The following is a 230,686-nucleotide window of genomic DNA, read 5'->3' on the forward strand; positions in this document are numbered from 1 at the left end:
CAACTCGTTGTTTTTGTCCACCGGAAAGTTGATACGGATAGAGTTTTTCTTTACCAGCCAAGCCCAATTTTTCCAGTAATTCTAAAGCTTCTTGCTGACTTTTTGCTTTTTCTTCTTTTAGTACTAATGTAGGTGCTAAGGTAATGTTTTCTAAAACTGATAAGTGAGGGAAAAGTTGGAAGTCCTGGAAAACGACCCCAACCACTTGATCGGCATTGTCCATTTCAGCAGGATTGAAAGGAACACCATCCAACAAAAGCTCGCCAGAATCAATGGTTTCTAAACCAGCCAAACAACGAAGTAAAGTGGTTTTTCCGCCGCCTGAAGGACCAACAATCGTTAAAATTTTACCATCTGGAATTTCTAAATTTAAGTGATCAATAATGGTCCGGTTATCAAAATGTTTGGTTAAATTTTTAATAGTTAACATGGTAGAGTCCTCCTATTTATAATATTGATAGAATTTTTCAATTTTCTTAGAAGCAACAGTCAAAATTGCCGTAAAGAGTAAATAAATCACTCCCACTAAAGCTAATGGTACTAATGTAACATCGCGGCTCATCGCAATTTTACCAGCACGTAAAAGATCGCCTAAGCCAAGTACATAAATAAGAGAAGTATCCTTGACCAAATTGATAATTTCATTTCCTACGGAAGGCAGCACGATTTTAACAACTTGTGGCAAAATAATCCGCGTGACTGTTTGAAAACGTGTTAAACGTAAAACCTTAGCAGCTTCATATTGACCTTGGGGAATTGCTTGAATCCCCCCGCGAAAAATTTCAGCAAAGTACGCAGCATAATTTAAAATAAATGCGAATAAGGCTGCATCGTAACGTTCAAAGACAATACCAATTAATGGTAAGCCGTAAAAAACAAAAATTAATTGTAACAATAGCGGAGTGCCGCGCATTAACCAAATGTAGAGGTTAATTAAGTAACGTAAAGGTTTAAACGAACTTTGTAAAATAAAGGCAATGATGATCCCCAGTGGAATCGAGCCAAGGAGTGTAAAGAAAAAGACTTTCAGTGTCATGCCAGCTCCGCTAACTAAAGCAGGTAAAATTTCTAAAATATAATCCATCATTTTTTCCTCCAACAATTTTTATTAAAAAACAAAAAAGCCTCTTGGCTGTGAGCCAAGAGGACGAATCGCATTCGTGGTGCCACCTCAATTTACTTATCTTTCACAAGATAAGCCTTATGTAGTTGCGTTGACAACTACTCTCTGTTAACGATAGAGTCACCGGTTTTTCTTACTAAAGGATTCAGAAAAACATCTTTTAGGTGTGAGTAAAGAAGAATCCATCTTTTTCTTTCAGCCAATGAAAAAGTCTCTGTAAAGGAAGAGCTAAATTACTATGTCCTAAGCTTTGATTGTAAGTATGAAATTGTTCGAACGGAACAGAAAACCTGTTGCTTTTCTAGCGTATCCCATTGAGCACATAGAAAAGGGGACAACAGACTTGAGCAGTTGAGGCATTCTCTCAGTTTGAAAAGCGCATCTAAAAAAACAAAAAAGTCCTTTGGCTGACTAGCCAAAGGACGAATAATCAATTATCGTGGTTCCACCTTAGTTTATTCGTGTTTCGCAACACGAACCTTATGAAGTTCATAACTTCGCCTGTTAACGAGTGGTCCCGGACTTTCCTACTAAGGGTTCAAAAAGTCAACTCCCAGATGTGGTTCGCTGTTTCTTTACGTCTTTTTCCACCAACCAAAGACTCTCTTCACTAAAGGAAACAGTTACTCTTCTGTTCTCTGTTTTTCAATACTTTACCACCAGAAAAAATATCTGTCAACTCTTATTCTTAAAAAAATATTTTTCTTTCAAAAAGTAAGTGCTGAAAAAGGACAAATGTATGGAAAATCATGTAAAATGTAGGTAAGTTGTTTGAACAGAAGGAGGAGTTTTGGTATGAAACAGAAAAAGTGGTTAATCGGACTTGTTGCACTGGGCTTGGTTTTAGCAGCATGTGGAAGTGGCGGTTCGAAAACGACCTCGAATGAAACAGCTACACAGAAAATTAACGTCGCATCTGGTGGTGAACTCTCGACATTAGACAGCGCTCATTATACAGATGTCTATAGTTCCGATATGATTGGTCAAGTAGTTGAAGGCTTGTATCGACAAGATAAAAATGGAGATCCTGAGCTAGCTATGGCGAAAGCAGAGCCACAAGTTAGTGAAGACGGGTTAGTCTATACATTCAAGTTACGAGAGGCAAAATGGACAAACGGGGATCCAGTTAAAGCAGGGGATTTTGTAGTTGCGTTTAGAAACGTGGTCGATCCAGCGTATGGTTCAAGTAGCAGTAATCAAATGGATATTTTTAAAAATGGGCGTGCGGTGCGGGAAGGACAAGCCACGATGGAAGAATTTGGTGTCAAAGCAATCGATGACCAGACACTAGAACTAACATTGGAAAATCCAATTCCTTATTTAGCCCAAGTCTTAGTTGGAACACCTTTTATGCCTAAAAATGAAGCCTTTGCCAAAGAAAAAGGTACTGCCTATGGGACTTCTGCAGATAATTTTGTTGGCAATGGGCCGTTTGTAATTTCAGGCTGGGATGGCAATTCCGAAACTTGGAAATTGAAGAAGAATAATCATTATTGGGATAAAGAACACGTAAAATTGAATGAAATTGATGTTCAAGTAGTGAAAGAAATTGGCACAGGAGCCAATCTTTTTGATAATGGCGACTTAGATTACACTGTTTTAGCAGATACTTATGCACTTCAGTATAAAGAGTCAAAACAAGCGCATTTTGTACCTAAAGCTATGGTAGGTTATTTAAGTCCCAATCATCGCCGTGAAATTACCGGCAATGAACATGTTCGAAAAGCTTTTTTACAAGCGATTGACAAAGAAACTTTTGCAAAAGAAATTTTAGGAGATGGCTCGACAGCTTTAAATGGTTTTGTACCAGCTAATTTTGCAAAAAATCCAGATACAGGTGAAGATTTCCGCAAAGAAAATGGTGATTTATTACCATATAATATTAAAGAAGCCCAAGCTAACTGGACCAAAGCGAAAGAAGAGTTGGGCAAAGATAAAATTGAATTGGAACTAATCTCAGCGGACTCAGCTATTGCCAAGAAAACCATTGAATTTGTTCAAGGGCAATTGCAACAAAATTTACCAGGTTTAACAATCAAATTAAAATCATTGCCTTTGCAAAATCGTTTGGATTTACAAACAGCAGGTAATTACGATTTAGCCTTTGGAACATGGACACCTGACTATGCTGATCCCATTAATTTTTTAGAATTTTATGACTCGAAAAGTGGCTTAAATACTTCTGGTTATAACGATTCGGCGTATGATGCGGGTCTCCAAAAAGTTAGAAAAGATTACGCCAATGAACCTGAAAAACGCTGGAATGAATTACTAAGTTTAGAAAAAACATTAATTGAAAAAGATGCCGGTGTTTTACCATTATTCCAAGGAGCCATTGGTTACTTGAAATCAGATCGATTACAAGGCTTGCAAGTATTTTCTTTTGGTCGCACAGTATCCTATCGTTTAGCTTATGTAGAAGAATAAATTGACTTCTGAAAAGTCCTATCTTTTGAAAAAGTCTGCTTTCTGTTTTATCCTTAAAGTAGGAAAATTAACTAAAAAAATCAACTATGAAAGGTAGGTTTTTCAAATGTTTAGCTTTCTATGGGCATTAATTGTCGGAGGAATTATTGGCGCAATTGCTGGCGCAATTTTAGGAAAAGACGTGCCAGGTGGCATTATTGGAAATATTATCGTGGGCTTTTTAGGAAGTTGGGTAGCATCACTCTTGTTGCCTTCTTTAGGACCAGTCATCGGCGGGTTTCCAATTATCTCAGCGTTGCTAGGAGCGATTATCTGTATCGCTATTTACTCTTTTATTGTAAACCGCAAGGCGTAAAATTGTATCAAAATGATATCTTGAAAAGCATCATAAAACTTGTGAAGGTTGATCAAACCATTACTTTTGATGTCTTTTCTCTCATATTTTAAGTCTATGACAAAAATCTCTTTGGATTTTTGTCATAGACTCTTTTTTTTTTCAAATATTTATTATGAGAATTTCCTGCGTTAGACTGCTTATTTTTCATTTATTATTCATTTTTGATAAAGGAAGTTTTGTTGGATAAAGTGAATAGCTCAAGGCTCAACAAAAATAAAGAGAAAATTAATATGTTAAGTTCAAGGGAAGTGAAATTCTGCTCTCATAATACGCCGTTTTATTCATTAAACGATAGTTGAAAAAAATAAGTGCCCTTGTTATTCTTTGAATTAAACTAATGGGGGCGAAAAGCATGGAATCGTTAAAAAGTAATCTTTTTTTGACCAGAGAAGCGTATTTGGAAGCTTTTAAAACAATCATGACACCTTTAAAAACGGCTATTTTAACATCAGAAAAACCTGGCGTGAATTTTGGGTCCAGTGGTGCTGTCTATGATCAGCAACATGCTGAAATGGAAGCGCTCATTCGACCATTATGGGGAATTGGACCGTATTGGGTTACTTGTAAAGATGATGTTTTAAGAGATGCTTATGTGGAAAAATTAATCGCAGGAACTGATCCGTCATCCCCAGATTATTGGGGCGATATTGTTGATTATGATCAATATATTGTGGAAGCAGCAGCATTATCTTTAACTTTATTGCTTCATAAGACATATTTTTGGGCCTGTTTTTCTGAGAAACAGCAAGAAAATATCATGGTTTGGTTAAATAAAGCACTTGGTTGTAAAATTCCTAAAAATAATTGGACGTTTTTCAAAGTGCTCATTCGTTTGGCACTCGAGGAATGTGGACAAGTGATTAACCAAGCGGAACTAGAGGAAGAATTGGCGTTGATTGAACGCATGTATTTAGGTGATGGTTGGTATATGGATGGTAAAACTACGCAAAGAGATTATTATATTTCGTTTGCTTTTCATTATTATAGTTTGATTTATGTCAAATTTATGCGAGAAAGAGATCCTGTTCGTGCGAAACGTTTTACAGAACGAGCCGTTATGTTCGCGCAAGACTATCTGTACTATTTTGATGAGGAGGGCGAAGCGTTACCTTACGGACGTAGTCAAACGTATCGGTTTGCTCAAGGAGCATTTTTCGCAGCTTTGATATTTGCAGAAGTAGAGGCTTTACCTTGGGGACAAATAAAAACGCTGTTAGCAAAACATTTACACTGTTGGATGCAACAGACTATTTTCACTTATGATGGTCGGTTGTCCATTGGCTATCATTACGAAAATTTAGTAATGGCAGAAGGTTATAACGCACCAGGCTCTCCGTATTGGGCTTTTAAAACATTTTTGTTGCTCGCAGTGGATCAAGACCATCCGTTTTGGCGTGCTGAACCGCTGGCGATAAAACGAGAAGAAAAGCGTTTGATAGAAAAGGGAAACATGTTATTAATCCATCCTAAAATGAAAACGCATGTCCTCGGCTATCCTGCAGGACTATGGCTTGAAAATCAAGCACATGCTGCGGCTAAATATAGTAAATTTGTCTATTCTAGCCGCTTTGGCTTTAGCGTTCCCAAAGCTGGTGCGCGTTATGAGGAGGGGGCTTTTGATAACGTATTGGCTGTTTCTCGTGATGGTGAATATTTTCGTGTTAAAGGGAAAGTTCATGATTTTTATTTAACAGAGGAGCAAGTTTATTATAAATGGCTACCTTTTCAGGAAGTAGAAATTGAAACAACCATTTATCCATTTGGAGAATGGCATGTTAGAGTACATGAAATAGTGACATCGGTTCCATTAAAAGTGCGCGAAGGAGGATTCAGTCTACCGTTACTTGGAAAATTTTCAGAAAAAGAACTTGGTAAAGAGTGGGCTAGAGTCGATTCAGGAGAATTGGGTTCGCAAATAGTTGCAATTGAAGGGTATGACCACGCAGGTATTCTTCAACCTGAACCCAATACATCGTTGTTTTTCCCAAGAACAAGTTTACCTTATTTGCAAAAAGAGCTACCAATAGGAACGCATCGCCTGATTTGTTTGGTAGGCGGTGTGACAAGGGAGGAATAAAAAATGATAAAAATCGAATTGAAAAATAAAGACAATCAGATTATTACTGGCCGAATCGATCACGAGAAGCCAGAAGCGCCATTCATGGCGGAGGGAGACACGTTAGCGGTATTAGCAATTAAACAGTACCTTTATCAAGTTGGCGATAAAATTGTAGTGACTTATACAGGGGCTACCCCTTATTTGATGGTTCAATTAGATGAAACTTTGGCTCCTTCATTGATTTATTTGAAAGAAAAAGTTTGGGAATATCAAATTCCATTAGAAGAATCTGCTCGAAAAGCTTTTGTTGATACGGCCTTTCATTCAGCAAGGCACCAAATAATGGTTCGACAAGCGCACACGTTTGAAAAAGACAATTATCAAAATCTTTCTATGAATACACATGACCAAAAAGAATATTCAGGAGCCTATCCTCATGCGTATGCAAACGTTGAAACGAGAGACGATGCTGTTTTCTTTGCGAAAAATGCTATTGATTCTAAGTTTGGTAACCTTTCTCATGGCTCGTATCCATTTGCTTCTTGGGGAATTAACCAGCAAAAGGAGGCACAGTTAACGATTGACTTTGGCAGGCCTGTAGAAACGGACTGGATCCGCTTGCTATTTCGGGCGGATTACCCACATGATAGCTATTGGGAGGAAGTCACTTTAGCTTTTTCAGATGGTGAGGAACGAGTAGTTGCCACAACGAATACCGCCTGTTTTCAAGAAATAAAGTTCCCAATGAAAACAACACAAACTTTGACATTAAAATGCTTACGAAAAGCGCTGGACTCTTCTCCGTTTCCAGCGTTGACCCAAATTGAAGTATTCGGTCGGAATAAATAACAAGAGGTCGGGACAGAACCGTTTAGCTCTGAGAAATAAGAAGAAATTTCCGAAAATTTCTCTTTGATTTTTGGAGAATTTCGGCTTATTTCCGAAGGAGTTGGTTCTGTTCCCGCCGTTTATCAGTTTTTGAGCGTGGAGCAAAAATCCAAAGTGATTTTTGTCCCACGCTCTTGTTTTTAAGAGAAATAATCAAGAAAGGTCGCTTTTTATTTTCTTTTACGTTATAATACAATAAGTTAATATGTTAACAAGTTAAGGAGTGGTGGAGATGTGTAGTCAAGAAAATAAACAAAGACTGATCTCTCTAGGAGAAAATGTCACAGATGAATGGATTCAAACGCAATTAAATGAATGCGTTTCAAAAATTGCTAAAAATATGCAGCGTTTCGGAACACAGTTTCCTTCAGCTTGTGCTACGAATGGTCGATATCGTCTCAAAGCTAACGATGATTGGACCAATGGCTTTTGGACAGGCATGCTTTGGCTGGCATATGAGTGGTCTCACCAAGAAAAATTTCGTTTACTGGCAATGGAAAATATTGACAGCTTTCAACAACGATTAGAGGAGCATTTTGTTTTGGACCACCATGACATTGGTTTTTTATATAGTCTATCGGCGGGTGCTGGGTATAAAATTACCGGTGATGAGCGCTGTAAACAAGAAGTGCTAGCTGCCGCTGAAGTATTGTCAGCACGATTCCAAGAAAATGGCTCCTTCATTCAAGCGTGGGGCCATTATGGTGATCCCAAAGAATATCGATTAATTATCGACTCATTAATGAATTTACCGCTTTTATTTGAAGCAACTAAATTATCTGGAAATAGGGTTTATGAGGAAATTGCCTCACGTCACTATCATACGTTAATGAAAACGGTGATTAAATCCGATGCGACAACTTATCATACCTATTATTTTGATCCAGAAACAGGCAAACCAAAACATGGAGCTACGCATCAAGGACATAGTGATACTTCCATTTGGGCACGAGGCCAAAGTTGGGCAATTTTAGGGATTCCCCTAAACGAAACATTTCTCCATTCCCAACCATTTCCGGAAATTTATCCACAAATAGTGGAGGTTTTTCTAGCTCATTTGCCAGCAGATTTAATTCCCTATTGGGATTTTGATTTTAATGACCAAATGCCATCTGACAAAGATAGCTCGGCACTGGCAATTGCGGCATGTGGTTTATTGGAAGCAGACAAACTACAGGCTTTTCCTCAAGCGAAAGAGCTTGCCAAAGGAATGATTTATCAATTAGGAGAATATTATCGTACGCAAAATGATTCCGAAAATGAAGGACTGCTACTCCATGGTGTTTACGCACATGCAGAAGGAAAAGGGATTGATGAACCCAACTTATGGGGCGATTATTTTTACATGGAAGCCTTAATGCGTTTAGCAAAACCATCATGGCAAAGATACTGGTAAAGGGGAAAAATGATGCAAACGTTTGAGATTAAAGAAGACTTTTTATTAAATGGACAACCAATAAAAATTATTAGCGGGGCGATTCATTACTTTCGAATGACACCTAGACAATGGGAAGATAGCCTCTATAATCTGAAAGCTTTAGGAGCTAATACAGTAGAAACCTACATTCCTTGGAATATTCATGAACCAGAAGAAGGCGTATACGATTTTGAAGGAATGAAAAACATTGAAGCATTTGTCCGCTTGGCAGAAGAACTGAATTTACTAGTTATTCTGCGTCCTTCGGCTTATATTTGTGCAGAATGGGAGTTTGGTGGCTTACCCGCATGGCTTTTGAAAGAAAAAGGCGTGCGATTACGTTCGACAGATCCTATTTTTATGACTAAAGTTCGTAACTATTTTCAAGTATTATTGCCTAAACTAGCACCACTGCAGATAACACAAGGTGGACCAGTGATCATGATGCAGGTTGAAAATGAATATGGGTCCTATGGAATGGAGAAAGCGTACTTGCGACAAACCAAGCAGATAATGGAAGAACTGGGGATTGAGGTTCCTCTTTTTACATCTGATGGCGCTTGGGAAGAGGTTTTGGATGCGGGGACGTTAATTGAAGAGGATGTTTTTGTGACAGGAAATTTTGGTAGTCATTCGAAAGAAAATGCTGCCGTTTTGAAAAAATTTATGACTCGTCATGGTAAAAAATGGCCATTGATGTGCATGGAATACTGGGATGGGTGGTTCAATCGTTGGGGCGAACCAGTGATTCAGCGAGAAGGTACCGACTTGGCGAAGGAAGTAAAAGATATGCTGGCAGTGGGTTCTTTAAATCTCTATATGTTTCATGGAGGAACAAATTTCGGCTTTTATAACGGGTGTTCGGCGCGAGGTGCAAAAGATTTACCTCAAGTCACTAGCTATGATTATGATGCTTTATTAACAGAAGCAGGAGAACCAACAGAAAAATATTATGCCGTTCAAAAAGCAATTAAAGAAGTATGTCCAGAAGTTTGGCAAGCACAACCACGCACGAAAAAACTGGGGAATTTAGGAAGCTTTCCAGTAACTGCTAGCGTATCCTTATTCGCAGTAAAAGATCAAATGATGACACCGAAGACCACCGCGTATCCATTAAGTATGGAAGAAGCTGGCTCAGGCTATGGCTACTTGCTTTATTCGTTTGATTTAAAAAATTATCATCATGAAAATAAACTAAAAGTCGTCGAGGCCAGTGATCGTTTACACATTTATGTAGATGGAGATTTAGCTGCTACCCAATATCAAGAGACAGTGGGAGAAGAGCTACTGATTTCAGGACAAACTGAAAAAGACACACTTGCGTTAGATATCTTAGTGGAAAACTTAGGTCGCGTTAATTATGGCTTTAAATTAAATAATCCGACACAAAGTAAAGGAATTCGAGGTGGAGTGATGCAAGACATTCATTTTCACCAAGGCTATCAACACTATCCCTTAACTTTTTCACAAGAGCAATTAGCCAAGATTGATTACACAGCTGGAAAAAATCCATTGCAGCCTTCATTTTATCAAGTAACATTTGAATTAGAACAGCTAGCAGACACGTATATTGACTGTCGAGGCTACGGCAAAGGATTCGTTGTGGTCAATGGCCATCATCTAGGTCGTTATTGGGAAATAGGACCCATTCATTCGCTGTATTGTCCCAAAGAATTTTTACAGCAAGGACAAAATGAAGTAGTAATTTTTGAAACAGAGGGAATTAACATTGAGTACTTGAAATTTACGAATCAAGTAATCATAGACTAAAAAAATAGAAGTAGAAGCTGAAATTTATTCGGCTTCTACTTCTATTTTGGTTTTGAAATATTTCCAATGTTTATAACTAATAATATATTCAGCAACACTACCATCTGCGAGATAGGAATGTTTAACTTGTTTAACAGCGGGTTCACGAAAACTTAATTGAAGTAAGTTCAATAACTCAGCATCTTCGGGAAAGACAATTTCATTTGTTTCTACAGAAGCTAACGAGAAGAGGTCTACTGAAAAATCTTTACGGACTCGTTCATACACACTTGCATAAGCTGTGAGGTCCTTTGAGAGCGGCTCTTTAACAAGCTTTTTGGGAAGATGTGTGATATGTACGAGAAAGGGTGTATCTTCAGAATAGCGTACACGCTTGATTCTATAATAAGAAGCGTTAGCTGGTAAGCCTAATTCCTTTAAAATTTCGGCTTGATTTTCTTCTTCAATTGAAAGGACTTTAACTTTTTCAGAGTCTAAAGAATGCAACTCGATATCAGAAAATTTTACATTTTGAGAAACTTTTGATTTCGAAACAAAGGTCCCTTTTCCTTGGATACGATACAAGTAACCTGCACTGGTCAGCTCATTCAGTGCTTTGACAGCTGTGATAGAACTAACAGCATATTTTCGTTTAATATCGGCTTCAGAATAAAATTTATCACCAGGAATAAAGGTATGATTTTTTATTTCACGTAAAAGGTCTTGTTTAATTTGTTCATATTTAGGTAACATGCGATTGCCTCCATTCTAGTAATCGAATGAATTAAGCATAACATGTTAACTAGCCTTTAGCAAACACTTTGAAAAAGAGGAAAGACAATTTTTATTTAAAGAATTCAAAAAAATAAATTCAATATATTAAGATATTAGGTTTACGGATAACTTAGTATGTGTTATAGTAAGTTCGTAGAGAACATAACATGTTAAGTAGGGTCACCTACATCTAGGGAGGGAAATTCGTGGAAAACATTGTACTAATTAGTCATGGTAGCATGGCTGAAGGCGTCAAAGTTAGCTTAGAAATGATCGTTGGTCGGCAAGAACACGTGCATACAGTCTCATTACGACCAGATAGCGACAATCTTCAATTTGAGAAAGAGCTAAATGAAAAAATGAAAGCCCTTAACGGTACGACACTGATTATTGCTGATTTACTAGGAGGAACGCCATGTAACGTGGCAACTAAGAATTATTTGAACGTTGACGGAGTGGAAATTATTGCAGGGATGACGCTCTCTGTTGTGATTGAAGCAGTGGTTAATCAACAGGCTTCGATTAAAGAATTAGTTTGTTTAGCACAAGAAAATATTGTTGATGTAAAAGCTGGGATGAATCAAGCAGAACAAGAGATTTCAGAAGCCAGCAAAGAAAAAGAGTTAAGTGACTATAGTCAATATGCTGGAAAAGAAAATATTGTAAACACACGGATTGATGAACGGTTAATTCATGGACAAGTAGCGGGAATTTGGTCGACAAGTCTTAGTACACAGCGAATAATTGTAGCCAATGATGAGGCGGCTACAGATCCTTTACAAAAATCATCTTTGAGAATGGCAGCGCCTTCTTCGATGCGTTTATCTGTTCTTGGAGTAGAGGCTGCCGCTAAAAATATTCAATCAGGAAAATATGGTAAACAGCGTTTATTTTTATTATTTAAAAATCCGAAAGATGTGCTCCGCTTTATCGAAGCGCAAGGACCTATCAAAACTGTAAATGTTGGGAATATGAGTTACAAAGAAGGAGCACGCGAAGTAACAAAAAGTATTCAAGTTTTACCAGAAGAAGAACAAATTTTTGAAACAATCGCTTCAAAAGGCGTCACTGTGACAGCCCAATTAGTTCCAAACGATCCAGTCGTTGATTTTATGAAAAAATTACGCGGCTAAAACTGTCAGACTAAGAAAGAATATTTTTAAATTTAGGAGGAAATTTCAATGCATTTAGCAGCGTATCAAATTATTTTAATTACTATTTATGCGTTTATTGCTATTAATGACTCACTTATTTCAAATACGTTGACGCAACCAGCTATTGCTGGAATGATTTCTGGAATGATTATGGGAGATTTAAAAACTGGTTTAATGGTTGGCGGCACTCTTCAATTAATGCGTTTAGGAATTGCTGCTTTTGGTGGAGCATCGGTACCTGATTATTTCACAGGGGCTGTTTTAGGAACCGCTTTCGCTGTAATCTCTGGAAAAGGAGCGGAGTATGGCATTGGTTTAGCTGTTCCTGTTTCTCTGTTGATGTTGCAACTAGATGTAGTCGCCCGTTTTTGTAATGTCTTTTTACTTCATAGTGTCGATAAAGCGATTGATAAGATGCAAGTAAAACGGATTCCACGCTTAGTTTTATCTGGTTCTGTTCTGTGGGGACTGTCTCGTGCCATTCCGATTTTATTAATGTTATTAGCGGGGGATGCTGTAGTAACAACGATTACCGATAACATGCCAGAATGGCTAATGACGGGCTTAAAAACAGCTGGAGGAGTATTACCTGTTGTCGGTGTAGGGATTTTATTACGTTACTTGCCAACGAAGCAATATATCCCCTATTTACTATTAGGCTTTTTCTTAGCGGCTTATTTAAAAGTTCCAATGTTAGGTGTTTCGATAGTTGGGATGGTAGCAGCGATGCTTGTATTTAAACGTGATGGGGCAAAAAGCACGACACAAGCAACAACAGGAAATGGTGATTTTGAAGGAGGATATGACGGCGATGAGTAAGCATAAACTGACAAAAAAAGAATTAAATGCAATTAGCTGGCGTTATATTTTAGGAAGCCAATTAAACTGGAACTATGAACGTATGATGAGTTCAGGATATTTATACGGCATCTTACCTGTTTTAAAAAAATTCTATGGTCATGATGAAGTACAATTTCAAGATATGATGCGCACACACAATCAATTTTTTAACACCAATGCTATTTTTGGGAATTTAATTATGGGGATTGATGTTGCGATTGAAGAGCAAGATGGCTATAAAGCGAAAGAAACAATTATTGCGCTAAAAACAGCTCTGATGGGTTCTTTGGCAGGCGTTGGGGACTCTTTATTCCACGTTATTTGGGGGACGATTTTCGGCTCTGTTGCAGGGACACTGGCTCAAAATGGTTCGGTGGTGGGCTGTGTTATTTGGATTATTGCAAATATTGCACTATTGTTTGGTCGGGCCGCGCTCTTACCCCTTGGTTATAAGCAAGGGGTCAAACTAGTGACGACCTTAAAAGACAAGTTATCTGCCTTTACGAATGCAGCAACTGTTCTTGGTGTGACTGTGATTGGTGCTTTAATTCCTTCAGTTATCAAGGCGACAGTTCCTTTTGTTTATAAAAAGAACGGGGTCGAATTAGTTATTCAAGATACGTTAGATGCGATTTTGCCTTCCTTAGTTCCAATCTTACTTGTTCTTTTAACTTATTGGATGTTAGGTCAAAAGAAATTAAATTCCACACGAGTGATTTGGATTATTTTAATTTTATCGATTGTTTTGAGTGCCTTTGGTATTTTGGCGTAAAAAGTATATTAAGTGATTTTCAGAGAGTCGGAGAGTGTAGAAAGTATTTTTCTTCACTCTTTTTCTCTAATTTGGATGTAAGCGTTTTACGATAATTTTTTAGGAGGAGAGAGAATGAAAAACAGGAAAATATGGGTAATGCTGGTCGGACTGTTTACTGCTTTGATGAGTGGATTTATGGGAACCACTCTTACTTTGGCAGAAGAAAACGAAGCGAGCCAAACGATTGAGCAACCCTCTTACATTTCAGATTTCCCCAATCAAGTTGGGCATTGGCAAGATTTGGTGGGAACAGCAGAAAAAAAGAATGATTCTGCTGGTTTATGGATAGCAAACACGAAGCAAGGGACAAACCTCGAATCTGTCTCTATCAATCTTGATGCACGCGAACAATCTTCAGGAGATCTTGAACTAACCTTTTTATATGAAGGGCAAAGTAACTTCGGATTGGTTTTTCGCGGAGATAAACAAAAGACGAGTCAATGGCAATCTTTTGCTTATAATCGTGACGGTCGCTGGCAGTTAGGACAACCAGGCGGTAAATGGCTAACTAATATTCCGGGACCAACATTACTAAGTGGCCAACAATATAAACTGCTAGTTCGCTATGATGGGAAAAAAATTCAAACATTCCTGAATGATCAATTATTTTATGAAAATGAAGAGGTTCATTATCCTGATGGTACGTCCATTAATGATGACTGGATGGGTGCTGTAGGAATTAGACTATTTGGTAATCTATCAAAGCTGAATATCATTTCTATGAAAAGTGGCCCCGTTGGTAGCATTCCTGTTATCGATTCATCTGCAGAATACCGAGAATTAAAAGAAAAATGGCGAAATCAGCTTGTTTCAAAAGAATATGATTCAACTAACCAAGCGCTTGTAGACTACGTCCAAAAAATCTCCAATGAAGCAACAGAACTCGATCAAACGATGAATAAAGAGCCGAACCGCAGCTATTTATGGCCACTAGAGCCTGGCAATACGCCATCGGCTGATTTAACGACTCAATTTACCAAATTGCAAAAATTAGCGTTAGCCTATGGAACGAAGGGGAGTACGCTTTACCAAGATGACAAATTGGCAGCAACCATTATTGATGGCTTAGATTTTATGGTAACGCAAAAAGGATATGATGGGAAAAAGTACCATGGAAATTGGTGGGACTGGCAAATTGGTGTGCCACAGAAGTTTCTTAATATTCTAATGATTTTAGAGGATAAAGTTTCTCCAGAAAAGCAACAAATCTATACAAATGCGCTGAGCAGTTATGTCCCAGATCCGTTTAAACAGTTGTATACAAAACCACAAGGAACGTTTGTGGATTTAGCTTTTATCCCAAATTTTGTGACATCAGGAGCGAACCGAACGGACTTAGCTTTAACTGTTTTGGGGTTAGGAATTTTACAAAAGGATAGCGGGAAAATTAACCAAGCATCCAGTAGTATCGTCGATGTATTTAAATTAGTCACAAAAGGTGATGGTTTTTACCAAGATGGTTCTTTTATCCAGCACAATAACATTCCTTATACAGGTTCGTATGGCAATGTTTTGGTGAAAGGGGTTGGACAAATTTTGGCCATTACAGCAGATTCATCTTTTCAAATGGATGCAACTCTTGTGACAGAATTTGTTGAAAATGTTGATCGTGCCTTTCTTCCTTTGATTTATAAAGGTGAAATGCTACCAACCGTGAATGGCCGTTCCATCTCAAGAGCCCCAGCAGTTGGAAAAACAGGCTACGGCTCAACTACCATGTATAATTTATTAATTGTGGCTAAATTTGCCCCTAATAATTATCAAAAGAAATTTCAAGAAGCCGTTAAATATTGGATGAAGGAGAACCCAGATTATTATTTGACAAATGCTCGTGATTTTAATGATTTACAGATGACTATGCAACTTTTAACTAATCCAGAAATTACGGGAGGGCAACTTCCTTTTACAGGCACGAAACTTTATGCTTCGATGGATCGATTTGTCCAACGCACACCTAGTTATATGTTTGGGCTAGGCTTGTATTCAAAGCGCACTGCATCTTTTGAAGCAGGGAATAAAGAAAATAAACGTGGCTGGCACACTGGTGACGGAATGATGTACGTATATAATGATGACGAGGTTCAATTTAATTCCAGCTATTGGCCAACTGTAGATCCCTATCGACTACCAGGAACAACGGTAGATACCATTTCTTTGGCAGATGAAGTTTCAGCATTTACAACAATCACATCGAAAGAGCAATGGGTTGGTGGAGTAACGTCAGACAATCAGGCAGTAGTAGGGATGGCTCTTAATAAAGACGGGACCAAAAATAATGGGAAACTTTTACCTATGAACCTACAAGCTAAAAAATCTTGGTTTGTATTAAATGGGCAAATTATCGCATTAGGCGCAGGAATTAAAGGGGATACAGAAGCTTCGATTGAGACAGTTGTTGATAATCGTTTGTTAAATGATGCGTATCAGTATCAAGTGCTATCAAATATTGGGGAGATTCATGAGAAAAATGAAACGAGTAAAAAACAATGGTTATTACTAAAGTCGGATCATTCCAATGCTAATATGGGTTATTATTTTCCAGAAGAAACAACGGTAAATGTTAAAAGTGAAACTAGAAAAGGAACCTATAAAGCAATTAATGAAGCATTTCCAAGTGATAAAGAATATGTAGGTGATTATCGAACATTTACGATTCAACATGGTCAACACCCAACGAACGAGCATTATGCTTATGTAGTTTTACCAGGAATCGATGAAACTGATTTAAAAACATATGCTGCCAAAAAAACAGTAGAAGTTCTCTCAAATACAGAAGAAATTCAAGCAGTTAAGCAAGAAGAAGAAGGCTATCTTGGGGTTAACATTTGGTCAGAAACTGGCGGTACAATAGCAGGGATTACCTCAAATAAAGCTATTTCTTTAATGAGAAAGACACAACAACACCAAAAAACGTATACTTTCTCTGATCCCACACAAACAACTAAGACACTGACTTTAAAAATACCAAAAGATTACAGCAGAGTAATTAGTCAAAGTGACGGAATCACTTATGATGATGCAACAGAAACCTTTACTATTAATTTTGAAAATGCTGCAGGAAGTAGTAAACAAATTATTGTAGAATAACTAAAAGAAATTAAAGTAGCCTCAAATTCCAGTTTTAATCGGAATTTGAGGCTACTTTGTTGAAATTATTTAAGATTCTAACATTTCTGCAGGTAATAAAATCGTTTCACGATGGCCATCATCAAAAGCAAAAATTCGCGACGGATATGCCGTAGAATAACTAAATGGTAAGTCGATTGCCATTTCTACTGAACTATTTTCTTGAGAAAAATGGACAGTCACTTTGCCATTATTGTTCAACAAATCAAAGTGAAGTAAGTCGTTTAAAGGGATAACCCCTTTTAGATTTAAGTCAATAATCAACCAAATACTATCAATTAAGCCACTAGGTAAGCTGGAAACAACACCTAATGAAGCATAGCGGCTACGGTCACTATCAAAACGTTCAAACATATGGATGACCTCCTTTTTGTTTACTTACTTTTAGTATACTGCAAATTTAAAAAAAAGAAATTGTTTCGTTTGAAAATATTGCGTAGATTAGCAAAAATTTAATATTCCTCTGTAGCTTCCTAGCTTTGCAGGTGTCATCATTTATGTGAAGAAATCAAGATATGCAGTAAAAAGAAAATGGGACGTACGTTGTTTCAACGTACATCCCATTTCTAAAACTTAAGAGAATCAGCTGAACAAAAGTGTACTTTTTATTCGGCTAATTCTGGTTCAGTCGTTTCAGCAGCTGTTCCTTCTTCTTCTTCAGGAGCAGTTTGTGCTTCAAGAATAGCAACTAGTTGTTCTTCTGGATCAGTTAAAATTTCATAGTCTTTGTGTTCAGGTAAATCAGCGATTGTAAGAGCATCACCAATTTCTAAGTTTGTAATATCTACTTCAATTGATTCTGGCAATTTATCTGGTGTGGCTGCCACTAAAACAGTGTACAAGTTTTGAGCTAAGGTACCCCCAGCTTTCACACCTGCAGATTCACCAATTAATTGAACTTCTGCTTCGACTTCTGTTGTTTCTTTCATATTTACAGATAAGAATTCAACATGAAGCATTTGACCAGTAAAGGTATCTAATTGTGCTTTCGACATTAATGTGTTGATGTTTTTGCCATCAACTGTCATTTTAATAACGGTGTTAGCACCATGTTCGCGTAAAATTTTTGATAAGTCTTTTTCTTCAAAATAGATTGGTGTACTTTCAATTTGGTAACCGTAAACAATGGCAGGTACTTTCCCTTCGTGACGTAGCTGATTTCTTAGTGAACGTGGACGGATAGCTCTTTCTTTAACTTCTAATTGTACTGACATAACCTAATTCCTCCTTGAAATAATGAGTGATTTGGTTAAACTCAGAAACAAAACATAATGGAAAAAAGAAACTCTTTTTTCAGTTGTTCTTGTCTAGAAAAATGCTAACAATAATCAAAAAATCCCCACAAATATTGCCAGGCAACACTCATGGGAATGGTTCATTGTTATCGTTGTTCTCTCCCAGGTCATTACGCTGTTTTTGAGAAACCTTTATTTACTTTACTTATTAACCATAACACTTATATTTTTATACGTCAAGGAATTACCTTTTTCCACTTTTCATCTTTAACGGATTCCACTATACTAATACCAGAATGGAGCGGAACAATGCGATTAGATAAATTACTAGAAGAACTTCAGTTTGGATCACGCAAAACGGTGAAACGAATAATCAGAGGCAAGCAGGTCACTGTGGATGGCATCGTGACATTAAATGAAAGCCAAAACGTCGATGCGCAATTACAAATGATTAAAGTAAAAGGACAATTAATTTCGCATAAGACCCATGTGTACTACATGTTGAATAAGCCAAAAGGTGTGGTTAGCGCTGTCTCAGATGCATCTAAAAAAACAGTCATTGATTTGATCGCACCACAAGACAGACGCCCTGGTCTTTATCCAGTGGGCAGACTCGATGGCGATACGGAAGGGTTACTTCTATTAACAGATAATGGACAATTAGGGTATCAATTAATTCGGCCAAATAAAGAAGTAGCGAAATGTTATGAAGTAAAAGTCAATGGTTTGGTCTCTGCAGAAGATTGTGCTAAATTTAAAGATGGGATTGTTTTGCAAGGAGGCATTCAATGTAAGCCAGCAAAAATAACTGTTCTTGCAGCGACTGAAACGGAGAGTCATGTTTTCCTGACTATTCAAGAAGGAAAATTTCACCAAGTGAAAAAAATGTTTTTATCTGTGGGGAAAAAAGTGACTGCTTTAAAACGCCAAACTATGGGGCCGTTGCGGCTAGATCCGCAATTACCTTTAGGTGCTTATCGTTCATTAACAAGAGAAGAGTTACAATTGCTATTGCCTTATTTTTTTATTGAAAAACAACAAACAAGCAAAGCGTTACCGAGTAATTTGAAAAGAGAAGAGGAACGGAAATGAAAACATTGCTTTTTGATGTTGATGATACATTGTTAGATTTTAAATTGGCTGAAAAGAAGGCGCTCCATGCCTTATTTGAAGAAGAAAATGTACCATTTACATCTGAAGTCGAGTCAACGTACCACCGAATTAATCAAGGATTATGGCGTTCATTTGAAGAAGGAAAAATAACAAAAGATGTTCTCCTTGATACACGGTTTGGTTTATTGTTTGACGCGTTTAATCGAGAAGTTGATAGCGTTAGAATGGGAGAAAACTACCGAGAATATTTAAGTCAAGGACATGACTTGCTTGGCAATAGTCAACGTATCTTGGAAAAATTAGCACCCCATTATGATTTATATATTGTGACAAACGGAGTGGCAAAAACACAGTATCGTCGGTTGGAAGAGTCGAAATTAATGCCTTATTTTAAAGATATTTTTGTTTCAGAAGAAGTGGGTTATCAAAAACCGATGAAAGAGTATTTTGATTTTGTTTTTGAACGGATTCCTAATTTTAGTCGAGAAAAAACAATGATTATTGGCGATTCTTTGCATTCAGATATTCAAGGAGGCCAACAAGCAAAAATTCAAACTGTTTGGCTCAATCCGACCTCCGCTCCAGCAACACCAACCATTCAACCCAATTATACGATTCAACAGCTAGATGAGTTGTTACCAATTCTTGGGCATTAAAAAACAACATTTCCTGTACAGGAAATGTTGTTTTTTAACTTAAATGTAACCGTAAGCGAACCATATCCTTTAAAGGCAAGCCATTTTCCGTAATGGGCTCATCATAATGATGGATAAAAAAATCTGGTTCAATATGTGTCATTCGAAAACCGACTTTTTGGTAGAGATATAGCTGTTGAAAACCTGTGCTCCCAGTCCCAATCTCCAAGTAATCATACTTTTCTTTTTTGGCAAAATCAATGGCAAAATGTAATAACTCTTGTCCGATGCCCCGCCCTCGGCTTTCTTCTGAGACAGCGATGTTTACGATTTCCAATGTCCGTGGGTGAGTCGGCAACAGGACTAAAATTCCTTGAAGTTCTTCAGTCTGATAGTCAAAGCAAATGCCGCGGGTAATGTAATCTGCCACCATTTTTTTTGAGGGATCTGCCTCATAAAGAAGAGCGTAATGCGCAGTTGTAAGTGCTTCTTTTTTGACTTTTTTAATCATAGGTAGGATTCTCCTTTTATTGATAAGTATACTGTAATTGAAAGAAGTGTGGGCAGATTTTTCATAAGAAGATAAAAATCACATGAAAAGTCTTGGAAAAGGTCTGGCATTCTTCAGAGTTTTCATTATAATAGTAAAAGACAATGAAGTTTTTGAAAAGAAAGAGGTTTATACATGAAAGATAGTCAGCCAATTATCATTGGTGTTACTGGCGGATCAGGAAGCGGAAAAACCAGTGTTAGCCGTGCGATTTTTAATAATTTTCCCGATCATTCAATTATGATGTTAGAACAGGATTCTTATTATAAAGATCAGAGCCATTTGAGTTTTGAAGAACGTTTAAATACCAATTATGATCATCCTTTTGCGTTTGATACAGATTTATTGATTCAACATGTTGAACAACTGTTAAATTATCAAGCCATTGAAAAGCCAGTTTATGACTACGTTGCGCATACAAGAAGTACAGAAACGGTGATACAAGAACCGAAAGAAGTAATTATTCTTGAAGGGATTTTAATTTTAGAAGATCGCCGCTTAAGGGATTTAATGGATATTAAAGTGTATGTGGATACAGATGATGACATCCGTATTATTCGTCGAATCAAGCGTGATATGGAAGAACGTGGCCGTACGTTGGATTCTGTGATTGAACAATATTTGACAGTCGTCAAGCCCATGTATCACCAATTTATTGAACCTACGAAACGTTATGCAGATATCATTGTGCCAGAAGGTGGCGAAAACCACGTCGCTATTGATTTAATTAATACAAAAGTGGATAGTATTTTAACAAAAATGTAATAGTTAGCTTAAATAGCCGTCTCAATATCAGAGTCGACTGTTTAAGCTTTTTTTGACTTTTAAAGGGTGGTTTTATCAAATATTTTAAGGGATAGCTAAAAAGTTGAAAATATTGCAAGAAACAATATGCTATAATTTTTTAAAGGAAAAGGAGGGAAGGGAATCTGAATGATAAAAAGAGGTGAGGTTTTTTATGCGAATCTCTCACCAGTTGTTGGTTCTGAACAAGGTGGGATTCGACCTGTCCTGATTATTCAAAATAACAAAGGTAACTTATTTAGTCCAACGTTGATTGTTGCACCGATTACCCGTAACGTAAGCAAGCGGCTGCAACCAACGCAAGTCCTCATCGAAATTCCCCATAACGAGTGCAGGACGCCATCACTTATTTTGTTAGAACAAATTCGAACATTGGATAAAGAACGAATGCTACACAAGGTTTGTCAACTTTCTCGTGAAGAGATGGAACAGGTCAATCAAGCTTTAAAAGTTAGCGTTGGTATCCGTTAATTTACATATAAAGAAATCGTTTTGGGGAAACGGTTTCTTTTTTTGTTGAAATGGTTTCCAAATATTCGTTTTTCTCGTATAGTGAAAGAGGAGGCGATCACATGGATAAAATTCGTTATGGAATTATGAGTACTGCCCAAATTGTCCCAAGATTTGTATCAGGGCTTCGAGAAAGCGCGCAAGCTGAAGTGCGCGGGATTGCATCAAGGCGTTTAGAGAATGCTCAAAAAATGTCTAAAGAATTAGCGATTCCGGTGGCTTATGGCAGTTATGAAGAGTTATGTAAGGATGAAACAATTGATATTATTTATATTCCCATCTACAATCAAGGACATTACTCAGCAGCTAAGCTTGCGTTATCACAAGGAAAACCCGTCCTACTGGAAAAACCATTTACATTAAATACTGCTGAAGCAGAAGAACTCTTCGCAATCGCACAGGAGCAAGGGGTTTTTCTAATGGAAGCTCAGAAGTCTGTCTTTTTACCAATTACCCAAAAAGTAAAGGCGACAATTCAAGAAGGGAGATTGGGAGAGATTTTATGGGTTCAGTCAGTTACTGCCTATCCCAATGTGGACCATATTCCCTGGTTTTACTCGAGAGAAGCGGGTGGTGGAGCGCTTCATGGCTCAGGAAGTTATCCATTACAATACTTACAATACGTATTAGGGAAAGAGATTCAAACTGTTACGGGAACCGCAACGTATCAGCAAGGGGCGACGGATAGTCAATGTAATTTAGCTTTGAAATTTGCTGAAGGGACGCTGGGCAATATTTTTATTAATGTTGGTTTAAAGATACCTAGTGAAATGACCATTTGTGGTACAAAAGGGCAAATCGTTATTCCTAATTTCTGGAAAACAGATTGTGCTTATTATACAGATGCTCAAGGCAACACTGTCAAATGGTCTGAACAATTTACTAGTGAATTTACGTATGAAATCAATCATGTGAATCAATGTTTACAAGACAAAAAGTTAACTAGCCCCGTAATGACGAAGGAATTAACGATAGCAACCGTTAAAATTGTTGAAAGTTTTTATCAAGAATGGTTTGATAACGAATAATTACCATCACTTGCTATCCAAACTATTCTGTGTTAAAGTGTGTTTTATGCGACGAGTTGACTCAATCAGATAGCTTCGGCTATTCCGTTTTGACGGCTAGTGATTGTCAAACACAACGACACCAGATAGTACGGCTATCAGTTACCGGATTTGTAACGTGTCGGACAGAATACTTTTGTGGAGAAGGTTTCTGTCTATTTATGCAAATAAATAGTGTGGTATCCCTTAACAGTAGTAACTGTTAAGGGATTTTTTTGTATGAAAAGAGAAGTGTTGCACTTTTATAAGTGCAACTTTTTTGTGTTGTGGAACAGATAAAATAACGCTATAGTTTTAAGTGTAAAGGGAAAAGAAAAGAGGTGACAAGGCATGACCGTGTTGTTGTCCAAAAGAGCGATAAATATTTTATTGATGCTTTTGGATTTGGAAGGGAGTATTACCACGCAAGAATTAGCTGAGAACTTTACTGTCAGCGTTCGAACAATTAAGTATGATTTAGAAGATATTCGTGCTTGGTTTGAACAGCACGATGAGACACTTTATTCAAAACGAAATAAGGGAATCTGGCTAGATTTACCTGACTCTAAACGCTTACTGTTAAAAAATGAAATTATCGATGTCGATCGATTTGAAACCTATCCTGATCAAAAAAGACGAGTCAATGTATTGATTTTTCAGTTATTGTCAGTCAAAGGGTACTTAACGGCACAGCAGCTAGCAGATGAATTATTAGTGAGTCGAAACACAATTGTCAGTGATTTGGAACAGGTCGAACGGTTGCTGCAAGCATATGATTTAACCTTAATTCGCCAAGCACGGCAAGGGTTTACAATCAGTGGTGAAGAAAGCAATGTACGATTACTGATGGAATTTATCACTCAAAAAGAACTTACAGAATACGATATTTACCAAATTATGAACTATGTGACAAAGACAAAAGGGGCTGAAAAGATCCCTAAAATTAAATTTGGGTCAGGGACATTGTTTCAAGGTTGTTATCGTAGTGCATTGAAAAAAATGCGAAATTTAATTAATCCACTCGATCAAAATCAATTTGATTATGCCGAAATATTATCTATTACGTTGAGAGTGGCAATTGCCGCAGCACGTATGCAGATGGCACATACAATTGGGACTTACCGAGTGTTATCACAAAAAACACGCTTTGAACAACGGAACGAAGTACCACTTTTACTTTTACAAGAGGTGTTTGAACGTTATGACTTGCCTTTATTAGCGGATGAATATTTTTATATTTATAGTGATTTATTCGGAACCCATCAACGGCAAGATATGGTTCAATTAACAAAGCAAGTGATTGAAAGCGTTTCAAAAGAGCTGAATTATCCTTTTGTAAATGATCGCCAATTATTTACGAACTTGTTTGCACACCTGTCCTTACGTTTTACAAAGAAACATTTATTTATTAATGAATACAATCCGTTTTCTGAAGAAATCAAAGGAAAACACCCAGCGTTATTTTTAGCTATTCAAAGTGCCTGTAAACAATTAATTCAACGTTCTGTTTTGTTAGTCAACGATTCTTTCTGCGCATATATTGCGTTGCATTTTTTGGCAGCTCAGGAACGACAACAGCAGGAAGCTAAAGTTGTTAGGATTGTGTATGTTTGCTCGACGGGCTTAGGTGTGACCAGTTTAATTGAACAAAAAATTTTAGAGGAAGTACCAAACGTTGAACTCGCAGGATTTGCTTCTGTTTTAAATGCAACTGAAGTGATTCAAGCAGAAAAGCCCGATTTGGTATTGAGTATTTTCCCAATTGAAGAAATGACATACCCATTTATTAAAGTTAGTCCATTGTTGACGGACACAGACTTAAGTTTGATTCGGGAAGAGGTCGATAAAATTTTATTAGGGAAACGTCAAGGGAAAGGTACCGCTCGCTCCACGAAATCTGATGTAATTGAAAAAAATGAACGGATACAAAGCCAAGATTTATTAGTAAAAGCGTATATTATTTATGAAGAGTTAAAACGAATGTTTCAAACAAAGTTACTGAGCGAATATCAAGAAGCCTTTTTACTTCACGTTTTATTAATGACACATCGGATTACGTTTAATAAACAATACGAAGAGATTCCTTGTAATAGAGAAGTATCTCATGAACGGCAAGAAGAAATTCGGCAAATTGAATGTTTATTTGCTAAAAATGAGTTACCTGTCAATCATGCTGAAATTTCAGCATTACTTAATTATTTAGAACAACCAAAGGAGGAAGAGGATGGAACTAGCAATGGAAGCACAGGAGATCATTCGACAAAGTGCTGAACCAGAAAAGCTACAATCGATTATCAAACAAACCAGTGCGCGATTAGCAGAAGCACAAATTGAACCAACGGAATTACAGTGGACGATTTTGATTAACCATCTCAATGAGATGCTGAATCGTTCAAGAGAAGGAACGACATTAGCTGGTGTTGATCGGACGTTATTTACGGAACTAACACCAGAAACGTTGAAAATTGCACAAGAAACAACAGAAGCAATTGGTCAGTTATCAGAAGATGAATGGTATGTTTTAGCTGTTCATTTTGAAGTTGCTAAACAAAACAATTAATAGGAGGAAAAGTTATGATTACAGTAGTTATCGCAGATCGTTTAGGAAAAGGACAAAATGTTGCAAAAGGAGTGGAGCAAGCCGGTGGTCGCGCGGTTGTTGTTCCAGGAATGGGCGCTGATATGCGTTTAGGAGATGTGATGCAACAAGAAAAGGCTGATTTAGGCATTTCTTTCTGTGGCAGTGGTGGTGCAGGGGCGTTAACGGCTGCTACTAAATACGGGTATCCCGAAAGACATGGCATGCGATCAATCGAAGAAGGGGTAACAGCAATTAACGATGGGAAAACTGTTCTTGGATTTGGTTTTATGGATCAGGAAGAACTTGGTAAACGAGTAACTGAAGCATTTATTAAGAAACACGGAGCATAGAAAGTAGTAACTTAGAAAGGAGCGGTAATTATGGATGCCACAAAACGGTCAACACAAACCGTGATTGTTTCTGGAAAAGGTAATAAGAAGAATGAAGCTTTTGCAAGTGCATTGAATGATGTTTCAAAAAAAGTATTAAAAGAAACAACAGAGGTCCTCATCCGGATTGAACCGAAAGAAGTAACTATTCGTCAGGCAAAAGAACAAGTTTATACAGAAAAATTTCTGTTCTTCTTCTTTCCTAGAAAGAGAGTGATTTATCATGTCGAACTAGCTGTAGAAGTGGAAATCCAAGCCATTGCAGTCGAAGAAGTTGATTTTTTAACGGAAACAATTAAAGAACCGAACGCAGTAGTAGTTCCGTTTCTTTCAAAAAGAGGCGTATAAAGGGAGGAAGAAGGAATGGAATTTGTAATCATTTTGCTGAAGTCATTGCTTATTGGTGGTTTACTAGGTTTTGCAGCTGGCGCAGGCGCTGCTCGGATGTTTCATGCACCACAAACGCAAGGGTTAGGGGCATTTAGAACATTAGGAGAAATGAACGCGGCACAAGGAGATCCAGCATCACACTTTTCTTTTGGTTTAGGTTTTTTCTTTAATGCTTGGGCTTCGGCCGTGGGAGCAGGGGCCTTTACACAAGATGTGACCCACCGGATTGTGCCTAACTGGGCTGCAGCAATTTTATTGGTAAAGGATAAAGATGTCACTAAAACGATGCATAATCCCAAAAAAATGGGGATTGTCGGGGCCTTTGTAGGAATGGCGACTGTGGCTTTCTTAAATAGTACAGCTGCAGCAATTCCAGAATCGCTACAAGTAACAGCAGTTGCGGTGTTGGTACCTGCAGCAACGATTTTAATCAATACTGTGATGCCCGTTTTATTCTGGCTAGCGGCTTTAGATGCAGGAAAACGGACGGGTTTCTGGGGAACGTTATTTGGCGGATTATCTCAATTAGTCATGGGCAATGCTGTCCCAGGAGTTGTATTAGGGATCTTAATCGGTAAAGGTGTCGATGATTTAGGGTGGACCCGAATGACACGCGGCATGCTTGGTGCCATTATCTTATTATTTATTTTAAGTGGCTTCTTCCGAGGGTTCGACTTAGAAATGATCGAAAGTTTCCGCTTGTCTATTCCTCAATGGTTAAATAATTTACACAATGTCTTCACCGTTAAATAGAAAAAAGGAGGTCTCATAGATGGAACAGCAAGAAAAAAATGAATGGGCACAACAAGAACAAGAAATTCAAGAAGGTTTAAAAGGCAAAAGTTTTTGGTATGCTGATTGGGGCTTTCCGATTTTAGTCGGGATTATGTCAGCGGCAATTTTTGCAGGAACACATATGTATGTAGTTTATGGTGTGGGCGCCTTTAATGAAGTTTCAATTGTTGCGATGCTAAAAGCTGGTTTAGATGGTGGTTCTTATGGCGCTGCCGCAGCATTTGGTGCAAGTTTCCTGTTTGCACGAATTTTAGAAGGTTCTTTAGTCGGGATTTTAGATTTAGGTGGCTCAATTTTAACGGGGATCGGGATTGGCGTACCTGCAATTTTCCTCAGCATGGGTATTAAAGCACCTGTAGAAAACTTTGGCTTAGCACTTTTAACAGGTGCGCTACTAGGGTTAGCAGTTGGTGGCGTAATTGTGTTGATTCGGAAATTTACTATCAATCAAGGAAATTCCACTTTTGGTGCGGATGTGATGATGGGGGCTGGTAATGCCTCAGGACGTTTCTTAGGCCCGTTAATTATTTTGAGTGCGGCGGGTGCTTCGATTCCTATTGGGATTGGTGCTACATTAGGAGCTTTAGGTTTTTACATTTGGAAAAAACCAATCGCTGGGGGCGCAATTTTAGGCGCAATGATTTTTGGTGCAATATTCCCGGTTTCTTTATAATCAGAAAAAGCCTTTTGCTTTGCACTTTCTCTGTCATGAATAAGAATAAGCGTTTACATTATAATGTTACTATGTTATTATAAATGCGAAATAATTATTATTTTTATTAGTTGAACGGAGGAATTAACAAATGAATGGTTTTGTACAGTGGATGGAAGTTAAGTTAATGCCGATTGCGAATAAATTTGGTTCGCAACGCCATATGACAGCGATTAGAAAAGGATTAATTGCAACGATGCCTTTAACAATTGTGGGCTCATTCTTTACAATTTTTCAAAATATTCCAATTGAGGCATACACAAAATTGATTGAACCTTATCAAGCAATTTTAGATATTCCTTCCCGCTATACGATGGGGTTACTTGCACTTTATGCAACATTTGGGATTGCTTCATCATTGGCCAAAAGTTATAAGCTTGACTCTTTGACGTGCGGAATTTTAGCATTAATGGCCTTTTTAGTAACAGCGGCACCACCAACACGTGTCTTTGAAGATGTTGACAACGTCATTACAGCAGGGCGCTATATTAATTTAGCAAATTTAGGTTCAGCTTCTTTATTTGGTGCGATTGTAACAGCGCTGTTATCTGTTGAAATTTATCGCTTCTTTATTGAAAAAGATATTATGATTAAGATGCCAGATGGCGTACCGCCTGAAGTGTCAAATTCATTTATTGCGTTAATTCCAGGAGCAGTTATTCTTTTATTATTCTGGGTTATTCGCCACGTAATTGGTTTTGATTTGAATGGTTTCTTGAGTACGTTATTAATGCCACTTAAAGGTATCCTTGCTGGTAACAGTTTATTTGGCGGCTTACTAACAGTCTTCTTAATCTGTTTCTTCTGGGTTTTAGGGATTCATGGTCCAGCGATTATGGGCCCAGTTATTCGTCCTTTCTGGGATATGTCGATTGCAGAAAACCTTGAAGCTTTTACCAATGGCGCAAACGTTCATCAGTTACCTAATATTTTTACAGAACAGTTTTTACAATGGTTTATCTGGATTGGTGGCGCTGGAACTACGCTTTCTTTAGTTGTTTTAATGATGTTTTCTAAATCAACGTATCTGAAAAGTCTTGGCCGTTTATCGTTCTTACCAGGCTTGTTTAATATTAATGAACCAGTTATTTTCGGAACGCCGATCGTAATGAATCCTATTTTAGGTATTCCGTTTATCGTGGCACCGTTAATTACCACAACGTTATCTTATTTCTTAACAGTCGCTAATATAATTCCGATGATGGCTGCACGTTTAGCGTTTGCAATTCCAGCACCAATTGCTGCTTGGATGAGTACCAATTGGAGTTTTTCGGCCGCAGTATTAGTGATTGTTAACTTCTTAATTACAATGGCTATCTACTATCCATTTTTCAAAGTTTATGAAAAACAACAATTGGATAAAGAAGCAGAAGAATTAGCAGCTGAACAAGCAGCAAAAAATTAAAAAATGTTAGGGCGGGTGTTCTGATATGAATATCCTGCCCCTTCTAAGTCAGAGAAGAAAGTCAGGAGCGTATAAGATGATTATTTGGTTCATTTTCTTTTTTATCGTTAGTCAAATTATTATAGAAAAAGGGCAGTTGCCTACTGTTGTTTATCAATTTGGTTTGGTAAAGACGTTGGTTTTTACGGCAGTTTGTATTACTCTTTCCATGATAATTGGCGGATTTCTAAATCAACCAGTATTGCTCGTTGGCTCTACAACAATCTTGTGTAGCTCGGTGATTGCTTGGAAATTTCGAAATAAATTTGAAAATAGCGGAGTGTGAGAACGAAGATGAAAAGAGCATTAGGTGTATCAGTTTATCCAGATCATAGTGATATCAATCAAGATAAAGCGTATTTAAAAAAAGCCAGCGAATGTGGGTTTACTCGAATTTTTATGAGTATGTTAGAAGTGACCGATGGCAAAGAAGCGGTTCAGAAAAAATTTAAAGAATTAATTAGTTATGCGAAAAATTTAGGATTTGAAACAATTTTAGATGTCGTTCCAAGTATCTTTGATGAATTGGAAATTTCATATGATGATTTGACTTTTTTCAGCGAATTAGGAGCTGATGGGATTCGGTTGGATACAGGGTTTGATGGAAATAAAGAAGCCATGTTGACGTTTAATCCATTCGGCGTGGCTATTGAGTTGAATATGAGTAATGATGTCGCTTATCTTGATAACATTTTGACGTATGAAGCGAATCGACCTTTCTTATATGGTTGTCATAACTTTTATCCACAAGCGGGAACTGCATTGCCGTATGATTTCTTTGAAAAATGTAGCATCCGTTTTAAAAAGGAAGGTATTCGGACAGCTGCTTTTATTTCATCACAGGTAGGTGAAATTGGTCCTTGGGATGTGAATGATGGGCTACCTTCTTTAGAAATGCATAGACAGTTGCCAGTCACTGTTCAAGCTAAACATTTATTTGCAACAAATTTAATTGATGATGTTGTTATTGGAAATGCTTATGCTTCCAACGAAGAATTAGAAGCATTGGGTCAGTTGAATCGTTATCAAACAGAATTGACCATTGTTTTTGAAGAAGCGACTTCTGAAATTGAAAAAGAAATCGTAACAAAAAATCAACATTTTCGCCGTGGAGATATCACTCAGCAGATGATTCGTTCCACAGAAGTGCGTAAAAAATATAAAAATGAAGTTAATCCCCCACATGATAATCAAGCAATGCTACAACCTGGAGATGTTGTTGTGGGAAATGATGCATTTGGAAAATACAAAAATGAATTACAAGTCGTTTTAGAACCACATCAAGACTCACGCAAAAACCGAGTAGGGCGTATTATAGAAGAAGAACTTGTATTATTAGAATTCATTAAGCCTTGGACAAAATTTAGATTTATAGAAAAGTAGGGAAGAATATGGACTACGATTTACTTATAAAAAATGGACAGACAGTAGATGGTATGCCTGTTGAAATTGCAATTAAAGAGGAAAAAATAGCTGCTGTTGCAGCAACTATTTTAGGTTCTGCAAAAGAAACTATCCACTTAGAACCAGGTACTTATGTATCCGCAGGCTGGATAGATGATCACGTTCATTGTTTTGAAAAAATGGCTCTTTATTATGATTATCCAGATGAAATTGGGGTCAAAAAGGGTGTTACGACAGTGATTGATGCAGGGACAACAGGTGCTGAAAACATTCATGAATTTTATGACTTAGCGCAACAAGCAAAAACAAATGTTTTTGGATTAGTCAATATTTCTAAATGGGGCATCGTTGCTCAGGACGAACTCGCAGATTTAAGTAAAGTACAAGCGAGTTTAGTCAAAAAAGCGATTCAAGAATTACCAGATTTTGTTGTAGGGATTAAAGCCCGTATGAGTAGGACCGTTATTGGCGATAACGGCATTACGCCTTTAGAATTGGCCAAACAGATTCAGCAAGAGAACCAAGAAATTCCCTTAATGGTTCACATTGGATCAGCACCGCCTCATTTAGATGAAATTTTAGCCTTGATGGAAAAAGGGGATGTCCTAACCCATTGTTTTAATGGGAAAGAAAATGGCATCTTAGACCAAGCAACGGATAAAATAAAAGATTTCGCTTGGCAAGCGTACAACAAAGGAGTCGTATTTGATATCGGGCATGGTACGGATAGTTTCAATTTTCACGTAGCTGAAACAGCGTTGCGCGAGGGAATGAAAGCTGCATCAATTAGCACAGATATCTACATCCGTAACCGAGAAAATGGTCCTGTTTATGATTTAGCCACAACGATGGAAAAACTCCGTGTGGTCGGCTATGATTGGCCAGAAATTATTGAAAAGGTAACCAAGGCCCCTGCTGAGAATTTCCATTTAACGCAAAAAGGCACGTTGGAAATAGGTAAAGATGCTGATTTAACGATTTTCACGATTCAAGCAGAAGAAAAAACATTGACTGATTCTAATGGATTGACACGAGTAGCCAAAGAGCAAATTCGCCCAATCAAAACAATTATTGGAGGACAAATCTATGACAATTAGTTACGAAAAATTCCACTTAAAAGAAGTCATTAATGCTTCTGGCAAAATGACCATTCTAGGTGTCTCCAAAGTTTCGGAGGCAGTCCTAGCAGCTCAACGATTCGGCGGCGAACATTTCTTTGAAATGAGTGAACTTAGTGTGCAAACAGGGGCCTTTTTAGCCAACTTGTTGAAGGTAGAAGATGCCCAAATCGTTTCCTCGGCTTCGGCGGGGATTGCCCAATCGGTGGCTGCCTTGATTGGAAAAGGCAGCTTGTACCACGCGTATCATCCCTATACAGAAAAAATTGAACAGCGAGAGATTATTTTACCTAAAGGGCACAACGTGGACTACGGCACGCCTGTAGAAGTCATGGTAGCGCAAGGCGGCGGCCAAGTGGTGGAAGCTGGCTACGCCAACATGTGCAGTCCAGAACACGTGGAAATGATGATTTCTGAAAAAACAGCGGCCATTCTATACATCAAAAGCCACCATACCGTGCAAAAAAGTATGCTGACGGTGGCCGAAGCGGCCAAAGTGGCGCAACGCCACAAGGTGCCGCTAATTGTTGACGCGGCAGCAGAAGAAGATCTTTTCAAATACACCGAAGCAGGTGCTGATTTGGTGATTTACAGCGGCGCCAAAGCCATTGAAGGGCCAAGTGCTGGTTTAGTGGTCGGGAAAAAAGAATACATTGACTGGGTGCGCCTACAAGGCAAAGGCATTGGTCGAGCAATGAAAATTGGCAAAGACAATATCTTGGGCTTTACGCAAGCAGTGGAAGAATACTTGGCACATGGCAGTGAATCAGGGGCTTCGATGCAAGAGCGCTTAAAACCGTTTGTTGAAGCCATCAACAACCTGTCAGATTTAACCGCTAAAATCGTCCAGGATGGCGCTGGCCGAGACATTTATCGCGCCAGTGTCAAAGTGGACGGCAGAAAAACCGCTAAGGAAGTCATCCAAGCGTTAAAAGCAGAAAGTCCAGCCATTTATACGCGAGAATATCAAGCCAACAATGGCATCATTGAATTTGACATTCGTTCTGTCAATCAAGAAGAAATGAACAAAATCGTGCAACGATTACAAGAAATTATGGACACAAAGGAGAAATAAGCCATGTCATTAAAACCTAATTATTTAGAAGAACGCATTTGTTTAAATGTTTTAGCCAATTCAGTAGAAAATGCCCAAGCCTGTTATGAAGCAGCAGAAGGGCATGTTGTGTTAGGCGTCCTTTCAAAAAACTATGAAACCGATGAAGCAGCCATTGACGATATGAAAAAATACCAAGCAGCAACCAACAACGCTTTATCTGTCGGCTTAGGAGCTGGCGATCCTAATCAAAGTCAAATGGTGGCTCGCTTATCAGAAGTTCTACAACCGCAACACGTGAACCAAGTCTTCACAGGTGTTGGCGCTTCGCGGGCCTTACTTCGTCAAGACGAAACAGTGATTAATGGCTTGGTTTCACCCACAGGCAAAGTTGGCTATGTCAACATTGCGACAGGTCCGTTAAGCTCGGGTGCGCCAGCGGCGGAAGTACCTATCGAAACCGCCATCAAATTGTTGAAAGACATGGGAGGCAGTTCCATTAAATATTTCCCGATGAAAGGCTTGGCTCACAAAGAAGAATACCAAGCAGTAGCAGCAGCTTGTGCCAAGTATGACTTTTATTTAGAGCCAACAGGGGGCATTGATTTAGAAAATTTTGAAGAAATTGTTCAAATTGCGGTGGATGCCGGCGTTAAAAAAATCATTCCTCATGTCTACAGCTCAATTATCGATCAAGAAACAGGGGACACTAGAACAGAAGACGTGAAAACGTTACTAACCATGATGAAAAACACATTGAATAAGTAGGTGGCAAAGATGAAAATTGCTGCGTTTGGTGAAGTCATGCTTCGTTTCACTCCGCCAGAGTATCTAATGTTAGAACAAACAGAGCAGTTAAGAATGAACTTTGTAGGGACTGGCGTAAATCTCTTAGCAAATTTGGCTCATTTTCAACTAGAAACAGCATTGATTACGAAATTACCTGCCAATCGTCTTGGTGAAGCTGGCAAAGCAGCGTTAAGGAAGTTAGGAATTTCAGATCAATGGGTAGGAGAAAAGGGCGATCATATTGGTAGTTTTTTTGCAGAAATGGGTTATGGAATCCGCCCCACACAAGTAACTTATCAAAATCGCCATCAGAGTGCTTTTGGCATCAGCAAGGCGAAGGACTACGATTTTGAGGCCTTTTTAGCGGAAGTAGATATGGTGCATATTTGTGGTATTTCGTTAAGTTTAACTGAAAAAACTCGTGATGCTGCTTTGATACTTGCTCAAAAGGCGCATGCCTGTCAAAAGAAAGTTTGTTTTGACTTTAATTATCGACCTAGTTTGAATACAGCAAATAGCGCACTCTTTATGCGTCAACAGTACGAACGCATTTTACCTTATTGTGATATTGTTTTTGGCAGTCGACGTGATTTGGTCGAGCTATTAGGTTTCATTCCGCGAGAAGATTTAGAAGGTGAGGCACAAGAAACTGAACTGATTCAGCGTTTCATGTCTCAATACAATTTGGAATGGTTTGCTGGGACAACGAGAAGTCATTCCCAAAATCAAAACTACTTAAGTGGGTATTTATATACCCAAAATGAGTACCAACAGAGTGAAAAAAGACCGCTTCTTAATCTTGATCGAATTGGTGCTGGTGATGCTTATGCGGCGGGGATTTTATATGGCTATAGCCAAAATTGGTCGTTAGAAAAGGCAGTTATCTTTGCCACAGTCAATGGGGTCCTTGCACATACGATTCAAGGAGATATTCCTTTGACAACGGTCAAACAAGTGAATCACGTTCTTGAGCATCCGAATCTTGATTTAATTCGTTAAAGAAGAAAACCAGAAGAAAAGTCGTGTGTGGCTTTTCTTCTGGTCTTTTTTTCATTATAATTAAAAGAAACAGATTGCAAAGGAGGCAGCAGGATGAGTGTTGCACATCTTTTAACAGTTTTAGAAAATGATGAATTTATTGAACGGATTCAAAAACGACCAGAAGCGTTCATTGGAACGACTGGCTTAGTCGGCTTAGAGAATTTACTTGTTCAGACAATTAACGGTTTATTAGAGTTTTTCATTGAAAAGAATCAAGGGAAAATTGCTATACAGTTATCGCGTCAACAAATCTCTTTTCAGGTATCTTCCACACGACCGCTTGTTTTTGAACAAAAGCAAGTCGATTTAGAACCGCCTTTTCTGTATTTATCTGTTTTACAAGCCTTCTCAAAACAAGTAGGAATCAGTATCGATCAAGAAAAACAGCGGACTATTTTTATTTATCATCAAGGGCAATTGAAAAAACGATTATTATTACCTATTGAAGAAACCCAGGAACGAATTGAAGTCTTATTTTGGCCAGATACGCAAATTTTTGGTACAGAATCACTTTCTTATATGCGTGTTTTACAACAATGTCAACAGATTGCCATGTTGAATCCAGGCTTAAAGATTCTCTTAACACAAGAAGAGGAACAAAAAAATCTTTGTTATTACCCTAAAGGTTTAAGTAATTATTTATTTGAAAAAGATAACCCATTAACTAGAAAAGCCGCACCGATTATTCAAGCCAAGCAAACAGAATTGGCCCTTGTTCAATTTATTTTGAGTAAAAATCATGCGCCGCAAGTGCAAAAAACATTTGTTAATGGGCATTATCCCAGTCTTGGTGGAACCCACTATGAGGGCTTTCTTGATGGCGTAGTGGCCGCCTTCAATCAATTTTTAGAGGAGCAACATTACTCATTATCTGTGACAGCAGATAGTTTTTTAGCAGAATTTGATTTTGTTTTAGCCATTACGATACCAAAGCCCCGCTACACGGATGCAACGAAAACCATTTTAAGAAATACAGAGTTATATGAAGTGGTTAAAGAAGTCGTTTTTGACGAATTACAACACTATTTTCAACGTCATCCCAAATGGTTAGAGCAAGGAAGAAGCGAGGGAAATGAATGAAAATTTTTGTCGATGGCGATGGTTCACCTGTGAAAGAGACGGTTATTGAAGTCGCTGTAGAGAAAGCTTTGGATGTGGTGATTGTTACTAGTGTAGATCATTATTCCTTAAAAGATTATCCAGAAAATGTCTCTTTTGTGTATGTTGATAAAGGAGCGGATGCTGCTGATTTTAAAATTGTGCAGTTAATAAAAAAAGGGGATCTTTTAATTACACAAGATTATGGCTTAGCTTCCTTGGTTTTGCCAAAAGGAGTGTCGGTTTTACATCAACTGGGTTATCAATATACGAAAGAAAATATTGATGGCTTGTTAGAACAACGCTATTTTAGTGGCCAAATTCGGCGAAAAGGTGGCCGAACGAAAGGACCTAAACCTTTTACAGACAAAGATAGAACAACGTTTAAACAAGCCCTTATTGAGCTGGTGGAACGGAGTCTTTAGTAAGGAAAAGGCAAGCAAAGAATTTTTCCTTCACTAAATTTGCTTCTATTATGAAACTGGGTTTTATGCTAAAATAAGTAAGGATAATTTGAAAAATAATTTTTTCTAAAAGACAGGAAAGAAACTAGGAGGACAAGCATTTGAAGATTATTTTGTTGTATGGCGGCAGAAGTGAAGAGCACGATGTGTCTGTTTTGTCTGCATATTCCGTTTTAAATGCAATCTATTATAAATATTATCAAGTACAGTTAGTCTTTATTAGTAAAGACGGTCAATGGGTAAAAGGCCCTCTTTTATCTGAACGACCACAAAATAAAGAAGTTTTACATTTAACTTGGGCACAAACACCTGAAGAAACAGGCGAATTTTCAGGAAAACGAATCAGTCCTTCGGAAATTTATGAAGAAGAAGCGATTGTTTTCCCTGTTTTACATGGGCCAAATGGTGAAGATGGAACAATTCAAGGATTCATGGAAACCATTAATATGCCTTATGTAGGCGCAGGTGTCTTAGCTAGTGCTAACGCAATGGACAAAATCATGACGAAATATCTTTTACAAACTGTTGGCATTCCACAAGTACCATTCGTGCCAGTTTTAAGAAGTGATTGGAAAGGAAATCCAAAAGAAGTCTTTGAGAAATGTGAAGGTTCTTTAATTTATCCGGTCTTTGTTAAACCTGCCAATATGGGTTCTAGTGTCGGAATTAGCAAAGCGGAAAATCGTGAAGAATTGCAAGAAGCATTGGAAGAAGCTTTCCGTTATGATGCCCGAGCAATTGTTGAACAAGGGATTGAAGCACGTGAAATTGAAGTAGCCATTTTAGGAAATGAAGATGTCCGTACGACTTTACCTGGTGAAGTGGTGAAAGATGTCGCTTTCTATGATTATGATGCAAAATACATCAATAACACGATTGAAATGCAAATCCCAGCGCATGTTCCAGAAGAAGTAGCTCATCAAGCGCAAGAATACGCTAAAAAAGCGTATATTATGTTAGATGGAAGTGGCTTAAGTCGCTGTGATTTCTTCTTAACAAGCAAAAACGAATTATTCCTGAATGAATTGAACACCATGCCTGGTTTTACTGACTTTAGTATGTATCCTTTACTGTGGGAAAATATGGGCTTGAAATACAGTGATTTAATTGAGGAACTGATTCAGTTAGCTTTGAATCGTTTTAAACAACGCCAAGAATTTTATAATAACTAAGAAGAAAAAATCACACAAGACTGGGACATGACAAGACTTTGGCATGTCCCAGTCCCTGTGTCAGAGGAGCAAAACATAATGAAATTAACCTTCTGGGAAGTAGCGCAAGCGGTTGAAGCCAGTAATGATTGGCAACAATGGTCTGATTTTCCTTTAACAGGCATTGAATTTGATAGTCGTAAAATTGTGAAAGGAAATCTCTTTGTTCCTTTACAAGGTGAAAATGATGGTCATCGTTTTATTGAGAGTGCCATGGCTAATGGCTGTCAGGCCGCTTTTTGGGGACAGGATTTAGTCGATGCGCCGCAACAATTGCCTGTTTTGCATGTTACTGATCCACTGGTTGCTATGCAAAAATTAGCTACCTATTATTTAAATAAAATGCAACCGAATGTCATCGCTGTGACTGGCAGTAATGGAAAAACCACCACTAAAGATTTAATTGCTGCTGTGTTATCTGAAAAGTTTGTGACTTACAAAACGCAAGGCAATTACAATAATCAAATTGGCTTACCCTATACTATTTTACACATGACTGATGAAACAGAAAAACTGATTTTAGAAATGGGCATGGATCATGCTCAGGAAATTTCTTTCCTTTCCAATCTGGCTCAGCCAGAAGTTGCTGCCATCACAATGATTGGCGAAGCCCATGTGGAAAATTTAGGCTCACGAGCAGGCATTGCACAAGCAAAAATGGAAATCGTAGATGGTTTAGCCAAAGACGGTAGTTTATTTGTGCCAAGCGATGAACCTTTGCTAGAACCATTGGTGGAAAAAGTCACGCAACAAGTGATTACTTTTGGTTTTAGCCAGGAAAGTCAACTTCAAGGAATCGTCACAAATGAAGCCAAAGAGCAAACCTCATTCAAAATCAGTGATACACAAATGACGTTTACGATTCCAGTGCCAGGAACCTATAATGTCACCAATGCATTAATCGCAATTGGCATTGGTCGGTATTTCCAATTAACGGATAGTGAGATTCAAAAAGGGTTGGCTACAGCGGAACTAACAAAGAATCGGACAGAATGGCTGAAAGCAGCGAATGGTGCCGAAATTTTAAGTGATGTGTACAATGCCAATCCGACAGCTATGGGTCTTGTTCTGGACAGTTTTAGCAAAATGTCCAAAGTAGGAAAACGAATTGCTGTTTTAGGAGACATGCTAGAATTAGGTCCTGATTCTGCTAGCATGCATCAAGCAATGGCGCAGCATTTAGCCCCAGATGCGATTGAAGAAGTCTTTTTATATGGTTCTGAAATGGCTTATTTAGCTGATAAATTGCAAGAAACCTATGCACCAGCTAACATTCATTCTTTTAAAAAAGAAGAAAAAAATGAGTTGATTGAAGCTGTCAAAAAAGTCTTACAGCCAGAAGATATGGTGGTTTTAAAGGGAAGTAACGGGATGGGACTTCGTGAAGTCATCGATGCACTTTTGGAAAAGTAAATAAGTTTCATAAAACTTGCTGAAAATGGGATTCTATGATAGAATGACCTATTGCCGGAAGATGACGAGAAAAATTGAATCGTAGTAAATAAAATAGATCTATTTCTATGTTTAATAATAAATGTGAAGCTGAACGACCACGTTTGGCTTTTCTAATGCCATAAGGTGAATTTTTCGGTGAAATCAGGAAAGAAGAAATAGTTGGCACACTATAATGGATTTCTTTTTAACAACTGAAAGTGAAGACACCTGAAACTAGGAAGAAATCGTTCTTTCCGAAACAAAATCTAGGAGGATATCATTTGAAATTTAAAGAACTTGGTTTAGCGCCAGAATTATTATCAGCGGTAGAACGCGCAGGCTTCGAGGAAGCAACCCCTATTCAATCAGAAACAATTCCGTTAGCGTTAGCAGGAAAAGACGTAATCGGACAAGCACAAACAGGAACAGGGAAAACCGCTGCTTTTGGCTTACCAATGCTTAACAAAATTGACGCAGACAACCGCGTTATTCAAGGATTAGTCATTGCACCAACCCGTGAGTTGGCTATCCAAACACAAGAAGAGTTATTCCGTTTAGGCCGCGATAAAAAGATTCGCGTCCAAGCCGTTTACGGTGGGGCTGATATCGGTCGCCAAATCCGTGGACTAAAAGATCGTCCACATATCGTTGTAGGTACACCAGGACGCTTACTAGACCATATTAACCGTCGTACCTTGAAATTAGAAACTGTTGAAACATTAGTTTTAGACGAAGCAGATGAAATGTTAAACATGGGCTTCTTGGAAGACATTGAAAAAATCATCTCACAAGTGCCAGAACAACGTCAAACACTTCTATTTTCAGCAACTATGCCGCCAGCAATCAAGAATATTGGCGTGAAATTCATGAAACAACCAGAACATGTGAAGATTAAAGCCAAAGAAATGACGGCTGATTTAATTGATCAATATTATGTACGTTCAAAAGACTTTGAAAAATTTGACATTATGACACGTTTACTAGACGTGCAAACCCCAGAATTGACCATTGTCTTTGGTCGGACAAAACGCCGTGTTGATGAACTTGCCCGCGGGTTAGAAGCGCGTGGTTACAAAGCAGAAGGCATCCATGGCGACCTATCACAACAAAAACGGATGAGCGTTTTACGTTCATTCAAAAATGGTAACTTAGATATCTTAGTGGCAACAGATGTAGCAGCACGTGGGTTAGATATTTCAGGTGTCACCCATGTCTATAACTACGATATTCCACAAGATCCAGAAAGTTATGTTCACCGTATTGGTCGGACAGGTCGTGCTGGTAAAGGTGGTATGTCTGTGACGTTTGTAACACCAAACGAAATGGGTTACTTACATGTCATCGAAAACCTAACGAAAAAACGGATGACACCATTACGTCCACCAACCGAAAAGGAAGCATTTAAAGGACAATTAAGTGCAGCTGTTGAAACCATCGAAAGTGATCTAGAAGAAAATGGTTTAGACAAATATCTAGAATCTGCTGAAGCGTTATTAGAAAAATATTCAGCGACAGACTTAGCTGCGTTATTATTAAAAACAGTAGCGAAAGATCCAGCAGATGCGGTTCCTGTAAAAATTACCCCAGAACGACCATTGCCTTCAAATAAAAAAGGCTTTAACAAAAATGGCCGTGGTGGTGGCGGTGGGAACAACCGTAATCGCAACCGTGGTGGCAATGGTAAAGGTGGCAGCTATCGTGGCAACAAAAACCATAAAGATGGCGACCGTAATTACAAAAATAGCGACCGCAAAAATAAAGATCAACGTGGCGGCAAACGTCATAACGATAAAAAACGTGGTTTCGTCATTCGCGAAAACGCCAAATAATCAAAAGAGCGAGTGTTCCGTCTATGAACGGAACACTCGCTCTTTTTTGGTAGATAATCGTTAAATAGAAAAACTCAAAAAAAGTAAAAAAGGCATCAAAATGATATAAAAAAAGAAAAACGCCAAAATTATCCAAGTTTTCAACGGGGAAGTTAGATTGAAGAGTTTCATTTTTTGTTGTAGCAAATGAATGGTTACGATCCAAACCAGTTGCAAGAGAAAAAATAGGCTGGGATTTTTAAAGAAGATTGGAAATATGTAGAGCAACAAAGTAAAAATAAACAGGGCGCAACGAAGTAACTTTTTTTGCCGAGAAGTTAAAGTCATACGTTTTTCTCCTTTTTCTTTTTATTCTCCCATAAGTAGCCAAAATTTTCTATAAAATATCAGAACATCCACTTAGTTTCCTGCTTTTTTTCCGATACTTCTTAGTTGTTTTCTTACTTTTATAAAAATTCAGAAAAATTTTATAAAAATGTAAATAGGAAGAAAACGTATGGTACTTCAATTTGTGTGAGGATCTTGTAAAACATTCTTTATTTTTTTAGCGAATCAGTGGAAAAATTTTGAAATTTTGTTAAAATGAAAGGTAATTCGGAGTAACTATATTAAATAGGAAGTAAGGCGGAAAATGATAAAGGGAATTGGTATTGACGCAGTAGAATTAAGTCGGATAAAACCGATTGTTGAAAAACAAGGATCATTTATTCAACGGGTTTTAACACCTAACGAATTGACCCTTTTTGAAAAGTTATCTACAAAACGTCAAATAGAATTTTTAGCTGGTCGTTTTGCTTGTAAAGAAGCGTTCTCTAAAGCATGGGGCACAGGGATTGGTAAAGTTGGTTTACAAGATATTGAGGTGCTGACTGAAAAAACAGGTGCACCATACGTAGCAAACTCGCCCCATAATGGTAAAGTGTTTGTCTCGATTACGCACACAGATACTATGGCGATTGCACAAATTGTTTTAGAAAGCGAATAATAGAAGCAACGAAGAAAGAAGGATGTACAATGGTCGTTGGATGGCATCGTCCTACACGGTTACATATCGATACGCAAGCAATTACTGAAAATGTCCAAAAGGAATGTCAACGTTTGCCAGAAGGAACCGCTTTATTTGCGGTTGTAAAAGCGAACGGCTATGGGCATGGCGCCGTAGAATCCGCCAAAGCGGCGAAAAAAGGTGGCGCGACAGGTTTTTGTGTCGCCTTATTGGATGAAGCAATTGAATTGAGAGAAGCAGGTGTTCAGGACCCCATTTTAATTTTGAGTGTGGTAGACTTAGCTTATGTGCCTTTATTGATTCAATATGATTTGTCTGTAACGGTAGCTACACAAGAATGGTTAGAAGCTGCTCTTCAACAACTAACGCCTGAGAGTAACACGCCATTACGTGTTCACTTAAAAGTCGATACTGGCATGGGACGGATTGGCTTTTTAACCCCGGAAGAGACTAAGCAAGCAGTGCGGTTTGTTCAATCCCACAAAGAATTTTTATGGGAAGGGATTTTTACTCATTTTTCAACAGCTGATGAAATCGATACAAGCTATTTTGAAAAACAATCAGGGCGTTTTAAGGCTGTTCTAGCAGTTTTAGAAGAGTTACCTCGGTATGTCCATGTTAGCAATAGTGCGACAGCGTTATGGCATCCTGATGTGCCAGGAAACATGATTCGCTATGGGGTAGCCATGTATGGATTGAACCCTTCAGGTAATAAGCTTGCCCCAAGCTATGGGTTAAAGCCGGCCTTACGTTTGACCAGTGAACTTATCCATGTAAAACGCTTAGCGGCTGGTGAAGGGATTGGCTATGGCGAAACCTACGTAACTGAAGCTGAAGAATGGATTGGGACAGTGCCAATCGGCTATGCAGATGGCTGGTTGCGTCATCTCCAAGGATTTACAGTGCTCGTGAATGGTAAGCGTTGCGAAATCGTCGGACGAGTGTGTATGGATCAATGTATGATTCGTTTAGCAGAAGAAGTTCCTGTCGGCTCAGTCGTTACATTAGTTGGAAAAGATGGCAATGAAGAAAATACGTTACAAATGGTAGCCGAAAAATTAGAAACCATTCATTATGAAGTTGCATGTACTTTCTCACAAAGAATCCCCAGAGAATATAACTAGATAGGAGGTTCCACTATGGTCAAACGCGGAGATATTTATTTTGCAGACCTTTCCCCAGTAGTGGGCTCGGAACAAGGTGGCGTCAGACCTGTCCTTGTTGTCCAAAATAACTTAGGTAATCATTTTAGCCCAACGATTATCGTTGCGGCGATCACAGCCAAAATGGCAAAGCCAAAATTGCCAACACATATCGGGATTAATTCTGATGAAACAGGTATTGAAAAAGATTCAGTGATTCTTTTAGAGCAGATTCGAACAATCGATAAGGGCCGCTTGAAAGAAAAAGTTTGTCATTTGAGACTTGATATTATGGAAGAAGTTGATCGTGCCTTAGGCATCAGTGTTGGACTTAGTAGCGATTCAGCCCCAGCAAAAGCAAATTCAGCTACATAAAGAACGATAGCTACTATGAAATCAACAAAGACTAATTGGATTTTTTAAAAAGCGACTGATCTAGTTCGGTTCGCTAAACATAGTTTGAGTAAAAGCGAGAGAGATGGCCAAGTGGCATCTCTCTTTTTTTGTTTTATATTTTAAAAATTAAAATATAAATATAAAATATAAAATTTTATCATTTTATTTTAAATAAAGTTGTTGGCAAGGCTCAAACGGAATGTTACAATCAATACTATATAGAGTTTTTAAAGAGCGTAACAGGTGATTTTTACAAGTTTTGATTGTCGAGCGATGACATAAAGGAGATTATATTTGTATGATGATTGTTGTACTTTTAATGAGTAGTTGCTTATTTTTATTTGTAAGTTATCAATTGTATTTGCGATTACTTGTCGAAAAACTGGATTCAGAGGACCGGACATTAAAGAGGAAAATAAATTTCTATAAGTATCAGAAAAACAGTCGTATAATGATTTATTTATTGTTTAGTGTTTGTCTACTTAGCGTATTATTGTTAGGAATTGTTTATACATATTATCAATTAAATCAACGAAATATCCGCATGGAACAACGGATCGAGCGTTTGGCACAAGGCCAAGCTACTCAAGGTGACAAAATAAAAAAACAAGCGATAAAAAAAACAGCCTTAAACCAGTTTCCCTGGAAGCAAGCTATTTCGACAGAATCGGCCGCTGTCTTGACTAATTATGAATTACAATTAGCGCGTGAATGGCGTCCTTACCTCGGAGAGACGAGTATCACAATGATTAGAAGTGAAAAAACACAAACCTTGACACTGTCTGTTTTTTCAGTTGGCTTAAGTTACCATGAATTTCAAACAGGCCAAGACAATATTGTAGCACTTATTGCAGCGTTGAATTCAGTTAAAGAAATTACCATGATTGATTTTAATTTTACTTATCGAGATCAAGAGCAAACCCTTGTCAAATCCATTGATACGTATGCTCGTGAGACGTTGGAAACAAATTTGGAGCCTGTCGTGATTAGTTAAAAGGACGAGAGAAAGGACATATAGATGACAAAAAGACGTTTAATCAAAAAAATTAAAGATATTTCGGATGATACGCTTGAAAAAGAAGTCTTTTTTCAGCCAGGATTCGAACCAGAAAAAATAATTAGCGGAATCAAACCAGAACAACAGGAAAAAGAAATGGCGACGTTAAGAGAAAGGCTCACCTACTATCAGAAAAAAGAAACAGCCTTTAAAAAACTTCAAGAAGAAAATGAGCAATTAAAGAACCAACAAGAAACGGAAAAACAAGCATTAGAAGAAAAAAATCAGGCATTACTTGAAACACTAAATCAAAAAGAACATGAAATTTTTGAATTGGAAGAGCAACTGGAAACGAACAGTGAAACCACGACAGAGACTACCACTCTTCAAACAAATCTGCAAAATGCAGAAAAACAATTAACCACTGTACATAATCAAATGGAACGTTTAGAAAGTGAATTAACGCAGCAAGTGGCAGAATTAGAAAAAGAATCGGCTGAACAGCAACAACATATCCAGACATTACACAACCAGTTAGCAGAAGAAAAAGGAAAGTTGGAGAAAAAAGGGGATATTACAGGAATGGAAAAGCAAGTAGAAACGTTAACGACAGAATTAGAAGAAAGCACAATGACTCAACAAGCATTGCAGGAACAAATTGAAAAACTAACTGTACAATTACAAAAAGTAGAAGCCGAAAAACAAACCTTACAAGAGGCTGCCCAACAAGAAGTGATTGTGAAACAACGCATGGAGGAGTTAAAGAATGAGCTTCAAAATAGTTTACAGCAAAAAAATGAAGCGGAAGTAAAATTAGGGCGACTGCAAGGTGTCAATGACAAACATCTTGCTGAAAAGCAAGTTTACGAAGGGGAATTAGCTGCTCTAAGAAAAGAAGTAGAGGCCAAAGAAGACAGTTTAGAACAAGTTCAAAAAGAATTGAAGACACTACAAGCCGTTTCAAAAAATATTGAACCGAGTAGTGAGCAGTTAACAGAACTGCTACGCGCAAAACAGCAAATTAACGATTTATTAATGAAAAATCAGCAATTACAAGAAGAGGCTTTAAAATCGCAACAAGAAATTGGCGAAGTGATGGTTTCTGCCAAAAAAGAAGCCAATCGGATTGTTAATGAAGCGAAAGTAGAAGCAAAACACCTAATCAATTCCGCAGAATTAGAAATGTTAAATATTGGTAACCGAGCGAAAAGTATTTCGAATGAAGTCGAAGCATCAAAAGTAGAAGTACTTGAGATTTATCGCGAATTAGAGGAACGTTTAACTAAACTGACACGTCTTGAACAAGATAACTATTAATAAAATGGTCAGTAAAAAGTTAATGGGAGCAAGGAAACTACATTGTCTTGGGGTCCTTTTTTTAGCTGTTACATTAAGTAGCTCCGCAGAAAGATTACAGGCTGCTGCTGTCTCAAAGGAAGAGCAGTCGCTAAGGCAACCGCTTATCAGGAAAAACATAGTAACAGAGAAGAGCGAATATCTTGTAGAAGCAAATCAAAGTATTTGGGAGCTGGCACAAGATGCGCAGAAACCATTGAATCAGTTTATGAAGGAAAACCAGTTACGTAGTAGCTATATTAAAAAAGGAACGCAATTAGTTAAATAGAAAAAAGGAGCAAGAAAGGAAAAGTTTATTTAAGGAGCTTTTCTTTTTAAGAAAACGATGGAAGAATGGATAAAGCCAGTTATGCGAACAATTCGCCACATTAAGCGCGCCTTCTTGAAGCAAAAGTTGCCTGCGACATATCAGCTAAAAAAGCAAAAGACTAACAAAGCAACGGAATATTTGCTTGAGCAAACAGATAACCATCAATCAATAAGAGGACCGAAAAGAAAAATGACCGCTGAAGAGATTAAAAAAAAGCGGCAAGCCTACCAAAAGAAACAACGCATCCAAGTCGTTAAATTTTTTATGCCAGCTATTCTTTTCGCCATTTTTGTGTTCTTTTTTGTGTTAAAGACATCTAGCTACCCAATTGCTGGGCAATCCATGAAGCCGACACTTAACGCAGGGGAACGAGTCTTAGTACAACGGACGAAGCAAGTAACAAGGTACGATGTGATTGCATTTAAAGCACCGTTGGCTAGCACAGGTACGTACGTCAAGCGAATTATCGGGGTTCCTGGTGATCGAATTTGGGTAAACGAGGGAAAACTTTATCTTTCAGAAGAACCTATAGCAAGCGATAATGAGGCACTGCCTGAGAATGCCAGTCGTTTTGACTTATCGGAAAAAGCGGCAGCCCAACTTCGCCTGTTTCAGAAGATTCCAGCTGGTCATTACTTTGTCTTAGGGGACAATCGTACGCATTCAAGTGATAGTCGTACGTTCGGCTTTGTCGAGATACAAACGATTGAAGGAATCGTGGTGTTTAAAATGGCGCCGTTTAAGGAAATAGGGAAAGTAAAATAAAAAGCTTAAGTCTGCCATCTAAGAGTAGGGCACTTAAGCTTTTCTTTTTAGAGATTATTTGCCCAATAACAATTGAATGATTTTTTCAATTGATTGTAGGTCGTAACGATTACTAATATCCGAAAAAATATAGTAATGGTCATACTGGGCAACGAGCTGTTCATTATTGGTATTCATTAAAAGCAAATCATAATGGTTTTCTACGTTGTAAGGCTCAATTTTCAGCGGATATTTTCCAGCGATACTCTGTTGTATTTTTTGTGCTACCAACTCGCTATAGGAACTGCTCAGTGAGTGATAAACACCAATCGTTATTTTTTTTTCATTTAATTCAGCAATGTGATTCAAAATAAGTGTATAATTAATTTCAGTAAATTGATTTTGGTACTTAGAAGCAGTGGCTTTTGTGGCAAAGTTCGTTGTAGCGATCTCCACTAATTCGTAAACTTCACTTTCGCTAAAAGGATGACGTACGACTTTCAAAAGTGACTGAATTGTCCAATAATCAAAGGGTAAAATAAATCCTGAAAAATAATAGAGTTGCGCATGTAATTGGAAAAGTAAATTTTCAATATAAAGTAGCCGAATAGGCAGCACATAATGGGATAAATAACCACGTGCTTTAAGGTACGTTAAAATGACCCGGTTCATTTCGTTAAGATACGTTTTTTCAATTCGTTGTTGTTTTGCTAAACGAAAGGCGAAAGCAGCATTCGCAGAATAATTATGCATGGAACAAAAAAAGTCATAAAACATATAGGCTTCGTTGATTGTATATGGACGGTCGATTCTTTTCATATATGTATGTATAGATAAATTAATTTCTTCAAATAAAGGTCGATCGAGTTGGACATCATGTGGACTAATCGTTGGCAGGGGTTCTAAAACCATGCGACGAAAAGAAATTTTCATCCAAAGTTTAATTTGGAGAATTTCTGTATGGTCAAAGGTAATTCTGGGGATTTCTTGTAGTATCTCGATTAATCCTAGGTATTGATTGGCCAGTTCTTTTTCTAAATCTGTTTTTTCTTCAAAGATAAACCAGAAAAAATTAAAAAAGAAAAAGCGAATTTGTTTTTCTTCGCCGACAAGTTTTCCTCGTTTGATACGTAAATTAAACTCATTGAGTAAGTCATTTAATTCAACAATTTTTCGATAATAGGTAGCAGAGCTAATGGCATAATTCTGTTGGAAATACCCGCCATTTATTTCATTTTTATGGAAGAGTTGCTGGACCATGTGAAACTTAATAGATTTATCTAAGAACAACATGATCATTGCTTTCATGGAAAAGGTAGGCGCTTTATTTAGATATAGAGTGTCACCTAATACTGTTAAGGTGAGGTTTTCTTGAAGTTGCTCTTCTTTCAAAAATTGCTCTAAAAAAGAAAGATACTCATTCAATGTTGGTAAACTAATATTGAAAAAATCTACTAATTCATTTCGTGTCGCTTGACCTTTATTATTATATAGGAACAATAAAATATCATTCATATAATCATAAGGCTTTTCTAAAAAATCTCGTTTTAGCATCGTTACTCACCTCTCTTTTAAGAATACTGTATCTATGATAAAATGGCAATAAACAACTGATAAAAAGATTGTTTTTTGAGGTGTTTTTTATTATCGTTGAGAAAAAGAAATAAAAAGAAAAAACAAAGTATTTAAATGATAACAAAATAATTAAAATGAAGGAGCGATAGAACATGAACAGCGTGGTGAACTTTAGAGATATTGGAGGATTTCCAACGCAACAAGGCACAGTTGTCAAGACAGGGCATTTTTTTCGGAGTGGTGAACTCGTCAATGTTGCACAAGCGGATCAACAGAAACTGGTAGAGGACTATCAAATTAAACGAATCTATGATTTTAGAAGTGCAGCGGAAACGCAAGAACGACCAGATGATTCAATTCAAGGAACCAACTATCTACATATAGATATTTTGGCCGATATTCAGGCGCAGACTGCTTCATTAGAAGGAATGCTTAAAACGGTTGGTTCACCCGATGAAGCAATGGACATGGCTTATAAAGAAATGGTTCTTTCCAATTCGGGGCGCAAAGGTTACCAAACATTTTTTGAAAACTTTTTAAGTTATCCACAGGAAGCTATTTTATTTCATTGTTTCGCAGGAAAAGATCGAACAGGAATCGGCGCAGCCTTGATATTAAGTGCTTTAGGTGTGGAACATTCTTATATTTTAGAAGATTATTTAAAGACGAACGAGCAAAGAAAAACCGCTAACGAGCAAATTATTGCGCAATATCAAGCAAATGGAACGCCTCCAGCAGAAATTCAACAATTAGAAACGCTGCTTTATGTGAAAAAAGAGTACTTAGCGACCGCTTTACAGGCGATTGAAAAAGAATTTGGTTCGGTAGAGGGCTATTTAAAAGAGGGACTCGGCTTACCTTTATCCGCCAAAAAAGACATGCTAAGTCTGTACACAAAATCATAGATCCTAAAAAAAGGACTATCCTTTCTAAAAAAGAAGTTTTATAATAGAAAAGAATCCGTTTGTAAGGAGGGATAGGGAATGAAAGAAGGACAAGAACAATTCTTAACGTTCATACTAGATCGAACAAAAGAAGATAAAAAAGAAAAAATGCAAGCGCTACTTGCAGAAATGTTTGAACGCCAACAAACAGGCAAATTAGATAAAATGTACTTGATGACAAAAGCACCAAAACTTTTGGCTTATTTAAAACCAGAAGCCATTGATGAAGTTAAACAAGTCGTTTCGGAATTTTCTAAAAATATGAAATAAACAATCTTAGCTTGAACTTACGACATTTTAAAAATGTGTCGTAACATTCAAGCTTTTGTTTGTTATTCTCTTGTATTTTATGCTAAAGTTATTCAGGCACAAAAAAAAGCAGGTGATTTTATGAAACATATAAAAAATACATGGGAACTATTTATTTTAGATTGGAAAAGAATTTTTAAAAACCCAGTAGCAACATTTTTGATTGTTGCCTTAATGATTATTCCATCATTATATGCATGGTTTAACATTAAAGCACTATGGGATCCGTATTCAAATACAGGAGAGTTACCAATAGCGGTCTATAGTGATGACCAAACAGCAACTTTTCAAGATAAATCGGTCAATATTGGTGATGAAGTCTTGAAAAACTTGAAGAAAAACAAGCAATTAGGTTGGCGTTTTGTTGATTCGAAAAAGGAATTAGACAAAGGGGTCCAATCAGGAAAATATTTTGCCGGGATTTATTTACCTAAAGATTTTTCCAAAGATTTGCTAAGTTTTACTTCTGGTGACATCAATAAACCTAAAATTGAATACTCAATCAATGAAAAAATTAATGCAATTGCGCCGAAAATTACGTCAAAAGGCGCTTCTTCCATTCAGTCACAAATTTCGGAAGAATTCATTAAAACGGCAAGTAGTACGTTAATCAAAACATTTAATGATATTGGCTATGATATTGATAAAAACATGGTTAGCATTCAAAAAGTTAAGAGCATGATTTTAGATACAGATGCCAACATTGGAACCATTGATACGTATGCAAAACAAGTCACAGACTTACATGGTAAGATGCCTGAGCTAAAAGAAAAATTAGCGAAAGCCAACGATGCGATGAAATATTTACCTGAAGTTGATGCTTTAGGAGAGAAGATTGTTGAGCTAAATGGCAAAATGCCAAGCATCAAAGAACAAGCTAGTGTTATTTTGACGTTACAAGAAAAAATTCCAGAAATTCAAAACGCTGGCCGACAAATTGCTATGATTGATGAAGACTTTGCCTCTGTGGAACAAACAATGAGCGAAGGAATCCAAGAAGCAAAACAAGGATTAGAAATCATTCAACAAGTCCAAACGGCGTTACCAGATATTCGTAAACTAGGTGATCAAGCCAATGATTTAGGGAATGTCACATTAGATGGCGCCAATAAATTGCAAGAGGCGTTACCAAGCATTACGAATAGCGTTGAAGTGACTTTGAAATCTATCCAGCAAGTTGCTACAACAACAACTTCTGTAGTCGCGACTATTCGTCAAGCGTTAGATGATGGACAGTTAACGCCAGAAGAAAAACAACATATTAATGAAGTAGTACAAGATTTCACAACTAATATCCAACGGCAACAGCAAGCAATTAACGACATTATTGCGTTTATGAAACAACTCCAAGAAAATGCTGGTAATCATGACTTAGATGGTGCGATTGCTCAATTAAGCCATGTAAATGATTTATTAACAGATTTTAGCAATCGCTTGAATCAATTAAATGCTTTAGTCCAAGCGGGTGATATCTCTGGAGTACAAAATTATTTAAATGAGATTGACGAAATGGCAACTAATATTTCTAGTATTGTGGGCAGTGTTGATGTAAACGGAATTAGTAATACCGTTTCAACCATTTTAAACAAACTAACTAGTACCATCCAAAACGCTCAAGGTCAACTAAACAAAGCACAACAAATTGACTTTGAAGGGTTATTGAGTTCAACAAGTCAAACGGTCACTAATGCGATTTCTTTATTAGAAAAATATCAAGCCGAAATGCCGGCAATTAAACAAGAAATTCATGATGCGAATACGATGTTGAATGGCAATATGGAAACCATTGTCAATGGCATTAATCGTGGTGCTGATTTGTATAAAAACGATTTACCAGTCATTCAAGATAAAGTCAGCAAAGCGGCAGCCTTTATGCAAAATGACTATCCAGGTATCCGAAAAGATTTAACGAATACCTTGAAAACAGTCAATGAGAAAATGCCAGATGTTGAAGCGGCCTTAGACAAAGCCAACGAACTAATTATTAATGATTGGCCAAATATCAAAACAGGATTACACAAAGCAGCGAATGCAATCCGTAAAGGTGAAAAAGAAGTTGATTTAGGCGAAATTCTTAAATTACTAAAATTAGATGCCAATAAAGAAAGTGACTTCTTTACACAACCAGTTGAAGTCAAAGAACATGCTGTTTATCCGATTGCTAATAATGGTTCGGCAAGTACCCCATTCTATACAGCTTTGTGTTTATGGGTTGGCGCTGTGTTATTCTCAAGTGTTGCGACAACAGATGTTTATCTTGAAGGAAAAGATAAAAAACGCTTTTCTAAACGGGAACAATTTTCAGCACGGATGTTTACCTTCATTGTCATGGGGATTGGTCAAGCACTGATTGTAACCTTAGGTAATTACTTTGCGTTAGGCGTAGATGTTCGTAATCCAGCGTATAGTGTCTGGTTTGCGGTATTGATTGCCATTACGTTTATGATAATGGTTTATGTGCTTGTTGCTCTCTTTGGCAATGTAGGGAAAGGAATTGCGATAATAATCTTGGTACTATCCATCTCTGGTGGGGGTGGGAACTACCCAATTCAAGTCTCAGGTAAATTCTTCCAAATGATTAATCCGTTCTTGCCGTTTACGCATGCCGTGAACTTGCTAAGGGAATCAGCAGGAGGCATTTACTGGCCAAATGCTTGGTTTGCCATTTGGATTATGGTGGGGATTTCAGTCGTCTTTAGTATTGGCGGTGCAATTCTTTATCCACATCTGGAACACAGATCGAAAAAATTTGCGGCTTTAGCACAAAAGAGCCATTTATTCCATTAAAAAACAAAAAGCTGAAAACGTCTCTAGCGTTTTCGGCTTTTTGTTTTTCTTTATTTTCAAGGTAACCCTAACAAAGAAGTTTTGGGGGCTCTTGCTTTTGACTTTTTGGCAATGCTAAATAATAAAATCTCCCTCAGAAAGTGAGGTTTTTTGTGTACAAATGTATAAAAAGGTTTTATAGTGTTTTTTTAAGAAATAAAAAGTGGGTAGGGGTTGTAAAATGATTCAAGCATTGCTTCAACGATATGAGAAAAAAATTGAACGTCGTAAATTGGAAAAACGAACAGCATTCGGTGCTTTTGCCGGGCGGATTGGGCTTGTTTCTAATTTATTTTTATTCGTTAGTAAATTTATGATTGGCTTGCTTTCAGGTAGTGTTTCAATCATGGCAGATGCCATTAATAGCTTGTCCGATACTATTTCTTCAGTTTTAACATTAGTCGGTTTTTATATTGCTGGTAAGCCAGCGGATAAAGAACATCCCTATGGCCATGAACGTTTTGAATATATTAGTGGAATGCTTGTATCATTAGTGATTACGTTTATTGGGTTTGAGTTTCTAACGACCTCCGTGGATCGTATCCTGCATCCAGAATCAATCAAGGTGACACCCATTTTATTTGCTGTTTTAGCTTTATCAATTGGGATTAAAATTTGGCAAGGGCTGTTTTACAAAAAAGTATCAGCAAAAATTGATTCTCAAGCATTAGTTGCTTCTGCTAAGGACAGCTTTAATGATGTTTATACTACATTAGCTGTTTTGGTTTCTGCATTTATTGAAGGCGTCACTGGTTTGCGAATTGATGGATATATTGGTTTTTTAATTGCTGCATATATTATTTATAGTGGCTTGCAGTTAATTCGCGAATTTATTAATGAGTTGATGGGCATGCGTCCGAGCCAAACAGAAATTGATGAAATGAAAAATGTCTTATCAAAAATGGAAACAATTGTAGGATATCACGATTTACTGATTCATAATTATGGTCCCAGCCAAACGTTTGCGTCTGTTCACATTGAAATTGATGATCGCTGGGATTTAAATAAAGCCCATCAGACAATCGATGCGATTGAAGCGAAGTTTAAAGAAGAGTTGGATGTTAATCTTGTTTGTCATATTGATCCAGTGAATTTGTATGACCCAACACAACAATTTGTTCATCAAACAATCAAAAAGATTATTCGTTCTTTTGATGCGTCTTTAAAAGTTCATGATATCCGCTTAGTTACCCATGGCGAAGAGCCGAAGATTTTGTTCGACTTGGTTTTGCCTACAGAATCAAAATTATCTGAATTTGAACTGGGTGTGGAAATTCAGCGGCAAGTTTATGAAAAAATTGGTCGTTATAAAGTGGAAATTACCTTCGATCATACGTACTTGTTACAATAAAAGGGAATAATTAACTAAGTTTTTAAGCGTGAGCCAAAAGGTCAAATAGACTTTTAGCTCTCGCTTTTTTGTTTAGAGAATGCAAATCCTTTTGTTATCTGGATTCTCTTGATAAGATAAAGGAAGCGGGGGACTGTAAATGAGCGTCTGATTAAAAAAAGATGGTGATTTTTTTATCTTTTTCAGTAACAAAAATCAATTGACTTTTCATTGTGAGAAGCGTAGCATATGGATTTGTTTGATAAAAAATAATGAAAAAAGTGAGCGGGTCACTCTAGAGAAAAGGAGTAGAAAAAAATGGCGGATTTAAAACGACTGTTCATTGGGAAACCATTGAAATCAGCCGAAAATGATGAACATAAATTAAGCAGATTTGCAGCGCTTGCGTTGTTATCTTCTGATGCACTTTCATCCATTGCGTATGGTACAGAACAAATAGTGGTGGTTCTGGTTACTTTGTCGGCGGCTGCGATTTGGTATTCATTGCCAATTGCTGCATTTGTTATTATTTTACTTATTTCTTTAACATTGTCGTACCGACAAATTATTCATGCGTATCCGCATGGCGGCGGCGCATACGTTGTTAGTAGTGAAAACCTCGGCAGAAATGCCGGTTTATTGGCTGGTGGTTCGTTGTTAGTCGATTATATGCTAACAGTAGCCGTTTCAGTTTCAGCGGGTGCAGAGGCGATTATATCGGCGATTCCAGCGTTATATGGTCATCAAGTAGCAATTTCTATTGGGATTGTGATATTGATTACCTTAATGAACTTGAGAGGCCTGCGAGAATCTGCCTCGTTCTTAATGTTGCCAGTGTATAGTTTTATCGCAATTATTACCTTACTGATTGTTGTTGGGCTATTTAAAATTGTGACTGGCGCACAGCCATTGAATGCGACAGCTTTACCAGGAGCCGTGGTTCCAGGAATTTCTATTGCCTTGGTTTTACGGGCGTTTTCATCTGGTTCTTCTTCCTTAACAGGGGTCGAAGCAATCAGTAATGCAGTGCCATTCTTTAAGAAACCACGAGCAAAAAATGCTGCTGGGACGTTAGCGTTAATGGCAACGATTTTAGGGTTCTTCTTCGTGGGGATTACGTTTATTAACTATTGGTATGGGATTGTGCCAAAAGAAGAAGTGACAGTTCTTTCACAAATTGGGAAAGCGGTCTTTGGTCAAAATATTTTATATTATTTATTACAGTTTGCGACAGCCTTAATTTTAGCGGTTGCCGCTAACACAGGATTCTCAGCCTTTCCAGTTTTGGCTTATAACTTAGCCAAAGATAAGTTTATGCCGCATATGTATATGGATCGTGGCGACCGTTTAGGCTATTCAAACGGTATTTTAACTTTAGCTGCTGGTTCCATTGTTTTATTATTGATTTTCCAAGGTTCCACAGAACGTTTAATCCCATTGTATTCAATTGGTGTGTTTATTCCGTTTGCTTTGTCTCAATCGGGGATGGTTGTAAAATGGCGAAAAGAAACTAAAAATTGGTTGCCAAAATCAATTGCTAACATTGTCGGCGCCTTTATCTCTTTCGCGATTATCGCCATTTTGTTTATTTATCGATTAGGGGACATCTGGCCATTCTTTATTATTATGCCGGTGTTGATTTATGCATTTTATCGGGTCAACACTCACTATAAAAATGTGGCGGAACAGCTACGTTTAGAAGATGGGGCACAGTTGCATGAGTTTGATGGGAATACAGTTATTGTTTTAGTAGGGAACGTAACCAAGGCAAATGTCGGCGCCTTGAACTATGCGCGTTCCATTGGTGATTATGTTGTTGCTATGCATGTCTCAATGGATGAAAACGTTGAGAAGGAAAAAGAAATTCAGGAAGAGTTTAAAAAACACTTCCCGGACGTTCGTCTATCAATTGTCCATTCTTCGTATCGTTCACTGCAAAACCCTATCTTACGTTATGTTGATTTGGTTAGTAAAAATGCCACGAAGCATAACTACAGTACAACAGTTTTAGTACCACAATTTGTACCAAATAAACGTTGGCAAAATATTTTGCATAACCAAACAAGTTTACGCTTGCGGATTCGTTTAGCGTGGCGGGAAAATATTATTGTGGCTACCTATAGTTATCACTTGAAAAAATAAAAAAAAGTCTGCCATCTTTTGATGGCAGATTTTTTTATTGACGTAATTGTTTTTGATAAATTCTAGCGCAAGACTGCTCTTCGGTGGTTACCATTGTCAAAAATTCCCAGTCATATCTTTCATAAAAAGTAGTATGGTCTGTGAGCAAATAAAGCTTTTTAAATCCAGAATTAGCTAGAAAATCACCAACTGTTGTTAAAAGAATTCCTGCTAAGCCTTGGTGACGAAATGTTGGTTCGACATACAATGCACAAAGGTTTGGTGTAAGGTCTGCACGATTGTGGAAGTCATTATCAATTACGCCCACGCCTGCAACGATGTCCTGCTGTTTATTCAAGCAGACCCACCAATATGGTACGTGGTTTTCGCTAGTTAGCATTTCCTGCATACTTGCTTGATACGCTTCAGCGGGGATTTGCCACTTTTGGCTAAACCATTGAGCAGCTGACGGAATTAAGTGTGGTTGTTGGTTTAAATCGATAATAGTATAGTTAGACATTATTAATCTCCTAGATAAAAAAACAGATCCCATTGAAAAGAAACAATGTTGGATCTGCTCTTTATTTTTTATTAATTGGAATGTTTGCTAGCTGGGTCTAAACGACGTTCAATAATCCCTAGAACCCAATCTGTGATAATCGCCATAAAGGCCGTTGGTAAGGCACCGACTAAAATGATAGAAGCACCATCTGTGGCATTGGTTCCACGAATAATAATATCCCCTAAACCACCAGCACCAACGAAAGCACCAATCGCAGTAATCCCGATTGCGACGACTAACGCATTTCGAATACCTGCCATGATTACTGAAACAGATAAAGGTAACTCGACCATATAAAGAAGTTGTACTTTTGTCATACCCATTCCTTTACCAACATCTAAAATATTGCGATCTACTTGAATCATGCCAGTGTACGTATTTTTGATGATTGGTAGGAGAGAATAAAGGAAGACCGTTACAACCACCGTGTTGACGCCTAAGCCCATTCCCAACATTAAAATCGAAAGCATTGCCAAAGCTGGTACTGTTTGGATAATGTTCGCTAAACGGATAATCCAGTTGGCTAAGCTACGTTTACGTGAAATCATAATCCCAATAGGAATCCCGACAATTGCAGCAAAGATTACGCCATAAATCGAAATTAAAAAGTGACGTAAAAATTGTTGAAAGACGTAGCCGCCATTTTGTTGGAAATAGTAGATAAATTGTTGGAATAAATTCATATTATTCATCTGTTACTCCCCCTCAAAATAGTTATTTTCTTTTAAGAAACGTTCGGCTACGACAGCAGGTTCAATTAAATCATTATCTGCTTGATAGTTCAATTCTTGCATTTTTTTGGTAGAAATTTTACCATCTAAGCGATTTAAGACATCTTTAATTTCCGGCGTTTCTTTTAATAATTTGTCACTAACCACAGGAGCGGCATCATAAGGCGGGAAGAAGCGCTTGTCATCTTTTAACATGACTAAATCGTAACTACCAATCCGGCCGTCTGTTGAGTAACCTAAGATGACGTCCATTTTTCCAGCGTTGACTGCATCGTACACCAAGCCAATTTGCATTGGTAAAATAGATTTAAATTGGAAGTTGTATTCCTTTTTAAAGCCTTCATAACCGTCGCCTTCACGTGTGATCCACGCAGTATCGACACCAGCAACTAATTTGTCTGCGACTTTCCCTAAATCACTGACTGTTTTTAAATTGTATTTCTCAGCCGTTTCTTTTGTAACTAAGAATACATAAGTATTTTCAAACCCATATGAAGGGAACCAAGTTTGTTGATAACGTTTTTCAAATTCTGATTGAACTAGGTTAAACGCTTTTTTAGGGTCTTTTTCCGCTGGTAAGCCCAGCGTAGTAGTCACGTCAGTACCAGTATAACGAGCTGCAGAAATTGAGGCATCTCCGTTTAACATTGCTTGGTGATTGATGGTAGTAGTGGCTAAGTTGTTAATCACATTTGTTTTTTTATCTGTGTAATGCTCAACCATATCCGCTACAATGCTCCCTAAAATCTGCGCTTCTGAAGTAATCCCACCTGTAATGGCGACAGTGTTATCATCAGAAGTTGAAGCGAGACCAGGTAAAGAACAACCTGCCAATAAAAGTAAACTGCTTAAGAAGAGTAAGCTTAACTTGAGTTTCTTTTTCATCATTATTCGCCCTCCCTTAAAGCTTTTGGCGTTAAACGATTTTCTAATAATCCAAGAAGAACATCTGCTAAAAGCGCTAAAATAGTTACCGGAATAGTCCCGCCAAAGATTAATTCTGGCTGATAGTTATTTAATCCACTGAAAATCATATCACCAAGACCACCTGCACCAATATAAGAAGCCAGTGTAGCCCAAGCAATGACATAGACAGCAGCTAAACGAATGCCGGCCATAATTGTTGGCATGGCAATGGGTAATTCAACACTAAAAATAGACTGTAAATTGGTCATGCCCATGCCTTTAGCAACATCTCGGTAATTTTCATCGACATTTTTCATTCCGATATACGTGTTTCTTAAAATAGGTAGAAGGGAATAGATGAATAGCGCGATAATAGCGGGTGTTTTGCCGACACCAAAAATTGGAATCATCAAAGCTAATAAAGCCAACGAAGGAACCGTTTGTAAGGCACTTGTTAAACCAATGACAATATTGGCTACTTTGGGCAAACGTGTTAACCAAACGCCAACGGGCACAGCGATAGCGACCCCTAATAAAAGTGCAAAGAATGAAATATAAATATGTTCAATACTTTTTGAAATCATTTCTGATCCATATTCTTGAAAGAAGCTACTCATTGCTTACGCCTCCTCTTTATCAGTTTCGGACTCGCTTTGTTTTGCTTCTACAGCTTCACTAATCGTTGTTTCATCGCCCCAGATAACATCATAAACAATGTCAACAAGGGAAGCACGTGTTAAGATGCCCACCACTCGTTTTTGTTCATCAACGACTGGCACATATTTTAAGCCACGTTTTAAGATTCTTTGTAAAGCATCACGTAAAAGAGCGGTTTTTTGAACAAAGAAGACATCTTTATTCAAGATATCACCGACACTAGAAGCTTTGCCACGTTGCTGATCTAATGTTTCAACATCGATAAAGCCTTTAAGCACATGGGAATTATCAACAACTAATAAGGTATCAACCCGTTTTTCACGCATCAATTTAATCGCTTCTTGTAAAGATTTTTCCGGCGTGATAGTAATTGCTGAATTTAACATGACTTCATCAACAGTGGTGAAATCAGGTTTAGCTTGTAATAAGCGATCTTCTCCGATGAGTTCTTCTACAAATTCATTGGCTGGATGACGTAAGATATTATCTGGTGTGTCAAATTGAATTACTTTGCCTTCGCTCATAATGGCAATTTTATTTGCTAATTTCAACGCTTCATCCATATCATGGGTAACAAAGACAATAGTTTTTCCTAAACGTTCTTGCAAATCTTTCACTAAATCTTGTAATGAATCACGGGTGATAGGATCTAAAGCACCAAAAGGTTCATCCATTAGAATAATATCTTGATTGGCAGCTAAAGCCCGCACAACGCCGATTCTTTGTTGTTGTCCCCCAGAAAGTTCATTGGGATAGCGGTCCAACATTTCTCGTGGTAACTCAACCAAATCAATCATTTTTTCGGCTATCTTATTGCGTTCTTCCACAGGTACTTTTAATAATTTAGGCACTAAAACGATATTTTCACGAATGGTCATGTGAGGCATCAAGCCGATATTTTGAATGACATAGCCAATTTGGCGACGTAGCTCTACAGGATTGATTTTTTGAATATCTTGGCCATCAATTAAAATTTTTCCTTTTGAAGGGTCGGTCATGCGGTTAAGCATCCGCATTGATGTTGTTTTTCCACTACCACTTGTTCCGATGAAGCAGATAAATTCACCTTTATCGAAAGACAAATTAATGTCATCAACGGCGACTTTTCCGCCTTTATAAAATTTTGATACATGCTGAAATTCTATCAACTTACTCACCTCAACTAAATATTTTGAAAATGTATCTTATTACTAGTATGCTATAAAAATGCGATTTCGACAAATGTAATCTATTTTTAATGGGAAAAAGAAGGCGGTAAAATTTTTTTAATTCGTTCTAAAAAAAAGAAAAGATAACTATTGTTTAGTAAAAGTTGTCTGAACGAAACAAGATGTTAAAAAGAGTATTCTGAGAAGGGGAAAAAGCCGCTATAACAAAGAAAAGTGTCCTTTGTAGCAAGTTGACGGGAGCTGAGTTTTTCATTAGAATGGAAAGAGAACAAGGGAATAAAATAAAAAAAGGCGCTTCATGATTTAGCGGCAACTAAATCACGAAGCCTTGAATAGTCACCTGTGCAAGTGGACCATCAAGTTGCCCGTTCAATCAATGGAAACCATTGATCACTTTTATTTTACTGAATTTTTGAAAAAATTACCAGTTTTTTTAAGAAGTAAGAAGTGGAAGAACGAAGGATGCTTTTTATGGAATGTGCAATGACGTTCAGAAAAATCTGAAGGTCATTTTTTATTCTCTTGTTCAAACATTCAAACATAGGGGAAGAGAGACGGACGTAATTTTGTCACCGATTATTACGTCCGTCTTCCGTTGTTTTCTAAAGCGTTGGTTACATGTCTTTGTAGAGGTTGGCTTCGATTGCAGTCCGTTTTGGTTCTAAAAAAGGCGGTAAAGCCAACGTTTCCCCTAAATGTTCCAGAGGCTCATCCAATGTAAAACCAGGAGTCAAAGTAGCAAATTCAACCCGATTCCCGCCTGGTTCACGAATGTATAAACTTTTAAAATATCCACGACTTACATACATTTCAATTTCCCAGCCTTGTGCTAAAGCGCGCGTGTGTAGTTCTTGTAATGCTTCATCATCAGCCACAGAAAAAGCAATATGATCCATACTGCCACGCCCCATTCGGCTTGTTTTATCCGACGTTGTTTGATGAACAGAAAAGCTTTCCGTCTCACTTAAAATAATCGTATTGCCAACTGCTTGCCAACCAAGAAATGTTTCAAAAAAAGCCAAGGTTTTTTCAGAATCTGGCACATGAAATTCAGTAGAGGCCAAACCGATAATTTGAACCGCTGCTGGAATGTCGTTAGAAACAACGAGTGTTTCTTTTAATGGATTTTCAGGAACTTCTGTCAGGATAATATGCGTATCATCTGGATCACTGAAATGTAGGCTCTTTTCTTTTTTGTTAAATGGAATTTTGTTTTCTGTTAAACGTTGTTCCCAAAAGGAAAGGCTATTTTGGGGGATTTTTAAGCCAATCGTGGCTAAATAATTTTTTTCTTCATAGCGGTTGCCTAATAAGGGCACGATAAAAAAAGTTACTAAGCTTCCCGGTGTGCCTTGATAATCGCCATAAAAATAATGAGGCATGCGATTGTTGTCTTGATTTACGGTATTTTTGACAAAGCGTAAGCCTAACAATTTTGTATAGAATGATTGGTTTTCTTGACCATGACGCGTTAATAGTGAAACATGATGAAATTGAGCATGCATTTTGAGTTCCTCCTCTAAATAACTATGTATACTTACTTAAAGTAAGTATAGTGCTTCTGACATTTTTTGACAACTATTTAGTTTGATTCAGAAGGCTGACATAGCCAGAAACAAGAAAAAGTGTTAGAATAACCAAGATAAAAACTAGTAGAAAGAGTGACGGAAATGCTAAGTACAGAAGATTTTGATTTTGATTTACCAGAAGAATTAATTGCTCAAACCCCACTAAAAGATCGCGCTAGTTCACGATTATTAGTTGTAAATAAAGAAACAGGGGACATGGAGGATAAACATTTCCATGATATTCTTGATGAATTACAGCCTGGGGATGCATTAGTCATGAATAACACACGGGTACTACCGGCCCGTTTATATGGAGAAAAACCTGAAACAGGCGGTCATTTGGAAGTTTTACTTTTAACAAATACAGAAGGCGATACATGGGAAACCTTGATTAAACCCGCGAAACGTGCAAAAGTCGGCACGGAAATTCAATTTGGCGATGGTCGCCTAAAAGCGGTGGTTAAAGAAGAGTTGGAACATGGTGGTCGAATCATTGAATTTAAATATGATGGTATTTTCTTAGAAATTTTAGAATCGTTAGGAGAAATGCCATTGCCGCCATATATCAAAGAACGTCTAGATGACCCAGATCGTTATCAAACGGTTTATGCTGAAGAAAATGGTTCAGCTGCAGCACCAACAGCGGGTTTGCATTTTACAAAAGAACTATTAGAAGAGATCAAAGCAAAAGGTGTTCATCTCGTTTATTTAACTTTACATGTCGGTTTAGGAACATTCCGTCCCGTGAGCGTTGATAATATAGAAGAACATCATATGCATAGCGAATTCTATCGTTTAACTGAAGAAGCGGCTAAGCAACTAAATGAAGTACGCCAAGCAGGCGGTCGGATTGTTGCGGTTGGAACAACTTCTATTCGTACGTTGGAAACAATTGGCACAAAATTTAATGGTGAAATCCAGGCTGACAGTGGCTGGACCGATATTTTTATCACACCAGGGTATCAATTTAAAGTCGTAGAGGCTTTTTCAACGAACTTCCATTTACCAAAATCTACGTTAGTGATGCTTGTAAGTGCCTTTGCAGGAAAAGACTTAACATTGGCTGCTTACCAACATGCAATTGAGGAAAAATATCGTTTCTTTAGTTTTGGCGATGCAATGTTTATTAAATAAGCGACACTTTGTGAGCAGAATACTTGGGATTGAAACAAAAATATATTATGATAAACACGTGATTTTTGGAATCACAGTAAAGGTGTGCTTTATTTTTTCTTCCCCTGTAAATAATAAAGTTAGAAACCAAAACGCTACTAGGACAAAAGTGCTTAGTAGACAATCTTAGAATAAAAAGAACGGCGCAACCACGGTTGCGCCGTTCTTTTTTTATGTAAGAAAAGATTAATTATTGAAACAACAATACGAAGAAGTGCTTTCTTCGTATTGCCGGTACTAAGTTGTACCTCGGCAACTCCAAGTACAATCAGAAAAATTGTCTTGTTAAGTACAGCTTATACTGTTTAGGCTTCTTGTTCTACATCGTCATTCAGTGTTTCTTTGAAGGTGAACACATCATCAATGGTTACGCCAAAGACGTTCGCGATGTCATGCGCAAGAAGTAATGAAGGATTGTACTTGTTTCGTTCCAGTTGAATAATTGTTTGTCGAGAGACACCGACTCGATTGGCCAAATCTTGCTGGGTCATACGAGCCATAGCACGATAAACATGAATTGAACTTTCAAACGAAGATTTTTTCTTTTTTCGCATAGCATTCCCTCCTTTAAAAGAAGATAAAATAGAATGTGCACCTTGAATATAACACATATGATTATTTGATACAAATATATTTTATTGCCTAAAAGAAAAAACCGAGCTTAAATTTAAGCTCGGCCTTGTTAACGGGAAGACATCAATTGGTTGAATAAGTGTTTACATTTCGCGATACATGTAAAGCAAAAGGTGAACGTGATGCGGTGAAACTAAAACCTTGTTTTCATACAGTTTCGACGCTTGGATGGTGGATAACTTGCGTTAGGTGATAACAGATAGGGTAAATGCTTTATAGAAACTCCATCCTTCTATAACCTTTCCCTATTTTCCGATACGAGTTATCACTAACAATTACTCTACACGTATTGTTTACAGGTGAATCTTGCAATTCTAACAACTTTGAGTTTACCGATTTTTATCTACTGAGAAAATCTTCAACCAATTGATTTGCATGTCCTCCTTACACTTAAAGAATAGCACTTTTTGGAAGCGTTTGCAAGTTATAACTCTTATTAATAAGATTAAATATAATATTTTTCTGGTTATTTTATAACATGTAAAATAAATAATTGTGCGAACTAAATAACATTGTATTTTTTGTTGTTTTTGTGTTGAATATATAGAAATAAACTATTTTTTTATCAGACAAAATGAAAAAAATGTCCATTGCTTTTTGGCTGAATTCGTTTCCTTTTTCATAAAATTCCCATAATCAAATAGAAACATTGCTGTAGCAACAACGAAAATACCAGTTTTTTCTGGATATATGAGAGAACGCTAAGCCAAAGATGAAAAAAGTTGCGTGTTCAAAAAAAATCATGTTATATTTAATAGAGACACTATTATATAGGAAGAAAAAATTAGAGGGGGAATAGGATGGAAGCTTACAAGCAATCTGTCGATACTGTCACAAAAGAAGTTTCAGTCAATACTGAAACTGGTTTAACACAACAAGAGGCCCAACAACGGCTGAAAGAAAATGGCCGCAATCAATTTGAAGAGGCTAAGAAGGATTCTGTGTTAAAGAAATTTATTCACAGTTTATCTGATTTTACAACGATTATTTTATTAGTTGCTGCGGCAATTTCGTTTTATACAGCAATCGTAACAGAACATGGCGAATATTTTGAAGGAATCTTAATTATTGCAATTGTGATTATCAATGCTGTTTTAGCCATTGTTCAAGAAGGAAATGCTGAAAAATCTCTGGCGGCTTTACAAGACATGAACAAGCAAAGTAGTGCAGTCTTACGAGATGGCAAGGTAATCGAAGTCGATGCTGAAGAACTAGTAGTAGGAGATGTTCTAGTTCTTGAAGCTGGTTCAATGATTACAGCCGATGCACGACTTATTCAAGCTTCTCAAATGCGCGTAGAAGAGTCAGCACTAACAGGTGAAAGTGAACCTGTTGAAAAAGATCCTACATACGTGGGGCATGACGATGATGGCTTAGGAGATCAAATAAATATGATTTTCAAAGGCTGTACCGTTGTGAATGGCCGCGGACGAGCAGTAGTAACTGCAACAGGAATGAATACAGAAATGGGTAAAATTGCTGGGTTACTGAATAACAGCGATCAACAAAAAACACCATTACAAAAACGCTTGAATCAATTAGGCAAACGTATTAGTTTGTTAGCCTTAGGGGCTGCAGCAATTGTTTTCATTATTGGTGAACTGCAAGGAGAACCGCTTCTTGAAATGTTTATGACAGCCGTTTCCTTAGCGGTGGCAGCTGTACCAGAAACACTAACCGTGATTGTAACGTTAACCTTAGCATATGGTGTTCAAAAAATGGCTAAGAAACATGCGATTATTCGTCGATTGCCAGCAGTAGAAACGCTAGGAACTGCGAATGTTATCTGTTCTGATAAGACAGGAACACTGACACAAAATAAAATGCGTGTCCGCCGAGTATGGCATCGTGGTGATGAAGTAACGGATACGGAAGATGCCATGACCGATGAAGCCATGGAAGTATTGAAAATGGCTGCTTTATGTACAGATGTCATTGTGGAAAAAGAAGGCGATGAACTAACTGTTACAGGGAATCCGACAGAAGCGGCAATTGTTCGTGCTGTCGAAGAAAATTATCATACTAAAGAAGAACTTGAAGAAAAATATCCTCGTATTGGTGAAATTCCCTTTGATTCAGAACGAAAAATGATGACTACGGTCCATCAATGGGGGAAAAAGTACATCTCAATTACTAAAGGAGCCTTTGATGTGTTACTACCTCGTTTTGGTTTCGGAGATGTCGATCAAGCGGCTATTGTTAATGATCGTTTCGGAAAACGAGCGTTACGAGTTATTGCTGTCGGTTATGCCGTATATGATGAACCACCCAAGGAAATTACATCAGAGGCTTTAGAAAAAAATCTTCGCTTGTTAGGCTTAATTGGCATGATTGATCCACCACGTCCAGAAAGTAAGGGCGCCATTGCTCGTGCGAAAAAAGCTGGAATTAAAACAGTCATGATTACTGGTGATCACGTGGTAACAGCCAGTGCAATTGCTAAAGAATTAGGAATTTTAAAAGATAAAAGTGAAGCCTTATCTGGTTCAGAACTGAAAAAAATGAGTGATGAAGAATTAGATAAACGGGTTAAAGATTTATCCGTTTATGCACGTGTAACCCCTGAAGATAAAATTCGAATTGTTCAATCATGGCAACGTTCTGGCGCTGTTGTAGCAATGACCGGAGATGGCGTGAATGATGCGCCAGCTTTGAAAGCTAGTGATGTCGGTTGCGCAATGGGGATTACTGGAACAGATGTGGCCCAAGGCGCTTCAGATATGATTTTGACGGACGATAACTTTGCAACTATTGTTGATGCGGTTGCGCAAGGACGTGCCGTGTACCGAAATATTCGTAAAGCCATTAACTTCTTATTAAGCTGTAATATTTCTGAGATTTTTATTGTTTTAATTGCCATGTTACTTGGTTGGGGTGCGCCATTTACTGCAGTTCAACTGTTGTTTGTTAACGTGGTCGCAGATGGGTTACCTGGTTTTGCATTAGGAAAAGAACCAGCGGAAAAAGGAATTATGGATGAGGCACCAATCCCTAAAAACGAAGGGATTTTTGCACGAGGCTTATGGCAAAAGATTGGGATTAATGCAGCAGTGTTCACAGTCATTACTTTGTTTGGTTTTTACCTAGGTGCCTTTGTACCAGGTGTTTCAGCCTATGTTTCAAACAGCTATGAAGTTGGACAAACAGTGGCATTTTTAATCTTAGCTTATTCCTCTATCTTACATGTCTTTAATGTTCGTAGTGCGAACTCTGTTTTCCGTGTAAAATTATCAAGCAACAAGTCGCTCTTTGAAATGGTCGTTTTAGCATTACTAATTACCACAACCATTGCTTTATTACCATTCACACAAGAACTATTTGGATTAGTGCATATTAGTTTAAATCATTGGATGTTAGCAATTTTCCTATCCTTTGTGCCAATTTTCGTCAATGAAATGATTAAGTTCCATTTCTCTGAAGTCGAAGAGGAAGAAGAAGTGATTTAAATTTAACAGGAATAAAAGGAGCTACTTTTGTTCAGGGAATTATCTTAATAGTTAGCAAGTGGGGCAGCAGTCGTTTCGACTGCTGCCCCACTTATTTTTGATTTTCCTTTTTTCAAAATAGGTGGGTTTCTTATCTAAGATGAACATTCTCTAATAAAAAGACTTGCTAAACGATTTAAAACGTATTATAGTGAGTAGCATCGTTAGTCAAAAAGCGCTTTTTGACTAATGAAAAAGATATATAAAACGTTATATAATAAAGAGTTTTAAAAGTTTTTATGGAGCTGTTGGTTAAACTAAACGAAGTCATTTCTTTTGTAGGAGGAAAGTATTGTGTTACACAAAGCAGAGGGGTTTGATCGTCGGAAATTTACGATGGCAGGGATCTTAGTTGCTATGGGCGTTGTCTATGGAGATATTGGAACGAGCCCTTTATATGTAATGAAAGCCATTGTAGGAGATAATGGTGGCTTGGCACGGGTCTCTGAATCGTTTATTTTAGGTTCGGTCTCATTAATTTTTTGGACATTGACTATCTTAACCACGATTAAATATGTTGTTATTGCTTTAAATGCTGATAACCATGGAGAAGGTGGGATTTTCTCTCTTTATACATTGGTTCGTAAAAAAAGTAAGTATTTGATTATTCCCGCAATGATTGGCGGCGCCGCTTTACTGGCTGATGGCGTTTTGACCCCAGCTGTGACAGTGACGACAGCGATTGAAGGCTTACGGGGGATTCCAGCATTTTTTGAACGTTTTGGCAATGACCAAACGATTATAGTGGTTATTACGTTGACGATTATTTTAATTCTTTTTTCTGTTCAACGATTTGGAACAGAATTGGTCGGGAAAGCTTTTGGGCCGATTATGTTCTTGTGGTTTACTTTTTTAGGCATCATTGGTTTAATGAATTTTAGCCAAGATTGGACGGTTATTCGTGCATTAAATCCATATTATGCTTTGCAATTACTAGTCAGTCCAGAAAATAAATTAGGTCTATTTATTTTAGGGAATATTTTCTTGGCTACAACTGGTGCTGAAGCTTTATATTCTGATTTAGGGCATGTAGGAAAAATGAATATCCGCATTAGCTGGCCGTATATTAAGATTTGTTTGATTCTTAATTATTTAGGGCAAGCTGCGTGGTTATTAACGGTCAAAGAAAACCCTGAAATGCAGGCATTAGCTGAAATTAACCCATTTTTCCAAATGATTCCACGAGGTATTCTCGTATTTGGCGTTGTTTTTGCAACAATCGCAGCAGTGATTGCTTCGCAAGCGTTAATATCAGGTTCGTATACTTTAGTTTCTGAAGCGATTAAATTGAAGTTATTACCAAGACTTAAAATTATTTATCCTGGGAGCAATATCGGTCAAATGTATATTCCAGCGGTAAATTTAATTTTGTGGTTAGCTTGTTCAGCAATCGTGCTGGCGTTTAGAACATCGACACACATGGAAGCTGCGTATGGTCTATCGATTACGATTACGATGTTAATGACAACCATTTTATTGTTGTTTTATCTTTTGGATAAAATTCCAGCTTGGTCTGCGTATCTAATTTCCTTGTTCTTTGCTGCCATTGAAGTTGTCTTTTTCTTTTCAAGTGCTGCGAAGTTTTTCCATGGTGGATATGTTGCTGTGGGAATGGCAGTCTTCTTGTTATGCATCATGATTATTTGGGAACGCGGCAACGAGATTAAGGAAGCGACGGCGGAACAAGTGTCGTTGGAAAAATATGTACCACAACTTAAAGCTTTGAAAGAAGATACATCTGTACCTATGTATCAAACCAACGTGGTCTTTTTAACCTCCGATCGAGTGGATGGCGAAATTAATCGTAATATTATTTATTCGATTTTGGACAAACAACCAAAACGAGCGAATGTTTATTGGTTTGTTAATGTTCAGGTAACAGATGAACCCTTTACTCAAGAATATTCTGTTGACATGCTAGGAACTGATTTTATTGTGCAAGTTCAGCTATATTTAGGCTTCCATATTTCTCAAGAAGTGAATGTATATTTAAGACAAATTGTTCATGACTTGATGAAAACAGGCCGCTTGCCAAAACAGCCGCAACGTTATTCATTAACGCCAGGGAGAGAAGTTGGCGATTTCCAATTTGTATTAATTCAAGAAGAATTATCTAACGTTTCTGAACTGAAAAAATGGGATCGACAAATTATGCAGGCAAAATTAGCTATCAAAAACTTAACTACCTCTCCTGAAAGTTGGTTTGGCTTGGAATACAGTGAAGTCAAATATGAATCCGTTCCTTTAATCATTGGTCCACAACGGAAAACGCACTTAGTCGAACGAAAGAATCGTTCATAAATAGAAGAAATTTAACTAAAAGATTGAGCCTAAGTCCTTGAGATACATGGCTCAATCTTTTTTGTAGAATCAGAGTAAATACTGTAATTCCACAAAGAATTCATTTAAAAGCGTTTGGTCTTTAAAGGAATTCATCCGCTTAAAGATGGCCAGTAAGACTTCTTTTTGTGGCTCAGTTAATTGATCTACTTTTAACAAAGGAAGAAAAGCGATAATCAGAGAATAATCCAATTCTGGATTTTGAGAATGTGTAAATAATTCATGGAGTTCTGACAAAATAAACGGATGATAATAAGATTGGTCAGACTGTTCTTCTGCAGTTGTTGGTTCATAAATAGAAATACTCTCTTGGGAATGAGAGGGGGCTTCTACTGTTAAAGGAAAAGCATAAAAGGACTGCTGTAACTTTTGCGCTTGAATCATAATTTTTAAGGAATCGTGATAGGATAGCTGTTCTTCAGATAAACGTCCCATCAACTGAGTAAAAAAAGGTGGTTTTAGCAGTTGTTTATTTTGAAAATTTTCTTTTAATAGCTGGCGCACAAATCGATCAAAATCACCATAAAGTAGCCAATCTACTGTTGTGTCACAGGCTTTAGCGATTTTTTTTAAGTATCGTTTATTGGGTAAATTCAAACCTAATTCCCAGTTACTAATTGTACTTCCACTAGATAAACCAATTTTATTGGCTAAATAACGTAAAGTGTACTTCTTCTTTTTTCGAGCTTCACGCATGCGCGCCCCGACTTGCTTTGTAGTAATTTTCATTGAAACACTCCTTTTGTAATAAATATGAGGATAAGGTGTTCTTAAAATATACATACGCAAAATTCGGCTCTTTTTTTTCTAAACTAAAAAAAGTAATTATTTCTAACAATTTTCATCTTGTGCTATGCTTAAGATGAAAATACTTAAGAAGAGAAGGGATCATATGTCAGCAAAACATAATCATGAACAACACCAGGAAAAACAGCCAACAATGTCCCACGATAAAATGAATCACATGAATCATGATATGGCGCATGAACAAATGGCTATGTCACACCAACATGAAGGAATGAAGGGAATGGACCATTCAATGCATATGGGGAATTTTAAACAAAAATTTTGGCTGTCATTGATTTTAGCTATTCCGATTATTGTTCTTTCACCAATGATGGGTTTTCAATTACCTTTTCAATTTACTTTTCCAGGTTCTGATTGGTTGGTCTTAATTTTAGCAACTGTGCTATTTTTTTATGGTGGACAACCATTTTTAAGTGGCGCTAGAATGGAATTACAGCAAAAGAGTCCAGCAATGATGACGTTAATTGCGATGGGGATTTCGGTATCATATTTTTACAGCTTATATGCGTTTTACATGAATCATTTTACGAATCAGGCCCACGTGATGGACTTTTTCTGGGAATTAGCCACTCTGATTGTTATTATGCTTTTAGGCCATTGGATTGAAATGAATGCTATTTCTAATGCTGGTGATGCCTTGAAAAAAATGGCTGAACTGTTGCCTGACACAGTCAAGCGAATGACTGAACATGGGGAAGAAGAAATTCCTTTGCAAGATGTCCAAGAAGGCGATCGCTTGATTGTTCGTTCGGGAGATAAAATTCCGACAGATGGTAAAATTTTGAAAGGAAGCACAACAGTCGACGAATCGATGGTTACAGGGGAATCAAAAACAGTAGAAAAAAACATTGGTGACTCCGTGATTGGTGGAGCTGTCAATGGCAACGGAATGATTGAAATTTCGGTAACTGGCACGGGGGAAAATAGTTACCTGTCAAAAGTTATGGAGATGGTTAAACAAGCGCAATCGGAAAAATCAAAACTAGAATCCATTTCAGACCGTGTAGCCAAGTGGTTATTCTATATTGCCTTATTCGTAGGTGTGTTAGCATTTATCGGTTGGTTACTCGTAACGAAAGATTTGTCTCTAGCATTTGAACGAATGGTTACAGTTTTTATTATTGCCTGTCCCCATGCGTTAGGCTTAGCAATTCCTTTAGTGATTGCTAGAAGTACCTCCATTGCTGCTAAAAATGGCTTACTTTTAAAAAATCGGAATGCATTAGAACAAGCCAATAAGGTTGAATATGTGTTGCTGGATAAAACTGGAACTTTAACAGAAGGACAATTTACAGTTACTGGCTTAGAATTAATGAGTAAGCAATTCACTAGAGAAGAAGCACTTAAATATATTGGAGCATTAGAAAAAAATGCAAACCATCCGTTGGCAATTGGGATCATGAACTATTTAAATAAACAAGCCGTTCAACCTTATGAAGCCCATAATCTGCAAGCTTTATCAGGCGTAGGACTGGTTGCTACTGTTCAAAACCAAGAAGTCAAAATAGTCAATGAAAAAGAAGTTGCACGGTTACAGTTAACCTTCGATGAAACAATTAAAACAAACTATCAAGAGCAAGGAAATACCTTGAGCTATTTAATCATCGCTGGTCAATTAGTCGCACTGCTTGCTTTAGGAGATAAAGTCAAACCAGAAGCTAAAACATTTATTGCAGAGTTACAAACGCAAGGAATTACGCCAGTCATGTTAACAGGGGATAATCAAACAGCCGCCAGTGCAGTTGCTAATTATTTAGGAATGAAGGAATACTACGCAGAGCTCTTACCAGAAGATAAAGAAAAAATTGTGCAACAATATCTTACTGAGGGACATCAGGTCATGATGGTAGGAGACGGTATTAACGATGCACCAAGTTTAGCCCGTGCTTCAATCGGCATTGCGATAGGCGCTGGTACAGATGTAGCGATTGATTCGGCAGATGTTGTACTGACGGATAGTGATCCTAAAGATATTTTAAGGTTCTTAGATTTAGCCAAACAAACACGACGTAAAATGATCCAAAATCTTTGGTGGGGAGCTGGGTACAATATTGTCGCCATTCCTTTAGCGGCTGGGGTTCTTGCACCAATTGGGATTGTTTTAAATCCAGCTGTAGGTGCTGTCTTGATGTCATTAAGTACAATTATTGTAGCAGCAAATGCTATGACACTGCATATTTCAAAAAAATAATTCGATATAATTGTAGAGAGCGGAAAGTAATCAATACTTTTTGTTCTCTATTTTTTTCTTCTTAAAAAAATTTTTGCCTTATTTGACGTATTCTTATAACAAGGGAGTGAAAGGGGACGATATATGGATTTCAAGGAATTATTGTCTTTTGAACATAAAAATATGTTGGAATTGTTGGATTTACTGCAACAAGAGCAGACATTTTCTGTTTTGATGGCTGCAGAAAAACTAAAGGTGAGCGACAAAACCATCCATTGTTACATTCAACGTTTTGAAAAAAAGCAGGAAGCGTTTAAGATAGAAGGGCTTTGTAAGATTTATACAACGACCAAAGGAATTGTAAAATATCGTGAATTATGCGTTTGTGGCTTGGCTCGATTTAGACAAAAATTTTGTTATTTTATTCCCGAATTTTATATTTTACGTTGTCTAATTGAAGAGCGAATCAATTATGCGCAATTGACCCAGGTATTGGGATTACAGGAATCAACTCTTCGGAAGAAACTTTCTAATATTCGACGTTGGCTAGTTAATTTTGATATTATTGTACGTCAAAAACATTACGATTTAACTGGCAATGAATGGCAAATTCGACAGTTAATCCTTTGTTTTTATTTGTTTTTTCAAGAAAGCTGTCTAGAAGAAAACAGAGAAATGACTCGGAAAATCATTACCTTTTTTGAGTTGGATTTAAATGTAGCACAACAGAATCATCTTAGTTGGCTAATTTATATTTGGGAGAGACGATACCGAGGCGGGCATGAAATTTCAGTGCCAAATGCTAATTTATTTCAACAAACAAGTGCTTTTTTTTATTTATTTCGTGTGGAAGTGTTGAGCACTTCTTTTATGTCTCTTAAAGAACAAAAAGCGTTATTTGTGATTCTTGAAGCACATTTTGGTGGTTGTTTTGGCAAGAGAGCGCGAAAGTATTTTATTCATGAGCAAATGAAAATAGAAAGTTTATGCTTAAAAACAGCTATTTTTATTATGAAAGAAATTAGGAGAAATTTTACACAACATCATTTTAATTATCAAGAAATTCATTTATGTCGATTTTTAAGTACGCATATGAATAGTTTATTAGACGGACAAGCATGGTTGCCAGCTCATAAACAGGAACAAACACTCGCTGCTCGTTATCAACAAACCTGGCACAGATTACAAAAACTAATTAGGCTTTTAAAGCGCCTATATCCAGTCTTTACTTCAGTAAAAGAAAGGGAATTGACGAGTTGCTATTTTTATCACATCCTAGATTTATTTGACCCGATTTTATATGAAAAAAAATATATTATTTGCCTATTGACGGACTTTCCTCCAGAAAAGGAACAAGCGTTGGGGCAATCTATAAAAAGCTATTTCAGTGAAAAAAAGAATATTACAATTATTCATGGAAAACCAACGTATCAACTTCACCAAGCACACCTCTTAATTGTCAATCATTTATTTCAGATGAACGTAGCGCTTTCTTCTAAGACAGTGGTTTATTTGCCAGAGGAATTATCTCCTGCTTTTTTTGAAAAAGTCGAAGCGAATCTACCGTAAGAAGTCCAATTTTGTCTAAATAGTGTTAAAATGAAGAAGTAAGAGGAATGGATGAGGAGGATATTAAAATGAAACAACTGCAATTTGGTACAAGTGACGAAACAGTTTCTTCAGTTATCTTAGGATGTATGCGCTTAAATGGTGCTGAAAATCCTCAACAGGTAATTGAAACTGCTTATGATCATGGCATTACATTTTTTGATCACGCCGACATTTATGGTGGCGGCGACTGCGAAACCATTTTTGGTAAGGCCTTAAAAGAAAGTACCATTCGTCGTGAAGATATTTTTATACAAACGAAATGTGGGATTCGTCAGGGCTTTTTTGACTTTTCAAAAGCACATATTTTAGAAGCGGTCGAAGGGAGTTTACAGCGTTTAGGTGTAGATTCAGTCGATGCATTATTGTTGCATCGTCCAGATACTTTAGTGGAACCAGAAGAAGTAGCTGAAGCTTTTCATTTATTAGAAAAACAAGGGAAAGTTCGCTATTTTGGTGTAAGTAACCAAACGCCAGGACAAATTGAACTTTTAAAAACAGCTGTTAAACAACCGTTATTAGCCAATCAATTACAATTTGGCATCAAGCATACTGGCATGGTAGATCAAGGCTTACAAACAAATATGGAAATATCAGGAAGCATTGATTATGATCATGGTATTTTAGATTATTCACGGTTGAAACAAATGACTATTCAAGCATGGTCACCGTACCAATATGGTTATTTTGAAGGTGTCTTTATTGGAAATGAAAAATTCCCTGAGTTAAATCAAAAATTAAGCGAATTGGCTGAAAAATATCAAACAACGCCAACTGGCTTAGCCAGCAGCTGGATTCTGCGCCACCCTGCTAATATGCAAGTCATCGCAGGAAGTATGAATCTTGGTAGAATTGAAGAAATTGCTAAAGCAGCAGACATTGTGATTAGTCGCGAAGATTGGTACGATATTTATCGTGCAGCGGGAAATGTTTTGCCGTAAAAAGATTTTCGTACTTGTGAAGATCCAGCGTGTATTGCTGATTGATTTTGGTATTTGATATAGTTGTCACTAAGGAACTATGTCAAATACCTTTTTCTTTCATTCTGCAATCGCCGTCTACTGCAAATTCTGTAGTTTTTTGTTAAAATAGAAAGGAAACTAGTTTGCTAAAGATGAGGGGAAAAAAATGACCAAAAAAAAATTATTACTCGTTGATGGAAACAGTGTAGCCTTTCGTGCATTTTTTGCGCTACATAACTCATTAGAACGATTCAAAAATAAGAACGGCTTGCATACAAATGCTATTTATGCGTTTAACAATATGTTTGAAAATGTAATGCAAAAAGAAATGCCTACTCATGTTTTAGTCGCTTTTGATGCAGGGAAAACCACATTCAGAACAGAATTTTATTCAGAATATAAAGCCGGACGTTCAAAAACACCTGGGGAATTTAAAGAACAAATGCCGTATATTCGTGAACTTTTAGAAGGTTTAGGCGTAAAATATTATGAACTACCTAACTATGAAGCAGATGATATTATTGGTACATTAGCCAACAAAGTTGATAAAGATGAATTTGATGTTGTCGTGTTATCAGGGGACCGAGATTTGACACAATTAGCGACGGACACTGTCAAAGTAGATATCACTGTTAAAGGAGTTAGCGATATTGAATCATATACGCCTGAGCATATTGCTGAAAAATATGATGGGTTAACGCCTAAGCAAATTATTGATATGAAAGGGTTGGCTGGCGACACGTCGGATAACATTCCAGGTGTAACGAAAATCGGTGAGAAAACCGCGATTAAGCTGTTAAAACAATATGGCTCAGTTGAAGGGGTTTATGAGAATATCGATGAAATGAAAAAAAGCAAAATGAAAGAAAACTTGATTAATGATAAAGAGCAAGCCTTTCTTTCTAAACGTTTAGCGACAATTGAAGTCAATGCACCAGTCGAAGTCAATGTGGAAGACTTGGCATATGAAGGGAAAAACTTAGAAAAATTGGTTCCTTTTTATAAAGAAATGGACTTTAAACAATTTTTAGCTAAGTTGGACATTACAGAAGAACCTGTTGAAATGGAAGATATTTTATTTGAAGTAGTCGAAGATCAGTTAACCAATGAAATGTTTACAGACGATATGGCTCTTTATGTTGAGATGATGGAAGATAACTATCATACGTCACCGATTGTCGGCCTTGCTTGGGGCAACAACAAGAAGATTTATACCACGAATAATTTAGCTGTTTTTGAAAGTCAGCCATTTATCGACTGGTTGATGGATGAGACACGTAAAAAAAATGTCTATGATGCAAAACGGACGTACGTTGCACTAAATCGCTATGTAGGAAAAATGACAGGGATTGCCTTTGATGTTTTATTGGCTGCTTATTTACTTGATACCAATGACAATAACGCTGATATTGAAGGTGTAGCACAACATTACGGATATGATGCGATTCAATCTGATGAAGCCATTTATGGAAAAGGGGCCAAAAAAGGCTTGCCAGAGGACGAAGAAGTTTTCTTTGGTCATTTAGCACGTAAGATTAAAGCTATTCAATTTTTAACAAGCAAATTAGATAGCGAATTAACAGAAAAAAATCAAGCTGATTTATTCTATAAAATGGAATTACCACTTTCTCGTATTTTAGGCGATATGGAAATAACTGGTATCCGTGTTGATGCCACGCGCTTAAAAGAAATGCAAGTAGAATTTTCAGAACGCTTGAAAGAAATCGAAGAAAAAATCTATGCAGAAGCTGGCGAAGAATTTAATTTAAACTCACCTAAACAATTAGGCGTTATTTTATTTGAAAAAATGGGCTTACCTGTGATCAAAAAGACGAAAACTGGTTATTCAACAGCGGTGGATGTTTTAGAACAACTAAAAGAACAAGCACCAATTGTGACAGATATTTTAACTTATCGTCAAATTGCCAAAATTCAATCGACCTATGTTGAAGGACTCTTAAAAGTAATTCAGCCAGATAATAAAATTCATACTCGGTATGTACAAACACTGACCCAAACAGGACGATTAAGCTCAGTAGATCCCAATTTACAAAACATTCCTATCCGTTTAGAAGAAGGCCGAAAAATTAGAGAAGCGTTCGTACCAAGAGAGGATAATTGGTTGATTTTCTCTTCTGATTACTCTCAAATTGAGTTACGTGTGCTCGCACATATTTCTAATGATGAGCATTTAAAAGAAGCGTTTGTGGAAGGACAAGATATCCATGCCAGCACTGCAATGCGAGTTTTCGGTGTTGAAAAAGCAGAAGATGTCACACCTAACATGCGTCGTCAAGCTAAAGCGGTGAATTTTGGAATTGTCTATGGTATCAGTGATTATGGCTTGTCCCAAAACTTAGGCATTACTAGAAAGCAAGCGCAACAATATATTGACACCTATTTTGAAAAATATCCAGGCGTGAAACAGTACATGGAAGAGATTGTCCGCGATGCCAAAGACAAAGGCTATGTGGAAACATTGTATCATCGCCGTCGTTATTTAAGTGATATTAATTCAAGAAACTTTAATCTACGTTCGTTCGCTGAACGTACAGCGATTAATACACCGATTCAGGGAAGTGCCGCAGATATTTTAAAAATTGCGATGATTGAAATGGCGCGTCGTTTAAAAGAAGAAAAATTACAAGCGACAATGTTATTACAAGTGCACGATGAATTAGTTTTTGAAGTACCAGAATCAGAATTAGAACAATTAAATCAACTCGTCAAAGAAGTGATGGAGCACGCAGTTTCCTTACATGTGCCACTTATCACCGATAGCAGTTGGGGAAAAACATGGTATGAAGCAAAATAATAGCTTACCCATTAAGAACGATGAATAAAATAAGGATAAGTAGGATCTGGACGTTGGTATCTAAGCGTTCAGACCTCTTTATATAAAGGAGCAAAAATAATGCCAGAATTACCAGAAGTAGAAACAGTGCGAAAAGGACTTGAAAAACTTGTTGTAGGAAAAACCATTCAAGAAGTCATTGTTTTTTGGCCAAGAATTATTGAATCACCAGAAGTTGATGTATTTCAAGGTCAATTAGCTGGTCAAACGATTGAAGGGATTGAGCGAAGAGGAAAATTTCTGATTTTTAAATTGTCTGATAATGATATGATTTCTCACTTACGGATGGAAGGAAAATATGAGTTTCATCAGGCTGATGATGAAATTGCCAAACATACCCATGTAATGTTTACTTTTACAGATGGCACGCAATTACGTTATTTAGATGTACGGAAATTTGGCCGTATGACATTGGTTCCTAAGAATCAAGGTCATCAATATAAAGGGATTTTAGCTTTGGGGCCAGAGCCAACACCAGACGTTTTCCAATTAGCTACTTTTCAACAAGGCTTGAAAAAGCATCATAAAGCAATTAAGCCATTGCTGTTAGATCAAAAGCTAGTGACGGGTTTGGGGAATATTTATGTAGATGAAGCACTTTGGCAAGCGCAAATCCATCCAGAACAACCAGCAGATTCCTTAAAACCTGCGGAAGTTGCTACGTTGTATCAAGCAATCATTGACGTCTTGGCACGCGCTGTTGAAGCAGGTGGAACCACCATCCGCACCTATCTAAACGCGTTAGGAGAAGCAGGGACTTTTCAAGTAGCGTTGAATGTCTACGGGCAAACAGGCTTACCTTGCAATCGTTGTGGTACGCCAATTGTTAAAACAAAAGTGGCACAACGTGGTACGCATTATTGTCCACAATGCCAACAATTGAAAGGTCGTCGATTGAAATGACAAAAGTTTTAGGCATTACAGGAGGGATTGCGACAGGTAAAAGTACGGTTGTTGCTCTTTTTAAAAAAGCGGGTTATCCAATTGTTGACGGCGACATTATCGCCCGCGAAATTGTTGCAAAAGGGCAACCAGCCTTAGCCGCAATCGTTGAAACTTTCGGACCAGAAATAGTATTAACAACTGGTGAATTGGATCGGAAAAAGTTAGGACAATTAATTTTCGCTAATCCTCAAAAAAGAGAGCTATTAAATGAAACGTTGAAACCTTTTTTAAGAAAAGAAATTTTACGTCAAATTGAAGAAGCTAAAAAGAAAGCCTCCCTGATTATTGTTGATATTCCTCTGCTTTATGAAGCTCATTATGAGGCGATCATGGATCAAGTTGCTGTGGTATATGTACCAGAAAAGATTCAAAAAGAGCGTCTGATGGCCCGAAACCAATTAACAGAAGAAGAAGCGCAACAACGAATTGCTAGCCAATGGCCGATTGAAATGAAAAAAGAACGAGCAGATATCGTTTTTGATAATCAAGGAACTAGAGAAGAAACGGAACAACAAGTGAAGAAGTGGCTAGAGGAACAAACTGGAAAGAAGTGAATATTTTTTAAATGGCGTAAAATGTTTTGAAAATTTCAGAAAAAACAGTGAAAGTCTTTGTTTTTATTAAAGAATGGCAAAGATTCAACTAAGAACCAGTTCTAAAGACCTAGTAATAGCGCAATTTCATGTTATAATATAGGCAACAAAAATTATACAGAATAGAAGAGGTGAACGTTATGCGTTGTCCAAGATGTCATCATAATAATTCCCGTGTTATTGATAGCCGTCAAGCAGATGATGGACGTGCAATTCGCCGTCGTCGTGAATGTGAAAATTGCAGTTATCGGTTCACTACATTTGAAAGAATTGAAGCGGCGCCATTACTTGTAATCAAGAAAAATGGGGATCGTGAAGAATTTAATCGTGATAAAATTTTGCGTGGGCTCATTCGCTCTGCGGAAAAAAGACCCGTTGCTATGGAACAAATGGTTCAAATTGTCGATAATGTTGAAAATCGAGTGCGTAGTTTAGGGGAAAATGAAGTCTCTACAACGCTTATCGGTGAATATGTGATGGAAGATTTAGTCAATCTAGATGAAATTGCCTACATCCGCTTTGCGAGTGTTTATCGACAATTCAAAGATATGAGCGTGTTTTTGAAAGAGTTACAGGACATTGTCGACAAAGCAAAATCTTCTTCTCCTGACTCAGAAAATTAAAAAGGAGGTCTTTCTTTGAAAGGAAATCGGCAAAGAATCCAACCAAAAAATATTTTTCAAGCGGTTATTGATTCACCGCTTTCTGATCAAGAGAAAGAGGTTTTAACCTTTTTATATCAACCAATTGTCGGCGCCAATGCGTTTAGTTTATATTGGCTTTTGTTATCTGAAACAACAGACTCAGAGGAGAATGGCTCGCTGTTTCATGCAGATTTAATTAGTTTGCTGGACTTGAGTTGCCAACAATTAGAAGAAGCTTGCTACAAATTAGAAGGCATTGGGTTGCTAGAAACGTATAAAAAAACAGATCGGGAATTAGGAGATTGTTATTTATATTATTTAAAAGCACCTGAAACAGCCGCTCGTTTTTTTAAAGATGAAGTGTTAGCTTTAGTGTTATTTAATCGGGTTGGACAACGGAAATTTGATCAATTAGTGCAAAAGTTCCAACCGCATCCTACTAAAACAGAGGGCTATCAAAATGTTTCCGCTAGCTTTCAAGAGGTTTATGCCTTTAAAGAAGAACAAATTGTTTCCGAAGCGAACCGATTGACAACGATTCAAGAAACTTTTTCTCAAAAAGAAAAATCGAAGAAAATTTCTGTATCAACGGATTCTTTTGATTGGCACTATTTTGTGGAAGGTTTGCACCGTTTAGGTTTACAACTGCCTGAAGATGAGGCTAGTTTTCAAGAAGAAGTCTATGTTTTTCATCAATTATATGGCATCAATGAGTTAGATATGGTAGACTTTGCTTCGAAATCATTTGACTATTATACAAGTCGAATTTTGCCTAAGGAATTAGTGCGAACGATTCATCAAGCGTTTGATCCTGATAAAAAACCACAACCAACAAACGTAGTGACAAACAAGCAAGCACAATTGACGGTGGAAGAGCAACAAACGTATCGATATAACGCATTAAAAATGAATGGTTTTTCTGAACTGGATATTCAAATGATTATGGATAGTGAAAAGAATCCGCCTATTCAATATTTAGAAGCTTTAAAAAATAGTCGAGGCGGCTATACGACACCACAAGAACGTTCATTAGTGAAATATTTGGTTGCCAAATCAGGCTTACCGACTAGTGTGATTAATATTTTGATTAACTATGTTTACAATATTCAACAACAACCGACTTTAAAAGCGGAGTATGTGAATCGAATTGCGAATGAATGGGGACAAAGTGGCATTCATTCACCAGAAAAAGCAATTGAACATGTCAGAGAATTGGCAAAACAAAGCCAAACCAAACAAAAACAGCGACAACAAAATTATTCAGGGAAACGCCAAACTGTTCGACAAGAGCGATTGCCAGAATGGGCAGATCAGCCAAACGATGAAACAAAACTTTCCCCAGAAGAACAAGCCGAGTTAGATCGACAAATTCAAGAATTTTTAAACCAAGGAGGTGACCAATGATGGAAGACGTAGGAAAAGAAATGTCAAAAATTATCCAGAAGCGTGACATCAATGAACGATATGAAGAGCTGGTTAACGAAGTATTGAAAGATCAAGATGTTCAAGCCTTTATACAAGCAAACCGAGAGCGTTTAACCGATGAAGATATTCGTAAAAGTTATGCTAAGCTGTATGAATTTGTTCAAGAAAAAAAGAAATTTCAATTAAACGATCCGGCAATGATTGCTCCAGGATATGAGCCAAGATTAATGTTGAATTTTCATTACATTGATGTAACGTATGTCCCAACGGCTGATTTAATCGCCCGTCAGAAGGAAGAAGAAATTCGTAATCGAGTAAGGGCAATGGACATGCCAAAAGATGTCCGAGAAGCAAATTTACGAGATTTCGATCCATCTTCTCAAGGTCGAGCCAAAGCGTTAGCAGAAGCAATGCAATTTTTAAGAGAATATCCTGCGACACCAAAAGAATTTCATAAAGGGCTCTATTTACAAGGCCCCTTCGGTGTAGGAAAATCTTTCTTATTAGGTGCGATGGCTAATGCTTTAGCAGAACGTGGATTTACTACGACAATTGTTCATTTTCCAACATTTACAGTAGAAATGAAGCAAGCCATTGGTCGCGATCAAGTTGGTGAAAAGCTCGATGCAGTAAAAAAATCCCCTATATTAATGATTGATGACATTGGTGCGGAATCCATGACTAGTTGGATTCGTGACGACGTTTTAAGCGTAATCTTGCAATACCGAATGCAAGAACAATTAGTTACTTTTTTCTCTTCCAATCTAGATTTAAAAGCTTTAGAAGAGCATTTAACCGTGACGCAACGAGGAGAACAAGAGCCGCTAAAAGCCAGACGAATTATGGAACGTGTGCGTTATCTGTCAAAAGAGATTACGATGACAGGAAATGATCGACGAAACGGTTAAAGCAATCCTTTTATTTTTATGGATTGCTTTTTTTCTTGCGCTTGAAGATGTAGCGTAAGTTTCGCAAAAACAAGTACTTTTGTGTACACTGACAATAAAGAAGTGAGGAAAAGAGGCGTAACAATGAAGAGAAAACTTTGGATTTTTATTGGGGTATTCGTAGTGCTTCTGGGAGGATATTTTCTTTTGTTTAGAGAAAAATCCTATAAAGTAGAGGTGGAAAAAGTGAATCCAAAAATTCAACGCTTAATGTCGACAGACAAACAACATTTTTTAACAAAACATGAATTTCACACAAAAGAAACCGCTGAACGCAAAGATTTGTTGAAGTTTTTTATTGAAACCCGGCTCAAAACAGACGGCGGTTTTTTAACCAATTATTTACCAGATGCTGAACGCAAAGATGTCGCCACAGGACATGAGTTGCTAAGTGAGTCTTCGGGTCTATATTTGCGTAATTTAGCTTTTGATACGCAGGGACGTTTTGATAATTTTTACAAGCAGACGAAAGACACCTTTTACGACGGCGTCCAATTTAGTTACCGAATTGACGAGCAAGGCAATAAGTACAATGTCAATGCCTCGATTGATGATTTACGGATCATTCGTTCATTAATTGAAGCAGGGGGGCATTTTAAAACAGATCAGTACGATCAAGAAATTAAAAAATTAGGCAAGAGTTTTATGAAAACCTCTATGAAAGATAATATTCTAATTGATTTTTACGATAGTAAATCAAAACAACAGTCTTCAGAAACTTCTTTGTTTTATATTGACTTAATTACGCTGGGTTATCTATACAAAGAATTTGGGATTTCAGCAGACTACTTGCAGTATCATTACCAATTAATAGATGATGGCTATATTTCTGATGATTTACCTCTTTATCAAACGAAGTTTAATCATCAAACAAATAAATACGAAAACAACGGAACACTTAATATTATTGAATCTTTATTAACGATTGTCCATTTAAGTGAAGTGGGTATGGCGAAGCAGACTAGTATTGATTTTGTGCGAAAACAAGTTCAGCAAGGAACGCTTTTTAACTCGTATGATTTAAATGGATCGCCCGTGGATAAAAATCAATCTGCAGCTAGTTATGCGATAGCGGCTTTAATTGGTGTTGCCGAAAATGACAAAGAGTTGTATCGTGCGGCAATTACAGTACTTAATAATTTTCAAATTATGGATTCAAGCAGTCCGATTTATGGAGGATTTGGTGATAAAGTTACGAAACAAGTCTATTCCTATAATAACTTAATGGCTCTTTTGGCCTATGATTTCTAGATGAGGTGAAAGCATGGAAAAGATCAAAAAATACATGAACTCGGCTTTTGAATGGTTGAGTCGTTATATTTCTCCAAGTCTTTTGGCCGTTTTAGGGATTGGGTTAGTGACAAGCATTTTGTTATTTGTTTATCCGATTAATGGCTTGGGAGATAATGGCGAGTATTTTCGTGTGTTAAATTCAAATAGTCTTTATCGTGTCAATGGTGATAGCTACGACAATGTGGCCTATTTTGTTAAGGACTTTTCGATTATGCGTTATTTTAATGAAACAACGACGCACTTTGTTTCCACTCAACAATTTTTCATCACCATTGCCATTTGGCTTAATAAACTTTTTTATAGTCAAACACTTTTCGATATTCGTTTCTTAGGTTTCGTTTATCTTAGTTGTTTTTTAGTGTCAATTTATATTCTGGTACGAGGCTTAACCGAAGGCGTGTCTTTGAAAAAAAGTTATCTTATCTCTTTGTTGGTTATTTTCATCTTGGGAGATACCTCCTATACGATTTATTTTAATTCCTTTTATACAGAAGCGACGAGTTTTTTACTTTCTGTGAGTGTCTTAGCATTTTCAGTCTATTTTTATCGGGTGACGAAACCACGAACTTGGCTCAGAAGAATAGTTTTGGTTATCTTGGCACAAGCAGTAGTACTTTTAATAGGGATAACACGCCAAGAATATTTGCTGATTATTGGCGTAATTATTGCTGGATTAGGATTTTTTGTCTACTTGTCACAACGTTACCAACGATTGTCAATGACGGCCTTTTTAATTGCGTTGATTGGTTTTACAACGTTAGCAGCTTTTATCGTTCCTAACGATATCTATGAACGTGATGTCTACCACAGCATGACGCGCGGTGTAATGAAGGATAGTAAGGTTCCAGATAAACGGATGTCAGAGGGCGGAATCAACCCGCAATATGGGTTGCAAAAGGGACGTTCCTACTTTGAAGAATACAGTCCTGTATCACCAACTTCTGAACAAATGAAAAAAGATTTTTTTGATAAAACGAGTTTTGGATGGGTGTTATTGAATTATTTAAATTATCCATCTGAATTATGGCAAGGACTGAATTCAGCGGTCCCAAATGTTTACTTAGTAAAGCCTAATAATGTGGGGAATTTTGAGAAAACGACGGGGCGTGCACCGCTGGAACAATCTAAATTTTTTATGGTGTATAACCGTATTAAAGCCAGTTTTTTTCCTAAAAACTTTGCTTTCTATCTATTATTAGGCGTGATTCTGTTTGGTTTATATGGCGTTGGTTTATACAGAGGAATCAAGAGAAACGAACCCAGATTAGTTTTTCGCTTCTTTTTAATGACAGGGATTTATCTTAATTTATTAGTTGTTTTCATTTCAACAATTATTATTGATGGGGATAGTGACTTAGTACGTCATTTGTTTTTAGTTTCAGTATTTTTAGATTTTCTCTTGTTACAAATTGTTTCTGATGTTATTGGTAAAAGAATGTGGCAAGATACAACACCACAAGTCATTGGGGAGGTAGAGGGAATTGAAAAATAAACAATATCTTATTGGCTGGGTGTGTTTCTTACTCTTTTTCGTTTTTTGTGGCTTTGCCAAACCGGCGCTGGCTGCACCAAGTAAACATGTCTTACTTGTCTATGACAGCTTGAACATTGCTGGGAAAAAAGAAAATGATGTGGATGCTTTACAACGAGTGTTGACGAGTTTTGGAGTAGAAGTTCAGAGTGTGGCGGTGTCAGATTATGTGCCTGGCGAATTGCTAAATGATGGCTATGACAGTTTGATTTCTATGGTGAATTGGCCTGAACAAGCCGGCGTTATTGCCTCTGATTTTCTAGCAGATCGAGTTCATTTTAAAGGTAAACAATTACACATTGGTCGAAACATGCGTGACGATGAAAAACAATATTTTAGCGGTACGTGGAAAGAATTAAGTCATCGTCAATATCGGTTAGAAGATGAAAAAAACCGCTTTTCTCAAGTATTGCCTTTTCAAGATCAATCAGTTGTGCTGGAAAATACGCAAGGTCAGACGGTTGGCCGATTAAAAACACAAGAATTAGCACCAGAAGAATATCCATTTGGTGTAATTGAGAATGGGCATGCTTTTCTCCCAATGTTTGAACGCAAAGGCGCTGTTTTTTTAGAAAGCTTGGACGTAATTAGTCAATGGCTGGAAAGTGAAAAAATGTCACGGCCGTTTTTGACGATTTCTGATTTTAACCCGTTAAGAGATATGTCTGTGGCAACCTATTTGCAAGAAGAATTAGTTAAAACCACATATCCTTATATTTTATCCAGTACGAGCGTTTCACAAAACAATACGATTTTACCTTATAAACTATTTACGAATGCGTTACGTGCGTTTGCTTCGACGGGGGTTATTTTCTTAGAAACACCGGTCGTTAACAATGTTGATTTAAATGACCAACGTGCTTTGAAACAATTGATGGAGCAGCAGATTAGTTTATTGGTCGACAGACATGTCTATCCAGTAGGCATTTCTGCTCCAGGATACTGGAATCAAGACCTTCAATACCAAGAGGATGGTCTAGCAATTAGTGATACAGTGATTCTAAGAGAAAATCCGCCGATTGAACGCGTTTTTTATCGGAACCAAACGGGAGAATCAATCACTTATAAGAATGCTTTGTTTGATTTACCGTATGATTATTTATCGGGGATTGAATGGACGGATAAAGATAATCCGAATGACTATCGATTTCCAATGCCGACCACCATTAGTTTTTCATTTCCAAATTCTAAAAAAGAAGTGGATCATCTAATTCAAGAAGTCAAGGAAGCGCCAATAGTGTTTAGTGTTTCAGAAGCGGATCAACATTTCACTGTTCAAACACAAACGCAGAAAATCGAATTTCGGAATAATCGGTTCTTCTTAAACAATCAAATTGTCAATGGTTTGGCTGATACAGGGGCCTCAACAGTTGAAAAACAACGATTTACAGGGTTATTTTCATTCTTTTTCAGTATCACAAACAATATTTTAATTGGCGTTGTTACACTGACTTTAATCATCCTGATTATTTTGTTTATGATTGGACGAAAGAATTATCGGTCGAAATATATTAATAAGGAGGAAGACAAATGACCATTGCTGACATTGTAATGTTAACAGCAACTATCATTATTTGGAGTCTACTAATTGTAAATATTCTCTTAGTTATTTTTGGCTATGTTTATTATTTAAAAACAGATCCTGTCGCACCACCACCTGTAGAGGACGAAGACGCGCCGTTTGTTTCAATTATGGTGCCGGCCCATAATGAAGGAATTGTCATTGTGCGGACAGTTGAAGCGTTATTGAATTTTAATTATCCGCAAGATCGCTATGAAATTATTGTGATTAATGACAACTCAAGTGATAATAGTGCTGAGCTTTTAGCGAACGTCCAAAAAAAGGCGGTTAATCGAAATTTGCAGATTATTAATACAGACAATATAACAGGTGGGAAAGGTAAGTCTAATGCCTTAAACATTGGTTTCAAGCAAGCCAAGGGGGACGTGATTGCCATTTATGATGCGGACAATACACCTGAACCGAATGCACTCCGTTATTTAGTTGGAGAGTTAATCGCTAGTGAGGAATACGGCGCAGTTATTGGTAAATTTAGAACGAGAAATCGCAATGCAAGCTTGTTGACACGCTTTATTAATATCGAAACACTGGCCTTTCAATGGATGGCACAAGCCGGTCGTTTTCAATTATTTAAGTTATGCACGATTCCTGGCACAAATTTCATTGTTCGTCGTAGTATTATTGAAGCCATTGGCGGCTGGGATGACAAAGCGTTAGCCGAAGATACAGAAATCAGTTTCCGCATCTATATGATGGGCTATAAAATTAAGTTTCAACCAAAAGCAGTGACGTGGGAGCAAGAGCCACAAACTTTGTCAGTTTGGTTCCGACAACGGACGCGATGGGTCAAAGGCAATATTTATGTCATTGTTAAAAATGCTAAATTATTGTTTAATCCTAAAGCGAGTCGGATCCGTTTTGATATTTTATATTTCTTGTCCATTTATTTTCTCTTAATGACATCGCTCGTTTTGTCAGACATCATGTTAGTTTTATCAATGTCTGGTTACTTAACAACGACCCTGCAAGGATTTAGCAATTCCTTGTGGTTGTTAGCGATTTTGTTATTTATTTTCAGTACTTTTGTCAGTATTACGACCGAAAAAGGCGAAATGACTTTAGAGAATATCTTAATTATTGCCTTGATGTATATTACATACAGTCAGATGTGGCTAGTAGTCGCCGCTTATGGCATGGTGATGTATATTAAAGAAAATGTTTTTCATAAACAAACACAAACAAAATGGTACAAAACTGAACGATTTAAATAAGGAGGAAACGTGCAATGAAACAAAAAACAGTCACTTTAATAGGGTTGTTCTTTCTGGCAATTCTGATTGGTGTCGCAAGTCCGACCGTATACGCCGAAAACAAAGAACAAGACAACCATACCTTTACACAACCTTTTCAAAATAAAACAATCTCTTTAACAGGTACTTCTGTCCGTAGCACCATGTATTTTACAAAAATTGATTATTGGAACGTTAAAAAAGCATCATTCAATATGACCTACCAAATCACACAATTAAAAAATAATCAGACCTCAGATTTAACTGTGGCAGTGAATGGTGTGAAGTTTTATTCTTGGCGTCCTGAAAATACGACTGGTATTCAACAAAAGACGATTGAAATCCCTTTGGAACTGATTAAAGAGACAAATACATTGACTGTTGAGGGCCAAATTATTAATCAGGCAGGAAACGACATGTATAATTTAATTGAAACTCCGGCAAATTGGTTAACGATGTATGAAGGATCTAACGTAAACTTCCAATACGATTTACAATTACCAGAGAATACAATTCATTCTTTTTATAATCATTTTGTGGGAGCAGACACGATTGCGAATAAACACAGTGTTATTTTGACACCAGAAAATGCATCGGAAAAAGAATTAGCTGCAGCGACCCATGCGTTAGCTGGCGCTGCTCGTTTGATTACTACTTCAGAAGAATTGTTGCCAATGGCTTCTTTGAACAAAGAACAGTCAGCACCCTATCAGTTGATTATTGCCAGCTATGATAAATTACCAGATCAGTATAAAAGTCAAATTGATAGCAAACGCGTGGAGGACCAGGCTGTCTTAAAATTTTTCAATCAACCAGATAAGCATGTTTTAGTAGCTACTTCTAAAGATGAGGACTTACTTGTTCGTGCGGGACGTTATTTAGCAAACTATGAATTAATGACCCAAACAGATAAAGAAGAGACAACAGTTGATGAGAATACCGATACGTTTAGTTCAACTTTAGAATTTGATGGAAATTATCCATTAACCTCAACGGGGGACAAGCTAGAAGGGGCCTATCACCAAGAACAAACGTACTTTGTCAATTTACCAGTGGATCGAAACAATGCCAATGGAAGTCGCGTGCATTTACATTTTAAATATGCTGAAAACTTAGATTTTGATTCTTCTTTAGTGACGGTCTATGCCAATGATAAACCAATTGGCAGCAAGAAATTAACCGCTGCTCGTGCGAACGGTGATGAATTAAATCTCGAATTTCCAAAGAACTTAGAAATTGCTGATAGTTTTGTTTTAAAAGTTGCTTTTGATTTGAATGTTAAATCACCAGAAGTTTTACGAAATGGTCAGACTCCATGGGCCTTTATTGAAAATAATTCGAATGCGTTTATTCAAACAGAAGAACTGAATGACATATTATTTAACAACTATCCGAACATTTTTATCAGAAGCCGTTCTTTTGCTGATTTAGCGATTTTATTACCAGAAAAAATGGACGACAACTATTTTAAAGTGTTGACCAATTTATTTAACTTAATTGGTAATTATGCCGAAAGTAATGTCGGTGAGATTACGTATTATAAAAAAGCGCCTAAAAATGCGGCATTAGAAAATCATAACTTGATTATTTTTGGTACGCCTAAGGATAATCCGATGATTCGTAAGTTAAACGATCAGTTATATTTCCATTATGATAAGGACTTCACACGTTTTGTTTCAAACGAGAAACTGAGCATTGAAAAAGATTATGGTAAACAAATCGGTACGGCGCAGTTAATGTTTTCTCCATATAATGCGAAAGCCGCGGCGTTAATCTTAACAGGAGCTAAATCACAAGGTGTCTTTTTAGCCTCTACACAAGTGAATACAGAGAAGAATACTTCTATGTACAAAGGAGATGCCATTGTGGTCGATCCGAACTATCGTCGCTATGATTATCGTTTCAAAAAACGTGTAAGCAACGTTAGCAACGAATCATTAGGTAAACGAATTGTCAATAATCATAAATTAATGATTTATCTATTTGTCTTCTTAATTGGTATGACTATTATTGGATTAAGTGCGTTCTTCATCGTGAAGAAGAATTTGAAAGGTGGGGAATAGAGTGAATCAAAAACGAGTGACCTTACTTTTGGATTTAACTTTGTTGGTAGGAATTGTTTTGGTTGTCGGCACAACCATCTTTATGGCCTTAGGAACGAATGATTTCTTTGTGGACTTAAGTTGTCTATTAATTTCAGTTATTTTAATTATCGTTACCTATTTTGTAGGAATTACAGCGGGGTTAACATTTTCGCTTATATTTATTTTTCTACAATTGACTTATGTTGTATATCAGTATGTCTATCATGATTTGTTTAGCTATGGCTCATTATTTTGGCTAATCATGCCGCCGCTCTACTGTTTAACAATCTATGCAGTGACTTACCAAATTCGTACGATTGAAGAAGAAAATATTCGCTTACGTAAAGAAACTTCACGGTTAAATGCGTTAGATGCAGTAACTAATTTAAGAACAGCAAAAATGTACGAAGAAGGATTCGATTTATTTTCTGACATTTCTACACGTTATGAAGCGCCGTTATATTTAGTCGTGATCCGAGTGGCCTATTGGGAAAGTATTCGTAACTTATTAAGTCCTGAACAAAAGAATGAATTGCTACAAATCGTGACAGCGGCGATTAAAGAGACAACGGATGATCGCTTCTTACCATACTTTATCGACGGCACACCGCCGACTTGGGCGTTATTAATTTTCCGCGATGGGGATGACGGATACACTACTAGAAAAGAATTCAAACAACAAGCTCAAGAGAAATTTGCCCATTCTGAAACCTTAAGAAATATTACTTTGACATTACAAGTTTCCTATACCAAATATGATCCTGCCGAATTTAACAACGCTTCAGAATTTTTAGGGGATGGAATTAATTCTCTTCAATATGATGTTTAAAAAGGAGGCAAACAAATGACTGAAAAACTTGCTGTTTTTACAGGGAAATTAGCAGAGGCTGGTGTGTTAAATGAGACGCAGCCATTGTCAATGCGATTACATTTAGAAAATATCCAAGCAGAAAGTGATCCAGAATCCATTGTTCCCTTATTTTCTCAAGGGGTAATTTTAAACATACTTGTTGAACAGTTAGAGGAAAGTATCCCACTGTCTCACTTGAAAAAAGGGACCAAAGTCCGTTTCACAGTCGTGGGCTTGCCGCCGATGACTATGTCGATTCCACCGCATGTTGGTGGGCAAGCGATTGAATTGATAGAAGAAATCTAAAAAGCTTCTGCATTAGCTATGATTATTAGCTAATGCAGAAGCTTTTTTATTCAAAGGTCATTCTTTCAATTCGATCGAACGCTTCCTTTAATAAATCTAAATTTTGTGTTGCGGCTAAACGAATGTACTCATCGCCCGTTGTTTCACCAAATGCTTTTCCAGGAATCACTAATACCTGTGTCTCTTTTAAAAGCTTTTCCACAAAAGGAACGGAAGTTAGTCCAGTTTTTTGAATATTAATGAAGGCGTAAATACTTCCTTTGACTGGATGAAGCGAAAGGAAAGGAATCTTTGCTACTCGCTGGGCCACATACTCTAAACGTGTTTGGAACACTTCAACGATTGGGTCTACAAATTCGTCAAAATGTTGTAACGCATAGATTCCTGCTTGCTGTGACAACGTAGGCGCAGAATACGTAACGCCTTCATTAATTAATTTGGCTACTTCGTTAATATAGTCTGGGGCAATCATATAACCAATACGCCAACCAGTCATTGCAAAGGCTTTTGAAAAGCTACCAAAAGTGATAGTATTTTCTGGAGCAAACGTAGCCATGGGAGTAAACGTTTCTTGGAAACAAAAGGCTTCATAAACTTCATCTGAAAGAATGTATAAGTTGTGTTCAATCGCTACCTGTGCGATTTCTCTGAAAGTTTCTTCAGAGAAAACAGCGCCTGTTGGGTTATTCGGTGAATTAAGAATAATCGCTTTGGTTTTAGGCGTGATTTTTTCTTTCAAAAGAGCTACATCAATTTGGAAACCATCTTCTTCATAGGTTGGTAAAAAGACCGGAACGCCATCTGCTAAAAGGACTTGGTCTTTATAAGGAGAGAAATAAGGTTCATGAATAATCACTTCATCTCCAGGATTTAGAATCACTTGTAAGGCAAGGTACATTCCGTGCAGAGCGCCAACTGTGGCCCGGACTTGATTCGGTTGAAAAGATAATTGATAATGTGACTGATAAAACTGAATGACCGCCTCAATGAATGCCTCGCTACCATCAGAAGCGGTATATTTTGTATGCCCATTTTTGGCATCGTTAGCTGCTTGTTCGATAATCCGCTCATCGGTAATTAAGTCAGGGTCACCAATCGATAAATCGATTAAATTTGGGGTCTTTTTCGCCAATGTTGCAATATCCATGAGTAAATTTTCAGTAGGTTGTTGGTAACGTGTTGCGATATTCTTGCGATCCATACCAGGTGCTCCTTTTTATAAAACTTTTCTTAGAAAATCTTGTGTTCTTGGGTTTTGTGGCGCATCAAAAATTTCTTCAGGTGTGCCTTCTTCTTGAATGATTCCTGCATCCATAAAAATGACACGGTCCGCAACTTCTTTTGCGAAGCCCATTTCGTGGGTAACCACCACCATTGTCATCCCTTCAATAGCTAAATTTTTCATAACGGATAGCACTTCGCCCACCATTTCAGGGTCTAAGGCAGAAGTTGGTTCATCGAACAGCATCACGTCAGGGCGCATGGCTAAAGCACGAGCAATCGCTACCCGTTGTTGTTGCCCACCAGAAAGTTGAGAGGGATAATTTTCTTTTTTATCTGATAAACCAACTTGTTCCAGTAAAGAAAGAGCATGTTCTGTGGCTTCAGAAGCGGCTTCTTTTTTTACTTTAACAGGACTAATCGTTAAGTTTTCCAAGACATTTTTATGCGGGAAAAGATTGAAATTTTGGAATACCATTCCCATTTTTTGACGAAGTTGATCAATGTTGGTATTTTTATCTAATAAATTTTTTCCTTCAAATTCAACGCTGCCACCAGTTGGTGTTTCTAATAAGTTCAAGCAACGTAAAAAAGTACTTTTACCACTACCAGAAGGGCCAATAATTACGACAACTTCACCAGCTTCAATTTCTAAGTCAATTCCTTTAAGTACTTCATTTTTTCCAAATGTTTTCTGTAAGTTTTTAATGTTAATCACTAGTACTCATTCTCCTTTCAGCAACACCTAATAGACGTGAGATAGTAAAGGTTAGGACGAAATAAATCAACGATACAATTAAGTAAGGTAGGAAGGGTTTAAAACTTGCTCCTTGAACGTTGCCAGCTTGGAAAATTAGTTCTGAAACACCAATGACTGAAACAACGGAAGATTCTTTAATTACTGTAACAAATTCATTGCCTAACGCTGGTAAAATATTTTTAATAGCTTGTGGGAAAATGATGTATCGCATTGCTTGGTTTTGATTCATTCCCAAAGAACGAGCAGCTTCCAATTGTCCTTTATTAACTGCCTGAATACCAGCACGAATAATTTCTGCTACATATGCACCACTGTTTAAAGAAAGAGCAATACAACCAGCTGCTACTTTTGATAAGTCTAAACCAAGAACGCCTGTCCCGAAATAGACAATAAAAATTTGAACAAGCAAAGGAGTGCCACGAACATATTCAATATAAGCAATGGCAATGCCACGTAAAATTTTGGAATTGGCTAACTTCATTAAGGCAAGTAATGCCCCTAAAATGGCACCAAACAAAACACCAATGAAAGCTAGGAAAATGGTATAGCCTGCACCGTTAAGGTAGAACTTTCCATACTTTTGTAAAAAGCTTTGATCTTTTTGGAACATTAATTGATTGGCTTCTTTTTTATAACCGTCCATTAATTTTTGATCATTAATTTGTTTAATAGAGGCATTTACTTTCTCCGTCAAAACGGGCGCATCTTTAGGAAAAGCAACGGCAGTATCTTTTGAGCCTTTTTCAAAGGTAACATCAGCAAAAGCTAAATCCTCATTTTGAGAAACATAGGCTTCGCCAACCGGTTCTTCCATAACGACTGCATCTAATTTATTATTTTTTAGATTCATAATTAAATCTGGAATTTTTTGAAGAGAAGTAGGGACAGCACCGGTTAATTCGGTTTTAATTAATTCTTCTTGTGTCGTTTGCTTTTGGGCACCTGCACGAACGCCTTCGAAATCTTTAGTGGAATGAAATTTATCTTTGTCTTCTTTCCGAACAATGACTCTTTGTTGAACGTTCATATATGGTTGAGAAAAAGCCACTTCTTTTAATCGTTCAGGCGTTGGCGACATGCCAGAGATGACCATGTCAATCTTGCCAGTTTTTAAGGCCCCTAACAGAGCATCGAAGCCTAGTTCTTCGATTTTTAATTTAACGCCTAAATCGTCGGCAATTTTTTGAGCAATAGAAATATCAAAACCAACAATTTTATCTTCACCATCTACTTTTGCATGAAATTCATAAGGGGCATAGTCTGCGGATAAGCCGACAACTAGTTCTCCCTTTTGGATGATTTTGTCATAGACTGGATCGTTTTCGGCTGCAAAAGTTTCTTTAATAGGTAATAATGAGAGCAGCAAGAATAAAATTGGTAAAATCGTCTGTAGCCATTTTTTACATTTGGTCATTTGCGTAAACTCCTTTTTGTATTATTTTTATAAATATTCAAAAAAAGCGAATAAATGTATAAAAATTTATTGTGTTATGATGTGGTTTATCATATCATAGAATATGTAAAAGGAAAAGTAGTAGAGTTGAAAAAATACAACTTTTTCAAAAAAATTTTCAAAAGTCAAAAATGAAGGGGATTTTCAAGATGGAACAATCATTAATTGTGAGAGGGACACCACAAGAGTATCTTTGCGAAATTGGTTCGTGGGAATTATTAGAAGGACAACTATTATGCAGAAATATTCATCGTGTATTCATTTTACACGGGACTGAGTCATGGCAAGCGGCAAAACCGTATTTTCCGACGTTTCAAAAAGTAACAGCTGTTTTTGAAAACTATGGAGGTGTTTGTACAGATCAACGTGTGCAAGAGTTAGAAGCGCAAGTGCTGGACAATCATTTAGAGGCCATCGTCGCTGTTGGTGGAGGAAAAGTGGCCGACTTGGGCAAAGCCTTAGCACACAAAATGGCGTTACCGGTAATTATTTTGCCCACTTTAGCAGCTACTTGTGCACCGTGTACGCCATTGAGTGTAATGTATCGAGAAGATGGAGCAATGGAACGATATGACGTTTTTCCGCAAGCAAACGCTTTGGTGTTGGTAGAACCAAGAGTGTTATTGCATTCGCCTCGGTCCTTAATGGTGGCAGGTATTGGGGATACATTAGCTAAATGGTACGAAGCAGATGCGATTATTTCGCAGTTAGATGTCCAAGTGTTACCTATTCAAGTTTCTCATTTTGCCGCGGAAAAATGTCGCGATATTTTGTTAAATGAAAGTATCAATGCTTTAAAAGCGATGGAAGAGCAACAATTAAATCAATCGTTTATTGATGTCATCGAAACAAATTTAATTATTGGTGGAATGGTGGGTGGCTTTGGCGATGATTATGGTCGGACAGCGGGTGCCCATTCCATTCATGATGCACTAACTTTGCTACCAGCTAGCCATCGACAATTGCATGGAAACAAAGTGGCGTATGGTGTGTTTGTTCAATTAGCCATTGAAGAGAAATGGCAAGAAATCGCTGAATTGATTCCTTTCTATCACCAACTAGGTTTGCCTATTTCTTTAAAAGAAATGGAGATGGACTTAACTGAAGCCGAGTATCAAGAAGTAGCAGAACGTGCTTGTATAGAAGGCGAAACGATTCATTATATGAAACAAAAAATTACCCCTGAAATTGTGAAAACAGCGATGCAAGATTTAGAAAAATATACAGCGACAAAATAAGTGCCAAACAGCAACTAGCTCATTTGAATTATTTGAACTAGTTGCTGTTTTTTAAGGATCCTTTTTTGAAAAAAGAAACCTTGAGAAATCCTTGCAAATTCAATAAAAAAAAAGTATGATGATGGGAGGACAAATTATAGTAGAAAGTAGGGAAATGAATGACGGAACCAGCCATTCGTTATCGTTTAATCAAAAAAGATAAACACACAGGTGCGCGTTTAGGTGAATTAATTACTCCTCACGGCACATTTCCAACACCAATGTTTATGCCGGTAGGTACACTTGCGACAGTTAAAACAATGTCACCAGAAGAATTAAAAGAAATGGGTGCCGGTGTTATTTTAAGTAATACTTACCATTTATGGTTACGCCCAGGTGAAGATTTAGTCGAAGAAGCAGGCGGTTTACACAAATTTATGAACTGGGATCAACCTATTTTAACTGATTCAGGTGGCTTCCAAGTCTTCTCATTAAGTGATATGCGGAAAATCGAAGAAGAAGGTGTGCATTTTAGAAATCATTTAAATGGTTCAAAAATGTTCCTTTCTCCAGAAAAAGCGATCAATATTCAAAATAAATTAGGATCAGATATTATGATGAGCTTTGATGAATGTCCACCATTTGATGAAAGCTATGAGTATGTCAAACGCTCGATTGAACGGACTTCTCGTTGGGCTGAGCGTGGCTTAAAAGCCCATGCGAATCCTGATAGACAGGGATTATTCGGTATTGTTCAAGGTGCGGGATTTGAAGATTTACGTCGTCAAAGTGCTAAAGATTTAGTGAGTATGGATTTTCCTGGCTATTCGATTGGTGGCTTATCTGTTGGTGAGTCTAAGGAAGAAATGAACCGAGTCTTAGACTTTACGACACCGTTAATTCCTGAAAATAAACCACGTTACTTAATGGGTGTGGGTGCCCCTGATTCATTAATTGATGGAGTGATTCGTGGGATTGACATGTTTGATTGTGTGCTACCAACACGTATTGCGCGCAATGGTACTTGTATGACTTCACAAGGTCGCTTGGTTGTTAAAAATGCCCAATATGCAAGAGATTTTCGTCCGCTTGATGAAAAATGTGATTGTTATGTTTGTCGTAATTATACGCGGGCCTATATTCGTCATTTGATTAAATGTGATGAAACATTCGGAATCCGTTTAACATCGTATCATAATTTATACTTCTTGTTAGACTTAATGAAAAACGTCCGTCAAGCAATTATGGACGACAATTTATTAGAATTCCGACAAGCGTTTTTTGAAGAATATGGCTTTAATAAAGCGAATGCAAAAAGTTTCTAAAAATTAGAGGAAAAAACTAGTTCTTCAAGCATTTTTTTGATACAGTTAGTAGTGTGAATAATGCAGAGTGAGGTGAAACAAATGGGTGGCGGATTTACAATGATTTTTACATTAGTCCTTTTAGGAGGAATGATGTTTTTCATGACACGTTCTCAAAAGAAACAACAGCAAGAACGTCAAAAACAACTAAACGCAATGAAAACTGGCGATAGTGTTGTCACAATTGGTGGTTTACATGGTGTTTTAAGTGAAATCAACGAAAAAACAGTTTTAATCGATTGCGAAGGTATTGTCTTAGAATTTGACCGTGCAGCAATTCGAACTGTAACACCTGGAACTGCTGTTACAAATGATTCAGCAGTAACTAGTGTACCAGTCACAGAAGTTGAAGAGACAGTCACAGAAGAAGTAACTGAAGTTCCTGAAACATCAGATCCTTCAAAAGAAAAGAAAGACTAAACGATTCAACTGATTCATTTAATGGTTAAAGAGAGCGGAACAGGCTTTTCAAAGGCGAAACTGTGACCAGTAGTCACACGAGAAAGCCAATAAGAAGAGATAATTCCTATTCCGCTCGTGTCGTTTATCTTAAAATGTAGGACTAGGAAGGAGCCTGGGACAAAAATCACTTTGGATTTTTGTCCCAGGCTTAAAAATTGATAAACGGCGGGAACAGAAGCAACTCCTTCGGAAATAAGCCAAAATTCTCCCAAAATTAAAGAACAATTTTCGGAAATTTCTTCTTATTTCTCGGAGTTAAACACTTCTGTCCCGACCTTGTCCTAAGTCCTTTTTAACTATTAAGTTTACAAAAAAGGTTCCTTTTTATAGTGTTGGAAGATAGTTAAAAAGTGAGCAATCTTTCGCTTGGTTGGAAGGAGAAGAGCCCATGACAATGGAAAAATTAAGTTGGTTACAACAAAAAATGCTCAATAAAAGTATTAAAAAGAAGTGCCAAAATTTTCGTGAACTAGGTTATTCTTCCATCAACGAAGAAGATTTATTGACTTATTTACTCACCTATCGTTGGAAAAAGCAAGCCCGTTCATCTGTCAAAGACTGTCGCAAAGACATTCAGAAGGTTAAGCCGAATGAATTTTTTGACTATCAACAATTATTGGCACAGACATCAAAAAATCCTTTAAGGGACTGGCATGATATTGAAGACTTATTCTAGAAAAAAGAATAGGTCTTTTTTTGAGATAAAAAAATTATAAATAGTTGTGAAAAATATCACAAAAACTATTTACAAGATTCATTTTATGTTGTATGATGTGAATGTGAAATAGTTAACAAAGTTTTTTTAAAATGAAACTCTTAGGAGGATGAACATGGTTAAAACAGTAAAAAAAGAAAAGACAGAAACGGTTGATGTTTCATCAATGATTGATGAATTAGCAACAAAAGCGAATGTCGCTTTAAAAGCAATGGAAGATTTTACACAAGAACAAGTAGATCACATTGTCCATCAAATGGCGATGGCGGCGTTAGACCAACATATGCCTTTAGCAAAAATGGCTGTCGAAGAAACTGGCCGTGGAATCTATGAAGATAAAGCAATCAAAAATATGTATGCATCTGAATACATTTGGAATAATATTAAACATGATAAAACAGTGGGTGTAATTAACAAAGACGAACAAACCGGTTTAATGGAAATTGCTGAGCCAGTTGGCGTGGTATGTGGGGTCACACCAACAACAAACCCAACGTCAACAACTATTTTTAAATCACTAATCGCCTTAAAAACAAGAAATCCAATTGTTTTTGCTTTCCATCCTAGCGCACAAAAATGTTCGGCAGAAGCGGCACGTATTGTACGAGATGCGGCGATTGCAGCAGGTGCACCAGAAAATTGTATTCAATGGATTGAACAACCATCGATTGATGCAACATCTGCTTTGATGAATCATCCAGGGATTGCCATTGTTTTAGCAACTGGTGGCGCAGGCATGGTAAAATCTGCGTACTCAACAGGTAAACCAGCACTAGGCGTTGGTCCTGGGAACGTACCAGCTTATATTGAAAAAACGGCTAAAGTAAAACGTGCGGTTAATGATTTAATTGTTTCAAAATCATTTGATAATGGAATGATTTGTGCTTCTGAGCAAGCGGTCATTGTGGATAAAGAAATTTATGCTTCTGTCAAAGCTGAGTTTGAAGCACACAATGTTTACTTCGTGAAACCGAATGAATTACAAAAACTAGAAGATGCAGTGATGAATGAAGGCAAATACGCAGTAAATCCAGCGATTGTCGGTAACTCTGCAGAAAAAATTGCTGAATTAGCAGGAATTAGCGTACCAAAAGGCACAAAAATTTTAGTCGCTGAATTAGAAGGTGCAGGTCCAGAATATCCATTATCAAGAGAAAAATTATCGCCAGTTTTAGCAATGATGAAATCAAACAATGCAGAGCATGCTTTTGAACTATGTGAAGCGATGTTAAACTTAGGTGGTTTAGGACATACAGCAGTAATTCATACAGAAGATGAAGAGTTACAAGTTGCTTTTGGTTTACGTATGAAAGCTTGTCGTATTTTAGTGAATACTCCATCAGCAGAAGGCGGTATCGGTAACATTTATAACGAAATGATTCCATCTTTAACACTTGGTTGTGGTTCATACGGGAAAAACTCTGTTTCTAAAAACGTATCAGCCATTAACTTAATTAATATTAAAACGGTAGCGAAACGGAGAAATAATATGCAATGGTTTAAATTACCTCCAAAAATTTTCTTTGAAAAAAATTCTTTACAATATCTACAAAAAATGGAAAATGTTGAACGTGTCATGTTAGTTTGTGACCCAGGTATGGTTCAATTTGGCTATGCAGATATCGTACGTAAAGAGCTACAAAAACGTAAAAATGATGTGAAAATCGAAGTATTTTCTGATGTTGAACCAAACCCATCAACAAATACTGTTTATGCAGGTACCAAAATGATGGTTGATTTCCAACCAGATACAGTGATTGCCTTGGGTGGCGGTTCTGCAATGGATGCGGCGAAAGGCATGTGGATGTTCTATGAACACCCAGATACAGAGTTCTTTGGTGCAAAACAAAAATTCTTAGATATCCGCAAACGGACATATAAAATTGCCAAACCAGAAAAAACACAATTTGTTTGTATCCCAACTACTTCAGGAACTGGTTCAGAAGTTACACCATTTGCCGTTATCACTGATAGTGAAACACACGTGAAATATCCGTTAGCAGACTATGCGTTAACACCAGATGTAGCGATTGTTGATCCACAGTTCGTAATGTCTGTGCCAGCTTCAGTCACTGCAGATACAGGTATGGATGTTTTAACACATGCTATTGAATCTTATGTTTCCGTGATGGCTTCAGATTACACACGTGGTTTAAGTTTACAAGCAATCAAGTTAGTTTTCGATCATTTAGAAAATTCAGTGAAACGTCCAGATATGGAATCTCGTGAAAAAATGCATAATGCATCAACCATGGCAGGGATGGCATTTGCTAATGCATTCTTAGGTATTTGTCACTCTATCGCTCATAAAATTGGTGGGGAATATGGCATTCCACATGGTCGTACAAATGCGATTTTATTACCACATATTATTCGTTACAATGCGAAAGATCCATCAAAACACGCAATGTTCCCTAAATATGATTACTTCCGCGCCGATACTGATTATGCAGACATTGCAAAATTCTTAGGCTTAAAAGGAAATACTACCGCAGAATTAGTAGAAGCTTTAGCAACAGCAGTAGCAGACTTAGGTAAATCAGTCGGAATTGACATGAACTTGAAAGCCCAAGGTGTCTCACAAGAAACATTAGACACAACGGTTGATCGTATGGCAGAACTTGCATATGAAGACCAATGTACAACTGCAAATCCGAAAGAACCATTAATTAGTGAACTAAAACAAATTATCTTAGATGCTTATGTAGGATAAAAGAACTCAAATAAAGAGACCAGAACATTAATGTTCTGGTCTCTTTAACGTTTTGCGAAAACAGTGCTGTCGATGCCACGGTTATGACACCAATTAACTAAAACTGGATCGAGGACAAGTGCAGTACTCGTCAATTCTTCTGTCGTCTTTTTTCCTAAAAGAGTATAAAGCATTTTCACTTCTTCTTGCCATTGCTGTACAAGGGCTAAGGTATTTTCTAAACCATTTTTACTCATAAGGGAAGCTAAGATAGTCCCAGCAACTCCCATGCTTTTGGCACCTAAAGCGAGTCCTTTGACAATATCAAGAGAGTTACGCACACCGCCAGAGCCAAGAATAGTTAGCTTCTTTTGCCAATTTTGTGATTCCAGAAGAGAGATGACCGTTGATTGCCCCCAATCATCTAAGAAAGAAAGTTCGCGTTTCTTCCGCCGGGCATTTTCAATTTGCGTAAAACTCGTTCCGCCTTGGCCGCTCACATCCGCTGCTTGAACGCCGATAGAGGTAAGTTTTTCTAAGGTTTCTTGGCTCATACCAAAGCCAACCTCTTTGACAATAACAGGCACTTCTACGGCCCGTACGATAGCTTCAATTTTGGTTAGCCAATTAGTGAAATCACGATCTCCTTCAGGCATGACCAATTCTTGGGGCACATTTACATGGATTTGTAAGGCATTCGCTTGAAATAAATCAAGCGCTCGCTTTGCTTCTTCCACACCCAAGCCTGCACCAATATTGGCAAAAATGAGTCCATCTGGGTTTTCTTTTCGCATAATTTGATACGTATCCGCTAAACTAGCATCTTTTAACGCTGCCGAGACAGATCCTGTCGCAACTAAAAGGCCAGTTTCTTTGGCAATAATGCCTAATTGCTGATTAATTTCTTTTGCACGCTGGCTACCACCTGTCATTGCATTGACATAAAAAGGTTGGGGAAGCTGAAAAGAAAGAAACGAAGTGGAAATATCCACTTCGTTAACAGCGGATTCAGCAAACGATTGGTGAACAAAACGCACACGATCAAAGTCATTACTTTTTTCTTTGTGGAACGCTTTAGCTAATGATAGATGTTCATCTTTTCGATTCATGCTTCTCCTTACACTCCTTTTGACCATAGGTATAGACGTGAAGTGGCAGTGGGGTAATTCCGTCTTTTTCCCAAGCAGTCATTAATGGTAAAATCCCAGATTTTTGGCGGAAAATTACAATCCCACAATCGCCCCCGCCAGCGCCAGAAGATTTCGCAGCTCCTGTATAAGATTCAGCCAAATCACAAAGATTTTTCAAGGCTTCTGTTTCGATTACCACACCAGTCAGTGAAGATAATTCGGCGAGCAATTGGCGATTTTTAGTAATTTGTTTTTGAATAACAGAAATTTTTCCTGTGTTAAAGCCATTAATCATTGTTTCGACACAAAGCCGACTTTTCATTAAGAACTGCTCATAAGCCGCTTGTTTTTCTTCTTTTGATTGATGGACTCGATCAACTAAGTCTGAAGTGGACGCAGGGCTACCTGTCCAACCAATTAGTAAACGTAGTTGTTTCGGTACTTTTAACGGAAAAATCATTAATTCAGGCCAGTCCATTGCTAACAAATCAGTTAATGTTTCAGTGGCTACTTTTTGATTGACCCAATCATGATCGAAGGTTGAAAAGGCAATCCAACCCCCGTAACAGCTGGCAGCGATATCTCCACAAGAACCATTTCCTTGAACGGCTAAGTGAGCTAATGCTGATAATTTGAAAATTTCCTCATTTTCCAAACCTAAGTCATAAAAAATATTCAAGGCTTTGACAGTTCCAACGGTTACTGCACCGCTTGAACCAAGACCATATTTTCGTCCATTTGAACTATCTAATTCACTCGTCACTTTTAAATGATAAAATGACAATTCTTTGTTTTGCTCTTGCGCATATTTTTCAGTTAGATGAATCGCCGCTAAAACATAATGAAAAGGATTTTCGCGAATATCTAATACAAGCTCACCATTTCGGCGTGTCCAGCGAATAGGTAACGAGCTGTATTGTGCAGATTGAATACTGCCTTCATCTGTTGTTTCTTCGACAGTTACAGTTACGAATTGATCCACAGCAACGATAATGGCAGGGTGGCCAGGTTCAACAACGGCATATTCTCCTGCAATAAATAACTTTCCTGGCGTAGTAACTTCAATCATGCTTATTTATCCATTCCTTTCGTTTCAAACAATTCAATTCCGGGACCAGCAAAAGCTGGGACTAACTGCTCTTTTGAAAAATGTTCACTTAAAAATGTTTTTAATGCTTCTAGGTTTTTCTTTTCGACTAAGACCTTGACATTCGGACCTGCATCCATTGTAAAGTAGCAAGGAATTCCTTTGGCCCGTGCTTGGCGAACTAAAGCCATCGCTTGTAAGCTGCCTGGGGACCAGTAAGTAAATGGAGGGACAGCGCCTAAGGTGGTTCCATGCATCCTTAACCCATTGGCTTCAATGATTTCTCCTAAACGAGGGAAGTCTTTTGTTTTAATTGCTTCATGAACTTGGGATAAATCTTTTTCCACATTGTCCAACCAGCCTTGATAAAAGCTAGAAGTTTCTACTGTTCGTTTCATTCCATCACGGCTGGAAACATCTTTTTCGCCATCGTTAATTAAGATAAAGAGCATGGCCAATTCGTTTTCCCAATTATTGGCTGGAATATTTTCAGCAAACGACGTTTCATCAGAGTGACCTTTGTTCCATTGAGCAAAACCACCAAAAATACTACGACAAGCAGAACCTGAACCACGTCGCGCTAAACGTGATAAGTCTTTTGCTGAAAGATTTAATCCTAAGGCTACGTTACAGGCCCCAGCTAAAGCAGCTAGACCACTCGCTGAAGAAGCCAAACCAGCTGCAGTAGGCACAAAATTTTGACTTTCTACTTTTGCAAACCAAGTACAATCGGCTTGTTGACGAACAAGGTTCAAAAATTCTTTGACTTTTTTTGTTTGTTTTTCGTTTTGCAAGATACCATCTAAAATAAATACATCTTCTGAATAATGGGCATCAAATGTCACAGTTGTTTCTGTGTAAAAGGCATCTAATGTTAATGATAAACTACTATTCATTGGTAAAATGTATTCTTCATTGGCTTTTCCCCAATATTTAATCAGAGCAATATTTGTATGCGCTCGTGCTTTTCCTGAAAGCATTACTTTTTCACCTCTAATGATTGAATCCATGTAGCAACAGCTCCATTTTCTTCTAAAGTCTGTGCAATGGTTTGTGCGGTCTTTTTATTATCTGTTAAGGCAATCATACAGCCACCGCGACCGCCGCCGGTTAATTTTGCTCCTAGAGCGCCATGTTCTAAAGAGAGAGCCACTAGTCGATCCAGCATATCGTTGCTGACGGTTAATTGCTGGAGTTGCTCTTGCGCTAACGTCATTAGCTGACCTAATTTTTGTTTATCATCTTGTAAAATTGCCTGCTTCGCTTCTTTAGTAAAAGAACCTAATTGTTTCATTGTTTCAGCGATTGCTGTGGGATTATTTTGAGCTAGCTGCGCAATGTCTTTCACTGCTTCACGTGTTTGACCTTTAATTCCCGTATCAGCTACTACTAAGTAGGCATTAGATAAATTCATCGAGAAATGTGTGGGCGGAAATCCTCTAGTAAAAAATAATGGATCAGCGCCGCTTGTTGCTGCGGCATCGATACCACTAGGATTGCCATGAGCAATTTTCTCACTTAAAGAAACAAGCTCAAACAATTCTTGATATGTATAAGCGTAATCAAAATAATCAAAAAGGCTTCGAACGATGGCCACAGCGGTTGCTGCGCTTGAACCCATTCCTCGTTCAGCGGGAATCGTACTTGTTAAGGTCAAAGTGCCTTTAACTGTATCTTCCTTTAAAAAATGTAAGGTTTGCTGAACAACTTCCTTGATATTTGCTAGCTCTTGGGGCACGTCTTCAAGCAATCCTGTAAAATATGCACAATCAATCTGCATAGTTTTTGCCGGGGTAAAGACGGCTGTGATTTCTGTCGCTTGAAAAGGAAAGGCGATTGCTGGTTCGCCGTAAACAACGGCGTGTTCCCCCATTAAAATGATTTTTCCCGTCGCTTGACCGAGGCCTTGTTTTTTTATATTCATTCACTGACATTCCTTTTGAGTAGAATCGAGTATAGGACAAAAGACGTTCTTGGATTAGAAGAACGTTTGTCATAATCTCTTCATGATTTATAGGAAATGATTCCAAAAGTTTCTCTTGTTCCAAAAAAAGAGATTGCTTAACCTAAGATAGTTTACCTAAAAATAAGGCACAAGTAAAATGGTTCCGTTGGTTTTTCCAAAAAATTAATAACAATTTAATAAGAAAGAACCGACAGAACCAGTTATTCGGCTATTTTTTTAAAATTTTCTTAGTTAATCACCAAACCAAGGGCACTTGCTAAATAAATGGCTTGTTCAGGGGTGACTTTGAGACCTGATAAATAGTTTGGCGAGAAAGTCAAGCGTTCAAAGGTGTTTTGGGAAAAATCCAATCCTTTTAAAGAAGTATTTAGCCAATTACTTTCGGTTAAATCGCAAGCTTCTAGCAGGAGTTTCTTCCAGGTGACCTCGAAAAATTCACTTTCGACTAAACGTGTCTGATTAAAGTGAACAAGATTAAAATTTGCAAAACGAAAAGAAGCATAATCGGCTTTGCAATCTTCAAATAGACAATCTTTTAAATAGCTATCTGCAAAATTCGTTCCTGTCAAATTGCAACGAAGGAAAGTCACTCGATGAAAACTGCCAGACAGCCATTCGACGTTAGAAAAATCGCAAGCTTCAAAACGCACATTACTACAATCAAAAGAAGCAAACTGGCCATTTGCTAATGAAAGATGATCGAAAACAGCATCCCGAAAGACTAAGTTACGAACTTCTTGATTCGATAAATCAATCTGCTGATACAAATGATTTTCTAAGATTGCCTCATCTTCTAATTGACAGTTCGTTAATAGAGGAAGTTGTTCTGGTAGATTTGGTGGCAAGGGATAAGTTATTTTCATAAAACGCCTCTTTCTTCTTGTTGATTTTCAAAGGTTTCATCAATTGAGTAGGCCCGATTATAGAAACGTAGCGCAGTTGTGAAAACATAAGCGCCGGCAAAACCAAGTAAACTACCTAACACAATCCCGACTAATCGATAGTTTAAAAGATTACTAATGACTTGCTGTCGTGCAAGATTTGATAATAATAAGGACATCGGGGTAATAAAAAAGCTGGCAATCGCATAGTTTCTGTTAATGAATCCTTCAAAAGCTGCATATAGAATACTAATGATACCGATTGTTTGTAAAGGTGTAAAGGGAATCGTTAATAAAATTGCAGAAAGCAACAAACCGAGACTCGTGCCTAGAATCCGTTGAACATTTCGCTGCATCACAGAATGTAAATTTTCCCCTTGTAAAATGGCTGCGCAAGTAAACGTCATCCAATAGGCGTTGACTAAATGAAGCGATTGGCTTAAATAAGCCGCTAAAAATAAAATGGCCGCATAATGCAAAGCATCTAATAAAGAAGCGGGATCAATATAAAGTCGTTCTTGAAGAGACATCCGTTTTTGAAAAACGTAGGGGCGCTTGTCGATGAAATGAAGCACAATGCCCATGATAATGCCGGTCACTACTCCTAAAAGAACAAAACTGGCCATGATGGGAATCTTATGTAAAGGAAAATTGTTGCTTGTTCCCATTGCGGTTGACATGATAACTAACAAAGCACCAGGCTTCTCAATGCCATACAATCTAAAAAGTAAGCGTGCAAAAAAAGCGACGATGGCAATTGTAATAGGAATCAACCAAGGTACATGGTGACTTAGCATTCCTAAGCTGTTGCCCAGAACAATAAAAAAGCCAACAATATTCAGTCTGCGCAATAATTGAGGCAAAGGAAGCGGCTGATAATAAATAAACGTATAAATGCCCATCGAGCCAAAGGTCCCAATGAGTAAATTATTGGAAAAATAACCAATTAATAATGGAATTGCCATACAAATTGCGACACCAACTAACCGAAATAATTCGTCATTTGCTTTATCAATAGCAAACAAATCCTTTAAAAACGTAGAATTTTTCATATTTTGTCACTCCTTTACTTCCTAATTTACCATAATGTTTAGAAAACTGACAAAAGAATTGCAATAAAAGACAGGAAGAAAAAGAGTGGTTTCTGATAGGAAGAGAAGAAAAATTAAAAAAAGTTAACATTTTGACTTGCAATTTTAATATGAAAAATGTAAGATATATTCCATAGCAATAAATAATTATTAAATTCTGATTTTTCAGAAAATACAGATTGTATTATTTTAGGAGGCAACACTATGAAATTGAAAAAGTCATTAACATTCGGTGTGATTACATTATTTAGCGTAACAACTTTAGCGGCTTGTGGAGGCGGCGGAACGTCAGATAGCTCAAGCGCGTCTGGTGGCGGTAAGGCAAGTGGCGAACAAGTTTTACGTGTCACAGAACAACAAGAAATGCCAACAGCTGATTTATCACTAGCAACAGACAGAATTAGTTTTATTGCATTAAATAATGTATATGAAGGAATTTATCGTTTAGACAAAGATAACAAAGTCCAACCTGCAGGTGCAGCGGAAAAAGCAGAAGTTTCTGAAGATGGACTAACATACAAAATTAAATTAAATAAAGATGCAAAATGGTCAGACGGTAAACCAGTGACTGCTAATGACTATGTTTACGGATGGCAACGAACAGTTGATCCAGCGACAGCTTCTGAATATGCTTATCTGTATGCCTCTGTAAAAAATGGTGATGCCATTGCTAAAGGGGAAAAAGATAAATCAGAATTAGGAATTAAAGCAGTCAGTGATACAGAATTAGAAATCACTTTAGAAAAAGCAACACCATACTTTGATTACTTATTAGCTTTCCCATCGTTCTTCCCACAACGTCAAGATATTGTGGAAAAATATGGTAAAAATTATGCATCAAACAGCGAAAGTGCTGTCTACAATGGTCCATTCGTCTTAGACGGCTTTGATGGTCCTGGTACAGATACAAAATGGTCATTCAAGAAAAACGATCAATATTGGGATAAAGACACAGTGAAACTGGACTCAGTAGATGTGAATGTCGTGAAAGAATCACCAACCGCGTTGAACTTGTTCCAAGATGGACAAACAGACGATGTCGTTCTTTCTGGTGAATTAGCCCAACAAATGGCCAATGACCCAGCTTTTGTTAGTCAAAAAGAAGCATCAACACAATATATGGAACTAAATCAACGTGATGAAAAATCACCATTTAGAAATGCAAACTTACGTAAAGCAATTTCTTACTCAATCGACCGTAAAGCGTTAGTTGAATCAATCTTAGGGGATGGTTCTATCGAGCCAAACGGTTTAGTACCAGCAGATATGGCAAAAGACCCAAGTGGCGGCAAAGACTTTGCTAAAGAAGCAGGTAGTCAAATTGAATATGATACGAAAAAAGCTAAAGAATACTGGGAAAAAGCGAAAAAAGAATTGGGGATTTCAACCTTAACAATGGATATTCTTTCTTCAGATGCAGATTCTTCTAAGAAAACAGTTGAATTTGTTCAAGGGTCAATTCAAGATGCTTTAGATGGTGTGAAGGTAACGGTTAGTCCGGTTCCATTCTCCGTTCGTTTAGATCGTTCAAACAAAGGCGACTTTGATGCAGTAATCGGTGGTTGGAGTGCTGACTATGCTGATCCAAGTAGTTTCTTAGACTTATTTGCTTCAGATAATTCATATAACCGTGGACGTTATAACAATCCAGAGTTTGACAAGTTCGTGAAAGCTGCAAGTAGTGCAGATGCGACAGATCCTGAAAAACGTTGGGATGATATGTTAAATGCAGAGAAAACGATTATGGGAGACATGGGTGTGGTACCATTATTCCAAAAATCAGAAGCGCATTTACGTGCTGAAAAAGTCAAAGATGTCGCAGTTCATCCTGCTGGCGCAACGTATGACTACAAATGGGCATACATTTCAGAATAACCTGACAAAAGATCGATAGCAAACAAAAAAGGACCTTTGCCATGGAATAAAAGGCAACGGTCCTCTTGCTATCTTGTCTTAGACCAAGTAAAATAGTAGAAAGCCTAAAGACAGAATCAGTAAGATGCCCCCAGTTTTTAGCCAGAAAGAGCGATGTGCATCGCCAATGACTGAAAGCGGGATAAACTCTTTCGGTTCATTTTTCTTTTTAAAACGAAACGCGTTTTTCATTGAGCGCTGAAAGTTATCGAAAAAGCCAGAGGACATAATCCATAAAGCAATGCCGATAATTAAAAAGAAAAGCGAAACGATAAAGAAGGTATCTGATAATGAGGAGGTAGTGATAGGTTCTTTACTTATTAATAAGTAAAGAAAAATGCCGATACTGGAAATAACGGCTGTAATAATTGGCCATTTAAAAGTTTTCATGTGTTCACCCTATCTATTATTGTGGTCTATCTAGTCATTACTTTAACGAAAATAACTGAGGAAGTCAAAAAAATCTCGGAGGTGTCATTATTGAATAGTTTTGGAAAATATTTTCTTAAACGGATCTTTTTCATGATTATCACTTTGTGGTTAATCGCAACGATTACGTTTTTCTTAATGCAATTATTACCAGGTACGCCTTATACCAACCAAGAAAAACTTAGTCCAGAAACAATCGCTATGTTGAATAAACAATCTGGCTTAGATAAACCAGTGATTGTTCAATACGGAATTTACTTAAAGAACCTGGTAACGGGAGACTTTGGTATTTCATTCCAATTTAAAAACCAACCTGTTGCTAAGTTATTAGCTGGTCGAATTGGGCCGTCCCTTCAACTGGGAGGACAAGCGATTATCTTTGGTACGTTAGTCGGTATTTTATTGGGGATTATCGCAGCGATGCGTCAAAATACTTGGGTAGATACGTTGGCAACATTGTTAGCCATTTTAGGTCGTTCTATTCCAAACTTTGTTTTCGCGGTATTATTACAATACATTTTTGCAATGAAATTAAGAATCTTACCAATTGCTATGTGGAATGGTTTTGCCTACACAATTTTACCAACTATTGCCTTGGCAATGAGTCCAATGGCCGATTCGGCTAGGTTTATTCGAACCGAGATGGTAGAGGTCTTGCATAGTGATTATGTCGAATTAGCCAAAGCAAAAGGCTTGAGTCGCTGGCAAGTTGCATTCCGCCACGGGTTAAGAAACAGTTTAATTCCATTGATTACCTTATTAGGACCTTTAGCCGTTGGTTTAATGACAGGTTCTTTAGTAGTAGAAAATATTTTTGCCATCCCTGGAATTGGGGAACAGTTTGTAAAATCAATTATGACAAACGACTATCCAACAATTATGGCAGTAACTATTTTGTATTCAACAATGTTAGTTGTTGTAATTCTGATTGTTGACTTACTTTATGGTTTAATTGATCCAAGAATTCGCGTATCAGGAGGTGCAAAAGGCTAATGGAAACAGTCAATAAAAATAATCTACCACAAGCGATTAAAGATATTCCGGCAGATGAGTTTCAGCCTCTAAACACTTCAACTCTAAAAGAAAGAGAGCGTATTGCCACACCGTCTTTAAGTTTCTTACAAGACTCATGGCGTCGTTTGAAAAAGAATAAAGCTGCAGTTATCTCAATGAGTTTCTTAGCAGTTATTATCTTTATCTCTATTATTACCATTTGGGTTTCACCACATAACCCAACGAAACAAAATGTTTCTTACATTAACTTACCACCACGAATTCCTGGCTTGGAAAGCGTGAATGGTTTAAATGGTAAAACAACAGTTGCTGGTCAATTAGTTGATAAATATGCACAAGCAAACGTTCCAGATAACGTAAACTTTTATCTAGGAACAGATGGTTTAGGTCGTGATGTCCTAAGTCGTTTATTTATGGGAACACGTATTTCCTTATTAATTGCGTTTATCGCGGCAATTCTAGATATTACGATTGGGGTAACGTATGGACTGATTTCCGGGTTAGTCGGCGGTCGTGTCGATACAGTAATGCAACGTATTTTAGAAGTTCTTTCTGGTATTCCTAACTTAGTTGTTATGATCTTGATGCTAACAGTCTTTGATCCAGGGATTGTTTCGATTGTTTTAGCCATGGTTATTACAAACTGGATATCAATGGCCAGGATTGTGCGAGCCCAGACCATGAAACTAAAAGACCAAGAGTTTGTCATGGCAGCAGAAACATTGGGCGAATCTCGTTGGAAAATTGCTATTAAACATATTTTACCGAATATCTCAAGTGTCATTATTGTCCAAATGATGTTCAGTATCCCATCGGCAATTTTCTTTGAAGCGTTCCTAAGTTTTATTGGGTTAGGCTTACGTCCACCAACCGCATCTTTAGGAACCTTGTTAAACGAAGGATACAAAACTTTCCGTTTCCTTCCATATTTAATGTGGATTCCAGCGGCAACACTTTCAGTTATCATGATTTGTTTCAACTTGTTAGCTGATGGTTTACGTGACGCATTTGATCCTAAGATGAAAGAGTAAGAGTGGTGAATGACTATGGAAAAAGTATTAGAAGTTAAAGACTTAAGAATCTCCTTTGATACGTTTGCAGGTAAAGTCAACGCCATTCGTGGTGTGAGTTTTGATCTTTATAAAGGTGAAACGTTAGCCATCGTAGGTGAATCAGGGAGTGGTAAATCTGTTACAACCCGCAGTATTATGCGTTTGTTGAGCAGTAATGCCAATATTGATAACGGGGAAATTTTGTTTAAAGGGCAAGATATTGTTCATAAAACAGAAAAACAAATGCAAGCCATTCGTGGTAAAGAAATCGCAATGATTTTCCAAGATCCGATGACTTCATTAGACCCAACGATGCCAATTGGCAAACAAGTGGCGGAATCATTAATCAAACATAATAAAGTCTCAAAAAAAGAAGGCTTAGCGCAAGCATTAGAATTACTAAAATTAGTCGGTATTCCTAATGCTGAAAAACGTTTGAAAAACTATCCGCACCAATTTTCTGGTGGACAACGTCAACGGATTGTCATTGCAATTGCTTTAATTTGTTATCCAGAAGTTCTAATTGCAGATGAACCAACTACAGCGTTGGATGTAACCATCCAAGCACAAATTTTAGAGTTATTAAAAGACTTACAAGAAAAAATTAGCACTTCGATTATTTTCATTACCCATGATTTAGGTGTAGTAGCGAACGTGGCTGACCGTGTCGCTGTCATGTACGGTGGACGTCTGGTTGAAGTGGGAACAGCAGAAGAAATTTTCTATAATCCACAACATCCATATACTTGGGGACTTTTAGGGTCAATGCCAACGATGGAAGGAACAGAAGACAAACTTTATGCGATTCCAGGTTCACCTCCAGATTTATTAGATCCACCAACTGGAGATGCCTTCTATCCACGGAATGAGTTTGCTTTAAAAATTGATACAGAAAAAGAACCACCTTATTTTGAAGTATCACCAACCCACAAAGCAGCAACGTGGTTATTAGCACCACAAGCACCAAAAGTTACGCCTCCAGCAGAGATTGTTCGTCGTTGGGCAATTTATGCAGAGCGTCAAAAAAATCCAGGAGGTAGTAATTAATGGCAGAAGAGAAAAAAGTCCTATTAGAAGTCACTGGTTTGAAACAGTATTTCAATGTTGGTCGTAAAGACGAAGTAAAAGCCATTGATGACATTAGTTTTCATATTTTTGAAGGCGAAACCTTTGGATTAGTTGGCGAATCAGGAAGTGGAAAATCAACAACTGGTCGCAGTGTCATTCGTTTATATGATCCAACTGCTGGTGAAATTCTTTTCGATGGAAAAGACATTAGCAAAATTAAATCAAAAGCGGACATGCAAGCATTCCGCCGCGATGTTCAAATGATCTTCCAAGATCCATATGCTTCATTGAACCCAAGAATGAAAGTCAATGATATTATTGCTGAAGGAATCGATGTCAATGGATTAGCTAAAACACCAAAAGAGCGGGAAGAAAAAGTCAATGAACTTTTAAAAACGGTGGGATTAAATCCAAGTCACAGTACGCGTTATCCTCATGAGTTTTCTGGTGGGCAACGTCAACGGATCGGGATTGCTCGTGCTTTAGCGGTTAATCCACGTTTCATTATCTGTGATGAGCCAATTTCGGCTTTGGATGTGTCGATTCAAGCCCAAGTAGTAAACTTATTACAAGATTTACAAAAAGAACAAGGCTTAACTTACTTGTTTATCGCACATGACTTATCGATGGTAAAACATATTAGTGACCGAATTGGCGTAATGCACAGTGGGAAATTATTGGAAATGGGCACAAGTGATGATGTCTATAATTTCGGCGTTCATCCTTATACAGAAAGTTTACTTTCTGCGATTCCATTACCAGATCCAGACTATGAACGCACACGTAAACGGATCGTTTACCAGCCTGCAGCGGCAGATGGGAAAGATCGTGAGCTCCGTGAAATTCTCAATGGACACTATGTTTATTGTGCTGAAGACGAAGTTGCAATGTACCGTGAAAAAATTGAAGAGAAGAAAAGAAAAGCTGGTTTATAACCAGCTTCTTTTCTAACTATCTTGGTAGGGTGGTTATGAGATGAAGGCTCTGAAAGCTTATAAATACAGACTTTATCCAACCTCAAAACAAGAAGAGTTTATTCAAAAAACATTTTCTTGTGTTCGCTTGGTGTATAATTTAATGTTACAAGACCGGATTGATATCTACAAAGAGATGCGAAAAAATCCTCAACAAACGTTTAAAATGCCAACGCCAGCTAAATATAAGAAACAATACCCTGTCCTCAGAGAAGTTGATAGTTTAGCCTTGGCAAATGCACAAGTTTATTTGGATCGAGCCTTTAAAAATTTTTATCGGGAAAAAGGGATGGGCTTTCCAAAAAAGAAAAAGAAAGAAACGGTGCATTCCTACACTACGAACAATCAACATGGCACGGTCAAAATTTTGGATAATCGTTATTTGAAAGTACCTAAATTGAAATCTTTAATTAAAATGAAGGTACATCGCCAACCGCTGGGGGAGATAAAATCTGTAACTATTTCTATGAGTGCGAGTCACAATTATTATGTTTCCATTTTGTGTGAAGCGCCGATTGAAACGAAAACAAAGCAACAAAAAATGGTGGGAATTTGTAGCAGTAGGGAAAAATTTGCGCTGCTTTCGAATGGTGAAAGCTTCGAAAAAAGCTATTGTTCAAAGCATTTAAAGCAAAAACTACGTCAAGAAGAACGAAAATTAAACAAGCGTAAAATGATTGCTTTAGAAAAAGGTGTCGATCTTTCGCAAGCAAAAAATTATCAAAAACAAAAAATAAAAGTCGCAAAAATTCGCGAAAAAATAGCCAACCAACGAACGGATATTTTAAACAAAATTACAACGGAATTGGTTTCAAGTTACGATGTTATTTGTATTGAAAAAGCCCATCACAGTAGTGAGCGGCCACCAAAACATGATCGTTCTGAACTGGCTTGGTCTTTATTTTTAGCTAAACTGTTGTATAAAGCACAATGGTATGGCAAAGAACTCATTTGTATTGAGTCAGAGGAGATAGAAACAGAGTTGTCTTTTTCTGAAAGTACAGAAAATTCAGAGTATCTTAGAAGCCAAAAAATCTTAGAACGTGGCTTGTCTAAACGAGAAACCTTATAAATAGAAGAACTGTAGGGACTACAGGGATCGCCTAGGGGATAGAAAATGTACACCATGTGTTGAACCATTTGTTTCTAGGAAGTCACATTGGGACAGTCCACTAATTATTAATGATCAAAATACGAGTTCAAACGAATCTAGTGCTAGATTCGTTTTTTTTTGAGGAAATATATTGACAACTAGGATAAACTAAGGTAAACTAGTGAAGTTGAGAAATGAAAGCAGAAGCACCCGCTTCTCGCCTTAGTTGAGTATATCGCTGGGCTAGATAAAGTATTCCTTATTTTTTTAAGTAAGGCAGACTGTTGGCGGGTTCTGGATAGGAACCTGTTTTTTTATTGCATTTAGCAAACAAAGCAGACTTCCGTTAGGATTTTCTCTTAAAAATTTTGGAGGTGAATGACCATAGCAAAGGATATGATGGTTAACGACGGCATTCGTGCACGCGAGTTACGTTTGATCGGACAAGATGGTGAACAATTAGGTGTAAAAACCAAAGCAGAAGCATTACAAATCGCTGAATCTGCAAACTTGGATTTAGTACTTGTAGCGCCAGGAGCGAAACCACCAGTTGCGCGAATTATGGATTATGGAAAATTCCGTTTCGAACAACAAAAGAAAGAGCGTGAAGCTCGCAAGAAACAAAAAGTGATCAACGTCAAAGAAGTTCGTTTAAGTCCAACAATTGACGTAAATGACTTCAATACAAAACTTCGTAATGCGCGTAAGTTCTTAGAAAAAGGAGACAAAGTGAAAGCTTCTATCCGTTTCAAAGGCCGTGCCATTACCCATAAAGAGATTGGTCAGAAAGTTCTTGATCGCTTAGCTGAAGAAACTGCGGACATCGCCACAGTGGAACAAAAAGCGAAAATGGACGGACGCAGCATGTTTCTAACGCTGGCACCGAAAAACGACAAGTAAACGAAGAGACCGAGCATTCGGACTTTTGGTAATTTCTACAAGAAGGATATTCGACAGTTGTGACTGTTAGAGTCTTTCACTTGAAGCAAAGATTTTGAGGAGGAAAATTAGTCATGCCAAAACAAAAAACACACCGCGGATTAGCAAAACGTGTAAAACGTACTGGTGGAGGCGGCTTAAAACGTGGCCGTGCCTTTACATCTCACCGTTTCCACGGTAAAACTAAAAAACAACGCCGTCAATTGCGTAAAGCAAGCATGGTTGCAAAAGGCGATTACAAACGTATCCGCCAACAATTAGCAAGAATGAAATAAAACAACTCGGTGACTTTTAGATTACCGTCAAGAGAAACAAGATATTAGGAGGAATTCAACATGGCACGTGTTAAAGGTGGAACAGTAACCCGTAAACGTCGTAAAAAAGTCCTTAAGTTAGCGAAAGGCTACTACGGATCAAAACATACTTTATTTAAATCAGCAAAAGAACAAGTAATGAACTCTTATTACTATGCATTCAGAGACCGTCGTCAAAAGAAACGTGACTTCCGTAAATTATGGATTGCACGTATCAACGCGGCAGCTCGTATGAATGGCTTAAGCTATTCTAAATTAATGCACGGTTTGAAATTGGCAGAGATTGATATCAACCGCAAAATGTTAGCTGACTTAGCCGTTAACGATGCAGCAGCATTTACAGCGTTAGCTGAACAAGCAAAAGACGCTTTAAGCAAATAAGCTTAAACAATCTTTCACACCCTACTCAAGGAGTAGGGTGTTTTTTTATCTTTATTTAAATAGCCAAATATTATCATGCTTAAAAATAATTTTAATAAAATTATATAAATAATTAATGTTTGTTGTTTTTATTTATCGAATAAAAACAACTAGGAGATGTTAATTTTAATCAATAAATATTTTTATTTATTTCAAAGGTTTTATAGCTGATTTTTTAAAGGTTAATTACTATTTCATTGTTTTGAATATTGTGATAATATTTTAAATGATTATATTTCTATTTTTTTAATTTTAGATGATAATGTTTTATTGGAGATGTATGAAGTTTATAACTAATTAGGAGGGATTTGTTGAAACAATTTCTAACGCTTGTTGTTTTAATTTTTGTTTTAGGAATCTGTTGGCTGAAATTTCTAGATGTAGAAAATATAAAGTCAGAATTAAGTGTTAATAAAAGCCAAACTGCTTTTCATAGTAATTCAGATGTGTATGCTCAGTTAGATGTTGAGGGTACAAGTATTCATTATCCTGTAGCACAACATTTAACAGAGGATAGTTATTATCTTACGCATGATGTTGATCATAATGAAACCATTTATGGTGCGGTTTTTACTGAGGGAGTCAATAGGAAAGATTTTAAGGACCCTGTCACGATTATTTATGGACATTCTACGAGAGATGGATCGATGTTTGGAACACTATCGAATTTTGCAGATACAAATTTTTTTGAGACGAATCGTAGAATTACCATTCGAACACAGCAAGAAGTGATTGAGTATGAAGTTTTTGCAGCCTATCGTTTTACAGATGAGCATTTGTTTGAAACGTATCATTTAGGGGATTTAAAGGCTGTGAATGATTACCAGGAAAGGATTGAGGAATATTCAAAACAAGCACAAGGCCATTATCGTAAATCTGTTGCCCAAGCGCACGGGAAACTTTTGATATTGTCGACTTGTGATGAAAAAGATGGGGAGAGAAGGTTTGTTGTTCATGCAAGAGAAAGGGAACGGAACAAAAGTGAAGAGTAGTCTAGGGGAAGGAATAAAGAAATTTTATTTTACTCTGTATGTTGTAGGAGTAATGTTTTATGGAATGGGAAGTTATTTATTTTTAAATGGAATAGTTACTTCTAGACTAGAAGACTCATTTAATAGAATTATTAGTTATGGGATTGGTGTAACATTAGTAAGTCTAGGCGTAGGCCTTTTCCTGTATTTATTTTATCTATTTTATCGTAAGGTATCTTCAAAGAAAAAAGTACGACGAGCTTTAAAAAATTATTTGTTGGTGATGCTTCTATCAGGAGTTCTTCTAGGGCTATTGGGAGAAATGCTCTACCGTACAACAGAAATTTCCTATGAAGGGACAAAGCGTTTAATTTGGATATTAACGACTTATATACAAGGAAGTGCACGGTTTATTTTTCTTTACTATTGCTTAGAAAACTTTTTAAATGAATCATTTTGTTGGAAAAATCGGTTATTTAGACAATTGTTGTTGGGGGTTTTCTTTTTATTAAGTATATCTATAGGGATACGAATATTTTTACCGAGTATTAGTCCGATAGTCATGTTTCTAACAGATATAGTTATTTCAATTGGAATTGTTTATAAAGAGCTATTTCAATCAAAAAAAAGGGAGTAGGGGTAAAATTGAAAAAAAGGATAGAAAAAATTATTAAGTATGTTGTGTTGGTGCATTTATTAATGGGAAGTATGCCTTTTGCTTATGCAGAAGAGATTCAGGATACTGTTGAACAAAATAAGGCAAAAAATTATTATAAAGAAACGGTAGAGAATGTTCAAGAGTCAGTCGTTCCAGAGCCCCAGAACCAAACAAAGGACACATCGTTCAAAGAAACAGAAACTTCTCCTTCAGAATTAGATGGCAAGAAAAAAATTGACGATGGCAACAAAGAATATGCGCTACACTTGCCCGAGGTTGAAGAGAGGAAGCTTAATAAAGAGGAAGAATCGCTAAAAACAAAATATGGTGAGCCGATTTTAGAAAATGGTCAGGAACAGATTTATAAAGTAGATGACACGCATTTTATCACCTATATTAACAGTGACGTTAAAACATATAAAAATGAAGAAGAAATTGAGGTTCCTATCGATTTAAGTCTGGTGTCGGTGAACGAAGAGGATAAAACTATTTTTAAACCGAGTAGCAGTCCTGTTGCAATCGTTTTACCAGATAAAATGGATCAAAATCAAGGGGTTCAAGTATCAAAAGGCGAGGATACGTTAGAGTTAATGCCAAAGGATAAGGTTTATAAAAATGTGACAGTTAAAGAAAATGCGCTTCTTTATAACAATGTTGACGAAGGCGATGATGTTCAGTACACGGTGACGGATAAAGGTGTCAAAGAAGAAATTATTTTAGAAAAATGGCGGGAAAAACATCAATTTGTGTATCAGTTTTCTACTGAAAAGTATTCAGCTTTTTTAGAGAGTAATCAAGTCCTAATTCGGAAAAAAGGTCAAAAAGAAGTGCTGTTTGTTTTATCGGCGCCACAAATGATGGATCAAGCTGGTGAAACAAGTGAAGACATTACACTTAGTCTTCAGAAACAAGAAGATCATTATGAATTAACGGTTGACGCCAGTCAAGAATGGTTAGCAGATGAAGCACGTGTTTATCCTGTTCGGATTGATCCAACAGTAACCGTTCCTACCGAAAATTTAATTGATACGGTCACTAGTTCAGTACATGGAACCTATCAAGGGCGCGGCTATGGCTATGTTGGCTATATTACGCAAGAAATGACCGGAATCGGGAATGCAAAAGATGTTGGACGGACAAGGATTTATTCAAAAATTAATTATGACTTTTCGAAAATTCCTAAAGAGGCAAAGATTGATAGTGCTACCTATAATTTGTATCAATACATTCAGTATCCGCAAACCAATGCGACGTTTTCTAGTTATAAACTGACAGAAGACTTTAATATTGATACATTGACATGGGATAATTCAGTCGGCTTATCACAAGAGCCAACAGGCGAAAAAGCAATTAGTAGTGCCAAATATGGGCTGCATCAATTTGATATTCGTGATGCGGTTAATAGTTGGGTACAAGGAACGAGCAAAAATTATGGGATAGTCGTTCAGGCAACCAATGAAAATGATTATGGTGGAGCTTTTTATACGACCTATTCAACAGGTGGTCCAGGACAATTTGATTTTACACCTGATAAACGCCCAAGTTTAACGATTAATTGGTCGATTCCTGATCCAGTTGATATCCATTATCCAATTAAAGATACGACCGTTGCTTTACGATCCATGATGATAGCGGATAAAAAAGGGAAATTGCAGTTTCAAGGTGTTTTTGCAGACGGATTAACAACACCAGGTGCGATTTTGGATTATAGCTTGAGTGATAAAGGCAAAGACTTTGCTGGACAATCGTTTGCTAGTTATTCTTATAAGTATCCTAATTCAAGTCTATTTGACTCTTATTTTCCAAAAGGAACCACGAAATACCGAGATAAACTTTCTAATTGGCAAACAGGGATTCCGTTTACCGCGCCAACCCACAATACGGTTTACACGATTGATGCAGAAAGTAAAAAAGATGGCCGTTCTAGCGGGAAAAAGAGTAGTGAAAAATTTGTCATTTACAAAGTGACGCAATATGATACGTTACCTAAAATCGCTGCTTATTATGGCGTACCATTAGCTCAAATTGTTTATGACAATCGAGTACAAGACATGTTGCTTTTACAAAATAATACACTGTTTATTCGCAATCCCAAGAAAAATGCGAACAAGCCATATAATCCACCGAAGCTTTCAGATGGAACCAAACAAGATATTGATAGCTTATTAATGGGACGTGGTCTGCATTGCGAGTTTGGTTTTGAACCGATTAATTTGAATACAGGCAATTTTTATCTGGATCGGACGGATGTTACGATTCCTAGCTTAACTAGCAATTTTGAAATTACGCGAACGTACAATTCCAAAGGCGCGGACATCAATAGTCTTTTTGGGCGTGGTTGGTCTTTTGCTTTCAATGAACAAGTCACTAGTGATGAAAAAGAAAACCTTTATTATACACGAACAGATGGCAGTATTCTGAAATTTAAAAAAGAAGGCAACAAATACCTTGCGCCAGCAGGTTATGATTTAACAATGACAGTCAAAGAAAAAGAAACGAAAGAAGCCGATTTTGGCAATGGCAAAGAAAAATATAAGGTGAAAGAGTATCAAATCACAGACAATGATAACCAAGAGAAAACCTTTAATTATTTTGGTCTGCTAACTAGCCAAAAAGATGAAAAAGGCAACGTAACGAAATTTGATTACAATAAAAATGCTCAATTAACTGCTATTACTGATCCAACAGGCAACATGTACAACATTACCATGAACGAAGAGGGCTATATCAGCAATATTACGGTACCCAACGGCGCTAAATTAGCCTATGAATACGATAACGAAGGACATTTGATTGGTTTTATTGACGCGATAGGGGTCAAAACACGTTATGAATACAACAAAGAAGGTCTAATGACTGCTTGGTATGACGGCAATGGTAATAAAATTATTGAAAATACCTATGATAAAGAAGCTCGTGTTGTCAAACAAGTTGACGGAACAGGCGCTGTGTCAACGTTGGCGTACAGCGACGGACAAACAATTACAACAGACGGAAATGGTGCGGTCACAACGTATCACTATGACAAACAATACCGCACAACTCAAATTAGTTATCCTGATGACACAAGTGTTGTCAAAGCTTATGATGCCGAGAATCGTCTAATTAGTGAGACGAACGAACTAGGACAAACTTCTAGCTACACCTATGATAAAAAGGGGAATCAGCTGACAGAAACGCGTTTTGACGGCGCTGTTAAAAAAGCTACTTATGATGAGAAAAATCACATCACTAGTGAAGTCGATTTTGATGGAACCAAGACATTATATACGTATGACAAGGCAGGGAATTTACTCTCTAGCCAAATCAATCAGCAAGCCCCAATGACCTTTGCTGTTGATAAACAAGGGCGTATAACGAGTACCACTGATTCTGAGGGGAACCAAACGACTTATAGTTATTCGGGTGCCTTTTTGGACAAAATTATCAATCCTCTAGAGGGTGTGACTAGTATCACCTATAATGCTCACGGACTTCCTGTTAGCATGACAAACCCATTAGGCGGCGTCACAACGATGACCTATGATGGTGAAGGACGCAAAACCAGCGAAACGACCCCAGACGGACAAACGACCAGTTATACCTACGATGGTGCTGGTCAAGTAATAGCCCAAACAGACGGTAACGGCTTTACGTCGACATTCATTTATGATGCAGTTGGCAACAAGTTGAGTATGACCAATGCCACTGGTGGTAGCTATACGTATGCTTATGACGGTGTGGGTAATTAGATTAAGATGACCAATCCAGAAGGACAGACGACAACCTATACCTATGATCAACATCAACGCTTACTAAGTGAAACCAATGCGGCTGGCCAAACATTAACCTACCAAAGAGATGCATTAGGCCGTTTGCTAAGTGATACGAATGAAGCGGGAAAAACAACGACTTACACGTATGACGACATTACGAATCAAATCGCCACAATGACCGATTCACTGAAACAAGTGACCAGTAATACTTATGATGACACGGGTAATTTGGTCAAAGCAGAGAAACCTGATGGCACCCAAGTATCAAATGAATACAACGATTTAGGCTGGATTATTAAACGGACAGATGAAGCTGGAATTGTCACCACGTATACCTACGATGAAAATGGTAACAAATTAAGTGAAACAACTAATAACAGAACAACAAACTATACCTATGATTCGTTAGGAAATGTAACAAAAGTCACGTATCCAAATCAAAAAACAAGTACGTACACCTATGACAAAATGGGCAATGTTCTTTCGTTCATTGACGCTCGTGGCAAAGAAACTATTTATAGCTATACAAAAGGTGGCGCCTTAACGACAATTACGGATCCGCTAGGCAATCAAACCAAAATTGCCTATGATGGCAACGGCAACCAAGCTAGTGTAACTGATGCAGCGGGCTATACCACCAGCACCACTTATAATGGTCATAATTTACCAGAAACAGTTACAGACGGCTTAGGCAACCAAACAAAGTATTCCTACAGTCAAATTGAGCAGATAACCAGCGCAACTGATGCTTTAGGTAATAAAAAGGTCTATTCATATAATGAACTAGGCTATCCGACCGCTATTACCGATGAAAATGGCAATGTCTACAAGCTTTCATATACACCGACTGCTCAAACAGAAAAAGTTGAAAATCCTGATGGTTCCACATTAACGAATACCTATGATGAATTAGATCGGTTAGTCAAAGAAACACACTCTAACGGTTTAATCACTGAATACGAATATGATGCAAGTAATCGTGTGGTCCATTTAAAAGACAACCAGGGATTAGATGAAGCCTATACGTATAATGCGTCGGGTGAGAGGCTGACAGAAACAAACAGCTTAGGGGAAGTCACAACCTATGAATATGACGAACAAAACAATGTTACAAAAATTGTTTATGCAGACAAAACCAGCGAAACATTCACGTATGACGTCATGGGCAATCTGCTGACGTCCACGGATGTCGAAGGGAAGAAGTCGACCTATACCTATGACGAAAATGGCAATTTAACCGAAACAACCGATGCAAAAGGACGTAGCACGGCTTATACGTATGATGCAATCAACCAAATTGTTACAGAAACAAACCCAGCTGGCGGGAAGCTGGTTTACACCTATGATATTTTAGGGAATGTCTCGAGTATCACAGATGAAAAGGGTGAAAAAACCAGTTACGGTTACGATGCCAACCAAAACTTGATCCTTTATACCGATGCAAAAAAGAATACAACAGCCTTGAAATACGACCCTCTGAATCGTCTAACTGAAAAAGTTAGTCCCACAGGTGCTGTCCAAAAGTATTCTTATGATCATTTAGGCAACCTTTTAACTGAAACAAGCGGCGAAGAAAATCGTACTAGCTATACCTATGATTCAATGAACCGTGTTGCTAGTATCACGAAACCGACTGGTGGTATCAGTAAATATACCTATGATCAAGCGGGCGGACTTTTATCAGAAACAGATGAAAATGGCCACAAAACAACTTATGAAAATAATTTTTACGGTCAAGCCATCAAACGGACTTTACCAAACGGAGCTAAATACAGTTACGCTTATGATAAACTAGGACGTTTAAGCCAACAATTGGCACCGAAAGGTTTATCGCAAAGCTATACCTATGATGTTGCTGGGAATTTAATCAAACAAGAAGATCAATCAAAACGGGTTACAACTTATGATTATGACAAAGCGGGGCGCTTGCTGAAAACGACCAATCCAGCAGACTTAACGACTACGTTTACCTATGACGAAGCAGGGAATTTAGCGCAAACCGTCAGTCCAAGTGGCATCAAAACCAACTACAGTTATGATGTTTTAGATCAATTAAAAACCGTTGCTACACCAACCGGACGCAAGACTTCTTACGAGTATGATCCAGTAGGTCAGTTGACGACACGAACCATTAACGGTAAACGAAAAGAAACCTACAACTATGATCCAAACGGTAATCTAACCGAAACCATTAACGCATTAGGTCAAAAAAGTTCTAAGACCTATGATGCAGGCGATCGCTTAACAAGCGAAACCAATACCGCTGGACAAGTCACGGCTTATCAATATGACCAAGATGACCGCTTAACGAAAATTATTTCAAGTGAAGGGGCTTTCAACGAATTTTCATACGACGGCAATAACAATTTAACTAAAGTTACTTCTGGCGGACAACGAGTGACCACCTACAGCTATGACAAAGCAGATCAACTACTTGAAGCCACTACCGGAACTGGCGCAAAAGCGGCGACAACCAGCTACGCGTATGATTCTGTCGGCAATATTACCGAGATGACCAATGGCAATGGTAAAGTCACCAAATATAAATACGATGAACTATCGAATGTCGTGGAAAAAGTTAATAGCTTAGGTGACACCACAAAATACACCTATGATGCGGACGATCGTTTAGAAAGTGTCAAACAAGCCAATGGCAAAACGATTTCCTATGATTACAACAAGCTGGATCAACTGCTGCAAGTCAATTATTCAGAAAAAGCAGATGGTACCGTGATGTACACTTATGATTCAGAAGGACGTCGAATTTCCATGAATGACTTAACGGGACAAACCCAATACGAATACAACGACGAAGACGAAATAACTGGTGTCCGCCAAGGCGACGGCAGCTTGATTAAGTACACGTATGATGATTATGGCAACATCAAAAAAATGACTTACGCCGACAAGTCTGAAGTCAAGTACAGCTATGATGAATTGGACCGTTTAACCAAAGTCACTGACAAAGAGAACCAAACGACGACTTACGAATATGATGATGCTGGCAACATGACCAAAATCAAGCGCAAAGATGACACGACTTCAACGCTAACTTATCGTTTGGACAATCGTGTTGAAGAAATTGTGCATCGCAACAAAAAAGGCAAAGAACTGGCATCCTATCGTTATGAATATAATGCCGATACCTTTATTTCAGAAGAAGTCATTACACAAGCTGGCAAAACCGTTGTACAAACTTATGAATACGATAGCTTAGGACAAGTCGTTCAGATGACCGTTTTTGATAAGAAGAAAAAACAGGAACTTGCAACGTATAACTACACTTACGATCAAGCAGGCAATAAATTAACCAGTACGGAAACCATTGCTGGGCAAGAAGTAAAAACTGAGTTCACTTATGACGACAACAATCGCCTGTTGCGTATGAAAAACGATCAGGAGACCATCACTTATGAATACGATAAGAACGGTAATCGTCTGAAACAAAGTGGCACCGATGAAACACTAGACTATATTTATGACACAGAAAATCGCTTACTAGCAGTCAAAGATAATCAAGGCTTACTATTAGCAGCACTTTATGACGGCGAAAATAATCGGGTCTTCACAGCGAGTCGCACAGAAAAAACGACCGCCTATCAACTCTTTAAACGTCAAGAGAAAAAAAGCAAAGTCGCAGCGAAACACGTGCCAGACGATCGCCGTAAATCCCCAGCGACTAGTCCCAACGGCGAAGAGAATTCTCTTTTCTGGTACGGATTTACAGGCAACGTTCTCCAAGCACTTTCAAGTTTACCAGAAACCGTTGGCGATCTTTGGTTGGAGGCTTTTGATACTATTTCACGTGCCTACCATCAAAAAATCGCGAAAGATCGAGCGAACGAAGAAGGGATTGTAGTCAATCCACCAAGCTTAGGCAAGCGGCCTGGTGAAGGGAAAGTCACTTATTCTTCCGAAGTGAATGACGTGTTAATCCCTTATACAACTAGGGAAGATACGTACAATTACTACGAAGTGCGCAACTATGTCAATGATGTCAATCAAGAAAATACCCAAGTTCTGCAAACGTATGATGATGAAAAGAAAACACGAGAGACGTACACGTACGGCCATGAACGACTCAGTTATACCAATCATCAAACGAACGAAGATTATCAATACTTGACCGATGCCCGTGGCAGTGTCACCGGTTTAGTCCAAGGAGAAAAAATAACCAACACGACTCACTACAGCGTTTTCGGCAGACCAACAGAAAAAGATGACACTGGCAATCCTTATGGGTATACTGGAGAAGCACAGGACATTACAGGTTATCATTACCTCAGAGCTCGTTACTATGACAGCCACAGTAGCACCTTCCTGACCCAAGACAGTTACGAAGGGGAAGAAGATAATCCATTAAGCCAAAACGGCTACACGTATGTCGAAAACAACCCAATCAACTATACCGACCCAACGGGACATAAGAAAAATTGGTTCCAAAACGTGTGGTCAGGTATCAAAAAAACGGCCAGTAAAGTAGTTAATAAAGCAAAACAAGTCGTTAGCAATGTGTATAATACCGCGAAAAAAGTTGTCAGCACTGTTTGGAATGGTGTGAAGCAAGTAGCGAGTAGCGTGTGGAATGGTGTCAAACAAGTCGCAAGTTCGGTTTATTCTGGCGTCACCAACTTTGCGAGAACTGCCTATAATACCGTAAGTAATTATTTCTCTGGAGGAGGAACTAACTATTGGCAACCAGCCTCCGCCAATTATAGTGGCTACAGCTACTATAGCGGTTATCCCGTCGCAAGCGGTGCACCAAGTAGCCAAAGTACTCTAAGCTATGCACAAATCCAAGCAATACAAACAGCCCAACGCCAACAACGTTTAACCGCAGACTACCAAAAAGCAACAGGTAGTAAAGGCAAACCGAAGACAAAAGAAGGGCAGAACTTACTGAGAAACTGGGGCAAATCTTTGAAGAATACTTTGACGAAGTTCTGTCAGACAGCGAAAAAAGTAGGAAAACAAGTAGTAGAGAAAGCGAAGTCCGGGGTCGCCTTTGGTGCCGGCGTTATTAAACAGTCATTATCCAATAATGGGATAATACTACCAATCAATTCGAGATTATCAAGATGGCTAGAACAAGATTGGATTAAGCAGAATCCAGCCTATAATACAGGAGTATTTATCGGACAGCTAGCAGGTTTAGCGCGAGCAGCAACAGAATATGTTGGAGCGGGATTAACCTTTGTAGCAGGGACTGCTGGTAGTGGTGTTCTCGATGCTTTTGTAGGAGTTGCCAGCGGAGGGACAGCAGCTGCTGCAATACCAGCTATGCATTGGCAGAGATGGCCGCAGTTACTGCGACCTGTAATGACTTGAACAGAAAGAACATCAATGAAAATTTTTCCAAGACTAGTCGTAGTATTAATTATATTAAATAGGTTGAGTAGACTTCAAATAAATTAATCAAATTAGCAAAAAAAGGAGTTAAAAATGAATAAGAATAAAATAATTGGGTTTAGCTTTATACTAATCATGGCAATTTTAGGAATCATCGCGATTTTTTTCGAGTTAACTAGTTTAATTATTGTAATCGTTCCACTAGTCACGTATATGTATCACGCTTTCTTTGTCGCTCCAAAACAAAAACAATTTCTAAACATAAAAGAAGCAGTCAAAAATTCAACTTTCTCCAACGAGCAACTCTCTGAACAAACAAATATTGAACCTGAAAAAATTAATTTATTACGAATAGAGTGTTCCTTTACAACGGAAGAACTTAAACGTTTAGCCACAGTATTAGAACTCCATGAAGATAAATCCGCTCAAAAAAATGGAAAAAGAGTACTACTAATTGTCGTGGGTTTCATTTTGACGCTTCTGATCGTCTATTTTGTCTTTGGCGAGAATGCTTAAACAAATGTTAGTATCAAAAATCCAGAGGAAAGTGCTATCTATCAACAAGGTTGGGGCAAAATATCAAGCCTTTATTATTTTCTATGCCTGAGACAAAAAGTCAAAGTGATTTTTATCTCAGGCTCTACTCTTAGTACGTTCCTTTAATAACTCCGTTGGTAACTTTCATCTATAAATGAAAAAACTTGTGAGAGCGGAATTTCTTCAGAAAGACTTAACCAATGCTCTTTATTCATATGATAGGCAGGAAAATAGCCAGGTTGGTTCTTTAATAAGGCAATCAATTCAGGCGCAAGTTTAACGGTTAAAATAGTGAGCTGCTTATTCTCGGTAGCGCCGAGCAGTTGTGCATCCAGTGGCATAATTAAAGCAAACCATTTTGCATTTCTAGGATGACGAAAGACGAGATAGTCTGGATGTTTTTTAAAAGGAAAATCGGGCGTTATCTGATAACGTTCTTGGATATAGGCGCTAATAGTTTCTTGAAAAGTCATAGGTTTCTTCCTTTCGTTAAGGCTAGGCATATCTATTTACATCATAGCAAAAATTACATAAAATTACTTCGTTCAAAGGAATGGGAGGAGGGAGCAGATGACATTAATTTCAACAATTTTAGTAACCTTGGTGGCTGTAGAATTTTTCTACATTATGTATTTAGAAACGATTGTACCAACATCTGAGACAACAAGCCGTGTTTTTAAGATGGATAAGCAAGAGTTACAAAGAAAATCAGTGACTACATTGTTTAAAAATCAAGGAATCTATAATGGACTAATCGGTGCAGGACTTATTTATAGTGTCTATTTTGCGCAAGCAACGATGGAGATGACAAAATTTTTATTGATTTATATTATTTTAGTGGCGGCGTACGGTAGCTTAACTAGTGATAAAAAAATCATTTTAACACAAGGCGGTTTAGCTATCGTGGCTTTGATTAGTTTACTTGTTTAGCCATCAGAGTTAATAGAGAGAGGCAGTCAAATCGACAGAAAAAACACGGTTGATTTGACTATTTTTTATAGAATTGAGAGAGACAAAATGTGGTATACTTTGTTTATTAGATAGGGAGGAATTAAAAATGCTGAACCAAAAAGAAGTAAAAAAAACCGATTATCCTCAATTAATTTCTCTATGGCGTTCTTCAGTAGAAGCTACCCATTTGTTTTTGAGTCAGGCAGATATTGATAAAATCGAAGTGGTTTTACCTGATTATTTTCAACAAGTTCAATTAAGTATGTGGTTAAATGAAGAACAGAAATGTGTGGGCTTTAGTGGAACAAATCAACAAACTTTGGAAATGTTATTTATTGACCCAGTCTATTTTCGTAAAGGCTATGGTGGAGAAATTATCAAAAAGTTAATAGAGCAAGAATCAATTATCTTTGTTGATGCTAATAAACAAAATGAAGGGGCAGTGAAGTTCTATCAATCTCAAGGGTTTCAAGTAATTGGTGAATCAAAGGAAGATCCTCAAGGAAATCCGTTTCCTATTTTACATATGAAACGGATATAGAAAAGAAGGGAGAAGCCATGCGAGTAATCGTTACAGAATACCAACCAGCCTGGGTGGAACAGTTTGAAGAAGAAGCCCAAGCGTTGAAACAGATTCTAAAGGAAAATTGTCTTAAAGTTGAACATATCGGTAGCACATCTGTGCCTAATTTAGCAGCCAAACCAATTATTGATTTTTTGGTCATTGTTGAAGAAATTGAAAAAGTAGACCTGTTACAAGGGGAATTTGAAAGAATCGGTTATGAATATATGGGGGAATTTGGACTATCAGGACGTCGTTATTTACGAAAAGGCCCGATAAAAAGAACACATCATGTGCATATTTATCAGTTTGACAATACGCAAGAAATTTTGCGCCATCTTGCTTTTCGAAATTATTTACGAGAAAATCCGGCAATTGCTACAACCTATGGTACATTAAAAAAGCAATTGGCCCAAGCACACCCCGATAGCATTGATAAATATATGGATGGCAAAGATGCGTTCATTAAGAAAATAGAAAAAGAAGCGTTGAAGAAATATTGGGAAAAATAAAAAAAGTTGCTAAAGCTAGCAACTTTTTTTTGGTTCTTTTTTGAAAAAATGATAAAGAAGACCACTTAAAAGAACACCTAGAATAATTCCAATCGCTAAATTATGCGTATAGACGATCACACCCACTGTCACGAGTAAAATAACAATTTCAGTAATTTCAAAAGTTCGGAAAAGCTGTAAACTTTCCCAATCAAAGGTGTCGACTGCCACTGTCATCATGATCCCAATCAATGCAGCTGTAGGAATGGCTACCATCACGGATTTAAAAACAAAAATGAATAGAAGGAGGGTAATACCTGAAATCAAAGTAGAAAGCCGTTTTCGTCCTCCAGATTTAACATTAATGACCGCTTGGCCAATCATCGCACAGCCAGCTTGGCCACCAAAAAAGCCGGTAATTATATTAGCGAATCCTTGTGCTTTAACTTCTCGTTGGCTATCACTTTGGCTCGCTGTCATTTTGTCCACAATGGGGATCGTCAATAAAGATTCAATTAACCCGACCATTGCTAAGGCAACAGAGCTAGGTAAAATAATCCGCAACGTTTCTAAGTTGACGGGTACATTAGGCCAACGGATCGCTGGATGAAACTGACTCATTTCACCAAGATCACCTACCGTTTGCAAATGACCTTTTAAAAAATAGGACAGGATAGTCATGAATAAAATAACAATTAAAGCAGGAGGCACAATTGTAATAAACTTAGGTAATAGATAAATAAGTAAGATACTACAGATAATCATACCGTAGGACCACAGTGTTTGATGAGGCAATTGTTGTACTTGCGCCATGAAAATTAAAATGGCTAACGCATTGACGAATCCGTACATCACTGTCTTGGGAATAAAGCGCATCAATTTGTGGATACCTAAATAACCTAAAATAAATTGCAGAAAGCCTGTTAAAATAGTCGCAGCAAGCATGTATGACAAACCGTGTGCTTGAATTAAGCCTGCAAGGACTAAGGCCATTGAACCAGCAGACGCCGAGACCATTGCCGGACGGCCGCCCGTAAAAGTAATCACAAGTAAAGTAACTGCTGAAGCAAACACTGCAGAAAGCGGGTGAACACCAGCAATAATCGCAAACCCGATTACTTCTGGTAAAATGGCGACAGAAGAAACGAGACCCGCAAATAGATCATTTCGTTCATTGCCTAACCATTCGCTTTTTTTAATACTAAATAACATCGAAAAACTCCTTTAAGTTAATAAAACCTTATTCATAATAGCATGAATAAGCTGAAATAAAAAAGTTTGACGTGTTAACGTCAAACTTTTTTATTAGAACTGTAGCAGTGCCAACAACAAAATGGCTAGGACGACTTGAACAGTTCCTACTGATAAACCATAGATTAAGAAACGTTTGCCTTCTTGGAAAAACTTTTTAAAATCGAGTCGTAACCCGATTGCTGCCAAGGCAGTAATTTCAAACCAAGAACTAAAGAAATGAGCAGTCTCACTGATCACGACGGGGAAATGAATCAAACTATTAAAGACACAGGCAATGAAAAAGCCAACTACATACCAAGGTAGGGCGCTGCTTTTTTTGGTGACTTTTACCAACTCAGCTTCTGATTCTGCCGTCTTACTTTGCTTGAAACGTCCAAATAAATAGACAACTGCTACGAGTAGGACAATTCGCATAATTTTAAAGAGCATCGCAAGTTGAACTGCGTTCTCATTGACCATATTGGCACTGGCGACAACCTGACCAACTGATTGTAAAGTCCCTCCGATTAGTGCGCTACGAGCCAACAAATTGGTACCATAGAGAATCCCACTTAAAATGGGTAAGGTCAACATTAAAACGGTTCCTAATAAGTTTACTAAAGTAATGATTTGGCCTTTTTCTTCCTCATCTGCTTGAATTGCTGGAGCAATCGAAGCAATAGCAGAAGACCCACAAACGGCATTACCACCAGCCATCAATAAAGACATATTATCAGAAAAAGCCAGTTTTTTACCGATCAAATAGGCAAAAATAATGGTCAGCGACATTTGAATGAGAATAAATGCGACACCTTGTAAGCCAATTTGGGCAATCGTTTGAAAGGTCACGGTGGTTCCCAATAAAACAACAGAAAATTCTAGTAATTTACTTTCGGCTACTTTGGTTCCGCGATTTAAATTGGCACCGCGAACAAAGATATTTCCCAAAAAGATTCCTAGTAAAATAGCTATCGTTGCGGCGCCTAAGCTAGGTAACCAGATGGCAAGAAACTTGCTAAGGCAGGCGACAAGGAAAGCTGTTAGCAAGCCGGGAAGAATTTGGAATAAAGATTGGATATAATCATTTTCTGAATTTTTCATTGAAAAAATCTCTCTTTCTTGTTCATTACTTCCAGTATAACGAAATTTTTTACATTTGAGAAATAAATAGTTAAAATAATATTTATAATAGAAAGTTATCGAAAGGATGCCTATGTTTAAATTATTAAAGACTTTTCAAATTGTGTATGAGCAAATGAACTTTTCCAAAGCAGCTACCTGCCTATATATCTCACAACCAGCCGTTTCTAATCAAATCAAACAATTAGAAGAAGAATTAGGCTGTTCATTGTTTTTAAGAAATGGTCGACAAGATGTAGTCCCTACTAGGCAAGCAGAAGTCTTGTATAATCGTTTGCTAAATTTAGCTGATGATTGGCAAGAAACATTAACAGCTCTTCATCAGGCGAGATTACCTAAAGAAACTTGCCGAATTGCTGCGTCTAATACTTTTGCAGTTTATTATTTGCCGCAACTGATGCAGCATTTACAGACACAGTATGCAACGATCAATTTTGTTTTAGAAATGAACAATTCAGAAGAAGTAGTGGAAAAAGTTGAAAAACATCAAGTTGATTTTGGCTTTATCGAAAAACCATTAATTACGAAAGGCGCCTCTCGTGAAGAAATTATTCAGGATCAATTGGTTTTAGCTGGGGACCCTGCCAATCAGAATTGGTTGGTACGTGAAAAGGATTCTGGGGTCTTTCATTATACCCAACAGTATTTAGAAGAAAGTAATCAAAGCCCAACACTCATGACGGTTAAAAATAATGAAATGATTGTTAAAATGTTGGAATTGGGCATGGGGCAATCGTTGCTTTCAAGAAAGGCGATTACTGAAAAAATCCCCTTCCAAACGTTAGGTGAAAAGTACTGGCGTTCCTTTTATTTTTTGACACGGGGACATTTAAAATCCTCCTTGCTTCAAGAAGTAAAACAAGCAATTTATCGATTCTATCAGACGGAAATGAATAAATACTAAAACGTTCTCTTTGTTTATTTATCAATCTTTGACTACACTAAAGAAAACGAAGGAGGGAACCACAATGCCTAAATTTTCACCTTGTTTATGGTTTGACACACAAGCGGAAGAAGCTGCTAACTTCTATACAACAATCTTTGAAAAAGGTGCGATTCTAAGTAAAACGAACTACGTTAATGAGGAGCACCAACCTCAAGGAACATCATTAATGACCATTGAATTTACCTTGGCGAACCAAACAATCATTGGTTTAAATGGCGGACCAGAATTTTCCTTTACGCCAGCTAGTTCATTTTTTGTTGAATGTAAAACATTATCACAAACAGAAACGTTGTGGAAAAATTTAACAACAGATGGACAGATATTGATGCCTTTTGGGGAATATCCTTTTAGTCCTTTATATGGTTGGGTAGTGGACAAATTTGGTGTCTCTTGGCAAGTGTCTTTTTCAGGAAAAGAACAAACAATTGTACCAACCTTTATGTTTGCTAATGAAAAATATGGCGAAGCAGCCAAAGCTCTATCAGAATGGTTGGCAATTTTCGGTCCAGGCGAAATAATTGAAAAAGTTGAATATGAAGATGGGAACATTGCGCAAGCACTTTTCACATTACAGGAGCAACCGTTTCGAGTAATGGATGCACGAGATAAACATGATTTTGATTTTACCATGGCCTTCTCCATTTATATTGATTGTGAAAATCAGGAGGAAATAGATCGGCTATGGCAACAAGTGACTGCTAAAGGGAAAGAATGGCCGTGTGGCTGGATGGAAGATCAATTTGGAGTCAGTTGGCAAACAGGCAATCCTGAACTGAAACGTTATTTATCTGACTCAAATCCAGCTAGAGCAAATGAAGTGACCAAAAAATTGTACCAAATGAAAAAAATAGATTTAAACCAGTTAAAAGAAGTGTATGACAAATATAATCATTAGAAAAACTGAGGTTGTCTGATCCACTACACTTCGTTACGTTGGTATCAATTCCAATACATGGAACATACTAGAGTTGAAGGACTTGTCTTTTAAGGATCAAGACCTTCAACTCTTAAAAAAGGCTCGATTCTTGCGAGTTTCAAAGAAGCCACTTCTATTCTGTTGTTTATCTTAAGGGTTAGGACTCTGCCGATTTTTTTATAAGATTATGCTATAATTAAGAGTAGCAATTATTGAAGGAAAAATGAAAAGTCCAAAATAGGAAGTGGTAAAATGATTGAGTTAATTGTGTTGTTAACAGTTTTTACTTATGGAACAAACTTTGTTTTATATCTTATTTTGAAAAATAAAAAGTCCATGCCAATTGTCGAAAAAGCTTCTATTGTATTAGGAATTAATATGTCTGTGTTATTATTAGATGGTATTTTTGCTTTCGTTGGTAAATTCATCATGTTATCAGAATGGGAATTATTAGCGCCTATTTTTGAAATAGTGTAAAAATCATCATAAAGTCCTATATCCAAAAAGAATGAAGTTTGTTAGGATAAGAAAGATGAAAATTTAGAAATAAAAGAGGTGGGATTGCATGGCTAAAATCATGATTGTCGAAGATGAAACAACCATTCGAGAATTAATTAGCGAGGAATTACAAAAATGGCAATTTGAAACGATTGGAACAACCGATTTTAATGATGTATTGGATGATTTTCAAGAGGAGAATCCTCAATTAGTCTTGATGGATATTAATTTACCTGTGTACGACGGGTACTATTGGTGTCAAAAAATTCGTGAAGTTTCTAAAGTACCAATTATTTTTATTTCGAGTCGTAGTACCAATATGGATATGATTATGGCGATGAACATGGGCGCGGATGATTTTGTCACAAAACCGTTCCAGATAGATGTTTTAATTGCTAAAATCAATGCTTTGTTGCGCCGCTCTTATAACTATTCCGATACGGATAGTGAAGTGCTTTCACATAATGGCATTACTTTAAATGTGGACAATGGACGAATGGAAATCAGAGGTGAAATGATCGATTTAAGTAAAAATGAATACCGATTACTGTATCTTTTAATGAAAAAGCACGGAAAAATTTTAACACGTGAAAAACTATTGCGCGCTTTATGGGACGATGAACGTTTTGTGGATGACAATACGTTGACGGTAAATATCAATCGTTTACGAAAAAAAATTGAGCAAGCAGGGATTGCTGGCTATATTGAAACCAAAGTGGGCGTCGGTTATATGGTGCCCTAGATAGGAGTAGACAATGACCATTCTAAAGTATTTAAAAGATCGCTGGTTATTACTAATTGGTTGGTTATTTTTTCTGTTCTTAACTTGTTTTATTTTATGGTTGGCTCCTAATGTCCGCTTAGATTGGACAGTGGTTGGCTATATCTTTTTACTGCAAAGTGTTTTTTTATCGCTATTTTTAACAATTGATTATTATTTAAAACGTAAGTGGTGGCTTTCGTTGGCAACGGAAAAAGAGCCGCCTTCTTTACAAGAATATTTGAATACAGCAGAAAAAGAAGAAGAACTACTTGTCCAAACGTATATTAACGGTTTATTGCAAGAGCACCAACAAACCATGCAGCAAGCAATTAACAACCAACAGGACCAAAAAGATTACATTGACTCTTGGGTTCATGAAATCAAAGTCCCCCTAGCGGCTATCACGTTACTGGTACAATCTGTCGAAGATGATATTCCAGAGAAAAAATATTATCTATTGGAAAATGAGTTAGGTAAAATTGATGAATATGTCGAGCAAGTCCTATATTATGCTAGACTGGACAGCTTTTCTCGAGATTATTTACTTCAAGAATATTCTTTAAAAGAAATTGTGCAATCTGTTGTTCGTACGCAAGCAAATTATTTTATCCAAAAAAGATTGCAATTCTCAATTGAAGGGGAAGATGAAGCGGTTTTAACCGACCGAAAATGGGTCATTTTTATTTTCCGCCAATTATTAAGTAATGCAGTCAAGTATACGCCAGAAGGCGGCACGATTACGGTCCTAATTTCCAAAAATAAACAAGGTATTTATTTATCTTTAAAAGATTCTGGGATTGGCATTCCGACACAAGATCAACGACGCATTTTCGATAAAGGATTTACTGGTGAAAACGGGCGAAAAAGCGAACAGCATTCGACTGGTCTTGGCCTGTATTTGGCCCATAGCTTAGCGAAAAAGTTAGGTCATGATTTAACAGTCGAATCGACAGAAGGGCAAGGTACGACGATGACATTGTTTTTCCCTTCCCTCAGTTATTATAATGAAGTAAAATAAAAAGTAGGTCTATCAGCAAATTAAAGAGGTGATAGGCCTTTTTTTATTTATTAAAACTTTCTTGCTAACTTCTCTTACTCTTCTTAGTTGTTTAGAAAACGTTTTTATTGTTAGAATGAAATGAAATAAATTTGTTAGGAGAATATTATGAGTTTACTTATCGCTTTAGTGCCCATGATTGCGTGGGGCAGTATTGGTTTAGTCAGCGGTAAAATTGGTGGAAGCGCCAATCAACAAACGTTAGGTATGACAATCGGCGCATTACTATTTTCAATTGTTGTCTTTTTTGTCATCCAGCCTACGTTGACGACAGCCACATTAATTGTTGGATTTATATCTGGTTTATTCTGGAGTTTGGGACAGAATCAACAATTTCATAGCATGAAATATATGGGCGTTTCAGTTGGCTTACCAATTTCAACTGGGATGCAGTTAGTTGTTAATACCGTTGCAGGGGCTGTTTTTTTCCATGAATGGACAAAAACAAAAGACTTTGTTGTGGGCTTTATCGCTTTGGCCTTTTTAGTTTTTGGGGTGTATTTAACAGCTCGACAAGATGATGATAGTCAACCGAAAACCTCAAACAGTATGTTAGATTTTAATAAAGGGATTCGGGCGTTGATTTTCTCAACAGTTGGGTATGGCGTCTATACCATCATTATTAATGCCACTGGTTTAGATCCGTGGGGAATTATTTTGCCACAAAGTATTGGTATGTTAGTGGGGGCTAGTTTATTTGCCTTCAAAAAAGTCAAAGTTGATCGTTTTGTTTGGATGAATATGACGACGGGTCTGCTTTGGGGCTTAGGAAATATTTGTATGTTATTAACCATGCGTGAAATTGGCTTAGCTATTAGCTTCTCTTTATCACAAATGGGGATTATTATTTCGACTCTTGGGGGCATCTTCCTTTTAGGGGAAAGAAAATCAAAAAAAGAAATGTTTTATGTTATTTTTGGTTGCATTTTTGTTATTCTAGGTGGTATTCTTTTAGGGTATATGAAAGCGTAAATAGTTTATTTACGCTTATTTTTTTTACGGGGGTAAACACATGTCTATTTTCAGAAAAAAAGAAATCACTGTGCCTGTCAATGACAGTGGTGGGATGAAAAAAAATCTTAAGACGATGGACTTAATTTTTCTAGGAATTGGGGCTGTAGTAGGAACAGGGATTTTTGTTGTGACAGGTGTCGCAGCGGAACGCTATGCAGGTCCAGGGCTCGTCTTATCATTTCTGGTAGCAGCAGCCGCGATTATTTTATCTGGTTTATGCTATGCAGAATTTGCATCACGTATTCCGGTCATTGGTGGGCCGTATGCCTACATGTATGTGGTCTTTGGAGAAATTGTGGCTTGGATGACTGGTTGGATGATTATTTGTGAGTTTTTCTTGGCGGTTTCATCCGTTGCTTCAGGCTGGTCAGGCTATGTCCATGGCTTTTTGGATAGCTTAGGTTTTTCTTTGCCGCAAGCGTTAAGTGGCGCTTATAATCCAACAAATGGTACATATATTGATTTGATTGCCATGTTGGTCGTTGTAGCCGTAACTTTTTGGGTATCTTTAGAAGCGAAAACAGCGTTACGTTTAAATAACTTAATGGTTTTCGTGAAGTTTGGGATTATTTTATTATTTGTTCTCGTTGGGATCTTTTATGTGAAACCAACGAACTGGCAACCATTTATTCCTTATGGTTTTTCAGGCGTTTTCAGTGGTGCTGCTTTAGTTTTCTTTGCCTTTCTAGGGTTTGATGCGGTCAGCATGGCCGCGGAGGAAGTGAAGAATCCGAAAAAAGATATTCCAAAAGGGATTATTGGTTCCATTATTATTTCAACATTGTTATATATTGTTGTTACGTTAGTTTTAACTGGAATTGTTCCATTTACGGATTTAGGGGTCAAGGATCCGGTGGCTTTTGCGATGCGCTTCATTAATCATGGAGCAATTGCGACAATCATTTCAGTTGGCGCTATTTTAACCTTATTAACAGTGACGATTGCGATGATGTACAGTTTAGCCCGTGTGATTTATGCGATTAGTAAAGATGGATTACTGCCACAGTTTATGAGCAAAATTGATGAGAAGCGGCACACACCTAAGAATGCAACCTATGTAGCTGGATTTTTAGCAATGGTTTTTGCTGGTGTTGTTCCAATGGAGATGTTGGCTGAACTTACAAATATCGTGACACTCTTTTATCTGATGTTTCTCGCTTTAGGAATTATCAAATTACGGACAATGAAAGGAGAACCGCAAGCAGGTGAATTTAAAGTACCGCTTGTGCCGGTTCTACCATTAATTTCAATCGTGGTTTGCGCCGCTCTGATGTTCCAATTGTCTTTAGCTACTTGGCAAGTATTTGGCGTAGCCGTAGTGATTGGTTTGGCTATTTATTTCTTTTATGGACGACACCATAGTATCGTTCGTTTCGAGACAAAAGAATAAAAATGAACGAAAAAAGAGAGGAATACTTGTCAAATAGACAGGTGTTTCTCTCTTTTCTTTCTGGCATTTTCTTCATTTTCAAGAGAAAACCGACAAGAAATATAGTTTAATAATGTCTAATTATGGTATACTGTTTAGGAGTAAATCCTGAGGGTTTAGGAAAATGACTAAAGGAGGTTTTTTCTGTATGTCACAGAAAGAAACATTTTATATTACCACCCCAATTTATTACCCAAGTGGGAAGTTACATATTGGGAATTCATATACAACAATCGCCTGCGATGCAATGGCCCGTTACAAGCGTTTAATGGGTTTTGATGTATTTTATTTAACAGGTGTGGATGAACACGGCCAAAAAATTGAAAAAAAAGCTGCTGAGTTGAATGTGACACCAAAAGAGTACGTTGATAAAATGGCAGCAGATGTTCAAAAATTATGGAAAACATTAGATATCAGCTATGATAAATTTATTCGGACAACGGATGATTATCACATGGCAGCCGTGCAACAAATTTTTGATCGTTTAGTAGAACAAGGAGATATCTACCTTGGAGAATATGAAGGTTGGTATTCAGTTTCTGATGAAGAATTTTTCACTGAAACACAATTAGCTGAAGTATATCGTGACGATGAAGGCAATGTCATTGGTGGGAAAGCACCAAGTGGTCACGAAGTCGAATTAGTTAAAGAAGAATCCTATTTCTTCCGCATGAGTAAATATGCGGATCGCTTGGTACAATATTACGAAGAACATCCAGAATTTATTCAACCAGAATCTCGTAAAAATGAGATGCTAAATAACTTTATCAAACCAGGATTAGAAGATTTAGCCGTTTCAAGAACGACTTTCTCTTGGGGAATTCCGTTAAAAAATGATCCAAAACATGTGGTTTACGTATGGATTGATGCGTTATCAAACTATATTACAGCACTAGGTTATGGCTCAGAAGATGATTCATTATTCCAAAAATATTGGCCTGCGAACGTGCAAATGGTTGGGAAAGAAATCGTGCGTTTCCATACGATTTATTGGCCAATTATGTTAATGGCCTTGGATTTACCATTACCGAAAAAAGTCTTTGGACATGGTTGGTTATTGATGAAAGACGGAAAAATGTCTAAATCTAAAGGAAATGTTGTTTACCCTGAAATGTTAGTAGAACGCTACGGTCTAGATGCGTTACGTTACTATTTATTACGAGCAATTCCATTTGGTAGTGACGGCGTCTTTACACCAGAAGATTTCGTTTCTCGCTTAAATTATGATTTAGCTAATGACTTAGGAAACTTGTTGAATCGAACAATTGCGATGATTAATAAATATTGTGATGGCAAAGTACCAGCCTATGCTTCAAAAGTTACCCCATTTGATAGTGAACTATCGACAACTGCGGCGAATGTTATTGGAAAATATCATGAAGCAATGGAAAAAATGGAATTTAATACGGCCATTGCAGAAATCTGGACGCTAGTTTCTCGTGCCAATAAATATATTGATGAAACAGCGCCTTGGGTATTGGCTAAAGAAGAAGAGAAACGCAATGAATTAGAAAGTGTCATGATCCATTTAGCGGAAAGCTTACGAATTGTGGCAATCTTATTGCAACCAGTCATGACAGAAACACCAGGGAAAATTTTCGAACAATTAGGCTTAGATCCAGAAACAATGAACATGGAAAATATTCATTTTGGTGAGTTCCCAACAGACGTAACAGTAACAAGTAAAGGAACACCTATTTTCCCACGTTTAGAAATTGAAACAGAAGTAACGTATATTCAAAAGAAAATGTCCCAAAGCGAAAGTGCTACAGAAGAGGATATTAAATGGAATCCAGAAGAAACAACGTTAGTTTCAACGAAAGAAAAACAAATTAAGTACGATGATTTCGATAAAGTGGAATTAAAAGTTGCCGAAGTTATTGACTGTAAAAAAGTCAAAGGAGCAGATAAATTATTGCAATTCCGTTTAGATGCTGGAGATGAAAACCATCGTCAAATTCTTTCAGGTATTGCTGAATTTTATCCAGATCCAGCTGCGCTAATTGGCAAAAAAGTAGTCATTGTGGCTAACTTAAAACCAAGAAAAATGCGTGGTCAAATTAGCCAAGGAATGATTCTTTCAGCTGAATCACCAGAAGGTAAACTTCAAATTGTTGAAGCACCAAAAGAAATGCCAAATGGTGCAGGAATCGCATAAAAGCATAAGTGGTAAAGATAAAAGGTGAATTGTAACCTTTTATCTTTACTACTTTTTTTGTATACTAGAAGAAAAGTGATTTGATGTGGGGGAAGTTTGATGGCTTATCATACTTATGAATTTTTAAAAAGACGTAAAAATAATCCAAAATGGAGAAAGGCCTATACATCTGCTAGGAATAAACGTATTATTGGTACTTTAGTTACGATAAATATAATTATTTGGGGCTTTGTTTTGTGGAAAAAAATAGAAAGTGGCGATATAGAAGTAAATAATATTATCGACGTCCTAAAATCGAAAATCAACGAATTTTTAAATTAAAAGAATCGAAGAAAAGCCTAGAAAAAATCATTTGCGATTTTTCCTAGGCTTTTCTATTTTAGAGTTTCACTTTTTTAGGTATTCGTTTTTTACCAAAACGGCCTTTCGTTAGGCGACTTGGTAAAATGATCAGTAAGAGTGAAAAAGGGACACTAATAATTTGCCACGTGAGTAAACGGCCTAAGCTATTATTTTTATAGAGCCATTCTAATATAAAATGCAGTCCTAAAATACTTAACAAAGCCAAGCCTGTCAGGAAATAAGGCGTTGATACCCAGTCGGTCGTTTTCAAGAGACTAAAACCTAAAGGAATTAGATAAAAGTAAGCACTTGTTAAAGTAATCCGCCAACTTTTCATAACGGTGCCTAAATTAATTATAAAAAAAAGTAAAGATAGGACTAAAGCAAAAGGTGGAAACAAAGCCACTAACACCGAATAGATGGTTCCCCAGACGAGCATTAAGGGACCTTTAACAATAGCGGCGATAAGTGTAAACAAGCCAATTAGGAGTAACTGCTGTGTCAGTGAGCCAAAGGTTAGCAAGCCAAATAAAATAAGCAGTAGCCAGTGCCAAATGGTTTGGTTTTGTTGTTTTCGCTCAATAGTTACATTTTTTTGGATAGAGGTTTTTAAAAAATTTTCTAAATCAGGTGATTGTTTCACCTTCTCACGCTCCTCTCAACTTAAGAGACAACAAACGAGTAGGACTGCTAATTAAAAAGCAGTACCTACTCGTCTATTATAAGTGGTTTTTCTAAAAATAAAATCCGCCTTAAGTCTCAGTTACCGGGCTGCCAAGTAAGGTGTAAACCATTCAGAAAGTGTGCCGGTATAAGGTAAAACGACCCGTTTCATTCCACGAGAAATAGCAGTATACAGGATTTTTTTATCTCGTTTATTGTTGGAATAACGATTAACATTTGGGTTATGAAGAATTACATTATCAAATTCTAGACCTTTTGCCATATCAATTGATAAAACTTGCAGTGACGGATGTTCTTCCAATGAAAGAGAAGCACTAAGTTCTTTTGTTAATTGTTCTTTTTCTGCAAATGTTTTAGTAATAATGGCGGTGCTTTCTTTCGGATCAAAAGTTGCAATGGAAGTGACGATTGCTTTAAGATAGTCAGACGCAGAGTCACAAGGAATAAATGTCGGCTTTTCTCCATCATGCCGGATGGGCACAATGGTTAATTGCTCTGGTTGAGTGCCTAATGTTTGGAAGAGTCGTGTAATTTCTTTACTTGAACGGTAACTGTTTAATAATTGATACGTTCCAACAGAACGGCTGGTTTCGTTAACCAATAAATCATGAGCTTCAGAAAATTCAATGGCTGTATTAAAAATGGCTTGATTTTCATCACCAGCTAAAGTAAAACTAGCTTTAGGGAAAAGTGTCAGCAGTAATAATAATTGGGCTTCTGTATAATCTTGGACTTCATCGACTAGGATAAAAGCCATTTGCTGGTTGGCGAGGTTTTCAATAAATGCATGTTTCACCAAAATAAGGGCCACAATTTCATCGGCTGTGAAAACAGCTGTCTCTTTTTGATACGATTTTTCAGTGAATAAAGAATAAAACGTTTCAAAAAAGGCCCATTGATCTAGCCAAGCATCATTTTTGATAGCGGCAGTGATAGAGCGATATTTTTTCTTCAAACGTTTTAAAGCAAAATCAGCCAGATGTTTTTCATTATCTTCGGTAATCACTGTGCCAAAATAACGAACTTGTTCAGCTTCTGTTAAATCTTGGAATTGATCCAACATTTTTTTAGAATGGGCTTGTTTTAATAGATAACGTGTCCAAAGACTGGTTAATTTTTCTTTTGTGGCTGAAATTCGTTGGCGAATACTCAAATCAGCTGGTGTTTCTTGATAAAGTTTAAAAATTGTTTCTGAAGTAAATAAGGTCTGCTTTTTAAAAGTTAAAGGACGGAAAAAATGTGGCTGCACAACTGCTTTTTCAGGATTGCTTAAAAGAAACGTTGCAAATTCTTTTGAACGAATAACGTGCTCTTGCTCCGTTGCCTCAGAGCGAGTAATGCGTTCGAAATAGTCCGTTTCTTCTTCCATTGGCCATGCTTCTTTGGTAGTGAAGCGCAAAAATTGTAAAAGAGTCAAATTCAAGGGATTTCGTTCGCCTAAATTCGGTAAAACTTGAGAAATATAATCAATAAATGTTGAATTTGGTGAAAGTAATAAAATATTATCCGCTGTAATTTCTGCTCGATGTTGATAAAGTAAATAAGCAATCCGTTGCATAATCGCAGACGTTTTCCCACTACCAGCAATCCCGTTGACTAGTAGGAGTGGCTGCGTTTCGTCACGAATTATTTGATTTTGTTCTTGTTGAATGGTTGTCGTAATGTCCTTCATATAAGGAGAAGCATCTTCTTCTAAAGAATGCAATAACACATCATCTTGAATCGCAATGGTTGTGTCAAAATAGTTGATTAATTGATCTTTTTCAATAATTAACTGTCTTTTCAAATCAAGTTGTACAGGAATGGTTTGTTGATGTGCCGTGTAGGCTGTTTTCCCTAAAACATTGTCATAAAATAACGAAGCAATCGGTGAGCGCCAATCGTGAATGCGCGTTTCTTCTTCTAAAGAAGTAAAATCGTTTACGCCAATATAAAAGTTTTCTGGCTCTTCAGGGCTGTCTTCAAAAGTCACGCCAATTTTGCCAAAATAAGGAACTTGTAATAGGCGTTTCACTTTGTCTAAATTTTTAGCCGTTGCTTCATTTTTTAAGTTCCACTGATCAATTTCACGGTTCTTCATTTCCAACATGGCAAACGTTTCTAGATTATCGGCATAACTATCAAAATTCAGCTTAGAATCGCGACCAAATTCCTCTAGCATATGTTTGCCATCTTTCATTGTGTTCGCCAATTGCTCTTCGTAAACTTTTTTAGCCGCTTGCAGCTCATGATAAACCGTTGTTAAATGCTGTTGTTCATAAATTTTTTCATCGGTCATGGAGATTCCTCCTTTTAATAACATGACTGAATAGTATACGTTACTTTTAGCATAAATGCAAGCGCTGTTTATGAGGAAATGGCGAATCTTGTCGCCTAGTCATTCAGATTTTTCAAGAAATATGATAAAGTAGAGAGGAGATAAAGGAGGCAATCATAATGATTTTTGATACACATACACATTTGAATGCAGAACAATTTAATGATGATATTCCAGAAACGATTGCACATGCCCAAGAATTGGGTGTTACAGAGATGGCCGTGGTCGGTTTTGATGAACCAACGATTGAAAAATCTCTTTTACTTAGTCAGGAATATGCCAATATTTATAGTATCATTGGTTGGCATCCAACAGAAGCGGGTAGCTATACGCCAGAGGTTGAACGACGATTACAAGAACAATTAACGTTGCCAAAAATTGTCGCATTAGGTGAAATCGGTCTTGATTATTACTGGATGGAGGATCCTAAAGAGGTGCAAGAAAAAGTCTTTCGCCGTCAAATTGCGATTGCTCGGGAAATGAATTTACCGTTTAGTGTGCATACGAGAGAGGCATTAGAAGATACCTATCGAATTTTAAAAGATGAAAAAATTTCAGATATTGGTGGAATCATGCATAGTTTCAGTGGCGATGCTGAGTGGATGAAGAAATTTTTAGATTTAGGTTTGCATATTTCTTTTAGTGGCGTCGTAACGTTTAAAAAGGCGTTGGATGTTCAAGAAGCGGCGATGGCGGTACCACTTGAACGAATGTTGGTGGAAACAGATGCACCCTATTTAGCCCCTGTTCCTTATCGTGGTAAACGGAATGAACCAGGCTATACACGATACGTAGTGGAAAAAATTGCTGAATTACGACAACTAACCTTTGAAGAAGTGGCAGAACAAACGAGAGTCAACGCTCATCGCTTGTTTCGGATAGATAAATGAAAGAAAAAATGAAAGTTGCAGAAATCATTGTCGTTGAAGGAAAAGACGACACACGCCGCATTCAAGAGGTAGTTGCAGCGGATACGATTGAAACGATTGGCTCTGCTATCAATGATGAAATTTTGACACAAATTGAACACGCACAAGAAACGAGAGGCGTGATTATTTTTACAGATCCAGATTATTCGGGCGAAAAAATTCGTAAAACAATAATGGAAGTCGTCCCTGATGCAAAGCATGCTTTTTTATCAAGAAAAGTTGCAGTTCCTAAAAAAAATGGTGGTAGCCTAGGGGTTGAACATGCTAGTGATGAAGCAATTATTGAAGCCTTAAAAAAAGTCGTAACACCTGTTCAAGTTGGTGAAGACTATCAAGAAATTCCTAGACAAACACTAGTTGAATATGGTTTAATAGCGGGAGCAAATGCAAAAAAATACCGTGAATTATTAGGAGATGACCTAAGAATTGGCTATACAAATAGCAAACAGTTAGTCAAACGGTTAAGCATGTTTCGGATTACAGAAGCAGAATTGAAAGAAAGCATGACACGTATTTTAAAAGAACTTGCAAACGAAGAATAACTACATGGAGGAACAAGCGTGACGGACTATAAAGAAATTGCCACACCATCCAGAACCAAAGAAATACTAAAAAAGCATGGATTTTCATTTAAAAAGAGTTTAGGTCAAAATTTTTTGACAGAGCCTAATATTTTAAGAAAAATTGTAGAAACAGCGGGAATTAATCAGCAGACAAATGTTGTCGAAGTCGGGCCTGGAATTGGTGCATTAACAGAGCAATTAGCGATGAACGCGGCACAAGTTGTGGCTTTTGAGATTGATGATCGCTTGATTCCTGTCTTAGCAGATACCTTAAGTCGCTATGATAATGTAACAGTGGTGCATCAAGATGTTTTAAAAGCTGATTTGGTCGAGACAACCAACCAAGTTTTTCAAGAGAAGTATCCGATTAAAGTGGTGGCTAACCTACCTTACTATATTACTACGCCAATTATGATGCATTTTTTAGAATCTTCTTTAGATGTAGCTGAAATGGTTGTGATGATGCAAAAAGAGGTCGCTGATCGAATTGCTGCTAAACCAGGAACGAAAGCTTATGGCTCATTATCAATTGCTGTCCAATATTTTATGGAAGCAAGTGTCGCCTTTATTGTGCCAAAAACAGTTTTTGTGCCGCAGCCCAATGTTGACTCGGCGATTATTAAATTGACGCGCCGTGCTACACCAGCAGTGACAGTGACCAATGAAAAAGAATTTTTCAAATTAACCAAAGCCAGTTTCCAATTAAGACGTAAAACATTGTGGAATAACTTAACGCATTTTTATGGGAAAGATGAACAAACGGTGGCTTGGCTAAAAGAGAGCCTAGCTGAAGCAGAAATTGATCCTTCTAGACGTGGTGAAACATTGTCTTTAGAAGAATTCGCTCGTTTAAGTAATGCTTTAGAAAAAAATAAACCAGTATAAAAAAGAACTTTCTGTTATTTATGAGAAATAACAGAAAGTTCTTTTATGTGTCTTGACACATTGCGGCTGTTCAGCTACACTTGAGAAAAACAAAAGGTGTCATGACACTTTTAGGAGGCAGTTTTAATGAAAACAAACTCAGTAAAACGTTTAACAATTTCAGCACTTTTAATTGCAATGGGGATTATCATTCCAATGGTTATGCCAAGAATTACCATTGGTCCAGCCAGTTTTACATTAGCAAGTCACGTCCCAGTTTTTATTGCCATGTTTATTTCTCCAGTGGTGGCAATTGCGGTTAGTCTAGGAACAGGTTTTGGTTTTTTCTTATCCGCAACACCGATTATTGCTTTGCGGGCCTTATCTCATTTGATTTTTGCAGTCATTGGCGCAGTGATTTTACAAAAGCATCCAGAAATTTTAATCAATAAAGAGGGGAAATTCACTTTATTAAATGGGAAATTACAGTTGTTTAACGTGGGAATTGGAGTGATTCATTCCGCTGCCGAGCTAGTGGTTGTTTCTGTATTTTACACAATGGGCAACTTGCCAGGAACCTATTATACAGCCGGCTTCATGTATTCTATTTTTCTTTTGATGGGCGTTGGTGGATTAATTCATAGTTTGGTGGATTTCAGTATTGCCTACTTTTTAGCAAGTACCTTAAGTAAACATGTAGATATTCCAACTTTTACAGAAGCGAAACAACCCAAAGTGATAAAGAAGAAGGTTAAATTAGCATAAAGAGAAACAATCGAGGCATCCGTCATTGTGACGGATGCCTCGAGATTTTTTTATTTAATGACTTCTTCTGTTTGAGGGTCGAAGAAATGTCCTTTGTTAATATCAAAAGCTAAGTCAATCATTTCACCAGGATGGTGGAAGTCACGAGCATCTACTTTTGAGATAAACTCTGTATCACCAATTTTTGTATAAAGCATGGATTCAGCCCCTAATAATTCAGAAACAACAACTTCAGATTTAATCACTGCATCTTTCATTGCCGTTAAAGCCACTTGTTCGCTATGAATATCTTCTGGACGAATACCGAAAATTAATTCTTTGCCTTCATAACCATGTTCAACAAGCTCTTTGTTTCTTCCTTCAGGAATTGCTAGTTTTAAGCCATGTTGGTTAGAAATAACCCCATTGTTTAAGGTAACTTTGAAGAAATTCATGGCAGGTGAGCCGATGAACCCAGCTACGAACATATTTTTTGGTGTATTGTAAACTTCTTTTGGTGAACCAATTTGTTGAATAAAGCCATCTTTCATAATTACGATTCGGTCAGCCATGGTCATCGCTTCGGTTTGGTCATGTGTCACATAAATTGTCGTAGTTTCTAAACGTTGGTGTAGTTTAGCGATTTCAGCACGCATGGCTACACGTAATTTTGCATCCAAGTTTGATAAAGGTTCATCCATTAAAAAGACTTTGGCATCACGGACAATTGCCCGGCCAAGTGCAACACGTTGGCGTTGTCCACCAGAAAGCGCCGCAGGTTTACGTTGTAAGTACTCTGTTAAGCCCAGAATATCCGCAGCATTTTCCACCCGTTTTTTAATTTCAGCTTTATCATATTTTCTTAGTTTTAAACCAAAAGCCATGTTATCAAAAACAGTCATATGCGGATAAAGCGCATAGTTTTGGAAAACCATGGCAATATCACGATCTTTCGGTGCAACGTCATTCATGACTTTGTCCCCAATTGATAATTCACCTTCAGTAATATCTTCTAAGCCAGCAATCATGCGCAATGTTGTTGATTTACCGCAACCAGAAGGTCCGACAAAGACGATAAATTCACGGTCTGTAATTTCTAAGTTAAAATCTGTAACAGAATAATGTTCTGCATTGTCATATTTTTTATACACATTTCTAAGCGCCATTTCCACCATTTGATACGTCACTCTTTTCTTTTTGATTTGTTACTCATAGTTTAAATGAAAACGCTATCTTTCGGCAAGGGAGAGTTGCACAAGAAAAAGAAGACTTTTTCGTCAAGGTGACAAAGGACAAACACTCTCAGCGGATTTATCGCTAAACTTTTGTTATAATATAACAAAGACAGGAGTTGGATAACATGAAAATCGCTTTAATCGCTCATGATCGTAAAAAAACATTAATGATCAAACTAGCAACCGCTTATAAACATATTTTAGAAAAACATGAATTGTATGCAACAGGGACGACAGGCATGAAAGTGATGGAAGCAACTGGCCTACCCGTGCATTGTTTTAAATCGGGGCCATTAGGTGGGGATCAACAGATTGGCGCAATGATATCAGAAGACAACATTGATTTAGTTATTTTTTTAAGAGATCCTCTTTCCGCGCAACCGCATGAACCAGACGTGACGGCTTTGATTCGTCTAAGTGATGTCTATGAAATTCCTTTAGCAACCAATATCGGCAGTGCTGAAATTCTTTTGAGAGGTGTCGAGGCGGGGTTTGCGGACTTCCGTGAGGTCATCCATGAAGGGGATCGTCGACCGTTAGCTTTTTAGAGAACCTTAATGGTTATTTTGACTATTTTGTGGTATATTTTATGAGGACTTTTGTCCAAATAAAATAACAGAGTAGGAGACAAAGCGTTAAGTGCTAAAAGGATGGGATGTTGCCTTTTGGACGAAGAACATGAACAGTGTGTTGCTAGAAAGCAAAGGTTCTTACTTTGCTTATCATCAGAACAACACGTTCAGCTTTTTAATGTTCGCGGTTTTGTTTTCGCATTCGCTGCATGGTTCGTCATGTAGCAGCTCTTAGAGGAGATGCTAAAAATGACAAAGAAAAAATTTGGCACAAAATCCATTGCGTTAATGGGCGTACTCATTGCGGTGGTCGTTGTCTTTTCACGCTTTTTTGCGTATGAAACAACGTTTTTAAAAATCAGTTTCACGTTTATCCCAGAATCATTGATTGGGATGATTTTCGGACCTTTTTGGGCTGGAATCGGCACGGCGGTGGCTGATGTGGTAGGAATGTTGCTTTTTCCAAAGGCAGGCTATTTTCCTGGGTTTACTTTAAATGCCTTTTTGGCTGGTGCTATTTATGGTTATTTCTATTATAAGAAAGAAATGACATGGCAACGAGTGATTTTGGCGACATTGTTGGTCACCGTTTTAATTAATATCATTTTAACTCCTTTGTGGTTAAGTTTAATGTATGGCGTCAATCTAGCAAATTTTGCTTGGTGGGTGCCACGCTTAATTAAAACAGTTATTTTCTTTCCTATTCAAGTAATTGCCACTTATTATTTAGGCAATAAAATTCCCTTTAAACGTTTATTTGGAAAACCATTATCTGAATTAGATCAATAAATTTAAAATTAAAAGAGTCACTTTTCAGCATCCCAGAAAAGTGACTCTTTTTTATTGTGCTTTTTGATTAAACTGCGCTTCGTAAAGGTCACGATAATAACCCTGTTCTTTTTGCAATAATTCGTCATGGGTACCAATTTCAACTACTTGACCGTTGTCCATAACTAGAATTTTTTCAGCACTTTTGATTGTTGCTAAGCGATGGGCAATAACAAAACTGGTCCGGCCAGTCATCATTTGTAAAAAAGCATCCTGAATTTTTTGCTCGGTCAATGTATCAACTGAACTGGTCGCTTCATCTAAAATAAGCATCGGCGGATTACTAATCATCGTGCGTGCAATAGTCATTAATTGTCGTTGTCCTTCAGAAATTTTAACGCCTTGGGAACCAATCTCGGTATCTAGTCCTTGAGGTAAACGCATGACGAAATCAAAAATATGGGCTTTTTTCATGGCTTCTATAATTTCTTCGTCAGAGGCTTCAGGATTTCCGTACGTTAAATTTTCCCGAATGGAGCTATCGAATAGCCAAGTATCTTGGAGAACCATGCCAAAACTTTTTCGCAAGCTATCCCGAGTAATTTGAGTAATGTCGTGAGTATCAACCGTAATTTGGCCACGGTCGACCTCGTAAAAGCGCATTAACAAATTCACTAATGTTGATTTACCCGCACCAGTTCGCCCAACAATGGCAATTGTTTCTCCTGGTTCAGCAATTAAATTAAAGTTTTCGATTAAAGGTCGCGTTGGCGTGTAAGAAAAATCAACGTCTTTAAATTCAACCCGGCCTCGCGCTTCTTTCAAAACAATTGCGTTCGGGGCATCAGGACGTTCAACTGGTTGATCCATCATATCAAAGGTACGTTCCAATCCAGCTAAGGCGGCTTGGATTTGGTTGGTGATTCCTGAGAGTTCAATAAAAGGTTTAGAAAATTGACTAGAGTAAATGGTGAAACTGGAAATAACACCAACTGTGACTAAAGGATTGCCACTTAAAACTAACAAGCCACCGACTAATCCAATCGATAAGTAAGATAAATGGTCGATAAATCGAGAAAGTGGGTTGGTTAAGGAAGAAGAAAACTGAGCCTTCTGTCCTTTTTCATACAACGTTTGATTCAATGCTTCAAATGTTTCTTGCGTAGCTTGTTCTTGTTGAAAGGCTTTAACAATTTTTTGGTTGCCAACCATTTCTGAAACGAAACCGGAAATTTCACCAACAATCGTTTGTTGTGCAGCAAAGTTTTTTTGTGAAGCTTTTGCAACAAGCCAGTTTACAATAAAAATAATCGGCGTACTGATAAGAACCACTAATGTGAGCAGGGGACTTAGCCGAATCATAAAGAGCAAAGCAACAACGACGGTGGCCATGCCAGAAAATAATTGGTTGAAGACAGCCGAGCAAGCCATTGAAATATTGTCAATATCGTTGGTAAAGCGACTGACGATATTTCCGTGTGACGTTTGGTCATAATAACTTAACGGTAATTGATTTAAATGGGCAAAGGCATCTTTTCTCAGCTGTGTGGTCGATAAATAAGACACGCGATTACCGAGACGTTGAATCAGCCATTGACTTAGAACGGTTACGAGTAAAATCCCTGCTAATAAACCTAAAATTTTGATGAGTTGCGCAGCATTGACTTGTCCTTTACCAACCATTGTATCAACGGATTTACCTATATAATAAGTCATGAGGACAGTCGAAAAACCACTGAGAATTCCTAGGATTAAGGCGCCGATAATTTCTTTTGGATAGCGTAGTAAATACGGCTTAAAACGTGAGAAGGCACCAAAATGAATTTTTTTAGTTTGCATGGGTATCCTCCTCCTGTGACGCAACGATTTCTTGATACTCTTTAGAAGAAGTAAGTAATTCTTCGTGGGTGCCAAGGCCAGCGACTTTTCCACTATCTAGGACTAAAATTTGATTCGCCGTAGCAATCGAACTCACGCGTTGTGAAATTAAAATAACGGTTGTCTCTGCTCGTTCTTTTTGTAAAGCACGGCGCAGATTCAAATCTGTTTGATAGTCGAGGGCACTCAAGGAATCATCTAAAATAAGTAAATGCGGTTTCCTAATCAAGGCACGGGCAATGGTCAACCGTTGTCTTTGTCCACCAGAAAAGTTTTTTCCGCCTTCGTTAACAGGCGTGTCTAACCCTTGGTCTAATTGTTCAACAAATTCTTTACATTGGGCGATAGCTAATGCTTCCCAACAGTCTTCATCAGTTGCATTTGGTTTGCCCCATTGTAAGTTTTCTCGAATAGTCCCTGTAAATAAGACGGCAGTTTGTGGAACACTTGCAACTTGTTGGCGTAAAGTAAAGAGCGGCCAATCGCGCACATTTACACCATTAATAAAAAGGTTTCCTGCACTCACATCATAAAATCTGGGAATGAGTTGGGTTAAGGTACTTTTCCCGCTGCCGGTAGGTCCTGTGATGCCGAGAATTGAGCCTTTAGGAATCGTAAAATTGATATTTTCCAAAGCCAAACCGGCCTCTGGTTCATAGCGAAAATCTACATGGTCAAAGGTAATATCACCAAATTGTGGAGATGTTTTTGCTGATTCTGGTGTATCTGTTAACTGGCTTTCTACAGTTAAAACCTCATTGACACGGTTTGCGGAAGCGGCAGCTCGCGTAAAAATTACCACGAGATTAGAAGCAACAATTAAAGCGAGCATCATTTGATTCATATAATTGATCAATGCTAAAACTTCCCCTTGTTGCAGGGAACCGAAAGAAACTTTTAAGCCACTAAAATAAAGTAAAAATAAAATTCCAACATTCATAATCAAAGTGGTTAAAGGCGTTAATAAAGCAGAGACATTCGATACACGAATGTAAATATCGCCTAAATCATCTGAAGCTTTATCAACATGTCGTTGCTCTGTTTCCTTTCTAGCAAACGCACGGATCACACGGACACCGCTTAAATTTTGACTAATTTGACGGTTTAACCGATCCAAATATTCTTGGACTTTTTGATATAAAGGCACAGTCACTTTAATGATAATAAAGAGAATAAGGCTAAAAATTGGTAAAAGTAATAGGAAAAGAAAGCCCATCTGCACGTCAATGTAAAAAGCCATGACCACAGAACCGATACTTAAAAAAGGTGTCCGAATGACCAACCGAATAAACATCGCTAAAGCCAATTGAAGCTGGTTGATATCGTTTGTGATCCGGGTGATGAGGGTATCTGTACCAAAACTATTCAATTCTTTGTGTGAAAGCTGATTAATTTTCTTCATTAATTGATTTCTTAGCTCCGTCCCAAAACCTTGCGAAGCGACTGAAGCATAGTATTGACAAATCATGACAAAAAATAAACCAACTAACGACATAACAAGCATCCAGAGGGCCATTTCTATGACAGTCTGTCGGTCGTTTTGACGAATACCGACATCGACTAAGTGAGCCATGAATAAGGGCAAGACTAACTCGAAACAAGCTTCTAAAAATTTGAAGACTGGACCGAGGATAATTTGTTTTCGATAATTTTTTGCGTATTTCAATAAACCAAACATAAGATTCCTCCCTTTGCTGCTCTCATTGTAGCCTAATCTTTCAATGAAAGAAAGTTGTTCGCTACATTTTCTCAACTTCTGTTAAAATAGAAGAAAAGCGCAAAGAAGTGGAGTGTGACAGAAACGTGGAAAAAATGAGTCAGGTTATTTTGTTATTTTTTATTTATTCCTTTATCGGCTGGTTATGGGAAACGGTGTATTGTTCATTAAAAGCCAAAAAATTTGTTTATCGAGGATTTTTGGTAGGGCCTTATTGTCCTATTTATGGATTTGGGGTCTTAAGCGTTCTCTATTTTGTGGAACCCTTTGAGAACAATCTCTTGGTATTGTATGTCGGATCGGCTGTTTTAGTGACGATTTTAGAATATGTCACTAGTTATGGCTTGGAAAAACTGTTCCATGCCTCTTGGTGGGATTATCATGATGTACCTTTTAATTTAAACGGTCGCGTGGCTTTACCGGTTTCTCTTTTTTGGGGATTGGGGTGTGTCTTGATTGTCAAAGTTATTCAACCAGAAATCGCCAAAGTTGTCAGCTTTTTACAAGCAACCTTTGGCAACTACTTAGCACTTTGCATAGTGATTGTAATGGGGCTTGACTTAATTTATACGTTGCTGAACATGCAAGGTTTCAAAAAACTTATTACCGAGATGGGCAAAACGTTGGAAACGAACCAACAAGAATTTAAGCAACGGTTGAACACAAAAATGGAAATCGCTACAGCTGATTGGCAGAAGTTAAAAGAACGAACCAAAAAAGAGCATTTCCAAAATCGGTTAAATTTCCAACAACGTCGTTTTATTAACAATTACCCAAAACTAACTTTAAAAAACATTAAAAATTCCAAAGAAGTTCGGCATCTCTTAGAAGATTTGAAAAAAAAGGGCCAATAATTAACAAAAAATATTACAAAATATTTCAATCAATGGTCTAATGGGATGAAAAAAAGAAAAATCGTCAAAAGCTAGTTTTTAAGCCGTCTTAATAAATTCTTAAAGAATTGAGATAGAAATGGACTAATGAATAAACGCAGGATAAAAAAAGAGTTGCATTTAAATTGTAATAAATTGTAACATGATTGAAATAAAACAAGCCCTCCTGACTAGTATAATGAGTAGGTGTTTTAGATAAGTTAGGAAAGGTGTTGGATTTAGTGAAGGTTAAAAAGTTGATACCATTTTTAACAACAATGATGCTTATCAATTTTGGACTTCCAGTCGCTGCGGCAGCAGAATCACTTGATTCGTTGCAAGAAAAAGAAGCGCAAGCGAAACAATCTGGGGAGTTAATTAGTAAAGAAATCAATTCAGCCTTAGACGATGTAAATGCTAAATATGCGGAAATCGAACGTTTAAAAACGCAAATTTCAAAAGCGGAAGATACGTTGAAAACTTCGAAAGAGGAAATAGAAAAAACAGAAAAAAATATTTCTCGTCGTAAAGAAGCTGTTGGCGATCGTATGAAGGATATTCAATTAAATGGCGACCAACGTACTTGGCAAGCCTTATTAGATGCAGAAAATTTATCAGATTTCTTTAATCGGGCCTACGCCATGACCGTTTTACAAAACTTTGAACGGGAAAAGATTGAAAGCTTAACTAGCGAAAAAGAAAAGTTAGCTGCATTACAAGAAAAAGTTGAAAATACGCAAACAACTTTAAAACAAAATGAAGAGAAATTACAAGTTGAAGCTTCTTCAATGAATAATAAAGTCTCTGAGTTAAAAGAAAAAATGGCGGATAATGAAGAATTATTGGCTCAAATTTCGACAGACAAACAGAAAGAGCAACAACGCTTAGTCAGCGAAAAAGCAGCAGCTGAGGCACAGAAAAAACGTGCGGCAGAAACTGCCAAAGCAGAAGCAGCGAAGAAACAAGCAGCTGCCGACAAACAAGCGCAAGCAGATGCGGCGGCTAAACTAGAAGCCGAAGCTGCTGAAGAGTCAAGCAGTCAAGCATCAAGCTCTTCTACAAGTACGGAAAGCAGTAGCACTGAATCTTCAAGTTCAGCTAGTTCATCCGAATCGTCATCAACGCCAGAATCATCGACAGGCGAATCATCAACACCAGGAACTGGCTCTGGTCGTGTGCTTCAGATGGAATCAACTGCTTATTCTTGGCGCGAAGCTGGTGCAAGTAATCTAAGTGCTACTGGTATTGACTTAAGTAAAGAAAGCAATGTAGTTGCAGTCGATCCAAGTGTAATTCCTCTAGGTTCATTAGTGAAAGTCTCTGGTTATGGCTTTGCTATTGCTGGGGATACAGGTGGCGCTATTCAAGGAAATATTATTGATGTTCATTTTGATTCAGTAGACCAATGCCGTCTTTGGGGACGACGTCAGGTTACAGTAGAAATTCAATAATAAATTTGTTATACTAAAGACAAGATAAAAGGAATTGGCTAAGTCAGTAATGATAGTAGCCAGTTCTTTTTTAGTTAAATGTAAAGGAGAATTATAATGATTCGCTCGGCAACAAAAGAAGACGGTCAAGCGATTGCTCGGCTGGTCCTAGTTATTTTAAAAGATATGGAGTTACCAATTTTAGAAGAAGTCTCAGAAGAACAAATGATTGACCTATTAGCAGAGGCAACGGCGTATCCAACCTATCGCTATGGCTATCAACGAATTTTAGTTTATGAACATGCAGGTGAAGTTGCAGGGATTGCTGTCGGCTATCCTGCGGAAGATGAAAAGATTATTGATGAACCTTTAAGAGAAGTCTTTAAAAAACATGGCTTAGCAGAAGATGTTCGGCTATTTATTGAAGAAGAAACCTTGCCTAATGAATGGTATTTAGACACGATTTCTGTGGATGAACGTTTCCGTGGAATGGGAATTGGTTCTAAGTTATTAGATGCTTTACCTGAAGTAGCCAAAGCTAGCGGGAAGCAAGCCTTGGGTCTAAATGTTGATTTTGACAATCCAGGGGCGAGAAAGTTATACGCAAGCAAAGGCTTTAAAGATGTCACAACAATGACTATTAGTGGTCACTTATACAATCATATGCAAAAAGAAGTGTAAAAATAACGAAGCTAAAGTCAATCACTTTAGCTTCGTTATTTTTCATTAATCCGTTAAAGGATCAAAATCTAATCCAAAATCATCGGAAGTTTTTTGTTTTTTCTTATTATATAACCAGTAGTCAAGGACAGCTGCTATGCAGATGCACAACGGTACGTCCTCATCATTGGCAACAGTTAAAACAAAATAGTCGCCTGTACAAAGCATGGTTTTATCCATTGACATGATTTTTTTATGGACTTGATAAATTGAATATTGGTGCGCTTTGATATCCCCAACAACTGCCCAGTGAAGGCCTTGAACATAATAGAAATCAGCATTCAAATTGAACAGTTTTCGTAGAGTACCCACTTTTTCAAAACGCTGATATAACTCAAATCGTGTACCAAAAGTCCAAGAAACTTGTTTAATACTGGCTAAAATTTCTCCGTTCATTGCATATAAAGAAAGCGCATCTCCTCGTGTGCCCCAGCGCCCCACCAATAGAAAAAGTGAACGGCCTGCTTGGTCTTTCACGATGGTTCGCGTAACTTTTCCTAACTGTTGTTCTTGAATAAAAAATTCAGACACGACACGATCTCCTTTCTATATATAAATGAGTGCTGTAACTGGTAGTGCTTATTACAAATCTTCTCTTATTGCACGCAGGATGGCTTCGCCAACACCATTTTCTAAATTAGTGGCTGTTTCATATTTAGCGTATTCTTTTAATTCCAGTTCGGCATTGCCCATTGCAAAACTTACCCCAGCCCATTGAATCATGCTGACGTCATTTAAATTATCACCAATAGTCATGACTTGTTCAGCGGGAATCCCACGTTCTTTAGCGACGCGCGCAACCGCAATCCCTTTTTGTGCTAGGCGGTGGTTAATTTCAATATTATTAAGCGCAGAAGAGGTAACAACCAAATCATCTAGTTCTTCTACTTCCATCCCAGCAGGACCTAATACTTTCGGCCCATCCATACTGAAGCCAATAATTTTAAGGACTTCAATCGAATCATCTTTTAAAATGTCGTCTAAACGATCAACATAGGTAATATGCAATAAAGATAGGTGTGCTGAAGCCATGGCAATCGCCACTTTATAAGTTAAATGGGGCATGGATTCTGCAATATGAGCGGCAAAGTTTTCAATTCTTTTTTCTTGATGTTCAGAAAAAATACCTTTATTTGTAGAGATTTCATAGTAAACATTGTGTTGACTCAAAATAGTTAGTACTTCTGTTACTGTTTCTTTTTCGATCCCAGCCGTGAAAAGTGAGTGTCCATCTTTGTCGAACACTTGGGCGCCGTTTAAAGTAATCATGGCACAGTCAATTCCAGCTTCTTCTAACGCGGGTTTCGCTTCGGTATATGCGCGGCCAGTAGCAACCATAAATTCGATTCCTAAACGTTCCGCTTCGCGAATTGCTGAAGCGTTATCATTTGTGATGCTCATTTTTGCATCTAAAAGTGTTCCATCCATATCTGAAGCAATTAATTTAATCATCGATTCTCTACACCTCATTATCTATTTAAAGCTTACCTATAGTTTACCACGTTTTTCCAAGAGAAAGTACCCAGAAATTTCTTGTCAGGTTTGGAGAAATTCGTTATGCTTAGAGAGCGAAGGAGTGAGCATTATGAAAGAAATTATTCACAATAGTTGGCAAACCGTTTTATCTGCTGAATTTGAAAAACCATATTATCAAGAATTGCGGGAATTTTTGAAAAAAGAATATCAGACACAAACGATTTATCCAGATATGTATCATTTATTTTCAGCGTTAGAACTAACCCCTTTTGAAGAAGTAAAAGTAGTAATTTTGGGACAAGACCCATATCATGGACCCAATCAAGCACACGGATTAAGTTTCTCTGTCCAGCCAGGTGTGAAAGTGCCGCCATCTCTTGCGAATATTTACAAAGAATTACAAGCTGATTTAGGGTACCAACCCGTCAACCATGGCTTTTTAGAAAGCTGGGCCAAACAAGGCGTGTTGTTATTAAATACTGTGTTGACCGTTCGGGCAGGTCAAGCCTATTCCCATCGAGGTAAAGGGTGGGAGCAACTGACAGATGTCATTATCGAAAAGTTGAATGAGCGTGAAAAACCCGTTGTTTTCATTTTATGGGGACGTCCAGCTCAAGAAAAAATTAAAATGATTGATACGACTCGGCATGTGATTATCAAATCGCCACATCCAAGTCCATTGTCAGCGCATCGTGGTTTTTTTGGCTCACGTCCGTTTTCTCAAGCGAATGCCGCTCTAGAACGTTTAGGGGAAACGCCGATTGATTGGCAACTTCCTGAAACAGTGTAGTGTAACAGTGTATGCTGTTATAGTGTAGAAGAGTTAGTTTGTGAAAATTTTATCGGATTATTGGTTTTTTTGACTAATACAGCTAGAAAAAACTGTTATTTTCTTTGAGAATAGTGTATGATGGATTTTGTAAATATAAAACTGGAGGGTTTATCGTGGAATTATTCGATAGCTTAAAATTTAAAGTCGTACGCCGTAATATCAAAATTGTTTTCCCTGAAGCAACAGATCCTAGAATCTTAGGTGCTGCTGCCCGCTTAAAATCTGATGAATTAGTAGAACCAATCTTAATTGGTGATCCAACAGATATCTCAAATGCTGCTATGGCTCGTGGAATCAACACATCAAACTTTATTATTATCAACCCAAATGATTATGAAAAATGGGATGAAATGGTCGAAGCATTTGTTGAACGCCGTAATGGAAAAGCTACTAAAGAAGATGCTGAAAAAATCTTAAAAGATGTCAACTATTTCGGTACTATGTTAACTTACATGGGTATTGCTGATGGTATGGTTAGTGGTGCTATCCACTCAACAGGTGATACAGTTCGTCCTGCGTTACAAATCATTAAAACAAAACCAGGCGTAAGCCGTACAAGTGGTGCCTTCTTAATGATTCGTGGTCGTGACCAAGAAAGATATTTATTCTCAGACTGCGCGATTAACGTGAACCCAACTGCACAAGAATTAGCTGAAATTGCTGTTGATAGTGCCAAAACAGCTGAATTATTTGACATTGAACCAAAAGTTTCATTGTTAAGTTTTTCAACAAAAGGTTCTGCAAAAGCACCAGAAGTAACAAAAGTTGCTGAAGCTACAAAAATTGCGCAAGAATTAGCACCTGAATATGCGATTGATGGTGAATTACAATTTGATGCTTCTTATGTATCTTCTGTTGCACAATTAAAAGCGCCCAACTCAAAAGTTGCTGGAGAAGCAACAGTCTTTGTATTCCCAGATTTACAATCAGGAAATATTGGCTACAAAATTGCTCAACGTTTAGGTAACTTTGAAGCAATTGGCCCAATCTTACAAGGATTGAACAAACCAGTTTCTGATTTATCACGTGGTGCAAACGAAGAAGATGTTTATAAATTATCAATCATTACAGCTGCTCAAACATTAATGAACGACTAATTAACTATGTCAAAGCATGATAAATAAGCAAAGTAGAAGTTGAGGTTCCCAGGACACTTGGGCCTCAACTTTATTTTTTTGAAGCTGCCACTAGTCAACTTATTGAATTTTCGGTATACTTTCATACATAGATTCTTGCAGATGGGAGGCAAAAAAATGAATATTGTCCTGAACAATCCATTGGAAACAGAAGCAATTGCTAAAATCATTGGACAAAAGGCACAAGCTGGTGATGTAATTGTCCTGACTGGTGATTTAGGGGCCGGTAAGACGACAATGACGAAAGGGATTGCTTTAGGATTAGGCATTTCCCAAATGATTAAAAGTCCCACCTATACGATTATCCGCGAATATCCACAAGGACGACTTCCGTTATACCATATGGATGTTTACCGTGTTGAAGAGGGTGCGGATGAATTAGGGTTAGATGAGTATTTTGAAGGAGATGGGCTATCCGTTGTAGAATGGGGCAGCTTGATTGAAGAAGAATTGCCAGAAGATTATTTAGAAATTATTTTAAATAAAGATTCTCAAGAAGCTGACAAGAGAGTTCTTGAATTCCGCGGAACTGGTCCATTGGCAGAAGAAAGAATAGCAGAGATTCTGAAAACGTGGGAGGCTCGCGAATATGTCTGAACAAACATTTTCTATTCGAGAAGCAGTGCCTACTGATGCGGATCAATTACTATCTGTGATGTCAAAAATTGGGAGTGAAACGCCCTATTTGGTAATGGATGAGCGAGGAATGGCCATGTCGACAACAGAATTGGCTGAAAATCTAGCAACACTCTATGAATCGCCAAATAATGTTTTATTGGTGGCATTAGCGGGAGAAGCGATCATTGGGACCGCATCTGTGTCTGCTTCTTCTAAAAAGCGGATGGAGCATATTGGTGAAATCGGCATTAGTATTTTAAAACAGTACTGGGGCTATGGACTGGGCAGTATCCTGATGGAAGAACTTATTCGCTGGGCGCATGAAAGTCATGTTATTCGTCGCTTGGAATTAACGGTACAGGATCGTAATCAACGAGCGATTCATGTCTATAAAAAATTAGGGTTTGAAACAGAGGCAATTATGCCTCGGGGCGCCAAAACAGACCAAGGTGAATTTTTAGATGTTCATTTAATGCGTTTGCTGATTGATTAATTATTGGTTAATAATTTTAATTTCTTAAATAATCGAACGATAATTGCATGAAAAAACAAAATTTTCGCAATTATCGTTTGTTTCATATTTATTTTTCTGATATTTTTGTTATAATTATAGAAGAATTTAACGAAAAAATGAAAATTTATTTTGGGAAGGAATGTAAGAAATGGCGAAGGCAACGAAAATGAATGTTAACTATCGAGAGTCGATCTTGGATCGTGCGTATCGTTTAGAGCTAATAAAAAAAGATGAGTATGCAAAACATCAAGAAAAATTATCATTATTAAATGAAAAATTGTCTGACGGGGAACCAGCTCAATTTGATGCAAAAGAAGAAACGTTTTGGAAAAAAATTTCGCAAAAAGTTATTTTATAAAAGTAATACATACGAATAAGAGCGTACACATAGAAAGAAGCGTAAGCAGTTTAACACTGCTTACGTTTCTTTTTTAATGAATAGGAATAACTGTTTCACGCTTAATTAATTTGTGAGGAATAACGAGACGGACACCATTTGTCAATTCTTCGTGGATTAATTCATATAATTTTTTCATCGCCATTCGACCTAATTCTGACGTGTCGATGTCAATGCTTGTTAGATAAGGATGTGTCAATGTTGAAAAGATTGAGTTGTTAAAACTAATAATGGATAACGTTTCAGGAACTTGATAACCATAGATTTGCGCAAGTTGCATCGTCCGCAAAGCAAAGATATCATCAATCACCACCAACGCCGTGGCATTATTTTGATGAAGAATGTCATCAAAAGCCATGTAATCTTCAGGTTTTTCTAACGCAACGCTTGGTAAAACAGTTAATCCTTGCATCATCATTGCTTTTTGATAACCAAAGTAACGTTCAAAGTACAAACTTTCATGCGTTGTATTGGTCACAAATAAAATATTTTTATGGCCGTTTTCAATTAAAAATTCCGTCGCTTGTTTCCCTAATAATTGATTATCATTATCCACGTAAACTATTTCCGTTTCATGTTGGTAAGGTTGACCGATTAAAGTAAAGGGAATGTTGTTTTCGTATAAGTAATCAATGACGGGGTCCTTACTATCTGAATACACAAGAATAAAACCGTCCACTTGTTTTTGAAGATGCATTCTTTTAACGTTTTCCAATAGTACATCAAAACTTTTGGCAGTTGCAATAGCAGTAGTCATATCATAAAGACGGGCTTCCTCGTTGATGGCTTCCATAATTTCTAAATAAAATGGATTCCCTAACCGTTCTTTCGAATCTAAAGGAGGTAAAATTACGCCAATGGCACTTGAAATTCGTTTACCCAAATTCCGTGCCGTCATATTTGGCACATAGCCTAAGTCATCCATGACTTTTCGCACTTTCTTTTTTGTCGATTCAGAAATACTTGGATGATCGTTAATGACACGCGAAACGGTTGAGGTTGCAACCCCCGCTTTCTTAGCGACATCTTTTACTGTAATTGCCATTTTTGCCACGCCTTTCTTAGTGATTATAGAAGGTTAAATTGATAAACCGTTTGGTAGGTTTGCTTTTTATTAGCTGGTAATAAAATAGAGCCCCACTGAGGATGATGAACAATGTCTGGATACTCTTGTGGTTCAATTGCTAAGCCATAGTTTGAATGCATAGCTTGTCCATTAATAGAAAAAGGAGCCTCAAAACCAGTCGTAGAAAATAATACCATACTTTGGTTCGTTGTTGCTATCGTCATTTTTCTTCCAGAAGTAGGTTCTTGTAAGCAAAATTGTGGCTGTCTTAAGTCAGAGCCAACTAAGGAGAAAACATCATCTAACCCAGTTGGATAGCGTTGGAGGATTGTTTCGATAGGTGTCAGTTCATTAAAACGTATGGATAGTTCAGAAGCTGGTAAAATCCGTCCAGTAGGCAGCTTATTATCGTCTAATTCTAACATACCTTGACAGTTCAAAGATAGCAAATGTGACAGAATGTCTAACTTTCCATCGCCAGATAAATTAAAGTAGGCGTGGTTCGTAGGATTAAAAAGTGTTTCCTGTTTACTCCGTCCAGTACTGATCATTCGTAAATGATTATCCTCTAGCTGGTAGGTGATGGTGGCCTCAATTGGTCCAGGATAGCCAGAAATGGTGTCGGTTAAATGAAAAGCAACGCCAATGATATCCTTTTTTTCAAAGGGTTCGACTGTCCAATATTGAAAAGACCACCCCTTTGAGCCACCATGGATATGATGATCGTCGCTATTTTGTTCTAATATTCCATTTTGCCAATGGCCATTACGAATGCGTCCAGCAACTGGTCCAACAGTGGCGCCAAAAAAGCTTTGATCCTTTAATACATCTTGATACGAATCATACGATAAAAGGATATTTTCCCAATGATTATTTTTGTTTGGCATCAAAAGTTGATGGAGGCGCGCGCCATAATTGAGAAGAACGACTTCTAAAAAGTCGTTCTTCAAAGTAATTTTCTTTAAGTTTGTGTTTGGAATATCGGTTACGGTGATACGATTATCCTTCATGATCAAGCCACACTTTTTTTAAGTAATCAAACGTTAAAGCGCTCGTCTCTGGCACGATGGGCAACCCTTCGCCTAACTCTTCTTTGCGGCCAACGCCAACAGGTTGCGCTCCACTAGCAAGAATCGCTTGAATCCCAGCTTTGGCATCTTCAATGCCAAGACATTCTGCTGGTGTCAAATCAATTTCTTTCGCAGCTAAAATGAAAATATCTGGAGCGGGTTTGCCTGCCTGAACGTCTGCTGGATTAGCAATGGCATCAAAAAGGGGCGTCAATTGCATTTTTTCTAAAAGGAAAGGCCCATTTTTACTTGCAGAAGCCAAGGCGATTTTAATATTGGCTTCACGTAATTCCGTTAATAAAGAAAGAATTCCTGGGTAGACATCTTCAGGCGTAATCGCTTGGATCATTTCCAAGTAATAATCGTTTTTCCGTTGCGCTAACTGGGCAAATTCTTCAGAAGAAAACGTGCCTTCTTTTTTTCCGTATTTTAACAGTAACTGCAGAGAATCTTCACGGCTTACACCTTTCAATTGTTCGTTGAAAACACGGTCAATGGAAATTCCAATTTCGTTCCCTAATTTTTTCCAAGCGTGGTAATGAAATTCTGCTGTATCAGTAATAACGCCATCTAAATCAAACAAAACGCCTTTAAACATGAACTTCTTCCTTTCTAATCGGTAAAACTAATCGATCTTTTAACGTGTATTTTTGATCGTAAACAGTTAATGGAATTGCAGGGCCGTCGAGTAAAGTGAAGGCCACTTTGTCTGCTGCAACTTCAACAAATAGTAAACGATTCCGATAATTAATGTGGAATGAGTAGGCTGTCCATGTCGCTGGTAAAAAGGGTGCAAATTTTAGTTGTTGATGGTCCGTTTTCATTTGGGCAAAACCTTGAACAATCGCTAGCCAACTACCAGTCATTGAGGTAATGTGTAAGCCATCTTCTGTATCATTATTGTAATTATCTAAGTCAAGGCGCGCTGTTCGTTGATACATTTCCACTGCTTTTTCTTCCATGCCTAATTCAGCAGCTAACACAGCATGAATGCTTGGTGAAAGAGAAGATTCATGGACAGTCATTGGTTCGTAAAAGTTAAAGTTCCGGCGTTTTTCTTCTAAAGAAAAGGCGTCATTGAAGAAATAAATTCCTTGAAGAACATCGGCTTGTTTAATGAAACAAGACCGCAAAATTTTATCCCATGACCAATGTTGATTTAAAGGCAGCTCACTAAGTGGTAAATCAGAAACAGGCATTAAATCTTTATCTAAGAAAGTGTCATGTTGTACAAAAATGCCTAATTCATTATCCACTGGGAAGTACATATTTTCTACAATGTCTGCCCATTTAGCTAATTCGTCGTCTGCAATTTTGAGCGTTGTTTCTTCTTGGAATTTTAAATAAGACTCACGGGTGTAACGTAGAACCCACGCAGCGATGGTATTGGTATACCAGTTATTATTGATATTATTTTCATATTCATTTGGCCCCGTTACGCCATGAATCATATATTGTTTATGACGTTGGGAGAAGTGGACCCGATCTGCCCAAAAACGAGCGATTGCTACAAGTACTTCTAGACCAGCATCTTTTAGATAATCTTCATCTCCTGTATAGTTGACATAATTATAAATCGCATAAGCAATCGCACCATTTCTGTGAATCTCTTCAAAAGTGATTTCCCACTCATTATGACATTCGACACCAGTAAAAGTAACCATTGGGTAAAGGGCACCCTTTAACCCTTGTTGTTGGGCATTATGAATGGCTTGAGGCAATTGATTGTGGCGATATTTCAGTAGATTTTTAGTAACTTCGGGCTTAGCCAACGCCAAGTAAAGTGGGACAGCATATGCTTCAGTATCCCAATATGTGGCACCACCATATTTTTCGCCAGTAAAGCCTTTTGGTCCGATATTTAAACGATCGTCTTCGCCATAGTAGGTTGAGAAAAGTTGGAAAAGATTAAAACGAATGCCTTGTTGGGCTTCATCATCTCCTTCAATAACAACATCAGCTAATTGCCAACGTTTTGCCCAAGCGGCAGCTTGCCCAGCTTTTGCTTCAGGGTACAAGGTGGTCATTTCTGAAAATAATTCGTTTACTCGTGTGATTTGTTGCGTTTCTGGCACATCACGACTGGTAACGACAAGCACTTCTTTTGTGATAGCGGTCGTTTCGCCTTCGTTTAAAGACACCGTCAATTCTGCGGTTAAAGCCAAGGGCTGTTGTGTATATGTAGGCACAACAGAGGCTCCATCGATGAAATGGCGCATGCCTGCAGTCACTGTAAAACGCTCTATTTCAAAGTTGTTAGGAATGGTCTTAGTTGTAACAAAGCCAAGTGTTTCTTGTGTTTCAATAGCTCTTTCTTCCCAAAAATGTTCTTCATAATTGCTGTCTTCATTTTGAACATCGCCATCCAATTTTGAGTGAAGAGTGATTGTGCCTGTACCTTCCAGCATTTCAATTGTTAAGTGGATGTAAGCTGCTTCTTTTTTTTCTAAGCTTAAAAAACGTTCAAAAGAGAAGCGCACTTTGTTCTTCGGTGTTTGGATGGTGAATTGCCGAGAAAGAACCCCGTTTTGCATGTCTAATTCTAAAGAAAAATCTTCGTAAGGTGTAGTGGCTAAATCAATTGTTTGTCCATCAATTTGTAAGTCCATTGCGATGAAATTAATTGCGTTAATCACTTTGCCGAAATATTCAGGATAACCATTTTTCCACCAACCAACACGTGTTTTGTCTGGATACCAAACACCTGCTAAATAGGTTCCTTGATGGTGGTCGCCAGAATAGTGTTCTTCAAAATTTCCCCGCATCCCCATATAGCCATTGCCAATGCTCGTTAATGATTCTTGTAAACGTAAATTTTCTTTATCTAAGTGTGTAGTACGGATTTTCCAAGGATCAATTTGGAATAAACGTTTGATTTGTTTCATGAGAATCCCCCTCAGTGATTTTATTGATAGGTCTATCATAAACGCAACCGATTGCATTAGTCAATAGTCAATGCTTAAAAAGTGTAATCTTATGAATAAAAGCTGAAACAAAGGTAGGATAGAAGGAGCTTTATTTGCTTTATTAAAAGACAAAATAAAAAAGGATTAAGTAGTAGGGAGTTGTTTTCCACAATATTTTTGAAATTAAAGCATTTACAAAAAGGAAACAGGAGTATATAATGGCAACATAACGAAACCGATTGCGTAAGGAGTGGCAGGAATGAAAAAAATGTTTAGTTTTGAGTTTTGGCAAAAATTCGGGAAAGCTTTAATGGTCGTTGTGGCAGTAATGCCCGCAGCGGGTTTAATGATTAGTATTGGGAAATCGCTTCCTTTAATCGATCCTAATTTAGGCTTGTTAGTAACAACAGGCGGAGTTCTAGAGAGTATCGGTTGGGCAATTATTGGCAACTTACATTTACTATTTGCGTTAGCAATAGGTGGCAGTTGGGCCAAAGATCGTGCAGGTGGAGCATTTGCAGCGGGGATTTCTTTTGTTTTAATCAACCGTATTACTGGAGCCATTTTTGGTGTAACAAATGAAATGTTGGCTGATGAACAAGCTTTCACGCATACCTTGTTTGGGACCAAGATTATGGTGAAGGGATTCTTTACAAGTGTCTTAGAAGCCCCGGCATTAAATATGGGTGTCTTTGTAGGGATTATTGCTGGTTTTGTCGGTGCGATGGCTTACAACAAGTATTACAATTATCGGAAATTACCAGATGCGCTATCATTTTTTAATGGTAAACGGTTTGTCCCATTTGTCGTTATTTTGTGGTCTACAATTGTCTCAATTGCATTAGCACTTATTTGGCCAAATATTCAAGCGGGAATTAATAATTTTGGGTTATGGATTGCGCAATCTCAAGATAGTGCACCTATTTTAGCGCCATTCTTATATGGAACGTTGGAACGTTTGTTATTACCTTTTGGGTTACATCATATGTTGACGATTCCAATCAACTATACACAATTAGGTGGAACGTATGAAATTTTATCTGGCGCACAAGCTGGAACCCAAGTCTTTGGTCAAGATCCTTTATGGTTGGCTTGGGCAACAGACTTAGTGAATCTTAAAGGCGCTGGTGATATGAGCAAGTATCAGTTTGTCTTAGAAAATTGGACACCAGCTCGATTCAAAGTAGGCCAAATGATTGGTTCTTCAGGGATTTTAATGGGGATGGCTTTGGCGATGTATCGTAATGTCGATGCAGATAAAAAAGCTAAATATAAATCAATGTATTTTTCTGCTGCTTTAGCTGTTTTCTTAACTGGTGTGACAGAGCCGCTAGAATTCATGTTTATGTTTGCTGCAGTGCCGCTTTATGTGATTTATGCCGTAATCCAAGGTGCTGCTTTTGCAATGGCTGATATTTTACCATTGCGTGTGCATTCGTTTGGAAATATTGAATTGTTAACAAGAACACCGCTAGCAATAAAAGCTGGTTTAGGTGGCGATTTAATCAATTTTGTTTTAATGGTCATCATTTTTGGTGTTGTCACTTATTTCTTAGCGAATTTCTTAATTAAAAAATTTAATTACGCAACACCTGGAAGAAATGGAAACTATGACAATGATAACGGCGAAGAAATCGCATCTGGCGCGGCTGGTTCAGGTGTCGTCGATCAGCAAATCGCGCAAATTGTCTACTTACTTGGTGGTAAACAAAATATCAAAGAAGTTGATGCGTGTATGACACGCTTACGTGTCAGTGTAAAGGATCGAGAAAAAGTCGGTTCGGAAGAGGCGTGGAAACGGGCAGGCGCAATGGGCTTGATTGTGAAAGATAATGGCGTTCAAGCCGTTTATGGACCAAAAGCCGATGTTTTAAAATCCGATATTGAAGATTTATTAGCTTCCGGCGTTGACATTCCAGAACCAGTTATAGCAGAAAGTACAGCAGGAGTGCCAACAACGAATTTCTTAGGTAAGAAAAAAGATTTCGTGGCTGTAGCGACAGGGGAAGTTATTCCAATGGCGCAAGTCAATGATCCTGTCTTTTCACAAAAAATGATGGGGGATGGATTTGCAGTTAAGCCTCTAGAAGGAGAGGTGGTGGCACCAATTTCGGGGAAAGTCCTAAGTGTTTTCCCAAGCAAACATGCGATTGGGCTACAAACAGAAGAAGGCATCGAAGTACTTGTCCATATGGGGATTGATACAGTTGAAATGGTAACACCTGCTTTTGAATCTTTTGTTAAAGAAGGACAATCATTGAAAGCTGGGACGAAACTAGCTAAAATGAACTTGGATGTGATTGAACAAGCTGGCAAAGAAACAACGATTATTGTCGCCTTTACAAACAGCGACAAAGTGGAACAAGTAGTTATTCATCAACTAGGAACCACCACTGCGGGAACTGTGATTGGACAGATTGAAATTTAAATGATTAGGTATGAGGTCGGGACAGAACCGTTTAACTCCGAGAAATAAGAAGGAATTTCCGGAAATTGCTTTTTAATTTTTGGATAATTTCGGCTTATTTCCGAAGGAGTTGGTTCTGTTCCCGCCGTTTATCAGGTTTTGCGCGTGAAGCAAAAATCCAAAGTGATTTTTGTCCCACTCACAGACCTAATAACATGTAAGAGAAGGGGAAAAGATGAATCTTTTAACAATCAATACTCATAGCTGGTTAGAAGAAGAACCATTAAAAAAATTAGAGGAGATTGCCAAGGTGATTTTATCTTCTGAAAGTGAAATAATTGCCTTACAAGAAGTGAATCAGAAAGTCGCTTCCAAGAAAGTGCCGTTAGAACAGTTAACTACTTTTTGTCCCATAGCGACCCAAACGCCAATCCATGAAGATAATTTTGCATATCTAATCGTTCAATATCTAGCTGAAAAAGGCCAACACTATTATTGGAGTTGGGAAATGAGCCACATTGGTTATGCTATTTATGAAGAAGGGAACGCACTACTTTCGAAATGTCCGTTGACTAGTGAAGCTCTCCTTATTTCAGAAAGCCAAGAACCAACGAATTATCGAACAAGAAAAATCTTAGTAGCGGAGACAGAGAGTTCAAAAGGTACGCTTACTGTTGTCTCTGGTCACTTTTCTTGGTGGGAAACACCCTGTACAGGTTTTGCCTATGAATGGCTACAATTAGAGAAATACTTAGCGATGGGGCAACAACCGTTAGTCATTTTAGGCGATTTAAACAACCCAGCTGGTACAACTGGCTATCAATTAGTGGAAAATAGTTACTTGCCGATTCAAGATGCATTTGTTGTAGCGGAAGAGACAAGCGGTGAAGCGACAGTAGAGAAAAAAATAGATGGCTGGGAAGAAAATGAAGCAGCCTTGCGGATTGACTACGCATTTGTTCCAAAACAGTGGCACGTACGAAAATATGAAGTAATTTTTGATGGTAGGAAAACACCGATAGTCAGTGATCATTTTGGCTTACTCATTCAACTAAAATAAGAAAAAGCGCTGAATTTTCAGCGCTTTTTCTTATTTATTCGCTCATGTAATTATTCTTATCAGTCTTGTTTGGCTAATTCTTGATCCCGAAGGATGGTGGCCTCAATCCCTTTGATGACTGTTGAAATAAACGCATTGTTTTCTAATTCGACAATCCCAGCAACCGTGGTTCCACCAGGAGAACTGACTTGGTCGATTAAAGTCCAAGGATTCTCTGTGCTATTTGCCAAAGTTTGAGCGCTGCCTAGTACAGCTTGTGTGGCAATTTCTAAGGCCAACTCTTTGTTCATACCATTTTTAACGGCTGCTCGGGCAATCGAATCAATAAATAAGAAAGCATACGCAGGAGTGCTACCTGCAATAGCAGTAAAAATCGAAAAATACTGTTCCTCTAATTCCCAGGCTTGGCCAACTGCTCGAAACAACGATAAAACAGTCTGGATGTCTTCAGGGGATGCAAAAGCGTTACCACAGACAGCTGCTGCACCCGCGCCAATCAACGCATTCATATTGGGCATCACACGAACGAGACGAAGCGGTTGGGTAGTCTCAAACAGTTGATACAATTCTGCAATAGTCGTACCTGCTGCAATGGAAACAATTAACGGTTGCTTGTCTAAAATTGCTTCTTTTACTTCAAGTAAAGCTGCTTGAACGAATTGCGGTTTCACCGCTAAAATAACTAAGTCAGCTACTGCAATGGCTTCTTGTGGTGAAGAAACCGCGTGTGCACCAATTTCTTGTGCAAAAGCGGCGTTTTTTTCGACTTGAATATCATAAAAATAAAGGTTTTCTGCGGCAATAAATTGCTTTTTTAGCGCACCTTTGGCAATAGCGGATGCCATATTTCCAGCACCGATAAAACTAATTTTCATAAAAAATTCCTCCTAAAAACTGTTGAATCTCTTTTTTCGTGTTACCATGTATCTAGTATAGAAGGAAACGCCAAAGAAAAAAATAGAGGGAGTAAAGTAAAAAGTGTTGGATTATGAGGTGATTAATTGGCAAGCAAAGAAGAGCAATATGCAGCATTTTATCAGTTTTTAGAGACCTTAGATTGTTATTTAACCACTACCAATGCTCTTGAGAATGAAGTAGCGCAATTTAAGGAAAATCCACATCGAGAAATTGCGGGCTTTATGCTGGCATCTTCGGAAACCATTGACGTTCCGAAAGGATTTATTCGGATGCTCTATTGTTTAGAGCAAGACGGCTATGCTTATTTGGATCAACAAAGGTGTTCGTTTTCGGCTGGCCAAGTCATGATTGTCAATGAGGCCACCTCGGTTAGCTATCAGGGGCAAGGAATGTCTATGATTATATTTTATTTTAAAAAGCACTATTTTCTTGATACGCTCTTAAATCAGCTGGCGGAAGAACCAGTCATGTATCGTTTTTTTACAGAAATTGCTAGCAGTGAATTTGAAAACATTCCTCGATATTTCGTTTTTGCCAGCCAGCCAAATTCGGATGTCCACGTCTATTCGCTATTATTACTGAAACAAATTGTGAAAATGGCCTATTTTAATAATAAAGTGACCAAAGCGGCCTTTGTTTTGCTGGTGGTGGAACTAGGTCAACTGCCTAGAGAAGCTTTAAAGATGCAAGATAATTATTTGTCGAATCATCAACGTGTCGAGGTGATTTTAGCGTATATTGAGCAACAGATTGCGCATGTCACTTTAGCAGAAGTCGCCGCTAAATTTCATTTTCATCCGAATTACTTATCGAATTTTTTAAAAGAAAAAACAAACAAAACGTTTACGGAAATTGTCTTAGCCTACCGAATCCAATTGGCGAAAAACTACTTGAAGCAAACAGATTTATCGATTCAAACGATTGTTGAACGAATCGGCTATCAAGACAAAGCCTTTTTTTATAAACGTTTTAAAGAAGAAATGGGCATGACCCCAAAACAATATCGACAGAAAGAGGGAATGGCAGATGTACGAAGAAGTCTTTGAAGAATTTCAGTTAACTGTAGTAGAATTACCAATCGAATTCGTTGATGATTTGCCTGTCTATCGCGGACACTTAAAAGAATTAACGTTTCTTTCAGCGGAAGCCTCTTCACGAAAAAAACTTTACCAACAGCTTTTACAGGCTTATTTGTTGTATAGAGAAGAGAATCAAGCAGTTGTTGAAGAGGAAGAAATAACCTCCTCATTATTGTCTACAGAACAGTTATTAAAATACTATGATGGTGAAACGTTCGATGGGTTTCAGTTGCCATCAAATGAATAAGAAAGCAGGGGAACAAATGGATACAATGGCAAAAATTAATCAATTTCGTGATGAAAGAAATTGGCGCCCCCACCATAATGAAAAAGATTTGGCGCTCTCAATTTGTTTAGAAGCGGCAGAATTGTTAGAACTTTTTCAATGGAAAACAGCAGAAGAAGGCATCAAACAAGAAGAACGAATCAAAGAAGAATTGGCTGATGTTCTCATTTACTCCTACATGATGGCTGATAATTTAGGGTTTGATTTGGACGAAATTATCGAAGAAAAGTTGAAGAAAAATGCGTTGAAATATCCAGTGCCAGAAAAATAAGTGTTGAAACAAATGAATCGAAGAACTTCTAAAAAAGAATAACGAAGTGGAAAATAGCCAGTATTAAGAAATTCTGAAGGGTTTGCGGAAAACAGAAATAAAAAGTAGTTTTCTGCTGCAAAAAATTTTAAGGAGGAACAATCAATGATTACAGGCACAGAAATTGATTTTATTGTTAGTGATAGTTTAAAGGCACTAGCTTTATATAAAGAAATCTTTGAGGTTCATGTAGTTGAAGCGACAAAGTATCCTGTTGGAAGGAATGAAGTAGTGTTTAACTTATATGATACTCGGTTCCATATGTTAGATGCTAATGAAGAATTTGGTTTAAAAGCACCAGATTCAGAACATCCCAATACAATTTGGTTCAATATCACGGTAGCAGATATTGTGCAAACTCATAAAAAAGCCTTAGCAAATAAGTGCATTGAGATGCAACCAGTTACAGAAATGATGGAAGGAGCTATTCAAAATTCGTTATTTGTTGATCCATTTGGTTACATGTGGATGGTACATCAAATTAACCAAGAACTAAATTTTGAAGAGCGAACAGAAATTTTAGAAAAAGAAGTGTAGTAAGGAGTGGTGCTCAGAGATGAGTACCACTTTTTTTATTTTACAATAGAAGTAAAATACCAATGATCCTGTGGTGATCAACAAGACAGTAAAAAATTGGAGATAGAAAGTTAGTGTGTCATAGAAATACAGCAATATTCTCTAATAATTACTCTAACGTTAAAAAAATTGAGAAAATGCCAGATTGATTTTTGATAAACTGTAAACAAAGAAAAACAGGCTGTAAAAATCTTGATAAATCAATGGAATAAAAGGAGAAAGCGAAAGATTAATTCTTGTATGTAGATACAAAGGGAGACTAAATGAATGAAAAACAAAAAGCGGATAAAATTTGGTATCTTAATCGCAACAATAATAGCAATAGCCATAATCGGCACGATTGGAGTGAAAAAAATGAACGAACCAACAGAAAAAGAAAGACAAATTGCTTTTTTAAAAAAGCATGAAGAAGAGATGACGGAGTATGTAAAGTATGACAGTGAACATGTACTTTTAAAAAAATATGATGTTAAAGAAGTTACGTATAATTGGCAATCAGTGATTGAAGTTCAAAGTATGGCTTTTAGCCCAAAAACTATAGCTGTTGAAGTATCTATTTTTGATGGTACTGGTAAAAAATTAGATGGGTTTGAAATATATGTGCTTCCAGATAATGTAAAAAATCCGACTGAGATAAAAAATATTGCATAGTTAAGGAGATGAAATTTAACGGCAAATTTAGAAAAGTATACTAATATTTATGCTGATTTAGATCAAGGAGCATACATCGGTCGAAAAGAAGGGTTGATGTTTGCTAAATTGACACAAGTTCAAAAAGAAGATCTTAAGATAAATGAACATGCTACATTCCATTTCCCCAACGCCAAAGACGCCTATGGAAATGATGCTAGCACGGTCTATCTCCAACCTGATAATACTGTAAAAACAATTCAAATCGGAAAAAGCATATAGAAACTCTTTTCTATACATAATAAGGAGGTGAAAAAGTGAAAAATAGAAAGCAAATAAAATTTGGTATCTTAATCGCAGTAATATCAGTAGCCATAATTGGAATGATTGGAGTGAAAAAAATGAACGAACCAACAGAAAAAGAAAGACAAATTGCTTTTTTGAAAGAGCATGAAGAAGAAATGACGGAGTACATTAAATCTCAGAAATTCTATATTACTTCAGAAAATAAAAAAGTACAACCTGAAGTAAAAAAAGTGAGTTTTGACTATGAAAACTACAGTACGTATCAACGAGATGCAGGTGGAATTCCTTATGAAGTTTATACGATTGATATTACTGGTTTGTATAATGATACAGAAATCTTTGAACTGTTAATTGATGTTGACTCATTAAAGAAGCCGACAAAAATATTAAATTTTGAAAGATACTAAATAATTAAGTAAGGAGTGACAACAATGGCTAATTTAAAGGAATATTTTAATATCTATGCCGATTTAGCTCAAGGAGCTTATAATGTAAGACCTCAAAAATACTCTTTTCCTCATGACCGATTAACACCTGAAAAGAAAAAAGAAATAGAAACCAAAAAGCATACTACATTCCGTTTTCCCAACGCCAAAGACACCCACGGAAATGACGCCAGTACTGTCTACCTCCAACACGACAACACTGTAAAAACAATCAAAGAAAAAAACTGGGTAGGTAGGGAAACGGTTTATAAAAAAGGGTTATTAACATAGGAAAAGTTAATCAAAAAAAATCACATAGTAATTCTTCCCCATACATATTAAGGAGGTGAAAAAGTGAAAAACAGAAAGCAAATAAAATTTGGTATCTTAATCGCAGTAATATCAGTAGCCATAATCGGCACGATTGGAGTGAAAAAAATGAACGAACCAACAGAAAAAGAAAAACAAATTGCTTTTTTGAAGGAGCATGAAGAAGAAATGACAAAGTATGTAAAATCGAAATCATCAAATATTAAGAATATAAATTATCTTTGGGATACTACAGAAAAGTCATCTAGTAGCGTATTTACAAAAGAAAATCTATCATTACGTGTTGAAATAAAAAGTAAAGATGATTTAGAAACAGATACCTATTCTCTAGTGATTGACGTAGATGTAAAAAAACTGGATGAAATAAAAGGACTATTTTTAGTAAATTGGAAACAAGGAGAAGCTATCCATGAAAAATCTTGATAATTATTATAATTTGTATGTGAGTTTATCAGAAGCTTCATATATTAAGAGACCTATAAATTTTAGCAATGATTTTCTTACAAAGAAACAGAGAATAAGGCTTGAGGAAGGAAGATCTGTCAAATTCCATTTCCCCAACGCCAAAGACGCCCACGGAAATGACGCCAGTACTGTCTACCTCCAACCCGACAACACTGTAAAAACAATCAAAGAAAAAAACTGGGTAGGTAGGGAAAAGGTTTATAAAAAAGGGTTATTAACAGATGAGAAAGCTGGCTATAATTCTTATTATGTAACAGATACGCCGACCTTGAGTCCAAAAACGCAACATACATATTTTGCCACTCGCGGTAGTGACGGCGTTTCAATGGACGTGAAAAAAGGTTGGTCAGGGAATAATTTGAATGATTGGGTCAATAATAATGGTTCCTTTACGTTATTTAATGCCTATTTGCCTCAAGCAAAGTTAGCCAATGAAGCCATGCATCAAAAGATAATGGAGATGAGTGCTAAAGCCCCAAATGCGACTATGTCGATTACAGGTCATTCTTTAGGAACCATGATTTCTATTCAAGCGGTGGCCAATCTCCCCCAAGCAGATCTTGCTAAAATTGATAAAGTAGTATTGTTTCAAGGCCCTGATGCGCGAGAAAGCATTAATAAAATGTCTCAACAAGCTCAGGAAAATCTTCAACAATTAGAAGAACAAGGGAAAATCGATTATTATGTGAATGCGTTTGATATTGTCTCCATGTTGAATCGAAATAAAAAAGGGGTAGATGAAATTGGTCGGGTGCATTATCTATTACCGAAAACGTTCACCACTACTTTTGATCTGACGGACAAATACGGTTCTAGTCATGATTTTGGTCAGTATCAATTAAATCCTGATGGTACTCCCAAAGAAGCCAATCTAAAGGAACATGGCTATATTTTTGCGGCAGGAGTAAAAGTTTCCAAACTTATTGATAAATATTTAGGGAAAATCATGGATGCTTCAGGTGAATCCTTAGCTAAAAACAGTCTCCAATTTTTGTTAAGTCTGCTATCTGAAGAAAATCGCCAGAAAATCATCAAAGAATATGAAAAAATCATTCACGAAGCAAAAATTGCCAGCCAATGGCAAGGGAAAGTGAGTCGTATTCAGAAAAGTTTAGCCAGTGCTTCAGGTAGTCAAAAGATTGAATTACGTAGTGAATTAGCAGAACTAGTTGCAAAACAAGCGCAGCAAGCTGGAAAAGAATACGAACTACTTGTGAAAAATATCCTCCAAGAAGCAGAAGATGAAGTCCAGACAGTTTCAAAGGAAATTCGTGAAAGTGCAATGAATATCCGACAGTATCTATCCTATGCAGAAGTCCAAGCAATGATTGCTCCTTACGAAAAAAGTCGTCTTTGGGATAGCGCTGAAGCAACAAATACTAGCAACCAAGCCAAGCAATACAAGCAAAAATTAACTGATTTTAGCGGAAAATTAACAACTGTTGCTAAAAATATTCAAGCATACGATCAACAAGCAAGAAGTAGTTTATTTCAAAAATAACAAATGAAAGGGTTTTCTTATGGATGAAAGAGAATTTCAAGAAAAATTAGAAGTAGAACAAAAAGCTCGTGAACGAGTAGCAATCCAGACAGTAATTACTGCTAAAAAAACACGAATTACTACAACCAAACAAAACACAACCGCAAGTTTGAAAGAACTTTCAGAAGCCATGTTTCAACAAACAAATAGTGCCCTACCTAACGCCTTAAACGGAGCTTTGCAGGGGAAAAGTGCAAAATCAGCAGAAAAATTTTTAAAAGGAAGCCAGAGACCAAATTTAAAAACACCTGTCAAGGGAGAGTGACCGACAAATGGATGAACAGCGAAGAAAACGGCAATATTTAGAAGAACAATATTATGAAGAAAAAAATAAAATTCACCGCCAACAAGAAGTGCTGAGTAATCAATTAGTAAACTTTAGAAGAGAAACTGGACAATTGGTAGATAAAGTCAATTATTTAACGAAAAATGATCAATGGCACAAACAGCAATTTTACCATGCAATGGAACAAAGTGATCATCTGATACGTCAAGAAGGAAATCGTTATAGACAACAATTAGAGGAAAAAGAACGTGAATGGACGAGGACATATCGAAAAGAACTGGATAAACTCTAAAAAAACAGCGTCACCCCTAAAGGTAACGCTGTCTTTGTCAGTCTGTTACGTCACAGGAGGGATTCGAACCCCCGACCGTCCGCTTAGAAGGCGGATGCTCTATCCTGCTGAGCTACTATGACAATAGTTGTAATACAACAAAGCTAATTATAATGGAAGTAGTGTTAGAAAGTCAATCGGAAATTTAAATAACAGAAGAAGTTTTTTTGGAGAGAGAAAGTGAAGAAAATAGAGAGTTTATATTGACGAGGTTTTCTGGTTCTGTTATTATAGTTAGTGTTGTAATTGTGGTCTCCACAGCTACAACCGCACAGAACAAGTTTTTAAGCATGAGTAATCATCACTTGGGATGGCGAGTCTAAGTCTAGAAGAAGGAGGTGCTGTATAGCATGTACGCAATTATCAAAACTGGTGGTAAACAAGTGAAAGTTGAAGTAGGTCAAGCAATCTACGTTGAAAAATTAAACGTTGAGGCTGGCGAGAAAGTTGTTTTTGACGAAGTTATCTTAGTAGGTGGCGAATCTACAAAAGTTGGTGCGCCAACTGTTGCAGGCGCAACTGTTGAAGGAACTGTTGAAAAACACGGCAAACAAAAGAAAGTCGTGACTTTCCAATACAAACCTAAAAAACACTCTCACCGTAAACAAGGTCACCGTCAACCATATACAAAAGTTATGATCGAAGCAATCAACGCTTAATCTCTCTTGTTGACAGGAAAGAAGGCCTATCAATGATTAAAGGTTCTTTTAAACGAACAGGCTCCGGCCGAATCGTTTCATTCGAATTAACCGGGCATGCTGAAGCAGGTCCTTATGGCAGCGATGTGGTTTGCGCGGCAGTTTCTGCCTTAGCAATTAGCACAGTCAATGGGATTGATGCCTTAGCAGGTTTTGAACCGATTGTGGAAGTTGACGATGTAGAAGGTGGCTACCTTTATGTCGAGATGTTAACAACTGTCAATCAGGAACAAAAAAATATTGCCCAAATTCTATTAGAAAATCTTTTATTAGGTTTACAATCAATAGAGAACGAAAATACTGAATTTATTCAAATAAAAACAATCACTGAGAAATAGGAGGTGCAGACTATGTTATTGACTATGAATTTACAATTATTTGCCCATAAAAAAGGTGGCGGTTCTACATCAAACGGCCGTGACTCTGAATCTAAACGATTAGGCGCTAAAAGTGCTGATGGCCAAACAGTTACAGGTGGTTCAATTTTATACCGTCAACGCGGAACTAAAATTTATCCAGGTGTGAACGTTGGAATCGGTGGCGACGATACGTTATTTGCAAAAGTTGACGGTGTGGTACGTTTCGAACGTAAAGGCCGCGACAAAAAACAAGTATCAGTTTATCCAGTAGCTAACTAATACGATTAAAAAGCTGAATCTCCGGATTCAGCTTTTTTTGTCTTGTTAAAGGGTTAGACGGAAATAGAGGAAGATCTTAAAATAAAAAAAATCTCACATTGGGTTTAACTGCTTGTCTGACAAGGTTAATTGATGATATATTTAATGTAATAACAAGCATGTTATAAAATAATTGAGTCAAAAGAAAGAAGGGTATTATGCAGAAGAATTTTAGTGTAGTAAAGAAGTACGTGAATTTGATTTTGGATATTGTATTAGGGATTTTAGGAGTTTTCTTATTAGTATTTATGGCTAGTTATTTAGTTGACCTCGCTACATATCTCATGAAGCCAATGACGCCGGATAATTTTTCAGTTATCATGCAAGAAATTATTTCATTCTTTATGTTATTTGAGTTTATTATGATGATTCTTCGCTATATTCAAGAAGGACACCATATTCCGATTCGTTATTTGATTTTAATTTGTTTAACCGCAATTTTACGTCAATTAATGGTTGCACATGGCGATGGCTTGCAGACTTTATTGTTATCTTTATCAATTCTTTTACTAGTGGTTGTGCTATTTATTCTCGGGTTAAATGGCAGCAAATTTTATACGCTAGGAAAAGCGAAAGTAGAAGAAGATCACGAGCAAGATTTTCATCATTAATCGAACATAATCAACGACCGTCCAACGTGAGAATTTTTCTCTAACGTGGGGCGGTCTTTTTAATGCATAGTTAAATAGTTAACTCAATCAGTTCAATCGTTGGTAAGACACCAAAGCGTGCGCTGATTTTAGTGGTTCCGATTCCTGGGTGAACAATTAGCGGCGTTTCATCTTCTAAATGATAAAGCCCATGTGTATATTTTTTAGCAAGCTGATTTTTGTAAGTGAAAAAAGGCAAGCGAATCTGTCCGCCGTGACTATGTCCTGCTAAAATGAGGTCAATGTTTTTGTTGACTGCTGAGTCTGCGACATCTGGCTCATGGGTTAGTAGCAGAGTGGGCGTTCCAGTAGGGCGGTTGACTAAAGCTGCAGCTAAGTCGGTTTGTCCATATAACGAATCTTCTAAACCAGCGACGTACAAGGAGATACGGTGTGAGACAGGCAGTAATTTGCCCGTGTTTTTTAGTACGGTAAAGTCGGCAGCTTCTAAGATTGTTTCGTAAAAATTGGTATCTAACCCGCTATACTCGTGGTTGCCATAAATAGCGAATTTGCCATAAGGGGCGTTAATTTTACGGAAAAGTTGACTCACTTCATCCTGAATTTCGATACCGAAACGGGCATAATCATCAAATAAGTCTCCTGTAAAAACGACTATGTCTGGTTGTAATGTATTTGTTTTTTCAACAATCTGTTTTAAGGCCTTCACAGAATAATTCTTTTTTAAATGAATATCAGAGAGTTGAACAATCCGTAAGGTTTTCCCTGATTCTGTTACTTTAATTTGATTTTTGTGTATGACTAAGCATTTAGGTTCAATAAAAAAACTATAGCTTAAAATGCCGATAATAATGAAAAATAGTGCCAGAAATAAATAAACGTTCATAATTTCCTCCTTGAAGTCGCTAAAGTAGTTTACTACAAAAGTGTTAAGCAAAAAATAAGGAAAGGTAAAATTTTCAGTAAACTTTCTCGATGAAGTTTTTTGGTGATTCATGCTTTTCTGAAGTAAATTTGCTATAATGAAAAATGAGAAAAAAGAAAGAAGGTCGAACCAATGATGGCAAGAGTCGAAAAGCTACGGGAGTTAATGAAAGAAAATAATTTACAAGGATTTTTAGTGACAAGTCCGTATAATTTACGTTATTTAACCAATTTTACTGGGACAACAGGCTTGGCAATGATTACATTAGATAAAGCTTTTTTTGTAACGGATTTTCGTTATACGGAACAAGCTGCGGAACAAGCAACTGGTTTTACTATCGTTAAAAACACAGGACATATTTTTGACGAAGTAGCAGATTTAGCTGAACGTTTGCAATTAGATAATTTAGCTTTTGAAGAAACGCAAGTTAGTTTCGCTGATTATAGCTTATTGGAAGAAATTTTACCATGTGAATTAGTTCCTGTAATGGGTTTGATTGAAGAATTAAGAGAAGTGAAAGATGAAGAAGAAGTAGCGATTATTGAAAAAGCGTGTGCCATCGCGGATCAAGGATTTGCCTTTGTCTTAGAGATGATTAAACCTGGAATGACAGAGATTGAAGTGGCTAATCAATTAGATTTCTTCATGCGGTCAAAAGGAGCCAGTGGTGTTTCTTTTGAGACAATTGTGGCCAGCGGTCTACGTTCGGCGATGCCACATGGTGTTGCTAGCCATAAAGTCATCGAAAAAGGTGAGTTAATCACTTTAGATTTCGGTTGTTATTATGAAGGCTATGTTTCTGATATGACACGGACATTTGCCGTTGGTAGTATTCAGCCAAAACTAAAAGAAATTTATGACATTGTTTTAGAAGCACAATTAAAAGTGTTAGCAGAAGCTAAACCTGGGTTGACGGGCATTCAATTAGATGCGATTGCACGGGATCATATTGCTTCCTATGGCTATGGCGATGCGTTTGGTCACAGCACTGGTCATAGCATTGGGTTAGAAATTCATGAAGGACCAAATGTTTCATTCCGAGCAGATAAACAGTTTGTACCAGGGAATGTGATTACGGACGAACCTGGAATTTATTTGCCAGGAATTGGTGGCGTGCGTATTGAGGACGATTTATTGATTACTGCTGAAGGTAATCGTGTATTAACACATGCGCCAAAAGAATTAATCATTTTATAAAGGTTGGGAGAACAAGGATATCCAAGAGTATCAGCGGTTTATTAGTGCGTTTTATAAAAAACGTAACTGGTATCAATATGATCCGTTTATTCGTTCCAACTTTTTAACAGAAGAAGTCGGCGAAGTTTGTCGGGCCATTCGGACAATTGAAATTGGCCGTGATCGACCGGATGAAACAGTTTTGGCGGATGAAGAGAATCTGGAAAATTTAACGGAAGAGTTAGGCGATGTGTTGGATAATTTATTTATTTTAGCCGATAAATATGACATCTCTTTAGAAATGATTATGCAAAAGCATCGGACGAAACTAATGGAACGTTATCCTGAAGAATAAAGATGTAAAAATAAGAAAGCCAAAATTACTTGGTCTTTCTTATTTTTACGTCTAAAGGCTTGAATTAGAAATTTATGACAAGAAATTATCTGTTCTTTTAGTCAGAACTTAGCTTTTCTGGTAGCGAAATAGGCTAATTAATGATAAACTAAGAACGAGTATTGATAAGCAAAATTTGGACGTTCTTTCACAACTAACTGAAGAAACCAGTGTTGTTTTAATTTTTAAGAATCATCCGTTGCTTAAAAGAGAATCCTTAAGAGACTTAGTGATTCATCAAATAAATCGTTTATTTAACGATTTTGTGCGTAATAGATAAGGAGGACAACCAAATGTCAGAAGAAAAAAATCTTGTAATCAATGCAAACGATTCTTTAGGAGAAATCGTGATCGCTCCTGAAGTCATTGAAGTAATTATCGGAATCGCTGCTTCAAAAGTAGAGGGCGTTTATGGGATGCGTGGCACGTTCGCCAATAATGTGAATGAATTATTAGGCCGTGCAGCACACGGCAAAGGTGTATATTTACGAACAGAAGAAGAAGGCTTAAAAGTCGATATCTATTGTTACTTGAACTACGGTGTTTCTGTGCCAAAAGTTGCGTTAGAAATGCAAGACCGTGTGAAACAACAAGTCTTATTTATGACAGACATTGATTTAGTTGAAGTGAATATTCATGTTGTAGCGGTAGTACCTGAAAAAATCCCTCAACCAGACTTAAATGAATTATTCCCAGAAGATGAAGATGGAGAAGAGAATGAGTAAAACAGAATTAACCCGTCACGAGATTCGTGAAAAAGCGCTCCAAGCCCTTTTTCCTTTAGATTTTAATGCTGATTTAACCAAACAAGATGCCATTGATTATGCATTGGCTTATGATAATCGGGAAATCGTCAGTGAAGATGGCGAAGACCTAGTCCCTACGTATTTAGATTTACTTGTCGGCGGTGTGTGTAGCCGCAAAGCAGAACTAGACGAAGTGATTACGAACCATTTAGGTAATAACTGGTCTATGCAACGCTTAGCAAAAATAGATATTGTTATTTTACGTTTAGCTATTTTTGAAATGCTATACGTTTCAGATGTGCCAAACATTGTGGCATTAAATGAAGCCGTTGAGTTAAGTAAAAAATACAGCGACGACCGTTCACGTAAATTTGTTAATGGTGTGTTATCAAATGTAATGAAAGAAATTGATTCAGAGGCGTAAGCTCTGAATCTTTTTTTACTATCTAACTGGTGTTAAGATACTGGGTTATATGCTAAAATAAATACTATTAAAGAAGTAAAGAAACAATAGAGGGAGCGAAGGAATGAGTACAGTAATTAACGGTCGTGAATTAGCAGATCAAATGCAAGCAGAGATTCAAAAAGATGTAGAAAAGATGACACAACAAGGCATCCAACCAGGATTAGTTGTTTTATTAGTTGGGGAAAATCCTGCCAGCCAAACGTATGTGAGAAATAAAGAACGTGCAGCAGCCAAAATTGGCATTCTGTCAAAGGTCGAAAAACTGCCAGAAACTATTTCAGAAGAAGAATTATTGGCTGAGATTGACAAATATAATCAAGATTCACGCTTTCATGGCATTCTTGTACAACTACCTTTGCCAAAACATATTGATGAAGAAAAGATTTTATTAGCGATTGATCCCAAAAAAGATGTAGATGGGTTCCATCCAATGAATTTAGGCCGTTTGTTTGTAGGCAAACCGGAAATGATTCCTTGCACGCCGTATGGAATTATGAAGATGTTTGAAGCTTATGATATTGATTTAACAGGTAAACGTGCGGTGATTATTGGTCGAAGCAATATTGTTGGCAAGCCAATGGCACAATTATTGTTAATGAAAAATGCGACCGTGACGATTGCCCATTCTAAAACTGAACATTTAGCAGAAGTTGCAAAAGAAGCGGATATTTTAGTTGTAGCAATTGGACGCGGGCATTTTGTCACCAAAGAGTTCGTGAAACCAGGTGCGGTAGTGATTGATGTGGGTATGAATCGCAATCAAGAAGGAAAACTGATTGGTGATGTAGCATTCGATGAAGTTTCTGAAATTGCAAGCTATATCACACCAGTTCCCAAAGGTGTTGGCCCAATGACGATTACCATGTTAATGTATCAAACAGTCGAGGCAGCAAAAAAACAAAAGTAAGGTGAAAAAATGACGCAACAGTATTTAACAGTAACAGCCTTAACGAAGTATTTAAAACGTAAATTTGATGCAGACCCTTACTTAGGACGTGTCTATTTAACAGGTGAAATTTCGAACTTTCGCTTCCGAGCGAACGCGCATCAGTACTTCAGTTTAAAAGATGATCATGCGAAGATTTCTGCAATTATGTTTAAATCAGCCTTTCAAAAATTGAAGTTTCAACCAAAAGAAGGCATGAAAGTCATGGTGGTGGGGCGGATTTCGCTTTATGAAAACAGCGGTTCCTATCAAATTTATATTGAACATATGGAACCAGATGGTGTAGGTGCACTTTATCAAGCATTGGCAGAATTAAGAGAAAAACTAGGAAAAGAAGGACTTTTTGAAGGGCCTAAACAACAGTTGCCTCGTTATCCCAAACGAATCGCTGTGGTTACAAGTCCTAGTGGTGCTGTTATTCGGGATATCATTACGACAGTCAAAAGACGGTATCCGATTGCACAACTGGTCCTTTTTCCAACCTTGGTCCAAGGCGATCAGGCGGCGGATGACATTGTGCGGAACATTCAGCGAGCCGATGCGCAAGGCGATTTTGATACGATGATCATCGGCCGTGGCGGTGGTTCAATCGAGGATTTATGGCCATTTAATGAAGAAAAAGTGGCTCGGGCCATTCATGCTGCCACCACACCGATTATTTCATCGGTTGGTCACGAAACAGATGTGACAATTGCCGATATGGTAGCAGATGTTCGTGCAGCAACCCCAACGGCAGCAGCGGAACTAGCGGTACCAGTTTTAAATGAAGAACTATTAAGAATTAGTGAACGGCGTAGTCGTTTAGAACAAAGCTTTTTATATCTCTTACAACAACGAACAGAACGTTTCCAACGACTACAAAACTCTTATGTGTTTAAGCAACCTGAGCGGCTTTATGAAGGTCAAACGATTAAATTAGATCGAATGACGCAACGTCTTTTCCAAGCAATGACAACAATTCATCACCAAAAACAACGTCAAGCCCAAGGAATTATCGCTCAATTGCAACAACAGACACCAAAGGGACAATTAAGAGAAAGTCAGCAACAATTGGCATTTTTACAACGAAACTTGCAAACACAAATGACACAATTGTTCCTAAACAAACAAAAGCAATTCACGTCTGCTGTTCAACAATTAGACTTACTCAGCCCACTCAAAATTATGGGTCGAGGATATAGTTATACTACAAAAGAGGACCGTGTCGTTAAAACTGTTACCGAGTTACAGCCAGCAGATCAATTAACGATTCATTATGCTGACGGTACAGTTCAAGCAAACGTCGAAACAATAACAGCGAAAAAAGAGGAGTTTTAACATGCCAGCAAAAGAAAAAACGTTTGAAGAATCATTAAATGCCTTAGAAGAAATCGTTCAGCGCTTAGAACGAGGAGATGTTCCTTTGGAAGAAGCCTTAGCTGCCTTTCAAGAGGGCATGGCATTAAGTAAACAATGTCAAGATACATTGGAAAAAGCGGAAAAAACTTTAACGAAAATGATGACAGAAAACAATGAAGAAATTGTTTTTGAAGAGAGCGAGGAAGCGTAATGACGAATTTTAGTCAACAGCATTTACCGTTGGTTGAAAAAGTCATGGTCGATTTTATCGCAGAATATACTGAAAATGAGCGTTTGAAAGAAGCAATGCTCTACTCAATACACGCAGGTGGCAAACGATTACGCCCGCTATTAGTGTTAACAACAGTGGCCGCTTTTCAAAAAGAGATGGAAACGCAAGACTATCAAGTGGCTGCCTCTTTAGAGATGATTCATACGTATTCATTAATTCATGATGATTTACCAGCAATGGATGATGATGATTTACGTCGTGGCAAACCAACCAATCATAAAGTGTTTGGTGAAGCGACTGCCATTTTAGCAGGGGACGGCTTATTAACAGGCGCGTTTCAGTTACTTTCTTTGAGTCAATTAGGCTTAAGTGAAAAAGTTTTACTGATGCAACAACTGGCAAAGGCAGCGGGGAATCAAGGCATGGTTGCCGGCCAAATGGGTGATATTGAAGGAGAAAAAGTCAGCTTGACTTTAGAAGAGTTAGCGGCTGTTCATGAAAAGAAAACTGGAGCGCTAATTGAATTCGCCTTAATTGCTGGGGGCGTATTAGCCAATCAAACAGAAGAAGTCATTGGTTTACTGACACAGTTTGCGCATCACTATGGCTTGGCTTTTCAAATTCGTGATGACTTATTAGATGCCACAAGTACAGAAGCAGATTTAGGTAAAAAAGTAGGCCGAGATGAAGCGTTGAATAAAAGTACGTATCCAGCTCTTCTAGGGATTGCTGGCGCGAAAGATGCGCTAACACATCAATTAGCAGAAGGCAGCGCTGTTTTAGAAAAAATCAAAGCAAATGTTCCCAACTTTTCAGAAGAACATTTAGCAAACTTGTTAACTCAGTTACAATTGAGATAGAAAGAAGGCACTTATGAAAAAAGAACGCGTCGATGTCTTGGCGTTTAATCAAGGACTATTTGAAACACGAGAAAAAGCCAAACGCAGCGTGATGGCTGGTTTGGTTTACAATGATAAAAATGAACGTTTAGATAAACCAGGGGAAAAAATTTCTGTGGAGACACCCTTACATACTAAGGGCCAAGTAATGCCTTATGTTTCTCGTGGGGGCTTAAAACTAGAGAAGGCACTAAATGTTTTTGCAATCAACGTTCAAGGCAAAACAATGTTAGATATTGGTTCCTCCACAGGTGGTTTTACCGATGTTGCTTTACAAAATGGGGCTCGTTTGAGTTACGCTTTAGATGTTGGCTATAACCAACTAGCATGGAAAATTCGGCAAGATGAACGCGTGGTGGTAATGGAACGTACCAATTTTCGCTATAGTAAACCTGAAGATTTCACCGAAGGGGTGCCGGATATTGCAACGATTGATGTTTCCTTTATTTCATTACGCTTAATTTTGCCACCTCTCCATGATATTTTGAAAAAAGGTGGTAGTGTGGTGGCGTTAATTAAGCCACAATTCGAAGCTGGCAAAGAGTTTGTTGGGAAAAAAGGAATCGTGCGTGATCCAGAAACCCATCAAATGGTTGTGGAGGAAATTACACGCTTTGCCATGAATAACGGTTATGATGTGAAAAACTTAGATTTTTCACCAATCACTGGTGGCGAAGGAAACATTGAATTTTTGGCACATTTAGTTTCTGTTGAAGGAGAAGGATCCTATCAAGCGACAGAATCTATTGAAGAAGTTGTCGCGCATGCGCATCAAAAATTAGCGGAATGATGAGAAAGGCAGCAAATTTTGTAGACTAAGCAATTAAATAAAAAGGGATCTGAGACAGTCATTAGAAGTATAGCTGTCTCAGGTCCTTTTTTTATTTTATAAATGAATTGGTGAGACATTTAATAATGATAGAAAGGGATTTGAATAAAAATAGTCGTTGAATTGAACTTTATTAGTCCTTTTTTATCGTGATGAAATAACATTTTTAAGATATGTATCCTTTAAATAATAATTAAAAAAACATTGAAAATATTATTTAATTTTATTTTAATTTACTGGTGTATTTTTTAATGTTAAACTAAGGATAGTTCTGATCAGACAAACTATTTTAGTAAGACCAAGTAATTGAATAGAGAGGTAAAAAAATGAAAAAAATGAAGTTATTAATTTCTGGTTTTTTTGTAGCAATCGTTTTGGGTACTGGTGTTGATGCATTTGCAGCCTCTAGGTTTTCTGGCGTATTATCGAGAGGAATTAATGGAATTAGTTATTGGTTAGGACCAACCGCAACATTTGGTAATACCGATACAGCGATTAGAAATTGGATGTATACTCCGTAGGGGAATCCTTTGTATATTTATAAACAAGGAAATAACTATGGGACATCAATTGATTTTTATTCAACAAAGTTAAATCCGGGAATAGGTGGGGTTACAGATTTTTTTGATGGCAGAGACAGGATGATTGTAACTGGGATGCGAGAAGCTCCGCGAATAAACTATTACTATGCTAAAATTAATTATAATACTATGTATTCACGAGCTTCATCGATGAAAAATGGGACTATTGCTAGACATGAAATTGGGCATGCGCTCGGAATTGCACATTCAAATGGCATTATGACACGTTCTGTAAGTACTAATACAAATCTTGCTGTTGATAAACCGAATAATGATATCTTAGCAAGAATATATGGGTGGTGAAAAAATGAAAAAAAATCCCATAGTATTTTTGGTAGCGCTTTCTTTGTTGGCGTGCGCTTTCTTAATGATTAATTTCGTTAAAGAGAACGAGAAGAAACAAGTTGCTGCTGAAAAAATAACAACGACTTCCAATTCATTAAAGAAAAAAGCCTTGAAAAATAGTATTGATTCTTCAGAAAGAAAATATTATTCATATCTTGATGAAATTGACCAAAGTAAGGTTATTAATCAATCCGGTGGATCGCAACGACTGTTAATGTATAATCCTGAAATCCCAAAAGATATCCAATCTTTGTCAACAAATATTGTTATTGGCAAAGTTCTTTCTTTAGATAAAGCAGACGCGCCTGCTAATGATCCTAGTAGTCCCTATAATGGAGAAATCTATCCATGGACATTTGGGAAAATCCAAGTACTAAAAAATATTCAAGGCGAATTAGCATCTACGATTGAATTTGCGCGACCAGGTGGCATTATGGAAGAAGGGCGAATGTTTTTAAATGATGCGAAAGAAAATGTTGATAAATTGAATCGTGGGCGTGCAACAAGACGAATGGCGCCAATTCAGCAAAGTCGTCAGCTTGTTGAAATACTACAGTATGAAGGAGATTTTTATTTAGAAGCTGGTGAGACCTATTTGTTTTATGTTTATTGGGATAAGGAATGGAATAAGGGGTTAATAATGGGCTATCAATACGGTTCTTTACGTTTAGAAGACGAGCAGCAACCTGCTGAAGAATTAACCCAAAGGAATCGCCGAGCGATTGGCAAAACGTGGAATGTTGTCAATGAATCAACCAAAGAAACGACTAATTTAACTACCTATTTAAAAGATGAATTAGGAATTGAACTTCCAGCAGAATAGAAGTAGAGAATAACAAAAAGTCAGCGGAGCTTCCCTTGCTTTTTGTTATTCTTTTCTTTGTTTAGTCTTTTAAAATGCATAAAAATAAGCTATGATGAGGGCAAGAGTAAACTGAAAAGGAGAGCGGCGCCATGAGAAAGCAAGATAGACACCGTTTAATTACACGTTTATTGACTGAAAAAAATATTCAAAAGCAAGAAGATTTTGTCAACTACTTACAAGAAAAGGGCGTAGCTGTAACACAAGCAACAATTTCTCGCGACATTAAAGATATGAAACTGATCAAAGTTCCTTCTGCAGAAGGGGGTTATCGATATAGCCTTCCATTAGAAACACAAGCTAATACGAGTGCTAAACTTGCAAAGCTTTTAAAAGATGCCTTTGTAGCTGCAGAACAAATGGAAAAATATGTCGTATTACGAACCATTCCTGGCAATGCGGCGGCGTGTGGTAGTTTAATCGAAAAGAATTACCAAGAGAAACTTTTTGCCGTCATCAACGATGATGATAGTGTTCTCATGATTGCACGAACTGAGGAAGCAGCAGAAAAACTTCATAAAGAGCTGTTAAGCTATCTATAAAGAATGAGGTGAACAAGATGTTACAAGAACTTTCCGTGAAAAATTTTGCGATTATCTCTTCGTTACAATTAGAGTTTCAAATGGGTATGACCGTTTTAACGGGAGAAACGGGTGCGGGGAAATCCATCATTATTGATGCAATGGGATTACTCACAGGCGGACGCGGCTCCAGTGACTATATTCGTCAAGGAGCAAATAAATGCACCTTAGAAGGACTTTTTTCAATGCCGAAAAGTCAAGAATTAAAGAAATTATTAGAAGAATTAGGTATTGAAACAGAAGAAGATTCTTTAGTGATTCAACGAGATATTTCCGCTTCTGGTAAAAATGTTTGCCGTGTCAACGGACGGATTGTCAACATTACTAATTTAAAAAGAATTGGGGAATATTTAGTAGATATTCATGGCCAAAACGAACATCAAGAATTGATGCAAAGTGAACGCCATATTGATATGTTAGATGAATTTGGTGGGAAAAAACTTTTAGCAGTCAAAGAAAAATATACACAGGCGTATCAAGAGTATCGCGCACTCGAAGCCAAAGTCAGAAAGCGACAAAAAAATGAAAAAGAATTTGCCCAAAGAATGGACATGCTTCATTTTCAAAGTGATGAAATTGCTAGTGCACAGTTAGTGGCTGGCGAAGAAGAACAATTGCTAGAAGAACGCAATAAACTGAACAATTTTCAAAAGATTGCTGATGCACTGACGATTAGTTATGCCGCGCTAAATGGTGAAGACGATAGTAGTTTGGATAAAATCGGAACAAGTATGAATGAACTCGCTTCGATTGAATCCCTTGATCCAGAATATAAATCATTGTCAGATACTGTTCAAAATGCCTACTACTTACTACAAGAAGCTAGTGGAGATCTTTCTAGGTTAATTGATGGCTTAGAACTAGACGAAGGTCGCTTGAATGAAGTAGAAAATCGTTTGGAATTAATCCGTCAAATGAAACGTAAATATGGTGATTCGATCGAAACGATTTTATCTTACTATGAAGAAATCACCAAAGAGTTAGCAGAGGCTGATTTTTTGGAAGGTGGTACAGGTGACTTAGAAGCGTTGCTTGCAGAGAAACAACAAGCGGCTCATCAACAAGCGTTAGCTTTACGAAAAGAACGAAAGCGCCTAGCCAAAGAGCTCGAACAACAAATTTTAACCGAATTAAAAGAACTATATTTGGAGCGAACTGAATTTGAAGTCCGCTTTACAGAGCTTGAGCATTTACAAGAAAATGGCTTAGACGGAATAGAATTTTATATTACTACTAACCCAGGGGAACCATTAAAACCGTTAGTTCGGGTGGCTTCTGGCGGAGAACTTTCGCGAGTGATGTTGGCTATGAAAACAATCTTTTCTCAAACGCAAGGGATCACTAGTATTGTTTTTGATGAAGTGGATACAGGAGTCAGTGGCCGAGTAGCACAGGCGATTGCCGATAAAATTTATCAAATTTCAGAAAATTCGCAGGTGTTGTGTATCACGCACTTGCCACAAGTGGCAGCCGTTGCCGATGAACATTATTTTATTGAAAAAGAAATCGTGGCGGGTCGGACAGAAACAAGCGTCCGAATTTTATCTGAAAAAGAGCGAGTAAACGAAATTGCGCGTATGCTCGCAGGAAGTGAAATTACGAAATTAACCATTGAACATGCACAAGAGCTGTTGGCGATGGCGAAAAAATAGCCGCTCTATTTGAGCAAGTAAAAAAAAACAGCCCCTTCAATTGATAGAAGGGGCTGTTTTTTTACTTTTAATGTGTGAAAAAGTTCTCCAGTTTAAAGACTAAGAATCGCTGTTAAAACAGTTGAACCTACAATTGCGATCAGCATTAGCCAAACCACGACTTTCGTGATTTTTGAAAAGCGACTTTGTTCTTTGTCGTTCATAAATGACACGTCCTTTTTAATTTCTGCTAATAGTGTACAACCTTTTCCTGAAAACAGCAACCTAAAGTTATAAGAGATTCTTTTTCTTTAAAATTCGAATACTAATTACGCAGATTAAGGTAGTGATGGCAAAAATAATCCAAAAGGAATATTCATGCTCTGCAAAAGGGAGTTTCACATTCATGCCGTAAATTCCTCCGATGATGGTCGGAATGGTCAGGACAATTGTTAAGGATGTTAAAATTTTCATGACATTATTTAAGTTATTTGAAACGATTGCTGAAAAAGTATTACTAATGTTATCAACTAATTTTAGTTGTATTTTAGTCGTATTCAGTCCTTGTTCTAGTTCAATCAGAATATCCCTTAAAAATGGCAAATGTTTTTCTGGATGATTAAAAATTTCAGCGCTATATAAACGTTTTAATACTTTTAAATTATCCGTTAAAGCTGCTTCGAAATAAACTAGACTTTTTTGAATGTCCATAATCTGATACAATTGACTATTTTCTGTGGCTACTTGGAGCTCTCCTTCAAGTTTGTTGGTTTGTTGGATAAGTGCTTGTAAGTTTTTATTGAAGGAAAGGGCCATCTTCCATGAAAGGGCTAAAATTAAGGCCTTCTCAATAGAAAGATCTTGATGGGTGAACGCCTCTTTTTGAATCCCATGAACGATGTCGTTAGGCCCGTTGCTAACAGTAATTAGTTTGTTATCGATGGTTGCGATTAAAGCAATCGGCACCGTTTCTACTTGCAGATAGCCACTAGGACTGATACTAGCTTTGGGATAACGAAATAAAAGTAACGTAGGCGTTTGTAATTTTTCGTGGCGGAAGCCTTCCACTCGAGCATTTTCTTCATCATCTAAAACGCCGGTAAGATAATCTGTTGGTAAGTGGTATTGATTGACGAGACGCTCGATTTCTTCTTCTGTAGGAGATTCTACCGAAATCCAACTTAGGGCTTCATCGTCTGGTGAACAAGGTTCAAAATAGTCATTTTTCAATAATAAATAATTAATCAAAAGATTCACCCCGAATCAACATTTTTTGTTCTAAATCCATTATAATAGAAGTATGACACAATACGAGAAGAAAAGCTTATAAAAAACATTCAAAAATAAGTGGCCGCGATAGGTGAGGCCTCGTTTTGAAAATGGTTTGATAAGTAATCCGTTTTTTATATGAAAAAGCAAGCAAAAAGGGCTTTTAGCACATATATTTAAACGAAATGAAACATCTGTGTAACGTTGATGAAGTATAGTTATAGCAGGTGGAATGAAAGGATTTGTTGAGAGAATGGTGTCGTTTTCGGCAATAATGTTATTTTGGTATATTTTTCCGGTAATTGTGCTCTTTGCGTGCAATTTTCTCGTGTCCACTTTTTCCCTAACGGAACGTTGGAAAATAAAAGCACCGGATTTGGCCATTCCGTTTTTATTCATAGGGATCCATGAGTTATCCAAAGATAGTTATGATGAATCGATTATGCCGTATTTTGTGATTTCTATTTTGTTATTAGGAGTCGCTGTTGCCCTGTTTCAAGCTTATTATTATGGAGAGATTTTATATAGACGATATTTCAAGATGTTTTGGCGGTTGACGTTTTTACTAACGTTTGTGTTGTATGTGTTGCTTATCTTGCTAAATATCAGTCATTATCTACTGTAATAAAGCGTGGAGACAATAGGGGAAATACGCTGTGGGAAAATGTCCCCCACAACTCCCCACTCCGTGGGGTTTTTTTGTTATTTTGGGGGTTATTTGATAAAAAACATAGTAAAAACCTTGTTATAATAACATTTTTTGTTGGATGATGCTTGTTACATAAAACCCTGTAAATATTACAGAAATTTTAAATAACAGTTAAAAAATAGAAGTTTTTAGATTTATAGTGGTAGAAAGTGGTGGGATGTGGTAGACTTGTTCTATCAAGTGGAAAAGCGGGTGTATTGGCTATGCTTATGGGTGAATACCAACATAATATCGATGCCAAAGGCCGCCTAATCGTTCCATCAAAGTTTCGTGAGGAACTTGGTGAAAAATTTGTGGTAACGAGAGGGATGGATGGCTGTTTATTTGGTTATCCTTTAAATGAATGGTCACAACTTGAAGCAAAACTTCAAGAAATGCCCTTAGCTAAGAAAGATGCACGTACCTTTGTACGATTCTTTTATTCCGCTGCAACAGAATGTGAGATTGATAAGCAAGGTCGTATCAATATTCCAGCGAATTTACGAACACATGCCAGTTTAGAAAAAGGCTGTGTTGTTATCGGCGTCTCTAACCGAATTGAAATTTGGAGTGACGAACGTTGGCATGCATTCTCTGATGAAGCTGAAGAAAACTTTGATGAATTAGCAGAAACAATGATTGATTTTGGATTTTAGGAATGAGGCAAATGATGACTGAAGAATTTCGCCATTACACCGTTCTTTTAAAAGAAACAGTGGATGGATTACAAGTGAAGCCGGATGGCGTATACGTAGATTGCACACTCGGTGGTGCCGGACATAGTGAATACTTACTGACACAATTGAATGAGCGCGGTCATTTATATGCCTTTGATCAAGACCAAAAAGCGTTGGCACATGCTAAGACTCGTTTGCAGAAATATGTAGACAAAGGTCAAGTGACCTTCATCAAATCAAATTTTAGAAATATTAAAGAAGAATTGGCAGAACACGGGGTGTTCCACGTTGATGGGATTCTATACGATTTAGGTGTTTCTTCACCACAATTAGATGAAGCAGAACGTGGTTTTAGCTATCATCAAGACGCGCCCTTAGATATGCGCATGGATCAAGATGCACCCTTGACGGCTCGCGAAGTGGTGAATACGTATAGCTATAGTGAGTTAGTAAAAATTTTCTTTCGTTATGGGGAAGAGAAATTTTCGAAACAGATTGCTCGAGAAATTGAACGTGTTCGCGAAAAGCAACCAATTGAAACAACAGGCGAACTCGTTGAGATTATTAAGACGGCGATTCCAGCTCCAGCAAGACGCAAAGGTGGACATCCTGCAAAACGAATTTTCCAAGCAATTCGCATTGCCGTTAATGATGAATTAGGGGCAGTTGAAGAGTCGCTAGAACAAGCAATTGATTTGCTAGCGAAAAATGGCAGAATCAGTGTGATTACGTTCCATTCGTTAGAAGATCGTATCGTTAAAACAATGTTTAAAGAATACAGTACGGTACAAGATTTGCCACCAGGCATTCCAGTGGTACCAGAAGAATTTCAACCAGAATTAAAAGTAATTACCAGAAAACCAATTTTACCAAGTGACAGTGAGTTATCTGAGAATAATCGTTCACGAAGTGCGAAGTTACGCATTGCCGAAAAAATAAAATCTAGATAGAGAGAGGGGTAGACACATGGCTGAATTGAAGAAAGTAAATGATTTCCATTATGAAGCACCAGAAATGGATCAGCCAACTGTGGCAACAGAGCAAGACAGAAAAATGCAAGAGGAAACACTACCTGTCCCCACTCTATTACCCAAAAAGAAACTAAAAAATGTCTCTTTACTAGAAAAATTAATCGGTGTTGTATTAGTTTGTGCAACGATTGGTATTGCAATTGCGACAATTCAAGTAAGAACGACAATTGTCCAAACCATGAACGATATTACAGAAACACAAGCAGTCATTAAAGAAAAGGAAGATAACGCTTTGAAATTGGAACAAGAAAGAAGCGAACTTTCTAAATCAGATCGAATCAAAGATGTCGCTAAAAAACAAGGACTAGAAAATAACGGCGACAATGTTAGGACTGTTAAATAATGAGTAAAAGACATAAATTTAAACAATTCATGAAAAAGAAAAACTTAAATCCGATGAACAATCGTAAAAAAGTAGGCATCATTTTATTCGCTACGAGTATTGGATTGTTCTTTTTATTTGCCTTTAGAACGACATACATTGTGGCAACAGGCAAAGTAGCCGGTGTATCACTAAAGGAAAAAACAGCTTCTCTATATGAAGGAAGCCAAGTGGTAAAAGCTAAGCGAGGATCAATTTTAGATCGATATGGTAATCCAATCGCAGAAGATGCTACTTCTTATTCGTTATATGTCGTATTATCAAAAAAATATACGGGACAAAATAATGAAAAGCTCTATGCGGAGAAAAAAGACTTCGATGATATTGCTGAAATTTTAGCGAAATATACCAAACTAGACAAAAAAACAGCATTGAAATACTTGAATAATGGGATCCATGAAGATGGGTCAACACAATATCAAGTGGAATTTGGTACGGGTGGTCAAAACATCACCTTGGAAACACGCCAAAAAATTGAAGCAGATTTGAAAAAGAAAAAAATTTCAGGTGTTTATTTCAATGAACATCCAGCCAGATTATATCCCAATGGTCAGTTTGCTTCTCACTTTATTGGCTATACAAAAGCAGCCAATCCAGATGATGATAAAGAAGGCTTAGTAGGAGCAATGGGACTAGAACAGACCTATAATGATATTTTAAGTGGAACCGATGGCCGTGTGTATTTTGAAAAAGATATTTATGGCAATGCCTTACCAGGAACTGTGGCAGAAGAGAAAAAAGCAGTGGATGGTCAAGATATTTACACGACGCTAGATAGTCGCTTGCAAAATACCTTAGAAGATTTAATGACGCAAGTTAATGAAAAATATGAACCAGTTTCTATGACTGCCATGTTAATGGAAGCAAAAACAGGCGAAATTGTTGCCATGTCTCAACGGCCAACATTTAATCCTGAAACGAAACAAGGGTTAGACGATAATGGCACGTGGCAGAACCTATTAGTTGAAAGTCCTTATGAACCAGGCTCAACAATCAAATTATTTACAACAGCTGCTTCTATGGAACAAGGACAGTTTAATCCTAATGAATTATTCAATCGTGTTGGTGGAATTCAGGTTGGGGATGTAACTGTGAATGACCATGACTACACTCGGTTGAACGGCAAAGAATATTTGAATTATCGTCAAGCCATTTCTTGGTCTAGTAATATTGGTATGGTAAAACTAGAACAAAAAATGGGTGATGAAAAATGGATGGAGTATTTGAAAAAATTTGGTTTTGGTACGAGCACGCATTCAGGTTTAAGTGGTGAATCTGCTGGTAAATTGCCAGGAACAAACTTTGTAGATAGAGCAATGTCGGCATTTGGTCAAGCAATTACGGTTACTAATTTCCAAATGATGAAAGGTTTCTCAGCTATTGCAAATGACGGTTCAATGTTGCAACCTCATTACATCAGCAAAATTGTTGACAAAAATACAGGAAAAGAAACGATTACGGAACCACAAATCGTAGGAACCCCAATCAAAGCGCAAACAGCTCAACAGATTCGTACGTACATGATTGATACTGTTGAAGACCCGACTTACGGGATTGCGTATGATATTTATAAAGTACCAGGCTATCATGTTGCTGCCAAAACAGGAACTGCCCAGATTTCAGATGGTAAAGGGTACGTTGATGGAGCAAGTCAAGTCTTGTCTTCTGTAGTGGAAATGGTCCCAGCGGATAATCCTGAATATGTTTTGTATATTACACTTAGACAAGCAAAATCAGGTTCGCCTTCAGAAGCAATGGCGGCAATTGCAAACCCATTAATGAAATTAGCGTTAGACATTAAAGAGACAGATCCGGAAACAACGAAAGTAGCTTCTGATAAAGTCACAGTTGCTGATTATAAAAACATGACACCAGCGGAAGCGTTGACCAATGCCAAAGTGAACGGGGTGGATCCTGTGATTATCGGTGATGGTGAAAAAATCAAGAAACAATCAACGCCGGCTGGTCAAACATTAATGCCTAATCAGAAATTGATTTTGATCACAAATGGAACGAACTATATGCCTGATTTAACCGGCTGGTCGAAGAGCGATGTTACCAAGTTTGGCGATCTATTAGGTTTGACTGTCGAGTTTAAAGGTGAAGGCTATGTGACGAAACAAAGTATCGCTGCTGAAACTGAAATTACGGAGAAAAAATTAACCGTGACTTTAGAAGGCACAGAATAATAACGTAGAATAATTAGGAGAGATAACATGGAGTGGACACAGATTTTTATTCCCATAGTGGTGAGTTTTGCCATTACAGTGAGCGTAATGCCACTATTCATTGGCTATTTTCAAATGAAAAAACAAGGGCAGGTTACTCGTGAAGATGGCCCGACTTGGCATAGCGTGAAAACAGGTACCCCTACAATGGGGGGAGTCGTTTTCCTTGTAGCCAGCTTGATTACTTCATTAGCAATGGGGTTGTTTTTCCACCAATTTACGCCGTCTCTACTAATTATTCTATTTATTTTAGTATTATACGGTTTGCTAGGTTATTTAGATGATTTCATTAAAGTCTTTAAAAAACGGAACATGGGCTTGAATTCTCGTCAAAAATTAATTGGTCAAATTTTTGGTGGGTTGGTTTTCTACTTTGTTTATCGAAGTGAAGGCTTTTCAGACACCTTAGATTTGTTTGGAGTAGCAGAAGTTCCGTTAGGTATTTTTTATGGCGTGTTTATTATTTTTTGGTTAGTCGGTTTTTCTAATGCCGTGAATTTGACAGATGGGATTGATGGCTTAGTTGCTGGTTTAGGAACAATTTCATTTGGTACTTATGCAATTATTGCCTGGAAACAACAACAATTTGATGTTGTGATTATCTGCCTAAGTGTGATTGGTGGGCTGATTGGCTTTTTCCCTTATAATAGAAAACCAGCAAAAATCTTCATGGGTGATGTTGGTTCATTAGCATTAGGTGGATTGTTAGCAGCAATTTCAATTATTTTGCATCAAGAATGGACGCTACTTTTAATTGGACTTGTCTACGTTTGTGAAACAGCAAGTGTTATTTTACAAGTTGCTTCATTTAAATTATTTGGTCGACGGATTTTTAAAATGTCACCAATTCATCACCATTTTGAAATGTGTGGTTGGTCTGAATGGAAAATTGATTTTGTCTTTTGGTCTGTCGGTTTAATCTGTTCAGGAATCACATTATGGATTCTTTTCTAATCTATCAAAGGGGAAATTGACAATGAAAAAAATAACAACCTATCAAAACAAAAAAGTGTTGGTTTTAGGACTAGCTAAAAGTGGTGTCAGCGCAGCGAAACTCTTACATGAGTTAGGTGCGCTCGTTACCGTTAATGACGCAAAACAATTTGATCAAAACCCTGACGCCCAAGATTTATTAACCTTGGGTATTCGTGTTGTTACAGGGGGGCATCCAATTGAATTGTTGGATGAAGAATTTGAACTAATTGTTAAAAATCCTGGCATTCCTTATACAAACCCACTTGTGGCAGAAGCACTAACTCGGAAAATTCCTATCATAACTGAGGTGGAATTAGCAGGTCAAATTGCCGAATGTCCAATTGTCGGCATTACGGGCACCAATGGCAAAACAACCACGACCACGATGATTGGTTTACTGCTAAACGCTGACAGAACGGCTGGTGAGGCACGTTTGGCGGGAAATATTGGTTTTCCAGCGAGTACGGTGGCTCAAGAAGCAACAGCCAAGGATGATCTTGTGATGGAACTTTCTAGTTTTCAGTTAATGGGAATTGAGACGTTTCACCCACAAATTGCAGTAATTACAAATATTTTTGAGGCACACTTGGATTATCATGGTTCGCGGAAAGAATATGTTGCTGCAAAATGGGCCATTCAAAAAAACATGACCGCAGAGGACACCTTGATTTTAAATTGGAATCAAGTAGAGCTTCAAACGTTAGCCAAAACCACAGCTGCCAACGTATTGCCTTTTTCAACGAAAGAAGCAGTAGAAGGGGCTTATCTTTTAGATGGGAAATTATATTTCAATGAAGAATATATTATGCCCGCCGATGAGCTAGGGATTCCTGGCAGTCACAATATTGAAAATGCACTCGCAGCGATTTGTGTAGCTAAATTAAAAAATGTATCGAATGCTCAGATTAGACAAACTTTGACAAACTTTTCAGGCGTTCCCCATCGAACGCAATTTGTTGGCGAAGTTCAGCAAAGACGTTTTTATAACGATTCAAAAGCAACCAATATTTTAGCTACAGAGATGGCGTTAAGTGGGTTTGACAACCAAAAGCTACTTTTACTTGCAGGTGGCTTGGATCGCGGTAACTCATTTGATGAATTGGTTCCTGCTCTGCTGGGACTCAAAGCAATTGTTTTATTTGGAGAAACCAAAGAAAAATTGGCGGAAGCTGCTAAAAAAGCGAACATTGAAACAATTTTATTTGCTGAAAATGTTCAAACGGCGGTTACCATTGCCTTTGATTATTCGGAAAAAGATGATACTATTTTACTATCACCTGCTTGCGCAAGTTGGGATCAATACCCGAACTTCGAAGTACGCGGGGAAGCCTTTATGCAAGCTGTTCAACAATTAAAAGAAAGTGAAATGTGAGAAAATGAAGATACTAGTAACTGGTGGTGGCACAGGTGGGCATATCTATCCTGCGTTATCCTTCGTCGAACACGTCAAAAAAGAAACACCTGCAACAGAATTCTTGTATGTGGGAACAGAAAATGGTCTAGAAAGTCAAATTGTGCCAAAGGCGAAAATTCCATTTAAAACGATTAAAATTCAAGGATTCAAGCGTTCGCTAAGTCCTCAAAATTTTAAAACAATTTATTTATTTTTAACAAGCATTAATAAAGCAAAAAAAATTATTCGTGAATTTCAACCAGATGTGGTCATTGGTACAGGCGGTTATGTTTCTGGTGCAGTGGTTTATGCGGCCCACCAATTAAAAATACCGACAATTATTCATGAACAAAATAGTATCCCTGGAATGACAAATAAATTTTTAAGTCGTTATGTGGATAAAATTGCGATTTGTTTTCCAGATGTCGCTAGTTTTTTCCCGAAAGAAAAAACAATTTTAACAGGGAACCCGCGGGGACAAGAAGTCGTAACGGTGGAAAAGTCAGCTATTTTATCAGAGTTTGGCTTGGATCCAGCAAAGAAAACGGTGGTTTTATTTGGCGGAAGTCGTGGCGCCTTGAAAATCAATCAAGCGTTTGAACAGGCCTTTCCTTTGTTTGAAGAGAGAGAGTATCAAGTTTTATACGCTTCAGGAGAAAGATATTATCAGGAACTTCAAGAAAGTCTAAAGCTTTCTGAAAAGAAATTGACAAACATAAGTGTGCAACCGTATATTGATAAAATGGTTGAAGTGATGGCTAATACCGATTTAATGGTGGGACGTGCAGGAGCAACCTCAATTGCGGAGTTCACCGCATTAGGATTACCAGCAATTTTAATTCCGAGTCCTTACGTCACGAATGATCATCAAACGAAAAACGCGCAAAGCTTAGTAAAAGTTGGTGCTGTTGAAATGATTCCAGATGCAGAATTGACCGGCGCTCGTTTAGTTGCGGCAATTGATGATATTTTATTAAACAATGAAAAAAGACAACAGATGGCAACGGCGTCCAAAGGGGAAGGCATCCCAGATGCAAGTGATCGTTTGTATCAAGTTGTGAAAACGTTAGTCTGAGATAGGAGGTGTGGAAGATTAGTAACGAGAACGATATATTCAAAAAAAGAAAACCATTACCTCCAAAAAAATCGGAAGAGTCTCAACCTGAACTGACACCTTGGCAAAAACAAAACCAAGAATATTTGAAGAAGCAAGCGGAAGAAGCTGCTTCAAAAGGTGAAAACGAACAAGCAGAAGTCACCATCACTTTACAAGAACAAAGTCAAGAAGAGCCTCAACAACATCTTCCACAAGAAACAGTGGAAGAAGAGGAGCATTTTGCAGATCGTTTACCGAACGTTAAGAAAACACGGAACAAGCGCTTATATAGGCGTTTAGCCTTTATTTTAACTTGTTTAGGGACAGCCATTTTAGTGGCATTGTATTTTGTTTCGCCTCTTAGTCGATTGAGTGAAGTAACAGTTTCAGGTAACAAAAGTGTGGAGAGCCAAGCAATTATTCAGCAGTCAAAACTTGAAACGGGCAGTGGCTTATGGGAGCAGTATTCAAATAGAAATTATTTTTCTGCAAATATTCAGAAAAAGTTTCCAATTATAAAAAAGGCGAACATTAAGTTAAATGGTATTAATTCATTTAAAATTGATATTCAAGAGTATCAAATTGTCGCTCTTGCTGCGACTAAAGGCGGCTATCATCCGATTTTAGAGAATGGTAAAACTTTGGCGGAAACCACCAAAGCTGCTGAAAGTGGCAAACCAATTTTTGAGAATTTCAAAGAGGATAAATTAATCCCTGAATTAATGGCCTCTTACAACAAATTACCTCAAGAAATTAAACAAGGAATTTCAGAAATTAAATATGCACCATCAAAAACCAATAAAGACTTGATTAATGTCTATATGAATGATGGAAATCGAGTGATTGTTAATATTTCTGATTTAAGTGAAAAAATGGCTTATTATTCACAAGTTGCCGAGCAAATGGACAAACCTGGAATCGTTGATATGGAAGTCGGCATTTTTTCTTATCCGTATGAAAAAGAAAGTGAAGAAACGGGCAGTGAAGTTTCCGAAGATTCAGCGGTTGAAAATCAAGAAGTTGAGGACCCAAATGCAGGCGCAGCAACGGATGAAGCGAATAACGGTACGCCTACAAATGGAGAAAATCAAGAAGTGCAACAAGCAGAATAAGTTTTTTACAAAAATGTTTCAAAAATTAACGAACAAATTCGTATAATCTGCTTTCTAAAACCCCCATTTTTATGGTAAAATTGGAAGAAGTGAATAATACTAAAAAAGAGATAGTTAAACGGACGCCTTTGTCCGCTTAGATATTGGAATTAATAGGAGGAGGAATTCCGTTCATGGCAAAAACAGGAATGTATGTAGGCCTCGATATTGGTACAACTTCTGTCAAAGTAGTTGTCGCTGAATATATTGAAGGTCAAATGAACATCATCGGCGTTGGAAATGCAAAATCAGACGGTTTGAATCGAGGAATTGTCGTCGATATTGATCAAACAGTTCAAGCAATCCAACGGGCCGTTCGACAAGCCGAAGAAAAAGCCGGCATTCAAATTAAAAGCGTAAATGTTGGATTACCAGCGAATTTATTAGAAGTAGAAAGCTGTCAAGGAATGATAGCTGTTAGCAGTGAATCAAAAGAAATTACAGATGAGGATGTGCGCAACGTCGCATCTGCAGCTTTGGTTCGTTCAACTCCTCCTGAACGTCAAATTGTTGCAATCTTACCGCAAGACTTTACCGTCGACGGCTTTGAAGGCATCAAAGACCCACGTGGAATGCTTGGCGTTCGCATGGAGATGTTTGGCGTTGTCTATACTGGACCAAAAACAATCATCCATAACATCCGTAAATGTGTTGAAAAAGCTGGCTTAGGAATTAACGAATTAGTGATTACACCGCTTGCTTTAACAGAAACAATTTTAACAGATGGCGAAAAAGACTTTGGAACAATTGTCATTGATATGGGTGGCGGTCAAACAACGACATCTGTTATCCACGACAAACAATTGAAATTTACTCATGTTAACCAAGAAGGCGGCGAGTTCATCACGAAAGATATCTCAATCGTATTGAATACTTCTTTTAACAACGCCGAAGCCTTAAAAATTAATTATGGGGATGCTTATCCAGAAAGAACTTCAGCAAACGAAGAGTTTCCTGTTGATGTTATCGGTAAGTCAGAGCCTGTAAGAGTGGACGAACGTTACCTTTCAGAAATTATTGAAGCGCGTGTGGAACAAATTTTGAGAAAATCAAAAGAAGTTCTGGATGAAATTGATGCGTTTGAATTACCTGGAGGCGTTGTATTAACTGGTGGCGCCGCTAGTATGCCAGGTATTGTCGATTTGGCGCAAGAAATTTTTGAAGCCAACGTAAAACTATACGTACCAAATCACATGGGCTTACGTAACCCAGTCTTTGCTAATGTCATTAGCATTGTGGAATATTCAGCGCAACTAAACGATATTTATCACATTGCCAAATATGCAATCCCTGGTGAAAAATCGAAACCAGCACAATCAGTCGCTGTCCAACAAGAAGTTCGCTATGACACATATGCTGAACAGCCTCAAGAAGAATATGAAGAATTCAACGAACGTGAGTCTGGTGAAAAAGTGACAGGCAAAATCAAAGACTTCTTCTCGAACATTTTCGACTAATCACACAAACAGGAGGATACGATATCATGGAATTTTCATTAGACAATAACATTAACAACGGTGCAGTCATTAAAGTTATCGGTGTAGGTGGCGGCGGCGGAAACGCTGTAAACCGTATGATCGAAGAAAACGTTAAAGGCGTGGAATTTATCACAGCCAATACAGACGTTCAAGCATTAAAACATTCAAAAGCAGAAACAGTGATTCAATTAGGCCCTAAATACACTCGTGGTTTAGGTGCTGGTTCACAACCTGAAGTTGGCCAAAAAGCTGCAGAAGAAAGTGAACAAGTGATTTCAGAATCATTACAAGGCGCGGATATGATTTTCATTACTGCTGGTATGGGTGGCGGAACTGGTACAGGTGCTGCGCCAGTAGTTGCAAAAATCGCTAAAGAATTAGGCGCTTTAACAGTTGGTGTAGTAACTCGTCCATTTAGTTTTGAAGGTCCAAAGCGTGGTCGTTTTGCCGCTGAAGGAATTGCCTTATTAAAAGAAAACGTTGATACACTACTAATTATCTCAAACAACCGCTTATTAGAAGTCGTTGACAAGAAAACGCCAATGCTTGAAGCATTTAGAGAAGCTGATAATGTATTACGTCAAGGTGTTCAAGGAATTTCAGATTTAATCACTGCGCCAGGTTACGTAAACTTGGACTTTGCTGACGTGAAAACAGTGATGGAAAACCAAGGAACAGCTTTAATGGGAATTGGTGTAGCGAGCGGCGAAGAACGCGTAATTGAAGCAACGAAAAAAGCTATTTCTTCACCATTGTTAGAAACATCAATCGATGGTGCGGAACAAGTCTTATTAAACATTACTGGTGGCTTAGATATGACCTTGTTTGAAGCGCAAGATGCTTCAGATATCGTTACAAATGCTGCTTCAGGTGATGTGAACATTATCCTAGGTACATCAATCAACGAAGATTTAGGCGACGAAATTCGTGTAACAGTAATCGCTACAGGTATTGATGAATCAAAAAAGGATAGAAAACCGCACCGTCAAACAAGGCAAGCGGTTCAACCAATGCAACAAACAACTCAATCTGTGGAAATGGATCAACCAAAATCACAAGAAGAAGCAAGTGCTTTTGGCGATTGGGATATTCGCAGAGAACAAAATACACGTCCAAAAGTTGATGAATCTTCATTAGAACAAGTAGACAAAAAAGAATTTGACACATTCCACCGTGAAGAACCAAATCACAATGATGACGAATTAAGTACGCCACCATTTTTCCGCAGAAAACGATAAGGAGCATCGATTAGAAATGATAGCTGAAAACTTAACAAATATTAATAATCAACTTCAGCTAGCATGCAAAAGCTCACAGCGCTCTGTTGCTGATGTGACAATGATTGGCGTCACTAAATCAGTAGGAATTGAGGAAGCAGCAGAGCTTGTTCAGCTTGGTGTCCAGAATTTAGCTGAAAACCGAGTAGATAAGTTACTAGAAAAGAAAGCTGGATTGGAAAAATTTAATGATATTCAGTGGCATTTAATTGGTAATTTACAACGTAGGAAGGTAAAATTAATTATTAATGAGATAGATTATTTTCATGCATTAGATAGTCTGAGTCTGGCCAAAGAAATTCAAAAAAGAGCAACGAAAGTTATTCGTTGTTTTGTTGAAGTGAATATAACTGGGGAAGAAAGCAAGCACGGCTTTCGTAAAGAAGACGTCTTACCTTTCATTCAAGAACTTGCTGATTTGGACAAAATTCAAATCGTCGGTCTAATGACTATGGCACCTTTTGGGGCAAGTGAAGAAGTATTACATGCAACATTTAGAGAATTAAAAGAGCTGCAAATGACCGTAAATGAGAAACATTTATCTTTTGCTCCTTGTACAGAACTTAGCATGGGAATGAGTAACGATTTCCCAATCGCAGTTGAAGAAGGTGCAACTTTTATACGAATCGGAACAGCGTTATTCAGAGATGCGTAAAGGAGAGGAATTTATGTCAATTTTTAACAAGGATGCGTTATCGAGCTTTTTTGGCTTATCTGGCGAAGAAGATGATTATTATGATAACTACGAAGAATATGAAGAGCGCAAAGCAGTTAATGAACCACCGCGTCGTGCAACTCGGCCTAAACCACAACGCCCTGTTCAACAACAGGAAAGTTACAGTCAGCCAGCTTATACACAACAAAGTGAGCCTGTAGTTGAAAAACCTTCTGCACGCTATCGTTCTGCTGAAACGCATCAAGAAAGAGACACACAACAAGCTGCTTACACAGAGAAAAAAGTGGTTTCTATGCGTAGTTCTAATCAATCAGCGACTACGAATACAAGACGAGCACAAGAAAGCACCGCCAATGCAAAAACACATAAAATTACTATTATTGAACCACGTGTGTATTCAGAAGCAATGAGCATTGCGAAACATTTATTTGCTGAAGAAGCCGTGCTAGTTAATTTTACATTAGTAGAAGAAGACCAAGCACGACGCATCGTTGATTTCTTAACTGGTACTGTGTATGCTTTAGACGGAGATATTCAGCGCGTTGGCAATGAAATCTTCTTATGCACACCAGCGAATATGGAAATTGATAGTGCGACAGCACAATCTTTAGCCAACAAACAATTCTTTGATTTCTAAGCCTTAGGGAGGTGTTATTATCGCAACACTGATTACTCTATTATACAAAGGCGTTCAAATCTATTCAGGATTACTAGTGATTTACGCGCTACTTTCATGGTTTCCAGGAGCGTATGATTCTGCTTTCGGGCGTTTGCTCTCTAGAATTTGTGAACCATACTTAAGTTTGTTTGACCGTTTGAATTTAAGGATTGGAATGGTTGGATTTAACGTAATGGTAGGGATTATTGTCCTTAACCTAGCAGCGGGTGGCTTAGCAGTCATTTTACGAGCTATTGTTTATTAATAACTTTTAGAAAGGATGATTTATCTATGAACGCAAATGTGTATCAACATTTCCGCAAAGATGAACATCCTTTTATTGACACTGTCGGGGATTGGCTAGAGCAAGTGGAGATGCAATACGCGCCTTATTTGACAGACTTTCTTGATCCTAGACAGGCGTATATTTTGGAAACGTTGATTCGACAAAACAGTGATTTATCGTTTACTTTTTATGGTGGTTATGAGCAAGCAGAACGAAAACGCTGCTTGATTTATCCAGCGTATTACATACCAGAAGAGACAGATTTTGGTGTTGTATTATTTGAAATTATTTATCCATCTAAATTTGCGACATTATCTCATGGGAAAATTTTAGGCACCTTGATGAATGTTGGGGTTCGTAGGGAAGCCTTTGGAGATATTATTTCCGATGGTGATAAGTGGCAGGTTTTTATAGCACAAGAAGTAGCTGGCTTCGTTGTTAACCAAGTCGACAAAATTGGTAAAATTACTGTTCGTTTAGAAGAGCGTGATTATACACAAATTTTGATACCGAAGGATGGTTGGCAAGAAGAGCGAACGACTATGAGCTCTTTGCGGCTGGATAGTGTGATTTCCGCCGTATTTAATATTTCAAGGCAGCGATCAAAACAATTGATCGAATCTGGTAAAGTAAAAGTCAATTGGACAGAAACGACACGACCAGATTTTGCTTTAGACTTATTAGATATTGTTTCGATACGGGGATTTGGGCGCCTTCAGATTCAAGAATTAGAAGGAAAAACAAAGAAAGAAAAATTTCGTGTCCTCTTAGGGGTATTGAGAAAATAATCTCGAACTTTTGTTTAAGAAAACCATTTTGGCTGTTCATTCAGACGAAGTTGTGTATAATAAAAAAAGTAAGATATTTGCTATTTCAGGATTAGTATGAGAATGTGTTCATAAGGGGTTTTACAAAAATAATCCAAAGAGGTGAAGGAATATGGCATTAACTCCATTAGATATTCAAAACAAAGACTTCTCAACAAAAATGAGAGGCTATAACCAAGACGATGTAGATGACTTTTTAGATCAAGTCACACGTGATTATGAAGATGCATTACAAAAAAATCGTGAACTTGAGAAATCATTAAAACACGCAGAAGAAAAATTACAATACTTCAATGAATTGAAAGATGCATTGAACCAATCAATTATTGTTGCACAAGATACCGCTGATAAAGTGAAATCAAGTGCCAATAAAGAATCAGAAATGATTATCACTTCGGCAGATAACCAAGCCAAAGAAACCTTGGTAGAAGCTGAACGTAAATCAAATGCAATGATTGCAGATGCTGAAGCGAAATCAACACAAATCTTAGCAGAAGCAATTGAACGTGCCCGTCAATTAGCTGGGGAAACAGAAGACTTGAAGAAGAAAACACGTGTCTTCCATCAACGCTTAAGCTTAATGCTTGAAACTCAATTAGAGCAAGTGAAGAGTGAAGAGTGGGAAGAGATTTTAAAGCCTTTTTCTAGTTATGTCGGAGACAAACATACAGCAGTTAAGGAAATTCTTGATGAACAAGACCTTGACAACGAAAATGAAACTGTTGTAAACTCTGAAGAGAACACAGATGCTGTAGTAGAAAAAAAGCCTGTAATTGAAGTCACTGAAGAAACAATTGAAGAAGAATCAAAATAGATAGAACAGAACGTTTAATGTTTATTCTTAGCAGCGAGTCAATGATAGTGAAAGTTTGACAGACACTGGCATTAAACAGATCCTCTATCCTAGATGCAGTTCTGAACACTTGAGTAGGAACTGCCGGATAATTACCGTTATCAATTTCAGAGAAAGTAGGGGCAACTCTACTTTGAATTTGGGTGGTAACACGAGTACTTCGTCCCTTGGGATGGAGTACTCTTTTTTTATCTACTTTTATCAGCTATCGTTCATCTTTAGTATGAACTAACACAATTAAATCGATAAAATGAAAGCGAGGCAAATGCATATGAAAATGAAAGAAACATTGCAATTAGGAAAAACAGCTTTTCCAATGCGTGGGAACTTGCCAAACCGTGAAGCAGAATGGCAAAAAGACTGGGAAGAAAAAGGCTTATATGAACAACGTCAAAAATTAAACGAAGGAAAACCAACCTTTGTTTTACATGATGGCCCTCCGTATGCAAACGGAAATATTCATTTAGGACATTCTTTGAATAAAATCAGTAAAGATATTATTATTCGTTCAAAATCAATGTCTGGTTTCCGTTCTCCTTATGTGCCTGGTTGGGATACTCATGGTTTACCAATTGAGCAAGTGTTAACCAATAAAGGGGTTAAACGTAAAGAAATGACTGTCGCTGAGTATCGCGAAAAATGTAAAGAGTATGCCTTATCACAAGTCGATAAACAACGTAACGATTTTAAACGTTTAGGTGTGTCAGGCGATTGGGAACATCCATATATTACGTTAGATCCAGAGTATGAAGCAGCAGAAATTCGTGTTTTTGGTAAGATGGCAGAAAAAGGCTATATTTATAAAGGCTTAAAACCAATTTATTGGTCTCCTTCAAGTGAATCTTCTTTAGCAGAAGCAGAAATTGAATACAAAGATGTAAAATCACCTTCTATTTACGTAGCTTTTAATGTGGCCGATGGTAAAGGTCTTTTAGATAACGAGACAGCCTTCGTCATCTGGACGACAACCCCTTGGACATTACCAGCCAACTTAGGTATTTCAGTTAATCCTGATTTTACGTATGTTGAAGTGAAGGCAGACGGTCGTAAATTTGTAATTGCTAAAGATTTATTAGCAACAGTTAAAGAAGCGGTTGGTTGGGAAGAAGTAGAAGTCTTGCGAGAATTTTCTGGTGAAAAATTAGATCGTATGACAGCTCAACATCCATTCTATGATCGAACATCACTTGTTATGCTAGGCGACCACGTGACGCTAGATGCTGGGACTGGCTTAGTTCATACCGCACCAGGGCATGGTGAAGATGACTATATCGTTAGCCGTAAATATGATTTGCCTGTTATTTCTCCTGTTGACAGTCGTGGGGTCTTTACAGATGAAGCACCTGGTTTTGAAGGAATTTTCTATGACAAAGCGAATCCAATGATTACTGAGTTATTAGAAGAAAAAGGCGCGTTATTAAAATTAGATTTCTTTACGCATAGTTATCCACATGATTGGCGTACCAAAAAACCAGTTATCTACCGTGCAACGCCACAATGGTTTGCTTCAATCTCTAAATTCCGTCAAGATATTTTAGATGAAGTTGAGAAAGTTGACTGGCTAATTCCTTGGGGAAAAACACGTTTATATAATATGATTCGTGACCGTGGTGATTGGGTAATCTCTCGCCAAAGAGCGTGGGGTGTACCATTACCGATCTTCTATGCTGAAAACGGGGAAGCCATCATTACGCCAGAAACAATTGAACATGTAGCGAATTTATTTGCAGAACATGGATCAAATATCTGGTTTATGCGTGAAGCAAAAGAGTTACTACCAGCAGGCTTTACACATCCAGGTTCACCAAATGGCGAGTTTACCAAAGAAACAGATATCATGGACGTTTGGTTTGACTCAGGTTCTTCACATGAAGGAGTTTTACGAGAAAGAGAAGAGTTAACTTTCCCAGCAGATATGTATTTAGAAGGTTCTGACCAATATCGTGGTTGGTTTAACTCAAGTATTACAACAAGTGTTGCTATCAATGGAGTAGCGCCTTATAAATCAATTATTTCTCAAGGGATGGTTCTCGATGGCGAAGGCCGTAAGATGAGTAAATCGTTAGGCAATACTATCTTACCTGAAAAAGTTATCAATCAAATGGGGGCAGATATCTTACGCTTGTGGGTAAGTAGTGTTGACGCGGAAGCCGATGTGCGTGTCTCAATGGATATCTTAAACCAAGTATCTGAAGTGTACCGGAAAATCCGTAATACTATGCGTTTCTTGTTAGCGAATACGAGTGATTTTAATCCAGCTGAGCATACTGTAGCTTATGCTGATTTACGTTCTGTAGATAAATACATGACGGTTCGTTTAAATCAAGTCATTCAAGAAATCCGTGAAAATGGTTATGAAAAATATAATTTCATGCATATTTATCGGACAGTTATGAACTTCTTAACTGTAGATTTATCTTCTTTCTATTTAGACTTTGCGAAAGATGTCGTTTATATTGAAGCTGAAAACGATTATCAACGTCGTTGTATGCAGACTGTTTTCTATCAAACATTGGTTTCATTAACAAAATTATTGACACCAATTATTCCACATACAGCGGAAGAAATTTGGAGTTTCTTACAAGAAGAAGAAGAGTATGTGCAATTAGCTGAATTCCCAGGTTACGAAACGTTTACTAATGAAGAAGAATTGATGGATACATGGGCAGCCTTTATGGATTTCCGTGACAATATCTTAAAAGCGTTGGAAGAAGCTCGTCATTCTAAATTAATCGGTAAATCGTTAGAAGCCAAAGTGACCGTTTATCCAAATGAACAAATTCGTCAATTAATGACAGCTGTTGATGCAGATATTGCTCAATTACTAATTGTTTCCGACTTTGAAGTATCAAAAGAAGTAGCACCTAGTGAAGCTGTTCAATTTGAAGACATGGCTATTTTAGTTGAAAAAGCAGAAGGCGAAACGTGTGACCGTTGTCGTTCCGTTCGTCAAGATGTCGGCTCAGATGAAAAATTACCAACACTTTGTGGCCGTTGTGCACACATTGTTGAAGAAAATTATCCAGAAGCGGTTGCTGAAGGATTCGAATAAACAAGAAAAAAGATCCGTTAGTCGTTAACTAGCGGATCTTTTTTGGCTTATTTATTGATCAAGTTGACCGCGGTCACGGTACCAGTTATCTGGTTGCCATTCCCAAGTAAAGCCATCTTTTTCTAATAAGTCGAAGGCAGCTTGTGGGCCCATTGTGCCAGCGGCATAATTAGGGAAAGAAACGTCTGTTTTATCCCAAGCATGTCGAATAATGTCAACAATGCGCCAAGATTGGGCAACTTCGTCCCAATGAGAGAAGTTTGTACTATCGCCATTTAGGCAGTCTAATAGAAGTTTTTCATATGCTTCTGGACTATTTTCAGTCATTTCAGCACTTTGACGGAAATCAAGTTTCACTGGAGTTGTATTGAACCCTTGACCGATTTCTTTTCCATTTAAGGTTAATGAAAATCCTTCAGTTGGTTGGATATAGATAGTTAAAACATTCGGTGGTAAATCGGTTTTATCGCATTCTTCACACGTATCATCTTTGAAGACATTAATAGGTACTTGTTTAAAGACGATGTTAATGCGTGTGCCTTTTTCAGTTAATCGTTTACCTGTGCGAACATAGAAAGGGACGCCAGACCAACGGAAATTATCAATTAAAAATTTACCAGCAACAAAAGTTTCAGTAGATGAAGTTTCTGCCACATTCGGTTCATCACGATAGGCTGCAAATGTTTGATCAGCTAGCTGACCTTCGCCGTATTGTCCACGCACGAAATTTTGAAGGGCTTCTTCTTCAGAATAAAGGCGGATGGCACGTAAAGCTTTTACTTTTTCAGTCCGAATTTCTTTTTCAGAAAAGGCAACAGGAGGCTCCATAGAAAGCAAAGCAACGACTTGTAAAATATGATTTTGAACCATATCTTTTAGTGCGCCACTGTGGTCATAATAGCCGCCACGATCCTCGACACCTAAGCTTTCAGCGAAGGTGATTTGGACATTATCAATGTAACGATTGTTCCATTGTGATTCAAAAATATTATTGGCAAAACGAATGGCTGAAATATTTTGGATCATTTCTTTGCCTAAGTAATGGTCAATTCGGAAAATATCTTGTTCAGGAAATGCAGCACGAATTTCTTCATTTAATTCGTAGGCAGATTCATAATCAGAACCAAATGGCTTTTCGATAATTAGACGATCAAAGCCTTCTTCCGAAATAATATGTTGTGATTTCAAGTGATTAACAATGGTTCCAAAGAATTGAGGGGCCATAGCTAAATAGTAAACATGATTGCCTTCTAAGTGGTATTGTTCATTTAGGCGATCAGATAATTCTTTTAAGGTATTATAATGTTCCGTATCATTCACATTATGTGATTGGTAATAGAAATGACTAGAAAATTCAGTTGCCTCTTCGGCCGTAGGATTTAAGTCTTGAATGGTTTCACGAACGATTTCACGATAGTATTCGTCTGTCCATTCCCGACGTGCGGTACCAATCACCGCAAAACGCTCAGCTAATAATCCTTTTTTATATAAGCGGAACAGGGAAGGATACAATTTGCGTTTGGCAAGATCACCTGTCCCCCCGAAAATAGTAAATAATGCTACTTTTTCATTCATTAGTTTTCCTCACTTTCTCTAATCAACGGCTCAACAAAAATTGTGTTTGCTGCTTTAAAGCTGACGGATAATTCTTTGTTTTCATTATAAATGGTGATCGGTCCTTCATATGCAGCAATTTCTTTAATCGTATATTCTTCTTGAATATTTAAATCAATGGAAACTAAATAATCCAGTAATTCTTTTTCGTCTAAGACACGTGCAATCCGAACTTTTGTGCCAACAGGGTAGTCTGTTAACGTTTGGCGTTTCTCCTCATGAATGGGTTGATTATCTTCGGGAATAACACCACCGTGTGGACAAAATTCTGGATGATTTAAATAATCCGCTAAACGGTTCACAAGCGTCTGTGAAGTAACATGTTCTAAAACTTCTGCTTCTTCGTGCACATCATTCCAAGTGTAATTTAAGTGCTCTACTAAAAAGACTTCCCAGATTCGGTGTTTGCGAATTAACGTACTCGCTTTTTTTAAGCCTTTTTCAGTTAATTGTACCCCTTGATAAGGAGAATGCTCAACCAAATCTTCTTTTACTAACTTTGAAATCATCTCACTAACCGAAGCTGCCGAAACATCGAGTCCAGAAACAATTTGTTTATTATTCACTTTAACTTCGTCGCCACCTAATTCAAAAATTAATTTTAAATAGTCTTCGCGATTTGGTGTCATAGGGGCTCATCCTTTCAAAAAAACATCATCCTAAGTTTATCAGAAAAAGGCGCATTTGACTATTTAATAATATTCAAGTTGTAAGAAAACTTTCTGAATGCTTTTGCAAGGGATGTAAAAAAATAAATCACCCACCACACATACTTCATTTTATGTGTCATGGGTGATTTATTAATTGTAAATGGCCCGTTCTAGTGTGTAGGTTTCATCGTCGGCTTCATCGTAAAGCGTCGCAGGGACACCATTTTCACATTGAATGATTAAATGGTAACCTAACTTGTCTAAGATAACTAAGCGTTTAGGGGTTAATTCAACAAGCAAGGCATGCGTTTGTTTGCCATCAATGAAAACATTGAAAGATGAGGTGATTTCTAAGGTGTGTTGCGTGGCTTTCTTCACGTCCACAAACCACCAATGCCCAGTATAGTTGTGTTGAAGCTCCTGTGGGGAAGGGAGCTGTTTATTTTTTTTCCAGAGGATAGAGCCTGCTAATCCAGTAAGTAAAGATGCACCAACCAAGAAAGTCCAATGTTTTTTCAAAGAAATTCCTCCTAACCTTCATTTTCATTTATTCGTCTTCGTTACCTTTATTATATAGAACTTGTCTAAAATATTCGACTAAATCGCTGAGAATTGACAAATATTTAATGATTGACACAAGATAGTAAAATTGTTGGTTTTGGTCTATACTTTTCCTTGTTTTTTTATGGTATAGTGTGTAAGAAAGGAAGTCTGTGTATGAAGTACCCGAATGTCCAACTTGCTTATTTTATCGAACGACCCAATCGGTTTATTGCACACTGTCGTTTAATGGAAACGAATGAAGAAGTAATCACACATGTCAAAAATACTGGCAGAGGGAAAGAAGTTTTTTTACCAGGTGCTGTTGTGGCGCTTAGTTATCAACCATCGCCTAAAAGAAAAACAGATTACGATTTGATTGCAGTAAAAAAAGGTTCTTTTTGGATTAATATTGATAGCCAAGTACCGAATACATTAGTCAATGAAGCGTTAAAAAATGGTCAAATTGTGCTTCCTGGTTTAGTTGGTATGATCCAAACTGTTAAACGTGAGCAACGATTTGCACATTCAAAATTTGATTTTCTAGTGGAAACGGATGCGGACGAACAAGCTTTTGTCGAAGTGAAAGGCATGACTTTAGAAAATAAAGGCATCGGTGCTTTTCCTGACGCGCCAACACTTCGTGGCTTGAAGCATGTCACTGAACTAATGGCTGCAACTAAAGCGGGTTACCGCTGTTACGTTTTGTTTGTGGTCCAATTTGAAGAAATTAAGCAAGCAACGATTCACCAAGAGATGCAACCTGCCTTTGCTGAAAATCTGGGTGCTGCAATTGATCAAGGTGTGCAAGTCCTTGCTTACAATTGCCACGTAACACCAGCAACGATTGAACTTAAGTCACAGGTAACCTTTGATTTATTACAGGCATTTGATGATCCTAATAAATAACTTGAAGAACTCCTAGCGCTTTAAGTCAGGGTAATTACGTGACTTTTGTACGAGAGATTACTATTATAAAGAGAGTAAATAAACAAAAAATGGAGGTTTTTGATTATGATACATTTAGGCGTAATTGGTACCAATTGGATTAGTCATCAATTTGTTGCAGCAGCTTTAGAAACGGGTGCGTATGATTTAACGGCTGTTTATTCTCGGAAACTAGCAACGGCACAAGAATTTGGTTCTCGCTATGGGGATGTGGAATATGCAATTGATTTAGAGACGTTTTTTGGTATTGCACATATGGATACGGTTTATATTGCCTCACCAAATTCATTACATTTTGAACAAGCGAAACAAGCAATTTTAGCGAAAAAAAATGTAATTGTTGAAAAACCAGCTTTTTCAACGCCTGATGAGATGGCAGAAATTATTGAATTAGCGAATAAAAATCGTGTGTATTTCTTTGAAGCGGCCCGTAATATTCATGAGCAAAGTTTCCAAAAAATTGCTGAATTATTGCCATTAAAAAACCAAATTTTAGGTGCGAATTTTACGTATATGAAATATTCTTCTCGCTATGATCAAGTATTAGAAGGCAAAGAGCCAAATATTTTTTCTCCTCATTTTTCTGGGGGAGCCTTAGCAGATTTAGGCGTTTATTTAGTTTATGCAGCCTTGGGCTGGTTTGGCGTACCAAACGAAAGCCATTATTTTGCTAGTAAAATTGCGACAGGTGTCGATGGCTTAGGAACAATTATTTTACGATATGATCAGTTTGACGTGACGTTAAACACTGGGAAAATTAGTGATTCTTTTGCGCCATCCGAAATTTACTTTGAAAACGGGACCTTGATTTTAGATAGTGTCAATGCTATTTCTTCGGCTGAGTACCATGATCGCGCACATGAAGAACGTGATGTCTTAGATATTCAAGTAGCTGATAATCCAATGATTGAAGAAGCCCGTGATTTTGCAGCAGTTTTAAATAACCCAACAGATAAGTATTGGGGCACCAAGTATGAAGAATGGGTTGAGCTTGCTCGAAATGTCAATAAAGTAGTCACTGATTTACGTCATAGTGCCGGCATTATTTTTGATGCTGATAAATAAGAATTAAGCGATAGGAAAGGAACAATATGAGATTTTTAGAACAACTTCCAGAGGCTTGGCAAGAACAGTGGCAAGCTTCTGGCTTTAACGAACCATCAACAATTCAAGAAAAAAGTTTTACGCCCCTTCGCGAAGGAGAAAATGTTTTAGGAATTTCGCCGACAGGAACTGGAAAAACACTTGCTTACATGCTGCCTTTACTCTTAACTGTTGAAAAAGGACAGGGAAATCAATTGTTGATTATTGCTCCGTCTCAAGAATTAGCTATGCAAATTGCTGAAGTTGCTCGGACTTGGGCTAAGCCACTTCAATTAACGGTTCAAACGTTAATCGGCGGGGCAAATGTTTCACGCCAGATTGACAAGTTAAAAAAACGTCCTGAAGTGTTAATCGGAACACCAGGTCGGATTTTAGAGTTAATGAAGAATAAAAAAGTCAAAGCTCAGTTGTTAAAAACAATTGTAATGGATGAAGTTGATCAACTTTTCCAAGAGGAAGAGCTAAGTTTAACCAAGCAAATTTTGACACACACACCAACCGAATACCAACTTGTTTTTTATTCAGCGACTGCTGATCGTGTCGTGAATCAAGCGCAATCTTTAAGTCAAAAATTACAGGTGATTGATGTGACGGAAGAAGATACTTCAGCAGGTCAAGTCGCCCACTACTTTATTCGGTTAGCACCAAGAAAAAAAGCTGATTACTTACGTCGTTTGGCCCATACAGAAGCATTCAGAAGCATGGTCTTTTTCAATCAAGTTGCTGATTTAGGTGCAGCAGAAGAAAAATTAGTTTATGAGAATGTGCCAGCTATTGGTCTGGCTTCAGATCAAAGTAAACAGTTGCGTAAATTGGCGATCGATCAATTTAAAGCAGAACGAGTGAAGTTGTTATTAACCACGGATATTGCGGCACGGGGCTTAGATTTCACAGGGGTCCCTTACGTCGTAAACGTAGATGTTCCTTTAACCGAAGAGAGCTATATTCATCGTTCTGGTCGCGTTGGCCGGATGGGTGCACAAGGGGCAGTGATTACGTTTATCAACGATGGCACCAAAAGGGATTATCAACGTTTGATGAAACAATTGGCCATTCCTTGTCAGGAAATCTTTTTATATGATGGTGCACTTCATGAGCAGCCAAAAGCCAAAGATGAACTAGAAAAAAAGAACGTAGCCAAAGATACGTATTCAGAAAAAAAGAGTACGAAAGAAAGAAAACCAGAAACAGTAAATTCTGTTGTCAAAGAACCACAAGAAACACGCAAAAAGAAGAAAAACAAAAAGAAAAACACGAAAAACAAAGGAGCTCGTAAAGCGAAGAAATAACGCTTTACGAGCTTCAAGCAGAACGTTGTATCGAGGAGGATTCCATGAAATCTCGGAAGGAAGAAATCTTAGCGTTACTTCAAAAAAATGAAACTGGCTTAACGGCAGGAGCGGTAGCAGAACAGTTAATGATTGATCGCAGTAATGCCAGCCGTTATTTAAATGAATTATTCAAAGAAAAGAAAATTACTAGAAGTACTGGACGTCCTGTTATCTATTCAGTGCCAACAATCAATGAAGGAGAACAAGTCCATGTAGATGAGTCTACCTCTGTTAGTTTTGACACATTAGTAGGTGCCAATGATTCTTTAAAAGTGAGTATTCAGCAGGCCAAGGCGGCTATTTTATATCCACCAAGAGGTTTGCATACGATTATTTTTGGGAAAACAGGAACAGGGAAATCTCTTTTTGCTGAATGTATGTACCGTTTTGCCATTGATTCAAAAACCTTAGATGAAGATGCCCCTTTTGTCTCTTTTAATTGTGCTGATTATGCACAAAACCCACAATTATTATTTGGTCATATCTTTGGCGTAAAAAAAGGCGCCTATACTGGTGCGAATGAAGATAGTCCAGGCTTAATGGCAAAAGCAGATGGCGGGATTCTCTTTTTAGATGAAATTCATCGCTTACCGCCAGAAGGTCAAGAAATGCTCTTTACGTTTATTGATAAAGGCGTGTACCGTCCATTAGGAGAAAGTGGCCAAACCTATGAAGCCTCTGTTCAAATTATTGGTGCGACAACGGAATCCTCAGAAAACTTTTTAACCACTTTTAATCGGCGGATTCCGATGTCGATTACATTGCCATCTTTAGATGCACGGACGCTAGATGAGCGTTATGCCATCATTTCGTTATTTATTCAGCAAGAGGCAACACGTTTGGGCCAACAAATTGATATCGAACGCGAAGCAGTTTTGGCGTTCATGTTATACGATGCAGAAGGAAATATTGGTCAGGTGAAGCGGGACTTAAAATTAGTTTGTGCTAAGTCATTTCTTTATTATCGGACGCACAATTTAGAACACTTGGTTATCCGTAAACGGGATTTGTCGTTACCTGTCCAAAAAGGATTATTAAAAATTAAAGAAGTACCTGAGCGCTTGGATCAATTTGTCGACAGTAAAAGTAATTATTTATCTTTCCAACCAGGCACCAACAAAATTGTTTGGTCGCAAGATCCAGCTAGAGATATGCAAGTTTACAATGAAATCGAAGAAAAAGTCGCTGATTTGTCCGAAGCAGACTTAGAAAATGTTGATTTAGAAGAATTGATTTCTAAAGATATGAATGCGTATTTTAAAAATTATGTCGAAGAATTAACCCAACATTCTTTACATAAGGAGTTATTACCAGAAGCTATTTGGGACTTAACGAATCGTCTTTATGATATCGCAGAAGAGCGTTTGGAACACACGTACAACGAAACAGCGCGCTTTGCCTTTGCGCTTCATTTACAAAGTACGATTGAACGTGTCAAAGAAGGTCACGTGATTGTCCATCCTGATTTAAATAATGTCCGTAAAAATATGAAAAAAGAATTTCAAGTAGCCTTAGATTTATCTTCTATTATTGAAGAAGAGAACAACATAGAGATTCCTTTCGATGAAATTGGCTTTATTAGTATGTTTTTATCTATTAATGTCGGTAAAGAAGAAAGAACTCCAGAAAATAATGTTGGTGTGTTCGTCTTAATGCATGGGGATTCTACTGCCTCAAGTATGTTGAAAACCGCCCAAGAACTTTTAGGAACATCAATCGGAACAGCGATGAATATGCCGTTAACGATGGAAGTTCAAACAATGTATGAACAATTACGAAACCAAGTAATTACGCAAAAAGAATCGTTAAATAATGGGATTTTGTTACTGACGGATATGGGTTCATTAAATTCGTTTGGAAATATGTTGTTTGAAGAAACAGGTATCCGAACGAAGGCGATTACAATGACGAGCACAATGATTGTCTTAGAAGCTATTCGAATGGCAAGCGTGGGACGAAGTTTAGAGGACATTTATCAAAATATTCAACTTTCTTTTGAAAGCGTTGTGAGAGAACAATTTCGCTCTAGTCTGCAAAAACGTCAAAACGTTAAAAAAGCAGTAATCGTGACGTGCTTTACAGGAGAAGGGGTTGCCGCAAAACTATACCAACGAATCTTACCAGTTATTGATGAAACAAAAGTGGAACTGATTCAAATGCAATTTATTGAACGAGAAACGTTTAAAAAGCATATCGACAACTTGATGGAAGAATATGAAATTAAGGCCATTGCGGGAACTGTGGATGTTGAATATCAAAATATTCCCTTCTTTTCCGTCTATGATATTTTTGATGATGAAAAATTAAATGTACTGAAACGGATTGCTAGTGATGAAGTGGCGATTGATACAATTGTTCATTCACTAAGTGGCGTCATTACTTCTGTGGACTCCTTACAAAAATTAATTCTCATGTTACAAAAAACAGTTCATCAAATACAAACAGACATGCATATTATTGTTGAACCAGGGGTGGATGCCGGAATCATGATTCATTTGGCTTTTCTGGTAGATGCTTTAATTAAAGGAGAAGAAGCAAGAACTTTTCCAAACTTAGCGGAATATGTTAAAACACATCGTTTAGAAATCGATGTCGTACGCACGAATTTTATGTTAATTGAACGGGCGTATCGTGTGACGATCCCGGAAGCAGAAGTTGCGCATGTTACCCAAATGTTTTTAGAAAATGAAATTAAAAGTAAACAATAATAAATAAAAAAACATCAAGAAATGAGAAAACGCTCTCTTTTTTCTTGATGTTTTCTTTTTGTAAGTTACACACAATTTCATGTGTGTAAGCGTTTTCTTTTAGTGTGTGCACGCTTTTTTCGATGACAAAAGCTGTTATATCAGTATTTTAATGAGGAAAAAACTTGGCACAATTATTGCTATAAATAAAGTGTATAACGTCATAACTTTTAAGGAGATGAAGAAAAAATGGCAAAAAAAACAATTATGTTAGTTTGTTCCGCAGGAATGAGCACGAGTTTATTAGTAACAAAAATGCAAAAAGCAGCAGAAGATCGTGGCATGGAAGCAGACATCTTTGCAGTATCGGCTTCTGAAGCAGATACAAACTTGGAAAATAAAGAGGTGAATGTTTTACTTTTAGGTCCACAAGTTCGTTTCATGAAAGGGCAATTTGAACAAAAATTACAACCAAAAGGGATTCCTTTAGATGTAATTAACATGGCAGATTATGGCATGATGAATGGCGAAAAAGTTTTAGATCAAGCAATCTCATTAATGGGATAAGGAATTAAAACGTTTAGGAAAAGTGAATAGCAAACAAGGATAGTGCATGTTACCAAAGGTTTTATTTTGTACGCTCGATTCATTCGTTTAATAAGGCTACTGCCTTTTTAATAAATATAAATGGATACAGGAGGAATAAAAATGAACGGATTAATGGCATGGATGGAAAAATATATCTTACCAACTGCCGCAAAAATTGGTGCACAGAAACATCTGGTGGCACTAAGGGATGCTTTTATTGGTACATTACCTGCGACAATGGCTGGATCAGTCGCCGTAATGATTAACGCAATTATTCGAGATCTTCCCCAAGAGTTTGTCTCAACTTATGCGGCAAGTTTGGAAGCAGACAAAGGTATTTTTGCAGTATTGAATGTCATCATTGGGATTAATGGTTTTGTTTGGAATGGTACATTGGCTATCGCTGGTTTGATTTTCGCTTTTTCTTGGGGCTATAACTTAGCGAAAGCATACAATGTGAATGAGCTAGCTGGTGGGATTGTCAGTTTAGCTACCTTAATTTCAGGTGTTGCTTTTGCACCAAATAACACAGCTGAATTAGCTGTGAAAGTGCCAGAAAAGATTGCCAACGCAATTAATGGGGCAGAAATTGGTGCGTCAATTGCTAATAATCAATTGACTGTCAATCCATGGGGTTGGTTAAATCTCAACCATCTAAATGGTAACGCTTTCTTTACGGTGATGATTATGGGCGCTTTATCAACCATTATTTTTTGTAAATTAATGCAAGCGGATTTAACAATAAAAATGCCTGATTCTGTTCCACCAGCAGTTTCAAAAGCGTTTGCGGCAATTTTACCAGCAACAATCGCGTTGTATGTCGTAGCGATTATTAACTTTACGGTGTCAAAACTTTCAGGCGGTCAATTATTAATTGACTTAATTCAAAAATATATCGCGGAACCGTTCCTTGGGTTATCACAAGGACTAGGAGCTGTGTTAATCGTAACAGTTTTTGTTCAAATTTTCTGGTTCTTTGGTATTCATGGGCCAAACGTTTTGGCACCAGTTCTTGAAGGAATTTGGGGACAAGCACAATTAATCAATATTGATATTTTCCAAAAAGGTTATGAAGGAAAAACAGGAACAGCTGCGGTTTTAGCCGCTATTGACGACGGTAAAGCCTACATGTGGGTCCGTGGTTCGTTTGATGCTTTTGCTTGGTTTGGTGGTTCAGGCGGTACAATTGTCCTAATTATTGCAATCTTGTTATTCTCCAAACGAGCAGATTATTTAACAGTCGGTAAATTATCATTAGGACCTGGGATCTTTAATATCAATGAACCGATTATGTTTGGTTTACCAGTTGTTCTTAATCCAATTATGTTTATTCCATTTGTAATTGCGCCATTAGTTGCTACTACAATTGGCTGGGTTGCAACGTATCTTGGGCTAGTCGCCCCAGTTTCTCAACAAGTCGCATGGGTGACACCGCCGTTGCTATTATCTTTCTTAGCGACAGGTGCCGACTGGCGCGCACCAATCGTAGCGTTGGTATGTATGGTAGTCACTTTCTTGATTTGGACACCGTTTGTTATCGCTGCTAACAAAATGGATCCTGCATTAGGCGAAAGTGAGCAATAGGCAATAAAAACAGCAATTACTTGTATAGAAAGGAGCGAGCAGCATGATTTCGATTGCAAGTGCAATGAAGCAAGAGGAAATTATTACTTTATTAGAGGCATATCAAGGGGAAAATGAAACATTTACTTTTAAAGAAAAGAATGGTATTAAGTTATTTTTTGAAGTTGAAGGAGACCCTGAAACTGCTGCACAAGTTGCAAAACAGCTGATTAAGGAACAACCTTGGGGTGGCGTTTTATACTTCCAAGCAACGGTAGTCTAAAAAGATAGGATGGATGAAAATGATTAGAAATGGATTATTTTTATGTAGTATTGGCTTCTTGATTGTTTTGTATTCGTTGAATCCCAGCTCCTTAAACTATGATTTATTAAGTCTGACAACGGGGATTTTTTTCATTGGACTTGGTGGTTACCTGTTTTTTAAAGGAAAAAAAGTTGCTGAAGAAGAGGCGACAAAGGATGAGGTGAAACGGTAATGGAAATTACGAAAACATTAACTATTTCAGCAGATGAATTTTACACGCAATTAATGAATTCTGTTATTTTTGATATCCGTAAGCAAACAGGCAAAACTCTTACAAGAAAGCAGTTGCGTAAGTTTGAATACATCAAAGAATATAGTAAAAATAGTCGCGCGAAAATAGTTATTGAAGAAGCTGTAGAAAATAAGACCTATCAATTTCGAACATCCACAACTAAAAATGATTTCTCGGTGCGGTATGAGCTCCAGCCAATTGATGAAAAAAGCTGTGAACTGCGTTATACAGAAACAATGGTTTCTTATGGGGCGTTACAAAAACTGAATGATGCAGTATTAGGTATCTTTTTAAGTTATTTTAAAAAGAAACAGTTTTATAAAATGCTTAAAATGATGGAAACTGCTTAAAGGGAAAAAGCGGCTTTTGTCCAGTTGATTCTCTTCAGCTTTAGAAAGTGAGCGATGAGTCGTTTCGACTTATCGCTCACTTTTTTTTGTGGCCCTATTATTTTGGAAACGCACACAAAAAAGCTGTGTGTAATCGTTTTATTTTTAGTGTGTACACGCTTTCCATGTTGAAAAACGTTGTCATATCAAGGTTTTCAATGTGTTAAAACTTGGCACGCTTCTTGCTTATATAAAGGTGTAAAGCAAAACAAAGAGAATTTAGGAGATGAAGGAAAATGGCAAAAAAAACAATTATGTTAGTTTGTTCCGCAGGAATGAGCACAAGTTTATTAGTAACAAAAATGCAAAAAGCAGCAGAAGATCGTGGCATGGAAGCAGACATCTTTGCAGTATCGGCTTCTGAAGCAGATACAAACTTGGAAAATAAAGAGGTGAATGTTTTACTTTTAGGTCCACAAGTTCGTTTCATGAAAGGGCAATTTGAACAAAAATTACAACCAAAAGGGATTCCTTTAGATGTCATTAACATGGCGGACTATGGCATGATGAATGGCGAAAAAGTTTTAGATCAAGCAATTTCATTAATGGGATCATCAAACTAGAGCAGAAAATGGGGTAGAGGTAATGGACGGACAACAGAACTTAGAAGCAATCATGGGTTTAATCATGTATGGCGGAAATGCTAAAAGCGATGCAATGGAAGCGATTGCCGCAGCAAAATCGGGGGATTTTGAATTAGCAGACAAAAAAATTGCAGATGCAGAAGAATCACTTGTACATGCACATCATTCGCAAACAGGAATGTTAACAGAAGAAGCAAAAGGCAATAACATGCAAGTAACATTGTTAACAGTGCACAGTCAAGATCATTTAATGACTGCGATTGCATTTACAGATTTAGCAAAAGAAATTATCGATCTTTATCGCCGTATTGATAACGAGTAATCTCGTTGTCAATGCGTCTTATAAGAAAAAAGCGCTTGAGAAAGCGTTAATTAGGAGGAATAACAATGGACGGATTTGTTCAATGGATGGAGAAACACTTTATGCCGAAAGCGTCAGTAATCGCAGCGCAACGGCACTTGGTAGCAATTCGTGACGCGTTTGTCGTAACGATGCCATTAATGATTTTAGGGGCTTTGGCGGTATTAATTAATAATATTCCAATTCCAGGATATGAGGACTTTTTAAACAAAATTTTCCCAATGATGTATAACGATGCACCAATTTGGAAAAGCTTTGGTGGTAACATTTGGAACGGTACATTCGCAATCTTTGCCGTTTTAGTAGCCTTTTTAGTAGCACACAATTTAGTTAAATCTTATGGAAAAGACGGCATTGCAGCCGGTACAGTTTCTGTAGCTTCATTCTTCGCAGTTGGCGGCTTAGAAGGTATGGGCGCAACTGGATTATTTATTGCTTTGATTATTGCACTTATTTCAGGAGAACTATTCCAACGTTTATCTGGCAATCCTAAATTAGTTATCAAAATGCCTGATGGTGTACCACCAGCAGTAGCAAAATCATTTGCGGCATTATTACCAGCAATGATTACAATCAGTTTATTTAGTTTAATTACATCAATTCTATTTGCTTTAGGAATTGACAATATCGTTATTTCATTCTATGAAGCAGTTCAACAACCATTTATGGGACTTGCAAACAGCTACCCATCAGCATTATTGTTAGCTTTCATTACACCATTCTTATGGTTCTTTGGTTTACATGGTGCCAACATGGTTGACCCATTAATGCAAACAATCAACGTACCAGCGATTGATGCGAACATTAAAGCTTTAGAAGCAGGTAAAGCAATTCCTTATATTGTAAACAAACCTTTCTTTGATTCATTTGTAAACTTAGGTGGAACAGGAGCAACATTAGGTCTGTTAATTGCTATCTTTATCGTAGGTCGTCGTAACAAACCATACAAAGTCATTACAAACTTAAGTTTAGCACCAGGACTATTTAATATTAATGAACCAGTCATGTTCGGTTTACCAATTGTTTTAAACCCAATTATGTTTATCCCATTCATTTTAGTCCCAATGGTTCTTGTAACTGTTGCGTATGTGGCGACAGCAACTGGTTTAGTACCAGCTGCAACCTTTATGCCACCTTGGGTAACACCACCAATTATTGGCGGATTTTTAGCAACGAAGAGTATCGCCGGCGGAGTTTTAGCAGCTGTTAACTTATTGATTTCTATTTTGATCTACATGCCTTTCGTAAAAGTAGCAACAGATCAATACTTGAAACAAGAAGCAGCCGCAGAAGCAGCTGAGTAAAAAATCGAAGGATTGAATCGTCCGGACTCTTACGGAGGGTTCAATCCTTTTTTTAATGATTAAATCGTAAAGGAGCAAACAACATGAAATATCAATTTCCAGAAAATTTTTGGTGGGGTTCTGCAGCCAGCGGTCCTCAAACAGAAGGCGTTTTTGAAGGTGATGGTAAAGGTCAAAATATTTGGGATTTTTGGTATCAAGAAGCGCCAGAAAAATTTTTTCAACAAGTCGGTCCAGATAAGACCTCACAATTTTATAAAAAATACCAAGAAGATATTCAGTTAATGAAAGAAACGGGACATAACTCTTTTAGAACATCCATTCAATGGAGCCGTTTAATTCCAGATCCTACAACAGGGAAAGTCAATCAAACAGCAGTTGATTTTTATAATCAAGTGATTGATGATTTATTAGAACAAGGGATTGAGCCCTTTATGAACTTGTATCATTTTGATATGCCGATGGTACTTCAAGAAAAAGGCGGTTGGGAAAGCCGTGAAGTGGTTGATTTGTATGTTGACTTTGCCAAAACCTGTTTTGAATTGTTTGGCGATCGCGTGAAAAAATGGTTTACGCACAATGAACCAATTGTACCAGTTGAAGGTGGTTATCTATATGGCTGGCATTATCCTGATAAAGTGAATCTAAAAGAAGGGATTCAAGTACTCTATCATGAAGCTTTAGCTAGTGCCAAAGCGATTGCCGTCTATCACTCTATGAACTTATCAGGTGAAATTGGCATTATTTTAAACTTAACGCCGACTTATCCTCGTGATGAGCACAACGAAGCCGATGTAAATGCGGCTAAATTTGTCGATGGTTTCTTTAACCGTTCGTTTTTAGACCCGGCTGTTAAAGGTCATTTTCCAGAAGATATGGTTGCTTGGGCGAAAGCAAATGACTTATTGCCAGAAACAACGCCAGAAGATTTAGCAATAATTGCTGAAAATACTGTGGACTTATTAGGAGTAAACTACTATCAACCACGTCGTGCCAAAGCAAAAGAAACACCTGTTGAAACACGACCAGAAGGCTTACTTCCAGAAGATTTTTATGATGTCTACGATATGCCTGGCAAAAAAATGAATCCTTACCGTGGCTGGGAAATCTACGAAAAAGGTATTTATGATACATTAATGAATTTAAAAGAAAATTATGGCAACATTCGCTGCTACATTTCAGAAAATGGCATGGGCGTAGAAGGAGAAGAACGCTTTGTCAATGAACAAGGAGTCATTGAAGATGATTATCGGATTGAATTCGTGCAGGATCACTTGAAATGGGTGCATCAAGCGATTCAAGAAGGTAGTAATGTTCAAGGATATCATATGTGGACGTGTATGGATAACTGGTCTTGGCTTAATGCCTATAAAAATCGTTACGGCTTCATTGCTGTGGATTTAGATGATGATGCGAAACGGACCATTAAGAAAAGCGGTCGTTGGTTCAAAGAAATGACAGCAAATAACGGCTTTTAGAAAGAGAACCGTTTCTGTGATAAAATGAATTGATACAATGTGCGAGGAGGAAAGAAAATGACAACTAAAAGAGTCAAAAAAATGGGCAAAGAAGAAATGAAAGAGATGTTTGATCTTGTCATCTATGCTTTTAATCAGGAACCCACGGTGGAACGCCAAGAACGTTTTGAAAAATTGTTGTCACATACGCAAAGCTATGGCTTCCTAATTGATGAGCAATTAACAAGTCAAGTGATGGCGACACCTTTTCAAGTGAATTTCCATGGTGTCCGCTATCCCATGGCTGGAATTGGCTATGTGGCTTCTTATCCAGAATATCGTGGTGAAGGCGGCATCTCTGCTATTATGAAAGAAATGTTGGCTGATTTAGCGAAACAAAAGGTTGCCCTTTCTTACTTAGCACCGTTTTCATATCCATTTTATCGTCAATATGGCTATGAACAAACATTTGAACAAGCAGAGTATACAATTAAAACGGAAGATTGGCCACGTGTTAAACGAGTTCCGGGTACCATTAAACGAGTTTCTTGGGCTGACGGTAAAGAGGTCATTAAAGACGTATACCTTGAAAATCAAAGAGCGCACTCTGGTGGTGTGATCCGTGAAACTTGGTGGCTGGATTATACGCTGAATCGTGCAAGTAAACCAAATAATCAAGCGATTTATTATTCGTCAGAAGGGAAAGCGGAAGGCTATGTGATTTATCGGATAGCTGCTGGCACCTTTGAAATCGTAGAATGGAACTATTTAACTAATACAGCTTTTAAAGCTTTAGCTGGGTTTATTGGCTCACATAGTGGTTCCGTTCAATCGTTCCATTGGATTAATGGTTTTGCTGGAAAAGATTTAAATGATTTAATGCCAACGCCAGCAGCTTCTGTAAAAATTTTACCTTACATGATGGCACGAATCGTTGAGTTACAAACATTTCTGGAAAAGTATCCATTTCAATCAGGAGAAAAAGAAACGTATTCTTTAGAGATTGAAGATTCCTATGGGCCATGGAATGAAGGCATTTGGACAATCACAATTGACGAACAAGGAAAAGCAACAGTGACTAAAGGTGCTGCGGAAAAAGAAGGGACTGCTGCTTTGAAAGCAGATATCCAAACGTGGACGCAACTATTCTTGGGCTATCGTTCAGCAGAGACGTTATCTTTTTATGAACGCTTGCAAGGAGACGCAACGACAGCTCAACGTTTAGGACAACGTTTAGTCAAAGGCATGCCAATTTTAGAAGATTATTTTTAAAAGTGTGTTTATTCGCAAAAAATGACAGAACCTACTATAATAAAAATGTAAAAAGAATTATTTTAGAAAGGTGATGGGGACAATGGCGAAAACGAAACAAGAAAAAGTTGCACGCAATAATAAAATTGGGCAATATATAGCTATTGCGACAGGACTTTATTATTTAGGAAAAATGATTCTTGATCGGCGGCAAAAAAAATAATAGATAAACGAATGACGTGTTTCACTGAAAGAAAGTATCTCGCATAATTGTTTATGCGGGATACTTTCTTTTTGTCTATTGACAGATGTAGTGAAGACTTCTAAAATTAAAACAGATTGTTCTCGTAGCTCAGTAGGATAGAGCAACCGCCTCCTAAGCGGTAGGTCGCTGGTTCAATTCCAGTCGGGAACGTAAAAAACACCTTCCAAATGCTGATTTGATAGGTGTTTTGTTTTATTTGTGCCAAAAATGTGCCAAAAATTTTAGAATTCTATTTTTCTTTACAAAACAGAATTGCTATATTATAGTGATTTCGAACACAGAAAAACACAGTAAAATGCTGAATAACCTTAGTTGGGAATGTAAAAAGGCAAGTAAATTTAAGGGGGAAGACAGATGGCGATTACTATAAATATTTATTATAGTGGGACAAATGGAGGTGCAAGAGAATTTGCCAAAGAAATGATTGCCAGCGGAATTGTAGAGGCAATTCGTGCAGAAAAAGGGAATAGTCGCTATGAATACTTTTTTCCAATGGACGATGAAGAAACAGTTCTGCTGATTGATAGTTGGACAGATCAGGAAGCATTAGACAAACACCACGCTTCTCCAATGATGACCCGTATTACGGAACTTAGAGAAAAATATGATTTGCATATGAAAGTAGAAAGATATGTATCAGATGTAACAGACCCCTTGATAAAAGATGCTGCGTTTATAAGAAAATAACCAGAGTGCAATCATTGATCTTAAAATTTAGTGCTAGGAACATCAGCCGTTTCGACTGATGTTCCTAGCACTTTTTATCTTGTAAGGATGAATCATTTGTTACACACGTTAAATTAAAGAAGGACCATTTGTTCTTCAGTCACAGCCGGTTCGGTTAAAATTTTGGCTTGGGCAGCTGCGAGTTTCGCAATAGGTACCCGATAAGGTGAGCAAGAGATGTAGTTTAGGCCAAGTGTTTGGAAAAACGTGATGGATTGCGGATCACCACCGACTTCTCCACATACGCCAATACTCATGTTTGGTTTAGTGCGACGCGCTTTCTCTACAGCTAATTGAATCAATTGACCAACACCTGTTTGATCTAATGATTGAAACGGATCTTGGGTAATGATTTTCTTTTCCCGATACGTATTAATGAATTTACCGATATCATCACGAGAAAAGCCATAGGTCATTTGTGTTAAATCATTTGTTCCAAAGCTGAAAAAGTCTGCTTCTTCTGCTAACTGATCCGCAATCAGACAAGCTCTAGGTAGTTCAATCATTGTCCCGATTTCGTAAGGGAAAGGAGTCATTTTATGTTCTTCAAAGAGACCGTCAATCGTTTCTTTTAAAATGCGTTTGAGATAGAGAAGTTCTTCTTTTTCGGCGATTAGAGGAATCATCACTTCTGGATAAACAGTAATTCCTTCTTTGACTAATCGAATGGCACTAGTAAATAAGGCTGTAACTTGCATTTTGTATATTTGTGGTTGGGTCACACCTAAGCGACAACCACGATGGCCCAACATTGGATTGGTTTCTTGTAACCGTTCAATTTGTTTGGCGATGGTCACCGGGAACCGTTGTAGTTGCTTCGCCAATAACTGAATATCATTCTTTTCATGAGGTAAAAACTCATGCATCGGCGGATCTAACAAGCGGACCACCATGGGCTTGTCTTGAACTACTTTCAGCATTTGATAAAAGTCTTCCTGTTGAAAATGAAGAAGTTGCTCCAACGCATAGGTTGCTTCCTTTTCAGACTCTGCTAAAATCAGGCGACGCATTTCCAAGACACGCTCTTCACCGAAAAACATATGCTCTGTTCGCGCTAAACCAATCCCCGCTGCGCCAAAACGGATAGCAGTCTCTAAATCTTGTGTAGTTTCTGCATTGGCACGAACAGTTAAATCAGCATATGCATCTGCCCAAGACAAGAGCTCTTGAAGGTCATCGTTATTATCAGCAGAAATTGTAGGAATTTCGCCAAGATAAATTTCCCCCGTTGAGCCATCGACGGAAATGATTGTTCCTTCTAAGATGACCTGTGGCCCGCAGTGTAGTTGTTTGGCTTCTTCATTGACGGTTAAACTTTCACAACCAGTCACACAGCAAGTTCCCATTCCTCGTGCGACCACAGCGGCATGAGAAGTCATTCCGCCACGACTGGTCACAATTGCTTCGCTTACAACCATGCCTTCAATATCTTCTGGTGAAGTTTCTTGACGAACAAGAATGACTTTCTTTCCTAGATTGGTCAGTTCTTTGGCTTTTTCTGCTGTAAAAACAATTTGGCCACTTGCTGCACCAGGACTAGCAGGAAGTCCTATAGCTAAACGTTCCATGTGTTGTCGTTTCTCTTGATCAAACACGGGATGAATTAATTGATCAATCGTATCAGGTGTCACACGCAACAGTGCTTCTTGTTTAGTAATGCGATTTTCTTTGGCTAAGTCTAAAGCAATTTTAACCGTAGCTGCGGCGGTTCGTTTCCCGTTTCTTGTTTGTAAAATATATAATTTTTCATTTTCAATGGTAAATTCAATATCTTGCATGTCACGATAATGATATTCTAAAAGTTCTGCGTAATGGCGAAAATCTTGATAAACTTTTGGCATAGTCAAACGTAAACGACGAATGGGTTCTGGCGTCCGAATACCAGCCACTACATCTTCTCCTTGCGCGTTCAAAAGAAACTCTCCAAACAGTTGATTTTCCCCTGTGACCGGATTTCTAGTAAAGACAACGCCAGTGCCACTGTCTAGTCCACGATTGCCGAAAACCATTTCTTGAATGTTGACAG

General features: G+C 37.5%; 221 protein-coding genes, 2 tRNA genes, 1 riboswitch and 4 other annotated features (2 of these 228 only partly in view). Of the genes, 174 read left to right on the top strand and 49 right to left on the bottom strand.

All coding sequences use genetic code 11. From position 1 onward, the window contains the following. A protein-coding gene (locus tag IGJ37_RS02825) for an amino acid ABC transporter ATP-binding protein (RefSeq protein WP_002358764.1) crosses the window boundary here: on the bottom strand, positions 1 to 430 show its 5' portion. It extends 206 nt beyond the left edge of the window; 430 of the gene's 636 nt are visible here — the first part of the coding sequence; its start codon is at positions 428 to 430; its stop codon lies beyond the left edge, outside the window. Positions 431 to 442: 12 nt separating this feature from the next. Then, positions 443 to 1,087 carry an amino acid ABC transporter permease gene (locus IGJ37_RS02830; protein WP_002383057.1) on the bottom strand — a complete coding sequence of 215 codons (645 nt, stop codon included), beginning with the start codon at positions 1,085 to 1,087 and terminating at the stop codon, positions 443 to 445. Positions 1,088 to 1,140: 53 nt separating this feature from the next. Beyond that, positions 1,141 to 1,383: a binding site (T-box leader), on the bottom strand. Positions 1,384 to 1,538: 155 nt separating this feature from the next. Then, positions 1,539 to 1,771 (bottom strand) — a binding site (T-box leader). 147 nt (positions 1,772 to 1,918) lie between these two features. Here IGJ37_RS02830 and IGJ37_RS02835 point away from each other — a divergent pair. From IGJ37_RS02835 to IGJ37_RS02860, 6 genes are all read left to right on the top strand, one after another. Beyond that, positions 1,919 to 3,550, top strand: a complete 1,632-nt coding sequence (locus IGJ37_RS02835; protein ID WP_173958562.1) for a peptide ABC transporter substrate-binding protein — start codon at positions 1,919 to 1,921, stop codon at positions 3,548 to 3,550. 106 nt (positions 3,551 to 3,656) lie between these two features. Further along, on the top strand, positions 3,657 to 3,905 hold the full coding sequence (locus IGJ37_RS02840) for a GlsB/YeaQ/YmgE family stress response membrane protein (RefSeq protein ID WP_002355684.1): 249 nt from the start codon (positions 3,657 to 3,659) through the stop codon (positions 3,903 to 3,905). 379 nt (positions 3,906 to 4,284) lie between these two features. Next, positions 4,285 to 6,024 carry a DUF2264 domain-containing protein gene (locus IGJ37_RS02845; protein ID WP_325814993.1) on the top strand — a complete coding sequence of 580 codons (1,740 nt, stop codon included), beginning with the start codon at positions 4,285 to 4,287 and terminating at the stop codon, positions 6,022 to 6,024. Positions 6,025 to 6,027: 3 nt separating this feature from the next. Beyond that, positions 6,028 to 6,855: a hypothetical protein gene (locus IGJ37_RS02850; RefSeq protein ID WP_002391333.1), complete on the top strand. Its 828-nt coding sequence runs from the start codon at positions 6,028 to 6,030 to the stop codon at positions 6,853 to 6,855. 271 nt (positions 6,856 to 7,126) lie between these two features. Further along, the gene (locus tag IGJ37_RS02855; RefSeq protein ID WP_002390979.1) at positions 7,127 to 8,290 is read left to right on the top strand and encodes a glycoside hydrolase family 88 protein; all 1,164 of its coding nucleotides are present in this window, start codon (positions 7,127 to 7,129) and stop codon (positions 8,288 to 8,290) included. Positions 8,291 to 8,302: 12 nt separating this feature from the next. Beyond that, positions 8,303 to 10,081: a glycoside hydrolase family 35 protein gene (locus IGJ37_RS02860; RefSeq protein WP_325815068.1), complete on the top strand. Its 1,779-nt coding sequence runs from the start codon at positions 8,303 to 8,305 to the stop codon at positions 10,079 to 10,081. 24 nt (positions 10,082 to 10,105) lie between these two features. On the opposite strand, the gene IGJ37_RS02865 is transcribed toward IGJ37_RS02860, so the two are convergent. Beyond that, positions 10,106 to 10,813, bottom strand: a complete 708-nt coding sequence (locus tag IGJ37_RS02865; RefSeq protein WP_002366233.1) for a GntR family transcriptional regulator — start codon at positions 10,811 to 10,813, stop codon at positions 10,106 to 10,108. 260 nt (positions 10,814 to 11,073) lie between these two features. Here IGJ37_RS02865 and IGJ37_RS02870 point away from each other — a divergent pair, with 260 nt between their 5' ends. The 4 genes from IGJ37_RS02870 to IGJ37_RS02885 all read left to right on the top strand — a co-directional run bounded on the left by IGJ37_RS02870 (position 11,074) and on the right by IGJ37_RS02885 (position 16,729). Continuing rightward, complete coding sequence (locus IGJ37_RS02870; RefSeq protein ID WP_325815069.1) at positions 11,074 to 11,967, top strand: PTS mannose/fructose/sorbose transporter subunit IIAB; 894 nt, start codon at positions 11,074 to 11,076, stop codon at positions 11,965 to 11,967. A gap of 48 nt (positions 11,968 to 12,015) precedes the next feature. Next, entirely contained in the window at positions 12,016 to 12,807 is a 792-nt protein-coding gene (locus tag IGJ37_RS02875) for a PTS mannose/fructose/sorbose/N-acetylgalactosamine transporter subunit IIC (protein WP_002358771.1), read from the top strand. Next, positions 12,800 to 13,600: a PTS system mannose/fructose/sorbose family transporter subunit IID gene (locus tag IGJ37_RS02880; RefSeq protein ID WP_016622232.1), complete on the top strand. Its 801-nt coding sequence runs from the start codon at positions 12,800 to 12,802 to the stop codon at positions 13,598 to 13,600. The genes IGJ37_RS02875 and IGJ37_RS02880 overlap by 8 nt, the downstream gene beginning before the upstream one ends. A gap of 114 nt (positions 13,601 to 13,714) precedes the next feature. Next, positions 13,715 to 16,729 (top strand): polysaccharide lyase 8 family protein, encoded by a 3,015-nt coding sequence (locus tag IGJ37_RS02885; protein ID WP_325814996.1) that lies wholly within the window; start codon positions 13,715 to 13,717, stop codon positions 16,727 to 16,729. A gap of 69 nt (positions 16,730 to 16,798) precedes the next feature. Here the strand turns inward: IGJ37_RS02885 and IGJ37_RS02890 are convergent, their stop codons facing one another. Together IGJ37_RS02890 and IGJ37_RS02895 are read right to left on the bottom strand one after the other, a co-directional pair. Continuing rightward, positions 16,799 to 17,122, bottom strand: a complete 324-nt coding sequence (locus tag IGJ37_RS02890; protein WP_002355697.1) for a DUF960 domain-containing protein — start codon at positions 17,120 to 17,122, stop codon at positions 16,799 to 16,801. A gap of 251 nt (positions 17,123 to 17,373) precedes the next feature. Further along, positions 17,374 to 17,982 carry a 50S ribosomal protein L25/general stress protein Ctc gene (locus tag IGJ37_RS02895; RefSeq protein WP_325814997.1) on the bottom strand — a complete coding sequence of 203 codons (609 nt, stop codon included), beginning with the start codon at positions 17,980 to 17,982 and terminating at the stop codon, positions 17,374 to 17,376. Between the two features lie 330 nt (positions 17,983 to 18,312). Between IGJ37_RS02895 and IGJ37_RS02900 the strand changes: the two genes are divergently transcribed. Together IGJ37_RS02900 and IGJ37_RS02905 are read left to right on the top strand one after the other, a co-directional pair. Further along, complete coding sequence (locus tag IGJ37_RS02900; protein WP_002358774.1) at positions 18,313 to 19,095, top strand: 16S rRNA pseudouridine(516) synthase; 783 nt, start codon at positions 18,313 to 18,315, stop codon at positions 19,093 to 19,095. Next, entirely contained in the window at positions 19,092 to 19,772 is a 681-nt protein-coding gene (locus IGJ37_RS02905) for a YjjG family noncanonical pyrimidine nucleotidase (RefSeq protein WP_325814998.1), read from the top strand. Before IGJ37_RS02900 ends, IGJ37_RS02905 begins: the two co-directional genes overlap by 4 nt. A 34-nt stretch (positions 19,773 to 19,806) precedes the next feature. Here IGJ37_RS02905 and IGJ37_RS02910 read toward each other — a convergent pair whose 3' ends face one another. Continuing rightward, positions 19,807 to 20,262, bottom strand: a complete 456-nt coding sequence (locus IGJ37_RS02910; protein ID WP_010822587.1) for a GNAT family N-acetyltransferase — start codon at positions 20,260 to 20,262, stop codon at positions 19,807 to 19,809. A gap of 174 nt (positions 20,263 to 20,436) precedes the next feature. Here IGJ37_RS02910 and udk point away from each other — a divergent pair, with 174 nt between their 5' ends. From udk to cshA, 21 genes are all read left to right on the top strand, one after another. After that, the gene (gene udk / locus IGJ37_RS02915; protein WP_002355702.1) at positions 20,437 to 21,066 is read left to right on the top strand and encodes a uridine kinase; all 630 of its coding nucleotides are present in this window, start codon (positions 20,437 to 20,439) and stop codon (positions 21,064 to 21,066) included. 168 nt (positions 21,067 to 21,234) lie between these two features. Continuing rightward, positions 21,235 to 21,576 (top strand): type II toxin-antitoxin system PemK/MazF family toxin, encoded by a 342-nt coding sequence (locus IGJ37_RS02920; protein ID WP_002355703.1) that lies wholly within the window; start codon positions 21,235 to 21,237, stop codon positions 21,574 to 21,576. A 101-nt stretch (positions 21,577 to 21,677) separates the two neighbouring features. Next, positions 21,678 to 22,643, top strand: a complete 966-nt coding sequence (locus IGJ37_RS02925; RefSeq protein WP_325814999.1) for a Gfo/Idh/MocA family protein — start codon at positions 21,678 to 21,680, stop codon at positions 22,641 to 22,643. A 369-nt stretch (positions 22,644 to 23,012) separates the two neighbouring features. Next, on the top strand, positions 23,013 to 24,932 hold the full coding sequence (locus tag IGJ37_RS02930; RefSeq protein WP_002388793.1) for a BglG family transcription antiterminator: 1,920 nt from the start codon (positions 23,013 to 23,015) through the stop codon (positions 24,930 to 24,932). Continuing rightward, complete coding sequence (locus tag IGJ37_RS02935; RefSeq protein WP_002386165.1) at positions 24,898 to 25,221, top strand: PRD domain-containing protein; 324 nt, start codon at positions 24,898 to 24,900, stop codon at positions 25,219 to 25,221. Before IGJ37_RS02930 ends, IGJ37_RS02935 begins: the two co-directional genes overlap by 35 nt. A 14-nt stretch (positions 25,222 to 25,235) precedes the next feature. Further along, complete coding sequence (locus tag IGJ37_RS02940; RefSeq protein WP_002355707.1) at positions 25,236 to 25,592, top strand: glycine-rich SFCGS family protein; 357 nt, start codon at positions 25,236 to 25,238, stop codon at positions 25,590 to 25,592. A gap of 30 nt (positions 25,593 to 25,622) precedes the next feature. Next, positions 25,623 to 25,979, top strand: coding sequence for a DUF4312 family protein (locus IGJ37_RS02945; protein WP_002355708.1), 357 nt, complete (start codon positions 25,623 to 25,625; stop codon positions 25,977 to 25,979). 15 nt (positions 25,980 to 25,994) lie between these two features. Next, on the top strand, positions 25,995 to 26,774 hold the full coding sequence (locus IGJ37_RS02950) for a DUF4311 domain-containing protein (RefSeq protein ID WP_002355709.1): 780 nt from the start codon (positions 25,995 to 25,997) through the stop codon (positions 26,772 to 26,774). 19 nt (positions 26,775 to 26,793) lie between these two features. After that, a complete protein-coding gene (locus IGJ37_RS02955) occupies positions 26,794 to 27,489 on the top strand; it encodes a DUF4310 family protein (protein WP_002361314.1) in 696 nt (231 codons plus the stop codon). Positions 27,490 to 27,619: 130 nt separating this feature from the next. Continuing rightward, complete coding sequence (locus tag IGJ37_RS02960; protein WP_002358780.1) at positions 27,620 to 28,933, top strand: PTS sugar transporter subunit IIC; 1,314 nt, start codon at positions 27,620 to 27,622, stop codon at positions 28,931 to 28,933. Between the two features lie 25 nt (positions 28,934 to 28,958). Next, a complete protein-coding gene (locus IGJ37_RS02965; protein ID WP_002363233.1) occupies positions 28,959 to 29,258 on the top strand; it encodes a hypothetical protein in 300 nt (99 codons plus the stop codon). A gap of 8 nt (positions 29,259 to 29,266) precedes the next feature. Then, positions 29,267 to 30,355, top strand: a complete 1,089-nt coding sequence (locus IGJ37_RS02970; RefSeq protein ID WP_325815000.1) for a DUF871 domain-containing protein — start codon at positions 29,267 to 29,269, stop codon at positions 30,353 to 30,355. A gap of 8 nt (positions 30,356 to 30,363) precedes the next feature. Continuing rightward, a complete protein-coding gene (locus IGJ37_RS02975) occupies positions 30,364 to 31,473 on the top strand; it encodes an amidohydrolase/deacetylase family metallohydrolase (protein WP_016616380.1) in 1,110 nt (369 codons plus the stop codon). Continuing rightward, the gene (locus IGJ37_RS02980) at positions 31,463 to 32,569 is read left to right on the top strand and encodes a DgaE family pyridoxal phosphate-dependent ammonia lyase (protein ID WP_104880581.1); all 1,107 of its coding nucleotides are present in this window, start codon (positions 31,463 to 31,465) and stop codon (positions 32,567 to 32,569) included. The genes IGJ37_RS02975 and IGJ37_RS02980 overlap by 11 nt, the downstream gene beginning before the upstream one ends. Before the next feature lie 3 nt (positions 32,570 to 32,572). After that, on the top strand, positions 32,573 to 33,316 hold the full coding sequence (gene dagF, locus IGJ37_RS02985; RefSeq protein WP_002361094.1) for a 2-dehydro-3-deoxy-phosphogluconate aldolase: 744 nt from the start codon (positions 32,573 to 32,575) through the stop codon (positions 33,314 to 33,316). A gap of 9 nt (positions 33,317 to 33,325) precedes the next feature. Continuing rightward, a complete protein-coding gene (locus IGJ37_RS02990; RefSeq protein ID WP_325815003.1) occupies positions 33,326 to 34,336 on the top strand; it encodes a sugar kinase in 1,011 nt (336 codons plus the stop codon). 93 nt (positions 34,337 to 34,429) lie between these two features. Next, positions 34,430 to 35,458 carry a hypothetical protein gene (locus IGJ37_RS02995; RefSeq protein WP_002355719.1) on the top strand — a complete coding sequence of 343 codons (1,029 nt, stop codon included), beginning with the start codon at positions 34,430 to 34,432 and terminating at the stop codon, positions 35,456 to 35,458. Then, complete coding sequence (locus tag IGJ37_RS03000) at positions 35,455 to 35,901, top strand: YaiI/YqxD family protein (protein WP_010775653.1); 447 nt, start codon at positions 35,455 to 35,457, stop codon at positions 35,899 to 35,901. Before IGJ37_RS02995 ends, IGJ37_RS03000 begins: the two co-directional genes overlap by 4 nt. Before the next feature lie 140 nt (positions 35,902 to 36,041). After that, complete coding sequence (locus IGJ37_RS03005; protein WP_002355721.1) at positions 36,042 to 37,112, top strand: D-alanine--D-alanine ligase; 1,071 nt, start codon at positions 36,042 to 36,044, stop codon at positions 37,110 to 37,112. A gap of 78 nt (positions 37,113 to 37,190) precedes the next feature. Beyond that, positions 37,191 to 38,564 carry a UDP-N-acetylmuramoyl-tripeptide--D-alanyl-D-alanine ligase gene (locus tag IGJ37_RS03010; protein ID WP_325815005.1) on the top strand — a complete coding sequence of 458 codons (1,374 nt, stop codon included), beginning with the start codon at positions 37,191 to 37,193 and terminating at the stop codon, positions 38,562 to 38,564. Between the two features lie 302 nt (positions 38,565 to 38,866). After that, positions 38,867 to 40,414, top strand: coding sequence for a degradosome RNA helicase CshA (cshA, locus tag IGJ37_RS03015; protein WP_002355724.1), 1,548 nt, complete (start codon positions 38,867 to 38,869; stop codon positions 40,412 to 40,414). A gap of 60 nt (positions 40,415 to 40,474) precedes the next feature. Here cshA and IGJ37_RS03020 read toward each other — a convergent pair whose 3' ends face one another. Next, positions 40,475 to 40,741: a hypothetical protein gene (locus IGJ37_RS03020; protein ID WP_002358791.1), complete on the bottom strand. Its 267-nt coding sequence runs from the start codon at positions 40,739 to 40,741 to the stop codon at positions 40,475 to 40,477. A 304-nt stretch (positions 40,742 to 41,045) separates the two neighbouring features. On the opposite strand from IGJ37_RS03020, the gene acpS reads away from it, so the two are divergent. The 7 genes from acpS (at position 41,046) to lepB (ending at position 46,386) form a co-directional block, all read left to right on the top strand. Continuing rightward, positions 41,046 to 41,399 carry a holo-ACP synthase gene (acpS, locus tag IGJ37_RS03025; RefSeq protein ID WP_002355727.1) on the top strand — a complete coding sequence of 118 codons (354 nt, stop codon included), beginning with the start codon at positions 41,046 to 41,048 and terminating at the stop codon, positions 41,397 to 41,399. Positions 41,400 to 41,428: 29 nt separating this feature from the next. Continuing rightward, complete coding sequence (gene alr / locus IGJ37_RS03030) at positions 41,429 to 42,544, top strand: alanine racemase (protein ID WP_002394309.1); 1,116 nt, start codon at positions 41,429 to 41,431, stop codon at positions 42,542 to 42,544. A gap of 15 nt (positions 42,545 to 42,559) precedes the next feature. Then, the gene (locus IGJ37_RS03035; RefSeq protein ID WP_002355729.1) at positions 42,560 to 42,937 is read left to right on the top strand and encodes a type II toxin-antitoxin system PemK/MazF family toxin; all 378 of its coding nucleotides are present in this window, start codon (positions 42,560 to 42,562) and stop codon (positions 42,935 to 42,937) included. Between the two features lie 319 nt (positions 42,938 to 43,256). Further along, a complete protein-coding gene (locus IGJ37_RS03040) occupies positions 43,257 to 43,952 on the top strand; it encodes a hypothetical protein (RefSeq protein ID WP_325815006.1) in 696 nt (231 codons plus the stop codon). 24 nt (positions 43,953 to 43,976) lie between these two features. Continuing rightward, positions 43,977 to 45,272 carry a hypothetical protein gene (locus tag IGJ37_RS03045; RefSeq protein ID WP_325815007.1) on the top strand — a complete coding sequence of 432 codons (1,296 nt, stop codon included), beginning with the start codon at positions 43,977 to 43,979 and terminating at the stop codon, positions 45,270 to 45,272. Further along, positions 45,253 to 45,579 carry a hypothetical protein gene (locus IGJ37_RS03050; RefSeq protein WP_002396532.1) on the top strand — a complete coding sequence of 109 codons (327 nt, stop codon included), beginning with the start codon at positions 45,253 to 45,255 and terminating at the stop codon, positions 45,577 to 45,579. Before IGJ37_RS03045 ends, IGJ37_RS03050 begins: the two co-directional genes overlap by 20 nt. A gap of 57 nt (positions 45,580 to 45,636) precedes the next feature. Further along, positions 45,637 to 46,386 (top strand): signal peptidase I, encoded by a 750-nt coding sequence (lepB, locus tag IGJ37_RS03055; RefSeq protein ID WP_325815008.1) that lies wholly within the window; start codon positions 45,637 to 45,639, stop codon positions 46,384 to 46,386. A 54-nt stretch (positions 46,387 to 46,440) separates the two neighbouring features. Here lepB and IGJ37_RS03060 read toward each other — a convergent pair whose 3' ends face one another. After that, positions 46,441 to 47,919, bottom strand: a complete 1,479-nt coding sequence (locus tag IGJ37_RS03060; RefSeq protein WP_325815009.1) for a helix-turn-helix domain-containing protein — start codon at positions 47,917 to 47,919, stop codon at positions 46,441 to 46,443. A gap of 173 nt (positions 47,920 to 48,092) precedes the next feature. Between IGJ37_RS03060 and IGJ37_RS03065 the strand changes: the two genes are divergently transcribed. The 5 genes from IGJ37_RS03065 to IGJ37_RS03085 all read left to right on the top strand — a co-directional run bounded on the left by IGJ37_RS03065 (position 48,093) and on the right by IGJ37_RS03085 (position 55,491). Next, a complete protein-coding gene (locus tag IGJ37_RS03065) occupies positions 48,093 to 48,845 on the top strand; it encodes a tyrosine-protein phosphatase (RefSeq protein ID WP_002355736.1) in 753 nt (250 codons plus the stop codon). Positions 48,846 to 48,923: 78 nt separating this feature from the next. Then, on the top strand, positions 48,924 to 49,154 hold the full coding sequence (locus IGJ37_RS03070) for a hypothetical protein (RefSeq protein WP_002355737.1): 231 nt from the start codon (positions 48,924 to 48,926) through the stop codon (positions 49,152 to 49,154). 120 nt (positions 49,155 to 49,274) lie between these two features. Continuing rightward, a complete protein-coding gene (locus IGJ37_RS03075) occupies positions 49,275 to 51,980 on the top strand; it encodes a YhgE/Pip domain-containing protein (protein ID WP_002355738.1) in 2,706 nt (901 codons plus the stop codon). Between the two features lie 220 nt (positions 51,981 to 52,200). Beyond that, entirely contained in the window at positions 52,201 to 53,370 is a 1,170-nt protein-coding gene (locus tag IGJ37_RS03080) for a cation diffusion facilitator family transporter (RefSeq protein ID WP_002391646.1), read from the top strand. A 297-nt stretch (positions 53,371 to 53,667) separates the two neighbouring features. After that, positions 53,668 to 55,491, top strand: a complete 1,824-nt coding sequence (locus tag IGJ37_RS03085; protein ID WP_002379167.1) for an APC family permease — start codon at positions 53,668 to 53,670, stop codon at positions 55,489 to 55,491. A 34-nt stretch (positions 55,492 to 55,525) separates the two neighbouring features. On the opposite strand, the gene IGJ37_RS03090 is transcribed toward IGJ37_RS03085, so the two are convergent. From IGJ37_RS03090 to IGJ37_RS03115, 6 genes are all read right to left on the bottom strand, one after another. After that, on the bottom strand, positions 55,526 to 55,990 hold the full coding sequence (locus IGJ37_RS03090) for a GNAT family N-acetyltransferase (RefSeq protein ID WP_202229711.1): 465 nt from the start codon (positions 55,988 to 55,990) through the stop codon (positions 55,526 to 55,528). A 71-nt stretch (positions 55,991 to 56,061) separates the two neighbouring features. Then, positions 56,062 to 56,724, bottom strand: coding sequence for an ABC transporter permease (locus IGJ37_RS03095; protein ID WP_002363261.1), 663 nt, complete (start codon positions 56,722 to 56,724; stop codon positions 56,062 to 56,064). 3 nt (positions 56,725 to 56,727) lie between these two features. Continuing rightward, the gene (locus IGJ37_RS03100; RefSeq protein WP_002355743.1) at positions 56,728 to 57,648 is read right to left on the bottom strand and encodes an osmoprotectant ABC transporter substrate-binding protein; all 921 of its coding nucleotides are present in this window, start codon (positions 57,646 to 57,648) and stop codon (positions 56,728 to 56,730) included. A gap of 2 nt (positions 57,649 to 57,650) precedes the next feature. Further along, positions 57,651 to 58,286: an ABC transporter permease gene (locus IGJ37_RS03105; RefSeq protein ID WP_002355744.1), complete on the bottom strand. Its 636-nt coding sequence runs from the start codon at positions 58,284 to 58,286 to the stop codon at positions 57,651 to 57,653. Between the two features lie 3 nt (positions 58,287 to 58,289). Continuing rightward, on the bottom strand, positions 58,290 to 59,483 hold the full coding sequence (locus IGJ37_RS03110) for a betaine/proline/choline family ABC transporter ATP-binding protein (protein ID WP_002355745.1): 1,194 nt from the start codon (positions 59,481 to 59,483) through the stop codon (positions 58,290 to 58,292). Between the two features lie 626 nt (positions 59,484 to 60,109). After that, complete coding sequence (locus tag IGJ37_RS03115) at positions 60,110 to 61,000, bottom strand: ring-cleaving dioxygenase (protein ID WP_325815011.1); 891 nt, start codon at positions 60,998 to 61,000, stop codon at positions 60,110 to 60,112. Positions 61,001 to 61,165: 165 nt separating this feature from the next. Between IGJ37_RS03115 and queA the strand changes: the two genes are divergently transcribed. Next, positions 61,166 to 62,197: a tRNA preQ1(34) S-adenosylmethionine ribosyltransferase-isomerase QueA gene (gene queA / locus IGJ37_RS03120; protein ID WP_002355747.1), complete on the top strand. Its 1,032-nt coding sequence runs from the start codon at positions 61,166 to 61,168 to the stop codon at positions 62,195 to 62,197. Between the two features lie 344 nt (positions 62,198 to 62,541). Here queA and IGJ37_RS03125 read toward each other — a convergent pair whose 3' ends face one another. Beyond that, positions 62,542 to 62,847, bottom strand: coding sequence for a helix-turn-helix transcriptional regulator (locus tag IGJ37_RS03125; RefSeq protein WP_002355748.1), 306 nt, complete (start codon positions 62,845 to 62,847; stop codon positions 62,542 to 62,544). 822 nt (positions 62,848 to 63,669) lie between these two features. Here IGJ37_RS03125 and IGJ37_RS03130 point away from each other — a divergent pair. Both IGJ37_RS03130 and IGJ37_RS03135 read left to right on the top strand, forming a co-directional pair. Next, complete coding sequence (locus IGJ37_RS03130) at positions 63,670 to 66,315, top strand: calcium-translocating P-type ATPase, PMCA-type (RefSeq protein ID WP_002355749.1); 2,646 nt, start codon at positions 63,670 to 63,672, stop codon at positions 66,313 to 66,315. 333 nt (positions 66,316 to 66,648) lie between these two features. After that, entirely contained in the window at positions 66,649 to 68,655 is a 2,007-nt protein-coding gene (locus IGJ37_RS03135) for a KUP/HAK/KT family potassium transporter (protein ID WP_002381294.1), read from the top strand. 69 nt (positions 68,656 to 68,724) lie between these two features. On the opposite strand, the gene IGJ37_RS03140 is transcribed toward IGJ37_RS03135, so the two are convergent. After that, positions 68,725 to 69,423: a helix-turn-helix domain-containing protein gene (locus IGJ37_RS03140; protein ID WP_002381295.1), complete on the bottom strand. Its 699-nt coding sequence runs from the start codon at positions 69,421 to 69,423 to the stop codon at positions 68,725 to 68,727. Positions 69,424 to 69,547: 124 nt separating this feature from the next. Between IGJ37_RS03140 and IGJ37_RS03145 the strand changes: the two genes are divergently transcribed. From IGJ37_RS03145 to IGJ37_RS03220, 16 genes are all read left to right on the top strand, one after another. Beyond that, complete coding sequence (locus IGJ37_RS03145; protein WP_325815012.1) at positions 69,548 to 71,692, top strand: heavy metal translocating P-type ATPase; 2,145 nt, start codon at positions 69,548 to 69,550, stop codon at positions 71,690 to 71,692. 123 nt (positions 71,693 to 71,815) lie between these two features. Beyond that, positions 71,816 to 73,240: a helix-turn-helix domain-containing protein gene (locus tag IGJ37_RS03150; RefSeq protein WP_002361338.1), complete on the top strand. Its 1,425-nt coding sequence runs from the start codon at positions 71,816 to 71,818 to the stop codon at positions 73,238 to 73,240. Positions 73,241 to 73,308: 68 nt separating this feature from the next. Then, positions 73,309 to 74,220, top strand: a complete 912-nt coding sequence (locus IGJ37_RS03155; protein ID WP_002355754.1) for an aldo/keto reductase — start codon at positions 73,309 to 73,311, stop codon at positions 74,218 to 74,220. Between the two features lie 187 nt (positions 74,221 to 74,407). Beyond that, positions 74,408 to 77,056, top strand: coding sequence for a DNA polymerase I (polA, locus tag IGJ37_RS03160; protein ID WP_325815013.1), 2,649 nt, complete (start codon positions 74,408 to 74,410; stop codon positions 77,054 to 77,056). A 99-nt stretch (positions 77,057 to 77,155) separates the two neighbouring features. Continuing rightward, complete coding sequence (gene mutM / locus IGJ37_RS03165) at positions 77,156 to 77,998, top strand: DNA-formamidopyrimidine glycosylase (RefSeq protein ID WP_002355756.1); 843 nt, start codon at positions 77,156 to 77,158, stop codon at positions 77,996 to 77,998. After that, entirely contained in the window at positions 77,995 to 78,594 is a 600-nt protein-coding gene (gene coaE, locus IGJ37_RS03170) for a dephospho-CoA kinase (protein WP_325815014.1), read from the top strand. Before mutM ends, coaE begins: the two co-directional genes overlap by 4 nt. Positions 78,595 to 78,773: 179 nt before the next feature. Further along, positions 78,774 to 79,256: a transcriptional regulator NrdR gene (nrdR, locus tag IGJ37_RS03175; RefSeq protein ID WP_002381296.1), complete on the top strand. Its 483-nt coding sequence runs from the start codon at positions 78,774 to 78,776 to the stop codon at positions 79,254 to 79,256. Between the two features lie 15 nt (positions 79,257 to 79,271). Further along, positions 79,272 to 80,681 (top strand): replication initiation and membrane attachment family protein, encoded by a 1,410-nt coding sequence (locus tag IGJ37_RS03180; RefSeq protein WP_002396542.1) that lies wholly within the window; start codon positions 79,272 to 79,274, stop codon positions 80,679 to 80,681. Then, on the top strand, positions 80,681 to 81,610 hold the full coding sequence (gene dnaI, locus IGJ37_RS03185) for a primosomal protein DnaI (RefSeq protein ID WP_002355760.1): 930 nt from the start codon (positions 80,681 to 80,683) through the stop codon (positions 81,608 to 81,610). The genes IGJ37_RS03180 and dnaI overlap by 1 nt, the downstream gene beginning before the upstream one ends. An 81-nt stretch (positions 81,611 to 81,691) precedes the next feature. Next, a complete protein-coding gene (locus IGJ37_RS03190; protein ID WP_002385036.1) occupies positions 81,692 to 82,900 on the top strand; it encodes a hypothetical protein in 1,209 nt (402 codons plus the stop codon). Between the two features lie 13 nt (positions 82,901 to 82,913). Beyond that, a complete protein-coding gene (locus IGJ37_RS03195) occupies positions 82,914 to 84,434 on the top strand; it encodes a hypothetical protein (protein ID WP_325815015.1) in 1,521 nt (506 codons plus the stop codon). Beyond that, complete coding sequence (locus IGJ37_RS03200) at positions 84,424 to 86,007, top strand: hypothetical protein (RefSeq protein WP_002355763.1); 1,584 nt, start codon at positions 84,424 to 84,426, stop codon at positions 86,005 to 86,007. Before IGJ37_RS03195 ends, IGJ37_RS03200 begins: the two co-directional genes overlap by 11 nt. Further along, the gene (locus IGJ37_RS03205; protein WP_002355764.1) at positions 86,004 to 87,266 is read left to right on the top strand and encodes a glycosyltransferase; all 1,263 of its coding nucleotides are present in this window, start codon (positions 86,004 to 86,006) and stop codon (positions 87,264 to 87,266) included. The genes IGJ37_RS03200 and IGJ37_RS03205 overlap by 4 nt, the downstream gene beginning before the upstream one ends. 14 nt (positions 87,267 to 87,280) lie before the next feature. Then, positions 87,281 to 89,347: a cellulose biosynthesis cyclic di-GMP-binding regulatory protein BcsB gene (locus IGJ37_RS03210; RefSeq protein ID WP_010827225.1), complete on the top strand. Its 2,067-nt coding sequence runs from the start codon at positions 87,281 to 87,283 to the stop codon at positions 89,345 to 89,347. Further along, positions 89,337 to 90,197 (top strand): hypothetical protein, encoded by an 861-nt coding sequence (locus tag IGJ37_RS03215; protein ID WP_002385041.1) that lies wholly within the window; start codon positions 89,337 to 89,339, stop codon positions 90,195 to 90,197. The genes IGJ37_RS03210 and IGJ37_RS03215 overlap by 11 nt, the downstream gene beginning before the upstream one ends. Positions 90,198 to 90,212: 15 nt before the next feature. Beyond that, positions 90,213 to 90,524 (top strand): hypothetical protein, encoded by a 312-nt coding sequence (locus IGJ37_RS03220; RefSeq protein WP_002380123.1) that lies wholly within the window; start codon positions 90,213 to 90,215, stop codon positions 90,522 to 90,524. A gap of 46 nt (positions 90,525 to 90,570) precedes the next feature. Here IGJ37_RS03220 and IGJ37_RS03225 read toward each other — a convergent pair whose 3' ends face one another. From IGJ37_RS03225 to IGJ37_RS03235, 3 genes are read right to left on the bottom strand one after another with little or no spacing between them, the layout of a single operon-like run. Beyond that, positions 90,571 to 91,725 carry a pyridoxal phosphate-dependent aminotransferase gene (locus IGJ37_RS03225; protein WP_002355768.1) on the bottom strand — a complete coding sequence of 385 codons (1,155 nt, stop codon included), beginning with the start codon at positions 91,723 to 91,725 and terminating at the stop codon, positions 90,571 to 90,573. Between the two features lie 15 nt (positions 91,726 to 91,740). Then, positions 91,741 to 92,463 (bottom strand): amino acid ABC transporter ATP-binding protein, encoded by a 723-nt coding sequence (locus IGJ37_RS03230; protein WP_002361352.1) that lies wholly within the window; start codon positions 92,461 to 92,463, stop codon positions 91,741 to 91,743. Beyond that, a complete protein-coding gene (locus IGJ37_RS03235) occupies positions 92,456 to 93,919 on the bottom strand; it encodes an ABC transporter permease subunit (RefSeq protein ID WP_002355770.1) in 1,464 nt (487 codons plus the stop codon). Before IGJ37_RS03235 ends, IGJ37_RS03230 begins: the two co-directional genes overlap by 8 nt. A 170-nt stretch (positions 93,920 to 94,089) precedes the next feature. On the opposite strand from IGJ37_RS03235, the gene IGJ37_RS03240 reads away from it, so the two are divergent. The 5 genes from IGJ37_RS03240 (at position 94,090) to adhE (ending at position 100,429) form a co-directional block, all read left to right on the top strand. Continuing rightward, positions 94,090 to 95,196 carry an iron-containing alcohol dehydrogenase family protein gene (locus IGJ37_RS03240; RefSeq protein ID WP_002358821.1) on the top strand — a complete coding sequence of 369 codons (1,107 nt, stop codon included), beginning with the start codon at positions 94,090 to 94,092 and terminating at the stop codon, positions 95,194 to 95,196. Between the two features lie 158 nt (positions 95,197 to 95,354). After that, positions 95,355 to 96,500 (top strand): tRNA guanosine(34) transglycosylase Tgt, encoded by a 1,146-nt coding sequence (gene tgt / locus IGJ37_RS03245; RefSeq protein WP_002355772.1) that lies wholly within the window; start codon positions 95,355 to 95,357, stop codon positions 96,498 to 96,500. A 60-nt stretch (positions 96,501 to 96,560) separates the two neighbouring features. Further along, positions 96,561 to 96,959, top strand: coding sequence for a preprotein translocase subunit YajC (gene yajC / locus IGJ37_RS03250; RefSeq protein WP_002383336.1), 399 nt, complete (start codon positions 96,561 to 96,563; stop codon positions 96,957 to 96,959). Between the two features lie 412 nt (positions 96,960 to 97,371). Further along, positions 97,372 to 97,677: a post-transcriptional regulator gene (locus IGJ37_RS03255; protein WP_325815017.1), complete on the top strand. Its 306-nt coding sequence runs from the start codon at positions 97,372 to 97,374 to the stop codon at positions 97,675 to 97,677. Positions 97,678 to 97,831: 154 nt separating this feature from the next. Continuing rightward, complete coding sequence (gene adhE / locus IGJ37_RS03260; protein WP_002388933.1) at positions 97,832 to 100,429, top strand: bifunctional acetaldehyde-CoA/alcohol dehydrogenase; 2,598 nt, start codon at positions 97,832 to 97,834, stop codon at positions 100,427 to 100,429. Positions 100,430 to 100,473: 44 nt separating this feature from the next. Here the strand turns inward: adhE and fni are convergent, their stop codons facing one another. The 6 genes from fni to IGJ37_RS03290 form a co-directional block, all read right to left on the bottom strand. After that, the gene (gene fni / locus IGJ37_RS03265; protein WP_033917997.1) at positions 100,474 to 101,517 is read right to left on the bottom strand and encodes a type 2 isopentenyl-diphosphate Delta-isomerase; all 1,044 of its coding nucleotides are present in this window, start codon (positions 101,515 to 101,517) and stop codon (positions 100,474 to 100,476) included. Beyond that, positions 101,501 to 102,607 (bottom strand): phosphomevalonate kinase, encoded by a 1,107-nt coding sequence (locus IGJ37_RS03270; protein WP_002355777.1) that lies wholly within the window; start codon positions 102,605 to 102,607, stop codon positions 101,501 to 101,503. Before IGJ37_RS03270 ends, fni begins: the two co-directional genes overlap by 17 nt. A gap of 2 nt (positions 102,608 to 102,609) precedes the next feature. Next, positions 102,610 to 103,605 (bottom strand): diphosphomevalonate decarboxylase, encoded by a 996-nt coding sequence (mvaD, locus tag IGJ37_RS03275; RefSeq protein ID WP_002355778.1) that lies wholly within the window; start codon positions 103,603 to 103,605, stop codon positions 102,610 to 102,612. Further along, on the bottom strand, positions 103,605 to 104,549 hold the full coding sequence (gene mvk / locus IGJ37_RS03280; RefSeq protein WP_010828617.1) for a mevalonate kinase: 945 nt from the start codon (positions 104,547 to 104,549) through the stop codon (positions 103,605 to 103,607). Before mvk ends, mvaD begins: the two co-directional genes overlap by 1 nt. A 269-nt stretch (positions 104,550 to 104,818) precedes the next feature. After that, positions 104,819 to 105,454 (bottom strand): pentapeptide repeat-containing protein, encoded by a 636-nt coding sequence (locus IGJ37_RS03285; protein ID WP_325815019.1) that lies wholly within the window; start codon positions 105,452 to 105,454, stop codon positions 104,819 to 104,821. Then, positions 105,451 to 106,524: an FUSC family protein gene (locus tag IGJ37_RS03290; RefSeq protein WP_289865461.1), complete on the bottom strand. Its 1,074-nt coding sequence runs from the start codon at positions 106,522 to 106,524 to the stop codon at positions 105,451 to 105,453. The genes IGJ37_RS03285 and IGJ37_RS03290 overlap by 4 nt, the downstream gene beginning before the upstream one ends. A 243-nt stretch (positions 106,525 to 106,767) precedes the next feature. Here IGJ37_RS03290 and opp1A point away from each other — a divergent pair, with 243 nt between their 5' ends. After that, positions 106,768 to 108,438, top strand: coding sequence for an oligopeptide ABC transporter substrate-binding protein Opp1A (gene opp1A / locus IGJ37_RS03295; RefSeq protein ID WP_002381303.1), 1,671 nt, complete (start codon positions 106,768 to 106,770; stop codon positions 108,436 to 108,438). A gap of 78 nt (positions 108,439 to 108,516) precedes the next feature. Here the strand turns inward: opp1A and IGJ37_RS03300 are convergent, their stop codons facing one another. Further along, entirely contained in the window at positions 108,517 to 108,867 is a 351-nt protein-coding gene (locus IGJ37_RS03300; RefSeq protein WP_002355784.1) for a DUF3899 domain-containing protein, read from the bottom strand. Between the two features lie 90 nt (positions 108,868 to 108,957). On the opposite strand from IGJ37_RS03300, the gene opp1B reads away from it, so the two are divergent. The 13 genes from opp1B (at position 108,958) to IGJ37_RS03365 (ending at position 127,029) form a co-directional block, all read left to right on the top strand. Further along, the gene (gene opp1B / locus IGJ37_RS03305) at positions 108,958 to 109,899 is read left to right on the top strand and encodes an oligopeptide ABC transporter permease Opp1B (protein ID WP_002381304.1); all 942 of its coding nucleotides are present in this window, start codon (positions 108,958 to 108,960) and stop codon (positions 109,897 to 109,899) included. After that, positions 109,899 to 110,951 (top strand): oligopeptide ABC transporter permease Opp1C, encoded by a 1,053-nt coding sequence (gene opp1C / locus IGJ37_RS03310; protein ID WP_002355787.1) that lies wholly within the window; start codon positions 109,899 to 109,901, stop codon positions 110,949 to 110,951. The genes opp1B and opp1C overlap by 1 nt, the downstream gene beginning before the upstream one ends. Positions 110,952 to 110,960: 9 nt before the next feature. Continuing rightward, positions 110,961 to 112,019, top strand: a complete 1,059-nt coding sequence (opp1D, locus tag IGJ37_RS03315) for an oligopeptide ABC transporter ATP-binding protein Opp1D (RefSeq protein WP_002355794.1) — start codon at positions 110,961 to 110,963, stop codon at positions 112,017 to 112,019. Beyond that, positions 112,019 to 112,975, top strand: coding sequence for an oligopeptide ABC transporter ATP-binding protein Opp1F (opp1F, locus tag IGJ37_RS03320; protein ID WP_002361357.1), 957 nt, complete (start codon positions 112,019 to 112,021; stop codon positions 112,973 to 112,975). The genes opp1D and opp1F overlap by 1 nt, the downstream gene beginning before the upstream one ends. 40 nt (positions 112,976 to 113,015) lie before the next feature. Continuing rightward, positions 113,016 to 114,086 carry an RNA-guided endonuclease TnpB family protein gene (locus IGJ37_RS03325; protein WP_033596027.1) on the top strand — a complete coding sequence of 357 codons (1,071 nt, stop codon included), beginning with the start codon at positions 113,016 to 113,018 and terminating at the stop codon, positions 114,084 to 114,086. A gap of 213 nt (positions 114,087 to 114,299) precedes the next feature. Then, positions 114,300 to 114,431, top strand: a sequence feature (ribosomal protein L20 leader region). A gap of 54 nt (positions 114,432 to 114,485) precedes the next feature. Beyond that, positions 114,486 to 115,007: a translation initiation factor IF-3 gene (gene infC, locus IGJ37_RS03330; protein WP_002355797.1), complete on the top strand. Its 522-nt coding sequence runs from the start codon at positions 114,486 to 114,488 to the stop codon at positions 115,005 to 115,007. Between the two features lie 113 nt (positions 115,008 to 115,120). After that, positions 115,121 to 115,321: a 50S ribosomal protein L35 gene (gene rpmI, locus IGJ37_RS03335; RefSeq protein WP_002355798.1), complete on the top strand. Its 201-nt coding sequence runs from the start codon at positions 115,121 to 115,123 to the stop codon at positions 115,319 to 115,321. A gap of 60 nt (positions 115,322 to 115,381) precedes the next feature. Then, on the top strand, positions 115,382 to 115,741 hold the full coding sequence (gene rplT / locus IGJ37_RS03340; protein ID WP_002355799.1) for a 50S ribosomal protein L20: 360 nt from the start codon (positions 115,382 to 115,384) through the stop codon (positions 115,739 to 115,741). A 350-nt stretch (positions 115,742 to 116,091) separates the two neighbouring features. Next, on the top strand, positions 116,092 to 116,772 hold the full coding sequence (locus tag IGJ37_RS03345; RefSeq protein WP_010819806.1) for a class B sortase: 681 nt from the start codon (positions 116,092 to 116,094) through the stop codon (positions 116,770 to 116,772). Beyond that, positions 116,735 to 117,388, top strand: coding sequence for a hypothetical protein (locus IGJ37_RS03350; RefSeq protein WP_010824460.1), 654 nt, complete (start codon positions 116,735 to 116,737; stop codon positions 117,386 to 117,388). The genes IGJ37_RS03345 and IGJ37_RS03350 overlap by 38 nt, the downstream gene beginning before the upstream one ends. 8 nt (positions 117,389 to 117,396) lie before the next feature. Further along, a complete protein-coding gene (locus tag IGJ37_RS03355) occupies positions 117,397 to 121,140 on the top strand; it encodes a DNRLRE domain-containing protein (protein WP_325815021.1) in 3,744 nt (1,247 codons plus the stop codon). A 6-nt stretch (positions 121,141 to 121,146) separates the two neighbouring features. Further along, a complete protein-coding gene (locus tag IGJ37_RS03360; protein ID WP_430598967.1) occupies positions 121,147 to 126,492 on the top strand; it encodes an RHS repeat-associated core domain-containing protein in 5,346 nt (1,781 codons plus the stop codon). 114 nt (positions 126,493 to 126,606) lie between these two features. Then, the gene (locus IGJ37_RS03365) at positions 126,607 to 127,029 is read left to right on the top strand and encodes a hypothetical protein (protein ID WP_325815023.1); all 423 of its coding nucleotides are present in this window, start codon (positions 126,607 to 126,609) and stop codon (positions 127,027 to 127,029) included. Positions 127,030 to 127,172: 143 nt separating this feature from the next. Here IGJ37_RS03365 and IGJ37_RS03370 read toward each other — a convergent pair whose 3' ends face one another. Next, on the bottom strand, positions 127,173 to 127,553 hold the full coding sequence (locus IGJ37_RS03370) for an MmcQ/YjbR family DNA-binding protein (protein WP_002385048.1): 381 nt from the start codon (positions 127,551 to 127,553) through the stop codon (positions 127,173 to 127,175). A gap of 67 nt (positions 127,554 to 127,620) precedes the next feature. On the opposite strand from IGJ37_RS03370, the gene IGJ37_RS03375 reads away from it, so the two are divergent. From IGJ37_RS03375 to IGJ37_RS03385, 3 genes are all read left to right on the top strand, one after another. Next, positions 127,621 to 127,980, top strand: a complete 360-nt coding sequence (locus tag IGJ37_RS03375) for a DUF1304 domain-containing protein (RefSeq protein ID WP_002358829.1) — start codon at positions 127,621 to 127,623, stop codon at positions 127,978 to 127,980. 67 nt (positions 127,981 to 128,047) lie between these two features. Further along, positions 128,048 to 128,542: a GNAT family N-acetyltransferase gene (locus IGJ37_RS03380; protein ID WP_002370719.1), complete on the top strand. Its 495-nt coding sequence runs from the start codon at positions 128,048 to 128,050 to the stop codon at positions 128,540 to 128,542. A gap of 17 nt (positions 128,543 to 128,559) precedes the next feature. Beyond that, positions 128,560 to 129,075, top strand: coding sequence for a GrpB family protein (locus IGJ37_RS03385; RefSeq protein ID WP_002361365.1), 516 nt, complete (start codon positions 128,560 to 128,562; stop codon positions 129,073 to 129,075). A gap of 15 nt (positions 129,076 to 129,090) precedes the next feature. Here IGJ37_RS03385 and IGJ37_RS03390 read toward each other — a convergent pair whose 3' ends face one another. Then, complete coding sequence (locus tag IGJ37_RS03390; RefSeq protein WP_002378096.1) at positions 129,091 to 130,266, bottom strand: SulP family inorganic anion transporter; 1,176 nt, start codon at positions 130,264 to 130,266, stop codon at positions 129,091 to 129,093. A gap of 93 nt (positions 130,267 to 130,359) precedes the next feature. After that, the gene (locus tag IGJ37_RS03395) at positions 130,360 to 131,388 is read right to left on the bottom strand and encodes a YeiH family protein (RefSeq protein WP_325815025.1); all 1,029 of its coding nucleotides are present in this window, start codon (positions 131,386 to 131,388) and stop codon (positions 130,360 to 130,362) included. Positions 131,389 to 131,500: 112 nt separating this feature from the next. Here IGJ37_RS03395 and IGJ37_RS03400 point away from each other — a divergent pair, with 112 nt between their 5' ends. From IGJ37_RS03400 to IGJ37_RS03440, 9 genes are all read left to right on the top strand, one after another. Next, the gene (locus IGJ37_RS03400; RefSeq protein ID WP_002358839.1) at positions 131,501 to 132,331 is read left to right on the top strand and encodes a LysR family transcriptional regulator; all 831 of its coding nucleotides are present in this window, start codon (positions 131,501 to 131,503) and stop codon (positions 132,329 to 132,331) included. Between the two features lie 64 nt (positions 132,332 to 132,395). Next, positions 132,396 to 133,268 carry a VOC family protein gene (locus tag IGJ37_RS03405; protein WP_010713823.1) on the top strand — a complete coding sequence of 291 codons (873 nt, stop codon included), beginning with the start codon at positions 132,396 to 132,398 and terminating at the stop codon, positions 133,266 to 133,268. A gap of 273 nt (positions 133,269 to 133,541) precedes the next feature. Continuing rightward, entirely contained in the window at positions 133,542 to 133,766 is a 225-nt protein-coding gene (locus tag IGJ37_RS03410) for a hypothetical protein (protein ID WP_002355808.1), read from the top strand. 88 nt (positions 133,767 to 133,854) lie between these two features. Beyond that, positions 133,855 to 134,529, top strand: a complete 675-nt coding sequence (sapR, locus tag IGJ37_RS03415) for a two-component system response regulator SapR (RefSeq protein ID WP_002358841.1) — start codon at positions 133,855 to 133,857, stop codon at positions 134,527 to 134,529. Positions 134,530 to 134,542: 13 nt separating this feature from the next. Further along, a complete protein-coding gene (gene sapS, locus IGJ37_RS03420) occupies positions 134,543 to 135,568 on the top strand; it encodes a two-component system sensor histidine kinase SapS (protein ID WP_002361370.1) in 1,026 nt (341 codons plus the stop codon). A gap of 147 nt (positions 135,569 to 135,715) precedes the next feature. Continuing rightward, positions 135,716 to 136,579: a GRP family sugar transporter gene (locus tag IGJ37_RS03425; RefSeq protein ID WP_033626373.1), complete on the top strand. Its 864-nt coding sequence runs from the start codon at positions 135,716 to 135,718 to the stop codon at positions 136,577 to 136,579. A 40-nt stretch (positions 136,580 to 136,619) separates the two neighbouring features. Continuing rightward, complete coding sequence (locus tag IGJ37_RS03430; protein ID WP_002361373.1) at positions 136,620 to 138,011, top strand: amino acid permease; 1,392 nt, start codon at positions 136,620 to 136,622, stop codon at positions 138,009 to 138,011. A gap of 187 nt (positions 138,012 to 138,198) precedes the next feature. Beyond that, entirely contained in the window at positions 138,199 to 140,208 is a 2,010-nt protein-coding gene (gene metG, locus IGJ37_RS03435; RefSeq protein WP_002355813.1) for a methionine--tRNA ligase, read from the top strand. Between the two features lie 99 nt (positions 140,209 to 140,307). Beyond that, the gene (locus tag IGJ37_RS03440; protein ID WP_325815032.1) at positions 140,308 to 140,529 is read left to right on the top strand and encodes a hypothetical protein; all 222 of its coding nucleotides are present in this window, start codon (positions 140,308 to 140,310) and stop codon (positions 140,527 to 140,529) included. 58 nt (positions 140,530 to 140,587) lie between these two features. Here the strand turns inward: IGJ37_RS03440 and IGJ37_RS03445 are convergent, their stop codons facing one another. Further along, positions 140,588 to 141,193 (bottom strand): hypothetical protein, encoded by a 606-nt coding sequence (locus tag IGJ37_RS03445; protein ID WP_033594199.1) that lies wholly within the window; start codon positions 141,191 to 141,193, stop codon positions 140,588 to 140,590. 120 nt (positions 141,194 to 141,313) lie between these two features. After that, the gene (locus IGJ37_RS03450) at positions 141,314 to 143,536 is read right to left on the bottom strand and encodes a HelD family protein (RefSeq protein ID WP_325815034.1); all 2,223 of its coding nucleotides are present in this window, start codon (positions 143,534 to 143,536) and stop codon (positions 141,314 to 141,316) included. Positions 143,537 to 143,670: 134 nt separating this feature from the next. On the opposite strand from IGJ37_RS03450, the gene IGJ37_RS03455 reads away from it, so the two are divergent. The 4 genes from IGJ37_RS03455 (at position 143,671) to IGJ37_RS03470 (ending at position 146,672) form a co-directional block, all read left to right on the top strand. Further along, positions 143,671 to 144,441, top strand: a complete 771-nt coding sequence (locus tag IGJ37_RS03455) for a TatD family hydrolase (RefSeq protein WP_002358846.1) — start codon at positions 143,671 to 143,673, stop codon at positions 144,439 to 144,441. Further along, positions 144,438 to 145,022 (top strand): ribonuclease M5, encoded by a 585-nt coding sequence (gene rnmV, locus IGJ37_RS03460; RefSeq protein WP_010824469.1) that lies wholly within the window; start codon positions 144,438 to 144,440, stop codon positions 145,020 to 145,022. The genes IGJ37_RS03455 and rnmV overlap by 4 nt, the downstream gene beginning before the upstream one ends. An 18-nt stretch (positions 145,023 to 145,040) precedes the next feature. Further along, positions 145,041 to 145,928 carry a 16S rRNA (adenine(1518)-N(6)/adenine(1519)-N(6))-dimethyltransferase RsmA gene (gene rsmA / locus IGJ37_RS03465; RefSeq protein WP_002358849.1) on the top strand — a complete coding sequence of 296 codons (888 nt, stop codon included), beginning with the start codon at positions 145,041 to 145,043 and terminating at the stop codon, positions 145,926 to 145,928. A gap of 126 nt (positions 145,929 to 146,054) precedes the next feature. Next, positions 146,055 to 146,672 carry a hypothetical protein gene (locus IGJ37_RS03470; RefSeq protein WP_002355821.1) on the top strand — a complete coding sequence of 206 codons (618 nt, stop codon included), beginning with the start codon at positions 146,055 to 146,057 and terminating at the stop codon, positions 146,670 to 146,672. 50 nt (positions 146,673 to 146,722) lie between these two features. Here IGJ37_RS03470 and IGJ37_RS03475 read toward each other — a convergent pair whose 3' ends face one another. Further along, positions 146,723 to 147,826 (bottom strand): ABC transporter ATP-binding protein, encoded by a 1,104-nt coding sequence (locus IGJ37_RS03475; protein ID WP_002355822.1) that lies wholly within the window; start codon positions 147,824 to 147,826, stop codon positions 146,723 to 146,725. Between the two features lie 185 nt (positions 147,827 to 148,011). Here IGJ37_RS03475 and mgsA point away from each other — a divergent pair, with 185 nt between their 5' ends. Both mgsA and IGJ37_RS03485 read left to right on the top strand, forming a co-directional pair. Continuing rightward, a complete protein-coding gene (gene mgsA / locus IGJ37_RS03480) occupies positions 148,012 to 148,434 on the top strand; it encodes a methylglyoxal synthase (protein ID WP_002355823.1) in 423 nt (140 codons plus the stop codon). A 66-nt stretch (positions 148,435 to 148,500) separates the two neighbouring features. Continuing rightward, positions 148,501 to 148,668: riboswitch (THF riboswitch) on the top strand. A gap of 30 nt (positions 148,669 to 148,698) precedes the next feature. Then, positions 148,699 to 149,247, top strand: a complete 549-nt coding sequence (locus IGJ37_RS03485) for a folate family ECF transporter S component (protein ID WP_002385065.1) — start codon at positions 148,699 to 148,701, stop codon at positions 149,245 to 149,247. A 51-nt stretch (positions 149,248 to 149,298) separates the two neighbouring features. Here the strand turns inward: IGJ37_RS03485 and IGJ37_RS03490 are convergent, their stop codons facing one another. Both IGJ37_RS03490 and IGJ37_RS03495 read right to left on the bottom strand, forming a co-directional pair. After that, positions 149,299 to 151,065 carry an ABC transporter ATP-binding protein gene (locus IGJ37_RS03490; protein WP_002355825.1) on the bottom strand — a complete coding sequence of 589 codons (1,767 nt, stop codon included), beginning with the start codon at positions 151,063 to 151,065 and terminating at the stop codon, positions 149,299 to 149,301. Continuing rightward, the gene (locus IGJ37_RS03495) at positions 151,055 to 152,782 is read right to left on the bottom strand and encodes an ABC transporter ATP-binding protein (protein WP_002364705.1); all 1,728 of its coding nucleotides are present in this window, start codon (positions 152,780 to 152,782) and stop codon (positions 151,055 to 151,057) included. Before IGJ37_RS03495 ends, IGJ37_RS03490 begins: the two co-directional genes overlap by 11 nt. 125 nt (positions 152,783 to 152,907) lie before the next feature. On the opposite strand from IGJ37_RS03495, the gene IGJ37_RS03500 reads away from it, so the two are divergent. The 3 genes from IGJ37_RS03500 to IGJ37_RS03510 all read left to right on the top strand — a co-directional run bounded on the left by IGJ37_RS03500 (position 152,908) and on the right by IGJ37_RS03510 (position 155,804). After that, positions 152,908 to 153,675: a putative ABC transporter permease gene (locus IGJ37_RS03500; protein WP_325815036.1), complete on the top strand. Its 768-nt coding sequence runs from the start codon at positions 152,908 to 152,910 to the stop codon at positions 153,673 to 153,675. 248 nt (positions 153,676 to 153,923) lie between these two features. Beyond that, on the top strand, positions 153,924 to 155,144 hold the full coding sequence (locus tag IGJ37_RS03505; protein WP_325815037.1) for a 3D domain-containing protein: 1,221 nt from the start codon (positions 153,924 to 153,926) through the stop codon (positions 155,142 to 155,144). A gap of 96 nt (positions 155,145 to 155,240) precedes the next feature. After that, complete coding sequence (locus IGJ37_RS03510) at positions 155,241 to 155,804, top strand: GNAT family N-acetyltransferase (RefSeq protein ID WP_002355832.1); 564 nt, start codon at positions 155,241 to 155,243, stop codon at positions 155,802 to 155,804. Positions 155,805 to 155,849: 45 nt separating this feature from the next. Here IGJ37_RS03510 and IGJ37_RS03515 read toward each other — a convergent pair whose 3' ends face one another. Together IGJ37_RS03515 and IGJ37_RS03520 are read right to left on the bottom strand one after the other, a co-directional pair. Continuing rightward, positions 155,850 to 156,374, bottom strand: coding sequence for an LURP-one-related/scramblase family protein (locus tag IGJ37_RS03515; protein ID WP_325815039.1), 525 nt, complete (start codon positions 156,372 to 156,374; stop codon positions 155,850 to 155,852). Between the two features lie 51 nt (positions 156,375 to 156,425). After that, the gene (locus tag IGJ37_RS03520) at positions 156,426 to 157,295 is read right to left on the bottom strand and encodes a Cof-type HAD-IIB family hydrolase (protein ID WP_002383369.1); all 870 of its coding nucleotides are present in this window, start codon (positions 157,293 to 157,295) and stop codon (positions 156,426 to 156,428) included. Between the two features lie 133 nt (positions 157,296 to 157,428). Between IGJ37_RS03520 and IGJ37_RS03525 the strand changes: the two genes are divergently transcribed. The 5 genes from IGJ37_RS03525 to IGJ37_RS03545 all read left to right on the top strand — a co-directional run bounded on the left by IGJ37_RS03525 (position 157,429) and on the right by IGJ37_RS03545 (position 160,777). Continuing rightward, positions 157,429 to 158,109 (top strand): uracil-DNA glycosylase, encoded by a 681-nt coding sequence (locus IGJ37_RS03525; RefSeq protein ID WP_002363309.1) that lies wholly within the window; start codon positions 157,429 to 157,431, stop codon positions 158,107 to 158,109. Positions 158,110 to 158,264: 155 nt separating this feature from the next. Next, a complete protein-coding gene (pta, locus tag IGJ37_RS03530; RefSeq protein WP_325815042.1) occupies positions 158,265 to 159,248 on the top strand; it encodes a phosphate acetyltransferase in 984 nt (327 codons plus the stop codon). Positions 159,249 to 159,389: 141 nt separating this feature from the next. Beyond that, positions 159,390 to 159,884 carry a tRNA (adenosine(37)-N6)-threonylcarbamoyltransferase complex ATPase subunit type 1 TsaE gene (gene tsaE / locus IGJ37_RS03535; RefSeq protein WP_002409305.1) on the top strand — a complete coding sequence of 165 codons (495 nt, stop codon included), beginning with the start codon at positions 159,390 to 159,392 and terminating at the stop codon, positions 159,882 to 159,884. After that, positions 159,877 to 160,398, top strand: a complete 522-nt coding sequence (locus IGJ37_RS03540; RefSeq protein ID WP_002388894.1) for a GNAT family N-acetyltransferase — start codon at positions 159,877 to 159,879, stop codon at positions 160,396 to 160,398. Before tsaE ends, IGJ37_RS03540 begins: the two co-directional genes overlap by 8 nt. A 169-nt stretch (positions 160,399 to 160,567) precedes the next feature. Next, a complete protein-coding gene (locus tag IGJ37_RS03545) occupies positions 160,568 to 160,777 on the top strand; it encodes a hypothetical protein (protein WP_002355840.1) in 210 nt (69 codons plus the stop codon). A gap of 73 nt (positions 160,778 to 160,850) precedes the next feature. On the opposite strand, the gene bopD is transcribed toward IGJ37_RS03545, so the two are convergent. The 4 genes from bopD to IGJ37_RS03565 are packed head-to-tail and all read right to left on the bottom strand — an operon-like array spanning position 160,851 to position 165,837. Next, on the bottom strand, positions 160,851 to 161,861 hold the full coding sequence (gene bopD, locus IGJ37_RS03550; protein WP_002358859.1) for a LacI family transcriptional regulator BopD: 1,011 nt from the start codon (positions 161,859 to 161,861) through the stop codon (positions 160,851 to 160,853). Positions 161,862 to 161,884: 23 nt separating this feature from the next. Then, positions 161,885 to 162,892 (bottom strand): aldose epimerase family protein, encoded by a 1,008-nt coding sequence (locus IGJ37_RS03555; protein WP_010777460.1) that lies wholly within the window; start codon positions 162,890 to 162,892, stop codon positions 161,885 to 161,887. After that, positions 162,882 to 163,550 carry a beta-phosphoglucomutase gene (gene pgmB / locus IGJ37_RS03560; RefSeq protein WP_002355844.1) on the bottom strand — a complete coding sequence of 223 codons (669 nt, stop codon included), beginning with the start codon at positions 163,548 to 163,550 and terminating at the stop codon, positions 162,882 to 162,884. The genes IGJ37_RS03555 and pgmB overlap by 11 nt, the downstream gene beginning before the upstream one ends. Beyond that, positions 163,543 to 165,837 (bottom strand): glycoside hydrolase family 65 protein, encoded by a 2,295-nt coding sequence (locus IGJ37_RS03565; protein WP_325815043.1) that lies wholly within the window; start codon positions 165,835 to 165,837, stop codon positions 163,543 to 163,545. The genes pgmB and IGJ37_RS03565 overlap by 8 nt, the downstream gene beginning before the upstream one ends. Positions 165,838 to 166,117: 280 nt before the next feature. On the opposite strand from IGJ37_RS03565, the gene IGJ37_RS03570 reads away from it, so the two are divergent. Both IGJ37_RS03570 and mapP read left to right on the top strand, forming a co-directional pair. Further along, complete coding sequence (locus IGJ37_RS03570; RefSeq protein ID WP_325815044.1) at positions 166,118 to 168,286, top strand: PTS transporter subunit IIBC; 2,169 nt, start codon at positions 166,118 to 166,120, stop codon at positions 168,284 to 168,286. 214 nt (positions 168,287 to 168,500) lie between these two features. Continuing rightward, on the top strand, positions 168,501 to 169,325 hold the full coding sequence (gene mapP / locus IGJ37_RS03575; protein WP_002358863.1) for a maltose 6'-phosphate phosphatase: 825 nt from the start codon (positions 168,501 to 168,503) through the stop codon (positions 169,323 to 169,325). Positions 169,326 to 169,384: 59 nt separating this feature from the next. Here the strand turns inward: mapP and proC are convergent, their stop codons facing one another. Continuing rightward, on the bottom strand, positions 169,385 to 170,200 hold the full coding sequence (gene proC, locus IGJ37_RS03580; RefSeq protein WP_325815045.1) for a pyrroline-5-carboxylate reductase: 816 nt from the start codon (positions 170,198 to 170,200) through the stop codon (positions 169,385 to 169,387). A 126-nt stretch (positions 170,201 to 170,326) separates the two neighbouring features. Here proC and IGJ37_RS03585 point away from each other — a divergent pair, with 126 nt between their 5' ends. The 12 genes from IGJ37_RS03585 to IGJ37_RS03640 all read left to right on the top strand — a co-directional run bounded on the left by IGJ37_RS03585 (position 170,327) and on the right by IGJ37_RS03640 (position 176,768). After that, positions 170,327 to 171,289: a helix-turn-helix domain-containing protein gene (locus IGJ37_RS03585; RefSeq protein WP_002376144.1), complete on the top strand. Its 963-nt coding sequence runs from the start codon at positions 170,327 to 170,329 to the stop codon at positions 171,287 to 171,289. Next, the gene (locus tag IGJ37_RS03590) at positions 171,270 to 171,569 is read left to right on the top strand and encodes a hypothetical protein (protein WP_002358867.1); all 300 of its coding nucleotides are present in this window, start codon (positions 171,270 to 171,272) and stop codon (positions 171,567 to 171,569) included. Before IGJ37_RS03585 ends, IGJ37_RS03590 begins: the two co-directional genes overlap by 20 nt. After that, a complete protein-coding gene (locus tag IGJ37_RS03595; protein WP_002361393.1) occupies positions 171,562 to 171,879 on the top strand; it encodes a nucleotide pyrophosphohydrolase in 318 nt (105 codons plus the stop codon). The genes IGJ37_RS03590 and IGJ37_RS03595 overlap by 8 nt, the downstream gene beginning before the upstream one ends. 144 nt (positions 171,880 to 172,023) lie before the next feature. Then, on the top strand, positions 172,024 to 172,455 hold the full coding sequence (locus tag IGJ37_RS03600) for a VOC family protein (protein WP_002388862.1): 432 nt from the start codon (positions 172,024 to 172,026) through the stop codon (positions 172,453 to 172,455). A 306-nt stretch (positions 172,456 to 172,761) separates the two neighbouring features. Continuing rightward, positions 172,762 to 173,145, top strand: coding sequence for a hypothetical protein (locus IGJ37_RS03605; protein ID WP_024797126.1), 384 nt, complete (start codon positions 172,762 to 172,764; stop codon positions 173,143 to 173,145). Between the two features lie 45 nt (positions 173,146 to 173,190). Then, positions 173,191 to 173,406 carry a hypothetical protein gene (locus tag IGJ37_RS03610; protein ID WP_029679792.1) on the top strand — a complete coding sequence of 72 codons (216 nt, stop codon included), beginning with the start codon at positions 173,191 to 173,193 and terminating at the stop codon, positions 173,404 to 173,406. Positions 173,407 to 173,441: 35 nt separating this feature from the next. Next, entirely contained in the window at positions 173,442 to 173,837 is a 396-nt protein-coding gene (locus tag IGJ37_RS03615; RefSeq protein WP_325815047.1) for a hypothetical protein, read from the top strand. Positions 173,838 to 173,861: 24 nt separating this feature from the next. Continuing rightward, positions 173,862 to 174,146, top strand: a complete 285-nt coding sequence (locus tag IGJ37_RS03620; protein WP_325815048.1) for a hypothetical protein — start codon at positions 173,862 to 173,864, stop codon at positions 174,144 to 174,146. 63 nt (positions 174,147 to 174,209) lie between these two features. After that, complete coding sequence (locus IGJ37_RS03625; RefSeq protein WP_325815049.1) at positions 174,210 to 174,608, top strand: hypothetical protein; 399 nt, start codon at positions 174,210 to 174,212, stop codon at positions 174,606 to 174,608. Next, on the top strand, positions 174,595 to 176,151 hold the full coding sequence (locus IGJ37_RS03630) for a cutinase family protein (protein WP_325815050.1): 1,557 nt from the start codon (positions 174,595 to 174,597) through the stop codon (positions 176,149 to 176,151). Before IGJ37_RS03625 ends, IGJ37_RS03630 begins: the two co-directional genes overlap by 14 nt. 19 nt (positions 176,152 to 176,170) lie before the next feature. Then, positions 176,171 to 176,455 carry a hypothetical protein gene (locus IGJ37_RS03635; RefSeq protein WP_002388899.1) on the top strand — a complete coding sequence of 95 codons (285 nt, stop codon included), beginning with the start codon at positions 176,171 to 176,173 and terminating at the stop codon, positions 176,453 to 176,455. 7 nt (positions 176,456 to 176,462) lie between these two features. Beyond that, positions 176,463 to 176,768 (top strand): hypothetical protein, encoded by a 306-nt coding sequence (locus IGJ37_RS03640; RefSeq protein WP_002388873.1) that lies wholly within the window; start codon positions 176,463 to 176,465, stop codon positions 176,766 to 176,768. Positions 176,769 to 176,816: 48 nt separating this feature from the next. On the opposite strand, the gene IGJ37_RS03645 is transcribed toward IGJ37_RS03640, so the two are convergent. Then, a tRNA-Arg gene (locus tag IGJ37_RS03645) sits at positions 176,817 to 176,890 on the bottom strand. A gap of 172 nt (positions 176,891 to 177,062) precedes the next feature. Next, positions 177,063 to 177,138, top strand: a sequence feature (ribosomal protein L21 leader region). A 19-nt stretch (positions 177,139 to 177,157) separates the two neighbouring features. On the opposite strand from IGJ37_RS03645, the gene rplU reads away from it, so the two are divergent. The 4 genes from rplU (at position 177,158) to psiE (ending at position 178,793) form a co-directional block, all read left to right on the top strand. Next, positions 177,158 to 177,466: a 50S ribosomal protein L21 gene (rplU, locus tag IGJ37_RS03650; RefSeq protein ID WP_002355866.1), complete on the top strand. Its 309-nt coding sequence runs from the start codon at positions 177,158 to 177,160 to the stop codon at positions 177,464 to 177,466. A gap of 32 nt (positions 177,467 to 177,498) precedes the next feature. Continuing rightward, on the top strand, positions 177,499 to 177,843 hold the full coding sequence (locus IGJ37_RS03655) for a ribosomal-processing cysteine protease Prp (protein ID WP_002355867.1): 345 nt from the start codon (positions 177,499 to 177,501) through the stop codon (positions 177,841 to 177,843). A 12-nt stretch (positions 177,844 to 177,855) separates the two neighbouring features. Then, entirely contained in the window at positions 177,856 to 178,143 is a 288-nt protein-coding gene (rpmA, locus tag IGJ37_RS03660; protein ID WP_002355868.1) for a 50S ribosomal protein L27, read from the top strand. A 197-nt stretch (positions 178,144 to 178,340) separates the two neighbouring features. Next, positions 178,341 to 178,793 carry a phosphate-starvation-inducible protein PsiE gene (gene psiE, locus IGJ37_RS03665; protein ID WP_002355869.1) on the top strand — a complete coding sequence of 151 codons (453 nt, stop codon included), beginning with the start codon at positions 178,341 to 178,343 and terminating at the stop codon, positions 178,791 to 178,793. 70 nt (positions 178,794 to 178,863) lie between these two features. On the opposite strand, the gene IGJ37_RS03670 is transcribed toward psiE, so the two are convergent. After that, positions 178,864 to 179,679: a metallophosphoesterase gene (locus IGJ37_RS03670; protein ID WP_002363393.1), complete on the bottom strand. Its 816-nt coding sequence runs from the start codon at positions 179,677 to 179,679 to the stop codon at positions 178,864 to 178,866. A gap of 171 nt (positions 179,680 to 179,850) precedes the next feature. Here IGJ37_RS03670 and IGJ37_RS03675 point away from each other — a divergent pair, with 171 nt between their 5' ends. From IGJ37_RS03675 to recN, 14 genes are all read left to right on the top strand, one after another. After that, positions 179,851 to 180,915 (top strand): M24 family metallopeptidase, encoded by a 1,065-nt coding sequence (locus IGJ37_RS03675; protein WP_325815052.1) that lies wholly within the window; start codon positions 179,851 to 179,853, stop codon positions 180,913 to 180,915. A 19-nt stretch (positions 180,916 to 180,934) separates the two neighbouring features. Then, positions 180,935 to 181,249, top strand: coding sequence for a MazG-like family protein (locus IGJ37_RS03680; protein WP_325815070.1), 315 nt, complete (start codon positions 180,935 to 180,937; stop codon positions 181,247 to 181,249). Positions 181,250 to 181,581: 332 nt separating this feature from the next. Next, positions 181,582 to 182,013 (top strand): Asp23/Gls24 family envelope stress response protein, encoded by a 432-nt coding sequence (locus IGJ37_RS03685; protein WP_002355874.1) that lies wholly within the window; start codon positions 181,582 to 181,584, stop codon positions 182,011 to 182,013. Next, complete coding sequence (nusB, locus tag IGJ37_RS03690) at positions 182,006 to 182,458, top strand: transcription antitermination factor NusB (protein WP_002355875.1); 453 nt, start codon at positions 182,006 to 182,008, stop codon at positions 182,456 to 182,458. Before IGJ37_RS03685 ends, nusB begins: the two co-directional genes overlap by 8 nt. Positions 182,459 to 182,561: 103 nt before the next feature. Continuing rightward, complete coding sequence (locus IGJ37_RS03695) at positions 182,562 to 183,407, top strand: bifunctional methylenetetrahydrofolate dehydrogenase/methenyltetrahydrofolate cyclohydrolase (protein WP_002403785.1); 846 nt, start codon at positions 182,562 to 182,564, stop codon at positions 183,405 to 183,407. 9 nt (positions 183,408 to 183,416) lie between these two features. Then, positions 183,417 to 184,763, top strand: coding sequence for an exodeoxyribonuclease VII large subunit (xseA, locus tag IGJ37_RS03700; protein WP_002395762.1), 1,347 nt, complete (start codon positions 183,417 to 183,419; stop codon positions 184,761 to 184,763). 1 nt (position 184,764) lies between these two features. Then, positions 184,765 to 184,995 (top strand): exodeoxyribonuclease VII small subunit, encoded by a 231-nt coding sequence (locus IGJ37_RS03705; protein WP_002355878.1) that lies wholly within the window; start codon positions 184,765 to 184,767, stop codon positions 184,993 to 184,995. Beyond that, a complete protein-coding gene (locus IGJ37_RS03710) occupies positions 184,995 to 185,876 on the top strand; it encodes a polyprenyl synthetase family protein (protein WP_002355879.1) in 882 nt (293 codons plus the stop codon). The genes IGJ37_RS03705 and IGJ37_RS03710 overlap by 1 nt, the downstream gene beginning before the upstream one ends. Positions 185,877 to 185,889: 13 nt before the next feature. Next, positions 185,890 to 186,705 carry a TlyA family RNA methyltransferase gene (locus IGJ37_RS03715; RefSeq protein ID WP_002355880.1) on the top strand — a complete coding sequence of 272 codons (816 nt, stop codon included), beginning with the start codon at positions 185,890 to 185,892 and terminating at the stop codon, positions 186,703 to 186,705. Between the two features lie 365 nt (positions 186,706 to 187,070). Further along, positions 187,071 to 187,265 carry a hypothetical protein gene (locus tag IGJ37_RS03720; RefSeq protein WP_236691857.1) on the top strand — a complete coding sequence of 65 codons (195 nt, stop codon included), beginning with the start codon at positions 187,071 to 187,073 and terminating at the stop codon, positions 187,263 to 187,265. A 9-nt stretch (positions 187,266 to 187,274) separates the two neighbouring features. Continuing rightward, the gene (locus IGJ37_RS03725; RefSeq protein ID WP_236691856.1) at positions 187,275 to 187,628 is read left to right on the top strand and encodes a matrixin family metalloprotease; all 354 of its coding nucleotides are present in this window, start codon (positions 187,275 to 187,277) and stop codon (positions 187,626 to 187,628) included. A gap of 4 nt (positions 187,629 to 187,632) precedes the next feature. Then, positions 187,633 to 188,493, top strand: coding sequence for a hypothetical protein (locus IGJ37_RS03730; RefSeq protein WP_236691855.1), 861 nt, complete (start codon positions 187,633 to 187,635; stop codon positions 188,491 to 188,493). A gap of 131 nt (positions 188,494 to 188,624) precedes the next feature. Beyond that, complete coding sequence (locus IGJ37_RS03735; RefSeq protein ID WP_002358881.1) at positions 188,625 to 189,074, top strand: arginine repressor; 450 nt, start codon at positions 188,625 to 188,627, stop codon at positions 189,072 to 189,074. A 17-nt stretch (positions 189,075 to 189,091) separates the two neighbouring features. Then, a complete protein-coding gene (gene recN, locus IGJ37_RS03740; RefSeq protein WP_010822634.1) occupies positions 189,092 to 190,765 on the top strand; it encodes a DNA repair protein RecN in 1,674 nt (557 codons plus the stop codon). A gap of 92 nt (positions 190,766 to 190,857) precedes the next feature. On the opposite strand, the gene IGJ37_RS03745 is transcribed toward recN, so the two are convergent. Beyond that, positions 190,858 to 190,968 (bottom strand): DUF4044 domain-containing protein, encoded by a 111-nt coding sequence (locus IGJ37_RS03745; protein ID WP_002383399.1) that lies wholly within the window; start codon positions 190,966 to 190,968, stop codon positions 190,858 to 190,860. A gap of 67 nt (positions 190,969 to 191,035) precedes the next feature. Further along, positions 191,036 to 192,001 (bottom strand): magnesium transporter CorA family protein, encoded by a 966-nt coding sequence (locus IGJ37_RS03750; protein ID WP_002387038.1) that lies wholly within the window; start codon positions 191,999 to 192,001, stop codon positions 191,036 to 191,038. Between the two features lie 244 nt (positions 192,002 to 192,245). Between IGJ37_RS03750 and IGJ37_RS03755 the strand changes: the two genes are divergently transcribed. The 17 genes from IGJ37_RS03755 (at position 192,246) to ileS (ending at position 210,741) form a co-directional block, all read left to right on the top strand. After that, complete coding sequence (locus IGJ37_RS03755) at positions 192,246 to 192,638, top strand: DUF3397 domain-containing protein (RefSeq protein WP_002383401.1); 393 nt, start codon at positions 192,246 to 192,248, stop codon at positions 192,636 to 192,638. A gap of 233 nt (positions 192,639 to 192,871) precedes the next feature. Beyond that, complete coding sequence (gene mraZ, locus IGJ37_RS03760; protein ID WP_002383402.1) at positions 192,872 to 193,357, top strand: division/cell wall cluster transcriptional repressor MraZ; 486 nt, start codon at positions 192,872 to 192,874, stop codon at positions 193,355 to 193,357. A gap of 14 nt (positions 193,358 to 193,371) precedes the next feature. Then, positions 193,372 to 194,328 carry a 16S rRNA (cytosine(1402)-N(4))-methyltransferase RsmH gene (gene rsmH, locus IGJ37_RS03765; RefSeq protein WP_010820726.1) on the top strand — a complete coding sequence of 319 codons (957 nt, stop codon included), beginning with the start codon at positions 193,372 to 193,374 and terminating at the stop codon, positions 194,326 to 194,328. Positions 194,329 to 194,344: 16 nt separating this feature from the next. After that, complete coding sequence (gene ftsL / locus IGJ37_RS03770) at positions 194,345 to 194,752, top strand: cell division protein FtsL (RefSeq protein ID WP_002358883.1); 408 nt, start codon at positions 194,345 to 194,347, stop codon at positions 194,750 to 194,752. Further along, positions 194,752 to 196,980, top strand: coding sequence for a penicillin-binding protein (locus IGJ37_RS03775; RefSeq protein ID WP_325815053.1), 2,229 nt, complete (start codon positions 194,752 to 194,754; stop codon positions 196,978 to 196,980). Before ftsL ends, IGJ37_RS03775 begins: the two co-directional genes overlap by 1 nt. Positions 196,981 to 197,007: 27 nt before the next feature. Continuing rightward, positions 197,008 to 197,973, top strand: a complete 966-nt coding sequence (mraY, locus tag IGJ37_RS03780; protein ID WP_002355894.1) for a phospho-N-acetylmuramoyl-pentapeptide-transferase — start codon at positions 197,008 to 197,010, stop codon at positions 197,971 to 197,973. A gap of 22 nt (positions 197,974 to 197,995) precedes the next feature. Then, positions 197,996 to 199,366, top strand: coding sequence for a UDP-N-acetylmuramoyl-L-alanine--D-glutamate ligase (murD, locus tag IGJ37_RS03785; RefSeq protein ID WP_002358885.1), 1,371 nt, complete (start codon positions 197,996 to 197,998; stop codon positions 199,364 to 199,366). A gap of 4 nt (positions 199,367 to 199,370) precedes the next feature. Beyond that, positions 199,371 to 200,462 carry an undecaprenyldiphospho-muramoylpentapeptide beta-N-acetylglucosaminyltransferase gene (gene murG, locus IGJ37_RS03790; RefSeq protein WP_325815054.1) on the top strand — a complete coding sequence of 364 codons (1,092 nt, stop codon included), beginning with the start codon at positions 199,371 to 199,373 and terminating at the stop codon, positions 200,460 to 200,462. Between the two features lie 8 nt (positions 200,463 to 200,470). Then, on the top strand, positions 200,471 to 201,595 hold the full coding sequence (locus IGJ37_RS03795) for a cell division protein FtsQ/DivIB (RefSeq protein WP_325815055.1): 1,125 nt from the start codon (positions 200,471 to 200,473) through the stop codon (positions 201,593 to 201,595). 173 nt (positions 201,596 to 201,768) lie between these two features. Beyond that, entirely contained in the window at positions 201,769 to 203,091 is a 1,323-nt protein-coding gene (gene ftsA, locus IGJ37_RS03800; RefSeq protein ID WP_002355898.1) for a cell division protein FtsA, read from the top strand. A 26-nt stretch (positions 203,092 to 203,117) separates the two neighbouring features. Beyond that, a complete protein-coding gene (gene ftsZ / locus IGJ37_RS03805; RefSeq protein WP_002355899.1) occupies positions 203,118 to 204,350 on the top strand; it encodes a cell division protein FtsZ in 1,233 nt (410 codons plus the stop codon). Positions 204,351 to 204,366: 16 nt separating this feature from the next. Next, positions 204,367 to 205,044, top strand: a complete 678-nt coding sequence (locus IGJ37_RS03810) for a YggS family pyridoxal phosphate-dependent enzyme (protein WP_002358890.1) — start codon at positions 204,367 to 204,369, stop codon at positions 205,042 to 205,044. Positions 205,045 to 205,057: 13 nt separating this feature from the next. Continuing rightward, on the top strand, positions 205,058 to 205,702 hold the full coding sequence (locus IGJ37_RS03815; RefSeq protein WP_325815056.1) for a cell division protein SepF: 645 nt from the start codon (positions 205,058 to 205,060) through the stop codon (positions 205,700 to 205,702). A 28-nt stretch (positions 205,703 to 205,730) separates the two neighbouring features. Beyond that, entirely contained in the window at positions 205,731 to 205,988 is a 258-nt protein-coding gene (locus IGJ37_RS03820; RefSeq protein WP_002355902.1) for a YggT family protein, read from the top strand. Positions 205,989 to 206,014: 26 nt separating this feature from the next. Continuing rightward, positions 206,015 to 206,797 carry an RNA-binding protein gene (locus IGJ37_RS03825; protein ID WP_002355903.1) on the top strand — a complete coding sequence of 261 codons (783 nt, stop codon included), beginning with the start codon at positions 206,015 to 206,017 and terminating at the stop codon, positions 206,795 to 206,797. 151 nt (positions 206,798 to 206,948) lie between these two features. Beyond that, entirely contained in the window at positions 206,949 to 207,650 is a 702-nt protein-coding gene (gene divIVA, locus IGJ37_RS03830; protein ID WP_002355904.1) for a cell division protein DivIVA, read from the top strand. A gap of 310 nt (positions 207,651 to 207,960) precedes the next feature. Continuing rightward, positions 207,961 to 210,741 carry an isoleucine--tRNA ligase gene (gene ileS / locus IGJ37_RS03835; protein ID WP_202492025.1) on the top strand — a complete coding sequence of 927 codons (2,781 nt, stop codon included), beginning with the start codon at positions 207,961 to 207,963 and terminating at the stop codon, positions 210,739 to 210,741. Positions 210,742 to 210,792: 51 nt separating this feature from the next. Here the strand turns inward: ileS and zwf are convergent, their stop codons facing one another. The 3 genes from zwf to IGJ37_RS03850 all read right to left on the bottom strand — a co-directional run bounded on the left by zwf (position 210,793) and on the right by IGJ37_RS03850 (position 213,524). After that, positions 210,793 to 212,316 carry a glucose-6-phosphate dehydrogenase gene (gene zwf / locus IGJ37_RS03840; protein ID WP_002355906.1) on the bottom strand — a complete coding sequence of 508 codons (1,524 nt, stop codon included), beginning with the start codon at positions 212,314 to 212,316 and terminating at the stop codon, positions 210,793 to 210,795. After that, complete coding sequence (locus IGJ37_RS03845) at positions 212,316 to 212,984, bottom strand: metal-dependent transcriptional regulator (protein WP_002355907.1); 669 nt, start codon at positions 212,982 to 212,984, stop codon at positions 212,316 to 212,318. The genes zwf and IGJ37_RS03845 overlap by 1 nt, the downstream gene beginning before the upstream one ends. Positions 212,985 to 213,155: 171 nt before the next feature. Continuing rightward, entirely contained in the window at positions 213,156 to 213,524 is a 369-nt protein-coding gene (locus IGJ37_RS03850) for a DUF4828 domain-containing protein (RefSeq protein WP_002355908.1), read from the bottom strand. A 198-nt stretch (positions 213,525 to 213,722) separates the two neighbouring features. Here IGJ37_RS03850 and sfsA point away from each other — a divergent pair, with 198 nt between their 5' ends. The 16 genes from sfsA (at position 213,723) to IGJ37_RS03930 (ending at position 228,621) form a co-directional block, all read left to right on the top strand. Then, positions 213,723 to 214,454 (top strand): DNA/RNA nuclease SfsA, encoded by a 732-nt coding sequence (sfsA, locus tag IGJ37_RS03855; RefSeq protein WP_325815058.1) that lies wholly within the window; start codon positions 213,723 to 213,725, stop codon positions 214,452 to 214,454. A 105-nt stretch (positions 214,455 to 214,559) separates the two neighbouring features. Next, positions 214,560 to 215,558: a Gfo/Idh/MocA family protein gene (locus IGJ37_RS03860; protein ID WP_002355910.1), complete on the top strand. Its 999-nt coding sequence runs from the start codon at positions 214,560 to 214,562 to the stop codon at positions 215,556 to 215,558. Positions 215,559 to 215,584: 26 nt separating this feature from the next. Continuing rightward, positions 215,585 to 216,886: a DEAD/DEAH box helicase gene (locus tag IGJ37_RS03865; RefSeq protein WP_128705387.1), complete on the top strand. Its 1,302-nt coding sequence runs from the start codon at positions 215,585 to 215,587 to the stop codon at positions 216,884 to 216,886. Positions 216,887 to 216,930: 44 nt separating this feature from the next. Next, positions 216,931 to 219,636: a sigma 54-interacting transcriptional regulator gene (locus IGJ37_RS03870; RefSeq protein WP_002355912.1), complete on the top strand. Its 2,706-nt coding sequence runs from the start codon at positions 216,931 to 216,933 to the stop codon at positions 219,634 to 219,636. Positions 219,637 to 219,864: 228 nt separating this feature from the next. After that, positions 219,865 to 220,182, top strand: a complete 318-nt coding sequence (locus IGJ37_RS03875) for a PTS sugar transporter subunit IIB (RefSeq protein ID WP_002355913.1) — start codon at positions 219,865 to 219,867, stop codon at positions 220,180 to 220,182. 141 nt (positions 220,183 to 220,323) lie between these two features. Continuing rightward, entirely contained in the window at positions 220,324 to 221,787 is a 1,464-nt protein-coding gene (locus IGJ37_RS03880; protein ID WP_002364646.1) for a PTS sugar transporter subunit IIC, read from the top strand. Positions 221,788 to 221,830: 43 nt separating this feature from the next. After that, a complete protein-coding gene (locus tag IGJ37_RS03885; protein ID WP_002355915.1) occupies positions 221,831 to 222,049 on the top strand; it encodes a hypothetical protein in 219 nt (72 codons plus the stop codon). Between the two features lie 13 nt (positions 222,050 to 222,062). Continuing rightward, positions 222,063 to 222,263, top strand: a complete 201-nt coding sequence (locus IGJ37_RS03890; RefSeq protein WP_002355916.1) for a DUF3188 domain-containing protein — start codon at positions 222,063 to 222,065, stop codon at positions 222,261 to 222,263. Continuing rightward, positions 222,263 to 222,673, top strand: a complete 411-nt coding sequence (locus IGJ37_RS03895; protein ID WP_002355917.1) for a DUF3284 domain-containing protein — start codon at positions 222,263 to 222,265, stop codon at positions 222,671 to 222,673. The genes IGJ37_RS03890 and IGJ37_RS03895 overlap by 1 nt, the downstream gene beginning before the upstream one ends. Positions 222,674 to 222,948: 275 nt before the next feature. Next, the gene (locus IGJ37_RS03900) at positions 222,949 to 223,275 is read left to right on the top strand and encodes a PTS sugar transporter subunit IIB (RefSeq protein ID WP_002355918.1); all 327 of its coding nucleotides are present in this window, start codon (positions 222,949 to 222,951) and stop codon (positions 223,273 to 223,275) included. Between the two features lie 22 nt (positions 223,276 to 223,297). Continuing rightward, complete coding sequence (locus IGJ37_RS03905; RefSeq protein ID WP_002355919.1) at positions 223,298 to 223,618, top strand: PTS lactose/cellobiose transporter subunit IIA; 321 nt, start codon at positions 223,298 to 223,300, stop codon at positions 223,616 to 223,618. A 65-nt stretch (positions 223,619 to 223,683) separates the two neighbouring features. Further along, on the top strand, positions 223,684 to 224,961 hold the full coding sequence (locus IGJ37_RS03910; RefSeq protein ID WP_002355920.1) for a PTS sugar transporter subunit IIC: 1,278 nt from the start codon (positions 223,684 to 223,686) through the stop codon (positions 224,959 to 224,961). A gap of 83 nt (positions 224,962 to 225,044) precedes the next feature. Continuing rightward, on the top strand, positions 225,045 to 226,439 hold the full coding sequence (locus IGJ37_RS03915; protein WP_002364647.1) for a glycoside hydrolase family 1 protein: 1,395 nt from the start codon (positions 225,045 to 225,047) through the stop codon (positions 226,437 to 226,439). 57 nt (positions 226,440 to 226,496) lie between these two features. Further along, positions 226,497 to 227,690 carry a GNAT family N-acetyltransferase gene (locus IGJ37_RS03920; RefSeq protein WP_065422571.1) on the top strand — a complete coding sequence of 398 codons (1,194 nt, stop codon included), beginning with the start codon at positions 226,497 to 226,499 and terminating at the stop codon, positions 227,688 to 227,690. A 320-nt stretch (positions 227,691 to 228,010) separates the two neighbouring features. Continuing rightward, positions 228,011 to 228,084: transfer RNA gene (locus IGJ37_RS03925), tRNA-Arg, on the top strand. 204 nt (positions 228,085 to 228,288) lie between these two features. After that, positions 228,289 to 228,621, top strand: a complete 333-nt coding sequence (locus tag IGJ37_RS03930) for a putative quinol monooxygenase (RefSeq protein ID WP_010777500.1) — start codon at positions 228,289 to 228,291, stop codon at positions 228,619 to 228,621. A 113-nt stretch (positions 228,622 to 228,734) separates the two neighbouring features. Here the strand turns inward: IGJ37_RS03930 and ppdK are convergent, their stop codons facing one another. After that, on the bottom strand, positions 228,735 to 230,686 hold the 3' portion of the coding sequence (gene ppdK, locus IGJ37_RS03935) for a pyruvate, phosphate dikinase (protein ID WP_325815061.1). 694 nt of this gene lie beyond the right edge of the window; 1,952 of the gene's 2,646 nt are visible here — the last part of the coding sequence; its start codon lies off the right edge, out of view; its stop codon occupies positions 228,735 to 228,737.

The organism is Enterococcus sp. AZ104 (genome assembly GCF_050546705.1).
GTDB classification, from domain to species: Bacteria; Bacillota; Bacilli; order Lactobacillales; family Enterococcaceae; genus Enterococcus; species Enterococcus faecalis.

What these genes read in the sequence shown, in the direction of transcription:
- IGJ37_RS03385 (WP_002361365.1), top strand. Translation starts at nt 128,560, where the DNA reads ATGCGAGTAATCGTTACAGAATACCAACCAGCCTGGGTGGAACAGTTT.
- IGJ37_RS03555 (WP_010777460.1), bottom strand. Translation starts at nt 162,892, where the DNA reads ATGAAGGATAATCGTATCACCGTAACCGATATTCCAAACACAAACTTA.
- mgsA (WP_002355823.1), top strand. Translation starts at nt 148,012, where the DNA reads ATGAAAATCGCTTTAATCGCTCATGATCGTAAAAAAACATTAATGATC.
- IGJ37_RS03240 (WP_002358821.1), top strand. Translation starts at nt 94,090, where the DNA reads ATGAAGGGGATTTTCAAGATGGAACAATCATTAATTGTGAGAGGGACA.
- mapP (WP_002358863.1), top strand. Translation starts at nt 168,501, where the DNA reads ATGAATCTTTTAACAATCAATACTCATAGCTGGTTAGAAGAAGAACCA.
- acpS (WP_002355727.1), top strand. Translation starts at nt 41,046, where the DNA reads ATGATAAAGGGAATTGGTATTGACGCAGTAGAATTAAGTCGGATAAAA.
- IGJ37_RS02895 (WP_325814997.1), bottom strand. Translation starts at nt 17,982, where the DNA reads ATGTCAGTACAATTAGAAGTTAAAGAAAGAGCTATCCGTCCACGTTCA.
- IGJ37_RS02950 (WP_002355709.1), top strand. Translation starts at nt 25,995, where the DNA reads ATGGAATTTGTAATCATTTTGCTGAAGTCATTGCTTATTGGTGGTTTA.
- IGJ37_RS03090 (WP_202229711.1), bottom strand. Translation starts at nt 55,990, where the DNA reads ATGTCTAACTATACTATTATCGATTTAAACCAACAACCACACTTAATT.
- IGJ37_RS03685 (WP_002355874.1), top strand. Translation starts at nt 181,582, where the DNA reads ATGTCAGAAGAAAAAAATCTTGTAATCAATGCAAACGATTCTTTAGGA.
- IGJ37_RS03890 (WP_002355916.1), top strand. Translation starts at nt 222,063, where the DNA reads ATGAAAATGATTAGAAATGGATTATTTTTATGTAGTATTGGCTTCTTG.
- IGJ37_RS03285 (WP_325815019.1), bottom strand. Translation starts at nt 105,454, where the DNA reads ATGAAAATAACTTATCCCTTGCCACCAAATCTACCAGAACAACTTCCT.
- xseA (WP_002395762.1), top strand. Translation starts at nt 183,417, where the DNA reads ATGACGCAACAGTATTTAACAGTAACAGCCTTAACGAAGTATTTAAAA.
- IGJ37_RS03020 (WP_002358791.1), bottom strand. Translation starts at nt 40,741, where the DNA reads ATGACTTTAACTTCTCGGCAAAAAAAGTTACTTCGTTGCGCCCTGTTT.
- zwf (WP_002355906.1), bottom strand. Translation starts at nt 212,316, where the DNA reads ATGAATGAAAAAGTAGCATTATTTACTATTTTCGGGGGGACAGGTGAT.
- ftsA (WP_002355898.1), top strand. Translation starts at nt 201,769, where the DNA reads ATGGCAAAAACAGGAATGTATGTAGGCCTCGATATTGGTACAACTTCT.
- IGJ37_RS03905 (WP_002355919.1), top strand. Translation starts at nt 223,298, where the DNA reads ATGGACGGACAACAGAACTTAGAAGCAATCATGGGTTTAATCATGTAT.
- IGJ37_RS03900 (WP_002355918.1), top strand. Translation starts at nt 222,949, where the DNA reads ATGGCAAAAAAAACAATTATGTTAGTTTGTTCCGCAGGAATGAGCACA.
- tgt (WP_002355772.1), top strand. Translation starts at nt 95,355, where the DNA reads ATGACGGAACCAGCCATTCGTTATCGTTTAATCAAAAAAGATAAACAC.
- IGJ37_RS03440 (WP_325815032.1), top strand. Translation starts at nt 140,308, where the DNA reads ATGGCTTATCATACTTATGAATTTTTAAAAAGACGTAAAAATAATCCA.
- IGJ37_RS03065 (WP_002355736.1), top strand. Translation starts at nt 48,093, where the DNA reads ATGAACAGCGTGGTGAACTTTAGAGATATTGGAGGATTTCCAACGCAA.
- IGJ37_RS03455 (WP_002358846.1), top strand. Translation starts at nt 143,671, where the DNA reads ATGATTTTTGATACACATACACATTTGAATGCAGAACAATTTAATGAT.
- IGJ37_RS03060 (WP_325815009.1), bottom strand. Translation starts at nt 47,919, where the DNA reads ATGCTAAAACGAGATTTTTTAGAAAAGCCTTATGATTATATGAATGAT.
- psiE (WP_002355869.1), top strand. Translation starts at nt 178,341, where the DNA reads ATGCAGAAGAATTTTAGTGTAGTAAAGAAGTACGTGAATTTGATTTTG.
- IGJ37_RS03635 (WP_002388899.1), top strand. Translation starts at nt 176,171, where the DNA reads ATGGATGAAAGAGAATTTCAAGAAAAATTAGAAGTAGAACAAAAAGCT.
- IGJ37_RS03860 (WP_002355910.1), top strand. Translation starts at nt 214,560, where the DNA reads ATGATACATTTAGGCGTAATTGGTACCAATTGGATTAGTCATCAATTT.
- rsmH (WP_010820726.1), top strand. Translation starts at nt 193,372, where the DNA reads ATGACTGAAGAATTTCGCCATTACACCGTTCTTTTAAAAGAAACAGTG.
- ileS (WP_202492025.1), top strand. Translation starts at nt 207,961, where the DNA reads ATGAAAATGAAAGAAACATTGCAATTAGGAAAAACAGCTTTTCCAATG.
- IGJ37_RS02955 (WP_002361314.1), top strand. Translation starts at nt 26,794, where the DNA reads ATGGAACAGCAAGAAAAAAATGAATGGGCACAACAAGAACAAGAAATT.
- IGJ37_RS03100 (WP_002355743.1), bottom strand. Translation starts at nt 57,648, where the DNA reads ATGAAAAAGAAACTCAAGTTAAGCTTACTCTTCTTAAGCAGTTTACTT.
- IGJ37_RS03810 (WP_002358890.1), top strand. Translation starts at nt 204,367, where the DNA reads ATGATAGCTGAAAACTTAACAAATATTAATAATCAACTTCAGCTAGCA.
- opp1A (WP_002381303.1), top strand. Translation starts at nt 106,768, where the DNA reads ATGAAATTGAAAAAGTCATTAACATTCGGTGTGATTACATTATTTAGC.
- IGJ37_RS02865 (WP_002366233.1), bottom strand. Translation starts at nt 10,813, where the DNA reads ATGTTACCTAAATATGAACAAATTAAACAAGACCTTTTACGTGAAATA.
- ftsL (WP_002358883.1), top strand. Translation starts at nt 194,345, where the DNA reads ATGGCTGAATTGAAGAAAGTAAATGATTTCCATTATGAAGCACCAGAA.
- IGJ37_RS02945 (WP_002355708.1), top strand. Translation starts at nt 25,623, where the DNA reads ATGGATGCCACAAAACGGTCAACACAAACCGTGATTGTTTCTGGAAAA.
- adhE (WP_002388933.1), top strand. Translation starts at nt 97,832, where the DNA reads ATGGTTAAAACAGTAAAAAAAGAAAAGACAGAAACGGTTGATGTTTCA.
- IGJ37_RS02925 (WP_325814999.1), top strand. Translation starts at nt 21,678, where the DNA reads ATGGATAAAATTCGTTATGGAATTATGAGTACTGCCCAAATTGTCCCA.
- IGJ37_RS03745 (WP_002383399.1), bottom strand. Translation starts at nt 190,968, where the DNA reads ATGAACGACAAAGAACAAAGTCGCTTTTCAAAAATCACGAAAGTCGTG.
- IGJ37_RS03430 (WP_002361373.1), top strand. Translation starts at nt 136,620, where the DNA reads ATGTCTATTTTCAGAAAAAAAGAAATCACTGTGCCTGTCAATGACAGT.
- mutM (WP_002355756.1), top strand. Translation starts at nt 77,156, where the DNA reads ATGCCAGAATTACCAGAAGTAGAAACAGTGCGAAAAGGACTTGAAAAA.
- IGJ37_RS03365 (WP_325815023.1), top strand. Translation starts at nt 126,607, where the DNA reads ATGAATAAGAATAAAATAATTGGGTTTAGCTTTATACTAATCATGGCA.
- pgmB (WP_002355844.1), bottom strand. Translation starts at nt 163,550, where the DNA reads ATGTTTAAAGGCGTTTTGTTTGATTTAGATGGCGTTATTACTGATACA.
- IGJ37_RS03155 (WP_002355754.1), top strand. Translation starts at nt 73,309, where the DNA reads ATGAAACAACTGCAATTTGGTACAAGTGACGAAACAGTTTCTTCAGTT.
- rplU (WP_002355866.1), top strand. Translation starts at nt 177,158, where the DNA reads ATGTACGCAATTATCAAAACTGGTGGTAAACAAGTGAAAGTTGAAGTA.
- IGJ37_RS03735 (WP_002358881.1), top strand. Translation starts at nt 188,625, where the DNA reads ATGAGAAAGCAAGATAGACACCGTTTAATTACACGTTTATTGACTGAA.
- lepB (WP_325815008.1), top strand. Translation starts at nt 45,637, where the DNA reads ATGGAAGAATGGATAAAGCCAGTTATGCGAACAATTCGCCACATTAAG.
- IGJ37_RS03150 (WP_002361338.1), top strand. Translation starts at nt 71,816, where the DNA reads ATGGATTTCAAGGAATTATTGTCTTTTGAACATAAAAATATGTTGGAA.
- IGJ37_RS03045 (WP_325815007.1), top strand. Translation starts at nt 43,977, where the DNA reads ATGACAAAAAGACGTTTAATCAAAAAAATTAAAGATATTTCGGATGAT.
- IGJ37_RS03630 (WP_325815050.1), top strand. Translation starts at nt 174,595, where the DNA reads ATGAAAAATCTTGATAATTATTATAATTTGTATGTGAGTTTATCAGAA.
- IGJ37_RS03490 (WP_002355825.1), bottom strand. Translation starts at nt 151,065, where the DNA reads ATGCAAACTAAAAAAATTCATTTTGGTGCCTTCTCACGTTTTAAGCCG.
- IGJ37_RS03300 (WP_002355784.1), bottom strand. Translation starts at nt 108,867, where the DNA reads ATGAAAACTTTTAAATGGCCAATTATTACAGCCGTTATTTCCAGTATC.
- divIVA (WP_002355904.1), top strand. Translation starts at nt 206,949, where the DNA reads ATGGCATTAACTCCATTAGATATTCAAAACAAAGACTTCTCAACAAAA.
- IGJ37_RS03640 (WP_002388873.1), top strand. Translation starts at nt 176,463, where the DNA reads ATGGATGAACAGCGAAGAAAACGGCAATATTTAGAAGAACAATATTAT.
- rpmI (WP_002355798.1), top strand. Translation starts at nt 115,121, where the DNA reads ATGCCAAAACAAAAAACACACCGCGGATTAGCAAAACGTGTAAAACGT.
- IGJ37_RS02885 (WP_325814996.1), top strand. Translation starts at nt 13,715, where the DNA reads ATGAAAAACAGGAAAATATGGGTAATGCTGGTCGGACTGTTTACTGCT.
- IGJ37_RS03350 (WP_010824460.1), top strand. Translation starts at nt 116,735, where the DNA reads ATGCAAGAGAAAGGGAACGGAACAAAAGTGAAGAGTAGTCTAGGGGAA.
- IGJ37_RS03405 (WP_010713823.1), top strand. Translation starts at nt 132,396, where the DNA reads ATGCCTAAATTTTCACCTTGTTTATGGTTTGACACACAAGCGGAAGAA.
- IGJ37_RS03130 (WP_002355749.1), top strand. Translation starts at nt 63,670, where the DNA reads ATGGAAGCTTACAAGCAATCTGTCGATACTGTCACAAAAGAAGTTTCA.
- IGJ37_RS03495 (WP_002364705.1), bottom strand. Translation starts at nt 152,782, where the DNA reads ATGTTTGGTTTATTGAAATACGCAAAAAATTATCGAAAACAAATTATC.
- IGJ37_RS03395 (WP_325815025.1), bottom strand. Translation starts at nt 131,388, where the DNA reads ATGAAAAATTCAGAAAATGATTATATCCAATCTTTATTCCAAATTCTT.
- IGJ37_RS02920 (WP_002355703.1), top strand. Translation starts at nt 21,235, where the DNA reads ATGATAAAAAGAGGTGAGGTTTTTTATGCGAATCTCTCACCAGTTGTT.
- dnaI (WP_002355760.1), top strand. Translation starts at nt 80,681, where the DNA reads ATGGAAGACGTAGGAAAAGAAATGTCAAAAATTATCCAGAAGCGTGAC.
- IGJ37_RS03880 (WP_002364646.1), top strand. Translation starts at nt 220,324, where the DNA reads ATGAACGGATTAATGGCATGGATGGAAAAATATATCTTACCAACTGCC.
- IGJ37_RS03930 (WP_010777500.1), top strand. Translation starts at nt 228,289, where the DNA reads ATGGCGATTACTATAAATATTTATTATAGTGGGACAAATGGAGGTGCA.
- IGJ37_RS03920 (WP_065422571.1), top strand. Translation starts at nt 226,497, where the DNA reads ATGACAACTAAAAGAGTCAAAAAAATGGGCAAAGAAGAAATGAAAGAG.
- IGJ37_RS03695 (WP_002403785.1), top strand. Translation starts at nt 182,562, where the DNA reads ATGAGTACAGTAATTAACGGTCGTGAATTAGCAGATCAAATGCAAGCA.
- alr (WP_002394309.1), top strand. Translation starts at nt 41,429, where the DNA reads ATGGTCGTTGGATGGCATCGTCCTACACGGTTACATATCGATACGCAA.
- IGJ37_RS03910 (WP_002355920.1), top strand. Translation starts at nt 223,684, where the DNA reads ATGGACGGATTTGTTCAATGGATGGAGAAACACTTTATGCCGAAAGCG.
- fni (WP_033917997.1), bottom strand. Translation starts at nt 101,517, where the DNA reads ATGAATCGAAAAGATGAACATCTATCATTAGCTAAAGCGTTCCACAAA.
- polA (WP_325815013.1), top strand. Translation starts at nt 74,408, where the DNA reads ATGACCAAAAAAAAATTATTACTCGTTGATGGAAACAGTGTAGCCTTT.
- IGJ37_RS03410 (WP_002355808.1), top strand. Translation starts at nt 133,542, where the DNA reads ATGATTGAGTTAATTGTGTTGTTAACAGTTTTTACTTATGGAACAAAC.
- IGJ37_RS03915 (WP_002364647.1), top strand. Translation starts at nt 225,045, where the DNA reads ATGAAATATCAATTTCCAGAAAATTTTTGGTGGGGTTCTGCAGCCAGC.
- IGJ37_RS03425 (WP_033626373.1), top strand. Translation starts at nt 135,716, where the DNA reads ATGAGTTTACTTATCGCTTTAGTGCCCATGATTGCGTGGGGCAGTATT.
- IGJ37_RS03525 (WP_002363309.1), top strand. Translation starts at nt 157,429, where the DNA reads ATGAAAGAAATTATTCACAATAGTTGGCAAACCGTTTTATCTGCTGAA.
- IGJ37_RS02960 (WP_002358780.1), top strand. Translation starts at nt 27,620, where the DNA reads ATGAATGGTTTTGTACAGTGGATGGAAGTTAAGTTAATGCCGATTGCG.
- IGJ37_RS02940 (WP_002355707.1), top strand. Translation starts at nt 25,236, where the DNA reads ATGATTACAGTAGTTATCGCAGATCGTTTAGGAAAAGGACAAAATGTT.
- murD (WP_002358885.1), top strand. Translation starts at nt 197,996, where the DNA reads ATGAAAAAAATAACAACCTATCAAAACAAAAAAGTGTTGGTTTTAGGA.
- rnmV (WP_010824469.1), top strand. Translation starts at nt 144,438, where the DNA reads ATGAAAGAAAAAATGAAAGTTGCAGAAATCATTGTCGTTGAAGGAAAA.
- IGJ37_RS03220 (WP_002380123.1), top strand. Translation starts at nt 90,213, where the DNA reads ATGACTGAAAAACTTGCTGTTTTTACAGGGAAATTAGCAGAGGCTGGT.
- mvk (WP_010828617.1), bottom strand. Translation starts at nt 104,549, where the DNA reads ATGAATATAAAAAAACAAGGCCTCGGTCAAGCGACGGGAAAAATCATT.
- IGJ37_RS03000 (WP_010775653.1), top strand. Translation starts at nt 35,455, where the DNA reads ATGAAAATTTTTGTCGATGGCGATGGTTCACCTGTGAAAGAGACGGTT.
- IGJ37_RS03325 (WP_033596027.1), top strand. Translation starts at nt 113,016, where the DNA reads ATGAAGGCTCTGAAAGCTTATAAATACAGACTTTATCCAACCTCAAAA.
- sapS (WP_002361370.1), top strand. Translation starts at nt 134,543, where the DNA reads ATGACCATTCTAAAGTATTTAAAAGATCGCTGGTTATTACTAATTGGT.
- IGJ37_RS03540 (WP_002388894.1), top strand. Translation starts at nt 159,877, where the DNA reads ATGTCTGAACAAACATTTTCTATTCGAGAAGCAGTGCCTACTGATGCG.
- IGJ37_RS03270 (WP_002355777.1), bottom strand. Translation starts at nt 102,607, where the DNA reads ATGATTGAAGTTACTACGCCAGGAAAGTTATTTATTGCAGGAGAATAT.
- IGJ37_RS03080 (WP_002391646.1), top strand. Translation starts at nt 52,201, where the DNA reads ATGATTCAAGCATTGCTTCAACGATATGAGAAAAAAATTGAACGTCGT.
- IGJ37_RS02890 (WP_002355697.1), bottom strand. Translation starts at nt 17,122, where the DNA reads ATGTTTGAACGTTTTGATAGTGACCGTAGCCGCTATGCTTCATTAGGT.
- rpmA (WP_002355868.1), top strand. Translation starts at nt 177,856, where the DNA reads ATGTTATTGACTATGAATTTACAATTATTTGCCCATAAAAAAGGTGGC.
- IGJ37_RS03570 (WP_325815044.1), top strand. Translation starts at nt 166,118, where the DNA reads ATGAAAAAAATGTTTAGTTTTGAGTTTTGGCAAAAATTCGGGAAAGCT.
- IGJ37_RS03205 (WP_002355764.1), top strand. Translation starts at nt 86,004, where the DNA reads ATGACCATTGCTGACATTGTAATGTTAACAGCAACTATCATTATTTGG.
- nusB (WP_002355875.1), top strand. Translation starts at nt 182,006, where the DNA reads ATGAGTAAAACAGAATTAACCCGTCACGAGATTCGTGAAAAAGCGCTC.
- IGJ37_RS03195 (WP_325815015.1), top strand. Translation starts at nt 82,914, where the DNA reads ATGGAAAAGATCAAAAAATACATGAACTCGGCTTTTGAATGGTTGAGT.
- IGJ37_RS03115 (WP_325815011.1), bottom strand. Translation starts at nt 61,000, where the DNA reads ATGCATGCTCAATTTCATCATGTTTCACTATTAACGCGTCATGGTCAA.
- IGJ37_RS03875 (WP_002355913.1), top strand. Translation starts at nt 219,865, where the DNA reads ATGGCAAAAAAAACAATTATGTTAGTTTGTTCCGCAGGAATGAGCACG.
- IGJ37_RS03010 (WP_325815005.1), top strand. Translation starts at nt 37,191, where the DNA reads ATGAAATTAACCTTCTGGGAAGTAGCGCAAGCGGTTGAAGCCAGTAAT.
- IGJ37_RS03675 (WP_325815052.1), top strand. Translation starts at nt 179,851, where the DNA reads ATGATGGCAAGAGTCGAAAAGCTACGGGAGTTAATGAAAGAAAATAAT.
- IGJ37_RS03105 (WP_002355744.1), bottom strand. Translation starts at nt 58,286, where the DNA reads ATGAGTAGCTTCTTTCAAGAATATGGATCAGAAATGATTTCAAAAAGT.
- IGJ37_RS03730 (WP_236691855.1), top strand. Translation starts at nt 187,633, where the DNA reads ATGAAAAAAAATCCCATAGTATTTTTGGTAGCGCTTTCTTTGTTGGCG.
- IGJ37_RS03085 (WP_002379167.1), top strand. Translation starts at nt 53,668, where the DNA reads ATGGCGGATTTAAAACGACTGTTCATTGGGAAACCATTGAAATCAGCC.
- IGJ37_RS03590 (WP_002358867.1), top strand. Translation starts at nt 171,270, where the DNA reads ATGTACGAAGAAGTCTTTGAAGAATTTCAGTTAACTGTAGTAGAATTA.
- opp1D (WP_002355794.1), top strand. Translation starts at nt 110,961, where the DNA reads ATGACTATGGAAAAAGTATTAGAAGTTAAAGACTTAAGAATCTCCTTT.
- sfsA (WP_325815058.1), top strand. Translation starts at nt 213,723, where the DNA reads ATGAAGTACCCGAATGTCCAACTTGCTTATTTTATCGAACGACCCAAT.
- tsaE (WP_002409305.1), top strand. Translation starts at nt 159,390, where the DNA reads ATGGGAGGCAAAAAAATGAATATTGTCCTGAACAATCCATTGGAAACA.
- IGJ37_RS02860 (WP_325815068.1), top strand. Translation starts at nt 8,303, where the DNA reads ATGCAAACGTTTGAGATTAAAGAAGACTTTTTATTAAATGGACAACCA.
- IGJ37_RS03755 (WP_002383401.1), top strand. Translation starts at nt 192,246, where the DNA reads ATGAAAGGATTTGTTGAGAGAATGGTGTCGTTTTCGGCAATAATGTTA.
- IGJ37_RS03670 (WP_002363393.1), bottom strand. Translation starts at nt 179,679, where the DNA reads ATGAACGTTTATTTATTTCTGGCACTATTTTTCATTATTATCGGCATT.
- IGJ37_RS03885 (WP_002355915.1), top strand. Translation starts at nt 221,831, where the DNA reads ATGATTTCGATTGCAAGTGCAATGAAGCAAGAGGAAATTATTACTTTA.
- dagF (WP_002361094.1), top strand. Translation starts at nt 32,573, where the DNA reads ATGTCATTAAAACCTAATTATTTAGAAGAACGCATTTGTTTAAATGTT.
- IGJ37_RS03710 (WP_002355879.1), top strand. Translation starts at nt 184,995, where the DNA reads ATGACGAATTTTAGTCAACAGCATTTACCGTTGGTTGAAAAAGTCATG.
- IGJ37_RS03290 (WP_289865461.1), bottom strand. Translation starts at nt 106,524, where the DNA reads ATGAAAAATTCTACGTTTTTAAAGGATTTGTTTGCTATTGATAAAGCA.
- yajC (WP_002383336.1), top strand. Translation starts at nt 96,561, where the DNA reads ATGCAGAGTGAGGTGAAACAAATGGGTGGCGGATTTACAATGATTTTT.
- IGJ37_RS03520 (WP_002383369.1), bottom strand. Translation starts at nt 157,295, where the DNA reads ATGATTAAATTAATTGCTTCAGATATGGATGGAACACTTTTAGATGCA.
- IGJ37_RS03605 (WP_024797126.1), top strand. Translation starts at nt 172,762, where the DNA reads ATGAAAAACAAAAAGCGGATAAAATTTGGTATCTTAATCGCAACAATA.
- IGJ37_RS03895 (WP_002355917.1), top strand. Translation starts at nt 222,263, where the DNA reads ATGGAAATTACGAAAACATTAACTATTTCAGCAGATGAATTTTACACG.
- IGJ37_RS03390 (WP_002378096.1), bottom strand. Translation starts at nt 130,266, where the DNA reads ATGTTATTTAGTATTAAAAAAAGCGAATGGTTAGGCAATGAACGAAAT.
- IGJ37_RS03145 (WP_325815012.1), top strand. Translation starts at nt 69,548, where the DNA reads ATGCTTAAGATGAAAATACTTAAGAAGAGAAGGGATCATATGTCAGCA.
- IGJ37_RS02845 (WP_325814993.1), top strand. Translation starts at nt 4,285, where the DNA reads ATGGGGGCGAAAAGCATGGAATCGTTAAAAAGTAATCTTTTTTTGACC.
- ftsZ (WP_002355899.1), top strand. Translation starts at nt 203,118, where the DNA reads ATGGAATTTTCATTAGACAATAACATTAACAACGGTGCAGTCATTAAA.
- IGJ37_RS02855 (WP_002390979.1), top strand. Translation starts at nt 7,127, where the DNA reads ATGTGTAGTCAAGAAAATAAACAAAGACTGATCTCTCTAGGAGAAAAT.
- IGJ37_RS03470 (WP_002355821.1), top strand. Translation starts at nt 146,055, where the DNA reads ATGAAAACAAACTCAGTAAAACGTTTAACAATTTCAGCACTTTTAATT.
- IGJ37_RS02910 (WP_010822587.1), bottom strand. Translation starts at nt 20,262, where the DNA reads ATGATTAAAAAAGTCAAAAAAGAAGCACTTACAACTGCGCATTACGCT.
- IGJ37_RS03400 (WP_002358839.1), top strand. Translation starts at nt 131,501, where the DNA reads ATGTTTAAATTATTAAAGACTTTTCAAATTGTGTATGAGCAAATGAAC.
- IGJ37_RS03870 (WP_002355912.1), top strand. Translation starts at nt 216,931, where the DNA reads ATGAAATCTCGGAAGGAAGAAATCTTAGCGTTACTTCAAAAAAATGAA.
- IGJ37_RS02905 (WP_325814998.1), top strand. Translation starts at nt 19,092, where the DNA reads ATGAAAACATTGCTTTTTGATGTTGATGATACATTGTTAGATTTTAAA.
- IGJ37_RS03715 (WP_002355880.1), top strand. Translation starts at nt 185,890, where the DNA reads ATGAAAAAAGAACGCGTCGATGTCTTGGCGTTTAATCAAGGACTATTT.
- IGJ37_RS02995 (WP_002355719.1), top strand. Translation starts at nt 34,430, where the DNA reads ATGAGTGTTGCACATCTTTTAACAGTTTTAGAAAATGATGAATTTATT.
- IGJ37_RS03370 (WP_002385048.1), bottom strand. Translation starts at nt 127,553, where the DNA reads ATGCCTAGCCTTAACGAAAGGAAGAAACCTATGACTTTTCAAGAAACT.
- IGJ37_RS03360 (WP_430598967.1), top strand. Translation starts at nt 121,147, where the DNA reads ATGACCAATCCAGAAGGACAGACGACAACCTATACCTATGATCAACAT.
- IGJ37_RS03140 (WP_002381295.1), bottom strand. Translation starts at nt 69,423, where the DNA reads ATGAAAATTACTACAAAGCAAGTCGGGGCGCGCATGCGTGAAGCTCGA.
- IGJ37_RS03720 (WP_236691857.1), top strand. Translation starts at nt 187,071, where the DNA reads ATGAAAAAAATGAAGTTATTAATTTCTGGTTTTTTTGTAGCAATCGTT.
- IGJ37_RS03775 (WP_325815053.1), top strand. Translation starts at nt 194,752, where the DNA reads ATGAGTAAAAGACATAAATTTAAACAATTCATGAAAAAGAAAAACTTA.
- mraY (WP_002355894.1), top strand. Translation starts at nt 197,008, where the DNA reads ATGGAGTGGACACAGATTTTTATTCCCATAGTGGTGAGTTTTGCCATT.
- IGJ37_RS03655 (WP_002355867.1), top strand. Translation starts at nt 177,499, where the DNA reads ATGATTAAAGGTTCTTTTAAACGAACAGGCTCCGGCCGAATCGTTTCA.
- IGJ37_RS03600 (WP_002388862.1), top strand. Translation starts at nt 172,024, where the DNA reads ATGATTACAGGCACAGAAATTGATTTTATTGTTAGTGATAGTTTAAAG.
- opp1F (WP_002361357.1), top strand. Translation starts at nt 112,019, where the DNA reads ATGGCAGAAGAGAAAAAAGTCCTATTAGAAGTCACTGGTTTGAAACAG.
- IGJ37_RS02930 (WP_002388793.1), top strand. Translation starts at nt 23,013, where the DNA reads ATGACCGTGTTGTTGTCCAAAAGAGCGATAAATATTTTATTGATGCTT.
- IGJ37_RS02830 (WP_002383057.1), bottom strand. Translation starts at nt 1,087, where the DNA reads ATGATGGATTATATTTTAGAAATTTTACCTGCTTTAGTTAGCGGAGCT.
- proC (WP_325815045.1), bottom strand. Translation starts at nt 170,200, where the DNA reads ATGAAAATTAGTTTTATCGGTGCTGGAAATATGGCATCCGCTATTGCC.
- sapR (WP_002358841.1), top strand. Translation starts at nt 133,855, where the DNA reads ATGGCTAAAATCATGATTGTCGAAGATGAAACAACCATTCGAGAATTA.
- IGJ37_RS03845 (WP_002355907.1), bottom strand. Translation starts at nt 212,984, where the DNA reads ATGACACCAAATCGCGAAGACTATTTAAAATTAATTTTTGAATTAGGT.
- IGJ37_RS03075 (WP_002355738.1), top strand. Translation starts at nt 49,275, where the DNA reads ATGAAACATATAAAAAATACATGGGAACTATTTATTTTAGATTGGAAA.
- IGJ37_RS03040 (WP_325815006.1), top strand. Translation starts at nt 43,257, where the DNA reads ATGATGATTGTTGTACTTTTAATGAGTAGTTGCTTATTTTTATTTGTA.
- IGJ37_RS03865 (WP_128705387.1), top strand. Translation starts at nt 215,585, where the DNA reads ATGAGATTTTTAGAACAACTTCCAGAGGCTTGGCAAGAACAGTGGCAA.
- IGJ37_RS03235 (WP_002355770.1), bottom strand. Translation starts at nt 93,919, where the DNA reads ATGACCAAATGTAAAAAATGGCTACAGACGATTTTACCAATTTTATTC.
- IGJ37_RS02970 (WP_325815000.1), top strand. Translation starts at nt 29,267, where the DNA reads ATGAAAAGAGCATTAGGTGTATCAGTTTATCCAGATCATAGTGATATC.
- IGJ37_RS03450 (WP_325815034.1), bottom strand. Translation starts at nt 143,536, where the DNA reads ATGTTATTAAAAGGAGGAATCTCCATGACCGATGAAAAAATTTATGAA.
- IGJ37_RS02880 (WP_016622232.1), top strand. Translation starts at nt 12,800, where the DNA reads ATGAGTAAGCATAAACTGACAAAAAAAGAATTAAATGCAATTAGCTGG.
- nrdR (WP_002381296.1), top strand. Translation starts at nt 78,774, where the DNA reads ATGCGTTGTCCAAGATGTCATCATAATAATTCCCGTGTTATTGATAGC.
- IGJ37_RS02835 (WP_173958562.1), top strand. Translation starts at nt 1,919, where the DNA reads ATGAAACAGAAAAAGTGGTTAATCGGACTTGTTGCACTGGGCTTGGTT.
- IGJ37_RS03210 (WP_010827225.1), top strand. Translation starts at nt 87,281, where the DNA reads ATGAAACAAAAAACAGTCACTTTAATAGGGTTGTTCTTTCTGGCAATT.
- coaE (WP_325815014.1), top strand. Translation starts at nt 77,995, where the DNA reads ATGACAAAAGTTTTAGGCATTACAGGAGGGATTGCGACAGGTAAAAGT.
- IGJ37_RS03035 (WP_002355729.1), top strand. Translation starts at nt 42,560, where the DNA reads ATGGTCAAACGCGGAGATATTTATTTTGCAGACCTTTCCCCAGTAGTG.
- IGJ37_RS03485 (WP_002385065.1), top strand. Translation starts at nt 148,699, where the DNA reads ATGCTAAAAATGACAAAGAAAAAATTTGGCACAAAATCCATTGCGTTA.
- IGJ37_RS03070 (WP_002355737.1), top strand. Translation starts at nt 48,924, where the DNA reads ATGAAAGAAGGACAAGAACAATTCTTAACGTTCATACTAGATCGAACA.
- IGJ37_RS02870 (WP_325815069.1), top strand. Translation starts at nt 11,074, where the DNA reads ATGGCTGAAGGCGTCAAAGTTAGCTTAGAAATGATCGTTGGTCGGCAA.
- IGJ37_RS02935 (WP_002386165.1), top strand. Translation starts at nt 24,898, where the DNA reads ATGGAAGCACAGGAGATCATTCGACAAAGTGCTGAACCAGAAAAGCTA.
- IGJ37_RS03375 (WP_002358829.1), top strand. Translation starts at nt 127,621, where the DNA reads ATGACATTAATTTCAACAATTTTAGTAACCTTGGTGGCTGTAGAATTT.
- IGJ37_RS02975 (WP_016616380.1), top strand. Translation starts at nt 30,364, where the DNA reads ATGGACTACGATTTACTTATAAAAAATGGACAGACAGTAGATGGTATG.
- IGJ37_RS02850 (WP_002391333.1), top strand. Translation starts at nt 6,028, where the DNA reads ATGATAAAAATCGAATTGAAAAATAAAGACAATCAGATTATTACTGGC.
- IGJ37_RS03475 (WP_002355822.1), bottom strand. Translation starts at nt 147,826, where the DNA reads ATGGTGGAAATGGCGCTTAGAAATGTGTATAAAAAATATGACAATGCA.
- metG (WP_002355813.1), top strand. Translation starts at nt 138,199, where the DNA reads ATGTCACAGAAAGAAACATTTTATATTACCACCCCAATTTATTACCCA.
- IGJ37_RS03125 (WP_002355748.1), bottom strand. Translation starts at nt 62,847, where the DNA reads ATGTGTTATATTCAAGGTGCACATTCTATTTTATCTTCTTTTAAAGGA.
- IGJ37_RS03225 (WP_002355768.1), bottom strand. Translation starts at nt 91,725, where the DNA reads ATGGATCGCAAGAATATCGCAACACGTTACCAACAACCTACTGAAAAT.
- mvaD (WP_002355778.1), bottom strand. Translation starts at nt 103,605, where the DNA reads ATGCTTTCAGGAAAAGCACGAGCGCATACAAATATTGCTCTGATTAAA.
- opp1C (WP_002355787.1), top strand. Translation starts at nt 109,899, where the DNA reads ATGGAAACAGTCAATAAAAATAATCTACCACAAGCGATTAAAGATATT.
- murG (WP_325815054.1), top strand. Translation starts at nt 199,371, where the DNA reads ATGAAGATACTAGTAACTGGTGGTGGCACAGGTGGGCATATCTATCCT.
- IGJ37_RS03595 (WP_002361393.1), top strand. Translation starts at nt 171,562, where the DNA reads ATGAATAAGAAAGCAGGGGAACAAATGGATACAATGGCAAAAATTAAT.
- IGJ37_RS03705 (WP_002355878.1), top strand. Translation starts at nt 184,765, where the DNA reads ATGCCAGCAAAAGAAAAAACGTTTGAAGAATCATTAAATGCCTTAGAA.
- queA (WP_002355747.1), top strand. Translation starts at nt 61,166, where the DNA reads ATGCTAAGTACAGAAGATTTTGATTTTGATTTACCAGAAGAATTAATT.
- recN (WP_010822634.1), top strand. Translation starts at nt 189,092, where the DNA reads ATGTTACAAGAACTTTCCGTGAAAAATTTTGCGATTATCTCTTCGTTA.
- IGJ37_RS02900 (WP_002358774.1), top strand. Translation starts at nt 18,313, where the DNA reads ATGCGATTAGATAAATTACTAGAAGAACTTCAGTTTGGATCACGCAAA.
- IGJ37_RS03815 (WP_325815056.1), top strand. Translation starts at nt 205,058, where the DNA reads ATGTCAATTTTTAACAAGGATGCGTTATCGAGCTTTTTTGGCTTATCT.
- IGJ37_RS02990 (WP_325815003.1), top strand. Translation starts at nt 33,326, where the DNA reads ATGAAAATTGCTGCGTTTGGTGAAGTCATGCTTCGTTTCACTCCGCCA.
- IGJ37_RS02875 (WP_002358771.1), top strand. Translation starts at nt 12,016, where the DNA reads ATGCATTTAGCAGCGTATCAAATTATTTTAATTACTATTTATGCGTTT.
- IGJ37_RS02965 (WP_002363233.1), top strand. Translation starts at nt 28,959, where the DNA reads ATGAATATCCTGCCCCTTCTAAGTCAGAGAAGAAAGTCAGGAGCGTAT.
- bopD (WP_002358859.1), bottom strand. Translation starts at nt 161,861, where the DNA reads ATGGCAATTACAGTAAAAGATGTCGCTAAGAAAGCGGGGGTTGCAACC.
- IGJ37_RS03620 (WP_325815048.1), top strand. Translation starts at nt 173,862, where the DNA reads ATGGCTAATTTAAAGGAATATTTTAATATCTATGCCGATTTAGCTCAA.
- IGJ37_RS03095 (WP_002363261.1), bottom strand. Translation starts at nt 56,724, where the DNA reads ATGAATAATATGAATTTATTCCAACAATTTATCTACTATTTCCAACAA.
- IGJ37_RS03545 (WP_002355840.1), top strand. Translation starts at nt 160,568, where the DNA reads ATGGCGAAGGCAACGAAAATGAATGTTAACTATCGAGAGTCGATCTTG.
- IGJ37_RS02980 (WP_104880581.1), top strand. Translation starts at nt 31,463, where the DNA reads ATGACAATTAGTTACGAAAAATTCCACTTAAAAGAAGTCATTAATGCT.
- IGJ37_RS03825 (WP_002355903.1), top strand. Translation starts at nt 206,015, where the DNA reads ATGAACGCAAATGTGTATCAACATTTCCGCAAAGATGAACATCCTTTT.
- udk (WP_002355702.1), top strand. Translation starts at nt 20,437, where the DNA reads ATGAAAGATAGTCAGCCAATTATCATTGGTGTTACTGGCGGATCAGGA.
- IGJ37_RS03565 (WP_325815043.1), bottom strand. Translation starts at nt 165,837, where the DNA reads ATGAAACAAATCAAACGTTTATTCCAAATTGATCCTTGGAAAATCCGT.
- IGJ37_RS02840 (WP_002355684.1), top strand. Translation starts at nt 3,657, where the DNA reads ATGTTTAGCTTTCTATGGGCATTAATTGTCGGAGGAATTATTGGCGCA.
- IGJ37_RS03510 (WP_002355832.1), top strand. Translation starts at nt 155,241, where the DNA reads ATGATTCGCTCGGCAACAAAAGAAGACGGTCAAGCGATTGCTCGGCTG.
- infC (WP_002355797.1), top strand. Translation starts at nt 114,486, where the DNA reads ATGACCATAGCAAAGGATATGATGGTTAACGACGGCATTCGTGCACGC.
- rplT (WP_002355799.1), top strand. Translation starts at nt 115,382, where the DNA reads ATGGCACGTGTTAAAGGTGGAACAGTAACCCGTAAACGTCGTAAAAAA.